General features: G+C 32.3%; 210 protein-coding genes, 5 pseudogenes, 1 CRISPR repeat array and 1 riboswitch (1 of these 217 cut by a window edge). Of the genes and pseudogenes, 193 read left to right on the top strand and 22 right to left on the bottom strand.

Features of this window, described 5'->3' with window-relative positions; all coding sequences use genetic code 11:
- From N4A68_13875 to N4A68_13780, 20 genes and pseudogenes are all read left to right on the top strand, one after another.
- Positions 1-530: the 3' portion of a PRC-barrel domain-containing protein gene (locus N4A68_13875; GenBank protein ID MCT4565385.1), read on the top strand. The gene continues 10 nt to the left of window position 1, outside the view; the window shows 530 of its 540 coding nt (coding positions 11-540); the start codon falls outside the window, past its left edge; it ends in the stop codon at positions 528-530.
- A gap of 101 nt (positions 531-631) precedes the next feature.
- Positions 632-817, top strand: coding sequence for a YtxH domain-containing protein (locus N4A68_13870; GenBank protein MCT4565384.1), 186 nt, complete (start codon positions 632-634; stop codon positions 815-817).
- A gap of 72 nt (positions 818-889) precedes the next feature.
- On the top strand, positions 890-2,116 hold the full coding sequence (locus tag N4A68_13865) for an AI-2E family transporter (protein MCT4565383.1): 1,227 nt from the start codon (positions 890-892) through the stop codon (positions 2,114-2,116).
- An 850-nt stretch (positions 2,117-2,966) separates the two neighbouring features.
- Positions 2,967-5,615, top strand: coding sequence for an alanine--tRNA ligase (gene alaS / locus N4A68_13860; protein MCT4565382.1), 2,649 nt, complete (start codon positions 2,967-2,969; stop codon positions 5,613-5,615).
- Positions 5,616-5,737: 122 nt separating this feature from the next.
- Positions 5,738-6,013: an IreB family regulatory phosphoprotein gene (locus tag N4A68_13855; GenBank protein ID MCT4565381.1), complete on the top strand. Its 276-nt coding sequence runs from the start codon at positions 5,738-5,740 to the stop codon at positions 6,011-6,013.
- A gap of 179 nt (positions 6,014-6,192) precedes the next feature.
- Entirely contained in the window at positions 6,193-8,340 is a 2,148-nt protein-coding gene (locus N4A68_13850; GenBank protein ID MCT4565380.1) for a hypothetical protein, read from the top strand.
- 24 nt (positions 8,341-8,364) lie between these two features.
- Positions 8,365-9,315: an aldo/keto reductase gene (locus N4A68_13845; protein ID MCT4565379.1), complete on the top strand. Its 951-nt coding sequence runs from the start codon at positions 8,365-8,367 to the stop codon at positions 9,313-9,315.
- 16 nt (positions 9,316-9,331) lie between these two features.
- Positions 9,332-9,751, top strand: coding sequence for a Holliday junction resolvase RuvX (ruvX, locus tag N4A68_13840; protein ID MCT4565378.1), 420 nt, complete (start codon positions 9,332-9,334; stop codon positions 9,749-9,751).
- Positions 9,752-9,807: 56 nt separating this feature from the next.
- Positions 9,808-10,056 (top strand): DUF1292 domain-containing protein, encoded by a 249-nt coding sequence (locus N4A68_13835; GenBank protein ID MCT4565377.1) that lies wholly within the window; start codon positions 9,808-9,810, stop codon positions 10,054-10,056.
- A gap of 184 nt (positions 10,057-10,240) precedes the next feature.
- Positions 10,241-10,942, top strand: coding sequence for a DNA/RNA nuclease SfsA (gene sfsA, locus N4A68_13830; protein MCT4565376.1), 702 nt, complete (start codon positions 10,241-10,243; stop codon positions 10,940-10,942).
- A gap of 350 nt (positions 10,943-11,292) precedes the next feature.
- Positions 11,293-11,727 carry a transcriptional repressor gene (locus N4A68_13825; GenBank protein ID MCT4565375.1) on the top strand — a complete coding sequence of 145 codons (435 nt, stop codon included), beginning with the start codon at positions 11,293-11,295 and terminating at the stop codon, positions 11,725-11,727.
- Positions 11,728-12,658: 931 nt separating this feature from the next.
- Positions 12,659-14,326: a ribonuclease J gene (locus N4A68_13820; GenBank protein MCT4565374.1), complete on the top strand. Its 1,668-nt coding sequence runs from the start codon at positions 12,659-12,661 to the stop codon at positions 14,324-14,326.
- 304 nt (positions 14,327-14,630) lie between these two features.
- Positions 14,631-14,918: a LysO family transporter gene (locus tag N4A68_13815; protein MCT4565373.1), complete on the top strand. Its 288-nt coding sequence runs from the start codon at positions 14,631-14,633 to the stop codon at positions 14,916-14,918.
- 2 nt (positions 14,919-14,920) lie between these two features.
- Positions 14,921-15,517, top strand: a complete 597-nt coding sequence (locus tag N4A68_13810) for a lysine exporter LysO family protein (GenBank protein ID MCT4565372.1) — start codon at positions 14,921-14,923, stop codon at positions 15,515-15,517.
- Between the two features lie 309 nt (positions 15,518-15,826).
- A complete protein-coding gene (gene mltG, locus N4A68_13805; protein ID MCT4565371.1) occupies positions 15,827-16,867 on the top strand; it encodes an endolytic transglycosylase MltG in 1,041 nt (346 codons plus the stop codon).
- Positions 16,868-17,051: 184 nt separating this feature from the next.
- Positions 17,052-17,696: an O-methyltransferase gene (locus tag N4A68_13800; protein ID MCT4565370.1), complete on the top strand. Its 645-nt coding sequence runs from the start codon at positions 17,052-17,054 to the stop codon at positions 17,694-17,696.
- Between the two features lie 55 nt (positions 17,697-17,751).
- Positions 17,752-18,987, top strand: a complete 1,236-nt coding sequence (locus tag N4A68_13795) for a U32 family peptidase (protein ID MCT4565369.1) — start codon at positions 17,752-17,754, stop codon at positions 18,985-18,987.
- 1 nt (position 18,988) lies between these two features.
- Entirely contained in the window at positions 18,989-19,636 is a 648-nt protein-coding gene (udk, locus tag N4A68_13790; GenBank protein MCT4565368.1) for a uridine kinase, read from the top strand.
- A gap of 145 nt (positions 19,637-19,781) precedes the next feature.
- Positions 19,782-21,470, top strand: coding sequence for a penicillin-binding transpeptidase domain-containing protein (locus N4A68_13785; GenBank protein ID MCT4565367.1), 1,689 nt, complete (start codon positions 19,782-19,784; stop codon positions 21,468-21,470).
- A 66-nt stretch (positions 21,471-21,536) separates the two neighbouring features.
- Positions 21,537-21,878, top strand: a pseudogene (locus N4A68_13780) (RNA polymerase subunit sigma-70).
- A 254-nt stretch (positions 21,879-22,132) separates the two neighbouring features.
- Here the strand turns inward: N4A68_13780 and N4A68_13775 are convergent.
- Complete coding sequence (locus N4A68_13775; protein ID MCT4565366.1) at positions 22,133-22,291, bottom strand: DUF1540 domain-containing protein; 159 nt, start codon at positions 22,289-22,291, stop codon at positions 22,133-22,135.
- 143 nt (positions 22,292-22,434) lie between these two features.
- Entirely contained in the window at positions 22,435-22,689 is a 255-nt protein-coding gene (locus tag N4A68_13770) for an AbrB/MazE/SpoVT family DNA-binding domain-containing protein (GenBank protein ID MCT4565365.1), read from the bottom strand.
- Positions 22,690-23,865: 1,176 nt separating this feature from the next.
- On the opposite strand from N4A68_13770, the gene N4A68_13765 reads away from it, so the two are divergent.
- The gene (locus tag N4A68_13765) at positions 23,866-24,738 is read left to right on the top strand and encodes a C39 family peptidase (protein ID MCT4565364.1); all 873 of its coding nucleotides are present in this window, start codon (positions 23,866-23,868) and stop codon (positions 24,736-24,738) included.
- 16 nt (positions 24,739-24,754) lie between these two features.
- On the opposite strand, the gene N4A68_13760 is transcribed toward N4A68_13765, so the two are convergent.
- Positions 24,755-26,335: a recombinase family protein gene (locus N4A68_13760; GenBank protein ID MCT4565363.1), complete on the bottom strand. Its 1,581-nt coding sequence runs from the start codon at positions 26,333-26,335 to the stop codon at positions 24,755-24,757.
- Positions 26,336-26,619: 284 nt separating this feature from the next.
- On the opposite strand from N4A68_13760, the gene N4A68_13755 reads away from it, so the two are divergent.
- Entirely contained in the window at positions 26,620-26,868 is a 249-nt protein-coding gene (locus N4A68_13755) for a hypothetical protein (protein MCT4565362.1), read from the top strand.
- Between the two features lie 162 nt (positions 26,869-27,030).
- On the opposite strand, the gene N4A68_13750 is transcribed toward N4A68_13755, so the two are convergent.
- On the bottom strand, positions 27,031-27,330 hold the full coding sequence (locus tag N4A68_13750) for a DUF805 domain-containing protein (GenBank protein MCT4565361.1): 300 nt from the start codon (positions 27,328-27,330) through the stop codon (positions 27,031-27,033).
- A 161-nt stretch (positions 27,331-27,491) separates the two neighbouring features.
- On the opposite strand from N4A68_13750, the gene N4A68_13745 reads away from it, so the two are divergent.
- Positions 27,492-27,755, top strand: a complete 264-nt coding sequence (locus tag N4A68_13745; GenBank protein MCT4565360.1) for a hypothetical protein — start codon at positions 27,492-27,494, stop codon at positions 27,753-27,755.
- 435 nt (positions 27,756-28,190) lie between these two features.
- On the opposite strand, the gene N4A68_13740 is transcribed toward N4A68_13745, so the two are convergent.
- A complete protein-coding gene (locus tag N4A68_13740; GenBank protein ID MCT4565359.1) occupies positions 28,191-29,723 on the bottom strand; it encodes a recombinase family protein in 1,533 nt (510 codons plus the stop codon).
- An 876-nt stretch (positions 29,724-30,599) separates the two neighbouring features.
- Between N4A68_13740 and N4A68_13735 the strand changes: the two genes are divergently transcribed.
- Complete coding sequence (locus N4A68_13735; protein MCT4565358.1) at positions 30,600-33,563, top strand: cadherin-like beta sandwich domain-containing protein; 2,964 nt, start codon at positions 30,600-30,602, stop codon at positions 33,561-33,563.
- A 622-nt stretch (positions 33,564-34,185) separates the two neighbouring features.
- On the opposite strand, the gene N4A68_13730 is transcribed toward N4A68_13735, so the two are convergent.
- Positions 34,186-34,593, bottom strand: a complete 408-nt coding sequence (locus N4A68_13730) for a DUF805 domain-containing protein (protein MCT4565357.1) — start codon at positions 34,591-34,593, stop codon at positions 34,186-34,188.
- Positions 34,594-35,008: 415 nt separating this feature from the next.
- Between N4A68_13730 and N4A68_13725 the strand changes: the two genes are divergently transcribed.
- The 6 genes from N4A68_13725 to N4A68_13700 all read left to right on the top strand — a co-directional run bounded on the left by N4A68_13725 (position 35,009) and on the right by N4A68_13700 (position 40,910).
- On the top strand, positions 35,009-35,155 hold the full coding sequence (locus tag N4A68_13725) for a hypothetical protein (protein ID MCT4565356.1): 147 nt from the start codon (positions 35,009-35,011) through the stop codon (positions 35,153-35,155).
- A 252-nt stretch (positions 35,156-35,407) separates the two neighbouring features.
- Positions 35,408-36,595, top strand: a complete 1,188-nt coding sequence (locus N4A68_13720) for a DUF5780 domain-containing protein (GenBank protein ID MCT4565355.1) — start codon at positions 35,408-35,410, stop codon at positions 36,593-36,595.
- Positions 36,596-37,257: 662 nt separating this feature from the next.
- Positions 37,258-37,455 carry a hypothetical protein gene (locus N4A68_13715; protein MCT4565354.1) on the top strand — a complete coding sequence of 66 codons (198 nt, stop codon included), beginning with the start codon at positions 37,258-37,260 and terminating at the stop codon, positions 37,453-37,455.
- Between the two features lie 394 nt (positions 37,456-37,849).
- Entirely contained in the window at positions 37,850-39,355 is a 1,506-nt protein-coding gene (locus N4A68_13710) for a hypothetical protein (GenBank protein ID MCT4565353.1), read from the top strand.
- A gap of 240 nt (positions 39,356-39,595) precedes the next feature.
- Complete coding sequence (locus N4A68_13705) at positions 39,596-40,366, top strand: RNA polymerase sigma factor (GenBank protein MCT4565352.1); 771 nt, start codon at positions 39,596-39,598, stop codon at positions 40,364-40,366.
- 97 nt (positions 40,367-40,463) lie between these two features.
- Complete coding sequence (locus N4A68_13700) at positions 40,464-40,910, top strand: DUF3795 domain-containing protein (protein ID MCT4565351.1); 447 nt, start codon at positions 40,464-40,466, stop codon at positions 40,908-40,910.
- 228 nt (positions 40,911-41,138) lie between these two features.
- Here N4A68_13700 and N4A68_13695 read toward each other — a convergent pair whose 3' ends face one another.
- Complete coding sequence (locus tag N4A68_13695; protein MCT4565350.1) at positions 41,139-41,702, bottom strand: cupin domain-containing protein; 564 nt, start codon at positions 41,700-41,702, stop codon at positions 41,139-41,141.
- Between the two features lie 658 nt (positions 41,703-42,360).
- Between N4A68_13695 and N4A68_13690 the strand changes: the two genes are divergently transcribed.
- From N4A68_13690 to N4A68_13650, 9 genes and pseudogenes are all read left to right on the top strand, one after another.
- Positions 42,361-43,752 carry a DUF4431 domain-containing protein gene (locus tag N4A68_13690; GenBank protein MCT4565349.1) on the top strand — a complete coding sequence of 464 codons (1,392 nt, stop codon included), beginning with the start codon at positions 42,361-42,363 and terminating at the stop codon, positions 43,750-43,752.
- A gap of 189 nt (positions 43,753-43,941) precedes the next feature.
- The gene (locus N4A68_13685; GenBank protein ID MCT4565348.1) at positions 43,942-44,982 is read left to right on the top strand and encodes an LD-carboxypeptidase; all 1,041 of its coding nucleotides are present in this window, start codon (positions 43,942-43,944) and stop codon (positions 44,980-44,982) included.
- An 80-nt stretch (positions 44,983-45,062) separates the two neighbouring features.
- On the top strand, positions 45,063-45,338 hold the full coding sequence (locus tag N4A68_13680) for a helix-turn-helix domain-containing protein (GenBank protein ID MCT4565347.1): 276 nt from the start codon (positions 45,063-45,065) through the stop codon (positions 45,336-45,338).
- A 334-nt stretch (positions 45,339-45,672) separates the two neighbouring features.
- Complete coding sequence (locus N4A68_13675; GenBank protein ID MCT4565346.1) at positions 45,673-46,776, top strand: hypothetical protein; 1,104 nt, start codon at positions 45,673-45,675, stop codon at positions 46,774-46,776.
- A gap of 244 nt (positions 46,777-47,020) precedes the next feature.
- Positions 47,021-47,419 (top strand): hypothetical protein, encoded by a 399-nt coding sequence (locus N4A68_13670; GenBank protein MCT4565345.1) that lies wholly within the window; start codon positions 47,021-47,023, stop codon positions 47,417-47,419.
- Positions 47,420-47,613: 194 nt separating this feature from the next.
- Positions 47,614-48,438: a hypothetical protein gene (locus N4A68_13665; protein ID MCT4565344.1), complete on the top strand. Its 825-nt coding sequence runs from the start codon at positions 47,614-47,616 to the stop codon at positions 48,436-48,438.
- 83 nt (positions 48,439-48,521) lie between these two features.
- On the top strand, positions 48,522-49,214 hold the full coding sequence (locus N4A68_13660; GenBank protein MCT4565343.1) for a hypothetical protein: 693 nt from the start codon (positions 48,522-48,524) through the stop codon (positions 49,212-49,214).
- Between the two features lie 473 nt (positions 49,215-49,687).
- Entirely contained in the window at positions 49,688-49,888 is a 201-nt protein-coding gene (locus N4A68_13655) for a hypothetical protein (GenBank protein ID MCT4565342.1), read from the top strand.
- A gap of 586 nt (positions 49,889-50,474) precedes the next feature.
- Positions 50,475-50,645 (top strand): annotated as a pseudogene (locus N4A68_13650) (type II secretion system protein E).
- Between the two features lie 289 nt (positions 50,646-50,934).
- Here the strand turns inward: N4A68_13650 and N4A68_13645 are convergent.
- The gene (locus N4A68_13645) at positions 50,935-51,687 is read right to left on the bottom strand and encodes a hypothetical protein (GenBank protein MCT4565341.1); all 753 of its coding nucleotides are present in this window, start codon (positions 51,685-51,687) and stop codon (positions 50,935-50,937) included.
- An 886-nt stretch (positions 51,688-52,573) separates the two neighbouring features.
- On the opposite strand from N4A68_13645, the gene N4A68_13640 reads away from it, so the two are divergent.
- The 9 genes and pseudogenes from N4A68_13640 (at position 52,574) to N4A68_13600 (ending at position 64,507) form a co-directional block, all read left to right on the top strand.
- Entirely contained in the window at positions 52,574-53,497 is a 924-nt protein-coding gene (locus N4A68_13640; GenBank protein MCT4565340.1) for a hypothetical protein, read from the top strand.
- A 63-nt stretch (positions 53,498-53,560) separates the two neighbouring features.
- Positions 53,561-54,004 (top strand): annotated as a pseudogene (locus N4A68_13635) (hypothetical protein).
- Positions 54,005-54,048: 44 nt separating this feature from the next.
- Positions 54,049-54,306 carry a hypothetical protein gene (locus N4A68_13630; protein MCT4565339.1) on the top strand — a complete coding sequence of 86 codons (258 nt, stop codon included), beginning with the start codon at positions 54,049-54,051 and terminating at the stop codon, positions 54,304-54,306.
- Between the two features lie 807 nt (positions 54,307-55,113).
- Positions 55,114-58,284, top strand: a complete 3,171-nt coding sequence (locus N4A68_13625; protein MCT4565338.1) for a DUF4132 domain-containing protein — start codon at positions 55,114-55,116, stop codon at positions 58,282-58,284.
- Between the two features lie 22 nt (positions 58,285-58,306).
- Entirely contained in the window at positions 58,307-59,374 is a 1,068-nt protein-coding gene (locus N4A68_13620; protein ID MCT4565337.1) for an AAA family ATPase, read from the top strand.
- Positions 59,375-59,454: 80 nt separating this feature from the next.
- Positions 59,455-61,623, top strand: a complete 2,169-nt coding sequence (locus tag N4A68_13615) for a DUF5682 family protein (protein MCT4565336.1) — start codon at positions 59,455-59,457, stop codon at positions 61,621-61,623.
- Positions 61,616-62,707 carry a VWA domain-containing protein gene (locus N4A68_13610; GenBank protein MCT4565335.1) on the top strand — a complete coding sequence of 364 codons (1,092 nt, stop codon included), beginning with the start codon at positions 61,616-61,618 and terminating at the stop codon, positions 62,705-62,707. Before N4A68_13615 ends, N4A68_13610 begins: the two co-directional genes overlap by 8 nt.
- Positions 62,704-64,236 (top strand): SWIM zinc finger family protein, encoded by a 1,533-nt coding sequence (locus tag N4A68_13605; protein ID MCT4565334.1) that lies wholly within the window; start codon positions 62,704-62,706, stop codon positions 64,234-64,236. Before N4A68_13610 ends, N4A68_13605 begins: the two co-directional genes overlap by 4 nt.
- Before the next feature lies 1 nt (position 64,237).
- Positions 64,238-64,507: a hypothetical protein gene (locus tag N4A68_13600; GenBank protein MCT4565333.1), complete on the top strand. Its 270-nt coding sequence runs from the start codon at positions 64,238-64,240 to the stop codon at positions 64,505-64,507.
- Positions 64,508-64,795: 288 nt separating this feature from the next.
- Here N4A68_13600 and N4A68_13595 read toward each other — a convergent pair whose 3' ends face one another.
- A complete protein-coding gene (locus tag N4A68_13595) occupies positions 64,796-66,100 on the bottom strand; it encodes a YjiH family protein (protein MCT4565332.1) in 1,305 nt (434 codons plus the stop codon).
- A gap of 655 nt (positions 66,101-66,755) precedes the next feature.
- Here N4A68_13595 and N4A68_13590 point away from each other — a divergent pair.
- The 10 genes from N4A68_13590 to N4A68_13545 all read left to right on the top strand — a co-directional run bounded on the left by N4A68_13590 (position 66,756) and on the right by N4A68_13545 (position 78,028).
- A complete protein-coding gene (locus N4A68_13590; GenBank protein ID MCT4565331.1) occupies positions 66,756-68,081 on the top strand; it encodes a hypothetical protein in 1,326 nt (441 codons plus the stop codon).
- The gene (locus N4A68_13585; protein ID MCT4565330.1) at positions 68,074-68,709 is read left to right on the top strand and encodes a response regulator transcription factor; all 636 of its coding nucleotides are present in this window, start codon (positions 68,074-68,076) and stop codon (positions 68,707-68,709) included. Before N4A68_13590 ends, N4A68_13585 begins: the two co-directional genes overlap by 8 nt.
- Positions 68,706-70,391 (top strand): histidine kinase, encoded by a 1,686-nt coding sequence (locus N4A68_13580; protein MCT4565329.1) that lies wholly within the window; start codon positions 68,706-68,708, stop codon positions 70,389-70,391. Before N4A68_13585 ends, N4A68_13580 begins: the two co-directional genes overlap by 4 nt.
- 327 nt (positions 70,392-70,718) lie before the next feature.
- Positions 70,719-71,531, top strand: a complete 813-nt coding sequence (locus N4A68_13575) for a TIGR00266 family protein (protein ID MCT4565328.1) — start codon at positions 70,719-70,721, stop codon at positions 71,529-71,531.
- A 12-nt stretch (positions 71,532-71,543) separates the two neighbouring features.
- Positions 71,544-71,840, top strand: coding sequence for a hypothetical protein (locus N4A68_13570; GenBank protein MCT4565327.1), 297 nt, complete (start codon positions 71,544-71,546; stop codon positions 71,838-71,840).
- A 10-nt stretch (positions 71,841-71,850) separates the two neighbouring features.
- Complete coding sequence (locus tag N4A68_13565) at positions 71,851-73,110, top strand: hypothetical protein (GenBank protein MCT4565326.1); 1,260 nt, start codon at positions 71,851-71,853, stop codon at positions 73,108-73,110.
- A gap of 11 nt (positions 73,111-73,121) precedes the next feature.
- Positions 73,122-73,985, top strand: a complete 864-nt coding sequence (locus tag N4A68_13560; GenBank protein MCT4565325.1) for a hypothetical protein — start codon at positions 73,122-73,124, stop codon at positions 73,983-73,985.
- A 9-nt stretch (positions 73,986-73,994) separates the two neighbouring features.
- Positions 73,995-76,286 (top strand): S-layer homology domain-containing protein, encoded by a 2,292-nt coding sequence (locus tag N4A68_13555; protein ID MCT4565324.1) that lies wholly within the window; start codon positions 73,995-73,997, stop codon positions 76,284-76,286.
- A gap of 521 nt (positions 76,287-76,807) precedes the next feature.
- Entirely contained in the window at positions 76,808-77,263 is a 456-nt protein-coding gene (locus N4A68_13550; GenBank protein MCT4565323.1) for a DMT family transporter, read from the top strand.
- A gap of 84 nt (positions 77,264-77,347) precedes the next feature.
- Complete coding sequence (locus N4A68_13545) at positions 77,348-78,028, top strand: Crp/Fnr family transcriptional regulator (protein MCT4565322.1); 681 nt, start codon at positions 77,348-77,350, stop codon at positions 78,026-78,028.
- Between the two features lie 105 nt (positions 78,029-78,133).
- Here N4A68_13545 and N4A68_13540 read toward each other — a convergent pair whose 3' ends face one another.
- Positions 78,134-78,388: a hypothetical protein gene (locus N4A68_13540; GenBank protein ID MCT4565321.1), complete on the bottom strand. Its 255-nt coding sequence runs from the start codon at positions 78,386-78,388 to the stop codon at positions 78,134-78,136.
- A 136-nt stretch (positions 78,389-78,524) separates the two neighbouring features.
- Between N4A68_13540 and uvsE the strand changes: the two genes are divergently transcribed.
- The 20 genes from uvsE to N4A68_13440 all read left to right on the top strand — a co-directional run bounded on the left by uvsE (position 78,525) and on the right by N4A68_13440 (position 97,428).
- Positions 78,525-79,445 carry a UV DNA damage repair endonuclease UvsE gene (uvsE, locus tag N4A68_13535; protein ID MCT4565320.1) on the top strand — a complete coding sequence of 307 codons (921 nt, stop codon included), beginning with the start codon at positions 78,525-78,527 and terminating at the stop codon, positions 79,443-79,445.
- 18 nt (positions 79,446-79,463) lie between these two features.
- Positions 79,464-80,438, top strand: a complete 975-nt coding sequence (locus N4A68_13530; protein ID MCT4565319.1) for a DUF1722 domain-containing protein — start codon at positions 79,464-79,466, stop codon at positions 80,436-80,438.
- Between the two features lie 171 nt (positions 80,439-80,609).
- Positions 80,610-80,882 (top strand): hypothetical protein, encoded by a 273-nt coding sequence (locus N4A68_13525; GenBank protein MCT4565318.1) that lies wholly within the window; start codon positions 80,610-80,612, stop codon positions 80,880-80,882.
- Positions 80,883-81,066: 184 nt separating this feature from the next.
- Positions 81,067-81,486 (top strand): HutP family protein, encoded by a 420-nt coding sequence (locus N4A68_13520; GenBank protein ID MCT4565317.1) that lies wholly within the window; start codon positions 81,067-81,069, stop codon positions 81,484-81,486.
- Between the two features lie 378 nt (positions 81,487-81,864).
- Positions 81,865-82,869, top strand: coding sequence for an ABC transporter substrate-binding protein (locus N4A68_13515; GenBank protein MCT4565316.1), 1,005 nt, complete (start codon positions 81,865-81,867; stop codon positions 82,867-82,869).
- Position 82,870: 1 nt separating this feature from the next.
- Entirely contained in the window at positions 82,871-83,773 is a 903-nt protein-coding gene (locus N4A68_13510; protein MCT4565315.1) for an ABC transporter permease, read from the top strand.
- Positions 83,739-84,527, top strand: a complete 789-nt coding sequence (locus N4A68_13505; protein ID MCT4565314.1) for an ATP-binding cassette domain-containing protein — start codon at positions 83,739-83,741, stop codon at positions 84,525-84,527. The genes N4A68_13510 and N4A68_13505 overlap by 35 nt, the downstream gene beginning before the upstream one ends.
- A 261-nt stretch (positions 84,528-84,788) precedes the next feature.
- Positions 84,789-85,151 (top strand): MerR family transcriptional regulator, encoded by a 363-nt coding sequence (locus tag N4A68_13500; GenBank protein MCT4565313.1) that lies wholly within the window; start codon positions 84,789-84,791, stop codon positions 85,149-85,151.
- Positions 85,152-85,232: 81 nt separating this feature from the next.
- Positions 85,233-85,952: an SDR family oxidoreductase gene (locus tag N4A68_13495; protein MCT4565312.1), complete on the top strand. Its 720-nt coding sequence runs from the start codon at positions 85,233-85,235 to the stop codon at positions 85,950-85,952.
- A gap of 189 nt (positions 85,953-86,141) precedes the next feature.
- Positions 86,142-86,552 carry a CGGC domain-containing protein gene (locus tag N4A68_13490; protein ID MCT4565311.1) on the top strand — a complete coding sequence of 137 codons (411 nt, stop codon included), beginning with the start codon at positions 86,142-86,144 and terminating at the stop codon, positions 86,550-86,552.
- A gap of 385 nt (positions 86,553-86,937) precedes the next feature.
- Positions 86,938-87,165, top strand: a complete 228-nt coding sequence (locus N4A68_13485) for a helix-turn-helix transcriptional regulator (protein ID MCT4565310.1) — start codon at positions 86,938-86,940, stop codon at positions 87,163-87,165.
- A 174-nt stretch (positions 87,166-87,339) separates the two neighbouring features.
- Positions 87,340-88,749, top strand: coding sequence for a sigma 54-interacting transcriptional regulator (locus tag N4A68_13480; GenBank protein MCT4565309.1), 1,410 nt, complete (start codon positions 87,340-87,342; stop codon positions 88,747-88,749).
- 227 nt (positions 88,750-88,976) lie between these two features.
- Entirely contained in the window at positions 88,977-90,095 is a 1,119-nt protein-coding gene (locus tag N4A68_13475; protein ID MCT4565308.1) for an alanine dehydrogenase, read from the top strand.
- Between the two features lie 132 nt (positions 90,096-90,227).
- Positions 90,228-91,754 (top strand): transporter, encoded by a 1,527-nt coding sequence (locus tag N4A68_13470; protein MCT4565307.1) that lies wholly within the window; start codon positions 90,228-90,230, stop codon positions 91,752-91,754.
- Positions 91,755-91,977: 223 nt separating this feature from the next.
- Positions 91,978-93,858 (top strand): molecular chaperone HtpG, encoded by a 1,881-nt coding sequence (htpG, locus tag N4A68_13465; protein ID MCT4565306.1) that lies wholly within the window; start codon positions 91,978-91,980, stop codon positions 93,856-93,858.
- Between the two features lie 30 nt (positions 93,859-93,888).
- Positions 93,889-94,398, top strand: coding sequence for a GNAT family N-acetyltransferase (locus N4A68_13460; GenBank protein MCT4565305.1), 510 nt, complete (start codon positions 93,889-93,891; stop codon positions 94,396-94,398).
- Between the two features lie 356 nt (positions 94,399-94,754).
- On the top strand, positions 94,755-96,068 hold the full coding sequence (locus N4A68_13455; protein ID MCT4565304.1) for a family 10 glycosylhydrolase: 1,314 nt from the start codon (positions 94,755-94,757) through the stop codon (positions 96,066-96,068).
- A gap of 274 nt (positions 96,069-96,342) precedes the next feature.
- Positions 96,343-96,540, top strand: a complete 198-nt coding sequence (locus tag N4A68_13450) for a cold-shock protein (GenBank protein MCT4565303.1) — start codon at positions 96,343-96,345, stop codon at positions 96,538-96,540.
- Between the two features lie 169 nt (positions 96,541-96,709).
- Positions 96,710-96,922, top strand: coding sequence for a hypothetical protein (locus N4A68_13445; protein ID MCT4565302.1), 213 nt, complete (start codon positions 96,710-96,712; stop codon positions 96,920-96,922).
- Between the two features lie 47 nt (positions 96,923-96,969).
- Complete coding sequence (locus tag N4A68_13440; protein MCT4565301.1) at positions 96,970-97,428, top strand: D-Ala-D-Ala carboxypeptidase family metallohydrolase; 459 nt, start codon at positions 96,970-96,972, stop codon at positions 97,426-97,428.
- Positions 97,429-97,443: 15 nt separating this feature from the next.
- Here N4A68_13440 and N4A68_13435 read toward each other — a convergent pair whose 3' ends face one another.
- Positions 97,444-97,656 (bottom strand): hypothetical protein, encoded by a 213-nt coding sequence (locus N4A68_13435; GenBank protein MCT4565300.1) that lies wholly within the window; start codon positions 97,654-97,656, stop codon positions 97,444-97,446.
- 516 nt (positions 97,657-98,172) lie between these two features.
- On the opposite strand from N4A68_13435, the gene N4A68_13430 reads away from it, so the two are divergent.
- The 54 genes and pseudogenes from N4A68_13430 (at position 98,173) to N4A68_13165 (ending at position 149,886) form a co-directional block, all read left to right on the top strand.
- Positions 98,173-99,849 carry an ATPase, T2SS/T4P/T4SS family gene (locus tag N4A68_13430; protein MCT4565299.1) on the top strand — a complete coding sequence of 559 codons (1,677 nt, stop codon included), beginning with the start codon at positions 98,173-98,175 and terminating at the stop codon, positions 99,847-99,849.
- A gap of 10 nt (positions 99,850-99,859) precedes the next feature.
- On the top strand, positions 99,860-100,912 hold the full coding sequence (locus tag N4A68_13425; GenBank protein MCT4565298.1) for a type IV pilus twitching motility protein PilT: 1,053 nt from the start codon (positions 99,860-99,862) through the stop codon (positions 100,910-100,912).
- A 10-nt stretch (positions 100,913-100,922) separates the two neighbouring features.
- Positions 100,923-102,131, top strand: a complete 1,209-nt coding sequence (locus N4A68_13420) for a type II secretion system F family protein (GenBank protein ID MCT4565297.1) — start codon at positions 100,923-100,925, stop codon at positions 102,129-102,131.
- Between the two features lie 98 nt (positions 102,132-102,229).
- Positions 102,230-102,310, top strand: a pseudogene (locus tag N4A68_13415) (prepilin-type N-terminal cleavage/methylation domain-containing protein).
- Between the two features lie 265 nt (positions 102,311-102,575).
- Positions 102,576-103,316: a prepilin peptidase gene (locus tag N4A68_13410; protein ID MCT4565296.1), complete on the top strand. Its 741-nt coding sequence runs from the start codon at positions 102,576-102,578 to the stop codon at positions 103,314-103,316.
- A gap of 90 nt (positions 103,317-103,406) precedes the next feature.
- Positions 103,407-104,465: a type IV pilus assembly protein PilM gene (gene pilM, locus N4A68_13405; protein MCT4565295.1), complete on the top strand. Its 1,059-nt coding sequence runs from the start codon at positions 103,407-103,409 to the stop codon at positions 104,463-104,465.
- Between the two features lie 10 nt (positions 104,466-104,475).
- Positions 104,476-105,048 carry a PilN domain-containing protein gene (locus N4A68_13400; protein ID MCT4565294.1) on the top strand — a complete coding sequence of 191 codons (573 nt, stop codon included), beginning with the start codon at positions 104,476-104,478 and terminating at the stop codon, positions 105,046-105,048.
- Positions 105,035-106,276, top strand: coding sequence for a hypothetical protein (locus N4A68_13395; GenBank protein MCT4565293.1), 1,242 nt, complete (start codon positions 105,035-105,037; stop codon positions 106,274-106,276). Before N4A68_13400 ends, N4A68_13395 begins: the two co-directional genes overlap by 14 nt.
- A 15-nt stretch (positions 106,277-106,291) precedes the next feature.
- On the top strand, positions 106,292-106,993 hold the full coding sequence (locus N4A68_13390) for a type II secretion system GspH family protein (protein MCT4565292.1): 702 nt from the start codon (positions 106,292-106,294) through the stop codon (positions 106,991-106,993).
- A 12-nt stretch (positions 106,994-107,005) separates the two neighbouring features.
- A complete protein-coding gene (locus N4A68_13385; protein MCT4565291.1) occupies positions 107,006-109,285 on the top strand; it encodes a hypothetical protein in 2,280 nt (759 codons plus the stop codon).
- A gap of 36 nt (positions 109,286-109,321) precedes the next feature.
- On the top strand, positions 109,322-109,816 hold the full coding sequence (locus N4A68_13380) for a type II secretion system protein (protein MCT4565290.1): 495 nt from the start codon (positions 109,322-109,324) through the stop codon (positions 109,814-109,816).
- 33 nt (positions 109,817-109,849) lie between these two features.
- Entirely contained in the window at positions 109,850-113,071 is a 3,222-nt protein-coding gene (locus N4A68_13375) for a VWA domain-containing protein (GenBank protein MCT4565289.1), read from the top strand.
- Positions 113,072-113,112: 41 nt separating this feature from the next.
- Positions 113,113-113,376, top strand: a complete 264-nt coding sequence (locus N4A68_13370) for a late competence development ComFB family protein (protein ID MCT4565288.1) — start codon at positions 113,113-113,115, stop codon at positions 113,374-113,376.
- A 300-nt stretch (positions 113,377-113,676) separates the two neighbouring features.
- Positions 113,677-113,888 (top strand): annotated as a pseudogene (locus N4A68_13365) (IS607 family transposase).
- Complete coding sequence (locus N4A68_13360; GenBank protein MCT4565287.1) at positions 113,866-114,981, top strand: transposase; 1,116 nt, start codon at positions 113,866-113,868, stop codon at positions 114,979-114,981. The pseudogene N4A68_13365 and the gene N4A68_13360 overlap by 23 nt, the downstream one beginning before the upstream one ends.
- A gap of 174 nt (positions 114,982-115,155) precedes the next feature.
- Positions 115,156-116,217 carry a Xaa-Pro peptidase family protein gene (locus N4A68_13355; GenBank protein ID MCT4565286.1) on the top strand — a complete coding sequence of 354 codons (1,062 nt, stop codon included), beginning with the start codon at positions 115,156-115,158 and terminating at the stop codon, positions 116,215-116,217.
- A gap of 177 nt (positions 116,218-116,394) precedes the next feature.
- Positions 116,395-116,952, top strand: coding sequence for an elongation factor P (efp, locus tag N4A68_13350; GenBank protein ID MCT4565285.1), 558 nt, complete (start codon positions 116,395-116,397; stop codon positions 116,950-116,952).
- A gap of 46 nt (positions 116,953-116,998) precedes the next feature.
- On the top strand, positions 116,999-117,421 hold the full coding sequence (locus N4A68_13345; protein ID MCT4565284.1) for a hypothetical protein: 423 nt from the start codon (positions 116,999-117,001) through the stop codon (positions 117,419-117,421).
- A gap of 139 nt (positions 117,422-117,560) precedes the next feature.
- Positions 117,561-118,619 carry a stage III sporulation protein AA gene (gene spoIIIAA, locus N4A68_13340; GenBank protein MCT4565283.1) on the top strand — a complete coding sequence of 353 codons (1,059 nt, stop codon included), beginning with the start codon at positions 117,561-117,563 and terminating at the stop codon, positions 118,617-118,619.
- Complete coding sequence (gene spoIIIAB, locus N4A68_13335; GenBank protein ID MCT4565282.1) at positions 118,609-119,130, top strand: stage III sporulation protein SpoIIIAB; 522 nt, start codon at positions 118,609-118,611, stop codon at positions 119,128-119,130. Before spoIIIAA ends, spoIIIAB begins: the two co-directional genes overlap by 11 nt.
- 14 nt (positions 119,131-119,144) lie before the next feature.
- Positions 119,145-119,348 (top strand): stage III sporulation protein AC, encoded by a 204-nt coding sequence (spoIIIAC, locus tag N4A68_13330; GenBank protein ID MCT4565281.1) that lies wholly within the window; start codon positions 119,145-119,147, stop codon positions 119,346-119,348.
- Between the two features lie 15 nt (positions 119,349-119,363).
- A complete protein-coding gene (gene spoIIIAD, locus N4A68_13325) occupies positions 119,364-119,750 on the top strand; it encodes a stage III sporulation protein AD (protein MCT4565280.1) in 387 nt (128 codons plus the stop codon).
- A gap of 11 nt (positions 119,751-119,761) precedes the next feature.
- Positions 119,762-120,946, top strand: a complete 1,185-nt coding sequence (gene spoIIIAE, locus N4A68_13320; GenBank protein MCT4565279.1) for a stage III sporulation protein AE — start codon at positions 119,762-119,764, stop codon at positions 120,944-120,946.
- An 8-nt stretch (positions 120,947-120,954) separates the two neighbouring features.
- The gene (gene spoIIIAF / locus N4A68_13315) at positions 120,955-121,575 is read left to right on the top strand and encodes a stage III sporulation protein AF (protein MCT4565278.1); all 621 of its coding nucleotides are present in this window, start codon (positions 120,955-120,957) and stop codon (positions 121,573-121,575) included.
- A gap of 99 nt (positions 121,576-121,674) precedes the next feature.
- A complete protein-coding gene (gene spoIIIAG, locus N4A68_13310; GenBank protein ID MCT4565277.1) occupies positions 121,675-122,280 on the top strand; it encodes a stage III sporulation protein AG in 606 nt (201 codons plus the stop codon).
- 24 nt (positions 122,281-122,304) lie between these two features.
- Positions 122,305-123,000, top strand: a complete 696-nt coding sequence (locus N4A68_13305) for a SpoIIIAH-like family protein (GenBank protein MCT4565276.1) — start codon at positions 122,305-122,307, stop codon at positions 122,998-123,000.
- 128 nt (positions 123,001-123,128) lie between these two features.
- Positions 123,129-123,524 carry an Asp23/Gls24 family envelope stress response protein gene (locus tag N4A68_13300; protein MCT4565275.1) on the top strand — a complete coding sequence of 132 codons (396 nt, stop codon included), beginning with the start codon at positions 123,129-123,131 and terminating at the stop codon, positions 123,522-123,524.
- A gap of 240 nt (positions 123,525-123,764) precedes the next feature.
- Entirely contained in the window at positions 123,765-124,175 is a 411-nt protein-coding gene (gene nusB / locus N4A68_13295; protein ID MCT4565274.1) for a transcription antitermination factor NusB, read from the top strand.
- Positions 124,168-125,106, top strand: coding sequence for an O-sialoglycoprotein endopeptidase (locus tag N4A68_13290; GenBank protein ID MCT4565273.1), 939 nt, complete (start codon positions 124,168-124,170; stop codon positions 125,104-125,106). Before nusB ends, N4A68_13290 begins: the two co-directional genes overlap by 8 nt.
- Positions 125,107-125,211: 105 nt before the next feature.
- Positions 125,212-126,069: a bifunctional 5,10-methylenetetrahydrofolate dehydrogenase/5,10-methenyltetrahydrofolate cyclohydrolase gene (locus N4A68_13285; GenBank protein ID MCT4565272.1), complete on the top strand. Its 858-nt coding sequence runs from the start codon at positions 125,212-125,214 to the stop codon at positions 126,067-126,069.
- Complete coding sequence (gene xseA, locus N4A68_13280) at positions 126,051-127,280, top strand: exodeoxyribonuclease VII large subunit (protein ID MCT4565271.1); 1,230 nt, start codon at positions 126,051-126,053, stop codon at positions 127,278-127,280. Before N4A68_13285 ends, xseA begins: the two co-directional genes overlap by 19 nt.
- Positions 127,267-127,518, top strand: a complete 252-nt coding sequence (locus tag N4A68_13275) for an exodeoxyribonuclease VII small subunit (protein MCT4565270.1) — start codon at positions 127,267-127,269, stop codon at positions 127,516-127,518. The genes xseA and N4A68_13275 overlap by 14 nt, the downstream gene beginning before the upstream one ends.
- A gap of 1 nt (position 127,519) precedes the next feature.
- Positions 127,520-128,410 (top strand): polyprenyl synthetase family protein, encoded by an 891-nt coding sequence (locus N4A68_13270; protein ID MCT4565269.1) that lies wholly within the window; start codon positions 127,520-127,522, stop codon positions 128,408-128,410.
- Positions 128,411-128,422: 12 nt separating this feature from the next.
- Positions 128,423-128,872 carry a divergent PAP2 family protein gene (locus N4A68_13265; protein ID MCT4565268.1) on the top strand — a complete coding sequence of 150 codons (450 nt, stop codon included), beginning with the start codon at positions 128,423-128,425 and terminating at the stop codon, positions 128,870-128,872.
- Between the two features lie 793 nt (positions 128,873-129,665).
- Positions 129,666-130,280 (top strand): hypothetical protein, encoded by a 615-nt coding sequence (locus N4A68_13260; GenBank protein MCT4565267.1) that lies wholly within the window; start codon positions 129,666-129,668, stop codon positions 130,278-130,280.
- 78 nt (positions 130,281-130,358) lie between these two features.
- Positions 130,359-132,233: a 1-deoxy-D-xylulose-5-phosphate synthase gene (gene dxs / locus N4A68_13255; GenBank protein ID MCT4565266.1), complete on the top strand. Its 1,875-nt coding sequence runs from the start codon at positions 130,359-130,361 to the stop codon at positions 132,231-132,233.
- A gap of 10 nt (positions 132,234-132,243) precedes the next feature.
- Positions 132,244-133,053: a TlyA family RNA methyltransferase gene (locus N4A68_13250; protein MCT4565265.1), complete on the top strand. Its 810-nt coding sequence runs from the start codon at positions 132,244-132,246 to the stop codon at positions 133,051-133,053.
- A 223-nt stretch (positions 133,054-133,276) separates the two neighbouring features.
- Positions 133,277-133,726, top strand: coding sequence for an arginine repressor (locus N4A68_13245; GenBank protein ID MCT4565264.1), 450 nt, complete (start codon positions 133,277-133,279; stop codon positions 133,724-133,726).
- Between the two features lie 16 nt (positions 133,727-133,742).
- Positions 133,743-135,461: a DNA repair protein RecN gene (recN, locus tag N4A68_13240; GenBank protein ID MCT4565263.1), complete on the top strand. Its 1,719-nt coding sequence runs from the start codon at positions 133,743-133,745 to the stop codon at positions 135,459-135,461.
- 570 nt (positions 135,462-136,031) lie between these two features.
- Positions 136,032-137,333 carry a SpoIVB peptidase gene (spoIVB, locus tag N4A68_13235; GenBank protein MCT4565262.1) on the top strand — a complete coding sequence of 434 codons (1,302 nt, stop codon included), beginning with the start codon at positions 136,032-136,034 and terminating at the stop codon, positions 137,331-137,333.
- Between the two features lie 251 nt (positions 137,334-137,584).
- Positions 137,585-138,391 (top strand): sporulation transcription factor Spo0A, encoded by an 807-nt coding sequence (gene spo0A / locus N4A68_13230; GenBank protein MCT4565261.1) that lies wholly within the window; start codon positions 137,585-137,587, stop codon positions 138,389-138,391.
- A 280-nt stretch (positions 138,392-138,671) separates the two neighbouring features.
- Positions 138,672-139,298: a histidine phosphatase family protein gene (locus N4A68_13225; GenBank protein ID MCT4565260.1), complete on the top strand. Its 627-nt coding sequence runs from the start codon at positions 138,672-138,674 to the stop codon at positions 139,296-139,298.
- Positions 139,299-139,328: 30 nt separating this feature from the next.
- Positions 139,329-139,571: a hypothetical protein gene (locus N4A68_13220; GenBank protein ID MCT4565259.1), complete on the top strand. Its 243-nt coding sequence runs from the start codon at positions 139,329-139,331 to the stop codon at positions 139,569-139,571.
- Positions 139,572-139,659: 88 nt separating this feature from the next.
- A complete protein-coding gene (locus tag N4A68_13215; protein ID MCT4565258.1) occupies positions 139,660-140,136 on the top strand; it encodes a cupin domain-containing protein in 477 nt (158 codons plus the stop codon).
- A gap of 80 nt (positions 140,137-140,216) precedes the next feature.
- A complete protein-coding gene (locus tag N4A68_13210; protein MCT4565257.1) occupies positions 140,217-140,576 on the top strand; it encodes a hypothetical protein in 360 nt (119 codons plus the stop codon).
- Positions 140,577-140,802: 226 nt separating this feature from the next.
- Positions 140,803-141,750: a hypothetical protein gene (locus tag N4A68_13205; GenBank protein MCT4565256.1), complete on the top strand. Its 948-nt coding sequence runs from the start codon at positions 140,803-140,805 to the stop codon at positions 141,748-141,750.
- 9 nt (positions 141,751-141,759) lie between these two features.
- A complete protein-coding gene (locus N4A68_13200) occupies positions 141,760-143,130 on the top strand; it encodes an MBOAT family protein (GenBank protein ID MCT4565255.1) in 1,371 nt (456 codons plus the stop codon).
- A 91-nt stretch (positions 143,131-143,221) separates the two neighbouring features.
- Positions 143,222-144,280: a DHHW family protein gene (locus N4A68_13195; GenBank protein ID MCT4565254.1), complete on the top strand. Its 1,059-nt coding sequence runs from the start codon at positions 143,222-143,224 to the stop codon at positions 144,278-144,280.
- Between the two features lie 314 nt (positions 144,281-144,594).
- Complete coding sequence (locus N4A68_13190) at positions 144,595-145,017, top strand: VOC family protein (GenBank protein MCT4565253.1); 423 nt, start codon at positions 144,595-144,597, stop codon at positions 145,015-145,017.
- Positions 145,018-145,045: 28 nt separating this feature from the next.
- Entirely contained in the window at positions 145,046-145,678 is a 633-nt protein-coding gene (locus N4A68_13185; protein MCT4565252.1) for a DUF2179 domain-containing protein, read from the top strand.
- Between the two features lie 495 nt (positions 145,679-146,173).
- Complete coding sequence (locus N4A68_13180) at positions 146,174-146,734, top strand: hypothetical protein (GenBank protein MCT4565251.1); 561 nt, start codon at positions 146,174-146,176, stop codon at positions 146,732-146,734.
- A gap of 30 nt (positions 146,735-146,764) precedes the next feature.
- A complete protein-coding gene (locus tag N4A68_13175; protein MCT4565250.1) occupies positions 146,765-147,658 on the top strand; it encodes a sugar ABC transporter permease in 894 nt (297 codons plus the stop codon).
- A gap of 11 nt (positions 147,659-147,669) precedes the next feature.
- A complete protein-coding gene (locus N4A68_13170; protein MCT4565249.1) occupies positions 147,670-148,491 on the top strand; it encodes a carbohydrate ABC transporter permease in 822 nt (273 codons plus the stop codon).
- An 18-nt stretch (positions 148,492-148,509) separates the two neighbouring features.
- Positions 148,510-149,886, top strand: coding sequence for an ABC transporter substrate-binding protein (locus N4A68_13165; protein ID MCT4565248.1), 1,377 nt, complete (start codon positions 148,510-148,512; stop codon positions 149,884-149,886).
- 211 nt (positions 149,887-150,097) lie between these two features.
- Here the strand turns inward: N4A68_13165 and N4A68_13160 are convergent, their stop codons facing one another.
- The 6 genes from N4A68_13160 to N4A68_13135 all read right to left on the bottom strand — a co-directional run bounded on the left by N4A68_13160 (position 150,098) and on the right by N4A68_13135 (position 156,254).
- Positions 150,098-150,421 (bottom strand): CGGC domain-containing protein, encoded by a 324-nt coding sequence (locus N4A68_13160; GenBank protein MCT4565247.1) that lies wholly within the window; start codon positions 150,419-150,421, stop codon positions 150,098-150,100.
- 18 nt (positions 150,422-150,439) lie between these two features.
- The gene (locus N4A68_13155; protein MCT4565246.1) at positions 150,440-151,219 is read right to left on the bottom strand and encodes an ABC transporter ATP-binding protein; all 780 of its coding nucleotides are present in this window, start codon (positions 151,217-151,219) and stop codon (positions 150,440-150,442) included.
- Positions 151,219-152,292, bottom strand: a complete 1,074-nt coding sequence (locus N4A68_13150; protein ID MCT4565245.1) for an iron ABC transporter permease — start codon at positions 152,290-152,292, stop codon at positions 151,219-151,221. Before N4A68_13150 ends, N4A68_13155 begins: the two co-directional genes overlap by 1 nt.
- Positions 152,293-152,306: 14 nt before the next feature.
- On the bottom strand, positions 152,307-153,383 hold the full coding sequence (locus N4A68_13145; protein ID MCT4565244.1) for an ABC transporter substrate-binding protein: 1,077 nt from the start codon (positions 153,381-153,383) through the stop codon (positions 152,307-152,309).
- Positions 153,384-153,562: 179 nt separating this feature from the next.
- A riboswitch (cobalamin riboswitch) is annotated at positions 153,563-153,696 on the bottom strand.
- Between the two features lie 275 nt (positions 153,697-153,971).
- A complete protein-coding gene (locus tag N4A68_13140) occupies positions 153,972-154,910 on the bottom strand; it encodes an ABC transporter ATP-binding protein (protein MCT4565243.1) in 939 nt (312 codons plus the stop codon).
- A gap of 3 nt (positions 154,911-154,913) precedes the next feature.
- On the bottom strand, positions 154,914-156,254 hold the full coding sequence (locus N4A68_13135) for an iron ABC transporter permease (protein ID MCT4565242.1): 1,341 nt from the start codon (positions 156,252-156,254) through the stop codon (positions 154,914-154,916).
- Between N4A68_13135 and N4A68_13130 the strand changes: the two genes are divergently transcribed.
- Complete coding sequence (locus N4A68_13130) at positions 156,145-156,372, top strand: hypothetical protein (GenBank protein ID MCT4565241.1); 228 nt, start codon at positions 156,145-156,147, stop codon at positions 156,370-156,372. The two genes, N4A68_13135 and N4A68_13130, sit on opposite strands and share 110 nt — an antisense overlap.
- Positions 156,373-156,567: 195 nt before the next feature.
- Here the strand turns inward: N4A68_13130 and N4A68_13125 are convergent, their stop codons facing one another.
- The gene (locus tag N4A68_13125; GenBank protein MCT4565240.1) at positions 156,568-157,656 is read right to left on the bottom strand and encodes an extracellular solute-binding protein; all 1,089 of its coding nucleotides are present in this window, start codon (positions 157,654-157,656) and stop codon (positions 156,568-156,570) included.
- A 567-nt stretch (positions 157,657-158,223) separates the two neighbouring features.
- Here N4A68_13125 and N4A68_13120 point away from each other — a divergent pair.
- The 15 genes from N4A68_13120 (at position 158,224) to scpB (ending at position 173,106) form a co-directional block, all read left to right on the top strand.
- A complete protein-coding gene (locus N4A68_13120) occupies positions 158,224-159,081 on the top strand; it encodes a protein phosphatase 2C domain-containing protein (GenBank protein ID MCT4565239.1) in 858 nt (285 codons plus the stop codon).
- Between the two features lie 238 nt (positions 159,082-159,319).
- A complete protein-coding gene (locus N4A68_13115; GenBank protein MCT4565238.1) occupies positions 159,320-159,487 on the top strand; it encodes a hypothetical protein in 168 nt (55 codons plus the stop codon).
- A 311-nt stretch (positions 159,488-159,798) separates the two neighbouring features.
- Positions 159,799-161,028, top strand: a complete 1,230-nt coding sequence (locus N4A68_13110) for a leucine-rich repeat domain-containing protein (GenBank protein ID MCT4565237.1) — start codon at positions 159,799-159,801, stop codon at positions 161,026-161,028.
- Positions 161,029-161,293: 265 nt separating this feature from the next.
- On the top strand, positions 161,294-162,430 hold the full coding sequence (gene steA, locus N4A68_13105) for a putative cytokinetic ring protein SteA (protein ID MCT4565236.1): 1,137 nt from the start codon (positions 161,294-161,296) through the stop codon (positions 162,428-162,430).
- Complete coding sequence (locus N4A68_13100) at positions 162,424-163,314, top strand: copper transporter (GenBank protein MCT4565235.1); 891 nt, start codon at positions 162,424-162,426, stop codon at positions 163,312-163,314. Before steA ends, N4A68_13100 begins: the two co-directional genes overlap by 7 nt.
- Positions 163,315-163,399: 85 nt before the next feature.
- Complete coding sequence (locus N4A68_13095) at positions 163,400-164,083, top strand: glycosyltransferase family 2 protein (GenBank protein MCT4565234.1); 684 nt, start codon at positions 163,400-163,402, stop codon at positions 164,081-164,083.
- Positions 164,080-164,886: a glycosyl transferase gene (locus N4A68_13090; protein ID MCT4565233.1), complete on the top strand. Its 807-nt coding sequence runs from the start codon at positions 164,080-164,082 to the stop codon at positions 164,884-164,886. The genes N4A68_13095 and N4A68_13090 overlap by 4 nt, the downstream gene beginning before the upstream one ends.
- 75 nt (positions 164,887-164,961) lie before the next feature.
- Entirely contained in the window at positions 164,962-166,032 is a 1,071-nt protein-coding gene (locus N4A68_13085) for a DUF3866 family protein (protein ID MCT4565232.1), read from the top strand.
- Between the two features lie 214 nt (positions 166,033-166,246).
- Positions 166,247-166,798, top strand: coding sequence for an NUDIX hydrolase (locus N4A68_13080; protein ID MCT4565231.1), 552 nt, complete (start codon positions 166,247-166,249; stop codon positions 166,796-166,798).
- A 289-nt stretch (positions 166,799-167,087) separates the two neighbouring features.
- On the top strand, positions 167,088-167,720 hold the full coding sequence (gene spoIIM / locus N4A68_13075) for a stage II sporulation protein M (protein MCT4565230.1): 633 nt from the start codon (positions 167,088-167,090) through the stop codon (positions 167,718-167,720).
- Positions 167,721-167,930: 210 nt separating this feature from the next.
- Positions 167,931-168,815: a site-specific tyrosine recombinase XerD gene (gene xerD / locus N4A68_13070; protein ID MCT4565229.1), complete on the top strand. Its 885-nt coding sequence runs from the start codon at positions 167,931-167,933 to the stop codon at positions 168,813-168,815.
- A 175-nt stretch (positions 168,816-168,990) separates the two neighbouring features.
- Complete coding sequence (locus tag N4A68_13065; protein MCT4565228.1) at positions 168,991-170,160, top strand: phosphopentomutase; 1,170 nt, start codon at positions 168,991-168,993, stop codon at positions 170,158-170,160.
- Between the two features lie 214 nt (positions 170,161-170,374).
- Positions 170,375-171,541, top strand: coding sequence for a D-alanyl-D-alanine carboxypeptidase (locus N4A68_13060; protein ID MCT4565227.1), 1,167 nt, complete (start codon positions 170,375-170,377; stop codon positions 171,539-171,541).
- Positions 171,542-171,765: 224 nt separating this feature from the next.
- Positions 171,766-172,524, top strand: a complete 759-nt coding sequence (locus N4A68_13055; GenBank protein ID MCT4565226.1) for a segregation/condensation protein A — start codon at positions 171,766-171,768, stop codon at positions 172,522-172,524.
- A 33-nt stretch (positions 172,525-172,557) separates the two neighbouring features.
- Positions 172,558-173,106: an SMC-Scp complex subunit ScpB gene (gene scpB, locus N4A68_13050; protein ID MCT4565225.1), complete on the top strand. Its 549-nt coding sequence runs from the start codon at positions 172,558-172,560 to the stop codon at positions 173,104-173,106.
- A gap of 49 nt (positions 173,107-173,155) precedes the next feature.
- Here scpB and N4A68_13045 read toward each other — a convergent pair whose 3' ends face one another.
- Positions 173,156-173,695, bottom strand: a complete 540-nt coding sequence (locus tag N4A68_13045) for an XRE family transcriptional regulator (GenBank protein MCT4565224.1) — start codon at positions 173,693-173,695, stop codon at positions 173,156-173,158.
- Between the two features lie 602 nt (positions 173,696-174,297).
- Here N4A68_13045 and N4A68_13040 point away from each other — a divergent pair.
- The 8 genes from N4A68_13040 (at position 174,298) to N4A68_13005 (ending at position 181,142) form a co-directional block, all read left to right on the top strand.
- Positions 174,298-174,906 (top strand): DUF2953 domain-containing protein, encoded by a 609-nt coding sequence (locus N4A68_13040; protein MCT4565223.1) that lies wholly within the window; start codon positions 174,298-174,300, stop codon positions 174,904-174,906.
- 19 nt (positions 174,907-174,925) lie between these two features.
- Positions 174,926-175,372, top strand: a complete 447-nt coding sequence (gene ytfJ / locus N4A68_13035) for a GerW family sporulation protein (GenBank protein ID MCT4565222.1) — start codon at positions 174,926-174,928, stop codon at positions 175,370-175,372.
- Positions 175,373-175,477: 105 nt separating this feature from the next.
- Positions 175,478-176,575 (top strand): D-alanyl-D-alanine carboxypeptidase, encoded by a 1,098-nt coding sequence (locus N4A68_13030; GenBank protein ID MCT4565221.1) that lies wholly within the window; start codon positions 175,478-175,480, stop codon positions 176,573-176,575.
- Between the two features lie 104 nt (positions 176,576-176,679).
- On the top strand, positions 176,680-177,648 hold the full coding sequence (locus N4A68_13025) for a sulfide/dihydroorotate dehydrogenase-like FAD/NAD-binding protein (protein MCT4565220.1): 969 nt from the start codon (positions 176,680-176,682) through the stop codon (positions 177,646-177,648).
- Entirely contained in the window at positions 177,645-178,925 is a 1,281-nt protein-coding gene (locus tag N4A68_13020) for an FAD-dependent oxidoreductase (protein ID MCT4565219.1), read from the top strand. The genes N4A68_13025 and N4A68_13020 overlap by 4 nt, the downstream gene beginning before the upstream one ends.
- A gap of 279 nt (positions 178,926-179,204) precedes the next feature.
- Positions 179,205-179,912: an rRNA pseudouridine synthase gene (locus N4A68_13015; GenBank protein ID MCT4565218.1), complete on the top strand. Its 708-nt coding sequence runs from the start codon at positions 179,205-179,207 to the stop codon at positions 179,910-179,912.
- Positions 179,913-179,997: 85 nt separating this feature from the next.
- Positions 179,998-180,474 (top strand): GNAT family N-acetyltransferase, encoded by a 477-nt coding sequence (locus N4A68_13010; protein ID MCT4565217.1) that lies wholly within the window; start codon positions 179,998-180,000, stop codon positions 180,472-180,474.
- A 98-nt stretch (positions 180,475-180,572) separates the two neighbouring features.
- Positions 180,573-181,142, top strand: a complete 570-nt coding sequence (locus tag N4A68_13005) for a methyltransferase domain-containing protein (GenBank protein ID MCT4565216.1) — start codon at positions 180,573-180,575, stop codon at positions 181,140-181,142.
- Between the two features lie 321 nt (positions 181,143-181,463).
- On the opposite strand, the gene N4A68_13000 is transcribed toward N4A68_13005, so the two are convergent.
- Positions 181,464-182,102, bottom strand: coding sequence for a hypothetical protein (locus tag N4A68_13000; protein ID MCT4565215.1), 639 nt, complete (start codon positions 182,100-182,102; stop codon positions 181,464-181,466).
- A gap of 213 nt (positions 182,103-182,315) precedes the next feature.
- Between N4A68_13000 and surE the strand changes: the two genes are divergently transcribed.
- From surE to N4A68_12880, 24 genes are all read left to right on the top strand, one after another.
- Positions 182,316-183,089 carry a 5'/3'-nucleotidase SurE gene (surE, locus tag N4A68_12995; GenBank protein MCT4565214.1) on the top strand — a complete coding sequence of 258 codons (774 nt, stop codon included), beginning with the start codon at positions 182,316-182,318 and terminating at the stop codon, positions 183,087-183,089.
- A gap of 299 nt (positions 183,090-183,388) precedes the next feature.
- A CRISPR array of direct repeats spans positions 183,389-184,724; the repeat unit is 30 nt; unit sequence ATTGAACCTTAACATAGGATGTATTGAAAT.
- Between the two features lie 520 nt (positions 184,725-185,244).
- Positions 185,245-185,454: a 4Fe-4S binding protein gene (locus N4A68_12990; GenBank protein MCT4565213.1), complete on the top strand. Its 210-nt coding sequence runs from the start codon at positions 185,245-185,247 to the stop codon at positions 185,452-185,454.
- On the top strand, positions 185,444-186,580 hold the full coding sequence (locus tag N4A68_12985) for a 2-oxoacid:acceptor oxidoreductase subunit alpha (protein MCT4565212.1): 1,137 nt from the start codon (positions 185,444-185,446) through the stop codon (positions 186,578-186,580). Before N4A68_12990 ends, N4A68_12985 begins: the two co-directional genes overlap by 11 nt.
- The gene (locus N4A68_12980; GenBank protein MCT4565211.1) at positions 186,581-187,402 is read left to right on the top strand and encodes a 2-oxoacid:ferredoxin oxidoreductase subunit beta; all 822 of its coding nucleotides are present in this window, start codon (positions 186,581-186,583) and stop codon (positions 187,400-187,402) included. It begins immediately after the preceding gene.
- A gap of 2 nt (positions 187,403-187,404) precedes the next feature.
- Positions 187,405-187,938: a 2-oxoacid:acceptor oxidoreductase family protein gene (locus N4A68_12975; GenBank protein ID MCT4565210.1), complete on the top strand. Its 534-nt coding sequence runs from the start codon at positions 187,405-187,407 to the stop codon at positions 187,936-187,938.
- Between the two features lie 191 nt (positions 187,939-188,129).
- Complete coding sequence (locus N4A68_12970; GenBank protein MCT4565209.1) at positions 188,130-188,990, top strand: MurR/RpiR family transcriptional regulator; 861 nt, start codon at positions 188,130-188,132, stop codon at positions 188,988-188,990.
- 493 nt (positions 188,991-189,483) lie between these two features.
- On the top strand, positions 189,484-191,856 hold the full coding sequence (locus tag N4A68_12965) for a hypothetical protein (protein MCT4565208.1): 2,373 nt from the start codon (positions 189,484-189,486) through the stop codon (positions 191,854-191,856).
- Positions 191,856-192,785: an ABC transporter ATP-binding protein gene (locus N4A68_12960; GenBank protein MCT4565207.1), complete on the top strand. Its 930-nt coding sequence runs from the start codon at positions 191,856-191,858 to the stop codon at positions 192,783-192,785. Before N4A68_12965 ends, N4A68_12960 begins: the two co-directional genes overlap by 1 nt.
- The gene (locus tag N4A68_12955; protein MCT4565206.1) at positions 192,782-193,723 is read left to right on the top strand and encodes an ABC transporter permease subunit; all 942 of its coding nucleotides are present in this window, start codon (positions 192,782-192,784) and stop codon (positions 193,721-193,723) included. The genes N4A68_12960 and N4A68_12955 overlap by 4 nt, the downstream gene beginning before the upstream one ends.
- The gene (locus tag N4A68_12950; protein MCT4565205.1) at positions 193,713-194,957 is read left to right on the top strand and encodes a hypothetical protein; all 1,245 of its coding nucleotides are present in this window, start codon (positions 193,713-193,715) and stop codon (positions 194,955-194,957) included. The genes N4A68_12955 and N4A68_12950 overlap by 11 nt, the downstream gene beginning before the upstream one ends.
- Positions 194,890-195,159, top strand: a complete 270-nt coding sequence (locus tag N4A68_12945) for a hypothetical protein (protein MCT4565204.1) — start codon at positions 194,890-194,892, stop codon at positions 195,157-195,159. The genes N4A68_12950 and N4A68_12945 overlap by 68 nt, the downstream gene beginning before the upstream one ends.
- A 29-nt stretch (positions 195,160-195,188) precedes the next feature.
- The gene (locus N4A68_12940; protein ID MCT4565203.1) at positions 195,189-195,377 is read left to right on the top strand and encodes a hypothetical protein; all 189 of its coding nucleotides are present in this window, start codon (positions 195,189-195,191) and stop codon (positions 195,375-195,377) included.
- A gap of 92 nt (positions 195,378-195,469) precedes the next feature.
- Entirely contained in the window at positions 195,470-196,450 is a 981-nt protein-coding gene (locus N4A68_12935; GenBank protein MCT4565202.1) for a MoxR family ATPase, read from the top strand.
- A gap of 107 nt (positions 196,451-196,557) precedes the next feature.
- Positions 196,558-197,415: a DUF58 domain-containing protein gene (locus tag N4A68_12930; GenBank protein MCT4565201.1), complete on the top strand. Its 858-nt coding sequence runs from the start codon at positions 196,558-196,560 to the stop codon at positions 197,413-197,415.
- A 5-nt stretch (positions 197,416-197,420) separates the two neighbouring features.
- On the top strand, positions 197,421-199,217 hold the full coding sequence (locus N4A68_12925; GenBank protein MCT4565200.1) for a BatA and WFA domain-containing protein: 1,797 nt from the start codon (positions 197,421-197,423) through the stop codon (positions 199,215-199,217).
- Positions 199,207-201,993 (top strand): VWA domain-containing protein, encoded by a 2,787-nt coding sequence (locus N4A68_12920; protein MCT4565199.1) that lies wholly within the window; start codon positions 199,207-199,209, stop codon positions 201,991-201,993. The genes N4A68_12925 and N4A68_12920 overlap by 11 nt, the downstream gene beginning before the upstream one ends.
- A 178-nt stretch (positions 201,994-202,171) precedes the next feature.
- The gene (locus N4A68_12915) at positions 202,172-202,780 is read left to right on the top strand and encodes a histidine phosphatase family protein (protein ID MCT4565198.1); all 609 of its coding nucleotides are present in this window, start codon (positions 202,172-202,174) and stop codon (positions 202,778-202,780) included.
- 27 nt (positions 202,781-202,807) lie between these two features.
- Entirely contained in the window at positions 202,808-203,020 is a 213-nt protein-coding gene (locus tag N4A68_12910) for a YpfB family protein (GenBank protein MCT4565197.1), read from the top strand.
- A gap of 626 nt (positions 203,021-203,646) precedes the next feature.
- Positions 203,647-204,303 carry a (d)CMP kinase gene (gene cmk, locus N4A68_12905; GenBank protein ID MCT4565196.1) on the top strand — a complete coding sequence of 219 codons (657 nt, stop codon included), beginning with the start codon at positions 203,647-203,649 and terminating at the stop codon, positions 204,301-204,303.
- 13 nt (positions 204,304-204,316) lie between these two features.
- On the top strand, positions 204,317-205,159 hold the full coding sequence (locus N4A68_12900; protein ID MCT4565195.1) for a 4-hydroxy-3-methylbut-2-enyl diphosphate reductase: 843 nt from the start codon (positions 204,317-204,319) through the stop codon (positions 205,157-205,159).
- A gap of 3 nt (positions 205,160-205,162) precedes the next feature.
- Entirely contained in the window at positions 205,163-206,320 is a 1,158-nt protein-coding gene (gene rpsA, locus N4A68_12895) for a 30S ribosomal protein S1 (GenBank protein ID MCT4565194.1), read from the top strand.
- A 603-nt stretch (positions 206,321-206,923) separates the two neighbouring features.
- Positions 206,924-207,700: a protein-glutamate O-methyltransferase CheR gene (locus N4A68_12890; protein MCT4565193.1), complete on the top strand. Its 777-nt coding sequence runs from the start codon at positions 206,924-206,926 to the stop codon at positions 207,698-207,700.
- 358 nt (positions 207,701-208,058) lie between these two features.
- Positions 208,059-208,679, top strand: a complete 621-nt coding sequence (locus tag N4A68_12885; protein ID MCT4565192.1) for a MerR family transcriptional regulator — start codon at positions 208,059-208,061, stop codon at positions 208,677-208,679.
- Positions 208,680-208,974: 295 nt separating this feature from the next.
- Positions 208,975-209,112: a hypothetical protein gene (locus N4A68_12880; protein MCT4565191.1), complete on the top strand. Its 138-nt coding sequence runs from the start codon at positions 208,975-208,977 to the stop codon at positions 209,110-209,112.
- 85 nt (positions 209,113-209,197) lie between these two features.
- Here N4A68_12880 and N4A68_12875 read toward each other — a convergent pair whose 3' ends face one another.
- Positions 209,198-210,391, bottom strand: coding sequence for a pyridoxal phosphate-dependent aminotransferase (locus tag N4A68_12875; GenBank protein ID MCT4565190.1), 1,194 nt, complete (start codon positions 210,389-210,391; stop codon positions 209,198-209,200).
- A gap of 352 nt (positions 210,392-210,743) precedes the next feature.
- Here N4A68_12875 and N4A68_12870 point away from each other — a divergent pair, with 352 nt between their 5' ends.
- The 11 genes from N4A68_12870 to N4A68_12820 all read left to right on the top strand — a co-directional run bounded on the left by N4A68_12870 (position 210,744) and on the right by N4A68_12820 (position 227,277).
- Positions 210,744-211,850: an HD-GYP domain-containing protein gene (locus N4A68_12870; GenBank protein MCT4565189.1), complete on the top strand. Its 1,107-nt coding sequence runs from the start codon at positions 210,744-210,746 to the stop codon at positions 211,848-211,850.
- A 506-nt stretch (positions 211,851-212,356) separates the two neighbouring features.
- On the top strand, positions 212,357-213,271 hold the full coding sequence (locus tag N4A68_12865) for an AraC family transcriptional regulator (GenBank protein MCT4565188.1): 915 nt from the start codon (positions 212,357-212,359) through the stop codon (positions 213,269-213,271).
- A 253-nt stretch (positions 213,272-213,524) separates the two neighbouring features.
- Entirely contained in the window at positions 213,525-215,624 is a 2,100-nt protein-coding gene (locus tag N4A68_12860; GenBank protein MCT4565187.1) for a methyl-accepting chemotaxis protein, read from the top strand.
- 394 nt (positions 215,625-216,018) lie between these two features.
- Positions 216,019-217,446 carry a tRNA (N6-isopentenyl adenosine(37)-C2)-methylthiotransferase MiaB gene (gene miaB, locus N4A68_12855; GenBank protein ID MCT4565186.1) on the top strand — a complete coding sequence of 476 codons (1,428 nt, stop codon included), beginning with the start codon at positions 216,019-216,021 and terminating at the stop codon, positions 217,444-217,446.
- Positions 217,447-217,459: 13 nt separating this feature from the next.
- A complete protein-coding gene (locus N4A68_12850) occupies positions 217,460-217,852 on the top strand; it encodes a YlbF family regulator (protein MCT4565185.1) in 393 nt (130 codons plus the stop codon).
- A gap of 224 nt (positions 217,853-218,076) precedes the next feature.
- Positions 218,077-219,435 carry an MATE family efflux transporter gene (locus N4A68_12845; protein MCT4565184.1) on the top strand — a complete coding sequence of 453 codons (1,359 nt, stop codon included), beginning with the start codon at positions 218,077-218,079 and terminating at the stop codon, positions 219,433-219,435.
- Positions 219,436-219,621: 186 nt separating this feature from the next.
- Positions 219,622-222,285, top strand: a complete 2,664-nt coding sequence (gene mutS / locus N4A68_12840) for a DNA mismatch repair protein MutS (protein ID MCT4565183.1) — start codon at positions 219,622-219,624, stop codon at positions 222,283-222,285.
- Between the two features lie 69 nt (positions 222,286-222,354).
- Complete coding sequence (gene mutL / locus N4A68_12835; GenBank protein ID MCT4565182.1) at positions 222,355-224,289, top strand: DNA mismatch repair endonuclease MutL; 1,935 nt, start codon at positions 222,355-222,357, stop codon at positions 224,287-224,289.
- A 13-nt stretch (positions 224,290-224,302) separates the two neighbouring features.
- Positions 224,303-225,244: a tRNA (adenosine(37)-N6)-dimethylallyltransferase MiaA gene (miaA, locus tag N4A68_12830; GenBank protein ID MCT4565181.1), complete on the top strand. Its 942-nt coding sequence runs from the start codon at positions 224,303-224,305 to the stop codon at positions 225,242-225,244.
- A 215-nt stretch (positions 225,245-225,459) separates the two neighbouring features.
- A complete protein-coding gene (gene hfq / locus N4A68_12825) occupies positions 225,460-225,699 on the top strand; it encodes an RNA chaperone Hfq (protein MCT4565180.1) in 240 nt (79 codons plus the stop codon).
- Between the two features lie 273 nt (positions 225,700-225,972).
- Positions 225,973-227,277: a methionine gamma-lyase family protein gene (locus tag N4A68_12820; GenBank protein ID MCT4565179.1), complete on the top strand. Its 1,305-nt coding sequence runs from the start codon at positions 225,973-225,975 to the stop codon at positions 227,275-227,277.
- A gap of 173 nt (positions 227,278-227,450) precedes the next feature.
- Here N4A68_12820 and lexA read toward each other — a convergent pair whose 3' ends face one another.
- Positions 227,451-228,071 (bottom strand): transcriptional repressor LexA, encoded by a 621-nt coding sequence (gene lexA, locus N4A68_12815; protein MCT4565178.1) that lies wholly within the window; start codon positions 228,069-228,071, stop codon positions 227,451-227,453.
- Positions 228,072-228,221: 150 nt separating this feature from the next.
- Here lexA and N4A68_12810 point away from each other — a divergent pair, with 150 nt between their 5' ends.
- Together N4A68_12810 and N4A68_12805 are read left to right on the top strand one after the other, a co-directional pair.
- Positions 228,222-228,521, top strand: a complete 300-nt coding sequence (locus N4A68_12810; GenBank protein MCT4565177.1) for a LysM peptidoglycan-binding domain-containing protein — start codon at positions 228,222-228,224, stop codon at positions 228,519-228,521.
- Between the two features lie 740 nt (positions 228,522-229,261).
- The coding region (locus N4A68_12805) for a hypothetical protein (GenBank protein MCT4565176.1) at positions 229,262-230,686 on the top strand (1,425 nt) is incomplete at its 3' end.

Here is a 230,686-nt window from a genome sequence, read left to right as displayed (position 1 = left end):
TAAGCGATATAATTGGTTTTCCTATAGTATGTACTGAACAAAGAAAGTTTAGAGGAGAGGTTAAGGACGCTATCCTGGATTTGAACTCATTTTGTGTAGTGGGTTTAGTTGTCGATCACGGCAGTTTAATACATCATACTAGAGTTATACCATTTAATAGTATCTATGGAATAAATAAAAATAAAGTAATAGTAAAATTTAAAAAAAATATGCAGCATATGAATAATTTTGATTTTCAAAATAATTTTATCAAAAAAAATGAAATGATCTCAGGAACCGAAGTCGTAGGAGAAGATGAAAATTTGCTAGGTTTTATAAAGGATATAATATTTGAAGAAAAAAGTGGAAATATATTAGGCTTTGTTATTACCAATGGTTTAGTTGATGACATTTTTAATGGGATAGAGATTCTTCCATTTAATAATTCAATTAGATTTGAAAAAAATAAGGTGTTCATATTGAAAGACATAAAAAATAGCATTTTGAGAAACGTAGGAGGCTTGAAAAAATTACTTGAATTAGAACATTAAATTCTCCACAAAATAAATATATAGGGATTTAAATGGAGAATTTAATTTGAACTCTCTATATATGGGCAATATATATAATAAATCTAAAGGAGTGTAAACTAATGAACAACAATAGGTTCATGACTGGTGTCATAGCTGGAAGTGTATTAGGTGTTACAGCAGGAATGTATGCTTTGAATAGATCTACACCAAGACAAAGACGAAAAATGATGAGAAAAGGAATGAAAATGGCTAGAAATGCTTCTAGAGCAATGGAAGCAGTAACAAATATGAATATGTTTAGGTAAAGAGGCTTAAGCTAAAAGCAGCTGGTTGCTATACGGCTGCTTTTAAAAAAATATGATTGTATGGTGATGCCTATGAGTGGAAGACTATGTCATATATCATTGTTTTTGGGATCAGAAACCCTAGATTATACATATATACTTTCAAAATTAATAGTTAATATCTTAGTTTTTTTGTTTTTAATTTTCTTAATATATTATTTGATTAATATTGGAAATAAATATGTTGTCTATAGAAAAAAAATCAAGCTAGATAGAAGGTATAAGTTGATAATATTTTTATCAATTGTTGTTATACTGATAATTTTACTTTTGTACATATTTAGAAGCATAATTATTTCAATATTGATACCTATACTATGGGCAATAGTCATAGCTTATCTTATAAATCCTTTAGTTAATAAAATGTGTGATTTGAGATTATCTAGGTTTTGGAGCGTTGTGATTATATATTTAGGGATTTTTTTATTGCTATTGGTATTTTCTATGACAATTATCCCAAAAATTTCAGTTGAAGTTAAGGAATTTGCAGAATCTTTACCAGAGTATACCAATGAAGCCATTGAATTTTCCAATAATATCTATATACAATATTTAAACAGTGTGAGTAATCTTCCCCCAGAATTTATTGGAGTCCAAGTAGCTTTTGGTGAATACTTAAATCGTATACAGCTATATTTAATAGATTTGTTTAAGGATATAACTGAAAAGGGATTAAATATTTTTTCAAATATTGTGGGAATAGTTTTAGTTCCAATTTATACATTTTATTTTTTGAAGGATACCAGGTATTTTAAAAGAAAGGTTCTATTATCTGTACCAAAAATAATTCGAACTGAAGTAATAAGCATATTTAAGGATATAAGCAAGCTCTTAAATAGTTTTATTAGAGGTCAGTTAGTTGTTGCAGCATTAGTTGGCATATTAAGCGTAATTGCTTTGTTGATTCTAAAGGTTGAGTTTGCACTACTTATAGGAGCTATAGCAGGGATATCTAACGTTATACCCTATTTTGGCCCTATAATGGGAGCTATACCCGGAGTGGCCATAGCCTTGTTAGACAAGCCCATTAAAGCTGTTTGGGTAATAGTAGCATTTTTCATCATACAACAAATAGAAAGTGCTATTATTCAACCTAAGATAGTTGGCGACAGTGTTGGGTTGCATCCTGTTTTTGTTATTATATCCCTACTTATTGGAGGCGAATTGTTTGGAATAGTAGGACTATTATTTGCTGTTCCAATTGCTGCCAGCATAAGGGTAGTGCTAAATCATATAATGAAAATATTAGTTAAGATATAAAGGCTCATTACGCTATTTAGGAAATTGCATAATTATAACTTGGCACAATTACACAATAAATGTGGTATGCCTCTAGGGGATTTAAGACTATATGTAGTAGTAAATTTTTGAGGATTGTAATTATGCAATTTGCTCTATTGACAAATATGTACATATTATATATAATCAACACAAAAAGTTAATTATAGAGAGTTTATTGTCAGCTCTATACTAGCTATGATGGAGAATAGTAGGTTACACCTGATTTACAGAGAAAAAGTACGTAGGGATATTTAAAGTTAGTTTTTATAATCCCTAGGCTGAAAGACTTTTAATCAAGGGTATCTGAAGCAGCTCTGGAGCTTTAGCTTTGAAAAATATACTTTAACCCATAGTATTCATAGAAAATTCAAAAATCTATTACGTCCTTTTGTTTCTAAGGCATTCATCAAATTCTCGACGTACCGTTTTGGTATGCCTTCGAACTCGATAAACACCTTAGAAATCAAAACTATCCTAAATATTTTTAAACTTACTATGAATAATCTGGGTTTAACCTAAAGTATAATTAGAAGCTAACGACTTGCATACGTTACAATGCTATTAAGAGATTACCTTAAAAGACGGCTTTCACTTTTGTCCAAAGGGTAATAACTAGGGTGGTACCGCGGGCATACTCTCGTCCCTATATGTTTATATAGGAATGAGGGTTTTTTTATTTGCACTTTTAACAGCAAGGCTAAGTTTTAGTTTCAGCTTATTGGGTAAGCTATAAAATATCTATATATGGAGTCCCAAGTAAAACTTAGTTTTCAAAATATTATACAAAATAGCATTTAAAAATTAACAAAACTTCAAGGAGGAAAATCTTATGGAAAAGATGGGTTTAAATGAAATACGAAGTAAATTTCTAAAGTTTTTTGAAAGTAAGGGTCATCATGTTAGACCTAGTTATCCTTTAGTTCCAGAAAAGGATAAAAGCTTACTACTTATAAATGCAGGTATGGCTCCATTGAAACCGTTTTTTATGGGTGTAGAAACACCACCTAAAAACAGAATGGCTACTTGTCAAAAATGTATACGAACAGGTGATATCGAGAATGTCGGGAAAACAGCAAGACATGCAACATTTTTTGAAATGCTTGGTAACTTTTCCTTTGGAGATTATTTTAAGAAGGAATCCATTTCATGGGGATGGGAATTTTGCAGTGAATATTTAAAGTTACCTATTGAGAAATTATGGGTAACAATATATCAAGAGGATGATGAAGCCTTTGATATCTGGAGTAAAGAAATTGGCTTCCCTGAGGAAAGAATAGTTAGGCTAGGCAAAGAGGATAACTTCTGGGAAATTGGAACTGGACCATGTGGACCTTGCTCAGAGATATATTATGACAGAGGAGAAAAGTATGGCTGTGGCAGTAAGGACTGTAAGCCGGGCTGTGAGTGTGACAGATATGTAGAGTTTTGGAATCACGTATTTACACAATTTGAGAAGGACGAAGAGGGAAATTATCATAAGCTTCCAAATCCAAATATTGATACTGGAATGGGACTTGAAAGAGTAGCATGTATAATGCAGGGTGTGGATACGATTTTTGAAGTAGATACAATACAGCATATTTTAAATGGTGTACTAGAGATCGCTAATAAGGAATATGGTAAAAGTGAAAAGGATGATACATCTATCAGAATAATAACCGATCATATCAAGGCAGTAACCTTTATGGTGAGTGATGGTATTTTACCAAGCAACGAGGGTAGAGGATATGTTCTTAGGAGACTTTTAAGGAGAGCTGCTAGGCATGGCAAGATTTTAGGAATTGAAGAAAGCTTCTTAGCTGGCCTTACGGATAAGGTTATGGATGTATATGGAGAGTCCTATCCCGAAATAGTAGAAAGAAAGGATTATATAAAGAAAATTCTTTCTGTGGAAGAAGAAAAATTCCAGAAAACAATTGATCAAGGTATAGAAAAATTAAAGGATTATATTCACCAAATGATGTTGTCAGATGAGAAGATCCTATTAGGTGAAGAAGCCTTCAAGCTATATGATACCTACGGTTTCCCATTAGATTTAACTAAAGAAATCCTCGAAGAAGAAAACATAGGCATAGATATAGAAGGCTTTAACAGGGAAATGGAAAAGCAAAGGGAAAGAGCAAGGGCTGCAAGAAAGGATATGGAAGAACTAGGCTGGGAATCTGGACACGAAATAGAAATCGGTGAAAAGGCTAAATCGGATTTCATTGGCTATGATAACTTTAGTATATATACAACAGTATTAGGCTTAATTAAGGATGGAAAAATGGTTGATGAGGTTCGTGAAGGAGATGAAGTAAGCATAATACTTGAATCAACACCCCTTTATCCAGAAGGTGGTGGACAGGTTGGAGATACTGGTGTAATTTATAATGAGGATGCAAAAATTGAGGTTTCTAATTCTAGTAAATTAAAGAGTGGAGCTATAGAACATATAGTTCATAAAGGTATAGTAGTAAAAGGTAGTTTTAAAAATGATGAAGAAGTAAAGGTTATAGTGGATATGGAAAGACGTATGAATACCACTAGAAATCATACAGCTACACATCTACTACACAAAGCATTGAAGGAAGTATTAGGAAGCCATGTGGAGCAGGCAGGTTCCTTAGTTACACCGGAAAAGCTTAGATTTGACTTTACTCACTTTGAAGCCGTTTCAAGGGAAGATTTAATAAAGGTGGAAGAAAGAGTAAATGAACAAATATTTGAAGCCTTAGATGTAGACATAAAAAACACAAGTATCGATGAAGCTAAAAAAATAGGTGCAATGGCATTGTTTGGTGAAAAATACGGAGAAACCGTTAGAGTAGTGAGTGTTGGAGATTTTAGTATTGAATTGTGTGGTGGTACCCATGTCCTTAATTCCAGTGAAATAGGAATGTTTAAAATATTGAGTGAAGCGGGTGTAGCAGCTGGAGTAAGAAGAATTGAAGCTATAACGGGAAAAGAAATCTATAAATATATATCATATTTAGATAATAGACTTAAGGGTATATCTGGCATACTTAAGGCGAATATTAATGATATTGAAGGAAAGATTGAGACTCTTAATAATGATATGAAGAAGCTTCAGAAAGAAAATGAAAGTCTAAAGAATAAATTAGCAAGTGGTTCGATGGATGATATTTTAGAGACTAGTAAAGAAATTAATGGAATAAATGTGGTAGCAAGTAAAATACCTAATCTAGATATGGATAGCTTAAGAAATCTAGGGGATAAATTGAAGGATGAATTAAATTCATGTCTTATTGTATTAGCAAGTGATAAGGATGGAAAAGTAAACCTAGTGGCAATGGCTTCGGAGGATTCTGTTAAAAGGGGAGTACATGCAGGAAAAATAATTAAAGAAGTTGCAAAGATTACCGGTGGAGGCGGAGGTGGAAGACCTAATATGGCCCAAGCTGGTGGAAGGGATGCTTCAAAGATAGATGATGCCCTTTCAAAGGTTGAGGAATTAGTTAAACAGCTTACAATATAATGTTTAGGGGTGTTTCAAAATATGATCCTTTGAGGCACTCCCTTAAAAAATATTAATAGGAAATTGTGGAGGTAGTGTATAATAATAGAATAAACAGCAAATAAATATTTGGAGGGAACTATATGAACGATAAGTTTGATAACTATACTATGATGTATAACGTCGAAAAAGATAAGGATAGTGAAGTAAAAAATATTCTATCAAGTGTGTTCAATTCACTTAAGGAAAAAGGGTATAATCCTGTCAACCAAATAGTAGGATATCTCTTATCTGGAGATCCTACCTATATTACAAGCTATAATAATGCTAGAAATACCATTAGAAAGCTTGAAAGGGATGAATTGTTAGAGGAATTGTTGAAGAGCTATTTAGGAGAAGATATAGAGAGTTCCAATTAAAGTTTTGGCTGGAATCCTATATAGGGATTTTAGTATAGACTTTGACTTATACTGTGAAAACCCTATACCTAAGAGATTCTTCAGCTTTAGGATTATACTTATTTATTAGCTAAAAAGTTTAAGCTATCGATTTTGTTTTTAAAGTATAGTTCTAAATCTTTTAATAGGAGCGAAATATAGTGAGAAAAGCAACAAAATTTGGGATTCTACTAAGTGTTTTTATAGTTTTAGGTTCATTCTATTCATATTCCCAGTCTAATGAAAAAAAGTTTGTGGTGTTTTTAGTAAATAAAATTGATCTTGAAGATATTGAAGATATGGCTTTTACTAAGGCTTTGGCAGAAAAATACGGTATTGGTCTTATGAATACTAGGGCCTCAGGAAGTAGTAATGACTATAGCTCCACCCTTACAATTGGTTGTGGAACAAGGGCTGAAGCTAACTTTTATACTTCCAGGTCGGTAGAGTTAGATGATGGAAATCGTTCTATTTATCAAAGACGTACTGGGTATGAGGATAGGTATAAGGAAATAGCCAATCTGGATATAGCTAGACTAAGGGATTTGAATAGTAGGAATAACTTTAATCCTATTGTGGGAGCATTGGGAAACAGCCTAGGCTTGAATGGTAATGGGATTTCAGTACTTGGAAATTCTGATACCGATGAAAGAAAAGTTAGACTTGGAGTACTAATGGGTATGGATGAATATGGACTTGTTGACTATGGGGTAGTAGATGATACAAATGTTAAAACTCTTAATTATCCATTTGGCTTAGCAACTGATTATGAGTTAATGATACAGGGTTTTAAAGAATCTCTAGAAAAATCGGATATTATTATTTTAGAGCTTGGAGATTTATATAGACTCGAAAAATATAGTTCTAATCTAACCTCGGATATGTATGAAAAGCACAAAACTAAAGTTTTAAGTGATATAGATGCTTTTATAAAAAAGGTGTATGGCTTATTGGATAAAGAAAATACTAGGGTTTTACTTTTAAGTCCAACTCCTTCTTCTACGGCTTCATCATCTGGGAAAAAGTTAACTCCAATTATTTTAGCGGGTAGTGGAATAGACGAAGGGGTCATATCCTCTGATACAACGAGGAGAGAGGGAATTATAGGGAATATTGATATTGCTCCCTATATAGCTGTTTATTTCGGTAGTAATACAAATTATTTTACAGGAAAACCATTATATATATTGGGAAAGCAAGATAAACTTTCATATATGAAAGAGCTTTATAATGATACTGCCTTTGTTTATAAAAATAGGATGTCGGTATTATTTACTTTTGCCGTATATGAAATAATTGTCTCTTTTATAGCATTTATAGTGATTCAGCTTTCTGGGAAACATAGACTTAGATTTTATAGGGTATTTGAGTATTTTTTGCTTTCAAATATGGCTATTCCAGCAGCATTACTTATTTTACCCCTATGGAAATCAGCTAGTATTTTTAATGTTTTTATAAAAATAATAATCATAACTATAGTAATGATATTTATTTCTATAAGTATTAGGAAAGAACCAATGGACAGCATAATCTTTCTATCTGGTTTGACCTGTTTATTATTGACTACCGACATTATTCTAAACTCCAGATTGATTAAGATGTCATTTCTAGGATATGATCCAATAATCGGAGCGAGGTATTATGGGGTAGGAAATGAATTTATGGGGATTTTAGTTGGGTCATCCTTAGTTTTTACTATGGCCCTATTGGATAGATATAAAATAAATAAAAATTTCTCTATTATGATATTTGCTATTATAGCTTTTGTTATTGGATTTCCTAAATTGGGGGCCAATGTGGGGGGGACAATAACCGCTGTATTTGCATTTATGTTTGTGATACTTAGGCTTTATAATTCCAAGTTGAAGCTTACCCATTATTTTTATATCATAGCATCGATATGTGTCTGCATAGCTTTGATAGCACTAGCGGACTTATATCTTCTAGAAAGTAATTCCCATCTAGCCAATGCTATTAAACAAATCAATAATGGTGGAGTAAATGCTATTTTTTCTATAATAAAAAGAAAAGTTTCAATGAATATAAAGGTGTTTAGTGTTACAATATGGAGTAAGGTACTGATTACCTCGCTTATATTTTTAAGTATCCTATTTTACAGGCCCTTTGGCATTGCAAAAAAAATATTTGATAAATACCAGAATCTTTCTATTGGGCTACTGGGAATATTGATTTCTTGTATAGTAGCTTTTCTAGTTAACGATTCAGGGGTAATAGCTTCGGCTACATCCATAATTTTTTTAGCAATAAGCTTGATGTACTTAATTTTTATAGAGGTAGTGAGATCGTAGTTTTATTATAGGAAGGTATTAATTATGGATTATAATGTACTAGGAAATACGGGGATAAGGGTTTCAAAGCTTTGTTTTGGGGCTTTAACCATAGGCCCATTACAAGCTAATTTATCCTTAAAGGAAGGTGCAAGTGTAATAAGACATGCCCTAGATAGGGGAGTCAATTTTATAGATACTGCTGAGCTGTATAGAACCCATGGTCATATAAGAGAGGCTTTGAAGAATAGGGGTAGGGATGATGTGGTTATTGCCACTAAATCATATTCTTACTCAAATGAAACTGCTGAAAAAAGTCTTAGCATGGCACTTAAGGAATTGGGTAGAGATTATGTTGATATTTTCCTTCTACATGAACAGGAAAATGAATATACCCTTAAGGGACACTATGAAGCTTTGGAATATTTTATAAAAATGAAAGAAAAGGGTTATATTAGAGGGGTAGGTATCTCTACACATAATGTGGCAGGCGTAAGAGCGGCAACAAATATGGATGAAATAGATATAATACATCCACTAATCAATAAGAATGGATTGGGAATAATGGATGGAACGGTGGAGGATATGGCCAATGCAATAAAGTCTGCTAAGGATAAGGGAAAGGGAATATACGGAATGAAGCCCTTGGGCGGAGGTAATTTGCTAAGCCGTATAGATGATTGCTTTGATTTTGTTTTAAATCTACCATTTCTTGATTCTATAGCGGTTGGAATGCAAAGAGAAGAAGAGGTTATAGCCAATGTTTGTAGATTTAATGGACAGCCCATACCCGAAGAGATAAAAAGTAAATTATCCAAAAAGAATAGAAAGCTGCATATTGATTTTTGGTGCAAAAGATGCGGCAGATGTGTTAAGGCCTGTAAATCAAATGCCCTTTCCATACAAAATGATAAATTGATAGTGGATAGAGAAAAATGTGTATTATGTGGATATTGCAGCAGCTATTGTCCAGAGTTTTGTATTAAAGTAGTTTAAAGGAGAAAATAAAGATATGAGATTAATGGGTTTAGATGTAGGAGATAAAACCATTGGTGTGGCAGTTAGTGATTTATTGGGATTAACTGCTCAAGGGGTTGAAACCATAAGAAGAACAGGCAATAAAGCTGCAATCAATAGACTAAGAGAAATAATCTCTGAAAAGAATGTAGAAAAGATTGTAGTAGGCTTACCTAAAAATATGAATGGAACCCTAGGGCCTCAAGGAGAAAAGACATTAAACTTTGTTGAAAAACTTAAAGAAAAAATTAATATTGAAATAGTTCTATGGGATGAAAGATTAACAACTGTTGCGGCTGAAAAGATGCTTATATCAGCGGATGTAAGCAGAAAAAAAAGAAAAAAGGTTATAGATAAAGTAGCAGCAGTGTATATTCTTCAGGGGTATTTAGATAGTAAGAGTATAGGTATCTAACCATGGATTTGTAAAAGTTATGAAATACAATAAATTTATATGAGGTGATCAAAGTTATGGAAGAAAGAAATATAATATCTTTAATGGATGAAAATAACAAGGAAACAGAATTTGAGGTGATAGCTACCTTAGAAATTAATGAAACAGAGTATGCTATACTACTTCCATTAGATGAAGAGACAGATGAAGCTTTAGTATTTAAAATTGCTAGAGAAAATGGAGAAGAAATATTGGAATATGTCGATAATGATGAAGAAATCAATATGGTTGCTGAGGCCTATGATGAATTACTAGAGGATGAGTAAGTAAAAAAGTTCTAAGTTGTAAGTTCAAAGTTCTAAGTTTTCAGGTCATTCTTTTGGGGTTTAAAATAAACTACCAAGCTAAGTCGCAAAGTACCTAAGAGTTACGACCTTAATTTTAGAACTTACCACTTAGAACTTAGAACTAACACAGCAATCAATTCGCTGTGTTCTAGGAGGCATGATTTTGAGGGTTGAAATAAAAGGAGATTTAATTGAAGGAGTTTTTGTTGAAAGAGTAAACAGATTTATAGCCCATATTTTGGTTGAAGATGAGATACAAATAGTTCATGTTGCTAATACTGGAAGAATGAAGGAGCTTTTGATTAAAGGGGTAAGGGTTATAGTAAGAAAGGTTGATAACCCTAAAAGAAAAACTAACTATGATCTAGTAATGGTTTATAAAAATGATATATTAGTTCTCATAGATTCTAAAATGCCTAATGAACTTCTTGAAAGGGCACTGAGAGAAGGCGGAATAGAAGGTTTCGGTAGGTATGATCATATAAAGAGGGAAGTTAGTTTTGGTAATAGCAGATTCGATATAGGACTAAGCAACAGCCAAGAAAATGTTTTGATTGAATGTAAATGTGCAACACTTGTAAAGGAAGACAATATTTCTAAATTTCCCGATGCTCCTACCACAAGAGGACGTAAGCATATCCTAGAGCTTATTAAGGCTAAGCAGCAAGGGTATAGAGCGGCTGTATTCTTTATTATACAACGGGAGGATGCTGTATTATTTACCCCAAATAGAGACATGGATGAAGATTTTTCAGATGCTGTTAAAAAAGCCCACGGGCAAGGGGTGGAGTTCTATGCATATATATGTAACGTAACATTAAATGATATTAGTATAAAAAAGAAAATACCGGTTATTATAAATTAAGGGGATTAAGTGAGCAAATTGTATAATACACAATTAACAATAATAATCATTATTAAACAATAAAATTAATATTATATGGTTGAAATATGATAAATTCAGAATGTGAATTGGAGAAAGTGTTTATGAAAAATATCCAATACAGAATGTTATATTGAATATATACTTTAAACCCTTATAGTGCAAAGGATATAGCGTTCATAAGGTTCGCTAAGGAGTATGGCATAATTGTTCAGTAAAGGGAAAAAATGATCAAAAATTCGCTGGATTTTCATATTATTATTGACAATTGATAATTAATTGAGTACACTTATATTTACAGAGATTATTAATTGATAAGTGAGGTCTTATATATGATTGATTCTGTTGACAAATTAAAGGATGTCTTAAAGGAAAAAGGGTATAAGCTTACTCCCCAAAGAAGAGCTGTTTTAAATATAATAATACAAAGTCAAGGTAAACATTTATCTAGCGAAGAGGTATATGATTTAGTAAAAAAAGATTGTCCGGAGATTGGATTAGCGACAGTATATAGAACTTTACAATTACTAGATGACTTAGAAATTATAACTAAAATCAATTTTGATGATGGGTGTGCTAGATATGAGTTGAATCTCCATACCGATGAGCATCAACATCATCATGTTATATGTACTAAATGCGGTGAAGTAATAGAAGTTGAAGTAGACTTGTTAGAACATTTAGAAGAAGAGATAGAGAAAAATTATGGTTTTGAGATAAAGGATCATAAAGTAAAATTCTTTGGAATATGCTCTAAGTGTAAATAAATCTTGTAGCTTCGGTTACAGGATTTTATTTTTAGTTTAGTATATTATAAAATCCCTATAATGCTAATGAAAATCCATTAATTATAAAGAACTAATTCAAAAAAGAATAATATCATTTTGAAAAAACAAACATATTATATATATATGGTGGATATGTGTAATATATTATAGAGAGTTTTTCGGTATAAAATTTATTTGAGAAAGTCAAGTAATCAATCTACATACTGCATTCTACAATTAATAATTTTAATCATGCGGATTTCTTAGGCATTAATATTATGGAAATATATACCGATATTATACCTTATGAAAAAATGATATTACGAGAATAATATAAAAGAATAGAAATCTAATAATACATTTAAAGATTTTCAAATATAAAAGAGAACGGAATAATAGTAACAATTCTTGAATAAAGCAAAATATTATAGAGATTCTAGTTGAACCCTCAACTTATATATTAAAAACCCTTAGAAACGCTAAGTATTTTAATATGTATAAATTAAGATTCATTCTAAACTCTCTATGATAAATACAATATTTACAGGGGATATAAAATTCACCTAACTTAAAACAGTATCGGAAGCTTTATTTAGTAATACATATTTGAATCTAGATTATTTATAGAGCAAATTGCATAATTACCTTCTACAAAAGCTATTTAAGTATTTTTTAGCTTTATATATATAATCTAGGCTGAATATAATATGTAGCTATATTCTATGCATCGAATTTTACTATTGAAATTTGCTCAGAAGTAGATTTCTTGCTAACTAATAGCACATGAAGTATAATTAATTTAATTGTGGGTTATTTCACAAAGTGAAGTAATACTTAAATGAAAGGGTTTTATTACATTAAGTTTTGATGATTTCCTTAGTATTGACCTAGCAATTAAGTTTCAATTGATATAGATCAGGAGAGTGATAATGTGGCAAAAAAAGATGAGAAACTGAAAATTATTCCACTTGGAGGACTGAATGAAATAGGAAAAAACATGACTGTATTCGAGTGCAAAAACGAAATTATAGTTGTAGATTGTGGTCTAAGTTTTCCAGAGGATGAGATGTTGGGGATAGATGTTGTTATACCTGATATAACCTATTTGCTTAAGAATAGAGAGAAGGTAAAAGCAATAGTTTTGACCCATGGACATGAAGATCATATTGGGGCTTTACCCTATGTCCTAAAGAAGATCAATGTACCTTTATACGGTACAAAGTTAACCCTAGGACTTGTTGAAAATAAGTTTAAGGAACATAAAATGCTAGGCGATGTAGAAATGAATATTGTTAAACCAGGAGATACTATAAGGCTTGGGAAATTTAGTGTTGAATTCATTAAGACAAGTCATAGTATACCAGATGCTGTAAGCATGGCTATAGATACTCCATTAGGTAAAGTAATCCATACCGGTGATTTCAAGATAGATTATACACCTATTGATGGAGATATAATGGATCTTCATAGATTTGCACAGCTTGGTGGTGAAGGTGTTTTGGCATTGTTAGCTGATAGTACCAATGTTGAGAGGCCAGGCTATACCATGTCTGAAAGAACTGTTGGGAAAACCTTTGAAAATATCTTTAAGGATGTTGAAAGTAGGATTATTGTTGCTACCTTTGCGTCTAATGTACATAGGGTACAACAGATCATAAATGCGGCATATAGCTTCAATAGAAAAGTTGCTTTTTCTGGGAGAAGTATGGTAAATGTAGCTAATGCGGCTATGGAGCTAGGTTATTTAAATGTTCCAGAGGGCATGCATATTGATATTAATGATTTAAATAGATATCCAGATAATGAAATTGTTGTAATAACAACTGGAAGTCAGGGAGAACCAATGGCAGCATTATCTAGAATGGCTGCTTCTGAGCATAGAAAAATGGATATACGTCCAGGGGATATGGTTATAATATCCGCTACACCTATACCAGGCAATGAGATAAAAGTATCTAATGTAATAAATCTGTTATTTGAAAAGGGAGCAGACGTTATTTATGAATCCTTAGCCGATGTCCATGTTTCTGGGCATGCTTGCCAAGAGGAATTAAAGTTAATACACACCTTGGTTAAACCTAAGTACTTTATTCCAGTTCATGGGGAATACAGACATCTTAGACGTCATGCATCACTGGCAGAATCCTTGGGAATGTCTAGGGAAAATATTTTCGTTACTGATAATGGTAAAGTGATAGAAATCACAAAGGACAGCGGGAAAATATGTGGAACTGTAGATTCCGGGAATATATTAGTTGATGGACTTGGAGTAGGTGATGTTGGAAATATAGTATTAAGGGATAGAAAGCATCTTTCAGAAGATGGTCTTATGGTTGTAGTAGTTACTATCTCTAAAGAAGATGGAAAAGTTATGTCAGGCCCGGATATTGTTTCTCGTGGATTTGTATATGTTAGGGAATCAGAAGATTTAATCGATGGTGCAAAGCTAGTGGTTAGAGAAGCTTTAAAGAAATGTGAAGAAAACAATGTAAGGGAATGGGCTACTTTAAAATCGGCTATAAAGGATTCACTGAGGGGATACTTATTTGAAAAAACAAAAAGACGTCCAATGATATTGCCAATCATTATGGAAGTTTAAGTCACATAAAAAATAAGCAAGTAAGATAACTAGTTCATTTTGAATGTACTTAGAGAAGATATTGGACTGGAAGACTATTATAATTAGAATAATAGCCTTCCGGTTTTTTATTTTCCCGGAAATATTTATTATCCGAGAAAATTGTATAACTCTTATTTGCTCAAATGTTTATAATTTTGTATAATTTATATGTTGCAAAAAAGTTCTGAGGTTTAGGTCATATTTTGGGAGCAGTATTTTACTAAGGGCTAGGGCTTGCATTATAGACCATTAAACTTAATCTTAAAGAAAAGGTGATAAAAATATGCGAATATTACTCTACATAGTAATTATCTCAATAGGGGCATTAATGGGTTATAAGGATATAATATCTGAAAAAGTATTTAGCAAAACGAGTTCTATTCAATACATGTGTTTATTATTCTTATTATTCATTATGGGAATAAAAATTGGAATAAATAAAGAAGTTCTTTTGTCTTTCCATAGACTAGGATTTAATGCTGTTATTATTTCCATATTTTCAATTGTTTTTAGTGTTTTAGGAGTAAAAATCATATCAAAATCTATTAAACCAGAAAAAAAGGAGGAATAGCCATGACAATACATATACTTTTCTCAGTATTTATAGGGATTATATTTGGGTATTTCTTTGCTCCAGAAGCCGTTATGAGCAATATTGATTTAATAATAGATTTTGGATTGTGTTTATTATTATTTTTTGTTGGTATAGAGATAGGGAAAAATAGGAGCATTATTAGGGATGTAAGGAGTTATGGTTTAAAGATATTTTTGATTCCAATCATGACAGTCCTAGGAACCCTATTTGGAAGTATGGTGGCTAGTCTTTTTTTAAAGCTTTCCTTGTTTGAAACTGCGGCTATTGGAGCCGGCCTGGGCTGGTATTCCTTATCGGCAATAGAACTTTCTAAGCATAGTGCGGAACTTGGGACGATAGCTTTTTTAGCTAATGTTTCAAGGGAAGTAATTGCTTTTATTGCTATTCCTATAATAGCTAAAAAAATAGGAGATATAGAAACTATAGCTGCTGCTGGAGCGACTTCTATGGATACAGCTTTGCCTGTAATCACAAAGGCAACAAAAAGCAATATATCAATATTATCCTTTTTTTCAGGGGTTATACTATCACTTTTAGTACCTATATTGGTTCCTTTAATGATGAGCTTCAATTAGAAAAAATTGTGATAATGTCTAGTGGGGTGAAGAGACTTTAGTTAGAACTCTTTATAAAGAAAAACTTGTAAAACTTTGCTGGTAAATGTATAATAATATAAGAAATTTGTCCTATTGAGAAACCTGTATAATTAATGCTATTAATCTTAGAATACAATGTGTGGATTGTTTTCTTACCTTGAAGAAATTGCATAACTCTTACTTGGCTAAGCCTAATATGGGAATATCATCCTATATTTAATTGCTTAAGATATAAGCATATTTGATGGTATAGCTTTATTATTGAATATAGATTTTGGAGGAAATACTATGAAGACCTCTACTAAAAAAAAGAGGATATTAATTAGAAACATAACAATTTTTGTTGTACTGATTTTATTAATTTGTGCCTATGGTGGTTTCAAATATTATGATTCTTTAAAACTACCCGTAGATCAAAAAAATACTGAAAGTATACTTATAAATATACCTAAAGGGGCCGCTACTTCAAAAATAGCTAATATCCTAAGGGATAATGACCTAATAAGGAATGAGCTTTATTTTAGATTCATATCAAAACAAAGAAAAATTGAGGCTGAATATAAAGCTGGTGACTATAAACTAAGCAAAGCCATGAATGTGAATGAAATAATTGATAAGTTGATAAAAGGAGATACATATCAAGAGACAGTAAAATTTACTATACCTGAAGGTTTTGAATTAAAGCAGATAGTAGATAAACTGGCTAATAACCAAGAACTCAACATAAATAAAGAAAAGTTTTTAGATATAATCGAAAATGAAGATTTTCAATTTGAGTTTCTAAAGGAAACATCTAAGGGAAAGAATAGATTGGAAGGTTTTTTGTTTCCAGATACCTATGAGGTTAAGAAGAACATAACAGAGAAAGAGCTTGTCTTAAAAATGCTAAACAGATTTGATGAAATTTTTGAGGAGCAATATTATTCAAGAACTAAAGAACTGGGCATGACCATAAATGATGTCATTTCACTGGCTTCTATTATTGAAAGGGAAGCTAGGGTGGATAGTGAAAGACCAATTATTTCAAGTGTATTTCATAATAGATTAAAAAAGGATATGCTTCTTCAATCCTGTGCTACTGTTCAATATGTATTAGGAGAAAGAAAACAAAGATTGACATATAAAGACTTAGAAATAGATTCACCATATAATACTTATAAGCATTTAGGGCTTCCACCGATGCCTATTGCGTCACCAGGTAAGGCGTCCATCTATGCAGCCCTATATCCTAAGGACTCAAAGTACCTATATTTTGTGGCCAAAGGTGATGGCTCCCATATATTTAGCAATACATATAAGGAGCATTTAAATGCAAAAAATGGGGAATAGCAACTAAATGATATCGAGTCCTTTAGTTTTGGTCAGATTTCTCTTCGAGAAATGACCTACATAATTAATTTTTTAATATTTTGGAAAAACTAATACGTGGTAGGAGCCACGTATTAATTTTTGTTGTTATATAGGGTTTTCATAGGTGGCGTTAGACGCTTTTGTTCACAAGGGAGGGTTTAGATTGAGTAATATTGTAGATAAATTAGTTGAAGAATATATAAGAGAAATTCTACCTCAAAATAAAGGGTTATTAAAGGAATTAGAAGAATTTGCGGAGAAGAATAATGTCCCTATAATTCATCCAGAAGTAGCTAAATTTTTAGAAGTGATAATCAAAACTAGTAATACTCGTAGTATATTGGAGGCTGGAACGGCAATAGGATATTCAGCTTTAATATTTTCTAATGCTATGGATAATAAAGGGAAGATAGTTACTATAGAAAAAAGAGAAGATATGCATAAAATAGCTCTTGAAAATATAAAAAAGGCAGGATTAGAATCCAATATAAAAGCTGTATTAGGAGATGCATCGGAGTTACTCCCAAAAGTTGAAGGGAAATTTGATATGATCTTTCTAGATGCATCTAAAGGGCATTATCAAGAATTCTTAATGTCTTGTATAGACAAATTAAATGATAATGGTATTATTATATCAGACAATGTATTATATAAGGGAATGGTTGCATCAAATGAATATGTAATAAGACGGAAAATAACAATAGTTAAAAGAATGAGAAAGTATTTAGAATACATATCAAATCATCCACAGTTAACTACTAGTGTTATTCCAATAGGTGACGGTGTTGCATTAACATATAAGGCATGAGTAGGAAAATAATTTATGTATTTCTTGTTTATGACTAAAATTGGGAGGAATTTTTGTGAATAAAAAAATTGAGTTATTGGCTCCGGCTGGCGATTTAGAGAAACTGAAAATTGCTTTTGCTTACGGAGCAGATGCGGTTTATATAGGAGGACAAATATTTGGACTTCGTGCCAGTGCAAGAAACTTTTCCTTTGAAGATATGGAAGAGGGAATAAGATATGCCCATGAAAGGGGAAAAAGGGTATATGTTACATTAAATATCATACCCCATAATGAAGATTTAAAGGAATTACCCGGTTATCTGGAGAAGTTAAGTGAATTGAAGGTTGATGCCGTTATACTTTCTGACCCCGGGACTCTTATGTATGTTAAAGAATATGCTCCAAACTTAGAGATTCATCTTAGTACACAGGCTAATAATACAAACTATATGAGTGCTAATTTTTGGTACAAGCAGGGAATCAAAAGAATAGTATTAGCAAGGGAATTATCCTTTAAAGAAATCAAGGAAGTAGGAGACAATATTCCTAAGGATTTGGAATTAGAAGGATTTATACATGGAGCTATGTGTATCTCTTATTCCGGTAGATGTCTTTTAAGCAACTATATGGCTGATAGAGACTCAAATAGAGGTCAGTGTGCCCATCCTTGTAGATGGAACTATTACCTTGTTGAAGAAAAAAGACCTGGAGAATATATTAGGGTGACCGAAGATGAAAAGGGCACATATTTCTTTAATTCTAAGGATTTATGTATGATAAATCATATACCAGAGTTAATTAATTCGGGTATATTCAGCTTGAAAATCGAAGGACGAATGAAGAGTATATACTATGTTGCTAATACCGTAAGAGTATATAGAAAAGCTATTGATGAATATCTTGAGTCTCCGGAAAAATTCCAGTTTAATCCTGAATGGTTAGAAGAACTCAGCAAAGTAAGTCATAGAAAGTTTACTAATGGTTTTTACCTAAACAAGCCAACTAAGGATGATCAATTATATACTTCTAGCTCATATATACGAGAATACGATTTTATTGGAATGGTCTTAGAATATGATGAAAAAACTGGTCTAGCCATAGTTGAACAAAGAAATAGAATGTTTAAAGGAGACCATATAGAGGTTATTGGTCCAGATTATAAAAGCTTCAAGCAAGAAATCAAAATAATGCTAGATGATAAGGATAATGAAATAGATGTAGCACCACATGCACAACAAAAAATTAAAATGTCTATGGATAAACCTGTTGAAAAATATTATATATTAAGGAGAAAAAGGGAGGACGATTAAGTTGAATAGACCAATACTAATTGGAATTACTGGGGGTACTGGTTCTGGTAAAACTACTGTGGCAAAGGAGATATATGAAAGCCTACCTGAAAAAAATATATGTATTATTGAACAAGACTCATACTATAGAGATCAAAAGCACTTATCCTTCGAGGAAAGAACCAAAACTAACTATGATCATCCTCTGGCCTTTGATACAGAGTTACTTCTTGAGCAGCTTAAGGGCTTATTGGATGGTAAATCAATAAATAAACCAATATACGATTTTTCAAATCATATTAGAAAAGCAGAAACTATAAAGGTTGACCCTAGGGATATTATAATGCTAGAGGGAATAATGATTTTAGAGGATAAAAGATTAAGGGATCTAATGGATATTAAAATATTTGTAGATACCGATGCAGATGTAAGGGTTATCAGAAGAATAGTAAGGGATATATCCGATAGGGGAAGAACCCTAGAGTCCGTAATAACTCAATATCTTGAAACCGTAAAGCCTGCTCATCAACAATTTATCGAACCGACGAAAAAATACGCCAATATCATTATACCAGAGGGTGGATATAATAAGGTTGCCATTGATATAGTTGTAGCTAAAGTAAAATCAATAATCTATGAAAAACAAAATGGCGATAGCTTTGCAATATAGGGCATATTTAAAAAATAAACTAGTCACCTTACTTGTACCTTTGATTCCTTTCGTAACTTGACTTGTTTATTTTTTTCATATGCCTAAAGTGGAGTATAGACCTTTTCTCTTATGTCAATAATCAATAGAGGGAAGGTGTTTTTTTATGGATAAAACCGTCAAAGAAAAAAGAAGAGTAAAAAATAATGATGGCTTGAAGGAAAAAAGAATTTTTACTGTCTTTGGAGCCATAGGCCTAGTGCTATGCCTCCTAATAATAAGACTATTTTATATTCAAATTATAAAGGGAGATGAATACAGTAAAAAAGCCTTTGAACAATGGTTTCGGGTGACACAAACTATTGCTGATAGGGGAACGATATATGATACAAATGGAAAATCTTTAACAAATAAGGGGAAAGAAAGCTATTTGATTTTAGATCCTGGATTTAATTTAAGTAAAAAAAATATTGATACCATAGTGGAGCTAACAGGATTAAGTAGGGAGGAAATAGCTAATAAAATTTTAAAGGATAAGAAAACAGAGCTTTTGATTAACAATTATGATGAAAATTTAATTAAGAAGATGATAAGAAATATTGGGGTATCTACAGTTGAGCGTTCCAGAAGGTACGCTGAGGGGGGCTTGGCATCCCATGTTATAGGATATGTAAATAAGTCTAAAAATAATGGAGTTTCAGGACTTGAAAAATCCTTTGATAAGGAGCTTGTGGAAAATAGGGAGAAAAGGATTGGTGCAATACTTGATGCCCATAATAGGATTATTCCTGGATATGGATATATACTTATTGAAAGTGATGAAGTGACCAAAAAAAATATTATTACTACTTTGGACAGTGATATTCAAAAAATATGTGAGAGTGAGTTAGATAAAAATAACTATATTGGCAGTGTTGTGGTTCTAGATAGCAAGTCAGGAGATATCTTAGCCATGGCAAGCAGACCAAATTTTGATCAAGGTAATATAGAAGCTCACTTAGATAGTAAATCAAAGGAGCTATATAATAAAGCTGTTCAAATCTCATATCCACCTGGTTCTGTTTTCAAAATCGTTGTTGCCGCCGCATTACTTGAAAATGATGTGATCGATCTGAGTGATAAATCAATCTGTAAGGGATATGAGATGTTAGGTGTAAATATGATTAAATGCAATAGTTACAAAAGAGGTGGACATGGTGAGCTAAGCTTTGAAGATGCCTTCACATTATCCTGCAATTCAATATTTATACAGGCAACTCAAGCACTTGGGGGAGAAAGGCTTCTTGAGATGGCAGAAAAGTGTGGTATTGGTAAAAAAACGGGAATTAAGATTGACGAAGAAGTAGGGGGAATTTTACCTTCACAGGATTATGTTAAAGGGCCAGGGATAGGGAATATAGCCATTGGACAAGGTACCGTTGAAGTTACTCCATTACAGGTGGCAAGATTTACTAATATAATAGCTAATGATGGAATAGATGTAGGAGTAAGACTTGTGAAGGGATTAACAGACAGTAACGGTAAAATTTTAGATAAATATAATGATAAAGAAATAAATAGAGTAGTTTCAAGTGATACTGCCACCAAGATTAAAAGAATGATGAGAAAGGTTGTTAAAGAAGGTACAGGTAAAAGAGCTAATATAGATGGTACAGAGACCTATGGTAAAACTGGTTCCGCAGAGGCAGTTGGAAAAAATGGAGAGACTGTTCATGCTTGGTTTACAGGATTTTTTCTAGGGAAAAAATCTGAATACGTAGTGACTGTAATAGTTGAAGAAAAGGGAAGCGGAGGCAAAATAGCTACTCCCATATTTTCTAATATTGCGAAGAATATGCTGGGAATGGGAATGTAAAAAAATCCTTCCCAAGACATGCACAAAATAGGTATCGCAAACATATAATTTAAAGTGACTAAAACTATGGGGGTGGCATCCTACATGTGGTTAACTCTTGTATCGCTTCCTTTATTATTTTTATCTGCATTTGTTGCAAACAATACTTCCTTTCCAAAACCTCTTAATCAAGAAGATGAAGAGAAATATCTAAAGTTGTATTCTATGGGTGATGAGAATGCTAAAAACATATTGATTGAAAAGAATCTTAGACTTGTTGCCCATGTAGTAAAAAAGTATCACAATACAGGATACAATGTGGATGACCTTATATCTATTGGTACAATTGGCTTAATAAAGGCAATAACTACCTTCGATACAAGCAAAGGCACAAGACTCGCAACTTATGCAGCAAGATGTATAGAAAATACAATGTTTACTAAAAAGCTACTCTGGATATTTTAAACCATTGTATAGGGAAGTAAAGTAGATTTTGCAATTAAGATTGTTGACAAAGTCAACAAGATGGCAGGCTGCCTAACAATTTGAAGTTCGAGGCGTGCTGAAACCGAGAGGCCGCAGCGTATACAGACATACGTAAGGGTCCTTGGCCTAGGCAACAACGAAGAAATTCGGGTTTGTCAACAGCCTGAATCCTCACTTAAAAGTGAGGATTAATGATATTATTTTTTTTCAAAGCTTTGACAATCTGTGCATTCTGGACATGTGGCAGGATTTTTATGCTTAACAACTTCAATGTGATTAAGGGAACATTGATTAACGGCTCCAGCGTGATGTCTGCACTCCGTAACATTACATCCTATACTGTTATTTGGCATTATTTCACCTCCTAGTAAAAGAATCAGATATATTATTTGATTTTTTATGGAGATATATTCAGATAATAAGACCTTATGAAATAAAAAAAAATACAAACTACTACTAGAAGCAGTTTGTAATGTTACAATTTATTGTATCAGCATCATTAATAGTCAGAAAATTTCTTCAACAATTCATCTATACAATTATGACACACGTGTTTGCCCTTAAACTCTGTCAGATCATCCTCATTACCACAGATATAACACTTTTCCTTATACTTAGCCAAAATAATACTATTAGAATCAGAAAATATCTCTATGGGATTACCTGTTTCTATAGACATAGTTCGTCTAAGTTCCGCTGGAAGAACTATTCTTCCCAACCTATCAAGTTTTCTAACAATTCCCGTAGCTTTCATACCAAAACCTCCTCTGTAATATTATAGCACATTATGACGAGAAATGGAAAAATGTTAATAATTACCACGAAATAACCTCGATAAATCTTTGCACATAGCATAAGTAATAATTATTATAGCTAGGCAGAATAGGATTTATTTTGATATTGACTTTGAAAATTTTAAGGATGAGGAAATTGCATAACTCTTACTTGGCTAAGCCTGATATGCGAATATCATCCTATATTTAATTGCTTAAGATATAAGCATATTTGATGGTATAGTTCTTAAGGTTTTTTGACTATATATAGTAGATAGTTTTTGCAGAAGGTAATTATGCAATTTGCTCGGATAATTCAAATCATAATGTTACGCATATTATAGAACAAGAAGAAATTACCATACAAAGCTAATTTATGATATTACTAGAAGAGGAAGAAAGAAGGGAATGGACTAGACTATATGCATTGCTACAGCATCGTTGGAAAGGGCTTGGGGGAATAATTCAATTTTATAACCTGTATTTATAGGTCATAGGGCTTTATAGAGATATTTACTATGGATTATTATGAAATCAAAGCATGATCTCATAGACCTATGACCTTAATTAAGATTAATTTAATCACCCTATTTATTAAATTGAGTATGCAATTTTTTTAATTCCTATTTAACAAGATAAAGACTAGACCAATTATTAATAATAAACCTATACCTCCAAAAATATAAAGTGGAAAGATGGCCATTACAGAATACCTCCCTTCTATTGAATAATTACTTAAGTATTATAACATATACTATGGGAAAAATCTGGTCATTCATCAGTTTGGAGGACAAAGTATTTTGGGGCATAGGAATGAATGCTTAAAAAATAATTTCGACACACTTCGACATATTTCGCTATGGACAAGAATGAATATTAACGATACTATAGTTTATGTAGTCAATTAGCAAAATTTAGAAAGAAAATAGATATTATTAGCTATTATATATATTTATGGATGTAAATTATTCCAATTTTGCTCAATTATTGAGGATATAGATATGTATAAATTAACTGTTTAACTGGAATATCTATATTGAGCTGTGAAATTTAACAAAGATAAGAGTGGGAATATATTGCGTTGGATATCTGCTTTGAACGACCAATACTAGGAGATGAAATACTACACTATAGTAAGAAAGGTGAGGGGAATTGAAATGAGAAAAGTTCCTTCATTAACATTAATAATCATTATGCTATTGTTGATGACTAAAGTTTATGCTGAGGATAATAATTCTTTCACTTATACATCTGAAATTAATTTTATACAAGATAAGGATACGGTAATTATATCCGCTGGAATATCAAAAGAGAATGAAGAAGATTACTATAAATTAACGACAACAAGAAGTGGAATGTTCACTTTCTTTTCATCGGGCTCAACGGATATTATGGGATGCCTATATGATAGTAATAAGAACCTTTTAGATTCTAATGATGATGTAGGGTTAGAAAGAAATTTTAGGATGGAATACAATTTAATTGCTGGAAAAACATATTATATAAAAATTCGTGGATACAAAAATGAAACAGGGCTATATGATTTTTGGATTAAAAGGCCCCAGTCTAATAATTATGAAATAATGTTAAGGAATTTTCCTTTAGAAAATCAAGAAAAGTCTAATTGGTGCTGGTCAGCTTGTTCAGTTTCGGTTTTGAAATATTTTGGAGTTAATGATATTTCACAAATTGATTTTATTTCAAAAATAAAGGGACATGACAACGATGTTCAAGGTTATCCCTTTGAAATTAAGTATGGAGTGGATAGCTATAATATAAAGTATGACTTATTTGAGTCAAAACAGCCCATTTCCTTTGATGTAATTAAAGCTGAAATTTTAAAATACAAAAATCCAATAATTGTAGGTCTTGATTTAGAAACTACAAGACATGCTGTAGTTATTGTTGGATATTCAGAGACTTCGACAATGAAAAAAGTTATGTATATGGACCCTTATACTGGGAATATAAAAACCGAGGATTATGATACTTTCAGTGTAAAGACTCTTGAACGTTTGATTAAGCAATAATTAGTAAATTAAGGGTTTATAACAGTATGATATTTAATTCTTTTCCATCCCAATTAATTTTATCAACTATATTATTCAAAAAAATTTTTTTCTCTTCAAGGCTAGAGATATCAACTGATCTAGTAAAATCGATTGTTATATCCTGTAATATATTTATATTAAAGGATTTTATTTCAGCATTATAGTTTTTAATATTAGATTCCATATCACTGATTTCTTTATCTAGCTTTTCAATTTCATTAAAAATGTATTGTGACACATTAGGATTGTCATTATAATAAAGCTGTTTTAAAAGAGTATTAATGGACTTTTTATTTTCTTTGATTCTATCGGCTGCTATGATATTTTGATGATTCTTTTTTTGCATATTCTTTTTAATTTTATCAAGGGCATTTATTGATCCGGGTTTCATTTTCCTTGATAGAGCCCTTATAACTTCAGTATCAATTTTTTCTCCTGTCAGATTTTTATTATTACATAGTTTTCCCTTAGATATTTCCTTAGAGTTACAGACGTAATAATAATGTCTTGTATCCGTTCCTACCTTCAGCCGTCCGTATTTTATCTTCATGAATGAACCGCATTTAGAGCATCTTAAAAAGTTTGATAGAAGGGCAATCTGTGAAGTATTTCTACGGGGAGCCAAGGCTTTATTTTTAGTTATGATTTCTTGAACCTTAACCCAATCTTTACCCGATATAATGCCCTTATGTTTTCCTATTGCAATTATCCACTCATCCATAGCTTTTGTTTTATTAGATTTTCCTTTTACTACAAGATTTTTATTATAGGCCATTATTCCATATTCACCTGTAAATTCTTTTTTAGAACAAGCAATTTGTGAGTTATTTACTTCAAAATATTTATAAGAATACTGATCGGCCCCTGCATATACTGGATTGGTTAGAATATTTCTTAAAGAGTATTTATAAAAGTTCTTTTCATTTTTAGTTTTAATGTAATTTTGTATACAGTAAGTTTCAAGCTTTGATAAAGATTGAAATTCTAAATATTTTTTGAATAGAAGCTTAACTAGTTCTAGTTCTTCTGTTACAGGTGTTAGCTTATACATCCTTTTTTCTTTCATATTAGAATTAAGGTAGAGTATGGATTCACTTTTGAAGCCCGTAGGAGGATTGCCACCTAGCCATCTTCCAGTCTTAGCTAAACCCAGCATGTTATCCCTTATCCTTTCGGCTATTGTTTCCCTCTCAAGTTGTGCAAAAACCGATGCAATGTACATCATAGCTCGACCCATGGGGGTAGAGGTGTCAAATTGCTCTCTAATAGATACAAACCCTATGTTCTTATTTTGAAGCAGCTCAATCAAATTCGAGAAATCTGAAATATTCCTACTGATTCTATCCAATCTATAGGAGATAAGGATATTAAATCTTTTTTCCTTTGCATCCTTCAGCATTTTCTGAAATTCCGGTCTATGTGAATTTACACCGGAAAACCCTTCATCTTCATAGATCATAATTTTATTTACATTAAAGTGGTCTTTCGCATATTGTTCACATAATTGTATTTGATTTTGGGTGGATTCACCTTTGCCAGTGAACTTGGATTTACGAGAATAAATTGCTGCTATCATGTCATCACCCCTTATGGATATATATTAAATTATATGAAGCTATTAGCAACTTAAAACTAGAATAATAGATTAGGCATATTCAAAAAAATAAACTGGTCATGGGACTGGGCACTTTAATTCTTTTCCTGATTAATTCATCCCTTGCCTACAGTGAGCATTTCCATGATGAATCACCTGGAAAAACAATGGAGATTACTTTGAGATCTGACCTGTTTATTTTTTATGTGCCTTAATATACGTATAGTACAATCCAGTATCTTCATAGGCTGTATTGAGGTGATGTAATGAAGACAAATATAATAGTGCGAGGTAAAAAGTTTGAAGAGCTTGAATTGGATGAACAAGAAGAGATAAGGGATAAAATAACTAATGCACAAAGAGAAATAGTTGTGGGGAAATTAGTTAAGATGGTTAAAGAAGGTAAAATAGATGAGATCAGGGCTTATTTGGAGGCTTGTACATATTGTGAAGAGGATATGGGGGAAGGAATAGTAAATACCCATTATCCCTTGAAGGAGTTTAAGGAATTATGATGCAGATAGATGAAAGGATTTTGTTACAAGGTTTGAAATTATAAAAAATGGTTCCAAATTCACAATGGAGCCATTTTTTATTGAGGTGATTTCTTATGAAAATCTTACCAAAAACAAAGGTATTAGATATTCCTAAACTTTTATTCTAAATATACTATTTCGTCATTCCGTTGTCCCTTTTTTGAATAATAGGATTATTGAGAAATAAATATTATATACAGGAATCAATAATAATAAACAATGTATTCCAGGCCGTCCTAGATCATGAAGTCGTTTGACTGTAATATTAATGGCGAAAATGATGACAAAAATACAAATCAATAAAAGCACAAATACTGAAAATAAATTATTAACATAAAAAATTAAAGCTCCCACAATAAATGAGATCAATCCTAATAAAAAGCTATAACCAAAATAATCAATTCTATCCATTTTGCCACTGATATTAAATATATTTTTCATAAACTCACCTTCTTCCTACTTCAGTGTATGGAGGGTTAAAAATAAGGTGAATTAATTAAAATATTTATACATAAGACATTCAAACATATACATAAATTGTTTCATTATATATAAATAATATCAATATCTTACATATATTGATGTAAAGGGGGCCAACAAATGTGAATATGTATAGAAAAAATGTTTTAAATCAATTAAAGGAGACCTTTAATATATTATTTGATGATTATAAGGACGAACTTTCTTTGCATGAGATATTCAATATGTCAAAGGAATATGAAATAGGTACTTGGAAGGAGCAGATAGAAGATTATAAATCTAATTCAGATGAAATTGATTTTGATATAAAGGATGCAATTAAATTATGTAAAACAATGATAAAGGAACTGAGTAAGATAAAAATTACAGACATAGTTAATCAATGATGGTTTAAGGAATTGCAGAACCCTTGACCTGGCAAAATTGCATATGTAAAGAGAACTTCCGCCTAAAGCGGAAGTTCCTTTGCTGTACTTTTAATATTTTAAGAGAGGAATAATACCATATATGCTGTTCCTTGTAATTATATATTAACAGCCGAATGTTAAGTATACATTAATATGATGTTAAATATTAGAGAAGTTTATAAGTAGAATATAAAAGGCTTTGATTTTGAAATATAAAAGTGGCATTTTGGTAAACATAGCAAATGAAATATTAATGACAATTAGAGCTGGCAAAAAAACTAAGAATGAAGTTTCTATCCAAGAACCTATAGGTATTGATAAAGAGGGCAATGAATTCCCCTTAACTGTTTATCGGTAGTCTATCTATATAGTATTTTCATAGGTTCTATCACAGTGCTTTATATAAAATACAACTTATTTAGGAAGCTTAGGATATAGGGTAAGTGTAAACTGGTCATTTCTTTCATGCTTCATCTTACCATATTCAGCATAATCCAAAACTGTTTTCAGAAGTCTATTTTTTTTCTCGGCATCCTTTGATCTGCTATACAAATCCAGTACCTTTTCAACCATAGGTATTATTTCTTTTTGAGCATCCATATGGTTATTTTCAGTTTCTAGATCCTTTTCTGTTTTTTCTATATTTGACTTCACTATTTCTATTCTATTGGTAAGATTTTCAGACCTTTCTAAAAAAGTATCTGTATCATAAACTCCACGTTCTAAAAAATCGTGTAGACTGTTTTTTTGTTTTTCTAGCTGGGTTAATTCAGTCTTGAGATTTTTCAAAGCATTTTTATGTATATCAATTATTTCATCCATACTATAATCATTAGAGGAAACGATTTTATTCCACTTTGCTTTATACTGCGTAAGCCATTCCTTTAAGCCCTTCAACAGTCTTTCCTCAACATATATAAATTTTGAACTTTTATTTCCACAATTTTTATAACATATAAGATGAGCCGGTTTTTCACCATAGGGTCTGTAAACCATAGAAGCACCACATAGTTTGCATTTAACAATGCCGGCAAGGGGATTAGTTATCCTTGTATTATAGGGAACATGGGAGCGTGAGCTCAATATTTCCTGTGCTGCTCTAAATACAGCATCAGAAATGATAGCCTCATGCTTTCCATCTACTGTTATCCATTGGTTTTTCGGCCTCATCTGGACTTCCTTAGTTTGATTTGGCTTACTTGATTTTTTTATTTTATTCTTCATCCATTGTACTTTACCGGTATATACTTCATTCTTTATTATGCTGATTATCGATGCATTTGACCATTTCTTACCGGTATAGGTTTTGTATCCTAACTGATTAAGTTTGTGGGAAATCTTATTACAACCAATTCCCTCTTTTGTATATAAATCAAAAATCAATTTTACGACCTCAGCTTGTTCAGTATGGGGTTTAAGGGTCCTAGCTTTACCTTCATAGTGTATTAAATAGCCATAGGGTGGTAAAGTAGCGATATAGTTTCCGTCTTCGATGGAGCGAATCCTACCACGCTGCAACCTACGATTGATTATTTTTAGTTCCTTACGGGCCATGAATGCTTCAAACTCAGAATATTCTTCATCAAACTCATCACGGAGATTGTATGTTTTACGAGGTGTTATTATTTTTGTATTGGATTTTTTAAAGGTTTCCAGTATAAGTCCTTGTTCTTGCATATTACCACGACCAAGACGATCCATATCCATACAAAGCACAGCTTCGTACATGCTTTGCTCCACTTCCTTTAGAAGCTCAAGCATCTCAGGCCTATGAACCAAACTTTCACCAGAAACTATTTCCTCACGAATTTTTACAATATTTAAGTTCATATCCTTTGCAACTTTTAATAATATTTTTTTATGCTTAGCAAGGGTTTCTCCTTCATTATACTTTTCAGCTTCTTCATCAGCCCTAGATTTTCTTAGATACATACAAATCCTATCCATATACTCACCTTCCGTAAAATAAATGCTTATAACTATATATTTATTTTAAAAAATTAAAAACATGAGATAACCTTAAAAAGAAAAGAGAAAATTCTAAGATAATGTTGTTTTCGACTAGTATGGTTTCAAGTTTTTCTATTTCAATCAATAGATCACCCTTGTCGCATGGTGAACTTACGTTCTGTTTTCAACGTATTTTTCTAATAAATGTAATTAAAATGTGTAATAAAAATATAAGATTTTTGAGTTTATATAGGGTAGAAAATTACTTGATAAGATTTTATAGATAAGACCAATAAGATATATTGTTTTTACTAGTAGTGAAGGACTTTGGCTTTACACTTATATTTTTTCTCTAAAAACAGAGGGTACTAAACATCAGCAATTTATTCCAATATATTTTTGCATTCGACAAAAACAGCTAAAGGATTTTAATGATATTTACATAAATAATTAAAAATGAGTATATATAAAATTCAGATAGCTTCCTTAAATATATTGATAATAGTAATGTAGAATATAATTTAGTTGCTATAGAATAAATTCGCAAGGGGTATCATCGTTGGTAGATGCGGTCTTTGGCATTTTAGAATAAGCATGATTGTGGATATGAAAGTCTTTACCTTGTCCTTTGTTTTCAAGGATTTTAGCAAGCTATTTACTAGCTCTTAAAATAGAATCAAAAAAGTTATTTGTTTACAATTTGCTTTCATGGGGGGCCCTCTCTTTTTTAGATTTTTAATGTACTTAGGAATATATTAATAATTCTACATTGAGTGGGGGAAATCCTTTTTGAAAGTGTTAAAATATATAGTTTTTTCAATAGTTGTAGGGTTCTGCAACTGACTATAGCTTTCAATCTTAAGGGGGAAGAAAATGAAAAAAAATATTTTGATTGTCATCTTTTTAGTTCTGTGTATACTTTGTGTCTTTACAGCGGAAGTTGTAGCTGAAGAATCTACACAAATAACAAGTGAGATGCCAAAACTTGAATCTTTAGTGGCTACAGGATCTTCTGGTACTATATCTCATTTGTTTGACTATGATCTTTTAGATCAAACACTTATTGTAAATTCAGATATGGTAACGCTGCATTTTACTGCATCGAATTCAATTATTAAAATTGATGATGTTGTAAAAAGTAGTAAAACATTTGATGTTTCCTCAGGTGATGTGACATTAAAAGTTGAAATCATATCAAATGATGAAGCAACAAGAAAAACAACTTATAACATTAGATTGACTAAAGATAGAGACTCTTTATCATTAAGTGACTTAAACTTTAATGGCTCACAAATTATTGGTTTTGATAAAGAGACAATGTTATATGATTTAGGTAGATTACCTTATGATTCAAATTGGAGTGTCAGTGGAACACCAGAAATTAAAGCATCTACTGTTACTTATGCACTTAATGATGGTCCGTATAATAGTACGTTGGATTTTAATACATATAAACCGGTGCCAGCAAGTCAAAATACTATTAAAATAAGAGTCACCAATACCAATGGTGGGACTCAATACTATAAAATTAAATTTATAAGAGATAATGGTGTGGATCTTAGTTCATTGAATTTGATCAAATTAATAAATAGTGTAGAACAACCAGCAGATATATATAGAGAACCAGCATCAACGATAAACTATAGTGTTGATTATGATGTGACCAGTTTTAAGTTGGTACCATCAAATGAAGCAACTGGTGCATCATATCAATATAAAATAGGTAATAATGATTATGATAGCAATGCAACCAAAGCCCTTGAAACAGGATTAAATACTATTCTAGTAAAGGTCACTCAAGGGACAGAAGGACAAGTTGATTACAGTTCAAGAGTATATACCATAAATGTAACTCGTCATGGAAGTGCGGACGTTTCAAATATTGTACTTATTTTGTTTGATGGTTCAAGTATGAAAAGTTTATACTCATCATATGCCTTTAATAAGAATACACATACTTATGATGTTGTAATCTCTAGTAACATGACTACCTTGGAAATGAGGATTGATAGATTAGATAGTGGTGCAGTAATCACTGCAACATCTGATATTTCCTCACTAGTTGTTGGAGCGAATGCTGTTGAAACGAAAGAACTTACACCAGGAAACTACTCAGTTACTATTAATGCTACTACAGGCACACAAGGTGAGGCTGGTTTTGCTAAAGAAACTTATGTGTACAATATTAAGGTAGTTGATGGAACTGCTTTGAGTGAGATATATTTAAAAGCAGGTAGTAATGATATTTTAAGCTTTGATCCAGCAACTTTGACTTACAATGTTAAAGCAGTGGCTGGAACTAAGGAACTAAAATTTAAAGCTGTTCCAAATAATCCAACATACACGAATATGACATTAACCTATGATGGCAATACCGATGAGGTGTATGATGATGGAACTGAGAAGACCATCACATTTAATAGTCCAGAACAGATTGTTTTAAAAGTTAAGTCGAGTATCGATGAAACCAAAACTTATACAATCAATGTGACTGAAAGACCACCTGATACAGATAGTACATTGAGTGCATTAAGGGTATCAGGCTATGGTATATCACCTAGTTTTTCAACAGGTACAACTTCGTATAGTTTGAATGTAGCTAATGGTGTAAGTTCAGTTGTTGTTAATGCTTCTAAGAACTCTCAGTATTCAACAATGACCATTGCTGGTGATAGTGTCACCAGTAAGAGTATTTCATTAGGGGTCGGAAGTAATAATGTGCCTATAGTAGTTACTGCTGAGAATGGTACAACAACTGCTTACGATTTATCTATAGTGCGTGCAGAAGCATCTTCAAATATAATATCAACTAAATCACGATCGAAAAGAAAAAGTACATCAAATTCAGTTGATAATGCTGTAACTATAGCAGAATACAAAAAAGGGGACAGTACACCCATTATTGTTAAACAAGAGAAAGTTGAAATAACCTTTAATGGCGAGGATTTCAAAGAGTTAAAGAATAAGACAGTGCAAGCTAAAATTAAGGAAGTAGATAAAAATAAGCTTCAATTATCTGATGATCTCGAACAGAAAATAGGTGATTTGCCGGTTTACGATATAAGCGTATTTGTAGATGGAGAAAAAACACGATTTAAATCTAAAACACCAATAGTTATAGAAATACCGATTAAAGGTAAATATAAAAAACACAAAGTAGTTGCTGTATATATTGATGAAAACGATGAAACACAAATCATGGAGGGTATAGTAGTAAATGGAGTAATGAGATTTAAAACGAACCATTTAAGTAACTATGCGCTAATGTATGTAGATATAACCTTCGATGATGTTTTGGAGCATTGGGGTAAAGAAGCCATAGAGATGTTAGCATCAAGAGAAATTGTAAATGGAAGAAGTGAGACCGAATTTACCCCAGAAGGAGTCATTACTAGAGCTGAGTTTATAACTTTAATGGTAAGATACTTTAATCTTAAAGCAGATGGAACTGATATAGGTTATACAGATATTGAGGAAGACAATTGGTATACAGAAAACATATGGATTGCGAGAGAAAACGGTATATTACCTGAAATTTTTGGCAAAAGCTTTGAACCCGATAGAGCAATCAGCCGTGAAGATATGATGTATATGTTATATAAATCATTAGAAGTAAGTGAAAGACTTGATGAACTAACAGATAACGGAGATAGACTTGCGGATTTTGCTGATAATGGTGAAGTATCTAGCTATGCTGTGGGAGCTATTGAATACCTGATCAATAGAGGTATTATAAATGGAAGTGGAGATGATAAATTAAACCCAAATGCAACTTCAACTAGGGCAGAGGTTGCTCAAATGTTATACAATTTGATAACAATGCTATATAATAAGTAACTTTACTCGTTGTGATAGTTAAAATTTACAAATATAAAAGCCCTAACAATAAGTATAGTTGGTGAATTAATGACTATCTATTCTGAAAATGCATGGTTCAATTTTGTAAAGCGTAATTTTAAAGATTTATTCCCATGTATAGGGTATAGAACAAGATTTAATAGAACTCGTAGAAATCTATACTTAATAACCGAAGAATTCAAACAAAAATTTTTAGTCACATTTTATGCTATCTTATAAATAAGATACTCGGCAAAGATATTGATATTGGACATATAAAGGGATTAATATTTGGATAATATATCTAGTAGCCACTAGTACTACTTTAAGGGTGGTAACTTTTGTTATTTAAATTTTACCAAATTCAAACCAAACACTATATATAACTTCATTTTCATCAGATATCTTTAAGACAATTTTACTGTGATGCAAAAGCTTAATCATATATTTATTGTTTTCAATATTTTGACATGAGCAGCAATCCCTTAATTTTCACTCTGATTTGTTTAGAAAATTTTTAATGAGTCTTTGAATTTAATCATTAAAATAATTGTTATAAGCTCCGCAGAGTCAAATAGAATTTATGCATAGAAATACAAAAAAACTTTCTTAGAACAATTTCTTATTCAGCCTCATTTATAAAAGTATTCGTTTGCTTAGTAGGACCTAAAGGATCATCACCATATTTATTTGGGCCAATAGTACCTTTTTTTATCATTAAGTGAATATAGTAACCCAATACTATCATCGGAAAAATTAGACTATCTAAGAAATTTCCCAGAAATCCTAAAATTAAAGGAATTAAGACAACCACTCCTGAAAAATTCATATCATGTAAACGTTGAACTGATTTAGAAACAAGAATAATTGCAATAGACAAATTCAAACAAGTTTTTATTAAAATTAAAAAAATATTATCAGGGTTATAAAAACTTAAGGGCAAAATCAAAATTGGGAAAACAAGTTGGTAGAAAATATACTTTTTTCGATTGATTCGTCCATTGAATAAGAATAGGTTTTTAATATTCATAATTTCACCATCTTTCTTTAAATAAAGATAGTTTATATTATAACATAATATCGTAAATTATGGTGAAAATGCATAAAATTACTTTGATTTCCAAAAAAAGATCCTGTATTAAATAAGATATTAACGTTTGTTATATAACTCTCTATTTACTATATAACGAATATAGAAGAAGCAAATAATTGAACTTAAAATAATGCCAAATAAACGTGACACGAAATGAGTAATAGTTGAAGATATAAATATAGTAAATATAAAAGTAATCATATAAACTGTCGATTTTTTCAAAATCTCACAACCTAATGAATTTTACGTCAATTATATTAGATATTACAGAAATAAGCAACATTAATATAAGAGCTAACGAAAGAAAGACTAAAGATAATCTTCAGTCTTTCAAATCTAGGAATTTTTACTAATGTATATGTTTAGTGCTTTAATAGCTTTAATCAATCCGATCATACTTAGAATGTATATAACCAATTGTAGAGCTAAAGGTAAAAAAGCTAAAAAAGATAATCTTGAATACCAAGGAGCCATGATTATGATAACACCACCTTTTTAAATAGCTAATACTAATATATCATATTTTGCATAATTTTGGTTGGAAATTTGAGGCTTAGGGAATATTTAATTCTTAAGCTGTATTAGTTTGATAGCTAAAAAGATAGTATTTGGAACTTAGTAGAAGAAAAGTACTATCTCTTTCGTCCTAACAAAAAAAGACAAAAATTCACAAAAACAGTCAGAGGGATTTTACAAAGTTTGCATAATATATATAGTTGGCTATATATTGAATAGGGGGGAATTCCGAATTATGTTTTGTAGAAAGTGTGGAAAAGAAATTAGAGACCATAGTTTGTTCTGTAACTATTGTGGTGAAAATCAGAAAGAGATAGACAACAATATAAAGGGGAAAAATGAAATTGTATTATCCCACAAAAAAATAATTATATTGAGTTTAGCCGGATTATTTATTGTGGGTGGAATATTTTTTTCTATTAAATTTATAACGAATCCAGTAAACAAATTCGTAAATGCAGTAAAGGATAGTAAGTATACAGAGGCAATTTCATTATATAATGAAAAAATAAAAGGTGACTTGGAAAAAGAAAATGAAATAGAAAAAAAGTTGAAAAATCAAATAGAAGAGATCTTAAATGATTTTAAAACAAAAGAAGTAGGTTATGATGAATCGATTTTAGCACTTGAGAGTATTAAAAAAACTAAATTGTTAGTAAGTGAAACAGATAAGGGATTGAAAGAAGTTAAGGAATTACATACTTCAAGGGTTGCCTATAAAAAAGGATTGAAGTTTAAGGAAGCTAAAAAATATGGGGATGCAGTTTCGGAATTAAATAAAGTAATTGAAGCAGACGGGGATTACGGCAATGCTCAAGAAGAGATAAAAAGCATTATTGGAGAATACAAAACTGATATTGTCAATCAGATCGAAGCTAGTGGAAAAAGTAAGAATTATGAAAAAGCATTAAAAATAATTAAAGAAGCCCTACTTATCATTCCAAATGATGCGGATCTACTTGTAAAAGAAGCTACCTATACGAAGTTAAATGATGAAAAAAAAGCTGAAGAACATAGAGTAAAGATGGAAGAGCTTAAAAGCAATCAAGAGGTAGAAGTTATTTCCACAAGACAATATACTGATAGTATAAATACTAATTTTATTGCTGTTAAAGTAAGGAATAATACTTCAAATAAAAGAGTAAAAAGCTATACTATTGGTTTTATGGCATTTGATGCAGATGGATTGCCAGTTAAAGTAGGTTTAGTCGGAGAAAATTTTGTTGGTAGAGGTAGGGCTGATCAAAATATTCTTCCTAATAAGGTGAAGGATAGCGGGGGAGGATGGTATCTGGATAACCATAATATAAAAACTCTCATTGCTTGTATAAATGAAGTTGAATATTATGAAAATAATGAGAAATGGGAAAATCCATATTATGATGTTTGGCTGGAAGAATATAAAGAAAAGCCCTTGCATTAAATAGGAGATACAAGTATAAGGAATATATATAGGGTTTTCAAAGCAGGCGAAAAACATAGACTTTGGAGTAAATGAACTATAATTAGCTGCATATCAATATGATTATATAGCATAATAAGAGTTAATTACTTTTCTAATCACTTTTGGTCACTTTTAAAAAAAGTGGTTATAAAATCCGATATATCTAGAGGTTTATAATCTGATTTAGCACTTTTCATAGTTTCAACTATCCAAAATGTACAACCAATTATGGTGGAGCATAGTATTAATAAAATCGATTCAATATCATCATAGCCAGCAATTTCTACTATGGAATATAGAATAAAGAATGATAGCATTGAAATTATAATTGAGGAAATTGCATAACTCTTACTTGGCAGAATTGCATAATACATATGGTATGGCTTTGAAGAATTTTAGACTACATATGGTAGATAGTTTTTGTAGAAGGGAATTATGCAATTTGCTCAATTGGCATAATAACACTTCCTTTATCTAAAAACTTTTCTAAAACAATATTAGTATAATACACTATTATTATGGAGTAAAGTAAAACATATACTAAGCCATAATAAAGTATTCTTTATCCCCTTTATTTCTTCTACCTATGAATAGTACAAACTGGATATTTCATAAGAATACACAAAGGGGGTAAAGACATTATGAAAGTTCGGGTAGTGGATAAAGAAAAGACCTACGATGCCACATACTATTTTGGCAATACAGTAGTCCATGTAGTTGCTCCAGAGCCAAAGACCCCAGAAGAAATAGAGAAGATACTTGAAGCCCATCATAAAGCAGGTTGGGAGATATGGAATGATATATTAGAAAGGGAAGGAAAGAAAACAAACAAAGTATGAAGGACAGGGGGAGTCCTTCACCATAGGACAAGCTATAAGTAATATAGATATTTAAAGAATAACTTTAAAATCCCTATAAGACTTCGTCGTATATATTATTTTTATAGTTGAGGAAATTCATAACCCTTGCTTGTCAGAATTGCATAATATAGCTTTGAGGATTTTAAAACCACATGTAGTAGATGATTTCTATAGAAAGTAATTATGTCATTTGCTTAGTGACATATGATTTTCTATATGTAAGAATTTCTAGCCTAGGGAATACTATATAAATTAGTATAGACATTTCAGTCATGAAAAGATTGTCCCTTTGATAATAGAGATGGTATAATATCATAGTATGCAAAGCATTTAAAACAGCAATTTATAATACTAGTTTAAGAGGGGGAAATTTATGAAAAAGGCAATATGTATAGTATTAGTTATGATGTTAGTTCTAACTGCATGCGGCAGTAAAGAAGCAACGAAATCTGAGGAAGAACTAAAAGCTGAGATCAGGGCTGAATTAGAAGCCGAGGCAAAACAAAAAGAAGAACCAAAAGAAGAACCAAAAGAAGAAGAAAAACCAAGTCAAAATGTATTTATTTTAGAAGGAACACTTCAGTCTAACGAACCACCAGAAGGGCCAGGTATCAAACTTAATAAACCAATTGAAATTAAAAGACAATGGAATGATGAAACCTATACTTTTGAGAGAGTATATTTTTCGGGAGATGAAATCTATAACTATGTAGATAGAGATAAATTTATATATGAGGAACCATTTATCTTACTTAGTAAGGATAGTGTGATTCCCGTTAAAATCAAATTCGATTTTAGTGGATTTGTGAAAGCTGAGGGAGTTATAGAAGATGGCCATATTTGGACAGATAAATATGAAATACTAGAGGTGAATGGCAGTTCAGAGCTAGTGGATAAATCCAATGAGCCCTATCCATTTAGTGTACCACAAGCATCAACTGGTATAAAAGATACAGATAATGATAACAATGCAAACAATAATGAGAATACTAATAATACTTCGGTTTATTATGCTGCTGATATAAAAGTAGGTCAAAATATTGCTGGGCTTAAGGTATCTGAGATTGACTATACTGAGGGGCATGAATTAATATTAGAACTTAAAGGGAATATTGATACAAAGGGTGTAATTACAGGGTATTATAACGAGATGTATAATGAAAATGAATTTATTTTTACACCTGCAAGTCAAATAATGGATAAACCTATTAGTTATGTTGTCAATGCTGATAGTGGTATAACTAATTTTGAAGGTGTATGTAATGTAGATGGATTACTTGACGAGCAGACACAAAATTACATATTAGAGGGTAATGAACTTTCAGTAGCTGCAACGATTACGGGTTTTAGGTTGGGTGAGAAAGTTGAAACAGAGGGTGGCCAGAGTGTAAGCCTATCAAATTGTCAAATCATTGCAGATGAAAACTATATAGGCTATGTTGAGGGTGGCAATGGTAAAAAGCCAAGTCTAGAAAACGAGACGTTCACCACAACAAATCAAGGTGATTTTTATGTGGATTATACAAACTACAAGTGTGTAATAATACCAATGCATGATACTGTAAATAGTAATAAGGCAGATACTGTATCCGTTGATTTTGGTGGTGATAATACCACTAAATTGAAATTCACTGTATTTGGAGAAATACAGGATGTTAAGATAAACTATATAGCTAACATGGGTGATGAAGGTGAGTTGAAAGACTTAGGGACTATTTCTAACTCAACTGTAGAAATAAGTGCTAGTTTACCAAATGACATGTCTTCAATGATTATTAGCGGAAAATACCATGAAGGTGAAGGCTATTACAAGGAAATCAAATTTTCTTTAGATAATATGAGAGATTTATCGGCATATGATATTATTGTGTTTGAGTAATTAGGTAATACATATACAAAGAACAGAATCAAAGGATAATATGTAACCAATGAGTGGTCTAGCTATAATCTTTCTAGTTAGATCACTTTGATATGTTAATAGTTAAAAGAGTTTATCTACAATACTTATTCAGTGTGTCATGTAAATACCCGGTCAATTTAAACTAGCATACTATAAAGATTCGGACAATGATATTATACATGATACTATTAATAAAAAATATAGAAATGAAGTGAATTGATGGAAACTGAATTACTTATAAATACATATGGGACTTATGTTTATAACTATGCCTTAAAATTATCCTGTGATCCATATGTTGCAGAAGATTTGGCACAGCAAACCTTCATTAATGCATGGTTAAAAATTGCAACTTTAGAAAACCCAAATGCAATCAAAGCTTGGTTGCGGAAAATATGCTTTAATAATTTTCTTATGATTCAAAGAAAAACTAATTGTTATAGTGAATTACTTTATGAGGATATCAATATTCTTGAAAAAGAAGAAGATTTACTTGTGAATCATCCTCCAAGACCCGAGGATGAAGTGATTGTAGAAGAAGCTATTGGAGACCTGCAAAATGGATGTTTCCTTGCAATGGTAAGACGTCTCACATTAAACCAACGAATAGCATTTTCGTTAATTGATATGTTTGGACTATCTTTAGATGAAGTTTCAGAAATAATAGGCATATCAAAAAGTGCGACAAAGGGACTTCTTTATCGAGCCCATATGAATTTAGACTCATTCTTTAGTGAACACTGTAATCTTTTAGATGTAGATAATCCTTGTAGTTGTAAAGCTTGGATTGAGTTCTCTAAAACACGAGATGATTTACAAAAGAACTCCCACAAGCATAAATTAATTGCAAAGCTAGACTATAAAGAATCAAATTATATCTTTAACTGTGAAGTACGTGGCAAAATAAATTACTTATATAAGAATATGCCCGATACAAGACCCCCTAAAGAATGGTATGAAGAAGTTATCAATATAATAAATGGAATATAAAGAAAAAAAATTTTTGTATAGAACGTGACTCTCCTCTTTTTATTGCATCTATATATATGTAGGGAAATTTTTAAGCATAATAAGAGGAGGAATTGAAATGAATAATTATGAACAAGCTATAAAGGATCTAGCTCCTTGTGGAAATGATTGTTCGAGGTGTGCAAATTATGAAAAAAGTAAAATAGTACTATTAAGCAAAGAACTTGATGGGAATCTAGAGAACTTTGAAAATATGGCTGGAAAAATGAAGGGTTTTATGTCCATATTTAACTACTATGAGCAATTTTCAGCTATTTTGAAACACTTTTCAAATGGCAGATGCCAGGGCTGTCGTTTTAGTGATAAGCCCAGCAGTCAATGTAGTATAAATACATGCCATAAAAAAGAAAAGGTGGACTTTTGTTTCGAGTGTTCTAAATACCCTTGTATTCCTACAACATACAATGAATCTCTTTCTAAAATATGGAAAAAAAATAATAATACTATGAAAGACATAGGTATCGACAATTTCTATATTGCTCAAAAACAAAAAACAAGATATTAATATCATAAAATGACTTTAATTAAAATTCCATATTTTGCAAATATTTTTTGAGCATTCATAATAATTATCATAAAGTTTCTAAAGGATATGATACTTTAGGGGACAGTATATGATCTGTCCCTAGTATCATCGATATACCTAAATCCTATATTAGGCATATTATAAACAAGTTTTTATAATCACAATTATAGGCGTATAGTTAATGAAAGAAGATATTAATAAATAGTTTTAGTTTCCTTCAGCGGCCTGTGCAATAGCCTTTGTTTCATGAATCGTACCACGTGGATGCTCAGGTGGTGCATAGATAGCATACAATTTAAGGGGTTTATCACCCGTATTGATTACATTATGCCATTTACCAGCGGGTACCATTATTGCATAGTCATCATAAACCTTTTCTTGAAAATCTAATTTATCTTTACTATCTCCCATTTTAGCAATTCCTTGACCTTCTTCAATACGTATGAATTGATCAACTGTAGGATGAACCTCTAAGCCTATATCATCTCCTACATCGATGCTCATCAAGGTAACTTGTAAATTCTCTCCTGTCCATAAAGCAGTACGATAATTATTGTTTTGCTTAGTTGCTTCCTCGATATTAATCACAAATGGTTCTGGTCCATAATCCTTTAATTTGTTAGCCTGTTTTGAAAAGTTTGAGTTATACATTAGTGAGTTAGCTGAGTAAGAATTTGGATACCTTCTATAAAAATTATTCATATAGTATAAGTTATACATTGGACTGTTAAGGTAATAAGGATATGGATATGGTCTATAAACATTAAACAAACTGCTCATTCCCTTCATAATCTTATAAAATTAATATATGCTCTTTGTTTAAAAAATGTGATTTAAATGCCCTATTCTTTAGGCTAGAATATGGAAATTAAAAATTTATAGATTGTCTAAATATGGAATATTAATCTATGGATATACATTTCATCAAGAAAGCATGTCATCTGGTAGAAGGTTGATTTATGAAGAGAGACCCGAATATAATGAAGAGGCCATTTGTTTTCATAAAAAAGCATCATTAATAGGGATAGTTGTATTAACTCTCATATTAGTATCGACTGCTTGATAATATAGGGTGCCAATTTTATATAACTTAGGAGTTCAAGACCTATTATTTTTTTAAATTCTTCCTTAATCAATGCCAGTGTAATATAACACAAATATCAAAAAAAAATTAGGTCGAGGGTTGTTGTTTATGGCGTAGTGAAATATGCTGTAGCAAAACTGGGAAAAAACAGTTGGATGATTTTACAAAATTTGTATAATCAATATATATATAGTATAATTATATTTGGTAAAATATTATCAACTCGATGAGGTATTGGAAGAAATTAAGAACAAAATCAAAGGTTAACACAATGATAAGGGTATGACTGATTTTGCATCGCTTTATAACGTCATAGACTTAAAGAGAAATTGGAGGCTAAAATTAATGAATAACTTAAAAAAGAGATGTATCATTCCCGTTATTTCTGCTGTTATGGTGATTGCTATTATTGGACTTATTAGTATTTGTGATGTAAGGGCAAAAAATAAAATCAATATTTCAGTGGAGGCTATATGTTCAGATCAATATATTACAGCCATTGAAATTCCAAATCTAAATGATGAAAACAATGCAAGGCTTGGGATGCCGTTGAAAGATGGATGGACTGCTAAGAAAGTAACAGGGGAAAAGGCAAAAGATTTCAAATATAAAATGGAAAAGAATCAGTCCTTAAAGGAAAGCATTGAGTATTATATATATAATGAAAATAAAGAAGAAGTAGGATGGTTTGGTATCATAGAAAGGCCTAATGGCAAAGATGATTCCTGTCTTCCTAGTGGATGTCAATACGAAGATATACGATATAAAGGGCCTACCCACCTGGGTAAAGGTAGAATATATTTAGTAGGGCTAGCAGATGGGACAGAAAATAGCGAACTTAATATGGAATATTTTTCTATAATTCCAATAAATGGTGAGATGTTGGCATATAACTTTTATCTAAGGATTTCTGAAGACGACAATGTAGCTGATATTCTGGAGGAAATGAAGGATATTCTTGTCACATCAGAGGATATTGAAGGACAAGTTAGAAGTCTTTTTAATGGAGATAAAACCAGTCCTGAGAATACAGAAAAGATTATCGACTTACTTCCCCTTATTAACTGGGGAAAATATGCAGAAATGAATAGTGAGGATTTTTCCAATATTACAAAATGGCTAAAAAATCTTAAAATAAGTAGCAAAGATAGCATGGAAAATCTCCTTAATGCCACCAATGGTTTAGATGGCTGGTGTACCGATGCATACTGTGCTACGCTAAAGGGTTTATTTTTCAATAATAAGGACATTTTTACAAAAGCCTTTAGTAGCTTAGAAGAGGATCAGATGAAGCTTGTGGCATCCTTTGTACAATTTGATTGTGAGCCCAGTGAAGTAACTGAGGTAGTAGAATATTTAATAGGTATATTACATTCAGAGATTTTATCTTTAGATGAAAGGAAGGCAGTTGAGTACTATTTTTTTGGATCATTAAAAATTGACTTGTCCGGGACCCTAACAACTGAAATGTTTTATGGCCGTCCAAACTATGGAGAAAACCCTGAAACCGATGAAAAGGAATATCCATATATATTAAAGCTAGATAAACCAATAAAATCCTCAGACTTAGAGATAACGAAGGTACAGGTTGTTCCCATAAGCACACCGGATACACGAGCAATACATAATTCTTTAAACAAGCATGTCAAGATAGAGGGTTCCCTATTTTTCTCTATTACTGGACATCACCATACTCCGATTTTGATTGAAGTGGATAGATTATTGGAATCAAGTTAAAGAAAAGGGATATTTGGTGAAGGTATATTAAGTGTTTTAATAGAAAAAGAGGATTTAGAAGAAAATTTTTTTTGGAAATGCGTTGTAGAGTGGAGTCGATCATGATACCAAAAATCTTTCTGATCACTAACACTGGCCAGTTAGAAATGGCTTAAGTTATATTAGGAGAGAATAAGGAGGTAGTGAATTATGATAAAACCATCAAAATTAAATAAAGGAGATAGAGTAGCTACTGTAAGCTTATCATGGGGTGGAGCAGGCGATAAAGAGTTTAGGTATAGATATGAAATTGGTAAAAAAAGGTTGGAGGAAATATTTGGACTTAAGGTTGTAGAAATGCCAAACAGTTTGAAGGGTAGCAAATATTTAAGTGAACATCCCGAGGCTAGAGCAGAGGATATAATGGAGGCTTTTAAAGACAAGGAAATAAAAGCTATATTTTCTAATATAGGGGGAGAAGATACATTAAGATTATTGCCTCATATAGATTTTGATGTTATTAAAAATAATCCTAAAATATTTATGGGGTACTCTGATACAACTATAAATCATTTTATGTGCTATAATGCTAATCTAACAAGCTTTTATGGTCCGAGTATTCTTGCTGAATTCGCTGAAAATGTAGAAATGCATGACTATACAGTTAAGTGGATAGAAAAAGTACTATTTAGTAGTGAAAAAATAGGAAAAATTGAATCAAGTGATTATTGGACTTCACAGTATTTGCCATGGAATATTGAAGAAAATAGTGATATAAAAAGAAAATTAAATATTGAGCAAAGGGGTTACGAAGTCCTGCAAGGAACAGGTAAAATTAAAGGGAGATTAATAGGTGGGTGTATAGAAGTTGTAGATTGGTTAAGAGGAACTAAATTATGGCCGGAATTAAAAGCATGGGAAAATAGGATATTATTTTTAGAAACTAGTGAAGACAAGCCTTCGCCGGATTATATAAGATGGTGTCTTAGATCATTAAATGCATTAGGGATACTTGAAAGAATATGTGGGTTAATTATAGGGAAACCCCAGGATGAAAAGTATTATGAGGAATACAAAGAACAGTATTTAAAAGTAATAAGGGATGAAGCCAAAAGAAGTGATTTGCCTATTATTTACAATATGAATTTTGGACATACAGCACCAATGTGTATATTGCCTTATGGGGTAGAAGCAGAGATAGATTGTGATAATAAGGAATTTAGAATAAATGAATCAGGGGTAGTGGATTAAGTGGAATTAAGATCAATAACCACATTTCCTACTAAATAGGTTCTCGCTGATAAATAGTTAAGGGCAATGAAATCTCCCTCATGGATATTCTTGGTACCGATTGTGATTCGGTGATTGATGAAGTGGAACTTAAAATGCAGGTTAAAAAACTATATCATAAAATGGCGAAGGTTCTAAAAAATAGAGAGAAAACTGTAATCGAGCTAAGATATGGTTTAGCTAATGGAGGGTGCAAGACACAAAGGGAAATAGCAAAGCTATTAGGCATCTCACGTTCCTATGTATCTAGGATTGAGAAAAAAGCTTTATGTAAGCTGAAAAGAGCATTCAACGGTCTAAAGGAAGATCCTAAGTAATTAGGGTCTGATTATTTTTTTGAATGTTTATCTATTGAACCATCTACCCTGTACGAAGTAATGACAGAGAGTATATCAGAACATATTTCAAATTACACATTTAGCGTAAGTAAGACATATAAACTTAAAATTTTTGAACTTTGTTGTGACAATTAAAAAAATCAAACCAGAAAATAAAATTCATTAGGAGGGAACAATGTTGAAAAAATCAAAAGAAGAGTATACTTATGATTCTTCATAGGATAGCGTTAAATTTTATATTCCTTCTAGTTCAATAATAGAAGACGAATAATTGCCTAAATAGAAAGCTTTAATTAGAAAATGAGGTGGGTGTATGATATTAAAAAAGCATACTTATAATATAATTTTACTTCTAATAATACTAGCCATTACTGGAGGCTGTAACAATATTGATAATGCGTCAAACAATCAAATAGATGTAAATGATGTGGTGCAAGAAAAACATAAAGAAGCCAAGAAAATAATAAATCTAACACATACATTAGATGATAATCAGGCTTCTTGCATTCTAAAGAAAATAAAAGATGATTATATATTACCTAAAGATGGTGAAAATTATGTATTTGATTGGATAACGATTGAATTTAATAATGAGCAATTTAAAACAGATAGTATTCTAATTGATATATACATAAATGCTGATATGAAGTTTAAATCAAAACAAGATTATGAAGAAAAATCTCATGATGGAGGGCCAGGAATAACTACGTTTCTATATAGGTTAGAAATTGAGAATATCATTAACAATAATAAAGTGACAGATGAACTCAAATACAATATATATGTTATAGGTGGTGCTGGTAGTATATCAGATAGTATACTATCTGGTGAATTGAATAGACAAACGATTGAAAAAAATATTAAAGACACTTCAAATTTAGATATTCATTTTGATAAGTCAATAAAAAGCCTAAATGTTAGCCAAGCAGAAATTATTGCTAAAGATATAAAGGATATGTATATTAAATACTTTGATAAAAATGTATATAAGCTTGAAAACTTTAATTATGAATTTAATTCAGAGGAGAATGAGGCAAAGAGAACAGTAGATGTAAATGTATATTTTGATATAACATTAATTCGTAATCCTATAGATAATCCATTTATTCTAGGAATGAAACAAGCTATTTCAGAATTAAATGATAAAGATAAAATAGCAATTGCTGAAAATATAATGGAAGGTTGGATTCAAGAATTTATGCCAGATTATAATGTGACAGATAGAAATGTACAATATTTGAATTTGAAAATTAACGAAAATAATAATAGTGTTTTAGAATATGATTTGTTTTATCCATATGTTTTAGAGGGTGAAACTACTCTATATCCTGCTAAAGAATATTATAAGTCAATAAAGAAGACCGCTGAAGAATTGAAACAAAGCGGTGAGGAGGTTATAAGACGAGAAATACAGTAAGAGAGAGAAACATACAATAATTATATTCCATTCTAAAGTAATAAATGTGTAGGATACCAACAATTCCAAGCTAGATGGGTATAGACAATATACTTATCTAGCATTTTAAATGGGAAATGATTAATATAATGATATCTAATATAGAAGAAAGCTTTACAATACTAATAAAAAAATTAAACCCATTAAGGTAATATATGATGCACAACAAGAACACTCTATAAATGCTAAAGTTATATTAGCAACTTTGCAGAAAGAAAGTTCTTTAATTGGTTCAAAAAGCGGAACAGTAGAATATAGTTCGAGAAGATTTTACTTTGCAATGGGAATGGGAGCTACAGATGGTGGTGATTATAATTCTTATACGGGATTTGATAAGCAAGTGGATAAAGGCACAAAGTTATTATATGATAAATGGTATGAGGCTACAGGGATGCCAGTTAAAATGACTGTTAATAATGGTAAAGATAAAACTTCAAAAGGAGTTACTTATAAAGGAGAGATATGGGTAAAGAATTGGGGAACATATGCCCTATACAAATATACTCCTTGGACAATAGACACATCGTTTTCACCTAAATTTGGTGGAGGTAATTATTTGTTCTGCCAAATATTTGAAGGATATTGGAGCGATGATTGGGAATAATATCTAAGTTTATTATACTCTCACAGTGATAAATTGCTACTGTGAGAGTATGTCTGAAAATAAAATAATAGGATTTATAGAATCAATTGTTTTTAATAAAGGGAGTGATAATTTGAAAAAAACTTATATAATAATAATAATCTTAATTATAGTATGTGTAGGATATTGTTGAGAATGCTTACTTTAATAATAAATTGCAAATATCTTTTTATCGTGATAATATCAGTGAAGAGAGTAGTTCATTTAAAGTTAACGATCCATTAGTAAGTAAAAAGCATAAATACGCTTCAGAATATTCTGAAGGGATAATCGATGATTCAGTACTTGATGGACTTGAAAATAATAATATTAGTCAGTCAAAGTCAACTGATTATTACGTTAAAGGTAAAAGAATGAACTCACTTTTAAGCTCATCTAATTTTATTTATAACAGTGATAAAGCTCTGATTGAATCTGATATACAGAGTTTTCTTGAAAAAAAGAAATCTGTATTAAAAGACAACATAAAAATATATGCAATTAATTCGGATGGGAATGCATATGATACTGGTAGAAGTGTTAAACCTTCAACTGTTATTCATGAAGCTGCTAAAGATGGAAAAATAAATCCAAAAGTAATACTAGTCACATTACAAAAAGAAGCTAGTATTATCACTAGCTCTAATACTAACGTTAAAAGAAGAGCATTCTATTATGCAATGGATTATGGTGCAACAGATGGTGGGGATATAACCACATACACTGGCTTTGACAAACAAGTTGAGCTTGCTGCCAAATGGATGTATAGTAAGTGGCTAGATGATTCTGAATTAAGTGTTTATAAGAAAGTCAACGGAGGGAAATCTAAAACAATTGATGGTGTAACATATGCGGGTAAGATATATGTTGATACATACCCTGCGTGGGTATTATATACTTATACTCCACATGTTATAGATTATGAATTAGCACCTACAATAGGTGGAGGTAATTACTTATTCCTACAGATTTTTGAAGGTTGGTGGGATAGCTGGTATTAAATTTTGCGCCATTATCGATACCTAATTATTTTTTAATCAGGTATCTTTTTGGCGAATATACTTAAAGGAAGAGGAATAACAAAATGAAAAAAATATATATAATTGTGCTTATACCTATCTTACTGGTAGGAGCATTTCTAATAGTAAACAGTAATCAAGAAAAAGATAGTGACTTTAAAGCTATATTTGAAAAATGGGATAAAGGAGCTATAGAAGCTACAGAAAGCGCCGACATAATGGAATCATTAGTAAATTACTTAATTGAAAATCCTACAATTTCTAGCGAAGATATAGAGGATTTTTCACCTCTAATTAAAGTTTACGAAAAGGATGGTTTTCGAATTATTGAGTACATAGAAAATCCAGAATCTTATGGATCTAGTGCAAGAGGTAGCTACCACATTGCTATGTGTGATGGAGGAGTGGAATTAATTGACAGTAATGGGAGTACAAGAATCAATAATATGGTAAAATTAAGCGATGTGCAGTATTATATATATGTTACCGATTATAGATTCTCTAATATTACAGGGATTAATATTTACAGTATTGTAATTGATGAACATAGCATTAGACAGAAACAAGCTATAGCAAAAACTAAAATGCCAGGATTTGTATATAATGATGTTAATAATGTTTTGTATTACGATGATGAGCATATTTACTATAAAGAGATTAGTAAGAACGGGAATGAAGTTGTGCTTGAAGTGGGTAAAGTAAATTTTCTATTAATACTAGAAGAGGATAGTCTATACCATATTCATAAAAACAATTAATTAGGTGATATGCTCCCCATTCGGTAGACATTTTAAATAATAAAAATGTCTATCGTAAGAGCAATGTCACTAAGTTAAGATTTGCAAAAAAAGAAATTTATACTCAAAACAGTATGAAATTCTTTTATTATTATTTTAATATTTTGGGCATACAAATAAAACAGAGTAATTTACCTATTATTTACTTGTATACTTGACAGGGAGCACTTCATTTGATAAGAGAACTATTAGGGATAAGAATAAAATTGGTTTAGTAAAAAAAGATGTAGATTACATTATTGAGAATAACAATTCATTACAAGAAAGTATACAAGATATGGGAAGTGTATTAGAGACATTAGGAATAGAAAAAAGATGAATAATAAATTACTTTAGGGACAGGATATGATATAAGTCAAGCAGAAACAGAAGATGGAGAGGAAAAGGAACTACCAATAGCCATCACACTTAAAGTAACAGAAAAACAAGCAATCATGCTTGCCGATCTTGAAACCAACAGGAAAATACATTTAGCCTTTGTATATCGTGGAAATAGCGAGAATACAAAGGCTTTTTTAATGGAGCAAGACGAGATTTTAAAAGACTTAGCTAGTAAAGGTAATAAGGACAGTCCTATAAAGGAATCAACTAATGAACTTAATTATAACCAATCGGGGGTGAGTGGAGTTGAGTAAAGTTATCACCCTATGGGGTAGTCCCAATAGTGGAAAGACCACCCTTACAATAAAATTGGCTAGAAGATTATATAAGAATAATAACGTTATTATGCTATCTACCGATATAATAGCCCCACCTATTGGAACAATACTTCCATATACAAGAGAAGAAAACAAATCACTAGGCAAATTACTTGAAATGGTCACGCTAACCCAAGAAGACATACTTAAGAATTTGATAACATTAAAGGATAATAAAAATCTTACTTTTCTAGGTTATAGACAAGGAGAGGACTATAAGACCCATGCTGAATATACAGCCGATAGAGCAAACGAATTAATCGTTAATCTATCCCATCTAGCTGATTATCTCATAATTGATGCATCATCAATTATTCAATCAGATATACTTTCAAAGCCCAATTTATTAAGAAAAAGGAGCAGGATGATTATGAGTAAATATTTAGATTTTGCAGAGGTACTAAGGCGTGTACAAGAGCATATTTCAAGTAATTATGCCATTCTCATATCGGGTGAAGGTATAGAGAATAGCAAAATAAAGCTCAAATCCTATATTAAGAAATATATAGAAGATCATAAGCTTGATGTTGGTGTATCTTTATCTATCCGTATTGTTAACCCTAGAAAACTAACTAAAGAAGATTTTATCAAGACTGGAACTGCAACAGAGGAAATGTTAGATTTTCTAACATTGGTACATAGATATGGTGAGAGTATATGTTTTACAGGTGCAACATCCAGTGGGAAAACAACGCCAATGAGTTATATACGTATCAGTCAAAAAATCGACACCTTATACTCCAACAAGGGTGTAAATCAACTCTCGCTTAGGTTTGCATAACCCTATCTTATAGTATGTCAAAACTTAGAAATTTATCAAGGTTAAAATGCACGGATAACTCTGACCTTGACAAATTTCCAAGTTTTATAGATTGGCTGGTTAATAGTGTTATGTAAAAATATGGTTAACCGTTTAAGCACAGGTTTAGATACACTCGCATTTTGGATAATAAAAAATAAGCCTAATAGAAAAAGGCTTATTTTTATTTTATTATTTCCATTGTTTCAGTTAAACACATGACACCTTCAGGTATGTTTAACTGACCATTATCATTGAGTTTGTATTCTTTACCGTCAATTTTGAAAACTGACTCTGATGTATACCCTTCTTTAAAATAATCAGTGTGATTTAACGCAAATCTATGAGCTTCTGATTGATATTTTGGATATAGTGTTCCATCATCTAACAAACAAAATTCATTTGTATTACCATTATTTTTTATAGTGAAAAATCCGGATTTAATCCCTATATTATTTAGCATCTCTTTTGTTTCACTATTGGAATAAGACAATCGAATCAACATACCACTTCGATCAGTCGAAAGATAAGTAAAGAACTTTTCAATTTTATCTATTTCAGCGTAAGTGGATGGTGAGAGTGAACCACTTTCAATTTCCAATTCTTTATAAGGCATAGTGATATGTCCAGAGGTATCTGTAGTAAAAATAGCCCTTGTTCCATTGATATTTAAATCATAGTAGGAATTATTTTTGAAACTAAGAGAGTTGTCGACTGCTTTTAAAGAGCTGATTTCACTACCATTAATATTGGTAATAGAAGATAATCTATTATGAGCTTGATTCAACTGTCTAGCAATATCAGAGATAGCTATGCTATCTTTTGTGAAGTTCGGATATTCCTTATAAGAGAAATTAGTTGAATTACGATAAGGTGTTTTTAGTAATTGATTTATTGAATTCGAATTTAATAAGCTATAAATATGGTTTAATCTCAAGGTGGCTCCTCCTTTTCTCAGCAACATAAATTATGAGGTGTAGTAAGTAATTATCATATCATATTAATTTGGTAGCACAGGATATACATAGTAGAATTGAATTTTAGGTGATAAACTATAAGGTCTTGAACTACTGTAAACTCTTCCTTCAAGTCTTAATTCCCATCTACTCTTTAATAGTTTATTCATTGAAACAGGAACTTCGGCTGTCCATGAGTACATAGATGCATTAATCCAACTTTAATCACTTTCTAATTTTATACTTCTTCTTTCGCTTGAAGCACGATTAGTTTTATTTCCTTTAATTGTAAGATTATATAAACAACGGCTCCGTTCTTAATTACTATACTACACTCCACAAAATATATCGGTTTTTTTTCAAAGATAATTATATAAAATGGGATAATAATGAAAATATTACTAAATATTGACCATGCCCACCTAAAAATCAAAAAATATAATGCAAATTAATCTATTTTCCAACAAAAAAATGGTCGTGCAATTAGAACGGAAACAGATACAGCGGCCATATCTATTTTGGATATACGAGCTAATAGAAGCTATAGGCAGATTGTTAGACAAGCTCTGCCAAACTGTAGGTATTCATATGACAGCTTATGAACCCTATGGTTTTGTGAAAGACAAGGATAAAAAACTAACTCCTGATGGTGAAAGCTCATCTATAGTGAAAAGAATCTTTGACATGTCGGATATGTAATATGGTTTGAAGAATCATAGACAGAGAGAGTGATATAAGTTAAAATAAGGAAAAAGATGTGATGGTGGGAGATATGTTTGATAAGGGGTAAGAATTATATTTTATGGGCTTGTTATCTATTACGATTAAGTGAAGTTGCTTTAGTATACAAATGAATAGGAGGCTTATATGCAGAAAATAAGTAGACAAAAAACTGTAGAAGGAACTAGAATTCCAGCGATAATTAGGAATGGGAATTTTCATTATATCAATATGGAAGTCTATGAAGATGGTATGGTAAATTGTTGGGATTTAGTAGATATTAAAGGGTTAAAAGAGAAACTAAAAACTAATTGGCTAGTAACACAAATACCAGAAGGTGAAAATATATCAATTTTTCATTTAGGCAACTATAAAGTCATTGAAGCTAGATGGGACCATGACAATAAAAGCTATTTCAACTATATCAAGAAGACTATCAAGAAGCTTAATCCAAAGCTAACAAATATATACACTGTTACGCAAATGGAAGAAGAAAAGCTAGAAAGACGAAGAATTAGGTACTCTCCTAGTCCTAAAGAGTTCTATGTTAAGAGTGAGTTAGGATATCGCACAGTAGGAGGTGGAGGATTCACAGTATTTTTAAAACATGATTCTAAAACTTATTTGGTAAATTTGGTTGTATATAAAGATGGTAATATCGTGTGCTATAATGCTGAATTTGAAATAAAGTATACGATTGAGAATATTAAAGAAATGTTTGATGAAGGTATATTTTTTACAAGTTTTAACCAACCTATGCCTGTAATTTTCTCTGGTCTAGGAGAATTAACATTGTCTAATAGTTCAGGTGGTTCAGTAGATATATATGAGAAGTATAAAGAGTTAAAAGACATACATGACAAGTTGAATGGTAGTGAATCAATCTTAGATAGATGTAGAAATGCATACCTACAATATTTGCAATATCCTTCTGAAGAGGCTAGAGAATGTCTGCGAATACTATATGAACAGGTTCCAGATCATGAAAGAATTTGTCTAGGTGATATGGATAGTAGAAACACTGACTATGAAAGAATTTTATATCATCCGCAGCATAAAAGAGAAGTTTAGTTTAATAAATACAAATAATAGTAGATTTCAGAAATGACAGATGAATGGTTAGATTTTATTGCAATGGGTAATGAAGAAAAAAATGACCTAAGATACGTTTGCAGTCTTATAGAGTATATTGCAAGAGTTACGAAGAATAAAGTAGCTGATATAGTGAGATTACTTGGTAAGAAAGAAATCGATAGACAGCTGGAATTAGCTGAAGTAAATCATTCATTATCTTTTGAACAAGTTGCGGATGAGATTATAGAAGCATTTGGCATTAAAGAAGGTAGCTTTGATTCAGTAGGAAACTGTGAATACAAAGTCCCAAGTAATATAGCAATAGGCAAGAATTATCAAAGGCTTATTAAAGATGTAATGGGGGATAAAAGCATTGTTGATAGTTAATACGAAGTAATGACCTCCTTTATAGCTGAAGAGATATCGAATTATAACTCTTCACTATATTATAGTAGCAGAGAATATTTAAAGGCTTGCTATGAAGCGGGAATTATATTAGATTAAAATTGTTGTTTGTTGTATTCTAGCATATGAGGGAGGTAGTACTTATGAAAGATAGGAAAAAAGTTATTTATGTTGCCATTTCAATAATTGCAATACTATTTCCTATAGGCTTTTTGTTGGGTGTAGTAAGTGCAAAAGTGGCATTCCCAATAATATTTACATTATCGGGGTGTCAACAGTTATTTAATGGATTGTTTCTAGTGTCGAAAGAAAATAAACACCTTAGATTATTTTCTGTTGTTTTTGGAAGTCTGTTTATAATATTTGGAATCTTCATCGTCTTTCCAACATATTACTTGTAAAGAAACTATGAAAGGGATGCTAATAGTGTTCCTTTCTTTTTTTATTAATAAAAAGATTAAAAGTTTAAAACTTGATTTTTTAGCCCTTCCTTGACAGTAGGGTATGTATCTAGGATTGAGAAAAAAGCTTTATGTAAGCTAAAAAAAGCATTCAACGGTCTAAAGGAAGATCCTAAGTAATTAGGGTCTAATTATTTTTTTGAATGTTTATCTATTGAACCATTCTACCCTGTACGAAGTAATGACAAAGAGTATATCAGAACATATTTCCAATTATGATTATTGAAATAGTGTAGCAATATGATCTCAAGGTATGTATTGAAGCTAAAGTACATTTGGTTAACATATCCATAGTTTGATTATTACGCTTTTTTGGATAAAATAATAATAGAATGATAAACATATAGGGAATGAAAACATACCTTTGACTGGAGGGAGCAGGTGGATATTTATCTTAGCAGTCATGTTAAAGTCCATAAACCAAAAATCTTAAAAAGCAATCGCTTATTGGATTGATGATAATGTATATAGTACAGTAAAACTCTTTGAAACATATATTATTAAAGATATTGATAGATATATAGAATCAAGAGTGAATTAAACAAAAAAACTTAGGTAAACTTTATTCTCTTGATAATGGAAGGGTTAATGGGTTAATGTAGATGAGTCTTGTAAATGCAAGGCTCTTTTATTATAATTTAGAAGAGAATCATTCCTAGGATATTCTACACCTTCAGCTGATTTTGTTCACTAAGGGGATCGACAGCAGGCTGATTGAAGTAAAAATACTAAAAAGAGGTGAAGGAAATGCGTATAAAAAATACACTTAAGAAATATTATTCTGACTACAAAAAGTCCAAGCAGGATCAGATAGACGATTATATAGAAAACGGCGGAAACATACTGGGTGTTTTCGAAGACATAGATGAAAAATTTGATTTTAACATATACAGTTACAGCTGGAACAATCCTGAAGATTTCAAGGATAGGGAAAGGAATATCCGAATGTTCAAGGTATATTCACTATTATTGGAGCCAGAAAAGATACAAGAACTTCGGAAAGCATGGATAGACATATCCTTCCAAGATGATCCCATGCTTGTATCATACCTTTATGTTCTTGCCAACTTTAGGTTTAACATAGCAAAACTCATAAGAGGGCATGAAGACGTATCTGAAAATGGACGATGGTATCTTAACAACTATGAAAAATACAAGGAGCATATGGATACTCTTTATGAAAACACTAAAGATGATTTGATAAAGGCGCAAATACAGTTTTGTAGGTATATAAACGAAGGAAGAGAAGAATCATTCCAGTATCTTGTCCAAAACGCACCGAAATACGCACAGGATATGACAAAGAAAAAAGATGCATTTGCCCTCATCGTATATTATCTTTATAAGAGCGGAAGAACGCAGGAATACACCGATGCGGATAGAGCATTTATAATAGCCAATAAAAAGCTGTATATGCTTTCAAACATAGTAAAGGATGAGGCAATAGAAGATTTCTACATGGACGAATACAAATACATGAGTTCAAAGTTTGAAATGTCTGAGCTGTTGATACGAGAAATAGCAACAAGAATGATAATAAGAGAGTATAGGACGATGGTAAGCCTTGAAAAGATAAGATTTTCAAAGGAACAGTCCCAAAGGCTTATGGATGTTATAGTCTCATTGGAAAAGACAAAGGATATAGCCTATTCCCTTATACTGTATGCTGTTCTTATAAAGCAGTCTGAGGACAAAGGGAAATATGTGGCAGAATTCGACTCAAAGGTGAAAAAACTTCTGATGGAGGAAAACAAGGGGAAAAACAATGCTTCTATAGTAGAAGACATAGAGACGGGAAGAAATGAAAAAGATAATGCATTGTACATCAACTATTTTAGTAATCAAAGATACTATACACAAATTGATATATCTTGCTCCGTGATGTTTGGAATAAGTGATTTTGCGACAAATTACATAATATTTAGGCTAATTCATTCAAACGACTACATGGGACTTGAAAAATATATCTATGCAAGGAGAAATGAAAAGGGAAAGATAAAGGATCTGATAGACTCAGGGATGGACGAAAATAAACTTCTTTCGATGATAGAAAGAAGCTACTCGTTTAAGGGAGAGGTAAAACTTTCATATTTTGAATATCTGGATTCAGATATAGAAAAATACAAGGAACGGCTTCAAAAGGAACTAGATGATTCTTTATACGAGACCCTGTTTATGAAATATTACTATGAAAAGGAATCCGAAGACCTGGAAGTCGCCCTTGATGGATTGAAAAACAAATACAAGAGTATACAAAAAATATCAAGGGACTACTTTATGGGAAGGAGCGAGTACAACGGAGAACTTGAAAAGCTTTTAAAGGAGAAGATGCCTAAGGCGAACAAGGAGCTGGTGGAATACATAGTAGATTATAACAAGCTTCAGATGATGGACATGGAGAACACAAGCCTCAACAAGATCGTTGAGGAGTTTTACAATCCGAAAAAGATGGACAAAGCCATTGTAAAGCTTGAAATAGACACTCTTCCAGAGGTTAGGGACAAAATTACCAAAGAAGTGGTTTCCCAGGAGCTGTTGAAATACTACCTAGCCACATTCCTTCTTAGTCCTAAGGTAGAGCTTCCACTTACTGCGCATATAATAAAGTCGAGGCTTGAAAAAGAGGACTTAAACCAGCTTGGAAGATACGTATACGACAAGTGGTTCGGTCTTGGAGCTGCTGCCAAAATGAAGATGGCCATGGTGTTTGCAGTATACAATTGCGACGAGACCTTCATCGTGGATTTTAAGAAACAAATAGACGAGTGGACGCAAAATTCGAGGGGGGCCATAGCTTCAGAAGGAGTCAAGGCCATGGCGTTCCATGGAAGTGACTATGCCCTTATGCAGCTAGATTCCATAAGCAGAAAATATAAAAACAAGATGGTCAAAAAGACCGCGGCGGAGTATTTCCTAATAGCTGCTAAGAATATGGGGCTCACAAAAGAAGAACTCGCCGACCTTGTTATTCCAAATCTTGGCTTTGACCCGAACAAGGAATTGAAGCTGGACTACGGAAGCAGGACGTTTACGGCGACTCTTAAAAAAGACCTTACGATACAGCTTTTAAATCCAGACGGAAAGATGATAAAAACTCTTCCAAAGCCTTCGAAATCAGATGACGAAGAAATAGCGAAAGCTTCGAAAAAGCATCTTTCGGCGGTGAAAAAGCAGCTCAAGACAATAGTTGCAGCACAAAAGGCCAGACTTGAGCGATCCATATTCATTGAGAGAAGATGGGACATGGAGACATTCGAAAAGGTATTCGTAAAGAATCCTATAATGAATATGTTTGCTGTAAATCTGATATGGGGAAAATACGATTCGCAAAACAAGCTTGTAAGATCGTTTAGGTATATGGATGACGGTACATTTGCCGATGCGGACTACGAAGAGATAGAGCTTCAATTGGGAGAAGAGTTTGGGCTTGTACATCCTATGGATTTAAGAGAAGAAGAGCTTGAGATGTGGAAGGAAAACCTCGAAGACAATGAAATAACCCAGCCGATAACCCAGCTTGAAATAGAGATCGTCGAAATAGATCAAGATAAAATGAACAATACCCTATATGATGCCTTCAACGGAACCAAAATTCCTGCCATAAGCCTTGTTTCAAAGCTTGAAAAACAGGGATGGTACAAGACGTCCATAGTAGACGGAGGAGGATATGAGGGACTTTATATAGAGTTTGAGGAGCTTGAATACGGAGCGCAGATAGACGCGGAATATTTGTATATAGGGATGGGAGACGAAAGCGTTACTGTTAGGGATCTCAAGTTCTATAAAAATGGAACTATAGAGCGTGGAAGTTACATGTACGCCGATGTGAATGCTTCAAATGCGGCAAAACTATGGGAAGTTGAGCCTAAGTTCCTAAACGCTGTGATATGGGAGATTCGGTCAATATGCATAAAATAAATCGACGAAAAAGGTGAATGAAATGGAAATTCAAAAACTACCTGTGGAAAGGCTTTATGAAGACGAGATAAAAAAACTTATAGAAAACGAGGTAGACACATGCCCTACGGGTTGGCAGATGTCTCCGAAATCCGTGAGGAAATTCATACTTGGGGATGATGAGCTAGGAATAAGCAAGAAAATATACGGGAATGACAAGGTTGTAGAACGTTCCATAGTCACCCTCGCTACGAACAGGGGACTTCTTCTGATAGGAGTTCCGGGAACCGCAAAAACGATGCTCAGTGAACTTTTAAGCGCTGCAATATGTAATAACTCCCTTAACACTATACAGGGAAATGCAGGAACAAGTGAAGCCGATCTTAAATACTCATGGAACTACGCCCTTTTGATTGCCAATGGCCCAAGCGATAAGTCGATTATCAAGTCCCCTGTGATGAAGTCCATGATGGACGGAAGCCTTATGAGATTCGAGGAGATAACAAGAACTCCTCAGGAAGTGCAGGACATGTTGATATCGGTAATGAGCGACAAGGTGATGATGATACCTGAGCTACCGGAAAACAACTATGTCTTTGCAAAAGAGGGATTCAACATAATAGCGACTGCAAATACCCTTGACAAGGGAGTCAACGAAATGAGTAGCGCGCTAAAGAGAAGATTTAACATAGAAGTAGTAAATCCTGTAAATAATATAAAGCTTGAGAAGGAAATCGTCAAAAATCAGGTAATGAAGCTAGAAGAAAATATAGTTATAGATGAAGATGTAATAGACATGCTTACAACTGTTTTTGTAGAGATGAGAAATGGACAGGCGGTGGACGGCAAGAAGCTTGAAAAGCCCACGAAGAACCTTTCAACTGCGGAACTCGTAAACGTCTACCACGAATGCACCATGTACGCAAAATTCTTCAATGGTAGCCAGATGGATATGCAAAGCGTATCACAAAATCTCATAAATAGTTTCGATTTTGAAGACGAAGCCGATGTAAACGCACTTAAATACTATTTTGAGAAGGTAGTAAAGGAAAGGGCTAAAAAGAGTGAGATTTACAGCGAACTATACAAATCGAGAGTTAAGATAAGATGAAGATAGACCTTAATCAATTTAGAAATGAAGAGATATTCTTTTTCCCCGTAAGGCACCACAGTCTTGTGAGTTCAAAATTTGTGAAGGTTGCCATAGACCAGTTCAAGCCAGATGTGATACTGATAGAGGGACCGAGCGATGGGGATCACCTAATAGAAAACATTGCCCAGTCGAAGATGCCCGTTTCCATATACGGGAATATGGATAATAAGGAGATAAAGGTTGGAGTGAACTTTCCGTTTTTCAACACCTCTCCAGAATATGTAGCCATAGAGCAGGGGTTCAAAAAGAATATAGAAATCAGGTTTATAGATATTCCCGTATACGACATTGATGTCATAAGGGAGGAAAAAATAGACTTTGAGTACTCGAACTATATCTCGGAGCTGGTAAGAAAAAGTGGGCTTGAAAGCTTTGATGAGTACTACGAAAAATACTTCGAGATAGGACTTAGTGGAAAGAAGATTGAAGATTACATGATGCAGATGCTGACATACTGTAGTGTTACAAGGGAGTTAAGCCCTTCAAATCAATACAACGACCTTCGGGAGTCGTATATGGCAAAGAAGATAAAGGAATACAAACAGAAGAGAACCCTTGTGATAACGGGGGGGTTCCATAGCGTTGTTCTTCCAAAAATGATCAAAAGAGGCACAGAAATCGATGAAAAGAGGAGAAAGACCCTTACCAAGGATAACAAGAACTACCTGATACCCTACAACGTCCAGAATATATCAACTTTGAATGGATACGGAGCAGGAATATACTACCCTAACTACTACAAGGTGTTTTTAAAAAACGGGCTAAATCCGAGGGATACCTTCGTAGAACTACTTACAAAATACATAAGGAAGGCGAAAAAACAGGTATCTATATCGAAGATAATAAGTGCTATAGATTTGGCATACGGACTTGCATTACTTAGGGAAAAGAAGCTTCCAGGAGTATATGAGCTTTTCGATGGTGCTATAAGTGCATTTACCGAATTTAACCAGTATATGAATACTAACGCCATACTTGAAGACTTCAAGATGTACTTGATAGGAGACGAATATGGACGGGTTCATGACATATCGAACCTTCCGCCTATCGTCGAGGATTTTCAAAAGCAGCTTGTCAAAAACAAGTTCACTAAGTCCAACAGCATTTATACGCTGAACGTGTTAAATAACAGGAGTGCATATAAACGAAGCGTGTTTTTGAGCAAGCTGTCCTATATTGAAATAGAATTCGCAGAAAGGGTCAAGGGGATAGACTTTTTCGATATAGACATAGACGAATACATGACACAAACATATAAGATAACGAGCAAGGAAAAAGTAATGCCTGCTGTGATAGAGGTAGCGTTTCTAGGTGAAAGTATAGACATGGCAGTTGAATCAAGGTTAGAACTCAAGATAAAGGAGTGCGATAGCTTTTCAAAGGCCGTATCGTGTCTCAAGGACTGTGTGGTGCTTCAGATTGAAAGCAAGACAGTTGAGGTTGTAGAGACGATAAAGTACGTTATGATGAAGGAGAGCAACCTATTGGAATTGACAAGAGCGTTCAATGAGATAACTAAGACGGCGTACCACTACGAGACCTTCGGAAACAAATACAAAAGAGAACTGGACGATTTGGTAAACGAGCTTTATATAAAGCTTATGGTTTCATTCCAGACCCTTGAAGAACTTAGGCTTGAAGACGAAGTTAAGCTTTCAGATTCCATAAACGACGTATACTCGTTTATAAACGCATCAAAAAACGAAAACGTGGACAGGGAATTGTTTGCGGATACCCTTGAAAAACTTCTCGCTGCTAGATGGACGACATCATTAAAGGGAATAAGTCTTTCCATACTGTATATAATGGGACGTGTCGATGAAGAGGAGCTGACATGGACGATAGAAAACAACTTCGTTTTAAGTGAAACCCAGATTGAGGGGACGATGCTATTTCTTTCGTATCTGTTATTGAACAACTATCAGATACTATTAAGCAACCACAGGTTTCTTACCGTATTAAACAAGTTTGTGGAAGACCTTGATACCAAAGAGTTCTTCGATATACTTCCAAATTTTAGGAAGATATTCACGAAACTTAGACCCGTCGAGACGATGAGACTGAGCAAGGACATAGGGAAGCTGAACCATATATCTGAAAACCTTCTTGTGAAGTTCGATATAAGTGAAGGGGAATTTGAAAGGAACAGGAATATGGAAGCCATTTCCCTTGAAGGATTGAAACAGCGAGGTATTTATTATGAATAATCTTGAAAAATGGAGACTAATACTGGGTAAATTCTCGAAGAAGAATCTGGAGGTAGATATGTCCCAAGACAACCTTGCGGTTGAAAGGCTTCTAGATAGCGTATATGACAGTGAGTATTCCAATGAAAAAGGCATGTACGGAGGGGAATCAAGCGGCGTAATTGTCATCAAAAACCTGAAAAACGTGCAAAATATTCTCAGCCAGGAGATAGTGAATAAGATCGCAATCGACGCATTTGAGACATATGGAATGTATGAGGTGCTTGCTGACGATAACTACTTGGAAAATGCAAAGGCTGATATAGACCTTCTGAAAAAACTAATAATGTACAAAGATTACACCAAGGAAGAAGAGCGTAACAAGATAAAGTACAAGATAAGGCAGATTGCTAAGGCGATTAAAAAAGAGCTGCTATTCGAGATTGACTTATCCAGGGTGGGAACGATAAATAAGTCTAATTCGTCAAGATACAACAGATCAAAGGCCCTAGATATGAAAAAGACAATAGAAAAGAACATGAAAAACTACAACAAAGAAGAGAAAAAACTTTACGTGGAAGACGCATACTTCTATCCCAACAAGGCGAAAAACAGGCCAGCGGACATAGTTTTGGTGGTGGACTGTAGCGGAAGCATGGTGGAGTCTTTGATCTACATAGCCATAGTATCGTCAATATTCTACAACATAAGCCACATAGACATAAAGATAGTGCTATTCGACACGAGGATAGTAGATCTATCCGATGCTAAGGAAGACCCCATAAACATACTGCTCGACGTCCAACTAGGGGGAGGAACCAACGTGGCACGGGGGCTAGCTTACTCAAAAAACCTCATAAAAAGGCCCGACAAGACGCTTTTTATAGTGATAAGCGACCTGTTTTCCGAAGAAACTTCTATGTTGAAGGAGTTCGAGGAAGTCAAAAACACAGGGGCAAGGACTTTAGTGTTAACGGGAATACAGAATGATTCTAATTCATATTACAATTCCAACTTTGCAAGGAGACTCGATAGGATAGGAATACCCGTTGAAGCGGTCACAGTGAAGCAGCTGGCCAACTACATAAAGGGAGCTGGAAAATGATAATAGAGCAGATAAAGCTGATAGACGAGGAATATATAGTAAACCTTACGAATAAGGGGATGTACAAGCGTGCATCGAAGGCAATGGACAGGGAAGCGATTTCTATGATAAAAGAGTGGGAGTTCAAGATAGGCGACGAGACCGTAGTATTCAACGGAAAGCTAGAAGACTTCAACTGCACCTGTCCCGCCAAAGACTATTGTAAGCACGTGATAATGGCATACATTTACATGATGGATCACAGGGAAGAAGGCAAAGGGGAAGAGGATGCACCCCTTACTATCGAAGACTTTGCCCCGATAAATGAAGTTACATCGAAGGAAATAAGGAGATATACCACACAGAAGACTATAAACGATGTGGTAATAAATTTCGATTGCATGAAGATAAGCCATGGGATGGGATCGCTTCTTAAGATTGACCTTGGAAAGAAAAAGCATGTCAACTTCACATACCCCTTCAACATTGAAGAAGCCTTCAAGCGAAATGACGAAAAGGACGTCATATATGCCATAAAATATATCCAAAATCTTAAGGGCGTTGACAATCTAAAGGTGGAGTTTAAGATACCCGATAGGAAGGTCTTGAAAGAGGTTATGGAATACTTGGAAAATCTGATAGGGATAGGGCTGTACTCCATAAAGAAGAGGGAGATAGACAGGATAGAGTTCTTGAGTATAAAGCTGAAGCTTGAAAAGTACAATTTCCTGTTCAAAAAGGCGCAAAACTTGAAGCGTACTATAAAGAGATACCTTGACGATGATATAGATAGTAAGCTTGAGGACATAAACAACCAGATAATGGACATTCTTCTTAATGTATATATTCTTCTGAGCGAGGCTGAAGACTTGGAAAAATATAAGCTGTTCAAGAGGACAGAATACAAATACGAAACCAGCGAGCTTTCGGGATACGGACTTAGTTACGAGGTCGTCAACCTAAAGGACGGGTCAAAGCTAATAAACATGTTGGTTTTGGACAGGGAAGACGGAGAGATATACGAAATAACGAATCTCAGAAGAAATACCAATCAGAAGGTAAGCCATATACCATCCATGGCATTGTTCGTCCAAAATACCCAAAGTGCCCTTTCCCTGGGCGACAAGAGCTTCACCCTCAAAAACGTCGTGATGAAGGAGGAAAACAGGATATCAAACTCTTCGAACCAGAAGATTTCGTTTGCGGAGGAAGAGGAGCTTGACCTTAGGAACTACGAAGTTTCTATGTCCCAGGCAATAGACCGATTCATAGATGAGAACCAGCGATGCTTCATACTTTCCAACGAGATCGACGGGTTTTACGACTTCGGACTTAGGGAAGAGATCCAGCGTTTCGAGATAAGTGTCGGGGGTGTCTTTGCATACTTCAAGTACGAAGGAAAAAAGGACGATAAGATGATTGAATATCTTAAGTCGCTGAAGAAGGTGGATCATATGCTTGTGAAGCTTAACAGGAAAGACTTCCATATAGAGGCAAAGATGATTGCAGTATGGACCGGTGGTAAAAAAACTATTTTAAGGGAGAATTAATATGGCTTTAGACAAGGCAACTGATATAATCAAAAGAACAAAGAAATATATGGACGAGATAGCAAGCTTTGGGGTAAACAACATGGGAAGGATGGACAAGACTTTTCAGGGTAAACTCGAAAAGAACATAGATGACTTGAGCCGCGTCGGATTTGTGCAGATATCAGACATGGTTGAAAGGCTTATGGAAACGAGGGACATAAAGACCTATGTTCATATAGGATTTGTTTTAAGGGAGATGCAAAATAATATTCTCAAAGCTGTGAAATAGAATCAAGATTGAATTAAACAAAAAAAGATTCTGGTGAACTTATTTGCTTGATTGTACTTTACTTAATTGTAGGGTATATTATGTATAAAAAAGATATTGAGAATAGTGTGATACTTCATAGTATTTTTAATGCAACTTTAGGAATTGCGACAATAATAATTCTAAAATTTGATAGTTTCACAATTTGTTAATATAAGAAATATATTTAGAGACAGTTCGGCTAGACTTTTTTTAAGTTAGCAACACTGTCTCCAAAACATTACATGGACAATAGCTTATACTACGGGGTTAGAAAATCATATGACCAATCAAAGCTGCAAGCACTAATGATAATATAGTTCGTTCTATCCAAATTATGATAATGTCCTTTATAGAAATAGGAATATCAGTTGAAACAATGCATGGTATAGATGCAGAAAAGAATAGTATGGAAGAAACGGAGATAACTCCCGTAACAAATTTTGTGACTATAGGTGTATCAACCACCAATAGTGCAGGTAAAAACATCTCTGCTATCTCTAGTGCCGATGCCTTTGCCGCTAGGAAGGGCTCTGGTATTCTGAGTAATAATGTGAATGGGTAGAAAATATACCCTAGTATATCAAATAGAACTGTATATTCAGCTAGAAGAAGTCCAATCAAACCTACTGATAGGATCGTAGGTAAAATTCCCATTGCCATTTTAATGCCGTCTTTAAAGTTAGAAACGATGTTTTGAACAAGGGGTTTAGACTGTGATGCCATTTTGATACCTTCATTAAATGCAGCCTTAAGTAGTGAACCTTCAGGTCTAACATAAGGCTTAGGATCATTTGTTATATATTCATCACTTTTCTTACTTAATGGATATATCCGGACAGTTATTGCTGTTACTAAAAAAGTGATAATCAGTGTACACCAGAAATATGTATTCCAAATAGGCATTAAATCAAGGGTTCTTGCAACTACTATCATAAAGGTTGCAGATACTGTTGAGAATCCCGTTGCAATAATACATGCTTCCTTTACAGTATATTTCCCTTCATTATATACTCTGTTTGTTATTAGAAGTCCTATGGAATAGCTGCCAACAAAGGATGCAACAGCGTCAATAGCAGAACGCCCAGGGGTTTTCCATATAGGCTTCATGACAGGCTGCATTATTATACCTACAAATTCCATTAATCCGTAGCCAACTAAAAAAGATAGGAATATTGAACCTATGGGAACGATAACTCCAACAGAAACAACAAGTTTATTTAGTAGGAAAGGAAGCATACCAGGTTCAAATAAAAACTTGGGGCCTATCTGAAATACTGCCATAAATGCAACGACTATACCAACTAATTTCAATATGGAAAATACTATGTCTGTTGTTGACTTATTCCAGGTTTTTTTAATGAAAGGATACAATCCCCCGGCTATAATTACTATGAGTGCATAATATTTCACTATACTGCCCAGTGAACCTGTTATGAAAGTAACAAGATGATCAATAGGGATAGTTGATTTTCCCATTAAATTAATTGGGATAAAAAACATAAAGATACCAAACAAACTGAAGAAGATAAATTTGTAAGTAACAAGCATTGATTTTTGACCACTTTGATCCATAAAAAATCCCCCTTTTTCTAATTAATTATATTTATGTGAGCAAATTGCATAATTATCTTCTATAAAAACCATATATATAGGGTTTTCATAGTATAACTTAAAGTCTATACTAAAATCCCTATACTGCATATAGTTTTAAAATCCTCAAAGCTATACCATGAAATATGCTTATATCTTAAGTAAGTAAATTAAGGAATTAGGCATAGCCAAGTAAGCGATATGCAATTTTCTCATGTAATATAATACTAAATAGACGTCTATAAAACGTCGAAATTATTTGAATATTCAAATGAAATAAGCGAGGCATTTAAAATGTTATAATCCTATTAGTGGGCGTCCTTATCACTGTATGATAACCTATATAACCATTATACTTACTAGATATATAACGATTTTAATGGGAAAGAGAAAATTTTTGGACCTGTGGATAATTAGACAGCTACTAAAGATTGGGTATAGCCCAAGGATTAAAAAAGCTTTGATGATTTAGGAACTGGAAAGCTAATAAAAAAAGTGCGAAAACTGGAAGGAAAATAGATAGAATAATTGAATATAATTAAATATAATTAAAATAGAGCTTTTTATATAGTGGTTTTAAGCTAGTAGAATTAATGGATTGTATGATAAAAGTAATGTATTTCTATGGAGGAACTTTATGGGCGATGGTAGATATTATACTCCAGAGCAGTTTTTTAGTGTTACATACTTAACGATACTTATTGTTTTTATGACTGTTAGTATTATGCTGTGCCTATATAAAGGCTCAGGCAACAAAATAAGCAAGCAAATACTTATACCTAATGTTACTTTATGTATAATTGCAGTACTTAGTTTTTCAGAGCAAGTCATTGTAATCCAACAAAAAGCCTTTGTTATCAGATATATTATTAGTCTATTATTTATAATTGTAAATTTTTTATTTATAAGCTTTAACTTAGATTATGTTATAGATGTATCCCATAGGAGTAAACGGATAAGGATATTAAAACATACTCTTTATATTATAATAGGATTAGTTTTGATAACAAGTTTTTTAAAGAAGGAATTAATAATTAAGAGCTATGGTTTTAGTTATGTGGAATATGGTGATATATTCTTTTTATCTATTGTAATCAGTTTTTTCTTTTTGATATATATTGTGGTTTCTGTTATACATAATAAAAATAATGAAATTAAGTTTAGCAAAAAAGTATTTTTACTAAGTATTTGTTTGTTTTGGATTTTTCCTATTATTATTTATATATCATCTATTACTTTAAATATTCTAAACATAAAGACAGTAGAACTTATTAATTATATATTTATGGCTATTTGTCTTAGTACTGTTTCAGGATTGTTTACTCCATATAGAGTAAGTGCTTCCATCTTTAATGACGTTAGAAATTTAATGATGGACTATGTTTTTATTACTGAGGAAAATGGAAAAATCATTTATAAAAATAACAGAGTAGAAAAAGTGGGTATTTTCAGAAATATAAATAGTGTTGATATAGAGGATATTAGATTAATTTTTAACAAAGAGGTAGTGATTAGAGATTCTTACAAAAACCAGTTTGTTAAGTATCTAGGCGATGAAATTATATATATGGGATACAGTAAAAAATCAATAATAAAGAATAATAAATTAGCAGGCTATATTATAACCTTTACAGATATAACAGAGCTTATCAATATGCTAGATGAACTTAATATGAAACAAAGTGAAACCGTAAAGGCAAATGCTAAGCTGTCCCATTATAAGGAGATAGTCTATGATATAGAGAAAGAAAAAGAGATAAATAATCTACTGGATGAAATAGCAAATAATCAACAGAAATCAATGCTGGAATTAAAGTGTGATATTGATGATGTAAAGATAAGTTTAGATGGGGATTTCATACAAAAAATATCTAAAATAATTACTAATGCAAAACATGACTTGCAGGATGTAAGAAAAGCAGTTACGGCGTATATGAATTATTATGGAGGCGAAAATGATTAGAATAATAATTGCAGACGACCAAGTTCTTTTAAGAAAATCTTTAGGGCAGATAATAAGCACAGATGAAAAAATAACAGTAATGGATATGGTTGGAACAGGAAGGGAAGCAATAGAATCTTGTAAGATTTACAGTCCAGATATCGTTCTTATGGATATAGAGATGCCAGAAATGGATGGTATTTCAGCTCTTAGAATTATAAAAGAAAAGTTTGAAGATGTAAAAGTTATCATACTCACAACCTTTGAAAACACAAATAATATAGTAGATTCATTTTTAGCTCAGGCAGATGGATATATCACTAAGGATATTGACTGTGATGAGCTTATAACCACTATAAAGTGTGTAAATTATGGGCTTACAGTTATACATAAAAGTGTTAAAAAAATTATGGTGGATAAGTTTAAGAAAATGTCAGATAACAAAAAAAGCTATACAGATATACTATCCCTAGAAGAAATTGAAATAGTTAAGCTTATTGTAGCGGGTAAAAGTAATAAAGATATAGCAAGGATTTTTAACTATACGGAAGGAACGGTTAAGAATAAAGTGAGTAGGATATATGAAAAGCTTGGAATTTCTGATAGACTGCGGCTTGCTGTTTATGCTGTAGAAAATGGTATTGAATGATGAAGGAGATACTTAAGCTTGAAATTCAGACCATTTGTATAGTCCATATAGTAGCTATAGTTTTATCGATCATATTCTTTATGATATTTTACATGAAGGCTAATAAGGATCACGCTTTGAAGTCTTTTTTAGCTATGCAAATAAGTATGATAGGCTGGATGATATTTAAGATATTTAAAACAGTGTCGCCTGCTGTGGTCTCAAGATGGTGGTTTATTGTAGCTTACTACCTGTGTGCTTGTATACTAGAGGTGGCCTTTTTAGAATTTGGGTATTCATACTATAAGGGTAAAGCACTATCTAATAAGACTAGATGGATTATTTACTTTTTTCCTATTATACAATTTATAGTTATTTTGACTAATCCCTATCATCACCTATTCTATGCAACCTATGATTTTGGAGGTGATAGTTTTGGTGTGCTTTTTTATGTACATACCCTAATAGAATATGTATTCATAGCTGTAGGATTTTCATATTGCTATAAGACCTTTAGGCTTAGATTTAAGAATAAGAACAAATGGTATAAATATTTCATCTCATCCGCCATATTAATACCCCTTATACTCAATTTTTTATACATAACAAAAGTAATACATAGATTTGTATTTGCAATTGGAATTCCAGTTATTTTTGATATTACACCTATTGTTTTCACATGGTCCGTTATGGTATTTGTGTATGCCACCTTTAGTTCTGACTTTTTAAGTCTATCTCCAATACTAAAGCATGAAATTGTACATAAACTAGATACGCCTATTTGTGTTTTGGATTCAAGTTTTCAAGTGAATTATGTCAATGAAAAGCTTAATGAAATCTTCTTTGGTAACGGAAAAAAGATGGTGGAAAGAATTCTAAAGAAAAAGGATTTTAGAAAGTTAAAAAGCATAGAAATACATATTGATAATTACTATTTAAATATCTATATTAGCGAAGTTAGAACGTTACTTGAAACCCAATATATACTTACTTTTAAAGATATATCTCCTTATAAGAGTATGGAGATAGAGCTTTCTAAAAGACAAAATGAACTGGACAATTCAAATGAAGAGCTTAAAAAAACAATCAACACTTTAAAAGAAACCTCAAAGATAGGTGCTAGAAATTATGTGGCAAGGGAGCTTCATGATATTATAGGACATTCCCTTGTGGTAACTATAAAACTACTTGAGGTTGCTCGACTTTATTTTACTAGAGATAAGAAGCTAAGTATATCAGCTATTTCCGATGCTTCCACATCCATTGATACAGGAATCAGTGAGATGAATGCTATAAAAAATAATGATACATTAAACAATATCTATACTGGGGAGCTTCTAAAAAAGGATATCTCAAAGATGCTTAATAATATGAAAAATATGGATTTAATAACGAATATGCATTTTAAAGGTACTTTTTATAGTATTGATGAAAAAACATTTGATATCATAAGAAAAGTGTGTACGGAGCTTGTTACCAATTCATTAAAGCATGGAGGGGCTAAAGAAATATTCATTTCAGTTAATATAAAAAAAGATGATATAAACTTACTTGTAATGGATAATGGAAAGGGTTGTAGTAATCTGATAAAAGGAAATGGTCTTAGGGGTATTGAAGAAAGATTAAAGCTAATAGACGGAACAATAGAATTTAGCACTTCAAAAAATGAAGGTTTTATGAGTAAGATAAGTATTAATAAGTGAGCAAATTACATAATTACTTTCTATAAAAACCATCTACTATTATGTAGTTTTAAAATCCTTAAAGCTATACCATCAAATATGCTTATATCTTAATTAATTAAATCAAGGATGATATTCCCATATTAGGCTTAGGTAAGTAAGATTTATGTAATTTCCTCAAGTAAATATGGATATAAAAAATGACTTGCGGTTAAGTCCAGTGACCCAGGTCATTTTTTTATGCCCAAATAAATGACCGTAGCTTTAGGGTCAGTGGCCTTCGCTATATTGAGAATAACCTACGGCTTGAATATGATTAAAGTAACAAAATATAAGGAGGATTTTAACATGGCAAAAGCACACGAAATTGACTTTAAACTTTATGGCGATGATATGCAGTTTGTGGAGGTTGAACTTGACGAAGGTGAAAGTGTCCTTGCAGAAGCTGGCGCAATGATGTATATGGACGAGAAGATTAAGATGGAAACTATTTTTGGTGATGGTAGTGGTAAGGATAAAGGGAAAGGTTTGATGGGCAAACTTCTAGGTGCTAGTAAAAGACTTGTGACTGGTGAGGGTCTATTTATGACAACATTTACTAATGTGGCTGGAGGAAAATCACATGTTGCATTTGGAGCCCCGTATCCAGGGAGTATAATACCCGTTGATTTAGAAGAAATGAAGGGAACTATTATATGTCAAAAAGATGCTTTTTTATGTGCTGCAAAAGGGGTATCTGTAGGAATTCATATGCAGAAGAAAATACAAGCAGGTTTCTTTGGTGGTGAAGGCTTTATCATGCAAAAACTTGAGGGGGATGGTATGGCATTTTTACACGCTGGAGGAACGATTATTAAGAAGAAATTGACATATGGGCAAAGCCTTAAAATAGATACTGGTTGCCTTGTTGCAATGACTGAAGGTATTGATTTTGATATACAATTTGCTAGTGATATTAAGAGTGCGATCTTTGGTGGCGAAGGCATATTCTTCGGTCTTTTAAGAGGGGAAGGCGAAGTGTGGTTACAGTCACTACCCTTTAGCAGAATGGCAGATAGAGTTATGAGTGCAGCAGGGGGCTCTAGGGGAGAAACTAAAAAAGCTACAGCTAATCCAGTAGAAGAGCTTGCAGGTCTTGCTAATTTGTTTGGAAGAGATTAAGGGGTGATATTTATGAAGGAAACTAATAAATGGATATGTGCTTTAGCGTATATTATATTTTTTGTTCCGTTACTTGTTGATAATGAAAATGATGAATATAAGTTCCACTGTAATCAAGGACTTAACCTGTTTCTACTATTTCTAGCTATTAGCATCATAGGTAGCTTTGTTCCCGTTATTGGTTGGTTTATCATACTTCCTCTTGGGGGTATAGTATCCTTTGTATTATGTGTTATAGGGATAATAAATGCTATAAATGAAAAGTGCAAAGAGTTACCTGTTATAGGGAAATACAGATTAATCAAGTAAAGGTGATGTTATGAAAATAAAATGCTTAATCTTAGCTTTGATTTTAATGATATTTACTGGATGCTCCAAAGTAGAAGAATTTACCCAGGATGCAAATGAAATTAAAGAAACCTATGATGAAGTAAAGAAGCAGGTAAATGGTGTAATCCAAGTGGTAGAAAAAAGTGGTCTTGATTTAGAGAATATTGAAACTAAGGATTTAGAAGAAGTTATTGAAGGTGTGTCTAAAATAACTGGTGATGATATAGAAAGTATAGAAGATATATCAAATTTTGGAGAATTTCAAGCCACCAAATTTGCAAGTAGAAATGAAGAAAGTATATCTAATGGCTATGTCACAGAGTATTACTCATCAGCTAGCTTTGATGAAGTTGTAACCCACTACAAAGCTATGCTAGAAGGCACAGAAGATTATGATATTATCCAGTATCCCGATAGTTATACTCGAATGTCCGGTATGATAGGTGGAGTTTTTGTACAGTTTGGCATTGAGAAAACAGAAGATGAAGAGACTTATATTGTTTATCAGTATGAAGCTCCAATGCAGGTTGCTGAAAATGGTGAAGTAAACAACACTAGGGAAAACACATTAACTGATTATAGCCTAGCCTTTGATAAGTTTTACAATAATCAAATCGAAATTTTTGAAGGTAACCCAGATATTATTATTCGTGAAGAAATAGGAAAACTTGATTTTGAAGAGATTAAGGAAGATTGGAATAGTCTTGGTTACAAGCAAAATGTTTATATGAATCTTGTAATGACATCGACGGATAGCGAAACAGGTACATTTAATTCTACTGCTGATGTTTTTATTAAAGGTGAAAATATAAATATGACTATATACACAGATTATGGGGAGATAACAGCCATATATAATGCTAGCAAAAATCAAACCTATTACAAGAACAGTAAAGCCACAGGTTTTAAAACAGAGGATGGATGTTCCCTGCCATTTAGACTATTAGATTTAAATGATTTTGAGTATATGGAAAATCATATAGCAGATGGTCAATATATGCCTCAATACCTAGAAGATACAAAAGATGGAAGCAAAACTGCATTGATATGGTTCTTTGAAGGCGATACTTGGGGTAACTTTGGTTATGACTTTGATAAAAGAATACTTGATGCTTACACAGAGGAAGGCATGGAGATGATTTATAATGACACTTATCCAGAAGGTAAGGAATTTCCTTACAGCCAGCACTGGCATGCAACAGAAATAAAGACTGATATTGATATAAATGATGATTTATTCACTTGGTAAAGGAGAGGATTATGATGAAATACTCTTGTGGTAAAAATAAATTAACAGTACTACTTATTTTATTAATGATAGTCAGTACAGCTTTAATAGGATGTGGTGCTAAGGAAAAGGTAGATCAAGCACTAATCCCAGATAACAATTCGTCAACAACTACACAATCTAAGGAAAATGTAGCTTCTAATGATGCTGTTTCTAGGGAACTTGCAGATAGAGCAAAAACCGAAGGCGTATCAATTGCTAAAATGGAGAGAATGATAGAAGAATTAACTGCTATGACTGCTGAAAAATATGGTGATACTTATGAAAACTATGTTGCTACTTTAAAATCAGAAGGTAAAACACCCTTTGACGAATTCGCTACTGCTGCCGATCATATGGGAATTACAATAAAAGAATATTACGAGTACGAAAAGCAAAAGCCTGAAATGTCAGAAGAAGATAAAGAAACTATGCAAGGCATGCAACAGGCTATGAAAGAATTAAAGGGCATTGATATATCAGCACTTGAAGAACAGGCAAATGCACTACAAAAGAATGCACAAGCCATGGAGAATTCAGGAAATACTGAAACAACTGGGAATATTTTAGAACTCGCAAAATATGAAGTGCTTGAAGTAGTAAATGAGGAAAATGATAGAGATGCTGGTTATTATGGCATTGAATATAAAAGTGAAAAAGAAGCCTCAGATGTTGTAGCCTACTTTAAAGACTTCCTAGAGGGAACAGCCAATTACTTTATCATGGATAGCTCCCCTGCTGCTGCAGTAGTATCTGGCACAGTAAATGGTAAGGATTTTGAAGTCTCCCTTGAAAGAGATTTTGAAAATAAAATAACCAATATCACAGTTGTTTATCATGGTGAAATTGAAAATTAGGAGGATATTATGAAAAAAATATTAGTTTTGACACTTATATTAACTATGCTTATGGGTGTAATTGCCTTTGCACAGGGAGAAAGTGGCTCCATCCTAAGCAGTGGATACGGGAACACATATATAATAAAAAATGATGGCACACTATGGGGGTGTGGAAGTCAATATGTTGGTAATGGAACAGGCTACAAAGAAGAACAAATAGAATTTGTGAAGATACTAGATAATGTTAGAAGTGTATCAAGTGGTGGTTCTCAGGCTAGAGTTGCAGTGAAAAAAGATAATACTCTATGGGGCTGGGGAAGTATGGAAGGATATCCAGACGGTGGCACTAGCCTTGACCCTACTCTACTTTATCCAACTAAACTTGATATAGAAGATGTGAAATCAGCGTCAGTTAGTGATAGATATATTTTAGCACTAAAAAATGATAATACCCTTTGGATTTGTGGTGATATGTATACAGGTGATGGTACTAATGAAAAGGCACTCTCAAAGGATGGTTTTGAAAAGATAGCAGGCAATGTAATAGATATGTTTGCAGACAATGATACAGTGTTTTATATAAAAGATGACAATACTCTTTGGGGTTATGGAGATAATAACCATGCACAGCTAGGCAATATGGAATCTGTAAAGGAAGATGTACTAACTCCTGTGAAAATACTAGATGATGTAAAACAGATATGTACTAATTATGGTGTAAGTGTTATAGGTGCTATTAGACTAGATAATAGCCTGTACCTGTGGGGTGATGGTGGTTTTTACACAGAGGAATATGGCTGGATAGAGGATGCAGGTAGTACTTATAAAGCTATGGATAATGTCAAAACAAGTGTAGTAGATAGTGAAGAAGCATTTATTGTCAAAACAGATAATACACTATGGACATGGGGATATAGCTACGAAGGAAAATCTGTATCCAATGAGCAATTACCCTATAAGGTAGCTGATAATGTACTTGATGTAACTATAGGAGAAAGACATGCCGCTATTATAAAAACAGATAACACCCTATGGACTATGGGTGGTGATTATAGAGGTGGTCTTGGATATAAGGCTGATGAAACATGGTACACTGTTTTGACAAAAGTATTTGATAATGTTCAAGATGCACCTGCTACTTGGGCATATGAAGAAGTAGAAAAAGCTATAGGGGCACAGCTTATACCAGAAGATATGCAAAATAATTATACTAAACCTATTACTCGTGAGGAGTTCTGTATTCTAGCTATAAGAATGATAGAAGTAAAATCGGGTATGGGTATAGATGAGTATCTAGCAGAAGTCGGGGTAGAAATTGCACCAATTGGAACCTTTAGGGATTGCGATACTAAAGAAGTAAGAGCGGCAAAGGCTTTAGGAATAACAGAGGGTGTAGGTGGAGGGGAATTTGCACCTAGTGATCTCCTTAACAGGGAGCAAGCGGCTAAGTTTTTAACTACAACTGCACTAGCTTGTGGTAGAGATGTAAAGCTTGGCGCACCAAATTATTCAGACCTTGATGAAATAGCAAACTGGGCAAGACCTTATACTGGTTATGTATACGACATTGGTGTTATGAAAGGCGTTGGCTCAAATAAATTTAATCCTAAAGGTAGTTACCAAAGACAACAAGCATTTATGACTATGTATCGTATCTGGAAAGCAATAGATGAAGCCTATCCAGAAAACGTAGAGGTATCAGCAGATACCTCTACTTCTGAAGATGGACCTCTTGGAATAGAATATATTGAAGATTATTTATCCTTCAAACCCTATGAAGAAGATTATATGTCAGTCTATACAGGTACGTACACTACAAATGATGTTGTAGAACAGTTGCAAAAGAATATCTATTATAGGGTCATAGATGGCAATATTCAGATAAGAGAAGATGACTATAGTGATAGAGGGTTAGGCGGTCTTGGTATGGTGAGTCATATAGCTATTTACAATGCCACTGCTGATACAACCTTTATGAGAATGTATAGGGCCAGTGATTATGCACAAACAATAGATGGCAACCATCTTGAATTTAAATATCTAGATCCTAACTATTTTGAAGAATTACAGGTAAGTGAAAATGTTAAAGACTTTTTGGCAACATTTCATGATGAAAGTGGAGTTATAGAAATAACACAATTTTTGCAGGATGGAACTACTATAAAAATTAATTATTCTGCTATAAATATGATGCCTATTTCATATAAGAAAACAAGTGGCAGTGGATCTGATAAAACTGTTCTTGAATATGAACTTTCAGAAACAAAAGAAAACTACGATATACTTGATTTTATAATGGATACAGACAGTATTGAATAAGAAAGAGGTTGAAAGTGTCCCAGAAACGGAGTTGTTGACATCATTCAATGTATGACTTCGTCCCCCGTCTTTCTACAGATGTGAAGGCTAATGAAAGAGATGGATTTAGAAAAGTATCACAGCTTATAGTATAGATTAAGGATGATATTCCCATATGCAACCTGGCCAAGTAAAAGTTATGCAATTTCCTCGAATAATTATTATTTTTTTAAAGTGTACCTATAGCCACATTCTATTATTTCAAACTATGATATAATCCTATTAGTGGGCGTCCTTATTATTCTATTATAACCTATATAACCATTGTAATTACTAGATATATAATGATTTTAATTAGAAAGAGAAAAATTTTAGATTTGTAGATAATCAGACAGTTGAGAAAATTGCATAACTGTGACTTGGCTAAGTTGCATAATATATATTGTATAGTTTTGTGGCTTTTAAAACTATATATAGTAGATGCTTTCTGTAGAAAGTAATTATGCGATTTGCTCAGTTATTAAAGATTGGGGGAAAATAATATGTCATATTTTTTCTATATATTATCATTTTTTTCGGGACTCACTTTAACATTTCAATTAGGAGTCAATAGCCAACTCAAAGAAAAAATCGAAAATCCATTTATTGTGTGTCTTATCAGTATCATTGGGTCATTCCTTACACTCGTTATGGTAATAATATATAAGTATATCAATGGGGAAGAGATTCTACCATCAATAACGGTATTAAAAACTACTGAATGGTGGATGTATATTGGTGGGTTTTTAGGTGCATTTTATATAATCGCAACTATATTATCTGCTTCAAAGATTGGGTACACAAAAATGTTTAGTCTCGTAATCTGTGGGCAAATACTGTTATCAACTTTTTTTGATCATTATGGAATTATGAGTAGTACAATAACTTCCATATCTCTTATGAAGGGTATTGGCGTTGGTTTATTAATAATTTCTACTTTTATTATTCAAATATGCTAGTTACTATAAATACTAATGTCTAATTTAAAACCTCTATGGCATAGGAAAAACGGATTTCTAAATCATAGTAAATGGGGTGTTTTGATGGAAATGTATCTAAATGTCATACAAGCATGTGCTTTATTTGAGGATAAAAATAAAAGGGATATTGAGATCATGCTAAAACTTACACAACATAAAGTATGTAAATATAAAAAAAATGATTTTGTTATCCCACCCAATGCACCTTTTCATTATTTAGGCATTGTATTACAAGGGAGTATTGAGGTGCGAAACAATCTTGAGTCAGGAAGATTGGTTAATATAACCTATAAAAATAAAAGTGAAGTTTTCGGCTGTTCCTTTGTTTTTTCTAAGGATTATAAAGGACAGTTTGAGATTATAGCTAAGGAACCATGTATACTCCTATTAATCGATAAAAAAAGTGTTTTAGAGGTTCTGCTAAAGGATAGTATAATTGCTTCCAACATATTAGATATCTTTTCTAATGAAATTATAAACCTAAATAAAAAAATAGTACTATTTTCTTATTCCCTTATACAGGAGAAAATAGCCCGTTTTTTATTGAACAACACAGAATCTGATAATACGTCCACTATTGAACTGCCTTATTCTAAAAAGGCATTAGCTGAGCGTCTTAATGTTCCCCGGTCAAATCTTTCTAGGGAATTAAAAAAACTCTCTATGCAAGGCATTATTGAAATCGATCATAAAACCATACGTATCTTAGATAAACCTCAGCTTGAAGCCATTCTTAGCAACTGAACTCTGGCATACTTAAAAATGTCGTGGGGACGGAGTTGTTGACACCATTCAATATGTGTCAGCAACTCCGTCCCTGCGACACTTCCCGTACTCGGTCTTCCTATATTAATTTTTTTCTAATTCATTTTTCCATTCTGTTAAAAATACTTCCGCAGCAGCAATTGTTGCTGCAAGGGATATTTCTTTATGCTCACCTCTGCCAGTCCAGTTATTACCTTCATTTGCATATAAACTTTCCAGAAATTTTTCCAAGTCCCTCACGGAATAATTATTACTATCTTCTTTTTGCCTTTTAAGATATCCATATATAGATTCAAAGGTATTGTTATATTTTTCTTCCTTATAATCAGTTAAGAACATATTACCACCTCCTAAAATTAATATAACACAATATGAAATAAAATACTATAATTCCAAAAAAAAAGTTGAAATATAACACAATGAAATATAAAATAGTATTAATAAAATAAAGTAGTCATAGGAAAGTAGGAGAAAAATGATCAATAGAATAGGATATGCATGTATAAATCAAAATTTAAAACCTAGAGGATTTAAGGAATGTAGATTAAATTCAGTTTATAAATATGGAATTAACTATTTAAGAGAAAAGATTATAAATAATCTCCTTTTGACAAAGGATATATTGGTATGGAATATTGAGAATGACATATTCATGTATAGAGTAACAAGTAAGTTAATGCCCTTAGTTACTCATCCAGATATTTTGAAGGATTTCGATTGGCGTTGGCAAGAGGATAAAGAAATACTTGAGTATATGGAATCTATTAAGGATATTGTAGACATAAATAAAATAAGACTTTCTATGCATCCAGACCAGTTTACGGTTATAAATAGCTTAAAGGAAAATGTAGTGAAAAATAGTATAGATAATCTAAGATATCATCATGATGTATTAAAAAGTCTAGGGGGAACAGATATTATTATTCATACAGGTGGTGTATATGGGAATAAAAAAGCTTCCATGGAAAGATTTATAAGAAATTTTAACGAATTGGACTATAGCATACAACAAATGATTAGGTTAGAAAATGATGATGTTTCCTATAATGTCGATGATGTACTTTATATAAACAGCAAAACATCGGTGCCTATAGTATTAGACATCCATCACCATAGATGTAATCATGATAATGACCTAATGAAAGAAGATATTATAAAGATTAATGAGACATGGAATAAGGCAGGAATAACACCTAAGCTACATATTAGTAGCGGTAAGGACGGGATAAATGATAGAAAGCATAGTGACTATATAACAAATGAAGATTTTGAGAGCCTTTTGGAATTGGTTGAGGGTATTCAAGCTGACTTAATGGTAGAAGCAAAGGAGAAGGATAATGCTACTTTAAAGTTACTACAGCACTATAGCTTTTGCAAACAAAGTACAGATATATAGGGGAAGGATGAGTTGTATATGAAAGCTTTTAATAAGCCTTTGATTTTACTAAGTAGTTGCATAGAGCATGACGATTGTCGCTATGATGGAACCATGACAAAATGCGATTTAGTCAAAAAGCTAGGCCCTTATGTTGATTTTATTACAGTGTGTCCAGAAGTATCCATTGGACTTTCTATACCTAGGCAGGCATTAAGAATTGTATTCTCAAAGGATAAGGGAAAAAGTCTAGTTTTCTCAAAAACGGGAGAAAATATGACACAAAAAATGATGGAATTTTCCAATGATTTTGCAGAAAAAATATCCCATAAAAAAATACACGGGGCCATTTTAAAAAGCCGTTCTCCATCATGTGGTTTTAAGGATGTAAAAATGTATAAAGATTTTGGAAAGTCGCCTTGTATACCTAAAAAAACTACTGGAATATTTGCAGAAACAATTAAGAATAAGTTTAATCAAATAGCAATAGAGGATGAGGGTAGACTAACTAATTATAATATAAGAGAACATTTTTTGACTAGAATTTTTACAGCAGCAGATTTTGAAGAGGTTAAAGAAAAGAAAAACATAAAGGAATTAATTGGATTTCAAAGTAGAAATAAATATCTATTGATGGCATATAGTCCAGGCAACTTAAAAAAATTAGGTAGAATTACTGCTAATAATGGTAATAGAAAAATTGAAGAAATGTTAGATGAATATGAACAATATTTAAATAAAGCTTTGTCCATTGTCCCCAGCACAATGCGTAATATAAATATGCTTCTCCATTTATTCGGATATTTTTCAAAAAATATTTCTAAGGATGAAAAAGCATTTTTCCTAGATAATTTAGAAAGCTATCGTAATAAAAAAGTGCCTTTTTCTGTTCCACTAGCTATTATTCATGCATGGGTTATAAGATTTAATAATGAGTATTTAATGAATCAAACTATATTTGAGGCATTTCCAAAGGAATTAATAGAAGTTACCGATTCAGGTAAAGGAGTATAGGAATGCATGGTAATGTAATGGTATTAATGAAAAATAGTATGAAATCAGAGGTGAATTAAGCAAGGGACATTGATAAAAAATATGGGTAAGGGTACAATATTTAGAAATCTATGTTATAATATGATGAAATAAATAAATTAGTATATTATATAGGAGTAGGGGGGAAGCCATATGTGGATATTATGGTTAGTAGTTATTGCAATAGGCTTAGTTTATATTTACAATAATTATAAAACCGATGACGAAGATATGTTAGGAGCTAAAGTTTTTGGGTATTATTTCCTTGGGGCATTTCATTTGAACTTAGGTTTATTGCCCATACCATTAGGATTTATAATATATTTAATTGCTTTTAAACCAACTTTAAATAAGGATGCCAAAAGGTATGCATCATATTTAGGTCTTATTGGATTTATTATTGGAGCCATATCTAGATTTATCTAGGGATTAAAATATTTTGAAATACTATTGTGGTATGCTATTATTTAATATAGGGACATATAGTAGAACTCAATAGGAAAGGTAGGTGAAAACCGTTATAGATTTACTAAAACTAGTAGGGTTAAAAGTTAAATATTTTGAATATGTTAATATTAGATCTTAGTAGATTGAATGTAACGGGTTTTGTGTGAACCAAAGTACAAAAGTAGCAAAGATTGCTGTTAAACTAGCTATGACTAGTCGTGAAGAGGAAAACGAATTAAAAAAGAAGTATCGCTCAGAAGGTATTAAATGTGTGGCTATTGATATTGGGGGGAAACTGCCAGATATCACAAATAAAGTACTAGAACGCGCCCTTGTAGCATCTAAAAAGAATGGTATCATTAAGGATGTTCATGTACATGATGGTGCAGTAGCAGGTGCAGCAAGAGAAGCTATGGCACAAATTGCTGTCAAAACCCATGGACTCAGTGGTGGTGGAAAAATCGGCATTGCAAGACAAGGAGAGCATTTGAGTGTTGCAATTTTTATGAGCATTGGATTACTCCACTTAAACGATATTGTTATTGGTCTTGGACATAGATCTCTACCTAAATTTGAAGAGTAAAATTTTATTGGAATTAGAAGAATAGGTTGACAAAGGCATGAACCTTCTGTATAATTCATTTTATCAGAAAAAATAATAATTTATTTATTGTAGCGAATCACTAATGTGGTTCAATGTAGAGCACAAAGACAGGAAACTGTAGAGCGTGCCAATGTAGGATAGTCTCATGGTGAGGCTATGCCACTAGGATTGTGGCGGTGAAAATAGTAGCAATGGAGCATGGTAGAATAGGTGAATTCTGTTTTTAAAACAGGACTTCTTTCGCGTACACAACTCCATGCAATGGAGTTTTTTTATTGCTTTTTTATAAATGTGTATGCAATACTATTTTACTAAAATATCAAGTATGCTCCAAAACACTAATAGGAGGATAGTAGAATGAAGATGAAAAAAATTATGAAGTTAGGGGCGATTTGCCTTACAGCAGTAATGGTATTAGCAGGTTGTGGAAAATCAACGGGTACAAATGTGGAAGCTAAGGGTGAAGCAGAAAAGACCTACAAGATAGGGGTTACGCAAATCGTAGAACATCCGGCTTTAGATGCGGCAAGGGAAGGTTTTGTAGAAGGTCTTAAAGAAGCAGGGTTTGATAGCAATGTTGAATTCGTCAATGAAAATGCACAAGGAGAGATGGCAACGGCACAGATCATTGCACAAAGCTTTGTAGAGTCAGATGTGGATATGATTTATGCCATCGCAACACCAACTGCACAAGCAGCATTTAATGCTACAAAAGAAATTCCAATTATGATTTCAGCGGTGACAGACCCAGTAGCGGCGGGTTTAACTAAATCCTTAGAAAAACCGGAGACAAATGTTTCAGGAACAAGTGATGAAGCACCCGTAGATTTACAACTTCAATTACTTGGTGAGTTGGGAATTAAGCCTCAGACAATTGGCTTTATATACAATACGAGTGAAAAAAATTCAGAGGTCCAATTAGAAGTTTTGAAGAAAGAAACAGACAAATTAGGATGGAAAGTTGAAGCACTTGGTATCACATCGCTTACAGAGATAGAACAAGGGATTGATGTGCTTTTAGATAAAGTGGATGTACTATATGCACCAACGGATAACATGGTGGCATCGGCTATTCAATTGGTAGCAAGCAAGGCTATTGCTAAGAAGATACCTGTACTTGCTGGTGAACCGGGAATGGTTGAAGGTGGGGCTTTAGCAACATGTGGTGTAGACTATTTTGCCCTAGGAAAGCAAACAGGATTTATGGCAGCAAAGGTACTTAAGGGGGAAGATATTTCAGTGATGTCTGTAGAAAAAGCAGAAAATCCTGAAATCACCATTAATAAAGCAACAGCGGATGCATTAGGAATTGTTATTAGTGAGACATTAAATCAGAAAAGTAATATTATTGGAGTGAAATAAAATGAACGAACTACTCATATCAACGTTATCACAAGGGTTCATTTTCGCTATTGCGGCTCTTGGGATTTACATTACATTTAGAATATTGGATTTTCCAGATTTATCGGTGGACGGAACATTTACCACTGGGGCGGCTATTTGTGCCATTGTTATTAAAATGGGAGGGCCTCCTATACTTGCATTGGTGTTATCCATTTTAGGTGGTATTGTCGCTGGAGCATGTACTGGACTATTGCATGTAAAGCTTGGAATAACAAATATTTTATCAGGGATTATTGTGATGATTGGACTGTATTCTATCAATCTTAGAATTATGGGCAAAAGTAATATTCATCTTTTTGACGTAAACCATATGTTTACAGGGCTTAATGCCGTAGAGAAAACCCTTATTGTGCTGGTATTCGTTATATGTTTAAAGGTGATAATGGATATCTTCTTTAAAACGCAAAAAGGTTATGTCTTAAAGGCGTTGGGAGAAAATCCTCAATTTGTTGTTTCATTAGGATTTGATGCGGGAAGTTACAAAATCCTTGGATTGATAATGGCAAATGCTTGTGTGGCGTTATCTGGTGGATTATATGCACAATATCAAGGATTCTCTGACGTTGGTATGGGTACGGGTTTGATTGTAAGTGGATTGGCATCTATTGTTATAGGTGAAATGTTATTTAAACGTATAACCTTCTTTAAAGTCACAACAATTGTTGTACTTGGTTCAATGATATATAGAGCGATACTATCGGCGGCACTGAAGTTTGGTTTGAATGCGTCGGACTTAAAGTTAATTACTGCAGTTATAATGGTGGTTATCCTATCCGGGGTACTTGAAAAATTTGCTGGAATTTTTAAACCGAAGGGAGTAAAGGTACATGTTGCAACTAAAAAATCTATACAAGACATTTAATCGAAATACTCCTTATGAAAAGCAACTGTATGCTGGTCTCAATTTAAAGGTTGAAAAAGGAGATTTTATAACAATTATCGGCAGTAATGGTGCTGGTAAAAGTACACTTTTTAAGATGATTACCAATAGTATTGAGATAGATGACGGTTCTATTTTATTTGGTAGTGACGATACGACATATTATAAAGAGTTCCAAACGGCCAAACGTGTATCCTCGGTGGTGCAAGATCCTAAAATGGGGACTGTCAGTGGAATGACTGTGTTTGAAAATTTAGCTATGGCTGAGATAAAGGGAAAAAAAGCTACATTGAAATTTTGTCTTCAGAGTCAGCGTCGCACTTATTATAGCGAACTACTTAGCCAGTTTCATTTAGGCCTAGAAGATAAATTAGAGGTGCGTACGGAATTGCTTTCAGGGGGACAGCGTCAAGTTCTCAGCTTGCTTATGGCAACCTTAAATATTCCAAAGCTTTTATTGCTAGATGAACATACGGCGGCACTGGATCCAAAAACTTCTGAGAAAGTAATGGAGATAACAGAGCAGGTGGTAACACAGAATGGATTGACTTGCATGATGATTACCCACAAGTTAGAAGATGCAATCCGCTATGGAAATCGGCTCATTATGATTCATGAAGGACAGGTGCTTATGGATATTAGAGGCAAAGAAAAGGAGTCACTAGATATTCAAACTTTATTATCAAAATATAAGAAAGTGAAGTCCTCACTCAGTGATAGACAATTATTCAGCTAGGGTTTGGAAACTTATGTGATGGTGTGTCAAAGGATTATCCTTTGACACACCATCTTTTTTATAAATAAAAGTCATCAATATACAATCCACTAATAAATTTTGATTTTTAAAACAACTAATGACTTAGGATATTTGAGAAGCCAAAATATAATAAACTAATACAATAACTATGGTATACTTAATTGATGATTATAGGAATATTTAGATATAAGAATATAATAGGTCATAATATAAAATAATATTTGAGGAGGGTACAATTAAATGAGTTTTACTATCAAAGAGGCATCACAAATTACAGGTCTTGCGGCCCATACCATAAGATATTATGAGAAAGAAGGTATATTACCTCCTATAGAAAGAGATGAAAATGGAATAAGAATTTTCAGTGAAGAAAATATCTTTTGGTTAGATCTAGTAATATGTCTTAAAAAAACTAATATGACAGTAAATGATATTAAGAGGATCATTGAATTAAGTATACAGGGTGATAGTACTATTGATGAAAGAAAAAGCATTCTTCTAGGCCATAAAAATAAGATAGCATCACAGATTGAGGAGTTAGAAGAGAGTATGAAAAAGATAGAGAAAAAGATTGACTTCTATGATGGTAAAGAAAGTTGCTAAAAATTTTATAAAAAGCCTTGACTTAAAGTATACTTTAACGTTTAAAATATAATTAATTCAAACGAAGGAGTGAATAGAGGTATGAAAAAATTAGTAGTTATTACAGGTGCGAGTTCGGGGTTTGGGAAAGAAACAGCTATACAGTTATCTAACATGGGACACCCTCTTCTGCTTTTATCAAGAAGGGTAGAGAAAATGGAAGAATTAAATTTACCTAACACATTATGTAGAAGTGTTGATGTGACAGATTTAGAAGCCATGAAAAAAGCTATTGATGAGGCTGAGGCTTTATATGGAAAGGTTGATTGTTTAATCAACAATGCGGGTATTATGCTTTTGGGAAATATGAATGAGCAAGCTCCAAAGGAGTGGAGTAATATGTTTGATGTCAATGTAAAGGGACTTCTAAATGGTATTCATATAGTTCTTGATGATATGATAAAGAGGTCTGAAGGAAGTATAATCAATATAAGTTCTATTGCTGGCAAAAAAACTTTTCCTAATCATGTAGCTTATTGTGGAACTAAGTTTGCGGTTCACGCTATTTCTGAAAATCTTAGGGAGGAAGTATCAAAGCACAATGTAAGGGTAATGACCATAGCACCTGGTGCAGCTGATACAGAACTTTTGAGTCATACTACATCTGAAGACATAAAGAGTGGTTATAGGGAATGGACGGATTCAATAGGTGGATCAATGAGTGCTAAGGATGTTGCAAACGCAATAGTTTATGTATATAATCAGCCACAACATTTGTGTATTAGAGAAGTGGCATTAGCACAAACAAAACAAGAAGCGTAATGATATAAAAACAACCTTGATTTTTTCATAAAATCAAGGTTGTTTTTATATTCTACTAAACTTGAAAATATAATTCTGGAAAGGTTATAGTAGATATCAAAGTGTAAAATTAATCCTCTATTACTACTAATCAACAACTCATAAATTTTAAATTCATGTTATAATTATTTGAAATAAAGGGGTGAAAAAATGGACAAAAAGTATGTGGTTATCATTCAATGCGATATTGCCCATAGAAGATGTAGTGGATTTGCCTGTACAAATGCTTTCTATAATAGAGAAGCTAATTTCAAGGAGTATGATAGAGAAACAAGGTATATATCCTTTACATGCGGAGGGTGCTGTGGGAAAGGGATTAGTTCAAAATTAGAACATTTTTCAAAGCGATTACGAAAGGATGAAACCATTGATAAAGATGGGGTTGTAATTCATTTATCATCATGTATGGTGACTGACAATCATCACTATGATAGATGTCCCCATGTTGATTATATTAAAGGGATTATTGAGAAGAAGGGCTATAAGAATGTAGTAGAAGGTTCGTATATAAGTAAAAATTCCTTGAAAAAGAGGGAGCAAGGCATATATAATAGTTATTAAAATAAATCAAAGTAGCATCAATACTTCTATTTTCATAAAAAATATTCACAGTCCTACAAATCATCGGCGGATTCCAGAGTTGGTAAGTGAAGTGTCCATGACTTAATTATGAATACTGAGACTGGAGTTGTAGATGTGGTGGGGAATGGATATAATAAGTAAATCAATGTTATTTTCATAAATACAGTGGATATCTAAGAGATCTTAAATATAGAGTGCCCTAAGTAATGCTCTATATTTAAGATCTTTTTATTTCCCAAAAGTTTAAAAAAATCCTTAACCTCAATTGTAAAATGAATTTATAGAATGCGTTGTATATAAACAACAAAATGTTGACTATATACAACATACATGTTATACTATGAATTATACTAGGAGGTGTTGTATGGTTAAACGCAAAAAGTTATTTAATACAAAGATAAAAGCCCTTAGGGCTGAAAAAAGCTTAACTCAAGAAGAGCTGTCAATAGAGATAGGAGTAAATAGGGGCACGATATTAGAGATTGAAAGGGGAACCTTCAACCCTTCACTTAAACTTGCCTTTTCTATAGCAAAATATTTTGATAGAACCGTTGATGAAGTATTTGAACTATTGGAGGAGAGTGAAGAATGATTAATATAAGTCAACAAATAATAGGAATATAAGAAAATAGGAACAGAGGTAAACAAGAATTTTAATATTATATGGGTAATATATATCATAACCATGGTATTAATTAGTTCATATATCTTTTATCAAAAAGTGATATAGAAATTCCAAGACAAGTGAAAGAAGGAGGCTAATCCATTGAGTAATGAATTTTGGCAAGTTGACTATGTTGATTCCCTGATGATTATTGATAGACACTTTAAAATCCTTCATACTAATCGCTATAATCCACGATTTGATGATGAGCCGTACCAAAATACATCCTCTGACTATCTTAATAAAAATTTTTTTGAAGTCTATCCTCAATTATCTCAAGATCAGAGTTCAATGTACGAATGTATTCAAAATGGGCATGTGGTATACCGAGAGAACCAAATGTTCAAAGACTATAGTGGTCGTGTTTTTAATACTTGTAATCTAACCATACCTATTAATAGACGTGGTGAAATAGTTGGAGCAATAGAATTGTCAAAGGATATAACATCTATAGATGATTTACATAAGAAGGTATCCTACAGTAATAATATTAAAAAAACTACAGCTGAAGCTATTGCTAAGGATAAGATAACCTTTGAGGATATTCTTACTTCAAGTACCGATATGATTGAGAATATTAGAAAAGCTAAATTTTTCTCAAGTTCGTCAAATCCAACCTTAATTTATGGTGAGACGGGTACAGGGAAAGAACTTTTTGTGCAGGCAATGACTAACCATAGTAAAATGCTACGTGATAATTTTGTTGCCTTAAATTGTGCAGCGGTTCCCGAGAATTTAATGGAATCCATTTTATTTGGAGCTGTGAAAGGTGCATATACCGGTGCTGAAAATAGAACGGGACTATTTGAACTAGCTGATAAGGGAATATTGTTTCTAGATGAATTGAATTCGATGCCCTATGGATTACAAGCAAAACTACTGCGTGTATTAGAGGATGGGGTCATTAGACCTGTAGGAGCAAATAAAGGGAAACAAATAAATGTAAAGATTATAGCTGCTATGAATGTTGATCCTATTGAAGCCATAGAGAAAAAAGTATTGAGGGAGGATTTATTTTATAGGTTTAGTAGTAGCACTATCAAACTAGTTCCCCTTAGGCAGAGAAAACAGGATATAGTTTTGTATGTAAATAGATTTATTAAAGACTATAATTCAAAATATAAGAAGGATGTACAAGGACTATCGCAAACTATGATGGAAATATTTATGAATTATGAGTGGAAAGGGAATGTTAGAGAACTAAAGCATATTATAGAATCCATGATAAGTACATCGGAAGAAAGGGTTATGACAATAAAAAACTTGCCAATATATATGAAGGATCGTATTGATCGTGACGATGATAAATTATTAGTAGCTGAAACAATAGTATATGATCCAATCATACCCTTACGTGAAGCGTTAGAGAGAACGGAAAGAGATAGCATTGTTAAGGCTCTAACAAGGACTGAGGGAAAATTAACAAATGCTGCTAAACTTTTATGTATTCCAAGACAAACACTGAAATATAAAATGGATAAATTAGATATCCGTAAGCAGAAATTTAAATAAAGACAAAAAATTGTCTCTTAATATTAAATACGCCAAAAACATGGCGTGTTTTTTACATCATTTCAAAAATATGACGAAAATTTAGCGTTTGCTACCTTGTGAATTACATAACATGTGAAATTTATTTTAAGATGCTAGTCATATCAACGGGTTTGAAATTAATTTAAAGTTTGGTATGGATATTGCTTTATTAAGTTTTTGAAATAAATAAACAGGGAGGTAGTGATATGAAAATAGGAGTTCCAAAGGAAATAAAAAACAATGAATATCGAGTTGCCTTGACACCAGCAGGGGTTAAGGAGTTTGTCCGTAGAGGTCATGAAGTTTACTTAGAAAAATCTGCTGGAATTGGGAGTGGATTTTCAGATGATGATTATCAAAGGGCAGGGGCTCATATAGTCGATGTAAAAACTGTTTATGGAAATTCAGAAATGATATACAAGGTGAAGGAGATATTACCTCCAGAATACGGGTATATGCGTGAAGGATTGATTATTTTCACCTATATCCATTCTAATGCCAATCGTGAAATGACTAGTGTTCTATTAGATAATAAGGTGATAGGTATAGCATATGAGGATATTGTAGATAAAAAGGGAGATTTCCCATTATTAAGGCCTATGAGCGAACTAGCGGGGAAAGGAGGCTTCATAGCCGGCTTAAACTTTTGTCAAAGTATCAATGGTGGAACTGGAAAGCTGCTGGCAGGTGTACATGGTGTTCGAACTCCAAAGGTGACTATAATCGGTGGTGGGGCAGCCGGTATAGGTGCAGCTGAATTGGCCTCTGGCTTTGGGAATAAAGTTGTAGTGTTAGATATATCTATGGATAAACTAGAAGAAGCAAAATATAAACTTCCGGCAAATGTAGAGCTTTTATATTCAAATCGGATTAACTTAGAGGAATGCCTTAAAAGCTCAGATGTGATTATTAACTGTCTATTATGGGATAAAACACGAAAGGATCATTTAATCTATCGTGGGGATTTAAAACTGATGAAACAAGGAAGTATCATTGTTGATGTTTCTTGTGACGAAGAGGGGGCAATTGAAACATGTAGAGCTACATCCCATGATGATCCAATATATAGTGTGGATGGCATTATACATTATGCTGTGGATAATATCCCATCAGCTTTTTCGGAAACCGCAACTATAGCATTGTCAAATGTTACATTACCATATGCCCTAGAAATTGCAAATAAGGGCTGTGACATAGCACTCAAGGAAAACAAAGGATTGAGGAGAGGACTCACCTTTTACCATGGAGCCATGACACTAAAGGAAACATCTATTAAGCAAGATATACCATATATTTCTCCAGAAGAAGCCTTGGGAATATTGTAAAACAGTATAGGGATAGGGACTGGAGATTTAAAGTCAATATAAACTTATTCTATATTAATAAAATAAATAGATTAAAGGGAGGGAAGATTAGAAAAATATAAAGAATTATAAAATACAAGGAGGGAAATAGTTTTGAGTGAACGAAAAACAACTATTGAAGGGTCAATGTCGAAAAAAAGAAATAATTATATTGTTTTGGGAATTATAGCATTAATTTTAATTGTTGCTTTTATCAAAGGCAGTGGAATTGAAGATCCGGAAGCTGTTAGCTTTGGGGTATGGGCTGTACTACCTGCTATAGTTGCAGTTACATTAGCATTTGTTACACGGGAGGCTTTATTTTCATTATTAATTGCGGCCATTGCCGGGTTATTTATACAAGGTAAGGGTTTATGGGGACTTCCAGGATTGTTCATGAAGGCCCTTGGTAATGGTGATTTTATTTGGGTTGTTATGGTAGAAATATTTATTGGCATTTTAGTTGCATTCTTCCTCAAAACAGGCTCCACCGAGGAATTTAGCCGTGTGGCCAGTGAACGTATTAAATCAAGAAAAGGTGTTCAAATTTTAGGCTGGTTTTTAGGTATGTTTATATTCTTTAGTGATTATTTTTCTCCACTTTTTGTAGGGCCAGTAATGAAGAATCTTACGGATAAAGCTAAAATATCTAGAGAAAAATTAGCCTATATTTGTGATTCTACATCTGCTCCTATGGCTGTCCTTATTCCATTTAGTGCATGGGGAGTGTATATATCCAGTCTATTAGTTGGGCATGGACCTATCAAAGATAACTTAATGGCAGCCGAGGTGTATTTTAAGTCAGTGGGCTTCAATTTATATGCTATATTCGCTGTCCTAATGGTTGGGTTATTTGCACTTGGAATCATCCCAGAGTTTGGGCCAATGAAAAAAGCTGAAGAACGAGCTATGAAAGAAGGAAAGGTTTTAAGTGATACGGCACAACCATTGATGGGGGTAGAATTATCAGAAATTGAGCCGGCAAAGGAATTGCAAAAACCAAGGCTATTCATCAACTTCATATTACCGGTATTAATCGTTATATGTATGGCAGTTGGTACTTATATGATTCTTGGTTCAGCAAAGACTTTAGAGGCATTTATGTTTGCAGTATTCTTTTTGGGAATTGCATTATTAATTCAAAAGCTTACTATCAAGGATATATTTGATACAGCAGTTCGTGGTATAAAAGGAGTAATGCCGGCTATTCTAATTTTAGCAATGGCATATGTTATAAATACAGTTAGTAAAGAACTTGGAGCTGCACAATATATTATTGAAATCACAGAATCGTGGATGACTGCATCTATGCTTCCCGTATTAACATTTTTTATCTGTGCATTTATTTCATTCTCCACAGGAACATCCTGGGGTACTTATGCGATTGTAACACCTATTGCCATTCCACTTGCCTTTGCATTTTCAGGTGGAGCTGTTACTACATTGATATATGCCACTGTTGGAGCTGTTGCTGGTGGAGGTGTATTTGGAGATCACTGTTCTCCACTATCGGATACTACTATTTTATCATCCTTTGGAGCTGCTTCGGATCACATCGATCACGTAAAAACCCAGCTTCCCTATGCATTTGTTGCAGCTGGAGCTGCATTGGTTATCTATTTATTAATTGGAATTTTATAGTTCGATTGATATTATATTAAAATAGTGGGTAACTGTTGAAATGGCAGAGTTTGGGTTGATCTATCACCCTAAAATCTCATCTTAACTATTAGAAAGAATCTCTCCGAAATATTGACATAAAAACGAAAATATGATATACAAGAGTTATGGTTAGCACTCGAAACATGAGAGTGCTAATCATAACTTTTTTAAATTTAGCTTTATACTGAAGGGAGAGATTTAATTGGTACAAAAAGAATTTAAGGCAGAATCTAAAAGATTGTTGGATATGATGATCAATTCTATTTATACCCATAAGGAGATATTTTTAAGAGAACTTATATCTAATGCTAGTGATGCAATTGACAAGGTATATTACAAGGAGTTAACCGATGATTCTGTTACATTTGATAAGGAGAATTATTATATAAAAATATCCGTTGATAGGGAAAATAAAACATTAAAGATTTCTGATACGGGTATAGGTATGACAAAGGAAGAGCTAGAAAACAATCTTGGAACAATTGCTCAAAGTGGTTCATTAGCCTTTAAGAAAGAAAATGAGATGAAGGATGGATATGATATCATTGGACAGTTTGGCGTTGGATTCTATTCTGCTTTTATGGTATCGGAAGTAGTTACGGTTATTAGTAAGGCACTAGACAGCGAACAAGGCTATAAGTGGGAATCGAAGGGAGCAGAAGGCTATACTATCGAAGAATATGCAAAGGATTCAATTGGTACAGATATTATATTAAAGATTAAAGAGAATACAGAAGACGAAAAATATGATGATTACTTGTCAGAACATAGATTAAGATCTATAGTAAAAAAATATTCTGATTTTATTAGATATCCCATAAAAATGGATATTACAGAAAGTAGACTTAAAGAGGGAACTGAAAACGAATATGAGGATTTTACGGAAGAAAAGGTAGTAAATAGCAGGGTTCCTATTTGGAGAAAGAACAAAAGGGAGCTTACTAATGAAGACTATGAAAACTTCTACTCTGAAAAGCACTATGGTTTTGATAAGCCATTAAAACATATACATATTAGTGTTGATGGAGCTATAAGATATAATTCCATACTATTTATACCAGAAAACATTCCCTTTGATTACTATTCTAAGGAATACGAAAAAGGTCTTGAGTTATACTCAAATGGTGTATTAATAATGAACAAATGCCAAGACTTGCTTCCTGACTATTTTAGCTTTGTAAAGGGTATGGTGGATTCCGAGGATTTATCCCTTAATATATCTAGGGAAATGCTTCAGCATGATAGACAGCTTAAGTTAATAGCTAAAAATATTAATAGTAAAATTAAAAAAGAATTAGTAGGTATGTTGAAAAATGAGAGGGAAAATTACGAGAAGTTCTATGAAGCCTTTGGTAGACAATTAAAGTATGGGGTATATGATAAGTTTGGAAGTAATAAAGACTTATTACAAGATATATTGATGTTCTATTCCTCTAAAGAAAAGAAAATGGTAACCTTGGATGAGTATATTTCAAGAATGCCTGAGGAACAAAAATATATTTATTATGCTTCTGGGGAAACAAATGAAAGAATTGAGAAGCTGCCTCAAATAGAACTAGTATCCGATAAAGGATATGAAATATTATATTTTACCGATGATATTGATGAATTTGCTATAAAGATGCTAATGACATATAAGGAAAAGGAATTCAAATCCGTATCAAGCGGTGATCTTGGGATTGAGCCAGAAGAAAATGAAAATGATTCCGATGACAAAGAAAATGAAAACATGAAATTATTTAATAAAATGAAAGATATCTTATCTCAAAAGGTAAAGGATGTAAGAGTATCAAAGAGATTAAAAAAACATCCTGTGTGCTTGGCAAACGATGGCGATTTATCTATTGAAATGGAAAAAATACTTAATTCCATGCCTAATAATCAAGACATTCAAGCCGACAAAGTATTGGAAATAAATGTTAATCATGAAGTTTTTAAAACCCTAAAGGCTGCCTATGAAAAGGATGAAGATAAGCTTAAGTTATATACTAGCTTATTATACAACCAAGCATTGCTTATTGAAGGGTTGCCAATAGATGATCCAGTAGAGTTTTCAAATAATATATGTAAGATCATGGGTTAATTGTCCCTATGGACTATGAAAGGGGCATATATGTTGATAGATAATTATTCAGAAATGCTATGGGAGATATATACTGCTTCTTTCCCTCCCGATGAAAGAAGATCCTATAATCAGCAGAAGGAAATAATGAAAAACGATAAATACAATGTAATACCATATTTAAGTAATAATAAATTGATTGGATTTTTAGCCTATTGGGATTTGACGGATTTTATTTTCATTGAGCATTTTGCTTTTAGTTCAAAAATGAGGGGTATGGGCCTTGGGAGTAAATATTTAAAAGAGTTTTTAAACAAAGTCCATGGACAAGTGATTCTGGAAGTAGAGCCGATATCCGATGATATTACTTTGAGGAGAGTGGGTTTCTACAAAAGGTTAGGCTTTGAGTTGAATAGATACGACTATTATCAGCCCCCCTTTGATAAAAGCAAGGAGCCTGTTAATCTACAACTCATGTCCTATAACAAAGGCCTTAATCACCAAGAATTTCAATTGATCAAAGAAAAGTTATATAAGGATGTTTATGAGGAAATTACATAACTGTGACTTGGCAGAATTGCATATGCGAATATCATCCTTAATTTGAATATTTGAGATATAGCATATTTGGTGGTATACCTTTGGAGATTTTTAAACTATATATATTTAGATGGTTTTTGTAGGAAGTAATTATGCAATTTGCTTTATAATTATTGTTAAAAAATCAAGGATGAATTGTATTATCAAGTTCATCCTTGATTTTTCAATATGGGAATTAAAGTTTTGACTAAAATCTTCATGGTAGATATTCCTAAATGTTAATATTGCCATAAAAAAGAAGGATAATGTAAAAAAATGTTGAACTATTGTAATTATAGGAAAGCTTGATATTTTGAAAAACAAGGGGGATAATATTGATGCTAAAAAATGTCGCAGCAAGGTTTTTTGTTTTGGCTTTAGTCGTATTTATGATTACTGGTTCCGTATATGCTTTCACTAAAGTGGATAATACAAAGCTTCAAAATAATATTTTAAATGAAGGCCATGAAAAAAATGTATCCAACGGTATAGCTCAAACTAATGATAACAATGAAATAAAGGAGCTTAGGGCCGTTTGGGTGGCTACGGTTTACGGATTGGATTATCCTTCATCGGGAGCAACTACAGATAGTGCTATTCTGAAAAAAGAGATTATAGACATGCTTGACAATATCCAGACAATGGGTTTTAATACAGTATATTTTCAAGTACGACCAGCAGCGGATGCATTTTATCCATCAAAAATATTTCCATGGTCAAAGTATCTAACTGGGAATCAAACTACTGCACCTAAAGCAGGCTTTGACCCACTAAAGTTTATTGTTGATGAAGGACATAAAAGAAATATTGAGATACACGCATGGATAAATCCCTATAGGATTACCATGAAAAAAAGCGATTTAGAAGAGTTAGCCCATAACCATCCAGCAATTCTTCATCCAGAATGGGTTGTAGCCCATGGAACTGGCGATAAGGTAAGGCATTATTTTAATCCTGGAATTCCTGAAGTTGAAAAAATGATTCTCAATGGAGTTTCTGAAATTATACAAAATTACGATGTGGATGGAATTCACTTGGATGATTATTTTTATCCCGGTAAGGCCTTTGATGATTATAATACCTATGTTAAGTACGGAAGTGAATATGACAATATCCATGATTGGAGACGTGACAATATAAACAAACTAATAGAAAAGATGTACTATTTAATAAAGGCAAAGGATGAGAAACTAGACTTTGGAGTAAGTCCATTTGCTATTTGGGCTAATAAAACCTCTAACCCTTTAGGATCAGATACAAAGGGGAAAGAATCCTATTATGCTATGTATGCTGATACAAGAGGATGGGTAAAAGCGGGATATTTAGATTATATAATGCCTCAGATTTACTGGAACATAGGCTATAAGATAGCCGACTATGAAAAAATATTAAATTGGTGGGTTGATGTTGTTAAAGATACCAATGTAAAACTATATGTTGGACAAGCTGCCTATAGAACATGTAATCCAAATTCTGATAGCCCTTGGTATGGGGTCAATCAACTTAGTGACCAAGTAAAGCTTAATCGTGCTACCGATAATGTAGGTGGATATTGTATGTTTAGATATAGATCCCTATTAAGAAAACCGGAATTGATTCAACTTATGAAGGATTTAAATAAACCTATGAAAAATTCAATGCAGGGATTTTAGTATAGGCTTTAACTTATACAAGTCGAGAATGCCCAGAACCATCGCATATTTGGGCATGTATAAATTAAAGTTTTGATTGGAGTCTCTATAATTAATTGAGCAAATTGCATAATTGGAAGCTGAATATTGGCTGGATGGCCATGGTTAAAACAGCTAATATCCTATATTTCGACAATGTTTTTATGGTGGTGTGGCTTGACAGTTGTGTATATAAATGATAATCTTGCATAGTAAGTATGTTATACTACAAATTGAATTTTTGGAGGATTGTTTAATGAAAGGTAAAGTAAAATGGTTTAACGGCGAAAAGGGTTATGGATTCATCACAGGAGAAGACGGTAAAGATGTATTTGTACACTATTCTTCTATAGAAGGAACTGGATTCAAATCTTTAGATGAGGATCAAGATGTTGAGTTTGAAGTTGTTGAAGGAGAAAAAGGACCTCAAGCAACTAATGTAGTAAAACTATAATTAGAATATATAAAGTACATATTTTAATATATAGACTACTATAAAAAACCCTGACATTTTCAGGGTTTTTTATGATTTCATGGACTTGTCCTTTAGTTTTTATACAATTGAAGTGGTAAATATTTTTTGATATTATTATATTAAAAGGAAATAAGTTGGGGTGATAAGTATGAAGAAAATGAAAGAAAAAATTATTATTAGTGGTAAAGAATTGGTAATCAGTTCTTCTGGCAAGCAGGGAAGACATCTTGATATTGTGAAATCTGGATGTGGTGCCCACGAAAGTAAAAAAAGAAAAATGCAAAAAAGAAAGGGAAGATATGCACAGCGTCTCAAGAAAGACCTTAAAGGTTATTCTGGGGACGCTGTTTTATTCTTTTAAAGCACCTAAAAAGGTATTCAAGAGTATTATATTAGGGGGTGAAAGACATGCTGAATATAAAGGTTTTTGATGGGCAAATAACTAAGAACTTTAATCTTGCTGAATTCAAATGTAAGGATAGGGGAGAAGTGCTTTTGAATGCAGCAGTAATAGATCATATACAAAGACTACAAAGTTTCAGAAATTGGTACAATAGACCGATGAAGGTTGTTTCAGGCTATAGAACTGAAAAATACAATGAAAAGATCGGAGGCAGTAAGAAAAGTAAGCATATAGAGGGTATCGCCAGTGATATAGCATTACCAGATGATTTTTACGGATTTTCAAAACAAAGAAGGGATGAGTTTTTAAATAATGTTAAAAGTAAATGGATAGAATTATGTGAACTAGATGGACTAGGCGGTGGTATAGGGTTTTATGATACATTTTTTCACATAGATAGTAGATCTAAGGGGAAATATAAAAATGGCTTTTATGCATTCTGGGATTTGAGAAAAAATAAATAAGCTTAACAGGGTGTTTTAAACCCTGTTGTGATCCACCATGGTATATTGAAATGGCAAAAGATTTTTAGGAACATTTTCCATACCATTGCTTTGTGATATTTGCCATATAGCACATTTAGTGTAATAGTAGCTACAGTAGTTAGCCTTGAAAATATCCCTAAAACCTTTTTGGTGTTTAATGGTATTATTAAGATATGAGCATTCCTTTGCATAAATGCATTGAGGCATACAAATCATCCTTTCCCGTATAATTTCAATTAATATTCAAAAAAAATCAAAAATATGAATACAAATATACAAAAAATAAATTATCTACAGAATTTTCATAGTATAACTTAATTTATACATGGACAAATATGCGATACTTCTTGGCATTTTGGCCATGTATAAGTTAAAGTCTATACTAAAAATCCTTACATTAGTAGAACTATACCCCGTTTATTATGTAACTTATGCAATTTGCTCACTTGATTTCAAAATAATAAAAAAAATATAAAATTTAGCAGGTATTTCAAAAAATAGGTCGAATTAACTATTGACTAGAAAAATATTATAAAAATTCCAGTCAAAATTTTAATTTAAACTCTCTATAAGAGAACCTTAAGAACTTAATAAAACGTAAATAAGAGATGAATAGCTATATATGTACGCTTATGTTGATGTAATGGCGTAGTCAGCTAACTGTGAAATAAGGAATTATAGTTAGTTTTTTTTATTTCATATATTTCGAATTCGGGGGATAAGATGGAAAAAAGAAAAAGATTGGGAGATCTATTGATTGAAGCAGAATTAATAACATTAGAACAACTAAGTGAAGCACTAACTATCCAGAGAAGCTCGGGTAAAAAAATTGGTGAGATTCTAACTAATAGTGGTTTAATAACAGAGATGCAAATAATTGAGGTTTTAGAATTTCAGCTTGGTATACCTCATATGGATCTAGAGAAACATTATATAGATCCTGATATACCTAATTTGATTAGTGAGGATTTAGCAAGAAGACATACTTTGATACCAGTGAGTAAAAAAGCAAATAGACTTATGGTAGCTATGGCAGACCCTTTAAATATATTTGCCATAGATGATGTGAAGATTGCTACGGGATTGGATGTTGAACCAGTCATATCCACGGGAAAAGGGATACTTGATGCCATAGATGAATATTATGGAAAACAAAGTGCTGAAAAAGCCATAGAAGATTTTAAAAGTCAATACAAGGTTGATAATATAGAAAATATCGATGATGAGATTTTAGATGAAATAAACAATGCTCCTGTAGTAAGGTTAGTTAATTCCATCATTAAGCAAGCTGTAAAATCCAAAGCTAGTGATATACATATAGAACCCTTTGAAAGTAAAATAAGAGTTCGCTTTAGAATCGATGGTAATCTCCAAGAAATCATGACACCAGCTAAAACTACCCATTCCGCAATAATAACTAGAATTAAGATCATGGGCAAGATGAATATAGCAGAAAAAAGGCTTCCACAGGATGGAAGAGTAGAGATCAATATGGATGGTCAAGAAATAGATTTGCGTATATCAATACTACCGACGGTCTATGGTGAAAAGATAGTTATCAGACTTTTGGATAGAAGCAACTTTTTAATGTCGAGAAGTCAGCTTGGTTTTAATAACCATAATCTTGACCTTTTAACCAATATAATGAAAAACCCAAATGGCATTATATTGGTTACAGGGCCAACCGGCAGCGGTAAGACTACTACATTATATACTTTACTTAGGGAGCTAAACAAAATTGACAGAAATATTATAACAGTTGAAGATCCCGTTGAGTATAGATTAAATGGAATAAACCAAGTTGCAGTAAACAACAAAGCAGGACTTACCTTTGCAAATGCCCTCAGATCCATTTTGAGACAGGACCCTGACATCATAATGATAGGGGAGATAAGGGACTCTGAAACAGCTCAGATAGCAGTTAGAGCAGCTATAACGGGTCATTTGGTTTTGAGTACAATGCATACCAATGATACTGCGTCTACGGTTACCAGATTAATGGATATGGGTATAGAACCCTATTTAGTTTCCTCATCGGTAGTAGGTATAATAGCACAAAGGCTTGTTAGAAGGATATGTTCTTACTGTAAGGTAGAGTATACTCCAAGTGAAGCCGAGAGAAACATATTGAAAATAGATAAAACAGTCCAATTATATAAGGGTAAGGGCTGCAGCTATTGTAATCATACAGGCTATAGGGGAAGAATCTCTATACATGAGATAATGACTATAGGGAAGGAACTTCGCATACAAATAGACAACAAAGAGGGTGTGGATATCCTAAGGAAAACGGCATCAAAAAATGGGACAAGCAGTCTTAGAATGAATTGTGAAGAATTAGTGAAAAATGGAGTCACGACAGTTAAAGAGCTATTAAGGGTAACATACGTTATAGATTAGGTGGTGGACAATGAACCTAGAAGAACTTATGAAAACAACCAGTGAGCTTGGGGCTTCGGATATACATCTAACCGTGGGAGTACCACCGGTTATGAGAATATATGGAGAATTAAAGAAATATGGAGAAAAGCCTTTGATGCCAGAGGATACATTGGGATTAGTTAAGCAGTTAGCGAATGATACACAAATAAAGGTTTTAGAGGAACAAGGCGAAATAGATATTTCATATTCCCAGTCAAAATTAGGAAGATTTAGAGTAAATATATTTAAACAAAGGGGCAGCTATGGAATAGCTATAAGAATAGTGGCCCTAAGGATACCTTCTATGGAAGAGTTAGGATTGCCACCTATAGTGAAGGAACTGGCCATGAGAAAAAGAGGATTGGTTCTAATAACTGGCCCCACGGGAAGCGGAAAGTCAACCACTTTGGCTTCGATTATAGACTATATCAATAATGATAGAAGCTGTCATATATTAACACTGGAAGATCCTATAGAATACCTTCATAAACATAATAAGAGTATTGTAAATCAAAGGGAGATAGGTAATGACTGCAAAAACTTTGCCTATGCTTTGAGGTCAGCCCTGAGACAGGACCCAGATGTAATCCTAGTGGGAGAAATGAGGGATTTAGAAACCATATCTATTGCTATAACAGCGGCGGAAACAGGTCACTTGGTATTATCAACCCTACATACCATAGGTGCAGCAAAGACCATTGATAGGGTGATAGATGTATTTCCACCCTATCAACAGCAGCAGGTTAGAATACAGCTTGCTGCGGTTTTAGAAGGAGTTATATCACAACAGCTTTTACCTAAAAATGGGGGAGGAAGAATTGCCGCTATGGAAACGATGATAGGTACAACTGCCATCCGTAATCTCATAAGGGAAGGCAAAACCCATCAGATTCAAACTATAGTTCAGACGGGTTCAAAGTTTGGGATGAAAACCATGGACATGTCCATAAGTGAGTTGTTTAGAAGGGGAATTATTTCCAGGGAAACTGCATTATCCTATGGAGTCGATAGGAATATGATCGACAGATATTTAGGAATTTAGAGGTGAATATATGCCCGAGTACAGATATGAAGCTATAAACAAAACTGGAGAGAAAGAAAAGGGCTCCTATGAAGCAGAAAATAAGGATTATGTGCTTAATATGCTTAAGGGAAAAGAGCTTTTTCCAGTTAAAGTAGAAGAAGTAGTAAAGGCAAGGGAAATAGGAATTAAAATCTTTAATAAAGTTAAAGTAAAGGATATAGCTATATTTTGTCGTCAATTTCATGTAATGCTAAATGCAGGGGTTTCCATAATCAAATGTTTGGATATACTGAGATATCAAACTGATAACAAGAGGCTTAAGCTTGTCCTATCGGTGGTATATGAAGAGGTGCAAAAAGGACTCACCTTTTCCGAGGCATTAAAGAGTCATGGGGATGTATTTCCACCCCTATTAATCCATATGGTTGAAGCGGGAGAGGTAAGTGGTACCCTAGATATTATCATGGAGAGGATGTCAGTACACTATGAAAAGGAGAACAAGATACAAAACAAGGTGAAGGGGGCCATGATTTACCCCATAATCTTAAGTATAGTATCAATCCTTGTTGTAGTTTTTCTATTGACCTTTGTAATGCCCACATTCGTGGGGATGTTTACAGAAAGTGGAGTTCTTTTACCTATGCCTACTAGGATATTGCTAGTCCTAAGTAATGGTATAAAAAGCCATTGGTATTTTATATTACTTGTTGTAATTACGGCAATATATGGTATGAAAAAGTATATAGCTACAGATAGTGGAAGTCTAGTAATCGACCATATAAAAATGAAAGTTCCCATAGTGAAGGGCACCACACAAAAGATTATAACCTCAAGGTTTACAAGAACCATGTCGACACTATTGGTCAGTGGGATACCCCTTATACAGGCAATAGAAATCGTATCAAAGATAGTTCAAAACAGGATCGTAGAAAAGGGACTATTAGATGTAAAGGAGGATATAAGAAAGGGAATAGACTTGGCAACTCCCGTGGAAAGAATAGGTTTCTTTCCTCCTATGGTTACATCCATGATAAGGATAGGAGAGGAATCAGGTTCCTTGGATGAGATATTGGATAAGACTGCAAACTTCTATGATGAAGAAGTAGAGGTAGCACTCCATAAGATGGTCACTATGCTTGAACCCCTTATGATCGTATTTATGGCAGTGATTATTGGAGGGATTGTCATTGCAATGGTACTTCCTATGTTTGAGATGGTTAATGCCATAGATATGTGAAATAAAGAGGGTATGATAAATAAAAATAAATGTTTTAATTTAATCACTTACTTTGGGAAATAAGGGGGATGAAGATGTTTAAATTTATTAGAAAACGATTGAATAAGAAAGGATTTACCTTAGTTGAGCTTATTTTTGTAATTGCAATTTTAGGTATCTTATCAGCAATTGCAGTACCTAGAATTAGTGGATTTAGACATAAAGCAAAGGATGTAGCTAATGAAGCTACTAAAAAAACCCTAGAAAATGCTGCTAAAATGTACCTTGCGGAATATGATCCACCATCTTCAAAGATAACATGGGATGGCACTTCAACTAGCAATGGGAATGATACTTGGAAAAAATATATTGATGATTGGCCATCGGATTATACATTAGAAATCACATCGGATGGAGATATTAAATTTACTGAACAACCATAAAAAAGTCAAGGAGCGATAATATTTGATATACATAATTATAGTAATAGGATTAATTATAGGTTCCTTCCTCAACGTGGGCATCTACCGCATACCAAAGGGAAAATCAATTTCGTATCCACCTTCACATTGTCCAAAATGTGAAGAAAGACTAAGGTCTATTGATTTGATACCAGTATTTAGTTATATATTCAATAAGGGAAAATGCAGATATTGTGGGGAAAATATATCCCCCCGGTATCCCATTGTAGAACTTATGAATGGGTTTATCTATATGTTTTTATACCTGCAATTTGGGTTAACTATGTTGTTTTTCAAATATGCCATTTTATCAAGTCTACTTATAGTCATATCATTTATTGACCTTAGATATCAGCTTATACCCGATAGACTCAATGTGTCTTGTCTAGTAGTAGGTATAATATCAACCCTAGTATATGGCAATAAAACATTAATTTTAAATAATATTTTAGGACTGTTTATAGGGGGAGGCCTATTTTTAATTATAGCCGTTGTCACAAGGGGGGCTATGGGTGGTGGAGATATCAAACTTATGGGAGCCCTTGGTTTTTGTTTTGGATGGACGTACATACTTCTGATATCATTTGTATCCTTTATTATAGGGGCAATAATATCCATATTTTTATTAGCATTTAAGATAAAGGGTAGAAAGGATTACATACCCTTTGGACCATTTATATCCATATCTGCCCTATTAGCCATGCTATATGGAGAAGAACTGATACAGATTTATTTAAGGCTATAAAAAGAAGCTAGGGTGAAATCGAAATTGGGGGTTGACCCCAAAATTCCACATAAATCTTGGAATCCAGAACTCAGAAATGAGGTGAAAAACTTGTACTCAAGAAAGGTTTTATCAATAGATATAGGTACAGCCAATATAAAAATTGTGGTTGGAAAACAAATAAATAAAGCTATTTCCGTAGAAAAGAAGTATATGATTCCTACACCTCCAAATTCATATGATGATGGTCAGCTTTTAATGCCAGAAAAGCTTTATCAGGAAATACATAGGCTTTTAACATCTGAAAAGATAAGAGTAAAGAAAGCAATTTGTACAGTTGAAAGCTCTTCAATCATTACTAGAGAAATTATAATACCCTATGCGAAGGTAAAGGATCTCAAAAATCTTGTTAAGTTTGAAATACAACAGTACCTTCCTATAGTTATAGAGGAGTATTTAGTTGAGCATAAAGTTATAGAAGAAATTATAGAAGAAGATACTAAAAAATTAAAGCTTCAAGTTGCAGTTTTACCAAAAAAAATTGCTTTAGCCTACCTAAAGCTTCTTCAAAGCCTAAAGCTAAAGCCCCTTGCCCTTGATATACAAAACAATGGGATTTCAAAGCTCTTTGAGTACAGTGTAGATATAAACAATGAAAATTCCAGTTTTGAAAAGACTGTTGCAGTCATAGATATGGGACATTCTCAAATAAACCTCAGTATAATTGATAAGGGAATCCAGAGATTCAGTAGGATTATACCTGGGGGTGGGAAAAATATGGACATTAATATTGCAAACTCTTTTAACCTTTCTATTAAGGCAGCGGAGGAGAAGAAAATAGAGTATGGGAGTTTAGAAAATTTAAAGGATGAATTATCTTCCCACGACATGGTTAATGAATTGATCCATTCAACCCTTGTTGTTTGGTTAGAAGATATACAAAGGATATTTAAATATTATACCAGCAGAAACACGGGGAATAGAATAGATGAAATATATATATATGGAGGGAGTTCAAAAATCAAAGGTTTGGATCAGTTTATGAGTACATTTTTGGATATACCTACCTTTAAGATAGAAACAATGAGCAATATAAAATATGTTAAGGAACTAGATATGAAGGATTTGGAATATTACCTAAATGCCGTTGCAAGTATCATAAGAAGGTAGGTGGTCATAGATGAGAGATTACAACTTTTTTTCATCCCTTATTAAAACAAAAAAAGCCTTTACCGCCAAGTATATTTCTATTGCACTTATTACAATACTTATAATCCTTACAGTAGGAGGTTTTACCTATAGAAATCATTCTAAGGCGAAGACTTTAGAAAAAGAAATAATGGATTTAAAAGCTTATTTAGAATTAAAGGAAGTGGTTGAAAAGCTAAGTGCAGTGGAAGAAAAGGGTCAAAAAATTGACGTGATGGGAAAATACTTGGAAACATTGGAAAATATAAATGTTAGCATAGATATTTCGTCTAATATAAATAGCAGTTTGATGGAGGATATAGCGTCTACAATACCAAAGGATTTATTTATAAGAACCATGTCTTTTACACTTGAGGGAATACAAGTACAAGGTATATCTAAGGAGAGAACCCCTGTTGCTGAGTTTGAACACAATCTTAAATCAATGGATACATTTAAAGAGGTGCATGTCGGCTCTATCAATAAAGAAGCTGAAGATGGAACAAATTATATTTTTTCAATGCTATGTACATTTAGGGATGTGAATAAGAATGAAGATAACTAAGCGAGAAAAAGTCCTACTATTAGTCTTGGGGGCATTAATATTGATGGTAGCATATTATAAATTTGCTTTGACACCACAATTGAACAAGATCAAGGAATTGAATTTAGAGGCTGAGGAATATAAGGACAGGGTTCAAAAAACAAAAATTGCAATATCTCCAGACAATAAACTACATAAAGATTTTAAGATTATGAACTCTAAAATAATGTATGGATGTCAGAAATTATTTCCAATGATTATTCAAGAGAAATATATAGTCACAATAGATAATATGGCGAAGGATGCAGAAATAAAGATATCCAGCATGGGGTTTACTGAAAAAAAAGTTGGGCAGATAGAGATCGTAAATCCACAAGGGGATAATAATGATTATCTACTTAAGGAGTTAGTACAACAATATAATAATGAATCGGGTAAAATTAATGGCAATAGAAAGAATACCGAGGATAAAACCAATGATAATGAGGATTCTTCTAAGGAAAGTAGAGAAACTGAACTTGAAAAGATGATAACCACCATAAATTTTGAGGGAAGCTATGAAAATATTATTGATTTCATAGAAAACATAGAGGACTTTGATAAGAAGATAGTCATTAAGAATTTAAGTTTATCGAATCCAGATAGTGGGCCAATGGTGGGGAATATTGTTTTAGATTTTTATGCTGTACCAAGGCTTAAAAATTATGATTATGATATCAATTATTTAAATTGGAATATTAGCAATGAATATGGTAGAGAAAATCCCTTTGAGGCATTTAGTGGATATGTCGGTGTGAATAGTGGTGATTCTAAAAATGCTTCTAGAAAAAACTATGATTTTATTATGACTGTAAAGCCAATTACATCTGATTTGCCAACCATTATTATTGGGAAAACAAAGGATACCGCTATGAAGACCTATGTTTATGCAGATAATGGGAATTTTGAAAATGTTGAATTTGAAATACTTGAGGAAGATAATAAATACTTTTATAGGTACAAAACTCAATCAGACAGCTGGCCAAAGGAATACAAGAACAATAAGATTGAATTTAAACCCAATGGCAAATATGTAAAGCTTAATATTATATCCCACAAAAGGAATGGGGAGAAAGATACCAGTGGAATGAATTTGTCTTTAATTAACAAGTCCAATTTACAATTAAGTATTAAGATTGATTACGATGATAGGAAAAAATCCAGGGTAAATATTATAAAAAAAATAGGTAATATAAACCTTACGAGATAATTTGGGGGCATTATAGTGATAAAGTTAGGGGATAAAAGGGGCGTAACCTTAGTAGAGATTATAGTGAGTATAGCTATATTGGGCATCATCATAACACCCTTAGCCACATTGTTTGTATCCAGCGTTAGAAACAATGGGAATGCAAGGAATAGAATGATAGCCAATCAAGTAGCTCAAAGATATATGGAAAAGGCTATGTCAAATCCTATTGTATTTAAAAACTCTATCACTAAGAATCCGTTTAATGATAGTGAGAGTGGTATGAAAGTAAGGGTAGATATTAGTGAAAATTATGATTTTCAACTTGATGCTGGTGGAAATATTAGTTATCATTTTAGCTTTGAAGCCTCTTCTAAGGATTTTAATAATAATAAATTAATTATAGAGAACAATACCATCAAATTAGGTTCAAGTACCTATCCCGTCACCTTTGACTCAGTGCTAAATATAGAAATAAAGTGTAATGCAAACATGAATAAAATTTTAAAGGTAATAAATAAATCCGGCGAAAGAGTCAATATATACAAAGTTCATTCAGCATCAGAGGGAAGTGATGTTAAGATAGTGACAGAATATGGAGAGGTATATGTATATAGGAATATCTATGATAGGACTGTAGTAAATGCAGACAAAAATAGAGTATATAAAATTAAAATAACAGTCAAAAAAGGAACTGAGACCTTAACGGAGTTAGCAAGTTTTAAAACCATTGATTAAGGAGTGCCTTGAATGCTTAGAAGAATTTTAAGATCAAAAAAAGGATCGACTCTTGTTCTAGTGTTGGTAACCCTAACTATATTGAGTATATTGGGAACCGCCATCATATCCCTAAGCGTAATAAATTTTAGGATGAAGATAGCCGATAAAAATGCAAAGACGTCATTTTACTTGGCAGAAGCGGGGCTAGCGGAAGCCCATGCATTTATTGGCAAGGAAGTAGAGGGAGCCATTAAAGCGGGAAATGAGAAAGTTAAAGATAATCTAGATAAGTTTATTGAAAAAGAGAGAAAAAAGGAAAGATTTAATCCTAAGTCCGATGATAGTGTATTTATTAAAGAATCCAATGGCTATGGAGAAGTAGTTGAGGAAAAGATGATACCGGTTATTGAGGAGTGGTTTAAGCTAGGCTTTGCAACCTATATAAATGATAATCTAGAAGATGATCTAGGGATACATGGGTATGGAATAGTAGATGAAGCTATTGTTAATGGAGATGATAAAAAAAAGGCAAGTGTTACAGTGGAAGGCGAACCCAAATTATATCAAATTCATGTTCCGATTAGAATTGCTTCTAATGGTAAGCCATCTAATGCAGTGGATATGAAGAAGGGTGGGCCAGTTCCCTACGGGATTACATTACTATCTAGCTTTGAACATAATAGTATCAAAAAGCAGGTAAGGGGACGATTCACCATAAAAATACCACCCTATAGGGCTCCATACTATGTAAAAAATATAAAGGCAGAGATAGACGAAAACATTCTATGGAAAAAGGCCATTACTACCCAAAATAATCTATATGTAACGGGGAAGGATGTGACTATTAACGGAGATGTATATGCCTATGGGACAAAGCCATCTAACCTAAAGGAGTGCAGAAAATTCGGGGGCATAGTAGTGGGATCGGGAAAAGCAGGAAGTGTCATTATCAATGGTAATGCCGTAGCCAATAGCTATATCCATACAAATTATGACAATTCCAGCATAATCATAAAAGGAAATGCCTATTGTAATAGCTTGGTTGTTCAAGAAGGCACTAGTGGGAGTTCCATTGTAGTACAAAATTCAGCCTACACAGAGGATGACATAGAATTGAATGGCAACAAAGCCAAGATAGATATCCATGGCGATTATTATGGATTTTCCGATGGTTCGAATAAAAAGGAAAAAGCCACCCATGATGAAAGTAGTAGTATTGTAATTAATAGCCAGGATATAGGACAAAGTAATGGTTCTTCCTTGAAAATTAAGGGAGATACTTATATAGGGGGAACGGTATATATTGATTTAGCCGATAAGAATTATCAAACCGGTGAAAGTGTATCTATAAAGGGAAATTATAGAGCTTATACAGAGAGTTTAAGGGGTATAGCCGATAATCCAGATACCATAGAAGAGGATGAGAGTAGATACAATAATGTACAGCTAGGAACCTATTCCCCCCTTGTGTTAGCAGATGAATTTGGGGATGACAAAGAAATGACTGCTATTAATAAAAGTAAATATTTTTCTTATTCTAGTAATGCTAAACCTGAAAATTTGAACCTAGGGACTAGTTCAAGTATTGATATCAATAATATTAAATTTTCTACAGGTGCCTATATAAGTAAAGGTAAAGTATCTCCCAGTGTCATCAGTAATATTGGTGAAATGTTACATATACTCAAGGAAAAGCATGAAGAGTACAATAAACATGTGAACAATATGTCCGATGAAAGGGAATCCGACAGCCATAAAAGGATATATATTCATGATAAGGTCAAAAATCGGGGGAGGTTCTCCTTTGCCAAAGACATCGATTATGTTGAGGATATAAAAATAGATGTAGGTGGAAGGGAAAAGATTATTAAAAAAGTGGTTCATGTTAACAAAGGTAGTAAAGACCTATATATTATTGGGAAAAATGGTTCCCAGAGTGGAATGAAATCCAATGATAAAGCTATCAACGCATTTGGGGCAGAGGGCATAGATGGTGTAGTCATAACAGAGGGAAATGTTTATTTAAGAGGACGGTTGAACTATAGAGGAACAATTGCCGCCAAAGGAAATATTTATATAGAAGATGACGAACCTAAGGTGATAACAAATGATTTAAATTATATTCGCAATATAACATATAAGGATAAAATAGAAGAAGATAAAGATAAAAAACTTGGTTTATGGGATCAATTTGTTAACAATGGAGGGACGGTTACTTTCCTATATCAATCACAAGCAGGGGCAGATGATGTTGGGTCATATCTTAAATATGAGGATATAGTAGATATTTTATGGGAAAGGGTTAAATAATCCCTAGCCCATAATAGTTAAGGGGTGGGGGTTGAGATGAAGCTTATTAAACATAAAAAAGGCTTTACTATGGTTGAGCTGGTCATTGTCATTGCTATCATGGGTATAGTTTTCATAGCTATTTCCTCCTTTTTATTAACTAATATCAAAACCTTTCATAGGGCAGAGGACCAAATCGATGCACAGTCCAGCGCTCAGATAGCCATGAATGTAATAGTAGACGGTATTATGGAGGCACAGCAGATAGTAGATCCCATAAGTACCTATGATCATGATACCGTAAGGGAAATTAAATTTAGAATCCATGGAAATAGGACGATCCAATTTGACTATGACAATAGCAAAAATACATTAACCAAGATTGAGAAGAATGGAGCAAGCACTACCAGATCAGAATATGCAGAGAACATTGAGAATTTTAATGTTACTAAAATCGGTAGCAATGGAGTTAAGATCACTATAACAACTGAATTAAACGATTCCGAAATAACCTTAACTAATGAGGTTTACTTTAGGAATGCTTCAAATTAAATTTTATAGGATAAATGAAAGGGGGGAATTTTTATGATGGGAAGGAAAATTTTTTTGAAAATGGGTTGTATTGTTTTAATATTTTTTATGGTTTTAGGTAGTTTGACATCTACAAATAGTTATGCTGTAAGGATAAATGAAAACGTTGAAGCACCCATAGAACTTAGTAAGGAAATTGGGAAAAATCAATTTTTAATGAATGAGGAATTTACAATAACCTATAGGCTTAAACCGAAACCCATACCAGTAGATAGTATCATACCCCATACATATGCGAAGGATAAAGAAATTGTATTGGTAATGGATACATCGGGAAGTATGGATTGGAATCTTAATGGAGAAAACACAATTAATACTGCAAAGAAAAGAATTACCATATCAAAGGAGGCTGCAAAGCTTTTTATTGATAGGTTTAAGGATATAAACAATGTAAAAATTGGCTTGGTTGATTATGATAGAAAAGGGATAATCAAAACAGTTAATAACAGGGAATTAGTAGATAAAGAAAAGTTCGGCGACTTAAAAAAGATAATTAACGATGAGTTATACGCTGAGGGCTCAACAAACATAGGCGATGGGCTTAGAAGAGCTTATTGGATTTTGCAAAGATCAACGAATACTAACTCAAAGAAATATATTGTCTTGATGACCGATGGACAGCCCACTGCATTAAGCTATGTTTCTACTTTTTGGAGTTGGAAATATAAGCTAGGTGATGGAATGGTGGAAAACAATAGGATCTTAAATTATGGTGACAAAGATCCCCGTGGCTATGCATTAGAATATGCCAAAACCATAGCATCGAAAAGGATATCATCGGGGAATCCAGCTATTGACACATTTATCATAGGCTTTAGCAATGACGCAAACAAGGACAAACTTCAGCAAATAGCCCATAGCTGCGATGGATTTTATAAGGAAGCAAAAACCGCCGATGATATAAATGAAGTATATGAAAAGCTAGCAGATCAAATACAAAGTGACTTGCCTATACATAGTATAAACTTCCAAGAGACTTTTCCCCATGGTCTAGATATAGTTGAGGTTTCCAAGGGACTTGAAATAGATGGACAGACGGTTACCGGTGACATAGGTAGTATTACATATATATTGAACAAGGATAGAAAGCAATTTGAAGCTAAGCCCCTTGAATTTTTTATTAAGTTAAAGGGTTCCCATATAGGAGATTATACTTTAAGTGTTGATGACGAAAATAACAGCTTATCTAGTATAAGCTATGGCGACATCAATGGGGATAGTAAAGATAGATTGTTTCCCACAATAGATATATCCATTTATAAAGATATAATTGCTCCAGAGGTCAATATAAGGGTTGCAGATGCTAATGGTATGAAAGATACTTATGGGGTGGATTCTGAAAATGAAGATATAAGAGTAGATAAGCTTTTAAATCCAAGTATTATACTTAGGGGAGATTCCTTTGCTCAAATAGGTGTTAAGGCTAAGGATGTTAATTTTTTTGAATATCAATTTATCAAAACCACTGAGACACCCCAAAATATGCCTAATGATAATTGGAAAAGCATTAATTTAAATGAAGAGACTATAAATGATGATGTAATTTTAGATAAAAAGGGATATTTAAATAAAAGAGCCTATGATGTAAATCATATGCCTACTTTAAATGATAAGGAAAAGTGGGAAAATCCAAGGGAGGTGTTTAAAACCCCTTTTGATGCCACAAAGCATATGTCTGGGGCATATTCAACTACTCCCAAACAATACGGTAGTTGGGAAAACTATCTTAAAACCCATGGCAGTATGGGCAAAAGATGGTCAACTAAATCTATATTTATGAAAAATATGAATATAACATGGCATAATGGCAATGAAAATAACAATTATAAGGAAGCATCTAAGTTTTGGGGATATATAAAGGTCCCTAAGGATGGCAACTATAGGTTTGGAGCGTATTCAGATGATGGATGTAGGGGATATATAACAGTAGATGGAGAAACTAATGTATTTGTAAATATGTTTAAGATTCAAGGATCAACATTCGGCACAAAAAATAAAGTATTCAATATGAAGGCGGACAAATATTATCCAATATATTTAGAATATTTTAACTGGGGTGGATGGGCACATTATGAACTCACATATAGTGATGATGAATCTCGCCCTCAAAATAGAATCCCTGCTGATTGGTTATATCCATCGAAAAATATTACCCCCGGAGAATATGCCACAACCATATTCACAGGTAGTCAAGGCGTTAAGTTCCCACGGGAATCGGGGGATTATTATATAGCCTTTAGAACTGGCAAGGATAATGATATCGCAAGGGAAGGACTTTACGGTCCATTTACCATTGATGGAAATACTCCATTAAATCTTTCTAAGGGTGTGGAGAGTCATGGTGATAGGGTACAAATAAATGAGGTGTTTATGCTAAGGTATGGAATAGAACTACAGGATATAGTACCTAGAGGTAGCTTTAGGGATGTAAATGGAAGTTATAAGAAAAAAGTATATTTAAGAAATGTAAAAATACAGGATGAATATCCTCAAAATATCAAAATAGATAAAGATTTAAATGATGATGGTTTGGTTATAAATGGGCAAAAAATTAGAGCTAATATACCAGATATAGAATACAGACTAATAGATAAGGATGGAAGTAAAGTATACTCAGCACAGACCATAACCCTAGAGGTTCCATTGATAGCAAATGCATCGGGAAATTATACTTTAAGTGGAAAGGGTAAATCCGTAATTAGTTTTGATGATTTTAATGAATCAAAGCCACAGCTTGAATTTGATCCAATTACCATTAACGTAGAAGAAGGGATGCCCGTAAAGGATGCTACAATAACTGATGTAAATGATAAACAAAGAGCTGATATAATTAAAGGTGGAAAACTTATTATAAAAGTAGGATTCCAATTAGAAAGAGAAGTAGAGGGATTAGAAATACAATTAATGGGTATAGATATAAGTAAATTTGACTTTAAAGAAATAAAGCTAGTGAACTCAACAGAAGGTCAAATACATTCCCATTGGTATATAGACAATGAGAATAACGTTATTAATATTAAGTCTGGCCCCAAAGCGGGAAGATATGAATGCTTATTTGAACTAGATGCCAATAATCCGGACAATCCCGTTGATGAACAAGATATATATCATATCTTTATAAATAACATAATAGTTAAAAATTATCATGATTCATATTCTCCAGTTCCAAATCCTGATTTAGAAATAAAAGTGGTTCCTGAGCCTAAGATATTGTAGGGGATTATGTATTAGGAAAACCATGAAAGGATGTGTGAAATATGAAGATTAGAAACTATATGGAGTTAGCAGTAGATCATGTATTACCAAATTTGATTAAAGGCTTTGATAATATATGTACCTGTGAAAAATGTATATTAGATATTAAAGCCATAGCACTAAACAAACTAAAGCCCCATTATGTTGTCACAAGAAAAGGGGAGCTTTATTCTAAGGTGGAGGAAATGGATGGACAATTTGAAGCAGATGTGATGAAGGCATTAATTGATGCAATACAAATAGTATCCCAAAATCCAAGGCATTAAATTATATTCAAAAATAAACTAGTCATTCTATTCGTCCTTTTAATTCCCTTCATAATATAGATATTCCAGTTAAACAGTTAATTTATACACATCAAAAATCCCTAGAAACATCGGATATTTTGAGATGCATAAATTAAGTTTGACTTTTGGAAATCTATACTTAAGGACTGACAGAAGTTTACAATCTGAGCCCCTTGTTTAATCGAGGGGCTCAAGCTGTTTATAATTCATAAATTTTGTATATAATAATGCAAAGAATAAAATATATTCAAAGTGGGAATTTTATGGTATTATTATCTAGTAAGAAGTGGCATTAATTATAAGAAAAAAGGATTAAAAGAGTTAATAAAACCCATAACTCAAAATGAAGTTGATAGGGTTGTTGTTTTGTATAAAGATAGGTTATTCAGATAGTAACTGTATTCAGTACCAAACTCCAAGGTAAAAGAGCCAATAAAGCTAAAAAGATGATTAAGGAGTTGATTGAAGATGATACTATCAAAGAAAATTAGAATTATTCCCAATATAGAGCAGGAACAAAAATTATGGCAATCAGTTGGAACTGCAAGATTTATATATAATTGGACACTTGCAAAACAAGAAGAAAATTATAAGAGTGGTGGGAAATTTATTAAAGATGGTGATTTAAGAAAAGAAATTACCATAATAAAGGAAACAAAGGAGTATAAATGGCTTAAAGAAGTATCAAACAATGTAGCAAAACAAGCTGTAAAAGATGGGTGTAATGCTTATAAAAGATTCTTTAAAGGATTGGCAGATAAGCCAAGATTTAAAAGCAGAAGGAAAAGTAAACCATCATTTTACAATGATAATATGAAATTAAAAGTCAAATCTAAAATGGTTCTTATTGAAAAAGTAGGTTGGATTAGAACAGCGGAGCAAATACCTATGAATGTTAAATATACTAATCCAAGGGTAAGTTTTGACGGGAAGTATTGGTACTTATCTGTAGGTATTGAAAAGGAAAAAACAAAAGTAGAATTAACTGGTGAAAGCATAGGCATAGATGTGGGCATAAAAGACCTTGCCATATGCTCCAATGGAATAACTTTTAAAAATATCAATAAAACAAGATTAGTTAAGAAATTAGAAAAAAGATTACGTAGGTTGCAACGTAAAAAATCAAAAAAATATGAAATAAATAGAGAAGGGAGGAAGTTCGTCAAAACAAGCAACATTATAAAACTTGAAAAGCAGATTAGATTACTTCATAGAAGATTATCTAATATTAGGAACAATCATTTACACCAAGCAACTACTAAGATAGTGAAAGCCAAGCCGTCAAGAGTAGTTATGGAAACACTTAATATAAAAGGTATGATGAAGAATAAACATTTATCTAAAGCCATAGCTGGGCAAGGATTATATGAGTTTAAAAGACAACTTCAATATAAATGTGAATTCTATGGAATTGAATTTGCCCAAGCTGATAAATGGTATCCATCATCAAAAATATGTAGTGAGTGTGGACATAAAAAGACTAAATTATCGCTATCAGAAAGAACTTATATCTGCGAAGAATGTGGAGCAGTAATTGACAGAGATTTTAATGCTTCAATTAATTTAAGCAGATATTCAGCATAACTACTTAAACAGTTATGTTTGAGGTGTAGGAATCGTTGTATCCGAAGTTAAGCCCTCGGAGTGTTATAGCAAACGAAAGTAGTATGTTCTTAGGAATTACAAAATCGGACACATTGAACAGGGAATTAAACAAGCTTTATAGAGTTTTATAGAGTTTTGGCAACGGGTATAAAAGTGAATAATAAGGTTGGAAGATTAAAAAAATACCTAAGGGAGAACAGCTTAGATTCCGCCATAGTATTTAAACCGGAGAACAGAAGATATTTAAGTGGATTTACTGGGTCATCGGGGTATGTAGTTATTACACAGGATAAGGAGCTTTTTGTTACGGATTTTAGATATGTGCAGCAAGCAACTAACCAGTGCAAGGATTTTGATATAATTGAGCATAATAATGATAGAACAATATACGATATATTAAAGGAATTAGGTTTAAATAAATTAGGCTTTGAAGATCAGTTTGTTACAGTAAGTCAGTATAATGATTTTAAGGAAAATTTGAATGGCATTGAACTGATTCCTTTAAAAGACACATTAAATAAGATTAGAATCATAAAAGACGAGGATGAAATAACTCAGATAAGAAAAGCAGCGGAAATAGCAGATAATACATTCAAATATATATGTAGTATATTAAAGCCTGGTATTACTGAGTGGGAGGTATCATTAGAGATAGAAAGCTTTATGAAGAAAAATGGGGCTTCAGGAACTTCCTTTGAAAGTATAGTTGCTTCTGGAAAGAGATCTTCTCTACCCCATGGCGTAGCATCCCAAAAGGTAATAGAGGATGGGGACTTTGTCACAATAGACATGGGGTGCATATACAACGGTTACTGTTCTGATATGACTAGGACAGTTGTGGTAGGTAAAGCATCGGATAAGCAAAAAGAAATATACAATATAGTCTTAGAGGCCCAAGAGGAAGCTTTAAAGCATATAAAACCTGGTGTTACAGGGTATGATGTTGATAAGATAGCCCGTGACATAATCAAGGGTAAAGGCTATGGAGAATATTTTGGACACGGCTTAGGTCATGGTGTAGGATTAGAAGTACATGAATCTCCAAGATTATCTCCACTAGGAAAAGATACTTTAAAAGCCAATATGGTAGTTACTGATGAGCCAGGTATATATTTGCCAGATTTCGGGGGCGTTAGGATAGAAGACCTAATAGTTGTTACTGAAGACGGCTGCGAGGTTTTATCTAAATCCCCTAAGGAATTAATTGAACTTTAAAGTTTAAATAGCTTAAATTTATAAATATACTTGCAAAGGTTATACATAACTATTATACTGTATAAAGCAAGTCCTATAAGACTTGACTAAAACCTAGGAGCTAGCTAGACGCTGGTTGCTGATCAATAGAGTATTGACCTTTAGGAGTAAACTTTAAATACTATGGAGGGATTAGAAATGATTTCAGCAGGAGATTTTAGAAAAGGTATGACATTTGAAATTAATGGACAACCATATGTAGTGGTTGATTTTCAACATGTTAAGCCTGGAAAAGGAGCTGCATTTGTAAGAACTAAATATAAAAATATAGTTACAGGTGCCATTAGAGAAGAGGCTTTCAATCCAAATGATAAGTTTCCAAAAGCACATATTGAGACTAAAGAAATGCAGTATTTATACAACGATGGAGAACTTTACTATTTCATGGATAATGAGACATATGAACAAATACCACTTACAGAGGAACATGTGGAGGACGCTTTAAAATATATCAATGAAAATGACAGTGCTACTGTAAAGTTCTATAAAGGTAAGTGCTTCCAAGTAGCTCCACCAAACTTTGTTGAATTGGCAATTACTGAAACTGAGCCAGGTGTAAAGGGTGATACAGCAACTAACGTTACTAAGCGTGCGGTGGTTGAAACTGGAGCAGAGGTTCAAGTACCAATGTTTATCAATGAAGGTGACAAAATCAAAATAGATACAAGAACAGGTGAGTATTTATCAAGAGCATAAGGGGAATAATACAATTGAACTAAACTAAACAATAAGGAGGTTTATTATGAGTTATTTACATGAAAAAGTTTCATATGTTAAGGGATTAGCCGATGGGATGGAATTGGATCCTAAAACAAAAGAGGGTAAATTATTGCTTCATATTATTGATATCCTTGATGATTTTGCTGATTCTATAGAAGAAGTAGATGAGGGATTAGCAGAAGTTAATGAGTATGTAGAGGCTATAGATGAGGATTTAACTGAACTTGAGGATGATTACTATGAAGAATTAGATGAATTTGATGATGAGGATCTTATTGATTTCGATGAAATTAAATGCCCAACATGTGGAGAACCAATATATTTAGATGAGAACCTATTTTATGATGATGAAAATGGTGAAATAGAAGTAACTTGTCCAGAATGTAATGAAACTATACATATATCCGATGAAGAAGATGAATGTGATTGTTGCTGTGATCATTAAAAACTAAAACTAAATTAAGCAAAATATAGAGATTTCAACCCGATACTGGATACTAAGTATCGGGTTTTTATTTTTTTTGAAAAAAATAAGCATAAATTTAGGATAAGAAAATATTATTTATAAAAAGGAGGGACATGTTATGGAAGAACCTAAGGATAAAAATATGAGTTTTAAGAAGAACAGTATAAGAGACAACCTAGAAACAAATCATAGAGAAATTTTAGAAATCCTACCTAGAAAGCTAAGAAATGTACTCGGTAATTTACCAAATAGATTTTTAAATGATGTAGAAGAATTTAGAATGAGGGTCAATAAACCATTGATTATAAATTCCCATGGGGAAGATTATTTTCTATCTGAGGATGGGTGGCCCACAAAAGTCAAACATAATAATTTTATGGTTAACTTAAATGATATAAGCACAAGTTTTAGATTAGTAACAGATTACTCTGCATATGCCCTTGAAGAAGAAATAAAGAATGGATTCATAACCATAAGGGGTGGACATAGGGTTGGAATATGCGGCAAAGCTATTATAGAGAATAATAGGGTTAAAACCATTAAGGATATATCTGGTTTAAATATACGTATATCAAAGGAGAAAATTGGATGTGGTGAAAAAGTAATAAAGCATATAATAAAGGGTTGTGATTCCATATATAATACTTTGATAGTTTCACCACCTGGATGCGGTAAAACAACAATACTTAGGGATATCATAAGACTTATAAGCAGTGGAACAAAAAAATACAATTTCAAAGGAATAAATGTATCGGTTGTAGATGAAAGATCTGAAATCGCTGGATGCTACAATGGAATACCTCAAAAAGATGTTGGACTGAGAACCGATGTGCTGGATGGATGTCCCAAGGCTGAGGGCATGATCATGCTCATAAGATCCATGTCCCCTAGAGTGATAGCCACCGACGAGATTGGTAGGGATGAGGACATATATGCCTTAAAGGAGGCAATAAATGCTGGAGTTAAGTTCATAACTACGGTTCATGGTGATAGTATTGAAGAGATCAGTCGAAGAACAAATATTTCTAGCTTAATTGAAAATAAAATATTCGAAAAGATAATAATTTTGACTAATAGGCCCAGGGTTGGGACGGTAAAAAAAATTATAGATTTAGAAACTGATGTGGTGGAAGGACAAGGGGTACTATCTGATAGGAGGGAACTGCATGGCACTTAAATTCATTGTTGGGTTAATTCTGCTTTTCTCTTCTGGAACAATAGGATATCTTATAGCCTTAAGGTATGGAATGAGAGTGAAACAGCTTGATTATTTTATTAGTTCACTAAACAGTTTAGAAAACGATATATTATACTATTCCACCCCTTTACCGATTGCCATGAAAACAGTTGCAAAGAGAAGCCATAAAAGTATCTCATGGATTTTTGAAGAGACATGGAAGCAATTGAGGGCTAGAGAAGGATATGGTATAGACGAGACGTGGAAGGATGTAATAAATAGAAATAGTGGACTTCTTTCCCTAGGAAAAGAAGATATAGAGATAATAATAGATTTTGCTAAAGAGCTTGGCTTAGGAAATAAAAATACTCAGGAAAAACATTTTGAATATACAAAAGTTCTTTTGATTGAGCAAAAAGGTAAAGCAATTAAAGAAAAAGAGAAAAATGGGAAAATGTACAATAGATTAGGTATATTATTAGGTTTAGCAGTAGTGATAATTCTAATTTAATTGGGAGGGTTATTATGGCGGTAGATATAAGCTTGATATTTAAGATTGCTGCAATAGGAATTTTAGTATCAATATTGAATCAGGTATTAAAGCATTCCGGCAGGGAAGAAATGGCTATGATGACAACAATAGCGGGGTTGATAATTGTTCTCTTAATGATAGTACAGCTAGTAAATAATCTTTTTACAACGGTAAGAGCAATGTTTGAAATATATTAACAAAGGTGTGGTTTTATGGAGATATTTAAAATTGTTGCTCTAGGAATCACAGCTACCATACTTGCGGTTATAGTAAAGCAATTTAAGCCCGAGTATGGTGTTCATATAAGCATAGCAACAGGAGTAGTTATATTTCTGCTTATGATAAGTAAGCTGGCTTCTATATTGGAGGTCATCCATGGGCTTACAAATAAGCTGGATATGGAGGTAGTATACTTAAAATCCATATTTAAAATTATAGGTATAGCATATATTACAGAGTTTGGAGCCCAGGTCTGTAAAGATACAGGGGAATCTTCAATAGCATCAAAGATTGAGTTTGCTGGAAAGATTATTATAATGGCATTGGCGTTACCTATATTACTTTCGGTTCTGAATTTAATAATTAAATTGATGCCTTAGGAAGTGAGCAAATGAAGAGAAAAATAATTATTATACTGATGATATTAATTTTTTCTGCCAATGTCGCTTATAGTAATGAGGGTGGAGAAAAGTCATCGGGAATAACGGAAAAACTGATAATAGAACAGCTAGATACAATAGACCTAACGGAGATGGAAGAGCTAATAAACAATATGAACGATGAAAATTCATTAAGCATGCCTCAACTGGATATAAAGACATATATAGTAAAGGCCTTAAGGGGTGAATTGAATTTATCCTTTAAAGGAATATTGATGGGATTTTTTAAAAAGCTATTTAAAGAGATTATCATAAATTCAAAGCTTTTGTCTCAATTGATTATTATTTCAATATTATGCAGTTTATTAAATAATCTAACTAATTCCTTTGGAAATAATAGTACCAGTGAGATTGCATTTTATGCTTGCTATTTAGTCATAGCAGGAATACTTGTAAAGGGCTTTATAGCAGCTATGACGGTTGGACAACAAGCGATAGATAATATGGTTAGCTTTATGCAGTCCTTAATGCCTGTGTTATTGACTTTACTTATGGCGGCAGGTAGTATAACGGCTTCAGCCATTTTTAAGCCCATTATAGTAGGTTCTATAGGAATTACAAGCACCATAATGAGGGATATAATACTACCCTTAGTACTGTTTTCTGCCATACTCTCAATAGTAAACAATTTACCTTCCGGGATAAAGATAGAGAAGCTAGCATCCCTCATAAAACAAGTAAGTGTGACCTTAATGGGGTTTATACTTACCATTTTCCTTGGCGTGGTTACCATTGAAGGGGTTTTAGCCTCCAGTACAGATGGTATTACCCTAAGAACTGCAAAATTTGCAGTGGACAGGTTTATTCCCATAGTTGGAGGATTTATGTCAGATGCGGTTGATACTGTCCTAGGATGCTCACTACTGATAAAAAATGCCATAGGAGTAGTGGGGTTGATAGTAATACTTATAATATTGACATTTCCCATGTTAAAGATTTTATCACTTATCATTATATATAAAATAACAGCTGTACTAATAGAACCCATAAGTGATCCAAAGATAGTAAACTGTTTAAATGATATGAGTAACTCATTGGTGATAGTATTTGCCACTGTAATATCCGTTGCAATTATGTTTTTTATTGCTGTAACGGCCGTAGTTGGTGCCGGTAATATTACAGCAATGATAAGGTAGGTGACAAGATGATTGAGGGCATAAAGATTTGGATTAAAAATATAGTTACTGTGATAATACTTATGAGTTTTTTGGAGATATTAGTGCCAAATGGAAAAATAAAAAAATATTTGAAATTAATATTTGGATTTATAGTTATGCTAATAATACTAAATCCCATAATAAATTTCATTAATAATAATGATGAATTAGAAAATGAAGTATTTAAGATATCAAATGAATTAACTAAAAAAGAGTATTCCTTTATAAATTCAAATATAGAAAATAAGCAGATAGAGCAGTTGGCCTCTTTATATAAGAACAGAATCGAAGAGGATATAGTTTTTAGGGTAGAGAGTAAATACGATGTAAGGGTAACAAGGGTAAATGTAGAGATTGACAGTAGTACAGAGGAAAAAATGGGAGAAATTAAGGGATTAGAATTGATAGTAACAGAAAAAAAAGAAAAAACAAAGCAAGAAGCCATTCCCATTGTAAAGATTGATATATCCGATAGTGAAGGGAAAAATGTTCAAAACAATAGCATTAATGGAGAAGAAAACTTAAATAATGGATTAATGAAAAAAATCCAAGAGGATATTACAAATATTTATAGCTTAGATGATAACAAGGTAATAGTTAGTAATTAAGGGGTAAAAAAGCTTATGGCCTATTGATTTAGGAAAGATGTGCCTTAAGAAATTTTAGAAAGCTTAGTGGAGGAAGTTTAGCTTAAAGGGGGATGAGGGATGAAATTCATAAAGAAACTTAAGGACATGTTAGAAAGTGGAAATACAAAGAAGATTATAAGTAACCTATTGGTAGTGGTTATAATTTGTGTAGTTATTTTGATTTCCTTAAGCATATTCTATCCTAAAAGGGAAGCCGAGGATATGAATACCAGCACCGATTCTGAAGTGAGTGAAGTTTCAAAGGATACAAATATACCTGAAAGTGCATATAGTGATAGTATGGAAAGTCGGTTAGAAACAATATTAAGTCAAATAGATGGAATAGGAGAAGTTCAGGTGATGATTACATATGAAACCAGTACGGAGGTTGTCCCCGCATCAAATACTACCAAGTCGGAGCAAACCACCCAGGAAAATGACAAGCAGGGTGGTACTAGGACTATAAAGCAAGAAAATACTTCAGAAAATATCGTAACTGTAAGTGAAAAGGATTATAGGAATTCACCAATTGTTATTAAAGAGATTAAGCCCATAATTAGGGGTGTAATAGTAGTAGCTGAGGGTGCTGACAATCCCGAGGTTAAGAACAATCTTATAGAAGCTGTTACAACTATATTTCAAATAAAAAGTCACAAGGTTAAAATCTATAATCGAAATTTATAATGGGGATTAAGGGGAGGATAAAAAATGTTTAATTTTAAATTTGAAAAAAGAAAATTGATTGTATTGTCCTTGGTTTTTGTATTGATATCATTAAGCTATTTAAACTATATGATTAATAAGCAGTCTTTACTAGATGCTTCAGCGGATTTAAAGGAATATGAGGAAAAACAAATGGCCCAGATGAATAACGATGATACCTTTAAGGATACTATAACCCATGTTGGACCTTCCGATAGTGAAACTGCAACATCATCTATAACTATAGTTGAAGATGGTAATAATATTGTTGACAGCAAAAAAAATGGGTTAGAGGAGATTATTTCAGTAGCAAATACGAATATCCAAGAATCCTTATCAGAAAATAATATGAGTAATGCAAACTATTTTTTACAAGCCAAAATAGATATAGAGACAGAGAGGGAGAAAACTATAGCGCGATTTGATGAAATCATAGATAATGAAAGAATCGATGAAGAATCAAGAAAAGGTGCGGTAGACAAAAAGCTAAAATTGATTGATGTCATGAATAAGGAAAAAATCATTGAAAGCCTGATAAAAAGTAAGGGCTTTGAGGATGTAGTAGTATTTATTACCGATGAAAATGTCTATGTAACTGTACAAACTGAGTCATTAGCTAAGTCCGATGTGGCAAAGGTATCTGATATAGTTACTAGGGAAACAAAATATTCTTTAGATAATATAATTATTCAAAGCAAATAATATATATATATTCCGGTTAAACAATTAATTTATACTAAAATCCCTATAAAATACTAGTAACTTAATTGTAAACAAAATAACATTTTGATATAATAATCAATATAACATAGGAAAATGGAGGTAAATTTATGGAAAATAATTCACAAATAGATAATCTACAATATGGTCAGGTGAAAATATCTGATGATGTTGTTACAACCATTGCTGGACTTGCATCAGCAGAGGTAGAGGGAATTTGTTCAATGAGTGGTGGATTAGCAGGTAATCTTACGGATCTTTTTGGCAAGAAAAACCTGTCTAAGGGAGTAAAGGTTGAAGTTGGAGAAGAAGAAGCTGCTATAGACCTATTTGTTGTAGTAGAATATGGTATAAAAATACCTGATGTTGCATGGAAGGTACAAGAGAATGTTAAAAATGCTATAGAAACTATGACTGGACTCAAGGTTGTTGAAGTTAATGTCCATGTTCAAGGGGTCAACATACCTAAAAAGGAAAAAGAAAAGGAAGTAGTTGAAGAAGAATAAATTAATTAGGGTTAAACTTATGAAACTAACTCTCTTTGGATTGAGAGTTAGTTTGTTTTATGTATCTTATGATAATATTGGTAAAAAATAAATAAAAATAGAACTTTATATATAGGGTTTTTATGATTACAACTTAAATTATACATGGACAAATATACGATACTTCTAAGTGTTTTGGACGTATATAAGTTAAATTCTATACTAAAAATTCCTATAGTTTATAACATGGGGAGGATAAAAATGAGCAGAAAAATGGCTAGAGAAACTGCGATGCAGGTTTATTATCAAATGGAAATACATAAGGAATATGAGGCTGATGTGGCTAAAAATTTTATAGAAGGCGTAACAGATAATGAGGGTGACAGAAAATACATTGTCGATATGATCGATATATTTATTAAAAATAAAGAAGTAATAGACAAGCATATAAACGATAATCTAAAGGGTTGGAATTTAGATAGTCTGTCAAAAATAGATTTATCCATACTTAGAATAGGATTATCTGAAATGTTATATAGAGAAGATATTCCAGTGAAGGTATCAATAAATGAGGCTATTGAGATCGGGAAAAAGTTTGGTACCGATGATTCAGGTAGCTTTATAAGTGGGCTTTTAGGTGCGATAGCTGGCAAGGAAGAGGTTAATGAGTAAATATATTTTGGGCATTGATACAAGCTGTTATACTACATCCATAGCAGTTGTGGATGAGAATAAAGGGCTTTTATTTGATGAAAGAAAGATATTAGATGTTAAAAGGGGAAATAGAGGATTAAGACAGTCCGATGCTGCTTTTCAACATACTAGAAATTTCCCTCTACTTTATGAAAAGATATCTAAGGAAATTGATATGCGAAATATTATTAAGGTTTGTTGTAGCAATAAACCTAGAAATCTAAAAGAATCATATATGCCTGTATTTCTATCTGGAGTATCCTTTGGGAGAACAATAGCATCAACCTTGAAAGTGGAATATGAAGAATATAGTCATCAAGAAGGTCATATAGAAGCTGCTAAATGGTCTTCTGATTCTTTAATTTGTGATAAATTTATTTCCCTACATATTTCTGGTGGTACGACGGAGCTTTTAAAAACAGAAAAAAATAATAATAGATATGACTCAGAAATAATTGGTGGTACAATGGATATAAGTGCAGGACAGCTTGTTGATCGAATAGGAGTTATGATGGGACTTGGTTTTCCAGCAGGTAAAGAGTTAGACGAAATGAGTCAAAATGGGACCTATGGACATATGAGGCTCCCAGTTAGTACAAAAAATACTTATATAAATTTTTCTGGAGCAGAAACCTATACGAAGAAGATAATCGAAGAAGGTTTAAAGAAAAATGACGATATTGCTGTAGCTTTATTTGATTGTATCTATAGATCTTTGTATAAGATAATAGTCAATGCATCTCGCATACAAAAAATTAATGAAATTTTAATAGCCGGTGGAGTTGCATCAAATAGGTTTTTAAGGGATAATTTATATAGGAAGTTAAAGGACGAAGGACTCAATATCCATTTTGGAGAAGCAAAATATTGTACTGACAACGCTGTGGGAACAGCTTTATTGGGTATATAGCATAAGATGTAGGTTAAACTTCATAAGGGTAAAACTATAGGGATGACCTGAAAACTTACAAATTGTAACTTGGGGCATGTGACTAATATGTGGGGGGAGATAGGGATGAAAAAAATAATAGATGGAAGAAAGATGTCAAAAGACTTACTAGAAGAAATTAAAACAAAGACTCAAGGATTAAAAGATAAATATAATAAAACTCCTGGTTTGGCAGTTGTTCTTATTGGCGATGACAAAGCCTCGGGAGTTTATGCAAATAATATTATTAAAAAATGCGATGCTGTAGGTTTCTTTAGTGAAAAACATAGCTTAGAACAAAACACTACTGAGAATGAAGCACTAGACTTATTGGATAAACTTAATAATGATGAGAAAATTAGTGGTATATTGATACAGTTTCCTTTACCAAAGGGCATAAACGAAAACAAGATAAAATCATACATATCTGATAAAAAAGATGTAGATGGGATCAATCCACTGACCGCTGGGAAGCTATATTCAGGGCTGAATACCTTCATACCTTGTACACCAAAGGCTGCGGTTAAGCTATTGAAGAGTACAGGCGTAGAGCTAAGGGGCAAAAACATAGTAGTTATTGGTAGAAGCAACATAGTAGGAAGACCCGTTGCAGAATTATTATTAAAGGAAAATGCTACAATTACAATTTGCCATTCAAAAACCACAAATTTAGAGGAACATACAAAAAAAGCAGATATTGTGGTTTCAGCCGTTGGATATCCCAATCTTTTAAAGGGTCACATGCTAAAGGATGGAGCTATTGTGATTGATGTTGGTACTAATGTTGTAGATGGAAAGTTAGTTGGAGATACAGAGTTTGATAGTGCCCTTGAAAAGGTTTCATTAATAACTCCTGTACCTGGTGGCGTTGGACCTGTGACAATAACCATGTTATTAGAAAATACTTTGGAGGCATTTTTAAAACAATGGGAATTAGAACTTTAACAGTATCAGAATTAAATAGTTATTTGAAAAGAATACTAATGTATGACCCAATATTAAACAATCTTGTAATCAAAGGAGAAATATCAAATTTCAAGCTTCACAATAGTGGTCATTGTTACTTTTCCTTAAAGGATACAAATAGTAAGCTGAAATGCGTTATGTTTAATAGTGAATTTAGAAAGCTTACATTCATACCCGAGGATGGTATGAATGTAATTGCAAAGGGATATATTTCTATATATGAAAGAAATGGTGAATACCAATTATATATTAACAGTTTAGAGCAGGTTGGTTTAGGTAAGCTTTATTTGGAATTTGAAAAACTAAGGGAAGAGCTACTTAGTAAAGGATATTTTGATGAAGATAAGAAAAAAAATATACCTTTTTTCCCTAGAAAAATAGCAGTTATAACTTCTCCAACGGGAGCTGCTATCAGAGATGTTATATCGGTAATCACTAGGAGAAATAACCTAGTTGATATTCTCGTTTGCCCAGTTTTGGTTCAGGGGGAGAAAGCTCCTATACAAATATCAGAGGCAATAGATCGGCTTAATGCCTTTGATGATATTGATTTGATTATCTTGACTAGGGGCGGGGGATCTATAGAAGAACTTTGGGCATTTAATGAGAAAATAGTTGCACAGAGTATTTTTCATTGTAAAAAACCTGTTATTTCTGCAGTAGGACATGAAACGGATTTTACCATATCGGATTTTGTATCGGATTTGAGGGCACCTACACCTTCAGCAGCGGGTGAATTAGCTGCTCCATCTATAAACGATATAAGAAGTACTATCGACTATTTTAATAACAATCTTAAAAATAATATATTTAATAAGCTTTCAAATCTAAGAGAGAAACTTGATGGTTACAATGAAGATAGAATAAAAAGGTATTTATCCTATAAAATTAACGAAGAGCATCAGACCTTGGATAATATGTATACTAATATCAAAGGTAATATAAATACAGAATATACAGTGTTTAAGGAGATGCTTACTTCATTAGGAGATAATCTAAATAATTTAAGTCCTCTATCAACAATCCAAAGAGGATATAGTATACTAATGGATGAGAAGAAAACTAAGACTATTACCAGTACCGGTGATGTAAATATTGGTGAGGGTGTTAATATATTAGTAAAAGATGGTATGTTGAAATGTACAGTAGATGATACCGTGAAAGGGGAAAGCATTTTTGATAAATCATGATGATGGTATGAATATCGGAGATTTTGAAGGTAATATAACTAGATTAAAGGAACTTGTAAGACAGCTTGAAGAAGGCAACCTATCCCTTGAAGAATCCTTGAAATATTTTGAAGAGGGTATAAAGCTTTATAGGTATTGTAATAATACATTAAGCCATGCCCAGCAAAGGATTACATTATTATTAGGGGAGGATAATGTAGGGAAAGAAAGGCCTTTTGTTGTTACAGAGGAGGATTAAAATGGACTTTAAATCACAGCTCTTACAAAGAAAAACTGAAATAGATAAAAAAATATGCCAATGTTTTGAAAATAAAAGCGGACTCCAGCAAACTGTGTTTGAATCAATGGAGTATAGTCTAAAGGCCGGAGGAAAGAGATTAAGACCAGTACTACTTTTAGAGGTTTGCGAGATGTTAGGTGGTAATATAAATGATGCCGTAGAATTTGCTTTAGCAATAGAAATGATACATACATATTCATTGATACATGATGACTTACCAGCCATGGATAACGATGACTATAGAAGAGGCAAACTTACTAATCATAAGGTATATGGTGAAGGAATTGCTATTTTAGCAGGGGACGGTCTTTTGAATCTTGCATTTGAAACCATGATTGACAAAATAGATCGAAATCCCCATCTCCTCCATAAAGGGGTAAAGGCTATGCAGATTATTTCTAAGGCCTCTGGAGTTAATGGGATGATTGGTGGTCAAGTGGTGGACTTGGAATGTGAAGGAAAGAAAGTCGATGCACAGACCCTGGATTTTATCCATCATCATAAGACCTCCGTAATGCTTGAAGCTGCAATTAATGCTGGGGCAATGCTTGGTGAGGCTACAGAAGATGAGTATGAAAAACTACAAAACTATGGTAAATGTATTGGACTAGCATTCCAAATAGTTGATGATATACTTGATGTAATAGGGGATGAAAAAAAGTTAGGGAAAAAAGTTGGAAGCGATGTATATAATGAAAAATCCACATATCCATCACTATATGGAATAGAAGAATCAAGAAGAATTGTATCTAGATTGATAGAAGACAGTCGTAAATCCTTGGAAATATTTGGTGAAAAGGCTGAATTTTTAAGGGGGCTGGCTAAATATTTAGAAGATAGAGATTATTAAGGAGGAAATCAAGTGACATTTTTTAATGGAATTATGAAAAATGAAGTATTTAATGTGGCCCTTACCTCCTGGTTTATTGCACAAGCGTTAAAGGTTGTCCTTACTCTTTTGACTCAGAAAAAATTTGATTTATATAGATTTGTAGGTTCCGGTGGTATGCCGAGTTCCCACTCATCTATTGTAATGGGATTATCTACTTCAGTGGGACTCAAAACTGGTTGGGATTCAGTTTCATATGCAATATCCTTGGTATTTGCGTTGATTGTAATGTACGATGCAGCAGGAGTCAGACGAGCAGTTGGTAAGCAAGCCATAATATTAAATAGAATGTTAGAAGATATGCATAATCATAGGGATAAACATATACAGGAAAAGAGGCTAAAAGAATTGGTAGGTCATACCCCTGTAGAGGTTTTTGCTGGTGCGATTTTAGGGATTGTGATTGCTAATCTAATGATTTAAAAGATTAAAGGGTTCATTGCTAAATATTACATTTGAAAAATTTAAATTTTTATGTTATAATGTCATCTGCACTTGAGTGGTGCAGTATTCTAGTCAGAGCTACTAATTTTGAAGGCGGGGCTAAAAATCCGTCAAAGGGCACATCGATGAAGTTCCTGGTATTGGCTTTCGACGCCCAGTCGGGGGCTTATGCTGGGAGTAAGGATCTGGGGGCGATCCACAATGGCATGTGGGCGTTGACCCTCTTTCCGCGGAGACCTAAATTATATTTTGTAATTTAGGATGAACCTGCAATGTGGTGGTTTTTCTGCTACGTGCAGTGTAGCCTGCCTTGAGTGGGGTAGGTAGACGGATATGTAAAGAAATCTGTTTTATGGGCCCATAAAATGGATGCAATTGTATCCTAAACCTATGCTGCAAAAGAGGCTAGGAATTAGCTTGCCTGTTGAGGAAAACTCCTAGACTGTTCCTAGGTGGAGATATATTAAGGATTATAGTGCAGACTTAGTGGTAATCTAGTTTTATATTTGGCGACAATATAAATATGGGTTTAAAGGGAAACCGCTGATCCGGCAACGGAACAGTACTTATATGGGAAATCCTACTGGACCTAAGCTGCAAAGTTTACTTAATATATTGCCCTCAAGTGAAAAATAAGAATAACTGATTATAGAGAGTGTAGGTAATAAACCTATATAATTGGTTGTCTATAACTGATGGCATAAGCTATCAGTTTTTTTGAATATAGGATAGTAAATTTTACAAATAGAGGCATCTAAAAGGTGTGTTTAAATTGGCTAAGAAAATAAAAGACAATGGGAAAAACAATAAAGCTATAAATATAAGGGGCTATAATATAAAATGGGTAGTTAATATAACAATAATAACCTTTATATTGGCTGTTTTTATGAGTTCTGCTTCCGAGGCATTACTTAGGAATACAACTATCTCTGTGGCATTCATGATTTTAATCATAATTGTATTTATAGGAATAGTTTCGGATTTAATAGGTATTGCAGTTGCTACAGCCGATGAAAAGCCATTTCATTCAATGGCTGCACAGAAGATAGATGCTGCAAAATACGCCATAAAATTAATAAAAAATGCTGGCCCAGTATCTAATTTCTGTAACGATGTTATAGGTGACATTGCAGGTATTATAAGTGGTGCTGCTGGAGCAATAATTTTGGTGCAAGTAAGCAGAATTTATAGTGGTATCAATACTGTATACTATAGCTTTATATTAAGTGGAGTTGTGGCAGCTATTACGGTGGGTGGAAAAGCCCTAGGAAAAGAGATAGCATTGAAAAAATCTAAGGAGATAGTGTACAAGGTTTCACAATTTCTTTGTTGGATAAAAAATAATTTGAAAATAGATTTATTGCCAGATAATAAGAAGAAAAAATAAAACTATATGGATTTTTATGTTTCATTAAAAGGGTTTTTGGATAATCTCCAAAGATAAGAGAAAGTGAGATGAAATGGTTTGTATAAGCTTATTACAAAGATTAACTCACCGGAGGATTTAAAAAAATTAAGCTATGAGGATATTAAAAAGCTTAGTAAGGAAATAAGAAATTTTTTGATAGAATCTGTGTCTAAAACCGGTGGGCATTTAGCTTCAAATCTAGGTGTTGTTGAACTCACGATTGCATTGCACAGGGTTTTTGATACCCCTAAGGATAAAATAGTATGGGATGTTGGACATCAAGCCTATGTACATAAAATCCTTACTGGAAGACTAGAAAAATTTGATTCCCTTAGAAAGTTCAAGGGATTAAGTGGTTTCCCAAAATGTAAGGAGAGTATTCATGATTGCTTTGAAACCGGCCATAGCAGCACTTCGATTTCTGCTGGATTAGGTATGGCAATGGCAAGGGATATAAAAGGGAATAAATACTCCATTATTTCAGTTATTGGGGATGGTGCATTAACTGGGGGGATGGCCTTTGAAGCCCTAAATCATGCTGGACATTCAGAAACTGATTTTATTGTCATTCTAAACGATAATGAAATGTCAATCTCTGAAAATGTCGGGGGGTTATCTAGATATCTTAATAGATTAAGGACAGATCCTGCCTACTATAAAATGAAGGATGATGTTGAGCAGATATTGAGCAAAATTCCTGCTATAGGTAAATCGGTGGTTAAGACTGCACAAAAAGCTAAGGAAACAATAAAATACTTTTTTGTACCAGGAGTATTATTTGAAGAACTTGGTTTTACATATATTGGGCCTGTAAATGGCCATGATGTTGAAGAACTTACGGAGGTTTTGAAGAGAGCGAAAAAAATGAAGGGACCAGTTTTGATTCATACTATCACGAAGAAAGGAAAAGGATATGGATTTGCTGAGAGATATCCAGATAAATTTCATGGTATTAGTGCCTTTGATATTAAAACTGGTAAAAAATTAAAAAAATCAGAGGGACAGACATATTCCGAGATATTTGGTGAAGAACTAATAGGATTGGCTGAGGAAAATGAAGATATCGTTGCAATTACTGCCGCAATGCCATCGGGAACTGGACTGAGTCAGTTTTCCAAGAAATATCCTAAAAGATTTTTTGATGTAGGTATAGCTGAACAGCATGCAGTAACCTTTGCTGCTGGATTAGCTTCAAATGGACTAAGACCTGTGTTCGCTGTTTATTCTACATTCCTCCAAAGAGGATATGATCAAGTTTTACACGATGTCTGTCTTCAGAATTTGCCTGTGGTTTTTGGCATTGACAGGGCTGGTATAGTGGGTCAGGATGGTGAGACCCATCATGGAGTATTTGACTTATCCTATCTAAGCAATATACCAAACTTAAAAATTCTTTTACCTAAGGATGGGAATGAGCTTAGAATAATGATGAAGTATGCATTTTCTCAAAAATCCCCTATTGCTATAAGATACCCTAGGGGCATAAGTAAAGAGATAGAGACAGAAAATAATATAGAGGATATATACCATGAAAAGGCTGAGATCATATTCAAGGGTAAGGATGTATGTATCATTGGGGTAGGTAAAATGGTAGCTACTGCTCTTGAAGTAGCAAAGCTTCTTAAAAAAGATGGGATAGAAAGTACAGTCATAAATGCTAGATTTGTAAAACCCCTTGATGAAGCTACCATATTGGAAGGCATAAAGGACACTATCAATATATTTACATTAGAGGATAATGTTAAAATAGGTGGATTTGGCAGTCAAATACTAGAGATGCTGAGCAAAAACGGAGTTAAGGATAGGAATACTAAAGTATATGCTTTCCCGGATAAATTCGTTGAGCATGGAAATGCAGAAAAACTTTTTAAGCATCACAATTTAGATGCTGAGAGTATATATAAGGATATAGTAGCCCAGATAAAAAAATAAGGAGAATTCTATGGAAAAAAAAGTCAGAATAGATATGCTGTTAGTGGATAGAAATCATTTTGATTCCCGTGAAAAAGCTAAAAAAGCTCTTATGGCAGGAATAGTTTATGTTAATAATTTACTTATAGACAAGCCTGGGATGAAGGTGGACCACGATGCAGATATTCAAATAAAGGGGAAAGCCTTACCCTATGTTAGTAGAGGTGGGCTTAAGCTTGAAAAGGCAATAAATAGATATGGTATGGATTTCACTAATAAGATTTGTATGGATGTTGGAGCATCCACCGGCGGATTTACCGACTGTATGCTTCAAAATGGAGCTTCAAAGGTGTATTCTGTAGATGTGGGCTATGGACAGCTAGATTGGAAATTGAGGCAGGATGAAAGAGTAGTATCTATGGAAAGAACCAATATACGCTATGTGAAGCCCGAAGAAATAGAAGATGAGATAGATTTTGCATCAATAGACGTGTCCTTTATTTCATTAAGGATAGTATTACCCGTTGTAAAAAAGCTATTAAAGCCAAAGGGAGAAATAATATTTTTAATAAAACCACAATTTGAGGCGGGCCGAGATAAGGTTGGAAAGAAAGGTGTAGTAAGGGATAAAGGTGTACATAGGGAAGTTATCGAAAGAATACTGAATTTTGCTATTGAATTAGGATTAACTATAAATGGATTAACCTTTTCTCCCATAAAGGGACCAAAGGGGAATAGAGAATTTCTTGCATATGTTTCTAATAAGCCCCCAATTGAAGCCTTAGATGTCGAGAAGTTGGCCTATGATGTGGTAGAGAAAGCCCATGATGAGCTAAGCTAGACTTATTATAGTCATGCTACATCAAAACTTAAGATGAATTTTACCGGAATAATGAATGCTTGTACATTTTTCATTGAAATTTATTAATCTTTGAAGTAGCATTACTATAGATATTCCAGTAACTGCATAAAAATAAAACAAAAAAAAGGAAAATGTAAATTCTTGTAGTATAATATATATAAAAAGGTTTTCCTATAAAAAAAATTTTTTCCGGGAGGGTTTTATGAAATATTCAAGACATGCAAAAATTCTTGAAATAATCGAGAATCATGAAGTTGAAACTCAAGAAGAGTTAGCAGAATTTTTAAAGCAAAACGGTTTTAATGTTACACAAGCAACAGTATCTAGAGATATTAAAGAACTTAGATTAATTAAAGTTTTAACAAAAACAGGACAATATAAATATGCTGCCATAAAACAGCAGGATAGTATGATATCTGATCGTCTTATAAAAATATTTAGGGATTCAGTCTTAGCTATTGACTATTCCGGAAATATTATTGTGCTAAGGACTCTTAGTGGGGCAGCTAATGCTGCGGCTGAAGCTATTGATGTTTTGGGACTAAAGGGAATAACAGGTACAATAGCAGGGGATAATACAATATTTATATTGGTAAGTGAAACTGTTGATAAAAATGAAATAATCGCTGAATTTAATAAATTGATAAGATAGGGAATGGAGGATACATATGCTCCTTGAACTCAATATTGAAAATTTTGTTTTAATTGAAAATGTTAATATTAATTTTACCGAAGGCTTTAACGTATTATCAGGAGAAACTGGAGCTGGAAAATCTATTGTTATAGACGCAATAAGCATAGCATTGGGGGGCAAATCTAATAAAAATTACGTTAGAACTGGAAAGCAGAAAGCCGTAATACAAATCGTTTTTGCCTTTAATGATGAAAGGCTTAAGAGACTCCTTGATGAATACGGAATTGATTGTGAAGATAATATTATTATATTAAATAGAGAAATCTTCGGAACTGGCAAAAGTATTTCTAGGATAAATGGTAGAATAGTTCAATTAGCCTTTGCAAAGAAAGTTGCAAAGATGCTCATAGATATACATGGACAACATGAACACCAATCCCTTTTATATACTGAGAATCATCTGCATATGCTGGACTTATTTGGGAATGAAGTGCTTTTGAAGGATTTAGAAATGGTTAAAAGAAAATATAATGAATTAAAAGAGATTGAAAGAAAATTAGAATCCATTGATCAAAATGATAAGGAAAGAGAAAGAAGAATAGATTTAATAAAGTTTCAGATTGAAGAGATAGATTCTTGCAATTTAAAAATCGGTGAGGATACTGACTTATCTAGGGAATTTGATTTGCTTAAAAATAGTGAAGAAATATTTTCAATTGTTCATGATAGTTATGATAGAATATCCGCTGGCTTAAATGATAATCAATCTATAACAAGTGCTTTATCGGAAATTTTAGCAAATTTTGAGAAAATAGCAAATTTTGATGATGCCATAATGGACTTTAATAAAGACCTTCAAGATATATTCTATAGATTACAAGATATTGCAACTGATATGAGACTATATGGAGAAAACATTACCTATGATTCAGAGGCTTTATTTGAAGTAGAAAAAAGACTTGATACCATAAATAATTTAAAAAGAAAATACGGAAATACTATCGAGGAGATATTAGAATATAGAGAGCAATTATATAATGAACTTAAAGAGCTAGAGGATAGTGCCAATACCATAAAAACTTTAAAGGGAAAAATTGAAATCATTAAAAAGGAATTTATAGAAATAAGTAATAGATTAAGTCTTCAAAGAAAGAAGATAGCTAAGAATTTTGAAAGTAAAATGATTCAGGAATTAAAGGACTTAAATTTTGAAAATGCTGAGTTTAAAGTTAGTATAACTCCATATTTACATAAAGATAATGGCCTATATTTCACAAAATACGGTATAGACAAGGTTGAGTTTTTGATATCAACTAACCCTGGAGAACCATTGAAGTCATTATCAAAGGTAGCTTCTGGTGGTGAAATGTCTAGAATTATGTTGGCCATGAAGGTTATATTGGCAAAAATTGATAATATAGGTACATTGATATTTGATGAAATAGATACAGGTATAAGTGGGAAAACTGCTAATGTGGTTGGAGAAAAGATAGCACTTATTTCTAAAACCCATCAAACAATTTGTATTACTCACCTGCCTCAGATTGCAGTAATGGCTGATAGCCATATGTTTATAGAAAAAATTGTTTCAAACAATGAAACAAAAACACTTATAAATAAACTGGATACTAAGGATAGAATAAATGAGATATCTAGGCTAATTGGTGGTAATCAAATAACTGAGCTAACCCTAAATCATGCCAAAGAAATGCTTAACATGGCCGATAATATAAAGAAAAATATAGCATCTTAGCTATTCATTTGTGAAAAGTAATTGTTTTGAAATCAAAATCCATGTTGGGTTTATAGTATAGATATTCCAGTTAAACAATTAATTTATACACATCAAAAATCCCTAGAAGCATCGGATATTTTGAGATTTATAAATTAAGTTTAACTTTTGGAAATCTATACCATAAAATTTTATATATATTTATTTTTAAATGTGTTTTAAAGCTGCCTAGATTGCAGCTTTTTTATTTTGGTAAAAATAAGTAGATTTCAAATCCACCAAAAATTGATAGAATTTGTTAAGACATATATAGAATAATGAATTCAGAAATAGGCTAAATTATTAATAGAGCAAATTGCATAATTACTTTCTATAAAAATCATCTACCACATGTAGTTTTAAAATCCCAATAGATACACCATCAAATATGCTTATATCTTAAGTAATTAAATTAAGGATGATATTTGCATATTAGGCTTAGCCAAGTAAGAGTTATGCAATTTCCTCAATAGAGTCACAGCTTCAAAAATTTAAATTTATGTTTTTTAAATTGCTTTTATGGGGAGTGATTAATGTAGGGAGTGGGTTTATTTGAAACTTAAATACAAAAGAATAATAACCCTTTCAATACTACTTTTTTCCTTTAGTTTTATTTTTTTCAATATAGCAAGATTTTTATATTATCCAACGGAAATAAACGTTTTTGAAGGTGAAGGAAAGGTTTTGAATATAAAGTATCCCTTTAAAGTCACCTATAGCGAAGACGACGAAATCGTAGAAATATCTGTGGCGAAGGATAATGAGCTAAATAAAAATCAAATTAAAATAATACCTCTTAAAAAGGGCAGAGCCAATCTTCAGATAAAATTATTAGGTGTATTGCCTATCAAAAATTTATCAGTTGATGTATTTCCTAAGTTAAAAGTAATGCCAGGAGGAAGTTCAATAGGAGTAAAGCTGAATACTAAAGGGGTATTAATAGTAGGATTAGAGGAAATTGAAGGTATAGATAATAAAAAATATAATCCTGGATATGATGGTGGTCTGAGAATTGGGGATAATATAATAGAAATAAATAATCAGAAAGTAAAAAATGCAGATCATGTCATTGAACTCATCAATAAGAACAAGGGAAATGAAATAAAGGTGAAAGCTAAAAGAAATAAAAGTGTTTTCAATTGCAAGATCACTCCTGTTAAAAGTAAGGTCTACAATGATTATAAGATTGGACTTTGGGTGAAGGATAAAACAGCTGGGGTAGGAACATTAACGTTTTTCGACCCAAAATCAAATATATATGGGGCATTAGGCCATGCTATATCCGATGCTGAGACGGGTAAAATTTTACCCGTGGGAAAAGGAGAAATCTTGAAATCAAGGGTAGTTTCTATAAAACAAGGAAAAAGAGGAAAAGCAGGAGAAATAAGAGGTATATTTTTAGAAACAGCAGAGCCTCTAGGGGCATTAGAGAAGAATACGAATTTTGGAATATATGGAACAATGTATAAGGAAATGAAGAACCCAATATATGACAATCCTATTGAGATTGCAATGCAAAATGACATTAAGTTAGGGCCAGCAAAAATCCTTACAACTACTGATGATAATGATGTTAAAGAATATGATGTTATAATTGAAAAAATAAATTTACAAAGAAAAATAAGCAATAAAAGTATGATAGTCAGAATAGTAGATAAAGATTTACTCAAGAAAACCGGAGGAATAGTTCAAGGAATGAGTGGAAGTCCTATTATACAGGATGGTAAACTAATTGGGGCTGTGACCCATGTATTTGTAAATGATCCTACAAAGGGATATGGAATATTTATAGAGTGGATGCTAAAGGAATCAGGAATACCATCTAGTAATAGAAGATTTAGAAAGGCAAGCTAAAATACGGGCACTTTAAGTTATAAAGACTTAAAGTGCTTTAAACATATTCAAAAATAAACAAGTTATCTTACTCGTCCTTTTAATTCTTTTTTATATGCCTCAATAATTTATTTATAAAACTACAAAATATTTATCAAATGGATATAACTTACAGTTTTTTTTCCAAAATAAAAAAAAAGAGAAGGATATTTATTATTTATGTCGAATTCAACATTTATGCGTATTAGTACATATTATAAGGGGGTTTTGTTGTGAAAGAAAAAATAAAGATTTTGATCGCAGACGATAATAAAGATTTCTGCGATATTCTGTACGAATACTTAAGTAAACAAGAGGATTTAGAGATTATAGGTGTTGCTAAGGATGGTATAGAAGCTATAGACATTCTATCACAAAGCACACCGGATGTTATGATTCTAGATATTATTATGCCTCATCTGGATGGGTTGGGTGTTTTAGAGAGAATGCACTCCTTAGATATACCAAGGATTCCTAAAGTTATAATTCTTTCTGCTGTTGGACAGGACAGGATTACCCAAAAAGCCATAAATCTTGGTGCCGATTATTATGTAGTAAAGCCTTTTGATTTTGAGGTCTTTATTAAGAGAATAAGACAATTAATGGGAAATAATGAAAGTAGTGTAGAGAGAAGAAGACCATTAAATGATTACAGTTTTTCAAATCTTGATAAACAGCCTAAAAACGTTTCTATAGAAGCAGAAATCACAAATATAATTCATGAAATTGGAGTTCCAGCCCATATAAAGGGATATTTATATCTTAGGGAAGCTATCGGAATGGTTGTTGAGAATATAGAGTATCTAAGTGCAGTTACTAAAGAATTATATCCTAATATAGCTACAAAATTTAATACTACACCAAGTAGAGTAGAGAGAGCAATCAGACATGCCATAGAAGTTGCTTGGAGTAGAGGAAAGATAGATACAATAAATAGATTATTTGGATATACAGTACATAATGGTAAAGGCAAACCAACAAATAGTGAATTTATCGCTATGGTTGCTGATAAGCTTAGGATAGAGCAGATGATTGGTTAACAGAGCAGTTTGTTGAATAAAAAATTCTCCCATTTAATTTGAAATGAATAGGGAGGTTTTTTTATGGCAAATTTTGATTCTTTGAATTAGTAAATGAGACAAAAAAAGACTTAAATGTTCCTGAGTTTATTGAATGATAGATTGAAGTGAAGATTGCATTGAGTTAAAGTGTTACTCAATAAATATATAACATTCTATGTAAATAATGACTTAATATGTTATAATATAACAAAATATCTTGAAGATAGACTCAAGTGTCGATCATTTAAAGGAGAGTATTATGGCAAAGTTATATATAACGAGACATGGGCAAACAGAATGGAACCTAGAGGGTAGAATGCAAGGACAGAAAGATTCAAAACTTACAGCATTAGGGGAACAACAAGGGGCATGGCTTGGAGAAAGATTAAATAATGACGAAATAGATATTATTATTTCAAGTTCAAGTGGAAGGGCAGTTAGAACAGCTGAAATTATTAGAGGAAAAAGAAATATTGAAATAATACCCAATGATAATCTTAGAGAAATACATCTTGGACAATGGGAGGGTCAGTTACATAAGGACATTGAAAAATATTGGTTAGAAGAACATAGAAACTTTTGGAAATTTCCTCATTTGTATAAACCTTTGGGAGGAGAAACATTCCTGCAAGTCTTAGATAGAGTAAGTAATGAAGTAGAAAAAATCATTTCTAAATACGAAGGTAAAAATGTCTTAATTGTTACCCATGCGGTTGTGTTAAAGGCACTTATTACATATTTAGAAAATAAGAATTTAGAGGATTTTTGGAGTGGAGCTTTTATGCATTCTACATGTTTAAATATTGTAGAGATTAAAAAGGAGAGTAGAGATTTTATTCTACAAGGAGATATATCACATTATAAGGTTGAAGAAAAGGTAATATGACAATAAATACTAGGGTCTTAGGAGTAGAAAATGATTAAAAGAATTGATAAGAAAAAATCTAAACTTTTTATTGTATTTATATTAAGTGGTATGGTTTTGTTAATTTCATTAAGACTTTTCTGGAATATGGGAATATATGTGGATGAACACAATACTACACCAAGTGTAATTTCTGGAAGTGATTTTTGGCTTTATATGGATTGGCTTAGGCTTGTATTGTTGACTGTTATTTTCATTATTTCAGCAACGAGTTTATTTCATAAAGAAAGATGACAAAGCTTATTTATTCATCTGAAATTAGGTCAGAGGAAATCAATATAGCTTGACTGGAATTTCTATATTATATGAAGGAGGTTTTTTAATGGATGATCGTGGGATTAAAATAACTAATAAAAGTTTAATTGAAGCTAAACACAAATGTGAATATGAGCCCTATGAGTACAAGAAATATGAAGTAACCAAGGGAACCCAAGAAAATCAATGTTGTGTTGCTATATACGAAATTCCACCACAGAAAGCAAATTACCCGTATCATTATCATCACAAAAATGAAGAGGTTTTCTATATTATTAGTGGTAATGGAATTTTAGAAACTCCTGATGGGAATAGAACCATCTCCCCAGGAGACGTTATAGTCTGTCCACCGTCAGAAAGAGGAGCCCATAGAATAATTAATTCCTCCACCACAGAAACCCTAGTTTACATAGATTTTGATACCATTAATTCCCCTGAATTAGTATTCTATCCTAGGTCTGACAAAGTTGGTATAATCATAAATGGTGAATCTAGTACATTTTATAAAAAGGATACAGCTGTAGATTATTATGAAGGTGAATAAATGTCATATTAACATAACAAATAGGTCAAAACAGCTGTAAATACATATGGAAATTTTCGAAATTAATAGGAGTGGGATTTATGCCTTGTAACCATGAATTTGGGATAATAGATTTTTTGGAAGAATATAATGAAGATGAGTATGAACCTAAGAAATATAATTGTATTTCTGTAGATGATGATTTTTTATCTGAAGTATACTATGATGGATTAAAAAATAAAATAAAGTATCTTGATACATTTGCCCATAATACAAATAGACCTTCTAAAGATCTTGCGTATTATGGAATAACTTTAATACCGCCTACATCCCTTAAATATTTTTTAGATATTATCACCGAAGCAAATATCAAGCACAAATCAAAAGAACTCGAAATGCTAAGGGGAAAAATATCCGAAGCAATTAAAAAAGATAAATGGATGATTCATTATGGAATATAACATTACATAGGGCATATCATCATAATAATTGATATTTTGTATAACAATTATGAAGGGGCCGTCTCAAAAGACGGTCCCTTAAGCTTTGCTGAGGAATATTTTAGAATTAAAAATTTTTGGAACTAATTCTATTTTTCCACGTCTAATTGATTAGTCCTCAAATTATAATGGGGGTCAAGCATTCGTTAATAATGAATAGCAATTAAAGTAGAAGGAGAGTTTTAAGATGAAGAAAAGAATTATAGCAGTATTATTAGGATTATTAATATGTGTATCCCTAGGTGGGTGTGGAACAAGTAGTGATACATCTACTGGGCAAGATGATAAAGGTGGTATGGCCTATGAATATTCAAGCTTAGATGTTCTTATGATGATGTTCGATAAAGTAGGAGTTAAACCTTATGAAACAATAAATGTATTAGATGAGAAAGCTGGGGAGCAACAATTAAATTATCAGAATATGCTTGCTCAAAATCAAGAAGAGATTAAAGTAGAGGGATATATTTCAGGAGCAACCACAGTTCCTATGATGATGCCTTCTACACAGAATATAACGGTTTTACAATTTAAGGACAATAGGAACTTTGAAAAATATAAAAAGGCCATGAAGGGTATAATGTATTCAGGAGTTTGTGTTTCGCCATCGGAAGAAAGTGTTCATATTATAGAAAATGGAAACTTTATATGCTATATCTCAGTGGAATCCCATGAAGGTGATAGAGGCGATGAGTTTGAAAAAGCTTTTAAAGAACTGGATTTAACCGTAAAACCAGAATATAATGATGATACAACTTTAGACAAGGCAATGACTATTTATAATCAGCACAAAGAAAATTATGATATTTCCGAATTGAACGTAGATCCCATGTCAGTATATACCATAAATCCTAGTTTTGCAGAGAATAAAAAATATGACTTCACTGAGGAAGATTTAGAAGATGGATATTTTATCAGAAGTAAAGTTGACTATTCACAATTAGATAAGCCCCTTGGATTTTCTGCTTATGTTGTGAAAGTAAAAAATCCTGATAAAATCAATTTGGTAAAAGAAGCAGTTGAAGAGGCTTCAAAAGTTGAAGGGTATGAAAATAAATTTTTTATTTCAAAGGATGTTGAAGTTAAGGTTGAGTTAGAAGGAAATTATGTTATATTAATAGCTAAAAAAGATAAGTAGGAGAAGTAAATGGTATTTTCTAGTCTTATATTTTTGATCTATTTTATGCCAGTTTTTCTGTTTCTATATTTTGCCTTTGCAAAATATAGAAACATCATTCTGATAGTTTTTAGTATGATTTTTTATTCTTTTGGCGAACCGATTTATGTGGTATTGCTTATTTTTAGCAGCTCAATAGATTATATTATATCTAGAAAGCTTGAAGAAAACGATGATAGTTTTAGAAGAAAGATATTTTTATGTATAAGTATATCTATAAATATATTTCTGCTAGGATTTTTCAAATATAGTGATTTCCTAATGGATACAATTAATTATGCCTTTAATACAAACCTGAGCCTATTAAATCTACCATTACCCATAGGTATAAGCTTTTATACTTTTCAAACCATGTCTTATACTATTGATGTTTATAGGAGAAATGTAAAGGCTAATAAGTCTTACTTAAACTTTTTAATGTATGTATCAATGTTCCCTCAATTAATAGCTGGCCCGATCATAAGATACATTGATATAGAAAAAGATTTGAGAAATCGAATGGTATCCCTAGAAAATTTGGACCTGGGAGCTAAAAGATTCATTATGGGTTTATCAAAAAAAGTGATTTTAGCTGATTCAATGAATTTAATGTATATAGACTTAATCAAAGCTAATCCATCGCAATTAGGATTCTATTTAGCATACTTAGCATATGGGCTACACATCTACTTTGATTTTTCTGGTTATAGTGATATGGCGATAGGACTGGGTAAAATGATAGGGTTTGATTTCCTAGAAAACTTTAATTATCCCTATATTTCAAGGTCGATTTCAGAAGTTTTTCGTAGATGGCATATTTCATTAGGTACATGGTTTAGGGAATATGTGTATATACCCCTTGGTGGTAGTAAAGTTATAAAATGGAAGATTATAAGAAACCTACTGTTTGTTTGGCTAATTACTGGGTTGTGGCATGGTGCAAGTATAAACTTTGTGTTATGGGGATTATATTTTGGAATATTAATTACACTTGAGAAAACTATTTTTAAAAAGATGTATGTTCATGTACCTACAATAATAAAACACCTATATGTATGCATAATGATGATTTTTTCTTGGGTTATTTTTGCTAATACGGATATCAATACAATAATAGAGACCTATAGGTACATGTTTGGTCTAAATAATATAAGCTTAATATCAAGGGAAATGGCATTTACTATAAGAAACTATAGCATTCTTCTAGTTATATCTATTATTTCTGCAACACCATTTGTAAAGAAGCTTTTTGGAAAAGCACCAGATACATTAAAAAATTGTATATATATCATTTTGTTCTTATTTTGTATTTTTGTAATAAGTGACTCTAATTATAGCCCATTTATTTACTTTAGATTTTAGGCAAATTCAAAAAATAAACTAGTCATCTTACTAATCAAAATTACTTAGTGACCTAACTTGTTTATTTTTTATATGCCCTAGGAGTGTACCTATGAAAAGATATATAACAGGAATTAGTTTTTTAGTGATTATAAGTGTATTAATGATTAGTAATATCATAGTTGCTGATAAAGAAGTTTCTCAGTTACAAAAAAGAAGACTTCAAATGTTTCCTGAGATTTCATTATCAAGCTACCTTAGTGGAAAGTTTTCTGATCAATTAGATATATATGTCAAGGATCAAGAAATTTTAAGTGAAAAGTTTAGTGGAATTGTTTCTTATATAAATTACAATATATTTCGTAAAATAGAAAATAAAAATATTGTAATAAATAATGGGGCCTTATATGAGTGTATAAAGCTCAATAAGTTAAATATAGAAAATTTCAATGATAATATTATGAAATTAATGTTTAATCTAAGAAACAATAAGCATTATACCGTTATTCTTCCAGACAAAAGTTTTTATCTTAATGATGGATTTATTCACCTAGATAAAAAAGTATTTAATAAACTGAAATTTAAGCCCATAGATTATTCAGATATATTAGATGCATCGGATTTTTATAAGACAGATATTCATATAACAAATGAGGGAAGTTATAAAATTTATCTACAGCTGAAAAAGGAAATGAATTTGAAGAAAGATTATGATATGAAATTTATAAAGGTATCAGATGATTTTTTAGGCTATTACGCTATAAAATCTATGTATACAGATATTAAAGATCATATGCTGAAACCAAGTAATAGAATAATTGATCAATTGGAAGTTACTTATTTAGATGATAATGGGGAGTATATCAGTCATCATGGTTGTTATTTTAGCAAGCATCTAGATACCCATGATCAATATTCCTTTAACCTAAATGGTAATAAACCCATAACGATTATTGAAAATAAACAATGTGAAAACAACCGAGAGCTAGTAATCATCAAGGATAGCTATGGATTAAGTATTGCCCCTTACTTGGCTCAACACTACAATAAAGTGACCATGCTGGATCTAAGGATGATGCCCATGGATTTTGTTGAAAATTATGTTAATGATAAAACAGAAATATTATACTATTATGGTTTTAAATCCGTTAATGATGGAAAAATGTTTTAAAAATAGATGGCAGATATTCTTTTCATCAGGGATCATCAGCCTTCAAAGAGAACCCAGTTGGGGTTCTCTTTTTCAATAAAACTAGACCTAATATTCTAAAAATATTTAAGGATAATTATCCCTTGATATGTTATAATGTAACAGCAATATTTTATATCAATATATTTAATGTTTTTTGAAAATTGAGGAAATTGCATAATGTATGCGGTATAGCTTTGAAGAACTTTAAACTACATGTAGTAGATTGTTTTTATAGAAAGTAATTATGCAATTTCCTCAATTGAAAGCAATCAATGTTATGGGGGGAATAAAAGATGAAACAATCAATTGTCCATATAGCTTTGGTCGTTAAAGATTATGATGAAGCTATAGAGTTTTATACAAAGAAACTCAATTTTACTTTGATAGAGGATACCTATCAGCCGGAGCAAGACAAACGCTGGGTTGTAGTATCACCACCAGGATCTACTGGCACCACTTTATTATTGGCAAGGGCTTCAAAATCTGAGCAAGAGTCCTTTATTGGGAATCAGACTGGAGGAAGGGTATTTCTATTTCTCAATTCCGACGATTTTTGGAGAGATTATAATGATATGATTGAAAAGGGAATAGAATTTGTAAGAGAGCCTAAAAAGGAATCCTATGGTATGGTGGCTGTTTTTAAAGATTTATATGGGAACTTATGGGATCTGCTGCAGTTGAATGAAGATCACCCCATTTCAAAACGAATGAAATAAAGTTGATTTAAGTAGTGAGGTGGTAAATTTGTCAAAATTAGTATTAATAATTTTAATGCAATTATTGTATGTACCCATGCTGACCCTAAGGACAATATCAATGGTAAAAAATCTAAAGGTGCTTACAGCAGTTTTTGGTTTTCTGGAGTCAATGATCTATATTTTTGGATTAGCCATTGTTTTGTCTGGTGAACAAAGTGTTTTAGAAATGATCGTATATGCCCTGGGATTTTCAATTGGTTTAATAACAGGTATATTTGTTGAGCAAAAATTAGCTATTGGATTTACTAGCATACATATCAATATTAATCACAATAATCCTGTACTTGTTAAGGATTTACGGGATAGTGGTTTTGGTGTTACTGTTCATCAAGTGGAGGGGAAAAATGGTGAAAGAGTAATAATGGATATTTTGACAAAACGAAAAAGAGAACCATTTTTGATAAAAAAGATATCTGCACATGAACCTGATGCATTTATCATATCATATGAGCCAAAAATGTTTAAAGGTGGCTATCTAACTGATATGATGAAGAAAAGAACGAGAAAAGCTAAGGTTATTAAAGGCATCGATGAACAAAGCCCATTGTGTGTTGTTAGAAAAACCCTTAGGGAAATGAAAAATGAAGTAAATACTTTTAAAAAGAATTGGAAGGAATAAATCATATTCCTATTGATTTCTATGGTGGATAGTATTTTATAAGAATAGAAACTATATAGAGTAACATAGCCAGCAATATAAACAATATTTATTATAATGATTATATATGAAGGGGACCTTTTTAGGTTCCCACAGGCTGCCTAACAACCCGAATTTCGTCGTTGTTGCTGAAACCAAGAACCCTTACGTATGTCTATATACGCTGCGGCCTCTAGGTTTCAGCACGCCTCGAACTTCGAATTGTTAGGCAGCCTGCCATCTTGTTGACTTTGTCAACAATCTGAGGGGACCTTTTTAGGTCCCCTTTATAACGTTATTCTATCACCATAAAAATTCAAATTATGGATTAAATATTTCTAATTGGGCAATGTGGATAATATATCATCATAAAATAAATTTATACAATATAGGATATATATAGAAACTTTTAATTTGATTTATGGGACATATTAGCATAAAATAGCAGAGAAAAGATTCTAAGAGGGGAAGGAATATATGGGAGATAAAGAAAAAATAATAATTTTACCACATTGTTTTTTAAATGAAAAATCAAAAGTAAAAAAACATGGAATCAATCCTTCCGCAGATATAGGACAAATATTGAAAATATTATTGGACAATCAGATTGGAATGGTACAGTTACCTTGTCCAGAGCTTATGTGCTATGGTCTAAAAAGATGGGGACATGTGAAAGAACAGTTTGACACACCCCATTATAGAAAGCTTTGTAGGCAATCCTTTGATATATATTTAGAACAAATTCAAGAATATATAAAAAATAACTATGAGATCATTGCTATTGTGGGAATAGAAGGTAGTCCAAGTTGTGGAGTATATAGAACATGCAGTGGAGAATGGGGTGGAGAGTTTAGCAGTAATACTAACCTAAGCGAAACCTTGGAAACTATTAAAATGATAGAATCAAAGGGTGTATTTATAGAAGAGATTGACAACATACTGAAAGAGAATAATATAAATATCCCATTTGTTGATTTTAATAAGAATAATATAGAGGAATTTATGGATACATTGAAGGATTTACTTGGGGTCTCTTAGTACCCATAATTGAAAAAGGATGTGCTTAAATTGAAAAATAAAAACACCTTTAGAAGTTTTATAAGGGGTATCTTATATATATCACCCGCACTTATAATAATAGGGGTGTTTCATATATATCCTATTTTAAAATCTTTAGATATGAGTTTTTATACAAAGTATAACTATTTTAAGAATATTGTATATGAAAGGGGTTTTGATAATTTCATATACATTTTTCATGATAAGGAGTTTATTATTGCTCTTAAGAACACATTTACTTTTGTACTAGGGGTTGTACCCTTATCAATAATTATTTCACTTTTTATAGCAGTAATATTAAATAGCAAGATAAAATTTCAGTCACTATTTAGGGGCGTATATTTTATTCCCTTTGTAACTTCTATGGTTGCAATATCGGCGGTGTGGAGATGGATATACAACTCCGAATTTGGTATATTAAATTATTTTTTGGGCCTATTGGGAATTGATCCTATTAAATGGCTTCTTGATCCAGATTGGGCAATGATTAGCCTTATCATACTAAGTATTTGGAAAGGGTTGGGATATAACATAGTAATCATTTTAGCGGGACTTCAAAATATTGATAAAAAGTATTATATGGCTGCTAAAGTAGATGGTGCATCAAGTTATAATATGTTTTTTCATATAACATTACCCCTACTGTCCCCCACGGTTTTTTTTGTGTCGGTGATGTCTATGATAAATTCATTCAAAGTGTTTGATGAAGTATATGTCCTATTTGATAAGATGCCGGGACCAATGGATAGCTGTCTGACGATGGTATATTACATATACGACAAATTTGCAAATGAATATGTATATGGGATAGCATCCGCAGCTGTATATATATTATTTATTATCATCTTATTTTTTACACTTATACAATTATACATAGGTAAGAAAAAAGTACATTACAGCTAAGGAGTAAACTTATGAATATTAAGCATTCAAAGATAATATCATACATAGTTCTAATAATTGGGGCGATAATTACAATTGTGCCCTTTTTATGGATGCTTAGCACCTCATTAAAAACACCTGAGGAGGTTTATATAATACCTCCGAAATTGATCCCATCAAGTATTATGCTAAAAAATTATAAAGAGGTATTGGAAAGAATACCCTTTACAATTTATTTTATGAATAGCGTTGTTGTCTCTATAAGTGTTACTGTTTTAACTCTTATTACGTCTATACTTTCAGCATTTGCCTTTTCAAAGCTTAAGTTTTGGGGAAGAGATGTCATATTTTCTATGCTTTTAGCTACTATGATGGTACCAGGGGAAGTTCTCGTTATACCAAATTATGTTACGCTTTCGAGATTAGGATGGATAAATACTAGATTAGCTCTTATAATTCCATGGATAGTAAGCGTATTTGCAATATTTCTGTTAAGACAGTTTTTTCTTGGTATTCCCGATGAACTCTACTATGCGGCAAAGGTTGATGGATGCAGCGACTTTAGATATCTATGGTGCATAATGGTTCCATTAGCTAAGCCAGCACTTATTACAATTGCTATGCTCAAAATGATCTATAGCTGGAATGAGTTTTTATGGCCTCTTATAGTCACAAATACTCCCGAGATGAGGACATTACCAGTTGGATTGGCTGTTTTTACAACTGAGGCGGGATCACATTACCATCTTCTTATGGCGGCAGCTACAATGATCATACTTCCAATGATCATTTTATATATAGTCCTTCAAAAATATATAATTGAAGGGGTTGCAACAAGTGGGATTAAAGGATAGAAGGGAGATATTGGTGGAATGAAAAAAATTATTTCTGTATTATTAGTACTTATGATGTTATTTAGTTTAGCGGCTTGCAATGGTAAAGATGTATCCAATACTGCTAACGAAGCTAAGGAGTCAAAGGAAGCTAGTGAAACAAAAGAAGATTCTGTTATTGCTACAGAAATTGCAAAACCAGTTGAGATTGAATTTTGGCATGCCATGAGTGGAGGAAATGAAGAGGCATTAAAGGAAATAGTAGAGGATTTTAACAAGCAAAATGATAAGGTTACGGTGAAGATGGTTTATCAAGGACATTATAAAGAGTTATTTCAAAAACTGACTGGTGCTGCCAAGGCAGGACAATTGCCAGTATTGACTCAAATTTTCCCGAATAGAATGACGGCCTATGTGATGAACGATTTGGGTGAGGACTTGACACCCTACATAAACAATGAAAAGGTAGGATTCACAGAAGAAGATCTAAAGGATATACCTAATGTGTTTAAAAAAGGCATATGGGATGGGAAATTTTATACCATGCCATGTAATAAAAGTGCATACCTATTATTCTATAATAAGGATATACTAGATAAATATGATGTAGAAGTCCCAACAACATGGGATGAATTACGAACCGCAGCAGAAAAGCTCACAGTAGATACCGATGGTGATGGCAAAAGTGACATAATAGGTGTTGGATTTAACAAATCTGTGGGAATAGATTTTAGCTTTTGGGTAGAGCAAGCCGGTGGACACTTAATATCAGAAGATGAAAAGACTATTACTTTTAACTCTGAGGCCGGTGTGGAGGCATTTGACTTTGTATCCGGTATGGTTAAAGATGGGGTAGCTAAGGTTGCAGGAGAAGAAAAATATTCTTATGTTCCATTTGCCAGAGGAGAAGCAGCGATGATGGTTTCCTCAACTTCAAAACTTCCTTATTTAGAAGAAGCTATTGGAGATAATAATATTCAGTGGAAAGCAGCAGTCCTTCCAAAGGGTAAAAAACAAGCAGCATTATTCTCAGGAACAGATATGGCTATGTTTAATACACACTCACCTGAAGAAAAACTAGCAGGATGGGAATTCATGAAATATTTCATGAGTAAGGATGCCACTATAAAGTGGGGTAAAAATTCAGGATATTTACCTGTAAGATATTCGGCTTTAGAATCAGAAGACTTTAAAAATTATTTAAAAGAAAATCCTGCAAAGGGTGAAGCATTAAAGGAATTTGACTATGGATTTAGAGATCCTAAAATATTAAACGGATATGCAATACATAAGAACATGCAAAAAGCCTTAGAGGCTGTTATACTAGGAGAAAAGACCAGTAAAGAAGCTTTAGATGAGGCTAGGGATAAAGCAAGGGAAGAATTAGATGAAGCTATGAAAAACTTTGGGAAATAAGGTTTTATAAAAGTAAATTAGGGGACAGGTGAGCTAATTAGATGTAAATTGATAAACTTGTTCCATTGATTTTAAGATTTAATATGATATCAAAGGAATATTGAGTAATAGAAAGCCACACCGAATCACAAGAATAAGATTGGGTGTGGCTTTTTTATTTAATTAGTTGTGAGCTTTCTTAATGTATATAATTATGAATTTTTTTAGTTGACTAGTGTGTACCAAATTCGTAAGGAATTTCATATTCATCAAGCATTTGGATAATGTCATTATACCGAGGACATTTTTCATTTATACAAATACCAATATGTATTTTTTCTATACCCTCAAATTTTAGTCGGTTCATTTTTTCAATCATTCCATCATCCGTATTTTGATTTATAGAACATCCACCACAATCAAAAAAAGCTGCTAATTGAGGTTTATTGTATTTATATTGCTCAAAGTTCTTTGAACAATCATTATAAGCTTTAAAGCAAGCTGCTCCAGTACAAACATTGCTTGACTTTCTACAGTGTAAAATAGCAATTTTCATATTCTCAACTCTTTTTCATTATTTATTTTGACGCAGATGCTTTGGATAATATGTGATATTTAATCTACCAAACTTATCTTCCAAAACATCAGCATCCACTTCATATAAATTCTTAATTAAATCAGCAGTGAATACTTCTTTAGGTGATCCTTCCTTTATCACTTTTCCATCCTTCATGGCATACAAATAATCACAGTACATAGATGCAATATTCAAATCATGAATGGCCGATATGATAGTTAAATTTAAATTTTTAACGATATCTAAAAGCTGAAGTTGATATTTAATATCAAGATGGTTTGTAGGCTCATCTAAAATTATACAATCAGTTCTTTGAGCCAGAGCCCTTGCTAAGATAATTCTTTGTTGTTCTCCACCGGAGAGTGTAGAAAAATTCCTACCTTTAAAAGAAAACATCCCAACTTTTTCAAGACATTCATTAACAATCTTATAATCTTCAGCATTATCTCTTTCCATATTCTTTTTATGGGGTGAACGTCCCATCATAACAACCTCTTCTATGGTAAAGTCAAAATTATAGAAGTTATGTTGAGCAACAACGGCAATCTTTTTTGCAGATTCTTTTACAGGAAGATTGTTAAGCTTAGTATCATCAATATATACTACACCCTTATCAGGTTTTAAAACACGATAAAGACATTTTAAAAATGTTGATTTTCCGCTACCATTAGGACCTATGATACCAATAAATTTGTTAGTATTAGCGGTTATAGAAACATTATTAAGAATATTAGTTTTCCCAAAGGAGAGTTCTATATTATTACCTGAGATATCCATTATTGTTTACCTCCAAAACCATAGGATTTTTTAGCCATCAAATAAATAAAACAAGGGGCGCCAATTATAGAAATTAAAATACCAATTGGCAATTCATTTTTTGGAATAATGGTTCTGCAAAGTACATCAGCCCATACTAGTAATAGGGCTCCGCATAATGCACATATAGGAAGTAGTTTTTTATGGTTTGTACCAACTAAAATTCTAACTATATGAGGAATTATAAGTCCTACAAATCCAATCATACCTGAAGAATAAACAATAAAACCTATCATTATTGAAGCTACAAGAAGATAAAAATTTCTGTATTTGTGTAAGTCCGTACCCAATGTAATAGAAACTTCGTCACCTAAGAGCATTAAATTTAGTACTCTGTATTGTGTCCAAAAAAATATAGTGCAAATAATAACTAAGGGTAAAATAATAGCGATATCCTTCCATTTAGCACCAGCAAGGCTGCCCATAAGCCAGTATGTTATTGTCATCATTCCTTGCTTATCGTGGGAAAAATAAACTATAAAACTGGAAAAAGCACTGCATAAAGAGTTCAAAGCCATACCAGCTAAAAGCAATTTAACAGAGTTACTTCTGCTTCCCACATTAGACAGTAATAATACTAAAATTGATACGAGAAAGGCACCTAAACAGCCCATAACACCAATAAAATTACTACCTAAAGCACTTCCAACACCAAGCATTACAGCCAAAGTTGCACCTAAAGATGCACCGGAAGATACTCCTAATATATATGGGTCAGCTAAAGGGTTTTTAACAATAGCTTGCATGATAACACCACAAACAGCAAGTCCAACACCAACACTAACTGCTAATATAAGTCTTGGTAAACGTATAAAAATAATGATATCATGTAATGGACCAGAGCTATAAACACTAGCATTAACAATACTAAGTAGTTTATAAAATATAACATTATATACATCGGTAAATGGGATTTTAGTTGAGCCTATTGTTACTGCAATTAGTATTGAAAAAACAAGTGCTATTGTAAGTATTATTATTAAAAGTATATATAGGTTTGTCTTTTTTATAATACCCTTATTTGTATTTTCCATTAAAGATGCCTCATTTACTTATAAAGTTCAGGATATAACTTTTGTGCAAATTCTAAGATACCGTCCTTTGAACGCAATCCACTACAATAAATGTTAGTTAAGTTAAGGGGGAATACCTTGTTATTTTTAACTGCATCAAGACTTGCAAATGCAGGGTTATCTGTAATTGATTTAACAACTTCTTCTGGAGATAGGAATCCCTCATACCAAACCATGAAAATCGCTTCAGGGTTTGCAGTAATTAAATCCTCTGCACTTATGTTTGAACTATTCTCAGCTCCTACTTTAAGCTCAGCACCAGCACTTAGTGCAATATCACCACCTAGGGTATTTGCTCCATAAACTCTGTAAGAACCAGACTCATCTTCTAAAACAGCAATAGATACTTTTTCTTTGCCTTCAATATGTTTTTGGATTTTTTCAATTTCTGTATTTATTTCGTCTACTAATGCTTGAGCCTTCTCTTCTACATTAAATATTTTACCTATGTTGAGAATATCTTGCATTTCATCTTCAACTTTTTGTGGTGTACCCTTAGGTCGGCAAGAACTATTTAAAGACATATAAGTGTTTGTTCCATTTTCATGCCAGTAGTTAACATCACCTAAACGTTTGTCCAAAAATAGGGAATACCACCCTAAAATGAAGTCAGGTTGCATGGCAATTACATCTTCTTTAGGTAATCCTTTTTCTAAGTAATTTACCTTAGCGAATTCATCTTTTAAATCTTCAGCAATTTCACCATCAAGTCCATAACAAGCAACAATTTTATCTGCTAGTCCTAATTTTAACATTGCTTCAATATTGTTTTGACAAGCTACATATACTTTTTCAGGTTCCTTTTCTATTGTGATAGTAATTTTTTCACGGGCAGCATTGTATGTATCTAATGTTACTGGATAATGACTATTCTTGTTTTCTTCTGATTGAGTTTCAGAAGACCCTGAACCGGAACTTACTTCCTGTGAAGAATTTGATTCTCCATTAGTAGATTGGTTTGAGTTTGGGGTTTGACCACACCCTGATAGCATTGTTACAATTAACACGATTATAAAGATTTTACTCATTGTTGCTTTGATTTTTTTACTCATGATAATCCTCCTTAAAATAAGTTTGTAATAAAAAAATAAAACCTGCATAAAACTCTTGTTGTATGCAGGTAAAAAGAGGCACCGTAATCAATGCTTCTTCTAAAGCTAAAAAGCATTGATTGGAATGGTACCCCTCGTTGCGAAGAGTTTTGTAAAAATACAAATACCATATTATATTGATGTATTCTGACTAAACTTCGTTGCTACTTTTAAACCTTCCCAATCTCTCAGTGGTTAATGTTAAACATTAAATAAAAAGCAGCTCAGTAATTACAGCAACGCACTTGTGTGGGAATCACACCCAACTTCCATTACAATATAATATTATTAAGTTTTCAACCTATTTTATAATATTTAGTTATGAATTGTCAAACATGATATCTAAAGATTTTAAATACATGTTTAGATATTATTACCGAAGTCAAAATCAAGTATAAATCAAGGGAACTTGAAATGCTAATGAAAAAAATGGCATCTTGTATTTCTGGCTAGGTTATTAATATTAAATCATTTAGAAAACTCTCCCATCAAAAATATTAAAAGATGGGAGAATTTTTATTTCTTTATTAAAATAGATTTCATTACCAATCAATCCATTGATACATAAACCTTTTCACCGATATTCCAATGATCTTGCCCAGCATTATTCATAACATCCACTTGAATAGTAGTATTATTAAGGGATACGAAATAGGTTGTGATAATACCTAAGAATTGTTTGCCCATGACAGTGCCCTTAAACTGTCCATTTTTATCTGATAGCTTTAAATGCTCGGGACGAATAAGCTTTGATTCACCATTTATATTAATGATATTGACCTTTCCAACAAAATCTGCGACAAAGCTATTACTTGGTGAATTATATATGTGTTGTGGACTGCCGATCTGCTGTATATTGCCATTATTCATAATCACAACTCTATCGGATATACTTAAGGCTTCTTCTTGGTCATGGGTGACAAAAATCATGGTGATATCAAATTCTCTTTGGATATCTTTGATCTCCTTACGCATTTTCAACCGTAGCTTCGCATCTAGGTTGCTCAGGGGTTCATCTAAAAGCAAAACCTTTGGATTAAGTATTAGTGATCTTGCCAGGGCGACTCTTTGCTGTTGGCCTCCGCTTAGCTTCGTAACCTTCATATCAATATAATCCTCTAGGCCAACCATAGTGAGTATATTCTTTCCCTTTGTTATGGCACTAGACTTACTATAATTTTTTTGGAATTTCAATCCATATATTACATTTTGAATTACAGTCATGTGGGGGAATAGGGCATAGTTTTGAAATACAGTAGATATTGGCCTTAGTTCAGGGGGAAAATGGGTGATATCGGTGTCCTCAAGATAGATTTTGCCCTCTGTGGGATTAAGAAATCCACCAATCATTTTTAATGTAGTAGTTTTACCGCAACCGCTGGGACCCAAAAGGGAAACTAGTTCACCTTTATTAATATCTAGATTGATATTTTTAACGGCTTCTTTATTTTCAAATTTTTTACTGAGCTTTTTCAATGATAAGTACACCCTTTAATCCTCCCTTTTATTGAGTATTATTTTAGAAAAAGATAGGTTTATAATTAATGTGCATATTATTATAAGACTGGCAAATACCGCACCAACTCCATAATCTCCATCCCTTATGGCATTAAACATCTCCACTGTAGCAACCTTGGCCCTAGGTGAAATAATAAATATTATTGCTCCCACCGTTGTCATTGTAGCAGTAAAGTTGTTAATAAAGCCTATCAGAAAGGCTGGTTTAAGTAGGGGCAGTATGATATCCTTTAGAATATGTAGCCTAGATGCTCCTAAATCTGATGCCGCATTTTCAATATCGATGTTTATATTATTAACTATAGAGCTACCAGCCCTAGTGCTTATTGGCAGCTGTCTGTATATACAATTGATCACTACTATAGCTGAGGTTCCCGTTATATAAACTGGATAATGATTAAACGCTAGTATATATCCTATTCCAAAAAATGAACCGGGGATTATATATGGAAGTGTTATTATGAAATCAATTAGCCCCCCATACCTTATTTCCTTTCTTTCAATTATATAAGAAAGTATAATACCTAGAAAGCTTCCTATAATTCCTACTATTAAACCATATTTGATACTTCTTAAAAAACTATCCAGCTTGTTGTATTTAATAAAGCTTTGAATGTATTTAAGTGTAAATTCTATATGTTTACCTTTATATATGGAAAATGAACTCATAAAAATAGAAACATATTGTAATACCATAATTAGTAGAAAGAAACCAGTTACTATTATCACAATGTTCTTAATGTTATTATCAAGTATGTATCCTTCTTCATCCTTTCCCTTATTGATAAAGGACGATATAGAATTAGTGTTTTTCATAAAGTATTTGTATGCAGCAAATGCCAAAAGGGCAGGGATGAAGATCAACACACTCATGGCTGATGCTTTTGGAAAGTTGCCTCTACCGATGATATTTAAATAAGCTTCCGTTGCTAAGACCTCAAAATTACCTCCTATAATAATGGGAGTGCCAAAATCAGACAGACACTTAACAAAGGTAATAAGACCGGCGGAAATAATACCCGGTAGCCCTAATGGAAAGATGATTTTAAATAAAGTATGGTTTTTGCTTGCCCCAAGATCTAAGGAAGCATTTATGGTGTTATTATCTATATTTATAAAGGAGCCAATTAGTATAAGACTAGCAAGGGAAGTGTTACTCAAAACCTGCATCATAATAATTCCCCACCAACCATAGGGATTCCATGTGAGATGTAATAGACTATGGGTGATCAAACCTCTTTTCCCAAACAGCATTATATATGATAATGAGGAAACAAAGGGGGGAGATATCATAGTTAGCAATAGGATAACCATGATAATTTTTTTGTATTTTGAGTTAGTAAAGCATATAAATAAAGCTATGCTTATAGAAAAAAACAAAGTAAGCACAGTTGCCAGTGTAGATGTAAAAGCACTATTAAGGATAAGCTGAGGTTCATTAATAAAAAGTTTTTTATAGATATCCAATGTAAATTTGTTATCTACTATTACACTAGATTTAATCACCATTAAGATTGGATAAAAAATAAATATTAGGGTACTGAATACAACTATCCATAGTAATAATTTATACAAAAAATTAGTAAAACGGATATCTTTTTTATCAGATATCCGCATACTGAGCCTATTATTTAGCAACTTTCTTTTCCCAAATATCAAGGACAGCATCTCTTTCAGAACCAAATCTATTAAAGTCAACATCTAATAATTTGTCAAGAGGAGTGCTTCCAAGTATTTCCGGTTTAGGTACTTCTGGTCTTACCATGATAGTTGAATTAAGTTCACTTATAAATTGTTGTCCATCTACGGATAAAGCCCAATCAACAAAGGCCTTTGCAGTATCTAAGTTTTCAGCATTTTTGAAAATAGCCATTGAAGCTGGAACCCAAGGAATACCGTCTTCCGGGAAAATCACAGATACAGGATGTTCTTTAGGAAGATTCATTATTCCTCCATCAACATATGTAATACCTACGGCGTATTCACCAGCAACTGTTTTCTTTTGTGGTTCACTACCACGCTTACCAAAATAAGGTATGTTTTTTCCTAATCCCTCAAGATATTTCCATCCTTCTTCGTTACCCATTGATTGAAGTAATGAATTTACAATAGCATAGTTAGTACCAGAAATCGCTGGGTTTGACATGATTATTTCGCCTTCGTATTTACTATCGGTTAAATCCTTCCAAGCCTTTGGTGCTTCTAAACTTTTTTCAGTTAATACATCATTGTTAACGATAAAGCCAGTTATAACCAAGTATATACCATTCCAATAGCCCTCTGGGTCTTTAAACTCAGCAGGTATTTTTTCAGCTTCTGGAGAAGCATATGCTTCTAAAAGACCTTTATTTGCTGCTGAAATAAAGCTGTCTACGCCACCACCGAACCATAAATCAGCTACGGGCTTTCCACCTTCAGCCTCAACCCTTGATAGGACTTCTCCTGAAGACATATCTAAGAAATTAACTTTGATGCCTGTTTCTTCAGTGAATTTTGCAAAAACCTCTTCCTTGTTAGAAAAAGCGGCAACTACATTTAAAGTTTTACCCTCTAAGGTATTTTTACTTTCTTCTGGGTTAGTAGTACCAGTCTTATTTGTTTCTTCGGTAGCTTCCTGATTGTTTGAAGTATTATTCGCGGTATCATTTGTAGAGCAGCCTACAACAGCAAATAACATCATAAATGCTAAAAATAATGCAACGATTTTTTTACTCATATCCATAAACCTCCCTAATCAAATTATATGTGTAAAAATTAACTGGGTCATTATACCATATATCCGCTGTATATATGATATAGTATAGAAAAATATTATAGTTATCAAAAAACTATAAAAAAATACTATACAACCTATGTAATAATAGAAATATATCGAGGAAATTGCATAATTCTAACTTGGCACAATTGCACAATAAATGTGGTATGCCTCTAGGGGATTTAAGACTATATGTAGCAGTAAATTTTTGAGGATTGTAATTATGCAATTTGCTCTATCCATACATATCACAAAAGTTATAGCCATAAATTCATATATAAAATAGTATATTGACAAGATCGGATTAAATAAGTAATATTTAAGTGAGCAAATTGCATAATTACTTTCTACAAAAGCTATCTACTATATATAGTTTAGAAGCCCCGAAGCTATACCATCAAATATGCTTATATCTTAAGCAATTAAATCAAGGATGATATTCGCATATTAGGCCTAGCCAAGTAAGAGTTATACAATTTCCTCAAGTGAAATAAGGACAATAAAAATATAGTAATTGGGTGAGAAATTATGATAATAAGGGATATAAAAGCCATGAGTTATTCAGAAAAGGAGTTTAATGAAGATGCTGTAGGCTTTACTAAAACTAGTACATTTATAATAGATGGAGCTTCGGGACTAACTAGAACCAATGTAACCAATTCTGAAAATGATGTATATTGGTATGTGAATCAATGGAAGGAAATACTTGAGGCTAACTTAGATACTGATAAAAGTTTAAAGGATATAATGAAGGATGGCTTGAAAATTATAAAGGCTAGATTTCAATACTTAGTTAATAAAAAGAAGGTGAATCCCCTTAATTATCCGTCAGCTGCTATAGCCGTGGCTAAGATTATTGATAATTATATAGAGTATTTTATTTTAGGAGATTGTTCAATAATCCTCAAGAAAAATGATGGAGAGGTTTGTTACTTCAAGGATGATAGGGTGACTGAGTTTGATGATCAAGTTATAAAAAATATTATGGAAGAAAATAAAAAAAATCTAGATCAACATAAGGTGTTTAAAGGTTTTTCGCAAAAAAGTTTAGAGATGCTTAGAAACAACCGGCTTAAAAAAAATACTGATACGGGCTATTGGATTTTAGAGTTTGACGAAAGGGCTATAGATAAAGGACTTTATGGAAGCGTCTTTATTGATGATTCAATAAAAGTTATACTAATGAGTGATGGTTTTTCCTTATCGATAGATAATTATGGATTGATGGATGAATATACACTCTTTGACTATGTAAAGGACTACGGACTTGAAAAAATATATAAAATTATAAGAACCATTGAAAAAGATGATATGGATTGTATAAAATATCCTAGACTTAGAAAGAGTGATGATTGTTCTGCTGTTTATATGGACATTGGTAAGTAAACTATAAGGAGTTAGTCTTGATAATATAGACTGACTTCTTTTTTTATGTTTTTAAAACAAAAAAATTGTAATAATATTTATAAGTGAGGAAATTGCATAATTCTCTTTTATAAAAACTATGTACTGCATATAGGGATTTTAATATAAACTTTAACTTATATACACCTATCATATATACTATGCAATCAAGGCAAGTAAGAGTTATGCAATTTCCTCTATTAAAAAAGGTGGTCATTTCATGGGTAAAGAAACTAAGATTATTTTAGATGAATTAAACTTTTCAATTGGCAGAATAACTGAAAGAGAGAACAAGGGTAGGGAATTAAAGGAAAGTGAGTATTGGTATCGTGAAGGACTAAGGACTGCAAAGAAAATTGTTCTGGATGTAGAAAAGATACAAAAATAAATACATAGGGTTTTCATAGTATAAATTAAAGTCTATACCAAAATCCCTATAAGGGCATTATAAGTAAAATTTTAAGACTAAAGGATATGGGAATACAATAAGTTCCGAGTTGTAAATAACTCTGAACAAATAAAAAATCTTCGCTTAAAAAGGTGTAGGGAAATCACTATTTTCATTGCAAAAACCGGAACAACATACTAATATGTATTAAATTACTATAAATTGGTAAGAATTATACTAACTCCTTGAGTATTCAAGATATATATTTGAATAGTAAAGGATGAATCATTAAATTTTTAGGAGGTATCAATATGAATAAGCAATTCCTTAAAGGTTTAATTTTAGGTATAATGGTTACCTTTATATTAGGTACTTTGCTTGTTTTTTCAGAAGACATAAAACATACTATTGAAGTAGTATTTGATTCTGTAAATTTGGAAGTGAATGGAGAAAAAATTGAAGTTAATAATATACTTTATAATGGAACTACATATATACCTATAAGAAAAGTTGGTGAGCTTATAGGAAAAGAAGTGGCATGGGACCAGAAAACAAAAACTGCTAGTATAAATGAAACAGCTAAAATTCAAAATGATGAAGGGGAAGAAACTAAAGAAGTATCTAAAAAAGAGGAAGAGATCAAAAAATCAGTAGATAGTCAAGTTGAAAGTAAAAAAGAAGAAAGCAATAAAGAAGATACTAAGAAAGAAGACTCAAATATAATTAATTTTAGTGAAAAAAGCTTAGAAAAGGTAGTTAGAGAAATCGTAAATAAACCAAAGGGTAATATCACCAAGGATGATGTTGATGATGTTACAAAGCTTTTCTTTTCTAATCCAACTAAAGAAGAAGAAAAAATATCTGATTTAAGTCCATTACAATATTTTGTTAACTTGAAAGAATTGTACTTAGATAATAATAATATTTCCGATTTAAAGCCTATAGAAAATCTCACAAGCTTAGAAAAATTATCCCTAAATATTAATAGTATAAAGCAAATAGATTCTTTAGGTAAGTTAACTAATTTAAAAGAATTATATTTAAGTAGAAATGAAATAAAGGATATTAAAGCTTTGACACAATTAACTTCTCTAAAAATACTGGCTTTGAATGGTAATGAAATAACAGATATTGAGGGTGTCAATGGTATTAATAAATTGGAACAAATATATTTGTCGGAAAATAAGATAATAGATATCTCTGATTTAAAGGAGATGACCAATTTACAGGTTTTATATTTGTATAAAAATAACATAGAAGATATTAGCGTCGTAGCTAATCTCAAAAAACTTAGGAATCTATCATTAAACAATAATCAGATTATTGATATAAAACCCTTAGACAAACTGTCTTTGCTAGAAAAATTGGTAATAAAGAATAATAGATTAACAAACATAAGTGCTTTATCTAGTCTAAAGAATTTAAAAATACTATATTTAGGTGGAAACGATATAAAGGATCTATCTCCAATTCGCGAGGTTTATAAGGAATTGAGGGATAAGGATTTCATATTAGAAAGTCCCAAGGAAAAAAATGAATAAATATATTTTAAATTCCAGAGACATCTGATACCACATAGATGTCTTTTTTTATTTCAGTACTTTTTCCCATTTCCGAGGCAATAGTAAAATTACAACAATTTGCATCAAATTCCTATAAATTCTTGAAGGAAAAATGTCAATATCAATTTGCTTTTGTAACATATTAAAAGTATAGGGTATTATAAATTTACCATTAATGGAAATAATACTATAGAGATCTAGGAAATAATATAATCTCTAATAATAATTTCTTATGGAGGTATTAATGTTTATCGAATCCATTGCCAAGAAGGATAGTAAAACAAAAAACCTAGTAAAAAGATTGAACTGTGGAGATATAGCTGTAATAAAGCATAGGGATATAGATGAAATAGCTGCATGGTCATTAGTTGAAAAGAAACCTAAAGCTATTATTAATACATATCCATCCATGAGTGGTAAATATCCTAATAGGGGGCCAGCTATATTACTAGAGGCTGGAATTCAAATGCTTGATACATATGATGAATTGATTTTTGATGTGATAGAGGAGAATAGTACAGTAAAGATATTAAATGAAAAACTATTTATAGATGACAGGTATATTGGTAAAGGAAAACTTCTAACAAGGGAAATAATTAAGCTTAAAACCCAAGAAGCAGAGGAGAATTTAGAAGTAGTACTAGATGACTTTATAGATAATACCTTAGAATATGCTAAGAAAGAAAAAAAACTTATCTTGGATAATCTGAAAATACCTAATATTAATACACATATAAAAAACAGACATGTATTGGTGGTTGTAAGGGGAAAGGATTATAAGAAAGACCTTTTAGCAATAAGGACATACATTGAAGAAGTTAAGCCTGTACTTATAGGTGTAGATGGTGGGGGAGATGCTCTTTTAGAATTTGGTTATGCCCCTGACATTGTTATAGGGGATATGGATAGTGTGTCAGATAATTGCTTGAAGCAATGTAAGGAAATAGTTTTACATGCTTACAATGATGGTAGGGCACCGGGGCTTAATAGAATAGAGGCACAGGGACTTAAGTACACCCTATTTCCATGTCCTGGGACTAGTGAGGATGTGGCTATGCTTTTGGCCCATGAAAAGGGAGCAGATTTTATTGTTGCTGTGGGGACCCATACAAATATGATAGATTTCTTAGAAAAGGGTAGAAAGGGTATGGCTAGTACGTTTTTAGTAAGGCTAAAGATAGGGCCCAAATTAATAGATGCCAAGGGAGTAAACAAGCTATATAAAGAAAGAATAAAGCCCATTCATTTATTCGGTGTAGTTGTTTCGTCACTGATTCCCATTATTATTGTTTGTTTATATTCACCCCTTAGCAACCACATAATCAGACTTTTGCAGATAAGATTCAAATTATTATATGAATTGAAGGGGATGCTATGGTAATAAATATAAAACATTTCATTATAACGATAATTGCCATATTTTTATCCCTAGGTATAGGGATATTTATTGGAGTAATAATTGATAGCCAGCAATTATTTATTGATCAACAAAAGGTCTTAGTAACTCAGATTGAAGAGGAATTTGATGGGTTTAAACAAAAAAACTATGAACTCATGAGTAGACTTGAAGAATATAGAAGGGACAATGAAAGTAAAGAAAAGTTTTTAGATATTGTTTATTATAATCTAACTAAGGACAGTTTAGTAGATCAAAACGTTATGATTATAAATATGTTTACTGAAAATGACTATTTAGATATGGAAGAAATTTTTAGTAATACAAAAATCAATAAAATAATCGAAGCTGAAATACCAAAGAAAAGTGATGATAGTATGAAGAACATTGTCAAAGGGCTAAAGCATAAATCCAAAATGGAAAGCACACATGATGAAATCCAGAAATCTATTTCAGAAAAGATATATTCACAGCTTCTCATTGGGGATTATGATTTACTTCCATTTTATTTTAAAGATATGGATGGTTTGAATTTTCAAGGGGATATATATACATCCATAGATTATGTTATATTGGTGGATGATGGATTCAAGATAAACAATAAAGACTATGGATTTGTTAGAAATGAACTTATTAATTTGGTTAATACAAATAACATACCCCTAATGGTGATTGAGAAGTCTAATACAAAGCATTCAAGTATGACATTTTATAAGGAGCTTGGAATATCTACAGTGGATAATGTTGATACTAAGCTAGGACAAATAGCCATGTTTATGGTTCTAAATGGGAAAGAAGGACATTTTGGTGAAAAGGTAACAGCTGACAGCTTAATACCAGAAGATATCTTGTATTTTGATATCAATTGATTTCTCTTTTAGAGTGTTTATTATAGCACCGAAAGCTATATTAATTTTTCTTATAACAAAAATGACTTAAGGAGGCATAACAATAGTGTCAAATGTATATGCAATAGTCCCTGCTTATAATGAAGAGGATAAAATAGAAAGTTCTATTAAGGCCATACGGACTTCTAAATATATTGATGATGTTTATGTAGTAGACGATGGTTCACAGGATTCTACAGCGTTAAAAGCAGCTAAGGCAGGGGCAAAGGTAATAAAGCTTAAAAGAAATATGGGAAAAGGCTATGCATTAAAATATGGGCTAGATAAAATTATAGATTTAAGTAGAATAATACTATTTCTAGATGGAGATATAGATGCTTCGCAACGGGATGTAGACAGATTGATTGAGCCTATTTTGAATAATGAATGTGATGTAACAATAGCTAGGTTCTCAAAAGCAAAAAAAAAGGGTGGTTTCGGGTTAGTTAAATTTTTAGCAAAGCGAGGTGTTAAGTATTTTACCCATGAGGAAATAGAATGCAGCCTCTCGGGACAAAGGGCATTCAAAGCTGAGGTGCTTAAATCTGTATATAATATACCTTCAAAATATGGTGTGGAAGTGGGTATGACCATAGATATTATAAAATCAGGCTACAGTATTAAAGAGATAGATGTAGAGATGAAGCATAGGGAAACCGGTAGAGATTTAAAGGGCTTTATCCATAGGGGAAAACAGTTCCATCAAATACTTTGGACTTTGATTCTCAAAAGGTTAGGATGGCAGTCATGATATATATAATCTTAATTATTTCGTATCTATTAAACAAGCTAATAATTCCTTTATTTGGAAGGTTGTATATAAATGCAGGCTTTATAAAAGAAAATTATAAAGGGGAACTTATACCAAATGCCATGGGAATAATATATGTTTTAAATGTTCTGATTATAGCGTTACTTTTAGTAATGTTTACGGCTAGTAATAATTACGTAGAAATCTTTGTATTTATATTAGGAATTTTAACTATGGGGTTTATAGGATTACTGGATGATTTTATTGGAGACAATTTTGTAAAGGGATTTAAAGGACATATAAAGATGCTGTTAAGCCTAAAACTAACGACGGGTGGATTAAAAGCCGTACTTGGAGGTATAGTTTCAATACTAATAAGTTCATTGATTTCCATAGACTTTATTAATTTTCTAATTAACACCTTGATTATATCACTATTTACTAACTTTATTAACCTAATGGATTTAAGACCTGGAAGGGCTATAAAGGTTTTTATGATCTTTAGCTTACCTTCATTATTTTATGTAAGCAGGATTTATAAAATAATATTAGTATGTTTTATAGGTGCATCCTTAGCATACTTTCCATATGATATTAAGGGGAGAGCGATGCTTGGAGACATAGGATCTAATTGCTTAGGTATTATCCTTGGCATCATAGCCACAAGCTACACCATGTATATAAAAATTTTATTGGTTGTATTTCTAGGCCTAGCGAATCTATATTCGGAAAAACACTCTATTACAAAATTTATAGGTAAAAATAAATTATTAAATTTTTTAGATGAGCTGGGAAGGGGATGAACAATCTGTGCTTAGTTCATTACTAAGGGTAAATAAATCCTATGAAATATAAAATATCTATGCAGGTGATATAAAATGCTGAATTTAAAAACTGGAATAGTTGAAAAAATCATTAATGTGAGGGGGAATGCCATTGAACTAATGGTTAATGTAGACAATAGATCAGAGAAAGCTATAGCCTATAAGGGGCTTATTTATGATATTTATGAGGGGAGTAAAGTTATATTAAATACTACTGCCAAGGATTTAAAGCTTGGAACGGGGGGATATCACTTTGTATTGGCTAATCCCCAGAATACCATCAAAGAAAGTAAGGAACATGGTCATATTATGAAGCTTAGATATACTCCAATACAAATCAAAGTTAATTCTGCTGAAGAGCAAAACAGTAGATATCACCACGTTTTTAATGAATTTACTTCCCTAGAAAGGATGCCTGTATTGATAGGTGGGCTACATAGTATATTAACTCCCATTGCAGTGGTTTTAAAGGCTTTAAAGAGCAATATAAAAATCGTATATATAATGACAGATGGCGGAGCTTTACCCATAGATTTTAGTAAAAATGTTTATCATTTAAAGGAAAAAGGCTATATAGATGGTACCATAACTATCGGGCATGCATTTGGAGGGGATATAGAATGTATAAATATATATAATGGGTTGATAGCTGCAAAGGATATATTAAAATGTGATATTTGTATTGTGTCAATGGGGCCAGGAATAATAGGAACAGGGACTAAATATGGATTTACAGGTACTGAACAAGGAAGTATTATAGATGCCGTAACCGATTTAGGAGGTATCCCAATTTGTGTACCAAGAATTAGCTTTATGGATAAAAGAAAAAGACACTATGGAATAAGCCATCATACCATTACGGTACTCAGTAAGATTTCAAAGACTAGGGCATGTATAGGTATCCCGAAATTAATGGGAGAAAAAGATTCTATTATAAAAAGACAATTAAGTAAGTATAATATTGATAAGAAACATGATGTGGTTTTTAGTGAAATTAATGATATAATAGAAATATTGAAAAAGACAGATATTAAGATGAGTACCATGGGGAGATACTTGGAAGATGACATGGACTATTTTTTAACTGTTGGAGTTAATGGTAAAATTGCTGAAAGCTTTGTATAGAAATTTCAATATTCTATATAGAGGAAATTGTGTAATTGTAACTTGGCAAAATTGCATATGGGAATATCATCCTTAATTTGAATATTTAAGATATAGCATATTTGGTGGTATGTCTTCGCAGATTCTAAAACTATATATAGTATATGTTTTTTACGGAAGGTAATTATGCAATTTGCTCTATAGATTAAATTTTATATTTTTAAGGGGCGTTATTATGAAAAATGTTGAGAGGACTATAAAATCTGATAAAATATATCAAGGTAAAATCATTAATTTAAGAATTGATACAGTAGAATTACCAGAGCAAAAGTATTCAAAAAGAGAGATAGTTGAACATCCTGGAGCCGTTGCGGTTATTGCTGTAACTCAGGATAATAAGATAGTAATGGTTAGGCAGTATAGAAAATCTGTGGAAGAATATCTCCTAGAGGTGCCAGCTGGTAAGCTTGAAATGGGCGAGAAACCTGTTGAATGTGCTAAAAGAGAGCTTTTAGAGGAGACTGGTTTTAAAACTAATAATATAGAATATCTATTCAAATTTTATACTTCGCCGGGATTTAGTAATGAAATTATAAGCCTATTTATAGCAAAAGATCTAGTTGCGGATGTTGCTCAGCCCGATGAAGATGAGTATATTGAAATTGAGAAGTATGGAGTTGATGAACTACTAGAAAAAATTTATAAAGAAGAAATAAAGGATGCAAAAACAATTATATCGATATTATATGTTAAAAATTATTTAAAGATAAACGATCTCAAGGGTTAATATATTTCAATTCTTAATGTTGTTTATCTATATAGGGTTTTTATAGTTTATACATGGACAAATATGCGGTGCTTCTGGGCATTTTGGACTTGTATAAATTAAAGTTTATAATAAAACCCCTATAGAATAATTTTAACCAACGACATAATTTCTTTCTTTTATCTCGATTTTTATAAATAAATTAATACATATAATCCCCAATCTATGCATATTATTTAATAGCATGTACTAAAGATAAGCAATCCATAATAGATGATGAGTTGTTTATCCATAGATAGGGGGATTTTTTTTGATTAGAAAAATCAATGAAACAATTAAAAAACATATACAGAGTAACCTAGTAATATATTTCTTTGTGATATTATTTTTTATGATTGGAATATCATCTGGAGCATTTATGTCTAAAGCATTGACTGGAGCTGAGAATAAAGACCTAATTGCTTACTTGAAAAATTTCTTTAGTATAGTTGATTCAAAATCCATAAACAATTTTTCTATATTGAAACAATCCTTATTAAACAATCTCCAAACTGGTATAATAATATGGATTTTAGGTATAACCGTTATCGGTATTCCCCTTATTTTGTTGCTTATTGCTCTTAGGGGATTTATAATAGGATTTACCGTTGGTTTTTTTGCAAAACAGATGGGACTAAAGGGAATGATGTTTTCCCTAGTATCCATATTACCTCAAAATATTCTAATCGTTCCAAGTGCTATTTTTGTTGGGGTTTTAGGTATTAGCTTTTCAACCATGCTTATAAAAAATATGGTAAGGAAGAATGGTAAGTATAATATTGTAAACCAGTTTTTTATATATAGTACTATTATGGCTATAATACATATAGTAATAGCTGTTGGTTGCCTTATTGAAGCATATGTAACACCGTTCTTTATAAAATATATATCTGCTTATATGTAAAATTATTATAACCCAGAGTATTCATAGAAAATTTAAAACTCTACTTCGTTGTTTTATTTCTAAATCATTGCTCAAATCTTCGACGTAGGGTTGTGGGTTTAATTATATTATTTTATGCACTTTCAAAAAATTAAAGAGGATTTTGTTTATGGGTGTTGAATTATAGAATAGTGTATTTTGTAGCAGAAGAGAAATAAAGGAGTTAATCAAATGAATACAATTGTAAAGGATTTTCTTGTATACTTAAAAGATGAAAAAAAATTATCTAACAACACTTTGGAATCCTATGGAAGGGATCTTCGCCAATTTGGGGAGTTTTTAAATGATAAGGGCAGAGATTCTTATATAGATGTAAATAAGACAACAATTATTACTTATCTTTTATACCTTCAAAAAAAGGGACGTGCTACTTCTACAATCTCTAGGAATTTAGCTTCAATAAGAGGCTTATATCAACATTTATTAAACAATGGTTTAGTTCAAAGTGATCCTACTATAAATCTTGAATCACCTAAATCAGAGAAAAAACTGCCATGTGTGTTAAGTTTAAGCGAAGTAGAGAGACTCATAAGTCAACCCAATGAAAATAGTGCAATGGGCTGCAGAGATAAAACTATGCTTGAATTACTATATGCCACGGGTATTAGGGTATCAGAGTTAGTGCGATTAGATCTTTGCGATGTAGAATTAGAACTGGATTTTATAAAATGTAGAGGAACAAACAACAAAGAGCGTATTATTCCTATCGGAACCATGGCTAAGAATGCTCTTCTTAAATATTTCCATGAATATAGAGCTATGTTAGTTAAAGATGATGAGAAGGCATTATTTGTTAATTATTATGGAAAGAGATTGACTAGGCAAGGGTTCTGGAAGATAATTAAAAGGTATACAAAAGAAGCGAAAATCAATAAAAAAATAACTCCCCATACCCTTAGACATTCTTTTGCTACTCATTTAATACAAAATGGAGCAGATCTAAAATCTGTTCAGGAAATGCTTGGACACTCTGATATATCTACTACTCAAATATATATGCAATTGACAAAAAATAAAATTAAAGATGTTTATAATAAATCCCATCCAAGAGCTTAGAAGGTATATTGATTAATAATAATAAATATTGGGTATTAAAGAATTAGGATTATAATTATGGATATTATAATCCTATAGAAATTTAATACATGTTACCGGTTACATAAAGGTTTGGACTTTATGTTGAAATTTAGATTGAAAATTATTTTAAAAGATATTTTAAGGAGGATTATATATGATTAATAGAGTAACTATTTTAGTAATGGATAGTGTTGGAATAGGTGCCTTACCAGATTCTGAACAATTCGGCGATATAGGAGTAAATACTCTAGGAAATATTTCTAAAGCAATGGGTGGAATAAACCTTCCTAACCTAGTTAATTTAGGATTGGGAAATATTGATGGACTAGAAGGCTTAGACACAGCTGAAAATCCTATAGGATCATCGGGTAGATCGATGGAAATGTCCAATGGAAAGGATACTACCACAGGACATTGGGAAATGGCAGGCTTACACATTAAAGAGCCATTTAAAACATATCCCGAGGGTTTTCCAGAGCATGTGATATCTAAATTTGAAGAGCTTACGGGTAAAAAGGCTTTAGGTAATAAACCTGCTTCAGGAACTGAAATAATAAAAGAACTTGGAAAAGAACATATGGAGAGTGGAAATCCTATTGTGTATACTTCGGCAGACAGTGTATTTCAAATAGCAGCCCATGAAGAAGTAATACCCTTAGAGGAATTATATAAAATGTGTAGTATAGCTAGGGAGATTTTAAAGGGTGAAGATCAAGTTGCTAGGGTTATAGCTAGACCATTTATTGGAGAACTTGGGGATTTTACTAGAACACCTAATAGAAGAGATTATTCCCTAGATCCCTTTGGCAAAACCATACTAGATTATGCATCGGAAGCTGGATATGATGTTATGGCAGTAGGAAAGATAGAAGATATATTTAATGGAAAAGGAATAACAAAGGAAATACATACCAAGAGTAATATGGATGGTGTAGATAGAACGATAGAGTTTTTAAGCACCGATTCAAAGGGAATAATATTTACAAATCTAGTTGATTTTGATGCTAAATTTGGGCATAGAAGAGATCCCAAAGGCTATAAAGAAGCCCTAGAGGAGTTTGACCAAAGAATACCTGAAATCCTGGATAGCTTAAGGGATGATGATATGCTAATCATTACTGCTGATCATGGCAATGACCCAACCTATAAAGGAACTGATCATACTAGGGAATATGTGCCTATAGTGGTTTATGGAAAGCAGGTTAAGTCCGGCGTTAATTTAGGAACAAGAAAGACCTTTGCAGATATTGCAGCAACAATAGCAGATATATTGGATGTGGAGAGACCAAGGATTGGTAGTAGTTTTAAGGACTTGATATTATAAAATAATTTAAAATCCATTACCTTAGATATTCAAGGTATATAAGAAGCACTCCTAATATTTAATGATATTAAGGAGTGTTTTTTATAGTTTAAAATGAAATTTAAAGTATAAAAAATTAATTCAAATTTCTATTAAGCAAGATAATATTATAATGCATAAGCAATTATTTCAATGGAAAACATAAGAGTATCAAGATAATTTAGGAGGAATGGAGATGAATAAAAGTTGTGCTAAAAAAAGGATAGGTTTAATAATGTCTGTACTATTATTATTTATTAGTTCTTTTACCTACTCCAGTGCAAATGAATTTGATTTGAATGCAAAATCTGCAATTTTAATAGATGCTGGAACAGGAAAAATACTTTATGAAAAGAATAGCAATGAAAAGCTTCCCCCTGCCAGTGTTACAAAAGTAATGACTATGTTATTGGCTATGGAGGCTATGGATAAAAAACAAATAACCTTAGAAGATAAAGTTACTATTAGTGAAAGAGCTTCTAGTATGGGAGGTAGTCAGCTTTACTTTGAGCCTGGAGAGCAAAAGACAGTGGAGCAGCTATTAAAGGGCATAGCTGTAGCATCTGCTAATGATGCTTGTGTGGCTATGGCTGAACATATTGGGGGTACAGAAGAAGTATTTGTTAAAAAGATGAATGAAAAAGCAGCACAGCTGGGAATGAATAATACACAATTTATGAACACAAATGGCTTACCACAAGAAGGACATTATACTTCTGCCAGTGATATCTCAAAAATGTCTAGGGAACTATTGAAATATCCTAAAATACATGATTGGTTGAAGATATATATGTCCTCAATGAAGGTTGGTAAAAAGGGAAGAGCCACATTAGAGTTGGTGAATACCAACAAATTAATTAAAACATATCCTGGTGCCAATGGTATAAAAACAGGTTTTACCCAAGAAGCTAGATATTGTCTATCGGCATCGGCCAAAAGAAATAATTTTACATTAATTGCAGTGGTTTTAGGGTGTCCTTCTTCAAAAATAAGATTTGCTGAAGCTAAAAAACTACTTGACTATGGATTTGCTTCATATAATTCAGTGATGATATCACAAAAAGGTGAAGTCATAAAAGAACTGCCCGTCGAAAAGGGAAAGATATCAAATGTCAATATAATCGCTAGGGATGAATTAAAGGTTTTGGTTAAAAAGGGAGGAGAGGGTGATATTAAGAAGGAAGTAGTGTTACCTAAGGCTATAAAGGCTCCCTTTGAAAAGGGTCAAAAAATAGGTGAAGTCACTGTTACCAATACAAAGGGCGAAACCCTTGGAAAAGTTGATCTTATTACTGAGGCTAAATGCGATAAGGCTTCAATATTTAATACACTAGGTAAAATGCTAAAGGGCATATCACAATAAATGCAGTATAGAAAAACATACTTTATAAAAAGCAACCATTAATTATATATGAGACAATTGGATTAAATACAAAGCCACTATTTTATAGGTATAATAAAATATGTGGCTTTTTATAGTCTTAAATGACCTAGGGCATACCACATTTATTATGCAATTTCCTCATTTAAAATATTTATGATAAAATAGTAGAGATAAGCAAAATTAAACTTAATGAGGGTGTTTTTATGAATTATGAAGTTAAACTAGAAGCCTTCGAAGGGCCCTTTGATCTCTTATTTCATTTGATAGAAAAAAATGAAATTGACATATACAATATACCAATTTCTGATGTGACAGAGCAATATATAAAGTATATAAACCAAATGAAATATTTAGATATGGAAGTGGCCAGTGAGTTTTTACTCATGGCTGCAACATTGCTTGAAATAAAGTCCAAAATGCTTCTTCCAAATCCCATTGAGGAGCAGTTAGAGTTTGACTTGCAGGGAATGGATCCTAGAAGAGATTTGGTTATAAAGCTAATAGAATATAAAAAATATAAAAATATTGCAGGGTTCTTAAAGGATAGGGAAGATACCTATGGCAGGAGTTATTTCAAATCTCAAGAACAGTTAGAAGAATATATTAATAAAGATTTGGTTGAGAAAACGGAATTAAATTTAGAAGAAGAAATATTAATCAAGGCGGTCAAAAGAACGTTGCAAAGGATAAGTAAACTAGATATGCATAGAAAAAAGTTTTTCAAAGAATTAAAACGAGATATGTATACAGTAGAAGATAAAATCTCTCTTTTGAAAAGCAAGTTGGATAAAGATAAAAGTCTTAAATTTATAGATTTATTTAATGAAGATTGCTGTAGATTAGAGATAGTTGTAACCTTTTTAGCATTACTTGAATTATTAAAATTAAAGGCCATAAACATAAAACAAGATGATATATTTGATGATATATATGTATATCCTGTTATAAAAAATCAGCATTAAAATTATTTTTATTAGGGGGCAAAAATATAAATTATGGATGAAAAAGAAATAAAATCGATCATAGAATCTATTTTATTTGTATGGGGTGAACCTTTAAACCTTAAAGAGTTATCTAGGGTATTAGAAATTCCTAAGGGAAAGGTCAAGGAATATATACATGAGCTTCAAGCTGAGTTTGATCAGCAGAGTAGAGGGATTAGGATTATTGAAGTAAATAATTGTTTTCAATTGGCAACAAAACTAGAAAATCATCCCTATATTGAAAAACTGTGTATTACATCACAAAACAGAGGACTATCTCAGCCGACCCTAGAGGTTTTGGCCATAGTGGCATATAAACAGCCCATAACAAAGCATGAAATGGAAGGCATCAGAGGAGTTAAATGTGATAAGCCTATAAGTACTTTAATAGAAAGAGAATTAATTGAGGTCAAGGGGAGATTGGAAAAAACGGGAAGACCCATTGTTTATGGGACTACAGATTCATTTCTGAAAGCCTTTGGTTTTAAGAATCTAGAGGATTTACCACAGGTTGAGGGATTTGGAGATTTTGATTTTTTAAATAATTTCGAGGAAGAATAAAGTATATATTAAAATCGAAAAAGCGCATTAGCGCTTTTTTTATACTTTATTAAAATGATGGGGGTGTAGAAACCCAAAGAATTGTTGCGGGCTTGCTATAAGGGTTTTCCAGATAGTGTATTTTATTAGATTTAAAATAAAAGCTTTCGCCACTTCTGATCTTATAGTTTTTTTTCCCAAGAACTAGGTTAGCTTTACCCTTTAGAACATATCCAAATTCTTCACCTTCATGGGGATCATCTTCCTTTGTTTTAGTTTTCTCGGGTAGTGTTATTAATATGGGTTCCATATCGTTTTTCTGAGCATTTGGAATTAGCCATGAAATGCAGTAACCATAGTCTTCGTAAATTCTATCATAAATATCGTCCTTAGAAAAAACTATCTTTTCTTCAATTTCTTCATTAAAAAAATGACTAATATCTGTTCCCAATGCCTCCAAAATATCTATTAAGGTGTTTATAGAAGGAGAGGTTAGGTTTCTTTCGATTTGGGAAATAAAACCCTTGGTTAAATCACATCTGTTAGCCAGTTCATCTTGTGTTAAATTGTTTACATTTCTTAATCTTCTAAGTTTTTCACCAATACTCAAAATATTACCCCCTGAAAGAAGAAAGTTTTCTATATAAGTGAGGAGATTGAATAAGTGAGTAAATTGCATAATTACCTTTCGTAAAAACAATCTACTATATGTAGTTTTAGAATCTACGAAGACACACCACAAAATATGCTTATATCTTAAGTAATTAAATCAAGTATGATATTGGCATATCCAATTGTGCCAAGTTACGATTATGGGATTTCCTCAATTACTTTCTATAAAAACTATCTACCATATGTAGTTTTAAAATTTCAAAAGTTATGCCATCAAATATGTTTGCATCTTAGGTAATTATATCAAGGATGATATTTTCATATGCAACTTGATCAAGTAAAAATTATGAAATTTCCTTAAGTAACATAAACAGCAAACTTTTTGTTTACATTTATTAAATATCATATAAAATCGTCAAATTGTCAAGCCTATTATATTTTTTTGTGAAAAATATTTAAAATAGTTTAGTAAAACATAATCATGGAAAGGATAGTAAATGTAGACAATATTAAACCCGGATTATTTATGGAAAACTTGAAACTATGAATAATTGGAGTTGAAGTAGAGAAGTTTATAACGTTTTATCAGGGGTGGCAAACTTGTTTGTAGGTATAACAATAATCATTTTAATTATATTAATTATTATTTCATCGATAAAGGCCAATATCTTAGTTTTAAAAGAGAACCGAGATAGTAAAGTCATTATTAGTATTAAGGCTTTATATGGATTGATTAGGTTTAAGAAAGAATTAGGCTCCTTCCAAGTAACAAAAACGAATAAAGAAGATGACGAAGATTTAAGAATAAAAATAAAAAGTGATTCGTGGTCTAAGCATAAAGGCTATACCGATTCTATTGATATGAAAAAAATAAAAAATTTCATTGAAAATATCAGAAGATACAAGAGGGTGATTAATTATTTAATAGAAAAAACACATTTTCATAGATTGTTTTGGAAAACTGAGATTGGTCTTGATGATGCAGCATTAACTGGCATGGTAACTGGTATTATCAATATTTTGAAAAGTAACTTGTTTGCTATTTTAAACAATAAAAAAAATAGGCCTAAGGAGATACATTTCAAAATAACTCCAAACTTTAATAATGAGGTCTTAAGAACAGATATAGATTGTATATTTACCTCAAAAATAGGCTATATTATTATAGCAGGGTTAAAAATTCTTTGGATAAAGTATACTATAGAGTAATTAAAAGGTGGTGTATGATATGAGTGGTCATCCTATTGAAGCGTTGATGAAGACGACGATGGAAAGCCTAAAACAAATGATTGATGTTAATACTATTGTGGGAGATGCAGTTGAAACACCGGATGGAACAACCCTAATTCCCATATCCAGAGTATCCTTTGGTTTTGCTTCAGGAGGTGGGGATTATAAAAGTTGTTGTAATGTAGAAGATGAAGATAATCAAGATACTGAGAAACTTCCATTTGCAGGAGGAACTGGAGCAGGGGTATCGGTACAGCCCGTTGCTTTTATGATAGTAGGAAAGGAAAGCACAAAACTATTATCTGTAGATCAAAGTGCAAATATGTTTGAAAACTTGGTTGGGTTATCGTCTAAGTTCATTGATAAGCTACAAGGCGAAGGTTCAAAAAATAAAAATAGTAATGGCGAAAGTGATGATGACAATAAAAACAAAAATAATGAATAATAAGGGCGGTATACCGCTCTTTAATATTTATAAAATCGAACCCAGATTATTCATAGAAAATTTAAGATTTTCTATGAATAATCTGGGTTAAACGGAGTGAATTATATGTTTAGGAAGAGAATATTAAATATAGCTTTAACCTTTCTAATTATTCTTTTAGTATTCCCAATAAATATCTATGCTAATTCTGCTCAGAGTGCTATTGTAATGGAAGTTAAAACTGGAAGGATATTATATGCTAAGAATATCAATCTAAAAAAACCAATGGCCAGTACTACAAAAATAATGACAGCATTATTGGCTTTAGAAAATGGCAGTTTAGAATCGAAATTCAAAGTGGCTAAGAATGCTGTCGGAGTAGAGGGATCATCAATTTATCTAAAATATGATGAAGAAGTAAACCTTAAGGATTTAGTATATGGTCTTATGCTTAGATCGGGAAATGATTCAGCAGTAGCAATAGCCCATCATATTTCTGGCTCGACCCAAGAATTTGCTAATCTAATGAATCAAAAAGCAAAAAAAATAGGAGCTAAGAACACAAATTTCAAAAACCCCCATGGACTACATCATAAAGACCATTATACTACAGCCTATGATTTGGCATTAATAACAAGGCAAGCTTTATTAAATGAAAATTTCAAGAAAATAGTTAGGACAAAAAAATGGGTTTCACAAAGAGAAGGTTATAATGTATTTTTCAATAAAAATAAGACCCTAAATCAGTTCAAGGGTGGAGACGGTGTAAAGACAGGATATACAAAGGTATCAGGTAGATGCTTAGTCACATCCGCCACAAGAAATAATATGCAAATATTATGCGTGGTGCTGAATGATCCAAATTGGTTTAATGATTGTTATGCTTTAATGGAAAGAGGATTTGAAAAATATCATCCTAAGAAGGTATTGAGTAAAGACTCTGATATAAAAAGCTTCACAGCACTCAAAGGGAAGAAAGAAAAATCCTATATGACTGTTAAGGAAGATATAGTCATCCCCGTTAAAGGTGATGAAGAAGATAGGGTTATGACGATTTTTGAGTGTAATGAAGAATATGCCACTCCAATAATGAAAGGGCAGGTTTTAGGTAAAGCAAAGGTATATATAGGGGATAAACTTTTAGCAACAACAGAATTAATTGCTAAAGAAGATATTTACAAGAAAAAATTCATAGATAAGATAAAGGACTTCTTTGGAAGGTAAGAATCTGATTGATTTAATCAATCAGATTTTTTTTATGTAACATAATCTATGTACTATCAATATTCTAATATTATAAGGTCTATTTTGGAAAGTGAGGGATTAATATGACCAAAAAAATAATATATGAATGCATTGATGCAGGTAGCGATTATTGCCCGTGCTATTTGGCCGAAACAAATGATTGTATTACATGCTCTCATTTACAGGGAAAGGATTTTTGTGACTGTAATTGGAGGGGGGTATGTATCTTTCAAGAATATAATTGGAATGGAAAAAAAGCAAAGCTTGCTAGAAAAAATATAAATACAGAAATACTGGATAAACAATTAATTGGTGATAATTTAATTGTTTTTAAAATTGCTGTTACAAAGACATTGGCAAGGGCATTAAAACAGCCTGGGTCATATGTATTCATTAGAGATCCTCAAAAGCCAGAATATTTTGATATTCCCATGTCTATAATGTATTCAGATGAAAATAAAGGAGAGATACATGTAGCTGTACAGATAATTGGAACTAAAACAAAGACCTTATTATCTCTAGAAGGGGAGATAATGTTAAGGGGGCCATATTGGAATGGTATTCTAGGTTTAAAGGAATTGAAGACCTTGAAGGATTCCAATGTACTAATTGTGGCTAGAGGAGTAGCACTAGCCCCAGCAGTAAATATATTAAAGTATTTATTACGTAATAATAATAAAATAACTTTCATAATGGATAAAGGTAAGTTTAATGAAATTTTTATCAATGAGTATATAGATGAATCCCAGATACTGACAATAGAGACGGATATTTTCGGTGAAAAAGGGAAATTAATAATACAAGAATTGATTAGAAATAATCACTATGATCTATGCTTTAGTGGCGGTTCAGATGTCCAACATAGGGATATAAAGAAATTACTGAGTGAGTTGTCACCAGATACAAGGTATGTAATAACAAATAATATAGAGATATGCTGTGGTGAAGGCATATGTGGTGCATGCTCTATAAGAATTGGAGATAAAATATTAAAGGCCTGTAAATCACAAATTGATACAACTTACATGTTTGAAAAGGGGGATGAATCATGACTAAGGTTGTGGTAATAGGTGGAGGCTGGGCTGGTTGTGCGGCAGCTGTTACAGCAAGAAAAGCAGGTGCAGAGGTCGTAGTAATCGAAAGAACTGATTTGCTTTTGGGACTGGGAAATGTAGGAGGAATAATGAGAAACAACGGAAGATATACTGCAGCAGAAGAAGCCATATTATTGGGGGCAGGGGATTTATTTAATATCTGCGATAAAGCATCTAGGCATGTAGGTATAGATTTTCCAGGGCATAAGCATGCAAATCTATATGATGTAACAAAGATTGAGCCTATGGTTAGAAAAAAACTGCTTGAAATGGGAATAAAAGTAATGTTCAGAACTAGGGCAATAGATGTTGATATAATAGATAATACAATTAAGGGCATTGTACTCTATAATGAAGAAGTAGTTTATGGTGATATTTTTATTGAGACAACAGGATCTACTGGGCCTATGGGCAACTGTCTAAAATATGGTAATGGATGTGCAATGTGTATTCTTAGGTGTCCTACCTTTGGACCAAGGGTTAGTATAAGTAAGAAGTCTGGTATAGAAGATATTCTTGCCAAAAGGAAGGATGGTTCATATGGGGCATTTAGTGGTTCTTGTAAACTAAACAAGGATTCCCTAAGTGATGAAATCATAGGTGAACTAAATAGTAAGGGAGTAGCAGTTTTACCCGTACCCATTGAGGATATAAATGAAAGCAAGCTAGATAAAAAGGTATGTCAGCAATATGCACTAAAGGAATATGCACAAAATGTGGTGCTTCTTGATACTGGGCATGCAAAATTAATGGCCCCTTATTATCCCCTAGAAAAGCTTAGAAAAATAAAGGGATTAGAAAGTGCAAGGTATGAGGACCCATATTCAGGCGGCATAGGCAACTCAATAAGATACCTATCAATAGCCCCTAGAGAGAACAACATGAAGGTAAGAGGGGTTAAAAATTTACTATGTGCTGGGGAAAAATCAGGATTCTTTGTTGGACATACGGAAGCAATAGTTACGGGCAGCTTAGCAGGCCATAATGCAGTAAGGTTAAATAAAGGTATGAAACTATTAGAGTTGCCTATTAGTATTGCTGTAGGTGATATAATTTCCTATGCCAATAGTCAAATAAATACGCCGGAGGGTTTAATGAAAAGATATACCTTCGCAGGTTCCATATATTTTAATAGAATGAAGGAGCTTGATTTATACACTTTAGATAAAGATCATTTGAAGAAAAGAATAAAAAGATTGGATCTTTTAAATATTTTTGAGGAAAAATTAGTATAAAATATTATATACTTATGTATAGAGCTTTAAGGTGAATCTTAATTTATACATATCAAAATATCCAATATTTCTAGGAATTTTCGATATGTATAAATTAAAGTTTTGACCAGAATCTCTATAGGGATTTTAGCATAGACTTTAACTTATACAAGTACAAAATGCCCAGAAGCATTGCATATTTGTCCATTTATAAATTAAGTTATACTATGAAAAGCCTATACAGGATTTAAAATTAAAGTATTAATAAATAATAACAAATGATAAAGGAGTTGTACAGGAATGAGACTTCAAAAATTTATAGCTTTGTCCGGAGTTGCATCGAGAAGAAAAGCGGAAGAATTAATAAAAATGGGAAGAGTTAAGGTGAATGGCAAGATAGTAAAAGAAATGGGAATAAAAGTAGATCCAGAAGTTGATGAGGTTTCCTTTGACAATAGGAGTATAAATATATCGGATAATATGGTATATATTCTTTTAAATAAGCCAGAAGGATATGTAACTACATCTTCAGATCAATTTAATAGACCTGCTGTATTAGATCTAATCAAAGGGATATCTGAAAGGATTTATCCCGTTGGAAGACTGGATTATAATACTTCTGGATTGCTGTTGCTCACAAATGATGGGGATTTAACACAAAAAATTACTCATCCAAGCAGTCATATATCAAAAACCTATATGTGTAAGATAAAAGGTATTATTACTAATGACGAGATGGATAGGTTTAGAAAGGGATTAGATATTGGAGGATATGTAACCGCTCCAGCTAAAATAAAGCTTGTAAAAAAATATCAAAATAATTGCTCAGTTAAAATCACTATTCACGAGGGAAAGAACAGGCAGATTAGAAGAATGATGGATGCTGTAGGTCATCCTGTTATTAAGCTTGAGAGAATTTCCATAGGTAAGATAAATATAGAGGATTTACAAAGGGGAAAATGGAGATATCTCACTAAGGATGAAAAAAAATACTTAAAATCATTATAAACCTCGCTAATACAGGCAGGTATTGGTGTTTTAATTGTTGAAAATGGCAATATTCAATATTAATTATCTTGCAAGGAGGGAGAATGTGATAAATATAAGGGTATCAGAGGAAAAAGACAAGAAAAAAATACTAGAACTTATAAATGAAGAAAAAATAAAAATTACTGATTTAGATACAGGGGAACTGGGAAACTCAATGGTAGTATGTGATGGTGAAAGGATCATTGGATATTCAAACTATATAAAAATTCCAAACCTTAATATAGCATTTGTAGACATGCTAATTATAAATAATACATATCGAGGGCAATATATGGGAGATGGATTAATCAAGTCCTTACTAAACCTCGCTGATAAAAGGCAAATAAAGAAAGTATATGCTATTGAGGAAAACAATAACTCAGCATTTTTTAAAAAAGTAGGATTAACCAAAAGGGAATTTAAACCTTCTGAGGATATTTCAAAATACATCAAAAAAGATTTAGGGGCTGATGGGATTATCAATGTTTTCGAAGCAATATTACCTGACTTCTTCAATAAAGCTTGCAAGAGTAAAGGCTAAGTCATATGAAAAAATAAGCAAAGAGAAGAGTAAAATGATTAGTCTATTTTTGAATGTGACTAAATATATTATAATCTATAATTAAATGGAGGAAGATTATGCAAGCAAAATATCTTAATAAAGCCACGGACTTAGCAAAGGAATTAATAGCTAAGGTCGTTGTGGAAAATGATATTGTTATAGATGCAACAGTAGGAAATGGTAAAGATACATTATTCTTGAGTGAATTAATTGGGGAAAATGGAAGAGTAATTGGATTTGATGTCCAAGAAATAGCTCTTAAAAAGACCCAGGAAAAACTTAAGGACAGAAATATGTTAGATAGGGTACAGCTTATTAATACGGGACACGAAAACCTAAATAAGCATGTTGATACTGAGGTCGCAGCTATTATGTTTAATTTAGGATACTTGCCTGGGAATAATCACACTATAACTACAAAGCATGAAACAACCCTAGAAGCCATAAAGCAGGGGATAGATTTACTAAAAAAGAATGGTGTAATGACCATATCCATTTATCCAGGGCATAAGGAGGGTATGGAAGAAAAGAACCATGTCTTAGAATATTTATCTACCATTGATCAAAGAAAAGTCAATGTACTCAAAATGGAGTTTATAAATCAAAAGAACAATCCGCCTTTACTTGTAGCTATAGAAAAGAAATAAAAGTGATTGTTTTAGGTTCCAAGTTGCAAGTTCCAAGAGCTTTAGCATTTCTCTGATGGATATAAAAATCGTTTGAAAGGATCTAAAGATTATAAGAATTTACAGTTGAGGAAATTACATAACTCTTACTTGGCAGAATTGCATAATATATATGGTATAGCTCTAAGGATTTTAAAGATACATGTAGTAGATGGTTTTTATAGAAAGTAATTATGCAATTTGCTCAGTTGTTTATTTTTAAAACCTAAAAGAATCGACCTGAAAACTTGGAACATGGAGCCTGGAACTTGCAACACAAAATGGGTCTTTAGACCCTTTTGCTTAGCAATCATGATGAAGATATATTTTTTGTGGCCTATTACTAGTGAATTCTATTATTTTTACTTGGCTGTTATCTTCGATTCTTTTATCGCATTTTAAGCAGATATAGTGGGATTTTTTCAGTTTATCATAGGTGACTTGTGTCTGTAATAACCCATATTTCTCAAAGCTTTTCCAACCTGTTTTGCATAAAGAAACTCTTTTATCGTAATCAGCATATATCCAACAAAGAATTCTATGAAAATGAAAGGGATATTTGGTATAGCTTATAAACCTTTTTGGGAAGCCTAGACTAATAGTATAGTCCTCAAAGGCTGACTCTATTTTTGACTGAAGAGGTTCTTCTATTTTTGTACTGGTGCATTTAAAGTTAGTATTTGATATCCATTTTCTAAAGTTATCAAACATATATCCCCTACATACAAAAATTTGTTCCTCATCACCGGCTTTCAATTTTTTTAATAAATCTTCAACTATTTCAACGACGTAGTCCAGATATAGTTTTTTACAAAAGAACTGTGGAGAATAGTATTTTAAAGGAATGATATCATAAACAAACTCCTTTGTTTCGGATCTCATTGCACCAATGATAGTACCACCGATTAAACTCCCACTACCTGCATCATCTATTAATATCAAAAAAATCACCTCAAGAAATTATTTATATATTCTGTAGTATTTGTCTAAACTTAAATGTCTATAAGGATATTTAATAAATAATTGTTTCTATTATAATATTTTTTCAAGAACCTAGAAGAATCACCGGGAAATCTTAGAACTTGGAACATGGAACTAGCAACTAGCCAAAGCAACTTCGGTCGCTTTGGCTTAACTGAAAGGATGTGTCTTATAATGAAAATACTTGTAACAAACGATGATGGAATATTTGCAGAGGGTATATATAAATTGGCAAAAACCTTAAGTAATGATCACGAGGTTTTTGTTGTAGCCCCCGATAGACAAAGAAGTGCCACAGGTCATGCCATAACAATGCACCATCCTTTAAGGGCACAAAAAATAAAATTTTTTGATACCGACTTAGATGCATGGTCTGTTGATGGTACGCCTTCTGATTGTATAAAATTAGGTTTAGAAGCCATACTTGATAAAAAGCCGGATTTTGTTATTTCAGGTATAAATGATGGACCAAATCTAGGAACAGATGTATTATACTCTGGGACTGTATCAGCAGCAATTGAGGGTGCTATACATGGGATTCAGTCTATGGCTGTATCTATGGCTTATACAAAAAATATTGATTATGATATAGGAGCAAATTTTGCTTATAATATGGTTGAAAAACTGCAAAAAGATAGGCTTCCAAGGGATACTCTATTAAATATCAATATTCCACAGTATAAAAAGGAGGATATTCTGGGGGCGAAGGTCACTTCACTGGGAGTGAGGAGATACAAGAATTCCTTTGTTGAGAGGGTTGATCCTAGAGGAAAGTCCTATTATTGGCTTGGTGGTGAAATAGTAGAAGAGGCACAAGGGGAAAATTCTGATATAAAATGTATAAAGGATAAATATATATCTATAACACCTATTCATTATGACTTAACAAAATATGATCTTATAAAAACAATTGAAGAATGGAATATTGAGGGGGCTGTGGGGAAATAAAAAATAGCCTACCCAAAACAAAAAAGGACAAATCTTATAAAAAGAGCTGTCCTTTTTTGAATTTATAAATTGAGAAATGATAAACTCTTATTTGTAAATACTTTGAAAGAAGTAATCATCTGATTTTCCCAGGGAGTATAGATACCACAATAATATAAAAGCTAGTATTTTCAAAGATTAGCTTGAATTCAGATGCGTAAAACTAGAAACTCAAAATTAGCTGGGAAAATTTTTATGAAATGTTGAAAAAACTGGGCTTGTACGGTATACTTATAATTAGATATGGTCATTTTACTAGCATTGAACCTTAACATAGGATGTATTGAAATACTTCTCGTCTCCAAAAGTTGATTTGATTTCTAATTATTGAACCTTAACATAGGATGTATTGAAATAGAGTTATTTAGAAATTTTTAGGAGAAATTTTCATTTATTGAACCTTAACATAGGATGTATTGAAATGTTTTTCTTCTAGTTCCTTTTCATGCTCCTTCTGAAATTGAACCTTAACATAGGATGTATTGAAATATAGCTAAGCCAAATGTAAGATTATCATTTTCTCTGATTGAACCTTAACATAGGATGTATTGAAATCTTAAATGAAATTTCTTAAGGCTACTAGAAGGATAATTGAACCTTAACATAGGATGTATTGAAATGGAAAAAATGTAATACACTAACCCATCACACCACTATTGAACCTTAACATAGGATGTATTGAAATGGATATAGCAGATTTATTAAAGTATAGGAGGTGTAATTGAACCTTAACATAGGATGTATTGAAATTTTATCAATACTTGCTTCAACTTCATCTCCCCTTATTGAACCTTAACATAGGATGTATTGAAATAAAGTTAGTTGATGAGTGGTTAGAAGGTGAAAAGATTGAACCTTAACATAGGATGTATTGAAATTCTAATGTAGCTTCTAATAGATTGACGAATGCTCCTATTGAACCTTAACATAGGATGTATTGAAATTCAAATATAAGCAGTTTAACTGGTACTGACTTACTATTGAACCTTAACATAGGATGTATTGAAATGTGGTTGCAGAATCTCTAGCGTCTATAAAAGTTTCTATTGAACCTTAACATAGGATGTATTGAAATCCTAATCTTCTTATTGAAAGAACCCCATCTTCCTATTGAACCTTAACATAGGATGTATTGAAATGCATCTAAAAAAGCATCTTTTATATATTCGATTTCATTGAACCTTAACATAGGATGTATTGAAATAATGATTACTCTGATTTTAAAATAAAGATATATGATTGAACCTTAACATAGGATGTATTGAAATGTCCATTATATTCATAAAGATTGAGAATCAATATTCAATTGAACCTTAACATAGGATGTATTGAAATTAAAGATCCTCCTTTAATATTAAATTTCCACATTATTGAACCTTAACATAGGATGTATTGAAATATCAGATATCCATATCCCTCTAAACTATGTTTATCAATTGAACCTTAACATAGGATGTATTGAAATTTTGTTAGTTTGTTTGATATTCTCCATGCATATTCTATTGAACCTTAACATAGGATGTATTGAAATCTTCTACCACTTCCTTTTTAGGTAATTTTTTAGGCATTGAACCTTAACATAAGATGTATTAAAATATGCTAATACCCTTAATTTTCTTCTTTTCTCCTTAACCCACACTGATGGGTCAAAAAATACTAAGTTAAAAAGAATGGTGAAAAGTGATGCTTTCTGAAGACTATAGGGCACTTACACCATTCTTTTACGTTCACATTAATTCATATTGCTCCTTTAATCTAAATATGGATGAAAGGATACCATTGATTTCTAAATCATAAACTCGATTCTTAAATTATAAATTTGAGTTTTCCTTCCACCATGCCAGCTTCGCTGGTACTACACCAATTACTAAGAACCTAAAACTTTGAGCTTACAACTTAGAAATTTCTTGTATTTTTCCTGCCTTTTGTATACAGAATAAATGCATACAATAATAAAAAAAATCATTTATACTGTGATATTATTATACGATTTGCAATATATATTGCAGAAATATAAAAATATCATAAAAAATGAAATATTTATTGCAAAATTCTTTATAAACTGGTATTATGATGTTAGTAATGATTTGTCAAACTATCAGAGGAGGTAATAGCCTTGAGTCAAAATAATACCAAATTAATAGTGAAGAAAGAGTTTTGTAAAGGATGTAGAATTTGTGTTGAATTCTGTCCTAAAAATGTGTTAACTATTGAGAATGGAAAGGTAAAAATTGCTGATATAGAAAAATGTATTAAATGCGGATTATGTGAACTACGATGTCCAGATTACGCTATTTTCTTAGGAGGTAATGATGATGAACAATAAGAAAGTGAAATTAATGCAAGGGAACGAGGCTTGTGTTGAAGGAGCTTTAGCAGCTGGAATGAGATTTTATGGTGGTTATCCAATAACTCCTTCTACGGAAATTGCTGAGATATCTGCTGAAAAACTACCTGTTGTTGGTGGAAAGTTTATTCAGATGGAAGATGAGATAGCAGGGATTGCCGCAGCTATTGGGGGTTCTTTAGCAGGACTTAAATCTATGACTGCAACTAGTGGCCCAGGTTATTCTCTTAAACAGGAAAACTTAGGCTATGCAACTATAGCTGAAATTCCCCTTGTAGTAGTTAATGTTCAAAGAGGTGGCCCAAGTACTGGATTACCTACTGCTCCCGCTCAAGGTGATGTTATGCAGGCTAAATGGGGTACCCATGGGGATCATCCAATAATAGCACTTAGTCCATCATCAGTTAAAGAAACTTTTGATGTTACAGTTAAGGCATTTAACCTAGCTGAAAAATATAGAACACCTGTAATTATACTGACAGATGAAGTTGTTGGGCACATGAGAGAAAAAATTGAGATTCCAGACCCAAGTGAGATTGAGATAATTGATAGAGTTAAGCCTTCTGATGATGACAACTATCTACCATATGGAGTTACTGGTGATGAGTTAGTTCCACCTATGGCTGCATTCGGAGACGGACATAGATTCCATGTTACTGGACTTATGCATGATGAAACTGGATTCCCAAGCAATAGTTCCGATAACGCTGAAAAGGTTTTAAATAGATTAATGAATAAAATCAATAAAAACTTAGACGATATTATTGAATATGAAGAATATATGCTAGAAGATGCTGAAATCGCTATCCTTTCTTATGGTAGTACAGCAAGATCAGCAAAAAGTGCTGTTAAAGAGTTAAGGGAACAAGGAATTAAAGCAGGAATGTTTAGACCAATCACTATTTGGCCATTCCCAGAGGAAGAAGTTAGTAGATTATCTGAAAAGGTAAAATCTATACTTGTAGCTGAAATGAATCTTGGTCAAATTGTTTTAGAAGTAGAAAGAGTAGTAAGGGGTAAATGTGAAATAAGCCATATAGGAAAAGCAAACGGGGAAGTAATTACTCCAGCTGAAATTGTAAGCAAAGCAAAGGAGGTTTTATAAGTGACTAGCCAATTAATAAAAGATTACTTTAGAGAAGATAAATTACCTCATATATGGTGTCCAGGCTGTGGTCATGGAATACTAATGAGATCTGTAGCTCAAGCTATTCACAATTTAGGTTTAGATAAAGACAAAGTATGTATAGTATCTGGTATAGGATGTTCATCAAGGGCTCCTGGGTACATGGACTTTAATACTCTACATACTACTCATGGTAGAGCATTAGCCTTTGCAACTGGTGTCAAGCTTGCAAGACCAGAATTAGAAGTAATAGTAATAACTGGAGATGGGGACTGTGCAGCTATTGGCGGGAACCACTTAATCCATGCAGCTAGAAGAAATATAAATATAACTACAATTGTATTTAACAATAATATATATGGTATGACAGGTGGACAATACTCACCTACTACACCGACTAATGAATTTGGTACAACTGCTCCATATGGAAATATTGATAAGCCATTTGATATTCCACAGTTAGCGGCAGCAGCTGGAGCCACTTATACGGCTAGAGGAACTGCATATCATGCAAAACAATTAACTAAGCTTGTTGAAAATGGTATAAAGAATAAAGGATTTTCACTAATCGAAGGAATTAGTATTTGTCCTACTTATTATGGTAGAAAAAATAAAAAGGGTTCAGTTGTTGATATGATGCACTGGTTAAAGGATAATGCTGTAGATGTTAAGGTTGCAGCTAAGCTACCAGAAGAAAAAGTTCAAGGTAAGTTTTTAATCGGAGAATTTAAAAACACTACAGAATCCGAATATACAGATGAATATATGAAGATAATAGAAAGATATCAAAAGGAGAGATAATAATGGCTAAGCAGACTGAGATTAGATTAACTGGTTCCGGAGGTCAAGGGCTTATATTAGCTGGTATTATTTTAGCTGAAGCAGCAATTTCTCAGGGAAATAATGCCGTTCAATCACAATCATACGGGCCTGAGGCTAGAGGTGGAGCTAGTAAAGCAGAGGTTATTATCAGTAAAGAAGAAATCGATTTTCCAAAGGTTGCTAAGGCGGATCTTATGCTCTCCCTTACACAAGTGGCATTAGATAAATATGCTGATACTTTGAAAGAAGACGGAATATTAGTAGTTGATTCATTACTTGAGGTTCCAGCAGACTTGAAGGCCAAGAGAATAGTATCTATACCTATATTAAATACTGCAAAGGAAGTTATAGGGAAATCAATGGTTGCTAATATTGTTGCAATAGGTGCAATACAGCAGCTTTCTGATATCGTGTCCAAGGAAAGCCTTGAGAAAGCAGTACTTAGCAGAGTACCTAAGGGTACAGAAGAGCTGAATAAAAGAGCTTTACAGGAAGGTTACAATCTAGTAAAATAGGTTTGTGAACATGAAAAAAATAAACAAGTCAGATTGCGAAGTGATTTTGATTATTTTCTAGGTATTTTATCGTAGGCATATTCACTTTATGTAAACGATGAAGTAGCGACGAAAGGAATTAAAAGGATGAGTAAGATGACTAGTTTATTTTTTGAATGTGCCTTAACATTCATTAAGAAGAGGGGCCGCTTATGGATGATCTAAAAAGAGACTTACTTAATAGAGTAAAAGAAAAATATAATAAACTGAGCAAAGGGCAGAGGCTAATAGCTGACTATATCATGAATAATTATGATAAAGTTGCTTTTATGACTGCTTCAAAGCTTGGAGAAAAAGTTGGAGTTAGTGAATCTACAGTTGTTAGATTTGCTAATGCCCTCAATTACAAAGGATATCCCAACTTGCAAAAAGAACTTCAAGAGTTGATTAAAACTAAGCTAACTACGGTGCAAAGGCTAGAGCTTTCTAATGATTATAATGATGATGAATTCATTAGAAAAGTCATGCAGGCCGATGTAGATAACATTATGAAAACCATTGATGAATTAGACACAGTATCCTTCAAAAATGCAGTTGATAAGATTTTAAGGGCTAATCAGGTATATATATTAGGCTTTAGAAGCTCAATTGCAATTGTTCAATATTTTGCATTCTATTTAAACATGGTTTTAGACAATGTTCATGTTGTACCATCTGGAATAAATGATGTGTTTGATCAATTAATTAATATAGATGAAAATGATATTTTGATTGGGGTATCATATCCAAGATACTCAAAAAAAACTCTTGAAGCTGCAGAGTTTGTAAAAAATAGAGGTGCTACAATTATTGGAATTACTGATAGTCATGTTGCGCCTATATCAGAATTCGCTGATATTATTTTAACTACAAAGAGTACAATGACATCCTTTGTTGACTCATTAGTTGCCCCAGTTAGTTTAATGAACGCATTAATTATTGCTTTAAGCATGAAGGAAAAGGATAAATTAGCAAATACATTAAGAAAGCTTGAGAATACTTGGGAAAGATATGATATATATCTAAGTAAATAATTTAAAATTGTTCGTATAATAAGCAAAAGCTTTTCGCATGTCAAATGTACTAGCTTTTGCTTTTTTATTATATAAATTAAACGGGTTTAGGGTGTTGTAAGAAAAATTTAAGAATAAGTCTATGAATCGCTTATGGACTTCTAAGCAACATACTAAGCCCTGTGTTTGTGTTTTTTTGGCTTGATAAAACATATGGATAAATGTAAAATAACTATGTTGTGAGATTTATAGGGATTTTAGTAAAGCCTTTAACTTATACAAGTCCAAAATGCCCAGAAGCATCGCATATTTGTCTATGTATAAGTTAAGTTATACTATGAAAACCCTATATATTATGGAGATTTAAGTCAAAACTTTAATTTATACATATCAAAAATCCCTATAAGCATCGGATATTTTGATATGTATAAATTAAGATTTACCCTAAAATCCCTATATACAATAGAACAGTTAAATCAGAGCAATGGATAATAAATTTTGAGGGGGCAAAGGAATGAATCACAAAATAAGAAATATAACTCTTATTTGCTTAGTAATGTTGTTTTCCCTGGGACTACTAAGTACAAGCTATGGACAAGAAAAATTTGAATTTGACATTGATGTAGGATTTGATGGGTATGTTAAGCCCGAGGAGCCTACGCCAGTTAGAATTGAAGTAAAAAATAATTTTAAAGATATAGAAGGTAAAATAGAGCTTCTTGTAAATAAGAGGCATAATAAAAAAGTTTATTATAATGCATATAGTAAAAAAATTAATATTGCCAAGGATTCAACAAAAATCATAAACTTGGATGCTGTATTTTATAGTAATGATTTGCTACATGTAAGAATAGTAGATAAAGATGGTAATGTTGTATTTAAGAAAATGGCTAAATATCTTAAAATGAATAGACCTGATGGAATGTTTATGGGCGTATTCAGTGAAAATGTTGATAGCCTAAGATACTTATCAAAAATACAAAGTACAAGTATTTCTAACGGAAGTAGAGATAACTTTTTTGAAATAGCTGGGTTGGATGATACTTTACCTGAAAACCATAGGACATTAAAAATATTTCAAACTATGGTTATTAACAATTATGATTCAGAAAAATTAAATGAGAAACAAAGACAGGCTGTAAAAGAATGGGTTGAAGCTGGTGGTTTACTATTAATAGGAACTGGACCAAATTATCAAAAGACTCTTAAGGGAATGGAAGATATTAATTTTATAGAAGTTAAAGGAACGAAGGAAATAAGTATAGACGATTTTGACGGTGATGAACCTTTAAAGCTAGTTGATGCTTCATTAAGGGATGGAGAAGAAATCTTTATTGAAGGAAACAATGACTTAAAGCTTTATCACAGAAAATTAGGGAAGGGACATATTGTAATTGCTGGATTTGATATGGGACTTTCCCCCTTTGTAAATTGGGATGGGAAAGATAAATTTATCGGGAAGGTAATCAATAAATATTTAAATAGCGATATAGCTAATTATGAACGAAGCCATCCTACATCAAGATCCCATTGGTTTAATAATATAGTTAACTATTTGCCCTACAATTTACTTCCTTCAATGAAGACAATATTAATCATATTGATATTATTCATACTGTTGGTTGGGCCAATAAATTACTTTGTTCTTAAACGAATAGACAAAAGGGAATTATTATGGGTTACTATCCCAATTATAGTAGTGATATTTTCTACTTCAATTTATATTCTAGGATTCAAGACCAGATTAAGGCAACCCATATCAAATAATGTTTCAATAATAAAAATAGATGATGAATCAAAAACAGCTATGATAAGTACAAGGGCAGGACTTATGGGCTTTAAGAATGGAGATTGGCACATTACACTGGATAAAAATAGTGAGGCTTTATTAGATGGGAGAAGGGATTATGATGTATTACAAAGGTTTGGTGATAAGGAAGTAGTTACAGAATACATCTTTGACAAAGAAAATCATGTTATTTTCAAGAAAGCTGGAATCTTAGATGTTGAAACTATAACTATAAATAATGAAATAGAATTTAATGATAAAATAGTTTCCGACATAGTGATTAAAGATGGGAAATTAGTTGGTACAGTAAATAATATTCCCGATTTAAACCTCCAAGATATGATTATATTTTATGGAAGTAGATATAAAAGACTTGGAGACTTTAAAGAAGGCGAGGAATCTAAAAAATTTGAAGTTTATATTAATAAAAAAAATACTGTTAAGGATTGGTATGCTATTATAGACAGTATTTATGGATATAGAGGTAGCAGGTCTAAAAATGCAGCTAATGAAGCTGAGGATATACTTAATAATAATGTAAAGAGAGATATATTAGAAGGCTTAATGGATTCAAGTCGGACATTAATGAATAAAAATAAATTCTTTATTTTAGCATGGAATAAGGATGATATAGGAAGTTCTATAAAAATAAATGGGAAAGAAGCTAAAAATATCAATAGAAATCTATTATTGATACCGTTAAATATAAAATATGAAAAAGGACAGAGGGTTAACATACCTGCTGGTATATTGTATCCAGATATAGTGGATAATCACAATATGAATTTAGAAGGAAATGGAGAACTTTTGTATGGAGATGGTTATGTAGTTTTAAAGTTTAAGCCAGAAGATAATATAGAACTTAATTCAATGGGAATCAACCTAGATCTGGGATATAATCAAACTAAGTGTAAACTATATGTATTTGATTATATTGAAAATGAATGGGTAGAAGGGGATAAAAGGAACATGGTCATAGATGCTTCAAACATGGACAAATATTATACAAAGGAAAAGGGTACATTGATAAAGATTGATCCAACAGAAGATATTGATGTCCCTATACCTACCTTTACAGTAGAGGGGGTTATAAAATAATGCTTAGGATTGAAAATTTAACTAAATTATATGGAAAGTTTAAGGCAGTAGATGACATATCCCTTGAAATAAAGGAAGGCGAAATCTTTGGATTTGTTGGGCCTAATGGAGCCGGTAAAACTACAACCTTTAAAATGATAGCTACACTACTAAAACCTACTTCTGGGAAAATATATCTAGATGGAACAGAGCTTAGCTATAAAAATCTTAAAAAGGTAAGAAATGAGATTGGATATATGCCCGACTTTTTCGGTGTCTATGATAAGCTAAAGGTAAGCGAGTACATGGATTTTTATAGTGATATAGCTGGTATTTATGGTGATGAAAAGACTGGTATCATAAAGGATTTATTAGAGCTTGTGGATTTGACCCATAAAAAGGATGCTTATGTAGATTCATTATCTAGGGGTATGAAGCAAAGGCTGTGCCTTGCCAGATGCCTCGTTCATAATCCAAAGCTACTTATACTAGATGAGCCTGCTTCTGGTATGGACCCAAGGGCAAGGATTCAGATGAAGGAAATACTTAGAGAACTTAAGAGAATGGGTAAAACAATAATAATCAGCTCCCATATTCTACCGGAACTTGCTGAGCTTTGTACAAATATTGGAATTATCGAAGGTGGTAAAATAGTAGTAAATGGACCTGTAGAGGAAATAATGCATAGGACTAGAGGAACTCAAGTAATAAAAATCGTGGTTTTAAAAGATAAAGATAAATGTATAAAGCTTTTAAAGGAAGATCCTTTAGTAAAATCAGTTGTTGAAGACGAAAGGGATATAGAAATAGAATTTAATGGAGAAGCCCTAGAATTATCGGATTTGATGAAGAGAATACTTAACGAAAATATTCCTTTAATATCATTTAGACCTCTTGAAAATAACTTAGAGGATATATTTATGGAGGTTACTAGGGGGGATGGAGAATGATGAAGATGAATCCTGTATTAAAGAAGGAACTAAAGGTTAGAACAAGATCGTGGAGGATGCCTGTGACCATATCCCTGTATTTATTTCTTATATGTGGTTTTTTAGGACTGATAGCATCCCAGATGGTTTTTGGATATAGATATTATAGGGGAATAAGGGTAGAAGAATTAAAGGCATTGTATGCCGCAATTACCATATTTCAATTGATTCTTATAGCCTTTATAATACCAGCTACTACTGCGAGTAGTATATGTGGAGAGAAGGAAAGAAGGACCTTTGATTTGCTACTTTGTACAAGACTATCGAGTCTTTCAATAGTTTTAGGGAAACTTTCCGCGGCATTATCTTTGATGGTACTTTTGCTTATTGTAACTATTCCTATATTTAGCATATTCTTCTTATTCGGAGTTATTACACCGGGAAGTGTACTTTTGCTTTTTGCATATTATCTAGTAACAGCCTTGCTATTTGGAAGTATAGGGATATTTTCATCGGCATTTTTTAGAAAAACTACTTCATCTACTGTATTCACATATTTTTTCGTTCTGATGCTTATGTTTGGAACAGGATTTTGTTTAATTATAGTTAGAGAATTTGTAGGTAGAATGGATATAAAAAATATAAGTGATACCGTAAAAGTAATCTATAATGCAGTAGTTTATATGAATCCAATGGTTGGAATAGGTTCCATATTGGAAAACCAATTTGGTGAAGGACCCATTAAAGAAATATTGCTGGGAAGAAAAACAAATGTTCACTTGCTAAGTCCTTTGTATTATAATATGAGCTTTAGTTTTGTATTTTCTTCTATACTATTATATATGACTTCTTTAAAGATTAATCCAATGAAGAAATTTGGGAATAAGGGAGAAGACAAGAAAAATAAAAAAAATAGAAAGATAAGAAAAAAGAAGGATGAAAAGATAAATGCTGGATAACAAAATAATTAGATATTTAAAGCCCTTAAAGCTTAAATACTTTTTCAAGAGAATAATACATTTTGTTACTATTTCACTGATGCTAGGGGGAGGAGCTTCCTTTGCTATTATGATAGCTTCCAGGTTTATTTCCATAACCTTTATATGGAATAAAGTACTACAGGTATTGATATTGTCCGTAGTTCTGGGAATCCTTTGGTCTTTATATAAAAGACCCTCCTTTATGGAAACCGCTATATTAGTGGATTCCTTTGGTCTTAAGGAAAGGACCTCTACTTCATTGGAATTGAAGGATGAGGACAGCTTAGTTTCAAGGATTCAGAAGGAGGATACCCTGAGATTTCTGGCAAAGGAAGATTTGAAATCAAAAATATCCTTAAAGCCTTCTGTGAAAGTGCTTGTGTTTATATTTATACTTGTGGCGGCTACTATTACAGTAAGTTTAATTCCTACCAAACCCTACGTACTGGCAAAGGAAAGGGAAAAAACATTAGAGAAATTGCAGGATGAAAGGGCAGAGATAGAAAAGGTAAAGGAAAACATAAAGAAGGATGAATCATTAAGCCTACAAGAAAAGAAAGAAATAGAAGAGAGTCTTGATAAGATTAAGAATGATATTCAAAAATCTAAAAATCTAAAGGATGCTCAAAAAGAAATTGTAAAGTTAAAAAAGAAAATAAATAAAATAGATGAGGCTAAGAAACAAAACAAGATTAATCAAATAGCTAAGAACCTTGAATCAAAGGAATTTACCAAGGAATTAGCTAAAAAAATAAAAAATAGAAACTCCCACGAAGTGGCCAAGGAAATAGAGAAGATGGCCAACAAACTTAAAAGCTTAGATAAAGAGCAGCTTGAAAAGATAGCCCAGGAATTAAAGGAGCTTAGTGAGCTTTTAAAGAATAATCCTGAGCTTGCTAAGGCATTTAAAGAAATTAGAGACGCCACATTGCAGTCCATGAAACAAGGAACTAAAAATAGTGATGAGGTTAATCAGAGTCTTCAAGATTTGAATAACAATATAAATCAAATGCTTAATAATTCTCAGCTATCTAGTCAGTTAAATGAAGCTATGGGTAGTATAAATCAATTGAATAAAACCTTAGATCAAATGTCGGGAAATAATAATGATAAAGCATCTGAGGATCAAGATGGTGACAATAACAATGCAGGAAATAGTGGCGATAATAATACATGCCCTACGGGTGAACACTCCTCACAGGGCGGTGGCTGACAGGCTGGTGGACAGTCACCGGGAAGTGACGGAAAAGGTGGAGGCCAAGGCACTGGAGCAAATGGTGCCGGGAATGGAAGTTCACCGGGAAGTGATGCCGGAGGAGGAAGCCCTTCAGGCGGTGGTGGAAATTCACAAGGGAGCAGTAATAAAGAAGCCGTTGACCATGAAAGCATCTTTGCTCCTAAAAGACTTGGTGTAGAGGGTGAAAAGAGTCAAGTAAATGGTGGTATGAATAAATCAGGGCAAAAGGATACAACTGAGGTTAAAAAGTTTGGTGAAGATATGGGAGAAGCGATTCCCTTTGGTGAAGTGTATAAAAACTATAAAAAGAGCGAATATCAAAGACTTGAGCAGGAAGAGATTCCACCTAATATGAAGGAAATTGTAAAAAAATATTTTATTAAGCTGGATGAATAAAGGTGCCTTTATAGTTCAAAGTTGAAAGCTCTAAGGTTTAGGGTATTCCTTTTGGTAGATAAAGAAAAGATATGGAAGAAAGGACGGTAGTTATGGGATTTGACGAGAAGGATTATAGAGATTTTAAGGATGGCTTTGATGCTATCAAGAATGAGATAAAAAGAGCAATCATTGGTCAGGAGGAGCTTATTGAGAAGGTGCTGATTGCTATGCTTTGTGAAGGAAATGTACTCCTTGAAGGAGTGCCAGGTCTAGGAAAAACCCAGCTTGTTAAGACTATTGGACAGGTTTTAAACCTTGACTTTTCAAGGATACAATTCACTCCTGATCTCATGCCAGCAGATATTTTGGGGACCAATATCATAGTTCACGATGATAATGGTAGAAATAAATTTGAATTTCAAAAAGGTCCTGTATTTACAAATATTCTTTTAGCAGATGAGATAAATAGAGCGACTCCAAAGACCCAAAGTGCAATGCTGCAATGTATGCAGGAAAAGATAGTTACAGCAGGTAATGATACTAGAAAATTAGATAAGCCTTTCTTTGTTTTAGCAACCCAAAATCCCATAGAAATGGAAGGAACATATCCCCTTCCTGAGGCGCAAATGGATAGATTTTTATTTAAGCTTAATGTGGAGTTTCCTAATTTAAAGGATTTAAGTCAAATAGTAAATCTTACTACAAATAGCGAAGACATAGAGCTTAAAAAAATCAGTGATAGGAATAAGCTTTTAGACATGATAAATATGTCAAAGGAAATACCTGTATCTGAAGCTGTTATGGAATATGCTATGAAGCTGGTATTATATACACATCCTGAAAACGAAGAAAGTCCGGACACAACTAAGAAATACGTTAGATTTGGTTCAAGTCCAAGGGGTGCCCAGGCAATAGTAAAGGCTGCTAGGATAAAGGCATTAATAGAAGGTAGATTTAATGTTTCATTTGATGATATAAAATATGTGGCCTATCCAGCACTTAGACATAGAATAATACTAAACTTTGAAGCCATGAGTGACGATGTGAACAGTGATTTTGTGATAGAACGGATAATAGATAAAATTGATTAAAGGCAATTTGGTTCCAAGTTGCAGGTTCCAAGTATCAAAGACCTAAAAGAAGGACAGAAGTCTTGAAACATGTAACTTAGAACTTAGAACTATTACGGGGTGATTTTTTGCTAGATCAAAGCTTTTTAAATAAACTGAGCAGATTAAAGCTAAATTATAATCTGTCTATAAATAAGGGTTATAGCGGGGGAAGAAAGTCAAAAGCCAAGGGGTCTTCCAGTGAGTTTTCCGATTTTAGAGAGTATATCAATGGTGATGATTTTAGAAAGATAGATTGGAATGCATATGGAAGATTTGAAAAGCTTTATATTAAAGAATTTATGGAGGAAAGAGAAATATTAGTTAATATTTTTTTAGATGCTTCAAAATCCATGGATTTTGGACAGCCTCAAAAGTCTTTATTGGCCCAAAATCTTGCTATGGCTTTATCCTATGTTAGTCTTAACAATTTAGACAGAATAAATTTATATTATCAAGAAGAAAAAAATCTTAAGGAATCGGGATATTTAAATGGGAAAAATTCTTTGAGTAAGATAATAGGTATACTAGATAATCTAGAGTTTAAAAGTAGTACGGATATTTTTACACTCATAAATAGAAGACTTTATAAGCCTGGAATATCAATAATAATATCCGATTTGTTTTCTGATGAATTTCAAGAGGCTTTCAAGTATTTAACATATATGAACCAAAAAATAATTGTGATTCATTTATTGGATAAAAAAGAATTAAAACCAGATTTTATAGGAGACTTAAATCTTATAGATAGTGAGACTTTAATGGATAATGATATATCAATTAGTGGATCAATATTAAATTCCTATGAAAAGACATTACAGTCCTTTATTCAAAATATTAAAGAAACAACTAAAAAGTATGGGGCGGTTTATTCATTAATATCAAATGAATTTTCTACTGAGCAGATTATATTCGAAAAACTAATAAGGTCTAGTATTCTGAGGTGATAGAAATGAGTTTTTTTTCCCCAATTAATTTTTTGTTCTTACTTGGGACTGTACCAATAATAATTATGTATCTATTAAAAAAGAAGCACCAAGATATAGAGATTTCTAGTATATATCTATGGCAAAGAGCGGTGGCCGATATAGAAGCGAATGCGCCGTGGCAGCGTTTAAGAAAAAATATATTATTGCTATTACAGCTTCTGGCCTTTAGCATGCTAGTATTTTTTTTAACTAAGCCATACTTTTTTTCAGATACATTAAAGGTTGATGATCTAATAGTTGTATTAGATAAATCCCTAAGTATGTCTACTGTAGAGGGGAATAGCAGTAGGTTCGACAAATCAAAAAAAGACATTGAAGATATGCTTAAAAATTTAAAATCAGGAACTTCAGTTACTTTTATAACGATGGGTAGAAGTCCTGAGATAGTTGCCGGTAATTCAAAGGATAAATCATTTTTGATAGATAAGCTAAAGCAGGTAAGTATAAGTAATGAGACTGATAACATAGAAGATACTCTATCCCTTTTGAAAGCCATGACCAAGAGCAAGGAAAGTTATAGAATTGTTTTTTATACGGATAAGAGTATAGATGCTGATATTGATAAACTAGTTCTTAAGATAATAGGTTCACCCCATGATAACATAGCCATAGAGAATCTGTCCTGTAAAAAGAATAAAGATTTTATAGGAGCATTGGTTCAAATCAAAAATTATGGCAATAGTGATGTGAAAACAGATTTAGTAATCTATACAGGGAACCAAATCTATGATGTACAAGAGATTGAACTTAAAGCAAAGGAAAGTAAAAAAATATATATTGATAAAATACCAAATACAAACATAATAAAGGCAGAAATAGATACTCAGGATGCTTTAATGGGAGATAACATACGATATAGCATAGTAAATAGCAGTAAAATAAGAAAAGTTCTTATGATTACTGGTGGTAATATATTTTTAGAAAAGGCAATAGCATTAAATGAAAATATAGAGCTTTATAAAACCAACGAGGTATTGCCAGATGTTAAAGGCTATGATCTTTATATATATGATGGGAGATTACCCGATAAGCTACCAACCGATGGTAATATATTTATACTAGATCCAACAAACCTAGAGGGTGTTATTAAAGTAAATGAAATGATAAAACAAGGAAGTCTTTCTATTTCTGAAGATGAACTACTTAAGTATGTGGATTTTGATATATCCATGAGTAAAGTAAAGACTCTATCTCCTCCGAATTGGGCTAAGACCTTTATTTATTCAAATGATGAATCCATAGCATTTAAGGGGGTAAAGGATACTCAAAAACTTGTAGTGCTGGGATTTGATATTCACGATACGGATTTACCCCTTAAATATAGTTTTCCTATATTTGTACAAAATATATTAGATTATACTCTTAACTTAAATACACAAAAGAACACAAGTGTACTTAGTGGAGAAGGGATAGAAATTGATGTATATCCAAAGGCCAGTGAGGTCTATATAAAGGCTCCTGATAAAAACAAAATGAGGATAGGCCCTCCATTCCCGGTGCCAGCCTATACGGATACCAATGGGATAGGGGTATATACCATAGAGCAAAAAGTTCAGAATCAAACTTATTTTAATTATTTTGCTTCCAATGTAAATACCATTAAAGAATCGGATATTAGTCAGGCTGTTGAAGGTGCTGATGAAGTTGATATTAAAGAAAATATTAGTGAAAATGCCATGATGGATATAAAAAATATTTTCTTAATACTGGCATTATTAATTTTAGCGGTAGAATGGGTGGTGTATAATCGTGGGTATTAGCTTTCAAAATCCTTTTTATTTATTACTTATCCCACTACTATTTCTATTTATTATCTATTTCAGTAGGTTTAGGGCAAGGTCTAATTCAAGAAAAAAATCAGTATTAGCTGTTAGGCTTATTGTTATTTTATTTATAATACTCGCTTTAAGTGGAATTAATATAAAAACCGATGTAGATACTACCACAACCATATTTACTGTAGATTTATCTCAAAGTGCTTCACAAAACAAAGAGGAATTTGTAGCATTTATATCTGAAGCAATGAAGTTTGCCAAGGATAATGATAGAGTTGGAGTAGTTGCCTTTGGTGAAAAAAGTGAGGTAGAGCTTCCTATAACGGAAGAAATAGAGAATATTAAGTTTGAAACAAAGATTGATAAAGGGTTTACAAATATAGAAAATGCTTTAAAGCTGTCAAGGGTATTAATACCCGATGGCTCAAAGAAAAGAATAGTACTTCTTACAGATGGTAAAGAAAATATAGGGGATAGCTTAAATGAAGGAAACTTAATAAATATAAATGATATACAGCTAAAGGTATATAAGACCGAGAATCCCATAAAGGATGAGGTTCAGCTAAAGAATATAGAAATACCAAAGATATTATATGAAAATCAATCCTTTGATGTGGTTTTAGAGATATATAGTACTACTGCTACAAAGAGTAAAATTACTTTGTTCTCAGAAAATAATATAGTGGGGGAAAAGAATGTTAAGCTTGAAAAAGGAGAAAATAGATTTGTTTTTAGAGACAAAGCCTTTAAAAGTGGATTTAAGTCCTATAAAGCAGTTATAACCCCTGAAAGGGATACTTTTACTCAAAACAATTCATATTCTGCTTTTACAGATATAAAGGGTAAACCCTATGTTTTGTTGATTGATGATGAAAGCAAAGGCGGTAGAGAATTTGACAAGATACTAAGGGCCTCTTCTATAGGCGTAGATTACGTTGATGCAGGTGAGGTTCCAAATGACTTATCAAATTTATTGAAGTATAAAAGTATAGTTATGTGTGATGTTTCACTTCATAATTTAGATAAAAAATTTCTAGAATCCTTACAGGTATATGTTAGAGATTATGGTGGTGGACTAGTTGTAACCGGTGGAGAAAACAGTTATGCCCTTGGAGGTTATTATAAAACAAAGCTAGAAGAAATGCTTCCCGTGGATATGGAAATGAAAATAAAGGGTGAAGTACCAAACCTAGGGCTTGTACTGGTAATAGATAAATCCGGTAGTATGGAAGGCGGAGAGCTTGGAACCAGTAAAATAGAGATTGCCAAGGAAGCGGCAATAAAAGCAGTAAATTCTTTAAAACCAAAGGATCAGATAGGTGTGATTACCTTTGATGGTACTCCCCAGTGGGTAGTAAAGCCCTCTCCTGATCAAGACGAAGATGTGGTTAAGGGAGAGATATCAACAATTAGAGCGGGAGGTGGTACAAGTATTATACCCGCACTAAATGAAGCATATAATTCTCTAAAGGATGTAGATACAAAACTAAAGCATGTTATACTTTTAACTGATGGACAAGCGGAAAGATATGGCTATGATGAAGTTCTAGATAGGATGAAAAAGGCAGGTATAACTATTTCAACCGTAGCTGTTGGGGAAGGGGCAGATACAGGTCTATTGGAAACAGTAGCAGATAGGGGTAAGGGCAGATATTATTTCGTAGATGAATTTTCTACTATACCCGAGATATTTACAAAGGAAACCTTCTTAGCATCTAAAACCTATATCAATAACAGGGTATTTATTCCTAAGCTAGCCTCAGCAAATGAAATAGTGAGTCCTATCATGGATAAATCAATTGCTTTAAATGGATATATCAGTACTTCCCCAAAGGATAGGGGGGATATAGTACTTTATAGTGATAGGGATGAACCAATCCTTGCACAGTGGCAGTATGGACTTGGTAAAAGTGTTGCATGGACTTCAGATTCCAATGGAAAATGGACCTCTGATTATTTAGGTACTGAGGAAGGAATTGAATTTTTTAAAAGAATGATCCAATACACCTTTTATAAAGGTGGCAGTGAAGATTTGTTTGTAGAGGCTTTAACGGAAGGAAATATTGCAAAAATCAATGTTAATGATTTAAAAGACTCAAATAAAATCTATGATACTAAAGCAACTATTATAACACCTAGTCTTGAGAAGTATGAAATTGATTTGAAAGCTACGAGTATTTCCGATTACATGGGAGAATTTGAGGCCCTTGAAAAAGGAACCTATGTCATTAGGGCTGAGCAATATGATAAGGAAAAGCTTGTAAAGTCCACAAGTGAAGCCTTCACAATTAATTATTCCCAGGAATATGATATAAGGGCTTCTTCAAATAAATTAACCGAGCTTATAAGAAAATCAAATGGAACATTTATAAACAAGGCGAAGGACGTATTTACGGAGAATCAAAAAAATGTATATGGATATAAGGATATATCTGATATACTAATTATAATTTCCTTAATACTATTTGTCATGGATATAGCATTAAGAAGGCTCAATATTAGATTTAAATCCTTGGAGCTTGCACAGGGAAAAGTTTATGATGGTGTAAATAAATTAAAAACAAAAAGGAATAATACACCTTCTAGAAGTCAGAAAGCTCCAAATAAAAATAAACAGTTTGAAAATAAAAAAAGCGAAGTCATAGATAAGAAAGCTACTGAAGCTATTGAAAAAGAAAATGATAAAAAAGTAAATAAGCATAAAGAGAACAATATAAATACCGGAAGACTGCTTAAAGCAAAAAATAAGAAGAAGAGATAAGAGCCCAAGGGCTCTTATTTTAATGGTCTTAAGCCATAAGATAAGGACATGAAGACTTGTAACTTGCAATATAAAACTTGTAACTAAATCAAGCCACCTTGCTAATTTTGTACTAATATACTAAAGTTTTGGATACAATATAAAAAACAAAGTCTGTTATAAAAAATGGGGATCATGTATGTTAAAGCTTTATTTGATAAGGCATGGACAAACTAAATGGAATTGTGAATCGAAAACACAGGGTTGTAGGAATATTGAACTTAGTGATTTAGGAGTATTGCAAAGCAAGCTAGTGGCCAACAAACTCAAGAAAATCGATGAAAACTATTTAAAAATTTTTACCAGTGACCTTGATAGATGTTATGTAACGGCTAAAATAATTGCAGAGGAATTAAAGGTTGACATAGAGGTTCATAGGGATTTAAGGGAGATGTCCTTCGGTGAATGGGAGGGGCTTACACACGAGGAGATAAGGCAATCCTATTATAACGAATATCTCACATGGAGAAATGAGCCATATAACGCGGCAATACCCAAGGGTGAAGATTTAAAAACAGTACAGGCTAGATGTCTGAAAGCTGTAAGAACAATCATAGATAAATATGATGATGGTTCAATAATAATAATATCCCATGGTGTTGCCATAAAAACTATTATATTAGGAATATTAGGCCTTGATTTAAAATATTTCTATAATATCACCTTGAGCAATGCTTCATTAAACAAGTTAGAATTTAGAGAATATGGGCCTGTAGTAATTAATCTGAATGATACATGTCATTTATAATAAATATGAATATGTGGGTGATGGTAAATGAAAAAGGATAGTGTGGAGTTACATGAGAAAATCGATGGGATTTTGAGAAAGTTGGCGGTGATTTTATTTATTATACTTATATCGACCCAATGGTATTTGAAAAATTTTAATAAAGGAATAGAACCTTTTTTAAATAAATTATACAATAATGATGGATTGAGTTTTAAAGTGATTGAAATAGTTCCTCAAAGGACAAATGATAACAAATAAATACCCCAGGGTAAATGGGTAAGTGAAAGTATAAAATGGTAATTTTTGAAAAAACATGATTATAGCTTGTAAAAATGAACTGAAATATTTAAAATATAGTAAAAATAATGTATCTATACTTGTTATAGTTTACATATTAAGTTATAATTTTCTTATGGATTAATTGTATAGAGATTGCAGTCAAATTTTAACTTATACATAGCAGAACTTCTAAAAACATTGGATGTTTCTATATGTATAAATTGAGATATATTTGTAAATCTATATGGGCTTTAGGAACTTATGAATATCTTTTGAGTATTAGGAAATAAACTGTAGAGTTGGTTATGTAATAGTTAATATAAAAGTATGCTTATTTTATAACCAAATTCCATTTAAACTCAACCACCAGCCCTCTGGTGGTTTCAGATTGTTGACAAAGTCAACAAGATGGCAGGTTGCCTAACAATTCGAAGTTCGAGGCGTGCTGAAACCGAGAGGCCGTAGCGTATACAGACATACGTAAGGGTTCTTGGGTGAAGCAACAACGAAGAAATTCGGGTTGTTAGGCAGCTTGTAACCACCAGCCCTCTGGTGGTTTATTATTGAGGTGTACCCCAAAATCTTTCAAGAAGGAGGAACACTTAGTGAATATAATCAGTATTGCAATAGATGGGCCTGCTGGAGCCGGTAAAAGTACTATTGCAAAAAAAATTGCACAAATTAAGGATTTATTATATATTGATACTGGTGCTATGTATAGGGCCATAACCTTAAAATTACTTAATGAAAATATTTCCTTTGATAATGAGAAAATGATTGAAGGGATTTTAAGTATAACAAAGATACAATTTATCAATGGAAATATACTACTGGATAATATTAATGTAAATAAAGAAATTCGTGAGCCCATAATAAATGAGAATGTATCCAGGGTAGCGGCACTACCGTTGGTAAGGAAAACATTGGTAAAACTCCAGGGAGAGATTGCACAGAAAAATAATGTTATAATGGATGGTAGGGATATTGGAACTAGGGTTTTACCCAATGCAAAATATAAATTTTTCTTGACAGCTTCAATAGATGAAAGAGCCCGAAGAAGATATAAAGAATTAAAGGATAAAGGCTATGATTATAGTTATGAGAACATTGCTGAAGAAATAGCAAATAGAGATAGAATGGATAGTGAAAGAACCTTAGATCCATTAAAAAAGGCTGAAGATGCAATTTTGGTAGATACAACAGGGAAAAATATTGATGAAGTTATTAATATTATACTAGACTATATATCAGAAAGCATTTAGGAGGTTTTGACACATGAAAATATATGTTGCTCAAAACTCAGGGTTTTGTTTTGGAGTTAAAAGAGCCCTCAATAAAACATTTGAAGCTGTTAAAAAGAAAGAAAAAAATATTTATACCTATGGACCATTAATTCATAATAAGCAAGTGATAGACAAGCTTAGGGAATCAGGGGTTGAATCCGTTGACGATATTGATCATGCTAAGGAGTCTACTTTGATAATTAGATCCCATGGTATCCCTTTGGATATATATGATAAAGCCCAAATAGGAAATATTGAAATTATTGATGCAACCTGTCCATTTGTAAGAAGGGTACAGGAAATTGTCAAAGAATATTATGATAAAGGTTATAAAATCATAATAATAGGTAATCCAGACCATCCAGAGGTGATTGGTATAAATGGATGGTGTAACAATAGTGCTACTATCGTTGAAGATAGTAATCAAATAGACAATGTAGAGTATAATGAAAAAATGTGTGTTGTAGCACAAACTACTATTACCTTGGAAAAGTGGAATTCTATAGTAAATGTACTATATAAAAAAACTGAGGAACTACGGGAATTCAATACAATTTGTTTAGCTACAAAGCATAGACAAGAATCCTGTGCAGATATTGCTAAAAAGGTAGATATGATGATAGTTATTGGGGGGTATCATAGTTCAAATACTCAAAAACTATTTGAAATAAGCAAAAGCTATTGTGATAAGTCTGTTCACATAGAGACAGCAGATGAATTGGACTTTCAGAGCCTTCAAGGGTGTGAAAAAGTTGGTATAACAGCTGGTGCATCGACACCAGAGTGGATTATAAATGATGTTATAAAAAAAATAGAAGGTAAGGGTGGCGAATAAACTATGGAAAATAATAACAATACTTTTAATGAATTATTGGAACAAGAGGAGAAATTATTTACTGTTCCAAGACGAGGTAACATTATAAAGGGTAAGGTTGTACAGGTTCAGAAAGAAGAAGTTGTAGTAAACATTGGATACAAATCCGATGGAATAATTCCTTTAAATGAATTTTCCAATAATACTGATATTGACCCTAGAGATATTTTAAAAGAAGGGGACGAAATAGATGTATATGTTATAAAGTCTGATGATGGCGAAGGCAATGTTGTACTATCTAAGAAAAGAGTCGACGCAATTAAGGATTGGGACGTTTTAAATGATGTATATGGGGATAAGAAGACTGTAACCGTAAAAACAGGTGAAGCTGTAAAGGGTGGTATGATTGCTTATTTTAATGAAATACGTGGATTTATACCAGCTTCTCAACTTTCAAATCAATATGTTGAAAACCTAAATGAATACTCAGGTAAAGAGTTGCAAGTAAAGGTTATTGAATTTGATAAAAGCAAAAATAAAGCTGTTTTTTCCCATAGAATAGTACTTGAGAAAATATTAGAAGCAAAAAGAAAAGAATTTTGGAGCAGCATAGAAAAAGATATAGTTATGAAGGGTGAAGTTAAGAGAATAACAAATTTTGGAGCCTTTGTAGATCTTGGAGGAGTAGATGGACTTATTCATATATCTGAGATGTCTTGGGGAAGAATAAAACACCCTACTGAAGTATTAAAAATCGGTGATATAGTAGAAGTATATGTAAAGGACATTGATAGAGATAGTGGCAGAATATCATTAAGCCTAAAGCAAGCTATAAAAAATCCTTGGAGCAATATAGAAGAAAAGTACCAATTAGGTGATATAGTTGAGGGTAAAGTTGTAAAATTAGTAGATTTTGGAGCCTTTGTGGAAATAGAAGCTGGTGTAGAAGGATTAGTGCATATTTCTCAAATTTCTGAAAGCAGAATAGCTAAATCTTCAGAAGTATTGCAAGAAGGAGAAGCTGTAAAAGTTAAAATATTAGATATTAAAGTACAAGATAGAAAATTAAGTCTATCTATTAAAGAGGCACAAGCTACAGATGATGTAGAAGAGTATATAGTAGAAAATACCGAGGAAGAAAAGTCAACTATTGGAGATATTTTAAAATCTAAAGAAGACTAATATAATGAGCTACTAAGTAACCTACGAAATAATTCATAATAGATTATAATATGATTCCCAGACAAATGTCCATATTAGGAGTATTTATCTGGGAATTTTTTATAGAAAGTAATTATGCGATTCATTCAGATAAAAAACTATATAAAAATAGGATAATTTCTATTTGGTTGGATATAATATTAATACCCTCACAAAATATTATGAAGACCCCCTTATATTTCTCGTTTACCGTGTTTATCACGGTTTTTTTTTGTTTATATTTCATAAAGACTAAATTCAATTAAAATGAAAGAAATGAATTTTATTGAGTTTTATTCGGGAAATGTGTTAGAATTATTTATAATTACATAATTGAGCAAATTGTATAATTACCTTTCATAAAAAACATCTACTATAGGGATTTTAGTATAGACTTTAACTTATACAAGTCCAAAATGCCCAGAACCATCGCATATTTGTCCATGTATAAGTTAAGTTATACTATGAGAACCCTATATATAATTTTAGAATCTTCAAAAATACGCCGTATATTATACAACTTAGCTAAGCCAAAGGTATGCAATTTCCTCAATTAATATATTATAATCAAAGTGAGGGCTGAACATGATAGGATATGAAAAATTTAAGGAACAAGTATTTAGAAAAACAGGAATTAATTTATCATGCTATAAAGAAAGACAAATGAAAAGACGAATCGAATCCTTAGTAAAAAGAAATAACTTTAACAGCTATGATGATTATTTTAATGCACTAAACAAAGATAAGGTTATATGTAATGAGTTCATAAATTATTTAACTATCAATGTATCTGAGTTTTTTAGGAATCCTGAACAATGGAAGGTTTTAAATAGTCAAGTAATTCCTGATCTATTAAAAAACAATGGAAAGAGAAAACTTAAAATATGGAGTGCTGCATGCTCAACAGGTGAGGAACCATATTCTCTTGTAATGACCCTTAGTGATTTTTTTGATTTAAAAGATATTGAAATCATGGCCACTGATATTGACAAGGAAGCAATAAGCAAGGCCAATCTAGGTTTATATTCTTCAAAAAGTATCGAAAATACACCGGAAAGATTTAAGAAAAAATATTTTATTAAAACTGGGAACTCATATAAAATCAGTGAAGAAATTAAGAAGTGTGTAAAGTTTAATAACCATGATTTGCTTAAGGACTCATATCCAAATAATTGCGATTTGATAATATGTAGAAATGTTTTAATATATTTTACTGAAGAAGCTAAAGAAAAAATATATAAAGGATTTAACGATGCTTTGAAAAATAATGGAGTGTTATTTGTTGGAAGTACTGAACAGATAATACTTCCTAATAGATATAATTTTAAGGCTATCAAAACATTTTTTTATGGTAAAGGCTAGAGATTAAAATTAAACACATAAATGTTTCTAAAATATAATATTTTGTATTATATAATAATAAAAGCTATTTGCAGATGTCGGTGCAAATAGCTTTTATTTTAGGCTTAAAAATATAGAGCTTGGGATCAAAATCTTAATTTATCCTAAACCCTTTATAGGGATTTTAGTATAGACTTTAACTTATACTATGAAAACCCTTTATTGAATGCTGTCGTATATTAAAAATGCAAAGAAAATTTTGTTAAAAACACTCAGAATATAAATGAAATTGCTTTTAAAAAATTGATTATCTTAAGAGGAATTAAAGAATTTTAAAAGAATACATAAATTAAACTATGTGATAAATAGGGGTGAAGATATGATTGATAATAAAAAGAGGTACAGTATATCTGAGGCGAGTGAGCTTATCGGTTTTGCTAATCATGTTCTTAGATTTTATGAAAAGGAGTTTGAAATAGAAGTACCCAGAAATAGATCGGGACATAGATACTATACATATGTTGAAATAGAAAAATTTTTATATATTAAGACATTGAAGGAAAGGGGACTATCAAATAAACAAATTAAGACAATTCTTAGTTCCCCAGAAGAAATTATAAATATGAATGAAGTAGCAGCTGCTAGTTATAGCAGCAATGATAAGGTAGAAAATGAAGTTGTGGCTATTAATACTGTAGACATGGATTTCACCAATAATTTATCGGAAATTAAAAATCTTCTGGAAGAAAAATTAGATGGTAGCTTCAAAAGTCTTAGTAGCACTTTGGTAAAGGAATTAAAATCTACATTGAATGATTTTGATGCAGGTTATAAAAATGAAGATAAGGATACGTTAATATCTGAAAATGCTAGGCTTAAAATGAAACTAAAGGAAAAATCCTATGAAACTGCAAATTTAAGAGAAAAATTAAAAAAACTTGAAAATAAAAGGGGGTCTTTTTTTAAGAAGCTTTTTAGTGATTCCAAAAACCGGGTTTAATATATGAAAGTATATTAAACCTTTTTTTAATGTTATTTTTCCTGGGTAATTTATCTGAGCAAATTGCATAATTACTTTCTATAAAAACCATCTACCCCATGTAGTTTTAAAATCCTTAGAGATTATGCAACTTAGCCAAGTGAGAGTTATGCAATTCCCTAATCTAATAAAGAAAATACCTACAGTATATAAGGGGAATTTATATTTTTATACTAATATAATTGTATACAATTGACAATAATGAATACATGTATTATAATATATATATAAACAAGATATCGGAGGAGGATTTAATATGAAAAAAATTAATGAAAGTAGAGAAAAGGATTCAAAAAGAAAATGTGGGATGATAACATGTATCCATTGTATTGGCAATAACTGTACCACTGATAAATGTGATTTTTATGAAAGAATTTATAGACAAGAACATTAGTAAAACAAGTGTCTATTATGATTTATTAAAACTATAAAAACACCCATGGGATTTCTCCCATGGGTGTTTTTATAGTTTGTTTATCTTATTTCCTATTTGGATATTTTTCTAATCCGACCTTTAATATATTCATGGCTTTTCTTAAATCATTTTCATTTAATATATATGCTAATCTAACCTCATCCTTACCTAAACCAGGTGTAGCATAGAAGCCTTCAGCTGGAGCCATCATAACAGTTTCATTGTCTACATCAAATTCCTTTAATAGCCATATTACAAATTCTTCTGCATCTACAACTGGAAGTTTCGCTATAACGTAGAATGCACCAGTAGGTTTTTTGCAAATAACACCGGGTATTTGTTCTAAGGCTTCAAATACAATGTCCCTTCGCTTTTGATATTCGTCATGTACACTGTCAAAATAATCTTGTGGCACAGAATATAATTCTACTGCACCTATTTGTTCTAATGTGGGAACACAAAGTCTACCTTGACAAAGCTTTAGGATTTGATTAATTAAATCTTTGTTTTTACTAGCTATTGACCCAATTCTAGCACCACATGCACTATATCTTTTAGATATACTATCAACGATTATTACTCTATCTGATATCTCTTTAATGTTACCAAAACTAGTGTATTGAAGGTCATCGTATACAAATTCTCTGTAAACTTCATCGGCTATAACAAATAGGTTGTATTCCTTTGCTATGTCTGCAATCCTTTGAATCTCATCAGTAGTGTAGACTACACCGGTTGGATTACCAGGATTTGACAGCAATATAGCCTTTGTTTTAGGAGTAATACGTTTTTCTATGGATGCCTTATCAGGTAAATGAAATCCGTCTGTGGCTTTAGTAGTCATTGGAATAACATTAACCCCTACGGCAGAAGAAAATCCGTTATAATTAGTATAAAATGGCTCAGGTATCAATACTTCGTCACCATGATCAGCAACAGCTATTAATGAGAAAAGTAAAGCTTCACTACCACCGTTCGTAATAAGAATTTCATCCTGTTCAAAATTAATTTCATATCTCTTATAGTAATCAATCAAAGCGTCAATTAACTGAGGCATTCCTTGTGAAAAAGAGTATTTTAAGACCTTTTCATCGAAATTTTTTACTGCATTAAAAAATTCATTAGGAGTTTCAATATCAGGTTGACCAATGTTTAAATGATAAACTTTTTTACCTTGCTTTTTAGCATTTTCAGCTATTGGAACAAGCTTTCTTATTGGTGATTGTTGCATTCCTGTAACTCTTTTAGATAGGTTCATTACTATACCTCCTATGTTAAAATAATGAATCTATAATTATAATAACATATATTCAGAATAATATGTATATAATTTATGTGTAAACTCTGTGATGAAGTAATCCCAAGGTAAAGTTAAGGGATCTTTTAATTAGTAAAAAATTAAAAAAGAATCTATTGGAAGGATATTTTCTTATAGTAGAAGAAATTAGATGACTTTCACTTGATATAATTGGATAATATATATTGCATAGCTGTTAAAATTCCCAAATTATAGAAAAATATAGTTTTTGTAGAAGACAATTATGTAATTTGCTCAGTCTATAATTTGTGTTATAATTATAATAATTATTTTTGTAATATGAGGTGATAAAGTGAGATTAGTACCATTATCTGTGATAAGAGAAGGAGTATTCTTAGCACAAAATTTGTATAATTCTGATGGAAAAATTTTGTTAGTAAAGGGTACAAAATTATCCCATAGATATATAAATAAAATTAAGGACCATGGATTCTATTCTGTATATATTTTTGATGAATATAGTGAACAGGAACTGGATGACATAATAAAACCACAAATAAGAAGGAAAGCTATAGATTCAATATCAAGCATATATAATAATTCTGTTGTTATAGAAGACCCTAATACCAATGAATTTAAAAAGAAGAATTTGAATAATGAAAATCAAATGGGCTTTGAGGAAATTCAAAAAATGGCTAAGCTTATTGTTGACGATATATTCTCTCAGCCTAAATTATTAATTAGTTTGGTCGATATTAAGAGTCTTGATACCTATACATATAATCATAGTGTAAATGTTGGAATCCTAGCCTTAACATTAGGAATAGCCTATGGACTTAATAGAAATGATTTGTATGATTTAACCTTAGGCTGTATGCTACACGATGTGGGAAAGATATTTGTTCCAAATGAGATATTAAATAAACAGGGAAAATTAAACGGTGAAGAATATAGTATTATTCAAGATCATTGTGAGAAGGGTTTTGCATACTTAAGAGAAAATACGGAATTAGGACCCAAGGTAAGAATTATTGCCCTGCAGCATCAAGAAAGATATGATGGTTCAGGATATCCTCAGGGACTCAAAGGGGATCAAATAAATATACTTTCTCAAATTGCATCAATTGCCGATGTATATGATGCTTTAACATCAGATCGTCCCTACAGAAAGGCCCTGTGCCCCCATGAAGCTATTGAATATTTTATGGGGTCAGGAGGAAGATTTTTTAATATGGATCTAGTGAAAAGCTTTCTACAAAGAATAATACCATTCCCTATAGGGACAGTTGTTAGGTTGAGCAATGGTTTTATAGGAACCGTTGACAATATAAATCATGATATGCTATTAAGACCAGTAATTAAAGTGTTCAAATATAATGATGAGGGCATCAGCCCCTTCATATGTGATCTATCTAAGGAGACAAATATTGTTATTAAAAATATAGTTTTTGAGGTATAGGTACTGAGATGTTTTTTTTTGTTGTTAAATTGATGAAATGGAAAAAATTATATAATATATTAATGAGGGTTTTAGAACCACCTAGCTAAATAAAAGCTAGGTGGTTTTTTATGGTTTTATTTAAACTTTTAAGTTAGTATATAAATTAATTTTCTACAAAATTCGACTTTTTTTAAGGATATTGTAAATAAATACGATATAATATTTCTATATGATTTTAAGATTGCATACCTTGGAATTGGCAGGCTAATAGGGGATTTACTCAAAACTAATATAATCTTGATAGTAAAATAGTACTAATATACTATTTTCTATTTTGATATAGTCTTAATTTCAAAAAAAAATAATAGAGATTCTATTTGTTACATGTGTTTGGGAATGCATATAAATAATATAATTTTCAAAATACACCTTCTTTCGTCAAAGAAAGAAAAAAACATAGAAGGTATAATAGTGAACAGTCTAGATGTATTCGCAAACATATTTAGATAGAATGGGGGTAAAATATGGAATCTACAATAGAAAAATTAACTGCTAAATCCATAAAAACGTATATGAGGATAGTAAAAAGACATCCTTATCATTGGCATGATGCAGTCACTATTGTTAGGGTTATAAAAGGTGTAGTAAAATTAAGATTTCGTTCAAAAGATTATATCTTAAAAAAAAATGATTTGGTTATTTTTAACGTAGGTGAAATTCATGAACTTGAGGGTTCAATGGAAAATTTAGTGTTGGTTACACATATAGACGCATCATTTTGTAGGCTGGTTATTAAGGAGTTTGATACGACTTTCATTTTATGCAATTCTGTAATATATGAAAAAAAAATGCCAAAAAAATATGCCGTACTTAGAAAATTATACGATGCCTTGCTAAAGGATATCAATGATTCAAAGGCTTGTACCAATAATGAATATTTATTCCAATGTGCAGTTCCGATGTTAAAATATCTATGCAAAGAGTTTGATTTTATTAGTGGTGGTCAAAGCCTAAAGATGCCTGGCAAAAAAATTATTAAGAGATATAAAACCATATATCAATCAGCAATTAAAATGAATAGTAATTATGGCAAGATTTCCTTGAAGGAGCTGGCTGAACATTTAGATATTAGCTATTCTCACTTGAAAAAGGATATATCTGTTCGGTATGGTCATTCATATAAGTGGTTAAAATACGCCTCAATGGTGCAACATGCATGTAAGTTAATATTGACAACAAATGACTCTATAATGCATATTGGAGTGGTTTGTGGGTTTTCTGATCCCAAATATCTAATAAAGTATTTTAAAATATTCTATAAGTGTACGCCTTCAAAATTTAGGAGTATTTATCGTGATAGTCCAAAGGGAAAAAACGAATACTTGGAGTTTTCATTGAAGGAATTTAGTGGATTAGACCATGGACCCCGAATATTCTAGAAATTATGGATTGAGATGAATAGACATATTTTGATGAAAAAATCCTAAAATTGTTAATACTCTTCTATTCCATATTTGATACTCTCTTTAGTCCTCTATAAGTAGGCACTCCAATTATTAAGACTATCAACTAAAAACCACTATTTTTTACAAAATCCGACTTTTGTCAAAGAAAGTTATTAGAAAATGGTATATAATATTATATGTAGTTTTTTTTGCAATAGGGTTGTAGATGGAAGGAGAGTACATAATAATGAAGCTTAAAACACGATTGATATCTTTAAATCTTGGAATCTTTATACTAATATCGGGATTGACCATGGGATATTTAATGTTAAATTCCTATAAAAATGAAAAAGAAATAAAAATTGAAAGTGTATCATTACAAACAAAACATATTGCAAATGAGATGGAAGCGATTTTAGACGACGCTTTAGATTATACTAAAGCAATAGCAGATATTTTAGTTCACATGAAAAAAAGTAATGCAACCGATAGAAATATTGTTAATCAGATGTTGGAAGAAGCTTTAAAGCATAATGAAAATTATATATATACTTGGGCAGTGTGGGAGCCCAATGCCTTTGATGGAAATGATATTGAATATATTAACAGCCCTGGAAGTGATCATAGTGGTAGGTATTTGCCTTGTTGGGGTAGAAGTGGTGATACGCTGATATTAGAAACCTGTGAAGAATATAATACAAATGATTATTACACAGTTCCTAAGACAACAAAAAAGGCCTTTATTAGCGAACCTGCTACCTACAAGCTAGATGGCAAAGAAGTTACAACAATTACTTTTTCACAGCCAATTATTGTTGATGGACAGTTTTTAGGAGTAGCTGGATTAGATATTTCATTGAATCGATTAACAGAAATCAATTCAAAGGTTAAATTATTTGATAGTGGCTTTGGTAGACTAATTAATAATAAGGGCATAATATTAGCTCATCCAGACCCAAGTAGAATAAATAAAATAGGTGGAGAATTTGAAGGTGAAGAAGGGGCTAAATATTTAGAGAAAGTTGTAATGGGAGAAAGTTTTAAAAGTACATCATTGTCTAAAAGTATGGAGCAGGATGTATATAAATTTTATACTCCAATAAGTTTTCAAGGCTTTGACCTTAAATGGTCTTATACTACAATTGTTCCTTTAAAAGAGCTTATGGCTGAAACAAATAGGGCAATAATATTTATGATTATTATTGCATTTATAGGAACTTTAGTTATGGGAGTTGTGCTTCATCATAACAGCAATTATGCTGTACGATCAATATTGGTATTATCTCAAATCATTCAAAGACTAAGCACATATGACCTTACCTTTGATGAAAAAAGTGAAGCGGTTAAGTTTCTAAAAAGAAAAGATGAGACGGGTGAAATGACAAATGCATTGGCTAAAATGCAAATGAACTTTCATGATCTAATAAAGAAATCACAGGATGTGGCTGAAAAAGTAGCTGCCACTTCAGAAGAGTTAACAGCTACGTCACAACAATCGGCAACAAGTTCCGAGGAAGTTGCTAGAACAATCGAAGAATTAGCAAAGGGGGCAATGGAACAGGCCCAGGATACAGAGCTGGGAGCAGGTAAAATTAACGACTTAGGAGAACTTATAAAACAAAATCAAAGTTTAATGGAGGATGTAAGCGACGCATCTATTAATGTATCCACTTTAGCAGATGAGGGCATGATAGTTATAGATGACTTAACCCATAAAACCGAGGAAAGTGGACAAGCAACCGAAGAGATATTTGATGTTATATTAAGGACAAATGAAAGCTCAGAGAGTATAAGTAGCGCAAGCAATATGATTGCATCAATTGCGGAACAAACTAATCTTTTAGCACTAAATGCAGCCATAGAAGCGGCCCGTGCTGGAGATGCTGGGCGTGGCTTTGCAGTAGTTGCTGAAGAAATTAGAAAGTTAGCTGAGCAATCAACAAATTCTACTAAAGAAATTGACTTGATTGTAAATGAATTGACCACAAATACTGAAAACGCCGTTGATAAAATGAAAGAAGTTAGTGGCATAATATCTAAACAGATAGAAAGCGTTAAGGAAACAGAAAATAAATATAAAGAGATTATAAAAGCCATTGAAATAGCTGGAGGTTCAGTTAGTACGATGAACGATTCAATTAAGGAAATGGAGAACAGAAAAGCTGATATCCTAGAGGTTATTCAATCCTTATCCGCAATTGCCGAGGAAAATGCTGCTGGAACAGAGGAAGCATCCGCATCGACTCAACAACAATCAGCTTCAATGAATGAAATTGCAGGAGCTAGTGAACATCTTTCAGAGTTAGCACAGGTACTTCAAGAGGAACTAACAAAATTCAAAGTATAGTATACATAAAAATTTGCATTCATTAAGGTATATGAAAAAAATAAACTCTTCATCTTACTTGTCCCTTTGATTCCTTTCTCCAATACTAGGTTACTTACATACATCGGGTATGCAAGTGGCCCATTGGCTAGAGAATAATCAAAATCACTTAGTAAACTGACCTGTTTATTTTTTTCATATGCCCAATTTCGGCTATCTGATAGTATATATCTTAACTATTGGATAGCTGAATATTTATTCTCAGAAGGAATGGCTTAGTGGAGAATCTTTAAAGGGTTCTCCTTATAGATTTTTTGCTAATAAAATGATATTATGTACATAGCTGAGAATGGTAATAGCTAATATAGTAAAAAATACACTATAAAGATATATGTTTATATATGGAGGTAAAACTATGGAAAGAAAAGAAACAACCATATCACCAAATGAATTAGAATTCGCAAATCAAAAGATGCAAGAAATGAGAATGAAAAACGAAGAAGAGTTCAAAGAAACAGGCAAGAAAAAAAAATATCTTACTAAAACCTATGGCTGTCAAATGAACGAACATGATTCTGAGAAGTTGGCTGGTATGTTGACCAACATGAATTATATAGAGTGTGATGATAACAAAGATGCTGATTTAATTATTTTTAATACCTGCTGTGTTAGAGAAAATGCCGAATTAAAGGTATATGGAAATCTAGGACAACTTAAACATCTTAAAAAGAAGAATCCCGATATGATTATTGCTATTTGTGGATGCATGATGCAGCAACCCCATGTGGTTGCAGAAATAAAGAAAAAATATCCCTTTGTTGACTTAATATTTGGGACCCATAATCTTCATAATTTCCCTGTACTGCTTTCAAACTGCAAGCAAACTGATAATATGCTTGTTGAAGTATGGGATGCAGAGGGAGAGATTATAGAAGGTTTACCAAGCATTAGAAAGTATGGACTTAAGGCATTCGTAAATATAATGTATGGATGTAATAATTTCTGTACTTATTGTATAGTACCCTATACACGTGGTAGGGAAAGAAGTAGAGATCCTAGGGATATTATAGATGAAGTTAAGGAATTGGTTGAAAAAGGAACGAAGGAAATAACATTATTGGGACAAAATGTAAATTCCTACGGAAAAACTTTAGAAGAAGATATGGATTTTGCAGATTTGCTTTGCAGGGTAAATGAAGTGAAGGGCCTAGAGAGGATAAGATTTATGACATCCCATCCAAAGGATATTTCAATCAAGCTTATAAAGGCCATTAGGGATTGTGATAAAGTATGTGAGCATATCCATTTACCCGTTCAGGCTGGTGGAAATGATGTGCTTAAGGCTATGAATAGAAAATATACTAGGGAAAAATACTTAAAGCTAATAAAGGATACTAGGGAAATAATACCGGATATAAGTATAACCACGGATATTATAGTTGGTTTTCCTGGGGAGACAGAGGAGGAATTTGACCATACCCTAGAACTGGTAGAAAAGGTTAGATACGATAACTCTTTCACCTTTATATACTCTATTAGAAAGGGTACACCAGCAGCAGAAATGGAGGACCAAGTACCCGATGATGTTAAGCATGAGAGATTTAACAGACTATTAAAAATATTACATCAAGGGGTTAAAGAAAGAAACCTAGATTTGAAAGATCATGTGGTAGAGGTATTAGTGGAAGGTGTAAGTAAAAATGATGAAAATATACTGATGGGTAGAACTAGGACAAATAAGGTTGTAAATTTTGATGGACCAAAGGAATTAATAGGTAACCTTTGTCATATAAAAATAACAGATCCAAAGACCTTTTCATTATATGGAGAGCTTGTAGAATAGAGGGTGATAATATATGGAACCTATGAATTTAGCAGCTAAATTAGGAGAAGCAATGGCTTCTTCAAAGGAATATATTCGTTTAATGGAAGCAGAAAAAAATTTTAAAAAAGAAAATGAAGCTAGGGAGCTTATAAAGAAATTTAAAGGCAAACAAACTATATTAAATTCATCCCAGTATAGTTATGACATTGATATAGCTGAATTGAGAAGAGAATTAACTGTACTATTTGAACAAATTCAAAAGAATCATGTGATAAAGGAACTGAATTCTGCGTTAGATGATTTTATGATACTAAAGAGCAATCTGTATGACAAAATGGAAGATTATATAAGTATTGATAAAGAGATTCTTTCTTTAGGTACTAAAAAAGGCTGTGAAGGTTGTGGAGGCTGTAAAAAGATATAAAATAGTTTTCACTAATATCCTTATTTGAAAATTCAAACTAGATTCATGGGAGTAAACATGGGTCTAGTTTTTTATATTGATAGAAGAACCATTTTAAACCAATTGTGATAATGATAATCATTATTGACAAAACCATTATTTGGATATATAATTAATTAGAGTTTTGCCTGGAATATATATTAAATGGGAGGTAAAAATAAAAATCCAAGAAATTAGGTGATAGTATGAAAACGGAAATAAATGAAAAAGATAAACAGAAACATATGATCTTAAATGAAGGTTTATGGAAAGTTATGTTCCAGCTTTCATGGCCAGCAGTAATAGCTATGCTTTTATATGGACTCAACTCAGTATTTGATGCTATTTTTGTAGGACGATTTGTGGGAGAAGCAGCGTTAGCGGGGGTTTCCCTAGCATATCCTTTATCACAGATAACCTTAGGGGTAGGTTCTTTAATTGGTGTGGGAGCAGGGTCTGCTTTGAGTATCGCACTAGGAGCAGATGATACAGATACTCAGGAAAAATTGATGGGAAATGTAAATTATTTATCCATAGTAACATGTATTGTTTATATGATTATAGCTTGGTTTTTAGCTGAACCTCTTGTTAAAGTAATGGGAGGTGTTGGCGAGCCCTTAGCTTTAGGCAAAACTTACTTTCAGATAACAGTTTTAGGTTCACTTTTTTGGATACATGGGCTGGCGGGAAATATGGTAATACGTGCGGAAGGAAAAATGAAGTCAGCGGCAGTAATAATGGGGGCCGGGCTTATTATCAATATTATTGCCAATTATATTCTTATTGTTATTCTCGATATGGGAGTAGCAGGAGCAGCTTGGGGGACAAATATAGGAATGTTTGCATACACTGTTACGGGACTCCTTTATTTTAAAAAGGATAGAGCTTCCTTTGATGCTCATCCATTTAAGATAATTAGAGACAAACAGATTACCAAGTCTATTTTTTCAATGGGGATACCATCATTTATAATGACGGTAATGACTTTGGTACAGGCTATTGTTGTATTTAATGCTTTATCTAGATATGGAACAACCTACGATTTAGCCTTTTATGGTGCAGTATATAGGATATTTACTTTATTACTGACACCGATATTTGGGCTTATGAGAGCATTACAGCCCGTTGTAGGTATTAATTATGGGGCAAATAAGAATGATAGGGTTATAAGTAGCTTTAAAATATTTGCCTTAGGTAGTGTTTTAATGATGCTTCCATTTTGGTTAGTTATGATGTTTTTCCCTCAAGGCGCACTTGGGTTTATGTTTCCAAACAAAATATTTGATGCTGCAAGTATATTTAATTTTAGAGTGTTCATGGCGATACTGCCATTGTTACCTATGGTATTCATGTCCATGACTTTCTTCCCTGCAATTGATAATGGAAAACCGGCAACGGTAATGGGGATATCTCGTCAATTAATATTTTATATACCTGTAATGCTTATTTTACCAAGGCTTTATGGAATAAAATGGGTATATTTAGGATCAATGTGTATAGATGCTATCATAATAATTTGGGTATTTATTATAGTTAGGAGAGAGTTTAATATACTGAGAGCATAAATAATCTTGAAAATTTACATTTTCAAGGCCATAAAATAATAATGAATCATAATTTGATCTATTAGTATAGAGATTGTAATTAAAATTCACCCCAAACTCTCTATATATGATGGGTTTAATTATGATTTTTTATGTTATAATATATAGATATAATGAAGGAAATAGCAATAATTAGGAGGATTTCACATGGCTAAATTGACTCCAATGATGAGACAATATATGGACATAAAGGAGAACTATAAAGAGCATATACTTTTTTTTAGACTTGGAGATTTCTATGAAATGTTTTTTGAAGATGCAAAGCTTGCTTCAAGGGAACTAGAGATCGCCCTCACGGGTAGGGACTGTGGACTAGGTGAAAAAGCCCCCATGTGTGGAGTGCCTTTTCACTCTGCCGATACATATATAGCAAGACTGGTTGATAAAGGTTATAAGGTTGCCATATGCGAACAGGTAGAAGAAGCATCCCAGGCTAAAGGAATCGTTAAAAGAGAAGTTGTGAGGATAATTACTCCGGGAACTATAATTGATCCCAGTATGTTAAATGAAGATTCAAATAACTACATAATGACCTTTTATGAAGATGAAGATGGAATCGGTATTGCATATGGGGATATAACAACGGGGGAGCTTAAGACCACAGAATTTAAGGATATAAATAGAAAGAATCAAGTTTTAGATGAAATCATGAAGGTTAATCCAAGGGAAATAGTAATCAGTGAAAATTTTGAATATCAGAAGGATGAAATCAAAAAATTAGAAAATCTAAATAATATCATTTTTACTCCCCATTACAATAGGGCATTCAAAATTAAGAATGCCGAAGATATGATAAAGAAACATTTTAATATCTTTTCTGTAGATAGCTTTGGTCTTCAGGATAGAAGACACAGTATAATAGTTGTGGGAGCTTTACTAGATTATATTTATGAAACTCAAAAAGTTCCACTGAAGCACATTGATAAAATAAATATGTATAATCATAATAATTTCATGATTTTGGACAAGTTTACAAGAAAAAATCTTGAACTAACTGAGACTTTAAGGGGTAAGGAAAAGAAGGGCTCTCTTCTTTGGGTTATTGATAAAACGTGTACTTCAATGGGGACAAGGACATTAAAAAAGTGGATTGAGGAACCTTTAATCAATATAAAAAAGATAAATGATAGGCTGGATTCTGTTGAGCTTCTTCATGAAGACATATTACTTAGGGATGAATTAAGGGAATTACTAAAGGACATATATGACCTAGAAAGATTATCTTCTAAAATTGTATATGGGACTGTAAATGCTAGGGATATGATGGCATTAAAAAATTCCATTAGAGTCATACCGGTTATAAAAAATAAGCTCGAAGGAAAGGTGAAGGGTGAATTAGTAAATATTTTTGATGAAATTGATGAGTTAAGGGATGTCTATTCACTGATAGATGCTGCAATAAAGGAAGACCCTCCTCTTTCTATAAAGGAAGGAAATATAATAAAGAGTACCTTCAATGAAAAATTGAATGAGCTTAGGAGTGCCATAACAGACGGTAAAAAATGGCTTATGGATTTAGAGGGTAGGGAAAAAGAAAATACGGGCATAAAATCTTTAAAGGTTGGATTTAATAAGGTTTTTGGCTATTATATTGAAGTGACTAAGTCAAATATTAAGAATGTACCCGATAGATATATCAGAAAGCAGACATTAGCAAATTGTGAAAGATATATTATGGATGAGCTGAAGGAAATAGAAGATAAAATACTTGGTGCAGAAGAAAAAATTGTAAAATTAGAGTATAATATATTTGGGGAAGTGAGAAATAAAGTATTAGGAGAAATAAATCGTATAATTGCTACTGCAAAGTCCATTTCTAGATTGGATGTATTGCTTGGATTCGCACAGGTAAGCTATACATATAGATTTAATAAGCCCATAGTAAATAACTCCAAGAACGTTAGACTAGAGAATGCTCGACATCCCGTGGTAGAAAGGGTAGCTGGTGATGAAATCTTTATCCCAAATGATACGGTATTAGATAATGATGAAAATAGATTTTATATCATCACAGGCCCTAATATGGCTGGTAAATCAACTTACTTAAGGCAAGTGGCCCTTAATGTTTTATTAGCACAGATTGGTTGCTTTGTACCTGCTGATAAAGCGGAAATAGGGGTAGTTGATAGAATCTTTACAAGGGTAGGGGCTTCAGACGACCTATTTCAAGGACAAAGTACTTTTATGGTTGAAATGAGTGAGCTTTCCAACATATTAAATAATGCCACTGAAAATAGTTTGATTATCCTAGATGAAATAGGTAGGGGAACAAGTACCTACGATGGCTTAAGTATAGCGTGGGCAGTGGTTGAATATGTAAGTAATTCTGAAATCCTTGGTGCTAAAACATTGTTTGCTACACATTACCATGAATTGACTGAACTCGAAGGAAAGCTAAGGGGAGTAAAAAACTATTGTATTTCTGTAAAGGAAGTAGGAGATGACGTCATCTTTTTAAGAAAAATAATCCGTGGTGGTGCAGACAGGAGTTATGGTATACAGGTGGCAAAGCTTGCTGGGCTTCCAGATGAGGTTGTTGTTAGGGCTAAAAAGATACTTTGGGAACTGGAGAGAAACGACATAAATCACAGGGAAGAAGTTAATCAGGAGATTGTAAAGGAAGTAGCCATGACGGTGGAAAATCCAGTTAAAGAAGACGTTGGAGAACAGATTAATTTTTTTGATATAGATAAAAATGAAATAATAGCTGAATTAAAGGGAATAGATATAATTAATATGAGCCCAATAGATGCTATGAACGAACTTTATAGATTAGTTCAAAAGGTTAGGCATATTCAAATAAATAACTAGCTAGTATACTCGTATATTTGACTTGTTATTTATTTTCATATACCTTAAAGGGATGTAGGGTGATAAAATATGATTAGGAGAATAAAAAGGCTCGATAAATCGGTTTCAAATAAAATTGCTGCGGGAGAGGTTGTGGAAAGGCCTGCTTCTGTAATAAAAGAGCTTTTAGAGAACTCGATTGATGCAAATGCATCATCAATAGTTATTGAGATTAAGGATGCTGGGAAATCCTATATAAGAATCTCTGACGATGGCAAGGGAATTGATAGGGAAGATATAAATCTGGCCTTTGAAAGACATGCAACCAGTAAAATTTATAGTGACAAAGAAATATATGATATAAAAAGTTTAGGCTTTAGGGGTGAGGCCCTAGCCAGTATTGCATCGGTGTCCAATGTTGAAATTATCACAAAGACTTCAGATGATGAATACGGAATAAAAGCAGAGCTTATGAACGGGGAAATAATTAGGAGCAGTTCCATTGGTTGCACTAATGGGACAACCCTTGTTGTTAAGGACCTATTTTATAATACCCCCGCAAGACATAAGTTTTTAAAGTCCAATGCTACTGAAACAAATTATATTGGTACTATAGTTAATAATATTGCATTGTCACATCCTGAGGTTTCATTTAGATATATAGTTAATAATAAAAATATATTTACTACTCAAGGAAAGAACGATCTTTATAGTACAATATATACCATATATGGTAGAGAGATTGCTCAAAATTTAATTGAAATTGATTATGAGGATGAAGAAGTAAGGCTTAAAGGATTTATATCAAATACAAGGGCTACACGGGGAAATAAACAATTGCAGATATGCTTTGTAAATGGTAGATATGTTAGAAGCAGAGTTGTTTTAAAGGCCATTGACGGGGCTTATAATACTCTATTGCCTATTAATAGGTTCCCTATTTGCTTTTTATATTTAGATATCCCAACTAATAAAGTAGATGTTAATATTCATCCGGCTAAGACTGAGATAAGATTCAGAGATGAAAAAAGGATATTAAATTTTATTGTAAACTGTCTTAAAGAAAGTTTATTAAATTCAAACCTAATACCCGATGTTAATATTGGAAATAAATCTAATGATAAGGAAGAAAAAAAATTCCAGTATTCAGAGGTTGATAAAGTAGATATTGATAGAGTATCTGAACAAATAAGTATTGATACTCACACAAAGGAAAACATACCCTTTGTTGAGCCAAAATATGAAGAAAATGTGGATATTAATAGACAAGATGCCATTCAGCATGAAGGATACAAGGAAACAATAAGAGAGAATATTATAAAGTCTGATGCAGGGGAAAGAAGTAAAGAAGAGAAATTAGGAGAAATTTTTGACGAAATTTTTGTAAATAAAAAACAAGAAGAAGTCATATTGCCTAGGAAAGAAGAACCCCGTAGTGATAAAAAGCATTTACTAGACGATATAAAGATAATTGGCCAATTGTTTTCAACCTTTATAATTTGTGAGAAAGGTAATCAGATGCTTTTAATTGATCAACATGCAGCCCATGAGCGAATACTATATGAAAGATTTATGGAAAGCTATTTAGAAAGTGAGATGTTGTCCCAGATATTACTTGAGCCCATAGTTCTTGAACTAAACTATGTTGATAAAAATAGAATTATGGGAAATAAAAATATTTTTGCGAGATTGGGATACAAAATAGAAGAATTTGGTTATAATACAATTATATTAAGGGAGGTACCAATTTTATTTGGGGCACCTGTAGCTAAAAAGTTTTTTGAAGAAATAGCTGAAAATTTAAATGATGATTCTAAAAACAGTTATGAATTTAAAATAGAAAGAATAATTCAAATGTCATGTAAAAATGCTATAAAAGCTGCTGATAAACTTGGGGAGATTGAAATGGAAAAACTAATAGATGATCTAAAAAAGCTAGAAAATTCATTTACTTGTCCCCATGGTAGACCATTAGTTTTTTCGATTTCAAAATCAGAAATAGAAAGAAAATTTTTAAGAACTTAAGTAGGTGTGTGTTATGAAGAAGCCTTTGATAATTATTGCTGGACCGACTGCTGTAGGAAAGACCGACATATCCATTGAAGTCGCAAAAAAAATAGATGGAGAAATAGTTTCAGCCGATTCAATGCAGATATATAAATATTTAGATATTGGTAGCGCTAAGCCTACCAAAGAAGAGATACAAGGAGTAACTCATTATTTAATCGATGAAATCGATCCTCGTACAGAATTCTCTGTTTCACAGTATAGGGATTTAGCAAAGAAATATATTGATAAAATAATTTCAAAAAATAAAATTCCTATAGTTGCTGGTGGAACTGGATTATATGTAAATTCATTGATCTATGATATGGATTTTTCAAGTGCCAAATCTGATAACTCCATAAGGGAAAGGCTTACAAGTGAATATGAGAGATACGGTATTGAATACCTACATAGTAAGCTAAAGGAGGTAGATAAGGATACAGCCGAAAGAATACATCCCAATAATGTTAGGAGAGTTATTAGAGCTTTAGAGGTATATTATTCAACGGGTGAAAGTATCAAAGACTTTAGCAAGGATTTAAAGATAAGTGAGGATTATGATTATATACTTATTGGACTGAATAGAGACAGAGAAGAATTATATGAAAGAGTAAATAAACGTGTTGATATTATGGTAGGTAGTGGATTGATTGATGAAGTAAAAAAACTAGTGGAAATGGGATTAAAGGTAGAAGATATTTCTATGAAGGGCATAGGATACAAAGAGGTCATAGCCTATTTAAATGGGGAATATGATTTGGAAAGGGCTATTGAGCTTATAAAAAGAAATACAAGAAGATATGCTAAAAGACAATTGACATGGTTTAAAAGATATAGAAACATGAAATGGTTTAATATTGATAATGATTCAGATAAAGAAAAAATAATTAATGATATTATTCAGTTTGTTGAAGGGAATATTAAGTTTTTATAGAATAAAATATTAAACCCAGATTATTCATAGAAAATTCAAAACTCTGCTACGTTCTTTTGTTTCTAAGACATTCATCAAATTCTTGACGTACCGTTTGGGTATGCCTTCGAATTTGATAAACGCCTTAGAAATCAAAATTACCTTAAATATTTTCAAACTTTCTATGAATAATCTGGGTTGAGAGATTATTACTTATGGGAGGGTAAAGATAAAATATGAAATCTTCATTAAATCTACAAGATGTTTTTCTAAATCAAGTTAGGAAAGAGCATGTACCGATTACAATATTCCTTGTTAATGGATTCCAAATCAAAGGAATGGTAAAGGGTTTTGATAGTTACATAATAGTAATCGAAAGTGATGGTAAGCAACAGATGATATATAAACATGCTATATCAACCATACTACCTTCAAAGCCGGTAAACTTTTTATCAAATAATAATCAAAAGCAATAGGTAAAGCCTAAAGTTTTAGGTGAAAAGTATAAAGAAATACGGCCTTTGAGCCGTATTTCAGATTGTAGACTTTGTCTACAAGGTGACAGGCTGTCTAACAATTCGAAGTTCGAGGCGTGCTGAAACTAAGAGGCCGTAGCGTATATGGACATACGTAAGGGTTCTTAGCCAACGCAACAACGAAGAAATTCGGTTTGTTAGACAGCCTGAATACGGCCTTTGAGCCGTATTTTTATGTAAAAATTGAAACTGAAAATGAAGGGTGACGTTACAATGAAAACAACTAAGGATTTTTTACTAAATATGTTTGATTTGAATGAAGAAATTATAACTCTAGTAGAAGAAACGGAAAAGGAAATAGCTGAGGAAATCGAAAATCTCAATGAAATAAAGTCCTATAATCAGTTTAAAGTATTAAAGGCAATGCAGGATAATAGGCTCAGTGACACTCATTTTAATTGGAATACTGGTTATGGATACAATGATGCTGGTAGAGAGACCTTGGAAAAGGTATATAGTCATGTTTTTAATACTGAAGATGCAATAGTTCGTCCAATCATAGTAAATGGAACCCATGCACTGACTCTATGCTTGACAGGTGTATTAAGACCAGGTGATGAGATCATATCCGCAACGGGAAAGCCCTATGATACTATAGAAGAAGTAATAGGTATTAGAAATGAAAATAAATCCTCATTAAAGGAATTTGGAGTTGGATATAAGCAGATAGATTTTCTTTCCACTGGAGAGGTTGATATAGAAGGCTTAGTAAAAAGTATATCTAACAAAACCAAGATGGTATACATCCAAAGGTCAACTGGATATGGATGGAGGAAAGCCCTTACTATTAAAGGTATAAAGGATATCATAGATAGGGTTAAAGCAATAAATGAAAATATAATAATCATGGTGGATAATTGCTATGGAGAATTTTTAGAAATACAAGAACCAACAGATGTAGGAGCAGATATAATGGCAGGATCGTTGATCAAGAATCCTGGAGGTGGACTAGCCCTTACGGGTGGGTATATTGTTGGGAAAAGAGAGCTAATAGATTTGATCTCTTTTCGCATGACTTCCCCTGGTATAGGAAAAGAATGTGGGCTTACCTTTGGCCTAACAAGAAACATGTTTCAAGGGCTATTTATTGCTCCAGAGGTAGTAACTGGGGCATTGAAGGGTGCTATTCTTTGTGCAAGGGTATTTGAAAAGCTAGGATATGAAGTTTGCCCAAAACCAAATGATGAGAGAAGCGATATAATACAAGCTATAAAGCTTCATTCTCCAGAAAAGGTTATAGCATTTTGCGAAGGAATACAAAGTGCTGCACCAGTAGATTCCTATGTTACGCCGGTTCCTTGGGATATGCCGGGCTATGATAGCCCTGTAATCATGGCGGCAGGAGCCTTCGTACAGGGATCATCAATCGAACTAAGTGCCGATGCTCCCATAAAAGAACCCTATATAGCATATTTTCAAGGCGGGCTTACCTATGAACATGCAAAGTTTGGTGTTTTAAAGGGACTACAGAGTATGTATGACAAGGGATTGTTGGAGGTTAGTTCAAAGCCTGCATAGATCATTTTATGCAGGTTGAGTTGTTATTACTATAGAGATGTGAGATTTTGATGAAACACATATCTACACTAAAAAAATTATTGCTCACAAATGATTTTTGTCTTTAAAGCCACAAAGTATGACCCGAAAAATCTTAGAACTTTGAACTAAAAAAGCGTCACTAAGACGCTTTTTTACTGTATCTTCCTAAAAACTCCCTTAACTATTCCAAGAATTTTTGCATCATCTACTATTATAGGTTCCATAAATTTATTTTCAGGTTGTAGTCTAATATAGTCCTCTTCTTTAAAAAATCTTTTTACAGTAGCAGAATCATCTAATAAAGCTACGGCTATTTCTCCGTTTTCTGCGATGGGTTGTTGTTTAACAAGTACATAATCACTATCTAATATCCCGGCATCGATCATACTTTCACCTTTAATTTTTAGCATAAAATATGTACCAGATTCAATGAAATCAATTGGAACTGGAAATGTCTCTTCTACATTTTCGACGGCTAAAATTGGTTCACCAGCAGTAACTTTTCCTATCACAGGTATATGTGCAATTTCTTTTTTATCTGGGAATATATCATTAGATGAATCCAAGACTTCGATTGCTCTTGGTTTTGTAGAATCACGTCGGATATAACCTTTTTTTTCAAGCCTTCTTAGATGTCCATGAACAGTAGAAGTGGATTTTAATCCCACTGCTTGGCAGATCTCCCTAACAGAAGGAGGATACCCCTTAGAATCAACTTCGCTTCTAATAAAATCTAATATTTTGCTTTGTTGTTTAGTCAAATCTAAACTCATAGTAGCACCTCACAATATTGCTATTTGCTATATTATAACATATATATATAAACTATTCAAACATAAGTTCGATAAAAACCCTTTACAAAGAACGTTTGTTCGAATATAATGTAATTATCAATACGCGAACAAACGTTTGGAGGAGATGAAATGACTAAGGTTGTTATTGTTAACAAGAAAAGATTTATGTTAAGTATGATATTCATAATGGTTATTTTATTTTTTACAATATCAAGCATGTTAGCTTTGATAAATAGAGTAGAAGGCTACCAGGAGCCTGAGTACATAGAAGTGGTTGTACAAAGTGGAGATACGGTATGGGATATAGCAAGAGAACTTTCTCCAAAGCATAAGGATGTAAGAAGGTCCATATATGAAATAGGTATAATAAATGATCTAAGATCCTATGATATTTTTCCAGGACAGGTTATAAGAATACCTATGGAGTAAGGGCTAAGACCCTTGATGATGTTTTAAGATTGCCCTGGTGGGGGAGCTTAGTCACTATCTTTTTTATTATAAATCGAATTAGGAATAGTTTAGTAGAGGATAGAATAGAGTTGAAATTCTGTCCTTTTTTATGTGGGCTAATATATTATAATATACTAAATCGGGGGACGGAGTTATCGCTTCCGTTAGGACAACTTGTTAAAATAATAATGGGGTAATAGATATCCAAGAGTAGCACGCAAAAAAAGTAAAACAGGAGTATATAATATTGAGAGGAATAAATAGACAAAGTATATTTGAAGAAGATGAAGATAGAAAAAAGTGTCACTGTCAAAATGTTTATGCCAAAAAATATTCCTACAGATAAATTATAGGCCTTTTTATTTTTGGGCATAGAAACCCTAAGATCAAATGTGTATTCTAAAAAATAAGTTATTGCTTATATTAATCTACCTATCAGTGTATAATTCCATAATTGCAGGCATATCAGGCAAAATTTCTTTCCTAAACTAAATAAAAGTACTGGACTAACCAGAGAACATAAATTTTTTATTAAAATATTTAGCTCATCTTTTATATTAGCCTCTAAAAGGGATTCGATTACAAAAGTAAATATCACAAAAATATCCTCATTCAACTAAAAATGACAAAATATTACAAACATAAACATGTATAATATGATATGCATTGATAATATTCAACAAAATATATTAAAATACAAGATCCAGGGGGGAATATTTATGAAGTTAAGTATCACTAGTGTGCATAGTATATTCAAAGGATATTTGCAAAATATTAATTTAGGTAAGGTTTTAGTTGTGATGTTATGTGTTATAGTGATCAGTCAAGGGTTTCTAATTAACCCAAGTTATGCTGATCCCGTAACTAAAACCATGACTATAAATTTTACTGAGGACATGAATCAAAGTAAGAGTAAGACTATAACTATACCTAATTTAAAGAGTATAGTAGATGTATCTGTAAATACAGGGAATGTATCGCATTCCGTGGATGGTGAAAATATAACCTTCAGTGTTAGTGGGGGAAGTCCTAGTAGACAAGAATATAATCCGAAGAAATATAGTAAGCAAGTTACAGATTCCAAAACACAGGGGAATAGTAGTTTTTCTTCTACAATGCAATATGACGATGGTGAATACTCAGGAACCATAAATAAAACCGGTAGTAGTTTATTTATATCAGGAACTCCGGGGGATAATAAAGAAATAACTATGAATACATATGTTAACGAGTACGAAAGAAAAAAAGTTACTAGAATAAATAGACCTGGTGATTATGATGTGGATTATCTCGACAATTCATACGAATGGGATGATCCAAGGTGGAAACATGTTCATGGATGCGGAGTAGGTGAAACTACAAATCATCCCCTTCAAAGTTCAAGATTTTCTTATACAGACAACTATGGATATACGGGTGTATTAGGAGATAGAAATTGCAGTAACGGAGGACATGACAACTATGATTGGCCAGATCATCCAAGTGTAGGAGATATATTTAAAACTAGATGCAATACATGGGAGATAAGTTATAGGGGACGTATATACAAGCCCGACACTAGACGATGGAAACAATCATATACAGGAACAGTCTACAAAGGGGGATATGATGATTACTACGGTTATACAGTAACACTAAAATATACAGACAACAGCAACCCAACAATAAATATAACCGAACCTTTCCAAAATGAATATTTTAGTAAGAAAGTAGGTCACAATAGCATTTCAATAAAAGGAAATGTAAAGGATGATGATGCTGGTGATAATTTAACAGTTTACTATAGTATATTAGATAGGTCAAATAACCCGGTTTTAGGACATGAAAATATAAATATTGATAGTTTTTTAGCTAATGGTAACACTCAAAGCTTTAGCAATTATGGTATATCTGTAGATGATAGTCTGAGCCAAGGTAATAATAATATAAAAATATGGTGTGAAGATGATAAAGGTGGCAAATCAAATGAAATAACTAGAAGTTTTACAGTAGATAATACAGGTCCAACATCAAATGTACCCACAGTAAAAGCCATAAGCAATACGGAAATACAAATCACACCAAATGCAAATGACCCGAGTAATTTAAATGTAGCACCATTTCTATATAATAGGGAGGACTCAGACATAACTTCATGGATCAAC

This window comes from Maledivibacter sp. (assembly GCA_025210375.1).
In the GTDB taxonomy this organism is placed as follows: Bacteria; Bacillota; Clostridia; order Peptostreptococcales; family Caminicellaceae; genus JAOASB01.
Note: the sequence above shows the minus strand (reverse complement) of the source record. Positions and strands in the feature narration are given on the sequence as shown.

Bases quoted from the DNA above. Each gene is read 5' to 3' on its own strand.
- N4A68_13870 (MCT4565384.1), top strand. From the start codon at position 632: ATGAACAACAATAGGTTCATGACTGGTGTCATAGCTGGAAGTGTATTA.
- N4A68_13865 (MCT4565383.1), top strand. From the start codon at position 890: ATGAGTGGAAGACTATGTCATATATCATTGTTTTTGGGATCAGAAACC.
- alaS (MCT4565382.1), top strand. From the start codon at position 2,967: ATGGAAAAGATGGGTTTAAATGAAATACGAAGTAAATTTCTAAAGTTT.
- N4A68_13855 (MCT4565381.1), top strand. From the start codon at position 5,738: ATGAACGATAAGTTTGATAACTATACTATGATGTATAACGTCGAAAAA.
- N4A68_13845 (MCT4565379.1), top strand. From the start codon at position 8,365: ATGGATTATAATGTACTAGGAAATACGGGGATAAGGGTTTCAAAGCTT.
- ruvX (MCT4565378.1), top strand. From the start codon at position 9,332: ATGAGATTAATGGGTTTAGATGTAGGAGATAAAACCATTGGTGTGGCA.
- N4A68_13835 (MCT4565377.1), top strand. From the start codon at position 9,808: ATGGAAGAAAGAAATATAATATCTTTAATGGATGAAAATAACAAGGAA.
- N4A68_13825 (MCT4565375.1), top strand. From the start codon at position 11,293: ATGATTGATTCTGTTGACAAATTAAAGGATGTCTTAAAGGAAAAAGGG.
- N4A68_13815 (MCT4565373.1), top strand. From the start codon at position 14,631: ATGCGAATATTACTCTACATAGTAATTATCTCAATAGGGGCATTAATG.
- N4A68_13810 (MCT4565372.1), top strand. From the start codon at position 14,921: ATGACAATACATATACTTTTCTCAGTATTTATAGGGATTATATTTGGG.
- mltG (MCT4565371.1), top strand. From the start codon at position 15,827: ATGAAGACCTCTACTAAAAAAAAGAGGATATTAATTAGAAACATAACA.
- N4A68_13785 (MCT4565367.1), top strand. From the start codon at position 19,782: ATGGATAAAACCGTCAAAGAAAAAAGAAGAGTAAAAAATAATGATGGC.
- N4A68_13770 (MCT4565365.1), bottom strand. From the start codon at position 22,689: ATGAAAGCTACGGGAATTGTTAGAAAACTTGATAGGTTGGGAAGAATA.
- N4A68_13765 (MCT4565364.1), top strand. From the start codon at position 23,866: ATGAGAAAAGTTCCTTCATTAACATTAATAATCATTATGCTATTGTTG.
- N4A68_13760 (MCT4565363.1), bottom strand. From the start codon at position 26,335: ATGATAGCAGCAATTTATTCTCGTAAATCCAAGTTCACTGGCAAAGGT.
- N4A68_13755 (MCT4565362.1), top strand. From the start codon at position 26,620: ATGAAGACAAATATAATAGTGCGAGGTAAAAAGTTTGAAGAGCTTGAA.
- N4A68_13750 (MCT4565361.1), bottom strand. From the start codon at position 27,330: ATGAAAAATATATTTAATATCAGTGGCAAAATGGATAGAATTGATTAT.
- N4A68_13740 (MCT4565359.1), bottom strand. From the start codon at position 29,723: ATGGATAGGATTTGTATGTATCTAAGAAAATCTAGGGCTGATGAAGAA.
- N4A68_13735 (MCT4565358.1), top strand. From the start codon at position 30,600: ATGAAAAAAAATATTTTGATTGTCATCTTTTTAGTTCTGTGTATACTT.
- N4A68_13730 (MCT4565357.1), bottom strand. From the start codon at position 34,593: ATGAATATTAAAAACCTATTCTTATTCAATGGACGAATCAATCGAAAA.
- N4A68_13725 (MCT4565356.1), top strand. From the start codon at position 35,009: ATGTATATGTTTAGTGCTTTAATAGCTTTAATCAATCCGATCATACTT.
- N4A68_13720 (MCT4565355.1), top strand. From the start codon at position 35,408: ATGTTTTGTAGAAAGTGTGGAAAAGAAATTAGAGACCATAGTTTGTTC.
- N4A68_13715 (MCT4565354.1), top strand. From the start codon at position 37,258: ATGAAAGTTCGGGTAGTGGATAAAGAAAAGACCTACGATGCCACATAC.
- N4A68_13710 (MCT4565353.1), top strand. From the start codon at position 37,850: ATGAAAAAGGCAATATGTATAGTATTAGTTATGATGTTAGTTCTAACT.
- N4A68_13705 (MCT4565352.1), top strand. From the start codon at position 39,596: ATGGAAACTGAATTACTTATAAATACATATGGGACTTATGTTTATAAC.
- N4A68_13700 (MCT4565351.1), top strand. From the start codon at position 40,464: ATGAATAATTATGAACAAGCTATAAAGGATCTAGCTCCTTGTGGAAAT.
- N4A68_13690 (MCT4565349.1), top strand. From the start codon at position 42,361: ATGAATAACTTAAAAAAGAGATGTATCATTCCCGTTATTTCTGCTGTT.
- N4A68_13685 (MCT4565348.1), top strand. From the start codon at position 43,942: ATGATAAAACCATCAAAATTAAATAAAGGAGATAGAGTAGCTACTGTA.
- N4A68_13680 (MCT4565347.1), top strand. From the start codon at position 45,063: ATGGATATTCTTGGTACCGATTGTGATTCGGTGATTGATGAAGTGGAA.
- N4A68_13675 (MCT4565346.1), top strand. From the start codon at position 45,673: ATGATATTAAAAAAGCATACTTATAATATAATTTTACTTCTAATAATA.
- N4A68_13660 (MCT4565343.1), top strand. From the start codon at position 48,522: ATGAAAAAAATATATATAATTGTGCTTATACCTATCTTACTGGTAGGA.
- N4A68_13655 (MCT4565342.1), top strand. From the start codon at position 49,688: ATGCTTGCCGATCTTGAAACCAACAGGAAAATACATTTAGCCTTTGTA.
- N4A68_13640 (MCT4565340.1), top strand. From the start codon at position 52,574: ATGCAGAAAATAAGTAGACAAAAAACTGTAGAAGGAACTAGAATTCCA.
- N4A68_13630 (MCT4565339.1), top strand. From the start codon at position 54,049: ATGAAAGATAGGAAAAAAGTTATTTATGTTGCCATTTCAATAATTGCA.
- N4A68_13625 (MCT4565338.1), top strand. From the start codon at position 55,114: ATGCGTATAAAAAATACACTTAAGAAATATTATTCTGACTACAAAAAG.
- N4A68_13620 (MCT4565337.1), top strand. From the start codon at position 58,307: ATGGAAATTCAAAAACTACCTGTGGAAAGGCTTTATGAAGACGAGATA.
- N4A68_13610 (MCT4565335.1), top strand. From the start codon at position 61,616: ATGAATAATCTTGAAAAATGGAGACTAATACTGGGTAAATTCTCGAAG.
- N4A68_13605 (MCT4565334.1), top strand. From the start codon at position 62,704: ATGATAATAGAGCAGATAAAGCTGATAGACGAGGAATATATAGTAAAC.
- N4A68_13600 (MCT4565333.1), top strand. From the start codon at position 64,238: ATGGCTTTAGACAAGGCAACTGATATAATCAAAAGAACAAAGAAATAT.
- N4A68_13595 (MCT4565332.1), bottom strand. From the start codon at position 66,100: ATGGATCAAAGTGGTCAAAAATCAATGCTTGTTACTTACAAATTTATC.
- N4A68_13590 (MCT4565331.1), top strand. From the start codon at position 66,756: ATGGGCGATGGTAGATATTATACTCCAGAGCAGTTTTTTAGTGTTACA.
- N4A68_13585 (MCT4565330.1), top strand. From the start codon at position 68,074: ATGATTAGAATAATAATTGCAGACGACCAAGTTCTTTTAAGAAAATCT.
- N4A68_13580 (MCT4565329.1), top strand. From the start codon at position 68,706: ATGATGAAGGAGATACTTAAGCTTGAAATTCAGACCATTTGTATAGTC.
- N4A68_13575 (MCT4565328.1), top strand. From the start codon at position 70,719: ATGGCAAAAGCACACGAAATTGACTTTAAACTTTATGGCGATGATATG.
- N4A68_13570 (MCT4565327.1), top strand. From the start codon at position 71,544: ATGAAGGAAACTAATAAATGGATATGTGCTTTAGCGTATATTATATTT.
- N4A68_13565 (MCT4565326.1), top strand. From the start codon at position 71,851: ATGAAAATAAAATGCTTAATCTTAGCTTTGATTTTAATGATATTTACT.
- N4A68_13560 (MCT4565325.1), top strand. From the start codon at position 73,122: ATGATGAAATACTCTTGTGGTAAAAATAAATTAACAGTACTACTTATT.
- N4A68_13555 (MCT4565324.1), top strand. From the start codon at position 73,995: ATGAAAAAAATATTAGTTTTGACACTTATATTAACTATGCTTATGGGT.
- N4A68_13550 (MCT4565323.1), top strand. From the start codon at position 76,808: ATGTCATATTTTTTCTATATATTATCATTTTTTTCGGGACTCACTTTA.
- N4A68_13545 (MCT4565322.1), top strand. From the start codon at position 77,348: ATGGAAATGTATCTAAATGTCATACAAGCATGTGCTTTATTTGAGGAT.
- N4A68_13540 (MCT4565321.1), bottom strand. From the start codon at position 78,388: ATGTTCTTAACTGATTATAAGGAAGAAAAATATAACAATACCTTTGAA.
- uvsE (MCT4565320.1), top strand. From the start codon at position 78,525: ATGATCAATAGAATAGGATATGCATGTATAAATCAAAATTTAAAACCT.
- N4A68_13530 (MCT4565319.1), top strand. From the start codon at position 79,464: ATGAAAGCTTTTAATAAGCCTTTGATTTTACTAAGTAGTTGCATAGAG.
- N4A68_13525 (MCT4565318.1), top strand. From the start codon at position 80,610: ATGTGGATATTATGGTTAGTAGTTATTGCAATAGGCTTAGTTTATATT.
- N4A68_13515 (MCT4565316.1), top strand. From the start codon at position 81,865: ATGAAGATGAAAAAAATTATGAAGTTAGGGGCGATTTGCCTTACAGCA.
- N4A68_13510 (MCT4565315.1), top strand. From the start codon at position 82,871: ATGAACGAACTACTCATATCAACGTTATCACAAGGGTTCATTTTCGCT.
- N4A68_13505 (MCT4565314.1), top strand. From the start codon at position 83,739: ATGTTGCAACTAAAAAATCTATACAAGACATTTAATCGAAATACTCCT.
- N4A68_13500 (MCT4565313.1), top strand. From the start codon at position 84,789: ATGAGTTTTACTATCAAAGAGGCATCACAAATTACAGGTCTTGCGGCC.
- N4A68_13495 (MCT4565312.1), top strand. From the start codon at position 85,233: ATGAAAAAATTAGTAGTTATTACAGGTGCGAGTTCGGGGTTTGGGAAA.
- N4A68_13490 (MCT4565311.1), top strand. From the start codon at position 86,142: ATGGACAAAAAGTATGTGGTTATCATTCAATGCGATATTGCCCATAGA.
- N4A68_13485 (MCT4565310.1), top strand. From the start codon at position 86,938: ATGGTTAAACGCAAAAAGTTATTTAATACAAAGATAAAAGCCCTTAGG.
- N4A68_13475 (MCT4565308.1), top strand. From the start codon at position 88,977: ATGAAAATAGGAGTTCCAAAGGAAATAAAAAACAATGAATATCGAGTT.
- N4A68_13460 (MCT4565305.1), top strand. From the start codon at position 93,889: ATGTTGATAGATAATTATTCAGAAATGCTATGGGAGATATATACTGCT.
- N4A68_13455 (MCT4565304.1), top strand. From the start codon at position 94,755: ATGCTAAAAAATGTCGCAGCAAGGTTTTTTGTTTTGGCTTTAGTCGTA.
- N4A68_13450 (MCT4565303.1), top strand. From the start codon at position 96,343: ATGAAAGGTAAAGTAAAATGGTTTAACGGCGAAAAGGGTTATGGATTC.
- N4A68_13445 (MCT4565302.1), top strand. From the start codon at position 96,710: ATGAAGAAAATGAAAGAAAAAATTATTATTAGTGGTAAAGAATTGGTA.
- N4A68_13440 (MCT4565301.1), top strand. From the start codon at position 96,970: ATGCTGAATATAAAGGTTTTTGATGGGCAAATAACTAAGAACTTTAAT.
- N4A68_13435 (MCT4565300.1), bottom strand. From the start codon at position 97,656: ATGCCTCAATGCATTTATGCAAAGGAATGCTCATATCTTAATAATACC.
- N4A68_13430 (MCT4565299.1), top strand. From the start codon at position 98,173: ATGGAAAAAAGAAAAAGATTGGGAGATCTATTGATTGAAGCAGAATTA.
- N4A68_13425 (MCT4565298.1), top strand. From the start codon at position 99,860: ATGAACCTAGAAGAACTTATGAAAACAACCAGTGAGCTTGGGGCTTCG.
- N4A68_13420 (MCT4565297.1), top strand. From the start codon at position 100,923: ATGCCCGAGTACAGATATGAAGCTATAAACAAAACTGGAGAGAAAGAA.
- N4A68_13400 (MCT4565294.1), top strand. From the start codon at position 104,476: ATGAGAGATTACAACTTTTTTTCATCCCTTATTAAAACAAAAAAAGCC.
- N4A68_13395 (MCT4565293.1), top strand. From the start codon at position 105,035: ATGAAGATAACTAAGCGAGAAAAAGTCCTACTATTAGTCTTGGGGGCA.
- N4A68_13385 (MCT4565291.1), top strand. From the start codon at position 107,006: ATGCTTAGAAGAATTTTAAGATCAAAAAAAGGATCGACTCTTGTTCTA.
- N4A68_13380 (MCT4565290.1), top strand. From the start codon at position 109,322: ATGAAGCTTATTAAACATAAAAAAGGCTTTACTATGGTTGAGCTGGTC.
- N4A68_13375 (MCT4565289.1), top strand. From the start codon at position 109,850: ATGATGGGAAGGAAAATTTTTTTGAAAATGGGTTGTATTGTTTTAATA.
- N4A68_13370 (MCT4565288.1), top strand. From the start codon at position 113,113: ATGAAGATTAGAAACTATATGGAGTTAGCAGTAGATCATGTATTACCA.
- N4A68_13360 (MCT4565287.1), top strand. From the start codon at position 113,866: ATGATACTATCAAAGAAAATTAGAATTATTCCCAATATAGAGCAGGAA.
- efp (MCT4565285.1), top strand. From the start codon at position 116,395: ATGATTTCAGCAGGAGATTTTAGAAAAGGTATGACATTTGAAATTAAT.
- N4A68_13345 (MCT4565284.1), top strand. From the start codon at position 116,999: ATGAGTTATTTACATGAAAAAGTTTCATATGTTAAGGGATTAGCCGAT.
- spoIIIAA (MCT4565283.1), top strand. From the start codon at position 117,561: ATGGAAGAACCTAAGGATAAAAATATGAGTTTTAAGAAGAACAGTATA.
- spoIIIAB (MCT4565282.1), top strand. From the start codon at position 118,609: ATGGCACTTAAATTCATTGTTGGGTTAATTCTGCTTTTCTCTTCTGGA.
- spoIIIAC (MCT4565281.1), top strand. From the start codon at position 119,145: ATGGCGGTAGATATAAGCTTGATATTTAAGATTGCTGCAATAGGAATT.
- spoIIIAD (MCT4565280.1), top strand. From the start codon at position 119,364: ATGGAGATATTTAAAATTGTTGCTCTAGGAATCACAGCTACCATACTT.
- spoIIIAE (MCT4565279.1), top strand. From the start codon at position 119,762: ATGAAGAGAAAAATAATTATTATACTGATGATATTAATTTTTTCTGCC.
- spoIIIAF (MCT4565278.1), top strand. From the start codon at position 120,955: ATGATTGAGGGCATAAAGATTTGGATTAAAAATATAGTTACTGTGATA.
- spoIIIAG (MCT4565277.1), top strand. From the start codon at position 121,675: ATGAAATTCATAAAGAAACTTAAGGACATGTTAGAAAGTGGAAATACA.
- N4A68_13305 (MCT4565276.1), top strand. From the start codon at position 122,305: ATGTTTAATTTTAAATTTGAAAAAAGAAAATTGATTGTATTGTCCTTG.
- N4A68_13300 (MCT4565275.1), top strand. From the start codon at position 123,129: ATGGAAAATAATTCACAAATAGATAATCTACAATATGGTCAGGTGAAA.
- nusB (MCT4565274.1), top strand. From the start codon at position 123,765: ATGAGCAGAAAAATGGCTAGAGAAACTGCGATGCAGGTTTATTATCAA.
- N4A68_13290 (MCT4565273.1), top strand. From the start codon at position 124,168: ATGAGTAAATATATTTTGGGCATTGATACAAGCTGTTATACTACATCC.
- N4A68_13285 (MCT4565272.1), top strand. From the start codon at position 125,212: ATGAAAAAAATAATAGATGGAAGAAAGATGTCAAAAGACTTACTAGAA.
- xseA (MCT4565271.1), top strand. From the start codon at position 126,051: ATGGGAATTAGAACTTTAACAGTATCAGAATTAAATAGTTATTTGAAA.
- N4A68_13270 (MCT4565269.1), top strand. From the start codon at position 127,520: ATGGACTTTAAATCACAGCTCTTACAAAGAAAAACTGAAATAGATAAA.
- N4A68_13250 (MCT4565265.1), top strand. From the start codon at position 132,244: ATGGAAAAAAAAGTCAGAATAGATATGCTGTTAGTGGATAGAAATCAT.
- N4A68_13245 (MCT4565264.1), top strand. From the start codon at position 133,277: ATGAAATATTCAAGACATGCAAAAATTCTTGAAATAATCGAGAATCAT.
- recN (MCT4565263.1), top strand. From the start codon at position 133,743: ATGCTCCTTGAACTCAATATTGAAAATTTTGTTTTAATTGAAAATGTT.
- N4A68_13225 (MCT4565260.1), top strand. From the start codon at position 138,672: ATGGCAAAGTTATATATAACGAGACATGGGCAAACAGAATGGAACCTA.
- N4A68_13220 (MCT4565259.1), top strand. From the start codon at position 139,329: ATGATTAAAAGAATTGATAAGAAAAAATCTAAACTTTTTATTGTATTT.
- N4A68_13215 (MCT4565258.1), top strand. From the start codon at position 139,660: ATGGATGATCGTGGGATTAAAATAACTAATAAAAGTTTAATTGAAGCT.
- N4A68_13210 (MCT4565257.1), top strand. From the start codon at position 140,217: ATGCCTTGTAACCATGAATTTGGGATAATAGATTTTTTGGAAGAATAT.
- N4A68_13205 (MCT4565256.1), top strand. From the start codon at position 140,803: ATGAAGAAAAGAATTATAGCAGTATTATTAGGATTATTAATATGTGTA.
- N4A68_13200 (MCT4565255.1), top strand. From the start codon at position 141,760: ATGGTATTTTCTAGTCTTATATTTTTGATCTATTTTATGCCAGTTTTT.
- N4A68_13195 (MCT4565254.1), top strand. From the start codon at position 143,222: ATGAAAAGATATATAACAGGAATTAGTTTTTTAGTGATTATAAGTGTA.
- N4A68_13190 (MCT4565253.1), top strand. From the start codon at position 144,595: ATGAAACAATCAATTGTCCATATAGCTTTGGTCGTTAAAGATTATGAT.
- N4A68_13180 (MCT4565251.1), top strand. From the start codon at position 146,174: ATGGGAGATAAAGAAAAAATAATAATTTTACCACATTGTTTTTTAAAT.
- N4A68_13170 (MCT4565249.1), top strand. From the start codon at position 147,670: ATGAATATTAAGCATTCAAAGATAATATCATACATAGTTCTAATAATT.
- N4A68_13165 (MCT4565248.1), top strand. From the start codon at position 148,510: ATGAAAAAAATTATTTCTGTATTATTAGTACTTATGATGTTATTTAGT.
- N4A68_13160 (MCT4565247.1), bottom strand. From the start codon at position 150,421: ATGAAAATTGCTATTTTACACTGTAGAAAGTCAAGCAATGTTTGTACT.
- N4A68_13155 (MCT4565246.1), bottom strand. From the start codon at position 151,219: ATGGATATCTCAGGTAATAATATAGAACTCTCCTTTGGGAAAACTAAT.
- N4A68_13150 (MCT4565245.1), bottom strand. From the start codon at position 152,292: ATGGAAAATACAAATAAGGGTATTATAAAAAAGACAAACCTATATATA.
- N4A68_13145 (MCT4565244.1), bottom strand. From the start codon at position 153,383: ATGAGTAAAAAAATCAAAGCAACAATGAGTAAAATCTTTATAATCGTG.
- N4A68_13135 (MCT4565242.1), bottom strand. From the start codon at position 156,254: ATGGTTATCCTATTGCTAACTATGATATCTCCCCCCTTTGTTTCCTCA.
- N4A68_13125 (MCT4565240.1), bottom strand. From the start codon at position 157,656: ATGAGTAAAAAAATCGTTGCATTATTTTTAGCATTTATGATGTTATTT.
- N4A68_13120 (MCT4565239.1), top strand. From the start codon at position 158,224: ATGATAATAAGGGATATAAAAGCCATGAGTTATTCAGAAAAGGAGTTT.
- N4A68_13115 (MCT4565238.1), top strand. From the start codon at position 159,320: ATGGGTAAAGAAACTAAGATTATTTTAGATGAATTAAACTTTTCAATT.
- N4A68_13110 (MCT4565237.1), top strand. From the start codon at position 159,799: ATGAATAAGCAATTCCTTAAAGGTTTAATTTTAGGTATAATGGTTACC.
- steA (MCT4565236.1), top strand. From the start codon at position 161,294: ATGTTTATCGAATCCATTGCCAAGAAGGATAGTAAAACAAAAAACCTA.
- N4A68_13100 (MCT4565235.1), top strand. From the start codon at position 162,424: ATGGTAATAAATATAAAACATTTCATTATAACGATAATTGCCATATTT.
- N4A68_13090 (MCT4565233.1), top strand. From the start codon at position 164,080: ATGATATATATAATCTTAATTATTTCGTATCTATTAAACAAGCTAATA.
- N4A68_13085 (MCT4565232.1), top strand. From the start codon at position 164,962: ATGCTGAATTTAAAAACTGGAATAGTTGAAAAAATCATTAATGTGAGG.
- N4A68_13080 (MCT4565231.1), top strand. From the start codon at position 166,247: ATGAAAAATGTTGAGAGGACTATAAAATCTGATAAAATATATCAAGGT.
- xerD (MCT4565229.1), top strand. From the start codon at position 167,931: ATGAATACAATTGTAAAGGATTTTCTTGTATACTTAAAAGATGAAAAA.
- N4A68_13065 (MCT4565228.1), top strand. From the start codon at position 168,991: ATGATTAATAGAGTAACTATTTTAGTAATGGATAGTGTTGGAATAGGT.
- N4A68_13060 (MCT4565227.1), top strand. From the start codon at position 170,375: ATGAATAAAAGTTGTGCTAAAAAAAGGATAGGTTTAATAATGTCTGTA.
- N4A68_13055 (MCT4565226.1), top strand. From the start codon at position 171,766: ATGAATTATGAAGTTAAACTAGAAGCCTTCGAAGGGCCCTTTGATCTC.
- scpB (MCT4565225.1), top strand. From the start codon at position 172,558: ATGGATGAAAAAGAAATAAAATCGATCATAGAATCTATTTTATTTGTA.
- ytfJ (MCT4565222.1), top strand. From the start codon at position 174,926: ATGAGTGGTCATCCTATTGAAGCGTTGATGAAGACGACGATGGAAAGC.
- N4A68_13030 (MCT4565221.1), top strand. From the start codon at position 175,478: ATGTTTAGGAAGAGAATATTAAATATAGCTTTAACCTTTCTAATTATT.
- N4A68_13025 (MCT4565220.1), top strand. From the start codon at position 176,680: ATGACCAAAAAAATAATATATGAATGCATTGATGCAGGTAGCGATTAT.
- N4A68_13020 (MCT4565219.1), top strand. From the start codon at position 177,645: ATGACTAAGGTTGTGGTAATAGGTGGAGGCTGGGCTGGTTGTGCGGCA.
- N4A68_13015 (MCT4565218.1), top strand. From the start codon at position 179,205: ATGAGACTTCAAAAATTTATAGCTTTGTCCGGAGTTGCATCGAGAAGA.
- N4A68_13005 (MCT4565216.1), top strand. From the start codon at position 180,573: ATGCAAGCAAAATATCTTAATAAAGCCACGGACTTAGCAAAGGAATTA.
- surE (MCT4565214.1), top strand. From the start codon at position 182,316: ATGAAAATACTTGTAACAAACGATGATGGAATATTTGCAGAGGGTATA.
- N4A68_12985 (MCT4565212.1), top strand. From the start codon at position 185,444: ATGAACAATAAGAAAGTGAAATTAATGCAAGGGAACGAGGCTTGTGTT.
- N4A68_12975 (MCT4565210.1), top strand. From the start codon at position 187,405: ATGGCTAAGCAGACTGAGATTAGATTAACTGGTTCCGGAGGTCAAGGG.
- N4A68_12970 (MCT4565209.1), top strand. From the start codon at position 188,130: ATGGATGATCTAAAAAGAGACTTACTTAATAGAGTAAAAGAAAAATAT.
- N4A68_12965 (MCT4565208.1), top strand. From the start codon at position 189,484: ATGAATCACAAAATAAGAAATATAACTCTTATTTGCTTAGTAATGTTG.
- N4A68_12960 (MCT4565207.1), top strand. From the start codon at position 191,856: ATGCTTAGGATTGAAAATTTAACTAAATTATATGGAAAGTTTAAGGCA.
- N4A68_12955 (MCT4565206.1), top strand. From the start codon at position 192,782: ATGATGAAGATGAATCCTGTATTAAAGAAGGAACTAAAGGTTAGAACA.
- N4A68_12950 (MCT4565205.1), top strand. From the start codon at position 193,713: ATGCTGGATAACAAAATAATTAGATATTTAAAGCCCTTAAAGCTTAAA.
- N4A68_12945 (MCT4565204.1), top strand. From the start codon at position 194,890: ATGCAGGAAATAGTGGCGATAATAATACATGCCCTACGGGTGAACACT.
- N4A68_12940 (MCT4565203.1), top strand. From the start codon at position 195,189: ATGAATAAATCAGGGCAAAAGGATACAACTGAGGTTAAAAAGTTTGGT.
- N4A68_12935 (MCT4565202.1), top strand. From the start codon at position 195,470: ATGGGATTTGACGAGAAGGATTATAGAGATTTTAAGGATGGCTTTGAT.
- N4A68_12925 (MCT4565200.1), top strand. From the start codon at position 197,421: ATGAGTTTTTTTTCCCCAATTAATTTTTTGTTCTTACTTGGGACTGTA.
- N4A68_12915 (MCT4565198.1), top strand. From the start codon at position 202,172: ATGTTAAAGCTTTATTTGATAAGGCATGGACAAACTAAATGGAATTGT.
- N4A68_12910 (MCT4565197.1), top strand. From the start codon at position 202,808: ATGAAAAAGGATAGTGTGGAGTTACATGAGAAAATCGATGGGATTTTG.
- N4A68_12900 (MCT4565195.1), top strand. From the start codon at position 204,317: ATGAAAATATATGTTGCTCAAAACTCAGGGTTTTGTTTTGGAGTTAAA.
- rpsA (MCT4565194.1), top strand. From the start codon at position 205,163: ATGGAAAATAATAACAATACTTTTAATGAATTATTGGAACAAGAGGAG.
- N4A68_12890 (MCT4565193.1), top strand. From the start codon at position 206,924: ATGATAGGATATGAAAAATTTAAGGAACAAGTATTTAGAAAAACAGGA.
- N4A68_12885 (MCT4565192.1), top strand. From the start codon at position 208,059: ATGATTGATAATAAAAAGAGGTACAGTATATCTGAGGCGAGTGAGCTT.
- N4A68_12880 (MCT4565191.1), top strand. From the start codon at position 208,975: ATGAAAAAAATTAATGAAAGTAGAGAAAAGGATTCAAAAAGAAAATGT.
- N4A68_12875 (MCT4565190.1), bottom strand. From the start codon at position 210,391: ATGAACCTATCTAAAAGAGTTACAGGAATGCAACAATCACCAATAAGA.
- N4A68_12865 (MCT4565188.1), top strand. From the start codon at position 212,357: ATGGAATCTACAATAGAAAAATTAACTGCTAAATCCATAAAAACGTAT.
- N4A68_12860 (MCT4565187.1), top strand. From the start codon at position 213,525: ATGAAGCTTAAAACACGATTGATATCTTTAAATCTTGGAATCTTTATA.
- miaB (MCT4565186.1), top strand. From the start codon at position 216,019: ATGGAAAGAAAAGAAACAACCATATCACCAAATGAATTAGAATTCGCA.
- N4A68_12850 (MCT4565185.1), top strand. From the start codon at position 217,460: ATGGAACCTATGAATTTAGCAGCTAAATTAGGAGAAGCAATGGCTTCT.
- N4A68_12845 (MCT4565184.1), top strand. From the start codon at position 218,077: ATGAAAACGGAAATAAATGAAAAAGATAAACAGAAACATATGATCTTA.
- mutS (MCT4565183.1), top strand. From the start codon at position 219,622: ATGGCTAAATTGACTCCAATGATGAGACAATATATGGACATAAAGGAG.
- mutL (MCT4565182.1), top strand. From the start codon at position 222,355: ATGATTAGGAGAATAAAAAGGCTCGATAAATCGGTTTCAAATAAAATT.
- miaA (MCT4565181.1), top strand. From the start codon at position 224,303: ATGAAGAAGCCTTTGATAATTATTGCTGGACCGACTGCTGTAGGAAAG.
- hfq (MCT4565180.1), top strand. From the start codon at position 225,460: ATGAAATCTTCATTAAATCTACAAGATGTTTTTCTAAATCAAGTTAGG.
- N4A68_12820 (MCT4565179.1), top strand. From the start codon at position 225,973: ATGAAAACAACTAAGGATTTTTTACTAAATATGTTTGATTTGAATGAA.
- lexA (MCT4565178.1), bottom strand. From the start codon at position 228,071: ATGAGTTTAGATTTGACTAAACAACAAAGCAAAATATTAGATTTTATT.
- N4A68_12810 (MCT4565177.1), top strand. From the start codon at position 228,222: ATGACTAAGGTTGTTATTGTTAACAAGAAAAGATTTATGTTAAGTATG.